Below are 230,686 nucleotides of genomic sequence, written 5' to 3'. Positions count from 1 at the left end.
ACGACGACGAAGTGCAAGTAATGGCAGTAGTAACACAATGAAGTGACCTAATGAGCCGCTTGAAGAACTCTTAGTTTCCGCTTCAGTTTCTGGTGTTACTTGTGAAGCGAATTCACAGCTACCATCATCTTCATTCGCAGTCGCATCATAGTTAGTCGCAGCAGCATCAGTACAACCAAGCTCTACACCATCAGACTCAACCATAAGCAAGAACTCTTTGCTTACTTTGTCTGCTGGGTTAGCTTTGTCTTGCACTGTGACTGTTACCATTGTTTCACCATGGAAATGTGCATCAGGGATTAAGTTAAACGACATTCCGTCAACTTCAGCCGTAACGTTCTCACCGGTTACCACTAATTCATTTGGCGACTGGTCTGCATCAACAACCATCACGTCAACACCATCGATACGGCCATTTTCTGCTACCGTCATATCAGCGATGTCGCTCATTTTCAGGTTGCTTTGTACGCCGATTGAGTGCATTAACATACCACCTTCTTGGCTACCTAGTTGGTAATCAAGGGTGATATCTTGCACAGAACCTTTCGCATCAGGCATAACCGTAGCAGTAAAGTTAAACTCAACTTCACTTTGCTCTGGGCCAACATAATCAAAACAGATCACTAAGTCATCTTGTAAGATCTTGCCAAGGTCGTCATAACCAACCACATTGCTTAATGCACCGTCTTTAAAGCCAGCAGTTGTAGAGTAAACACTATCACCACCTTCAATAAAGATAGTCCCTTCATCAACACCTGCGCCTAGGTTATCGTAAGCAAAAATAGCTTCGAACATACCTTCATGGTCATCGATACCACTACGTAAAATCACTTCATAGTCAAACGTGTCGCCTGTGTATTTATCAGTCACATTATCGAATTCCATGAATACGAGATCACCTAAGTCAGGACGCTCTTCTTTATACTGAGAAGCAATCGTTAGACCTGTTGGATCCGTTGGATGGCGAAGATTTTCGATTTCAAACGAACCACGCCAGAATGGTGCCAATGCTTCAACTAAGAAACCTGGACCGCGGTGTGCACTCATCATCCACCAAATAGGTGTGAACTGCATTGCACCTGTTGGGTGTAAACGTACTTCGTTATTATTTACTTGGTTGTAAATTTCAAACTTCGCACCTTCTTTATAGAATAACCAATCAATTGGCACATCAAAGTACACATTTGAGCCACCTTCATACCAAGCAGCTTCAGGTTGAATGCGGAAATCACCCCATAAATCGATATATCCCCCTGTCGAGAATTCATCAATCATTGGCGTTTTACACATCTCATTAGTGATGTTGTTAGTTACCACATAATCACGTTGTACGTTACGCGTTGCGTCTTGTGTACCTTGAATAGTTAACGTGTTGCCTTCTACAACTAACGAAGCTGCAACTTCTTCATTGTTTGAAGTTAGCGTTTCAGGCCAAACTTGCATGCCATCAGGAATCGTTAATGACAATGAATAGTCACGCGCCTTAGATTCATAGTTAGCTTTAAGTTTTACATTAACGTTAACTAAGTCCATAGCGCGAGCAGTGTCTTGATCAACATTTAGGGTAAGTGCTTCTGCATCACGCTTTAAGTTAACCGATGTAAAACCAAGGGTGCCTTCAGCCCCCTCTGCATTACCTAATGCAAAGCCGCCATAATAAACATCATTCGGTTGCGCATCTGGTAAATCCCAATTTACAGCAATTTCATAGTTACCATTGCCGCTGTGCTGCTGTGGCGCTGATACACTGAATTCACCGGTATTTTGCTCTTTAACAATGGCGTAATGAGTCACTGTTTGATAACCAACATCACGTGAACCTGCTAGAGCTGCAGTCGCAAACCAGTATTTACCAGGCTTAGGGTCAATAATATTACAATAGTTATCTTCAACACTGCTTGAAGAGTAACAAATCATCTCTTCATTTAGCGCTTTGATCAGTGCAGTAGAATCTTCCGCAATCTCTTCATCAGAAACCATGAATGAGCCGCTTTCATTAGCATCATAACCCACTATCAAGTGTGCTTTTTTCATTTGCCAACGAGGTTCAACAAGGTCTGCTAAATCTGTAGTTTGCTCGGTAGATGCAACTTTAACCATTAAGCGTTTTGTACCTTCTGGTACTTCAAACGCTTGGATATCCCACGCTTTTTCAACGCGGTCTTTTGTCACATAAGGTGAAACACCTAAGATATTTGCGGTAATCTCCGTTGGTTTTACTAGACCATAATAAGTCGGCGTAAATTCACTGTAGCTATCGGTATTAACTACGATTGATTCTGATGCACTTGCACGTGCCATATCGATATCAACCATGGTTGGTAGCTCATCAATGACGTTTTTCGCAACTAATGTGAAATGAGCATCAGGTGAGTCGCCATCAGTGTTCTTGAATAACACTTTACCGTTGAACCAAGCATCTTTATTTAAGATATTGTCCCAAGGCGCACCTTCTTCAACAGGATCAAGCTTCGACTCGATGATATTTGGCAACTTCATAGTAACCATCACATCTTGTGTTTCACCTGCTTGAAGTGTGAAATTACTTGGTGTTACGCTAACTTCTACACCAGAGCTTTCTTCTTCACCTTCAACAGCCCAACCATAAGCCGTTGCATCCCAAGTACCATCTTTTGTTGCCTTAACTGTACGCATCCACGTACATTCAAGTTCGCAGTCTTGGTTAACTAACGAAGGTAGGTTAAGCCACTCTACTAAACCACCATTGCGCGGGTTCGCATCATGATAGTTTTCAATAGTCTCATCCATGATAAGACCCGCATTGGCAGCTTGTGCTACGTCAATCGCACCGCCACCAGCCATGAAGTTGTAGTATGGGTCAATTAAAGTAACGCCGTTAGAAATACGTACTTTATTTGCCGTCATCATTAGCGCTGATTGAATTTCTGCTGGCGTCCAATCTGGGTGCATTTGCATCATTAGCGTCATTGCACCCGTAACATGTGGCGTAGCCATTGAGGTACCGCTCATAAAAGTCCAATCAGAAGCACTTGGATAAGCTGTAAATGGTTGGTCATCAGCATTCGCAGCATAAATATCAACACCTGGTGCAGTCACGTCTGGAACAAGGTTATTGATGTAATAACTTGGTCCCATAGAACTAAAGGTAGCAAGTTGATTACCCGCTTCTTCATCAAATGAATAGTTATTTTCTGGCTCGCCAATTGTCGCAATAGCTGCGCCATCAGGGTTAGCATTAACCCAATTACGAATTGTATAGCGTGCGTTTGATGGTAAGTGAATACCTGGGATCACATAGTTATCAGCAACAAGGCTCTCTGCAGAACTAATGTTTTGTAGAATAAAGCCGCCCGCTCCACCAGCTGCCACGTTCTTTGCTTTATCAACACGCGCAATGTCACCACGTAAACAGATTACAATTTGGTCTGCTGTAAACGTGCCAGCAGGGAAAGGTGCGTTACAGCTTGCTGCATCGTAACCATCACTTTCATTAGGATCGTCGTATTTTTCAGCAAGAACAACTTCGCCAGTAATACCGCCAGAGAAACTCTTACCTGTATACTCACCAGCATAAGGCGTGCGAGTACCTTGGAAGTTATTTATGGTTTTAACACCTAAATCCATCACGCGGTCATGAGTTGATGCACCAACAGTGGTTACCCACGGTGATGTATGATCCGCTGAAATATAATAAGGACCCGAGTTACCCGCTGCTGCTGCTACTGAAATACCTGCTTCGCGTGCACTTAAGAAAGCCATTTCCATTGGATCTTCCCATGGGAAGCTTTCGCTACCACCAATTGAGAAGTTGATTGCATCGACACCATCTTCAATCGCATCTTCAAATGCAGATAAAATTGCTGATTCAGGACAGCCTGAGTAAAGATCGCCAGAACGGCCTGCATAACAAACTTGGTACGAAATGATATGCGCACGAGGTGCCACACCACTGGTACTTTCAAACGTAAATGGTAAGTTTTCACCATCACTTACTGTCTCACCTGTTGCAGCTTGAAGCGGTGTGTTTTCGATGTAATTACCCGCCGTAGTGCTTGCTGTGTGAGAGCCATGACCATTATAGTCTTCACCATTTTCAGGGCGGCGATCTGCACGTGCAAATTGATAATCAGCATTCATTGCAGTGATTTCTGGGTATGAGCGAACACCGATTAGCTTGTCATTACATAGCTCAGGTTCTTCCTCACAGTCACCTACAAAGTTACCTGCACCTAGTGGATTTTTCTCACTGTACTCTTCGTCGCTAGCAAATGCTGGATGGTCTGTATTGATACCTGTATCAATAATACCTACGACCATACCTTCACCTTTAACACCTACCGATGAAGCCGGTGTTGCACCCTGCCATAATTGATCAGCACCAATAAACTCAGGACCACGGTCTGTGCGTAATTCAAAAATGCGGTTAGGAGTAATACGCTTTACGCCTGATTGTGTCGCAAGTAGCTCTGCATCAGCTTGTGTCATTTCGACCACTACCGCGTTATTTGCAAGAGTAAATTGCTTTTTAATCGCAATATTGGCACCTATTGCACGCGCCTTACTTAATACTGCTGTTTGACGTTGCTTTAAAAAACCTTGATACGCGCGTACACTTTGCGACGCTGTATCAATACGCTCTTTAACCATTAAAGAGCGAGATTCAGTAATAGCTGTAGCGCTGAAGCCTTGAATATTACCTTGATAACTTGCTACAGGTTCATCATGCATTTGTACAATGTATGTTTGAATGCCTGTCACCCCATCTTGAGGTTGAAAAACATGTTCTGGCTGCTGACTTTGATAGTGCTGGTTTAAGCGTTGAGCACTTCCTTTGAGTAAGCTTGGATGATCTTCGATTTGTTTTTCTTGTTGATAATTCGCGATATCTTCAGCTGTAAATGTTGGCTGATAAAAGCCTTTATCAGACACTTTGTTAAAGCCCGGCTCTGCCGCAGCATAGCCTGTAGCGCCGACATACAAGGCTGTAAGTACGGCTACTGAACTTTTTTTCAAGTGTGCGATTTTCTTATTGCAAGGTTGCATATGATTCCCACTGATTTAATTCTAAACAGCTCATAAATTGCTTGAGCTGACACACTAAATTATTTAGCAGGCAAACATATACAGAGGGGGATTTACATGGTCAAACCCTCCCGTACACACTTGAGATACAAAATTAACATTAAACAAACACCAGAGCGGTAAAAATAAACGCATTGAAGGATATTTATACAAAATGTAGCGTTTTGTACAAAATACGATTACAGAAACAAAGTGAGTAGTGAAAACAGCTAGGGAAAGGCATCCCTAGCTGCTAAAAAATTAGAAGTTATAACGAACCGAAAGTGCAAGGTCTGAGTAATCATTTGCATCACGATAGCTTGCGCTTATCAGCCAAGCTGGTGTAAAGGCATAGTTTGCCCCCACATGAAATACAGCATTATTTTCGCTCTCTTCGTCGTGCAAACGCTCGTAGCCAACGCCAGCGTTGATCTCAAATGAATCAGTTAATAGATGTCTGATTTGCGCGTTAGCAGACAAAATATCTGCGGTTTCTGAATTTGAGTGATACTCTGAAAAGCTATTAAAAACTTGATCTTGGTATGATACAACTTCTTTAACATTAAGGTCAGTTTCTATCTTTAACTGGCCAATCTTTGCTGAAAAATCAACCTTAGTGCGATCGGATAGCGAATAAATATAACCTAAACCAATTTCGTATCGGGTCATGTCAACATCATAATCGAAAGTATAAGCTATAACAGTATCACCTCAATAATTATCATTGCTATCGTAAACACCTGAGCCATTGAATTCATTCGTTGCAGTCACATCATCATTTAAAATTGAATAATGACCTGTAACATACCAATTCTCAGCAAACTGCTTACTGAAATTAAAGCCATAACCTTTAGGAGATAGCTCATCGAAGTCATCAATTTCTGTCTTTTTATATCCGGCTTCAACAAAGTCATAGCTTAGAAGTGAGGTGTTTTCTGCCATGACAGCGGTAGAAGCAAGTGATAATGCGCAAGCAAGAAGAGTGTATTTCATTTGTTAAATCATCCTAATTATAAATCGTGGACAATCTACCAAAGCGAGCAAGGACCCACAATGGAAACAACATTCGTTTTTGTAGTCTAAATGTAAGAAACTGTTAGGGTCATTAATAAATTAAGTGAGTAGTTATGTAGTATTTAAACTTCGTTAGCGACAAGTTTTAACCGCAAAGTGATTAACTGATACTGTTAATTGATATTAGTTAAATAAAGGCAGAGAACTGGTTTTGGTTCGTGGGCGAGGTAGCCGCTTGATAAAAATTAGCAATACGTGCGGCACGCTCGTCTACTTCTACATCACGCTTGGCTGTTTTAGTTTCGCTGGTTTGAGTAGCGCTATCTTCGGCATACTCACTGTTTATTTTGAAGGTCGATTTGCCTGAGTCAGCATCGTCATCAACTGATTGACTGGCAAGCTCAGCTTGCGCTGCCATAAGCTTTTGTGTGGCATCGGCAGCAATTGAGCGATCAGCACTTGAAGGCTCTTGAGGTGCAAGCGCAGCTGCACGCACCGTCTGCATTTTTTCAATTGTAGCTTTTGGGTCACCTTTAATTTCAGCAACATCAATTTGCACCTCGCCGCCCACGGCATAGTTTGTACCATCTGGGCCGCGTTGATACTCATAGCTTGGTGAGCCAGCATATTGCCCTCCTACCGCTGCATGCGCTTGTTCATGAATACGCACTTCGGTATCGCGGGCTTTTAGCTCTTTAATTTGCTCAGTGTCTTGTTGCTCTTGCTCTGCAACCTTTTGCTCTTTTTGCTGCTCTTGTTTAGCTTCTTGCTGTTCTTGCTCTGATTGTTCAGGCTCACCCTGCTCACCACCTTGCTGACGTTCTTCAATCACTTTGTCTTCAGCTAGACGACCTTTAGCATCATACGTACCAGCTTCAGAACCTGGCTGCTTGGTTTTGTCGCCATCATTCAGGGTTTTATTTTCTGCGTTACTCGGCTTGGTAGCAGCAGGAGGCGGGATCACTTCACGTAACTGATTATCACGGCGAGCACTTTCAGTGTGCACATTCGCTGTGTTGATATTAATCGAAGGAAACGGAGTGACGATATTCATAAGTACTAAACTTTAATATCTATTAATGTACCGAGCACTTCATCAGCAGTCTGAATCGTGTTGATATTGGCTTTTGCATTAAACTCTTCAACTTTTAAATTAACAAGCGACTCATCGATTGGGGCAGGTTGTGAAACTGGCGGAGTTACAGCTTCATTTGGAGTTGCCGCTTGTAATTGGCGTTGTTGAGCTAATTGGGCATCATCTTGCTGATCAATTGAGGCACGGCTAATCTCAGCGCTCGCCTTTTCGATACCTTGGCTTGCACGGTTATAACCTTCTACCGCATTATTAAAAACAGAACTGATTGGCATAACACCCTCCAACAGTGAGATCTACCCGTTAAGTATCGCTCATAAAACGAGCAAAATAAAGCTAAATCCCGCTATTTTTCTGGCCTCTCAGCGAGTTTTGCTTAACACATTGATTTCAGTGCTGATATAAATGCCGCTTTATGTGAAATAAAAGGCGCGTGTGAGGCCTTATCTAAAACTTCATATTCAAACTGAGGGTGTAAGGCATACATTTTTTCAATCGCGCGATAAGGTACTAATGAATCTAAGCGACCGAAAATACCACGCACTGGTACGCTAAGGTTAGCGAATAGTTCCCGTAAATCATCCTGCTGTAAAATGTCTAAGCCCGCACTTAAAGCTTGCTCTTGAGGCGCAGGGTATTGGTTTAAAAGTGCTTTAAGTTGCTTAATGTCATCTCGAGCTGATTCACTGCCCATTGCTTGTATCGCTAAAAACCGTTCTATCGTTTTTTCTCTGTGACTAACTAGCTGATCTTTAAATGCGTTCAATACGTCAGGTTTAATACCCGGCCATTCGTCGGTTTGCGCAAAAAAAGGCGTTGAGGCAACCAACACAACCTTTGCGACTTTGTCAGGCCAATGTGCTGCAATATACAAGGCAAAAAGCCCGCCCAACGACCAGCCAACAAGAATAGACTTTTCATTTAGCTGTGTACTTAGTTGCTCAGCTGCAGCGTGCAAAGTGTAAGGTGTGGGAATAGACTGTGCGTTACCAAAGCCAGGTAAATCGAGACAACGGACTTCACCATCATGAAAAAACTCAAGCTCAGGTTTGATCACTTGCCAAACCCCTTGGTTCATTCCCCAGCCATGTAATAGCACCATCTCATTTTGCATAATTTGTATTTCCCAACCACACTTAGCGCTCATAATAGCGTTTAAAGGAATGAATGCAATGTCTCACTTACCTCATGCCTTAAAACTAGGGCTAGACGCACTATTCCCCAACTTTTGCATTAGCTGCCAAAATCACATACAGGCTGATCAAGCTTTGTGTCAGTATTGTTTAGATGACCTTAATTTATTTGACCTTACACGCCATCCAAATTTGTTACACCGACCAGATATATGTGATGCATTTCCTGATAGTAATTTTGATCATTTAATTGCCTGTGCTTGGTATCAAGCGCCTTTTAAGCTTTGGCTCAAGCAATTGAAATTTAATGACCAGCAATATTTTCGTGTGGCACTACAACAAGTAGTAGAGAAACAGCTGCAATTAGCTCGTCAAGTTAATACAAATTGGCCCGATCTTTTTATTGTGCTGCCTCTGCATAATCAGCGCTTTTTGGCACGCGGCTTTAATCAGGTAAGCCAAACTTGGCTGCCTGTTTTGAAAAACCAACAATGTACTGTTAGCTCAGCTCTTTACAAGCAAAAAGCAACCAAAGCGCAATCACAGTTAAGTAAAGCGAAAAGAGTTAAAAATCTACAAAATGCGTTTGTTTGTCAGCAAGATTTAACAGGAAAAACCGTGGCAATTATTGATGATGTGATGACCTCTGGCGCAACCATAAATGCTGCGACAGAAGCCATAAAAAATGCAGGGGCAAAGCAGGTATGGGCTATGCTCACTTGCCTAACAGGGTTAGGCAACCTGCATTATGATTAAGTGTGATTATTTATCACCAGAGGCATGAAAGGCATTACCAAAAAATAAGGCATTGCTTAGTAATCGACTCGTGCCGTACCAGTAACCACGGAACACAGGGTTATCTGTCATGCCTATCACACTGCCTTTGCCATATGAATGCGCAATGAGCCCTGCCGCGCCCGCTACTTGCTCTACATTTATGTCATCAGTAAAGCCAGCTAAAAGCGGTTTATCTGTGTAAGTAAGCACATTAACAAAAGGTGAGCCTGATTTCTCAAGTAGCCAAGTGCTATTCTTAAATACTGGTAATGTATTACGGTTCAGCGAATACGTAAGTGGATGAGATAAATCCACAGAGGTATTAAAAATTGCACCGGCAATACGCTGACGACCAGCTAAGTCATCTTTATCAGCATAAGTAAGTCCTGTTGTATCAAAGGCACTGGCTACATCGCGACGAGATAAGTAGTTTGCTTTTAGTAGCTGCTGATCAGCTAAGAACTTAGCACCACCTTTGTGACCCCAAATAACACCGCCTTTACGAACCCACGACTTAATAGCCACTTTAGTCGCATCATCAAGGCGATTGAAATTTCCGTGCGCTAAAATAATATGGCTGTAGTTCTCAAGGTCGATGTTACCTAAGCGCTCCATTTCGATAATGCTTGGCGCGGTGCCAACAAAACGATCTAAGTAATACCACACTTCACCAAGCTCATACTGGCTAGTTCCTTGACCACCCACGAGTAATACTTTAGGTGCTTTCACAACCGCCATTGCACGAGAACCTAAATCAGCACCTTTAACCGTTAAGCCCGAACTAATTGGCGTAATTTCAATGCCAAACTCATTCTGTGCTTGGTTTAAATAACTAACCCAGTTGCTATCAGTTTGCAGACCAGCAGGAACAAGAATACTACCTGGTTCAAAAGCTATTTCACCTGATGGCGTTTTTGCTGTAAGTGGGCTTAATGCCACGCGTGCTTTCACACCTTGTTCAAGCAAGCTATTAAGCATTTTTGGCGCTAGGTAATCATCCCATTTAAATGCATAGGCATAGCTTTGCGGTAATGCTGCAAAGCTTGACTTAACACTTTGCTGCCAAGGCATTTTTGCCACATTTAAGCCCCAGTTGCTGCTTACCTTTGCAAATTCTAAATTAAAGGCATGAGCAAGTGTCCAGCCAGATACATCATAAAACGTATTATCAACAAAACGCTGTTGCTCACTGAAAATCGCTTTAATTAAACGAAATTGTGGCTGTGCTAATGGTACATAATAGCTCTGCTCAGAAAAGCTTTGACCGTTTACTTTTAACGGCTCTTCTAACATGTACGCATTGATTTGATGTTGTCTAAGTAAATCAAGGAAGTATTGCATGCGACTTTGATCAGCGCCGCCTTTAACTACATACCCATTAAAGTCTTCATCACCAGCAAGATCAACTGCTTTGTTGTAAAATTTTGCTTGATAATCAAGTAAGTCTGTACGGTTATCAATCGCCGCTTGGAACGTCGATAAGCTAGTTAATAACTGATTTTTAATCGTAAACGGGAAGCTTAACGGGCCGTTAATAGTTTCTTGTAAGTGACCACGCGAGCTCGCTTGTTCAAATAAGATGCCTACACCGCCATTTACGTCTGGGTAAGTTGAGCCTTTCCCATAGTAAAAGTCATCAAAGCTTTCTTCAGTGAAGTAAAGTGCATTGTGCTCATCAAGTGTCTTTGCATGATAGTTTGCAACGGCTTTAGTCAGCGTGACATTTTCTTCTGGCGTGATTGGGTGCTTACGAGTTGGGATCCCTGGTTGGAAAAAGTAAGTGCTGTTAGGGCCCATCTCATGGAAGTCAGTTAGGATATTCGGCTTCCATTGGTGAAACTGTGCAATACGAGCACGTGATTCAGGGTGTTGCAGTAACAACCAGTCACGGTTTAAATCAAACAAGTAATGGTTAGTACGGCTACTTGGCCAACTTTCGATATGCTCGCGAGTTTGTGGATCTGATGACAACTTCATGCCACGGTTGCTGTTTGCCCAATTAGCAAAACGTGCTAAGCCATCTGGGTTTAATGATGGGTCTAGTAAAATAACCGTGTTGTTAAGTAAGGCATCGATTTCTGGCCCCTGCGCAGCTGCAAGGTAATACGCAACAAGTAACGATGCATTGCTGCCTGATGATTCATTACCGTGAACACTGTAACCCATCCAAACAACCGCTGGCTGTTTGCTTGAGTCACTTGCTTCACCATTTAGGCGAGCCAAATGCGCCTTGCGGATTTGCTCAACTTGGCCAAGTTTGTCGGACGCTGTAATTGTTAGCATCACCAGTGGACGCTGCTCATGAGTGCGACCGATTACTTTAAAACTCATTCGGTCACTTTTTTCAGCAAGAATTTGCATATATTGCACAAGTTGATCGTGACGCACATGCCACTCACCCACTTCGTAACCTAACACCTGTTCAGGAGTTGGAATACTTGGGTCGAATTTCACATCTTGTTCAAAGTAATAAGAAAGAGGTTTTGCTAATGCGCTAACGCTCACTAGCATGGTTAATATTGTTATTATGAAACGCATAGATAGCACCCGTAATTATTTGATGTTTTAACGCTACCATTCGATAAAATAGATGCAACTTTTTACGCTCAACACTGGCGACAACACGATGAGCGGAGTATGATACACAGTATCCGAGTAATTTAGTCAAGTATAGTCCGTTTTATGATCTCTATTTCTGAATCTGCACAATCTCATTTTGCTAAACTTTTAGCAGACCAAGCTGAACAAACAAACATTCGTGTGTTTGTAGTTAACCCAGGTACTTCGCAGGCTGAGTGTGGTGTTTCTTACTGCCCAGAAGACGCCGTTGAAGCGACTGATATTCGTCTACCATTCAATGGTTTTGATGCCGTTGTTGATGCAGAAAGCGCCCCTTTCTTAGAAGAAGCTGAAATCGATTTTGTAACTGACAAAATGGGTACTCAGTTAACGCTTAAAGCGCCAAATGCAAAAGCACGTAAACTTAGCGACGATGCATCACTGCAAGAACGTGTTCAACACATGCTTGAAACTGAAGTGAATCCACAGCTCGCTAACCACGGCGGCCAAGTTAGCCTAGTGGAAATTACTGCTGACGGTATCGCGGTACTGCAATTTGGCGGTGGCTGTAACGGTTGTTCAATGATTGACGTCACACTAAAAGAAGGCATCGAGAAAGAAATGATCGCCAAGTTTGACGAAATCAACGGTGTAAGAGACATTACTGATCACCAATCTGGTGAGCACTCTTACTACTAACCGGTATATTAAGCATGCTTAAAAAATGGGTATTTCGCTTAGGCAGCGACCCCAAGTTAAGCTTAAAACGCTTTCTTCGCGGCCTAGCACTGTTTGTGCTAGCCGTGATTTTTATTGCCATAGGTTACTATGGACCCGCACTGTTTCAATTAATTGGCCTAGCCATACTAGCAGTGGCTTTATTCTTTGCTGGTTGGGGCTACTTAGGTATTTTTGCCAACCGTTTTGCGCAAGTTTTAGAGCGCTCGTCTCCCAAAAATCACGACCCTGATTTGTGGAAGTAATTTAATCTAATAATTGCTGATTATTGATAATTTTACGGTAGCGAAACCACAACGTTAACCCCCGCATTAGCATAAAGCTGGTCATCGCAAACCATAAACCATGATTTTGCCAGCTACTCACTACCCAAAACAGTCCAAAAAAGCCCACTAGAGCACTAAATAGCATAGTATTACGCATGTCTTTAGCACGGGTTAAACCGACAAATACGCCATCAAATAAAAAGCAGCCCATCGCCGCGATAGGCAATATAATCACCCAAGGAAGATAAACCGTTGCAAGGCTGATAACTTCGGGCACATCGGTAAGTAAGCGAATAATTGCCTCGCCAAATAATAAAAATATAAGGCTATAAAACAGTGCAAATAACCCACCCCAAAACAAGCTCAAATTAACCCATAACTTAATCTGCTTAGCGCTGTGCTCACCTTTCGCTTTACCGACCTTTGCCTCACTCGCATAAGCAATACCATCAAGCGCAAAGCTCACCAACATTAAAAAGTTTAGTAACACGGCATTAGCCGCTAAGGTTGTTTCTCCGATACGTGCGCCATAAAAAGTCATAAAGCTAAAACATAGCTGGAGTGCTAATGAGCGAATAAAAATATCGCGATTTAAGCTTACTAAATCAAGTAACTTAGTAACACTTAACCAGGCTTTCACGGCAAGGTTAACACCTTGCTTTTTAGCGAGCTGTACAACTAACATCAGTGCAAAAGCAAGGGCGATATAATCAGCGATTAAAGATGCCCACGCAGCTCCAGCCACACCCCAATCAAGAAACACCACAAAATAAATATCAAGCACAATATTGGTTATATTGGTGATAAGTAACAAATAGAATGGCCCGCGGCCATAATGAACACCTAGCATCCAACCAAGTAAAACCAAGTTACACAAAGCAGCGGGTGCACTAAAAATACGAATCGAAAAATAGCTATTTGCTTGTTCTAATACAGCTTCATTAGCATTTGATAAATATCCCATTAAGGATTGAATAGGTATACTCAGCGCTATTAATAACAGCGCTACTGCTGTTGCTAGTAACAAGCTGCGCTTTAATAGCTCAGCAAGTAAGGTGTGATCGCTTTTACCATAGGCCTGTGCAACTAATCCTGTGGTGCTCATGCGCAAAAAGCCTGCTAGCCAAAATAATAACGAGATAACTGCTGAGCCAAGCGCTATACCAGCTAAATAGTGAGCGCTTCCTAAGTGGCCGATTACAGCTGTATCAACTAAACCTAACATTGGCACGGTAATATTTGATAAAATCATCGGACCGGCTAATAACAGTAAACTTTTATGGTGTGCCTTATGACGTTTAAGAAAATGTTTCATTTAGTATTTGCAGTCCTGTTAGGTTTATCTTTGCGTGCCCATGGCGCAGTCATTCTACAGTATCACCACGTCAGTGAAAGCCTTCCTGCGGTAACCAGTGTCAGCAGCGAAACATTCACTGAACACATGCAATATTTAAAAGATAATAACTTCAACGTTATTCCACTAGATGAACTCATCACCTCGTTACAAGCAGGCCAACCGCTAACAGATAAAACTGTCGCGATTACCTTCGACGATGGCTACAAAAATAACTATGAAGAAGCAGCGCCTATCTTAGAGAAGTTTGGCTATCCGTATACTATTTTCGTAAATCCCAAACTAATTGATGAAGGCAAAAGCTATGTAATGACATGGCAGCAGTTAAAGGAGCTATCTAATAAAGGCGCCTTAATTAGTAACCACACACAAGTTCATAATTACTTGCATCGCAAACAGCATGGCGAGAGTGAAGAAGCATGGCTTGCACGTACTAAAAAAGATATTTTATCTGCCCAGCAACGCATTAAAGAAGAAATTGGCCACGATTTTAAATACCTTGCTTACCCTTATGGTGAATTTAATAATTCATTGCAACAATTAGTAAAATCGCTAGGCTTTGTTGGTATAGGTCAACATTCGGGTGCTGTAGGTATCCATTCTGACTTTACCCGATTACCACGCTTTCCGGCATCGGGCTTTTATTCAAAGCTTGATACGCTTGCCACTAAACTCGACTCTCAAGCATTCGCAATCAAACAGCTCAGCTATTCAGATAGCGTTACAAACGAAAACCCACCAAGTATAAGCATTCAATTTGATATGCAGGACTTTCATAAAAGTCAGTTTGCTTGTTATGTCTCTGGTATTGGCCAAGCAGACTTAACTTGGCTTAGTAAAGATACGGTGAAGATCACCTCACCTGAAAAACTGAAAAAAGGCCGCTCTCGCTTTAACTGCACAGCCCCTTCTATCGCGAAAAAAGGCAGTTACTACTGGTTCTCTCAACCTTGGGTTATTGTACCTTAGCAGCTTGTTTTAGCATTTGCGCTGCAACCTTATCAAGGCGAACCACTTCATTAGCCGCATTAAGCTCTACTGCGGCTTTAGGCATGCCCCATACCACTGACGACAATTCATCCTGTGCTATGGTGTAAGCCCCAGCTTGATTTAATGCAAGCATGCCTTTTGCGCCATCGCTGCCCATACCGGTCAATAACGCAGCTACCGTCGCTTTAGGGCAAGCCACGACTAAGGAGTTAAATAGCACATCAACCGCTGGACGATGGCGATTAACCAGCTCACTTGAATCAAGCTGACAAAACAAGCCGCCTGCTTTTTTTACTACACTCAAATGCTGATCGCCCGGTGCAATATACGCCCAGCCTGGTTGTAGCTTATCGCCATGCTCAGCTTCTTTAACGTTGATTTTACACGTTCTATCCATGCGCATTGCAAACGAGGTACTAAATACTGGAGGAATATGCTGTGTAATAACAATCGGTGGGCAGCTTTCTGGCATACGCACGAGCACTTCTTTAATTGCTTCTGTGCCGCCTGTTGAAGCGCCAATTGCAAGCACGCTGTTTGCCTTAAATTGCAATGCTGTTAAAGAGCTGTCGTCTTCAACTTTTGTTTCTTTAAAAGCTCGCACTCTAGCGCCAGCTGCAGTACGCACTTTTTGATGTAATAAATGGGCATAACGCTGCAGATTTTCAGTGACATTGATTGTTGGCTTAGCAATAAAGTCAACAGCACCAATTTCGAGGGCTTCAAGTGTGATTGGTGAGCCTTTTTGAGTCAGTGTAGAAATCATCACAACTGGCATAGGACGAAGGCGCATCAAGTTTTTTAAAAAACTTAACCCATCCATTTTCGGCATTTCGATATCAAGCGTTAAGACATCGGGATTAAGGCGCTTAATTAAATCTCGGGCTTGATAAGGGTCTTCTGCCGCGCCAACGACCTGAATGTCTTGCGCTTGCTCGAGCACTTCCTTGAGTAAACCACGGATCAAAGCAGAATCATCAACTATGAGTACTTTGATCATTTGCTCTCCTAAAATAATTCAATATCCGTTTCTGCATCTTGCTGCTCAATATCGTGTAAGTATTTAATTTCACGTTTTTCAAGCTTATCAGAATGCAATTCACGCATTTTCTTAACCTGCGCCTTGCCTGTTTGTGGATCAAACATCACCTTACGTGGCCAAGGCCCGCCAACATCATGGGATACTAAATCTAAACCTTCCTCAAGTACATAGGCATTTGCAAAACGAATGTTGCCAACACCAATATCTGTCATTGAGCGGATTATTTTCCCGCCGCCAAACAGCTTTACTTTGAGGTTGCGTCTAGAAGCACCATTTTTTAGGATTTCATTGATCAAGTATTCCATTGCCCAGTTACCATAACGGCAATTAAGACTGTGTGCGTTACTCGGATCAACGCCTTTTTCCGCCGGCAGCATAAAATGATTCATACCACCAATACCTAAGCCTTCATCGTAAATACATGCAGCAATACACGACCCTAACACAGTTGTGATCAATTCATCAGACTTAGACACATAAAATTCGCCTGGTAATACTTTAGCAACCACTTTATGGCGCTTGCCATCCCAAAACCGTTTAACGTGCTCAAAACCAGACAATACAGGTTTAAAATGACTACTCATAGACCACCTTTTTGATAGATAGTTTGGCCTAAATTCTTAAACTCTTTGTGGTCCTTACCCAGTGTTTCGGAATGCCCCAAGAATAAATGACCTGAATTGGTCAACAAATCGTAATAACGTTTAAATAGAGTATCTTTCGTCGGCTTATCGAAGTAGATAACTACATTGCGACAAAAAATAACATCAAACGGCCCTTTCATAGGCCAGCTCTGTAATAAGTTTAGACGTTTAAAGAAAATATTCTTTTGTAGTTCGGGTTTTACTTTATATAACTGACCGTCATGGCTTTTTAGAAACCAGCGCTTAAGTTGGCTTTTGTCTAAACCATTCACATTGGCAGCGGTATAGGTGCCAGCCTGTGCTTTAGCGAGCACATTTGAGTCTAAGTCAGTAGCTAGGATTTTCACATCCCAATCAGATGGAAATAGACTGCTTAAGGTCATAGCAATGGTATAAGGCTCTTCGCCGGTCGAGCAGCCAGCAGACCACACCCTTACACGCTTTTGTTTAGCATTACTAATCAGCAGTTTGGGGACTATGGTATTTTTTAGATAACTAAAGTGATGTGGCTCACGAAAGAAAGAAGTCAGATTAGTAGTTATAGCATTAATAAACTCACTAAACTCTTGTTCTTTATTCTCTTCAAGAAAGTCTAAATATTCTTTAAAGTTCTTAAGCTTATGTTGGCGAATACGCCTTGCTAAGCGCGAGTAAACCATCTCGCGCTTATGCTCAGCTAAAACAATGCCGCAAGCATCGTACACTTGTGACGAAATAGCTTTAAAGTCACTATCCGTTAGTAAAAACTCTTTCATGTGCTTGACCCTGCAGCTGTAACATTAGATGCAATTAACTAGTTAGAATTTAATTGGGAAGAGTTTTAAAACTCTTCCCACTCATCACTAGGGTCAACAAAGTTATTACCTTTAGGTGCCGAACGCACTGGTGAGCTTGGCTGTTTAGCTGCAGGCGCTGAACTTGCACGGCTTGTAATATCCATCTCGTTATTTGATAACGAGAAGAAGTTTAACAAGCGGCGCATATCATTCGCTTGCTCTGCCATTGATTCACCCGCGGCAGAGGCTTCTTCAACTAATGCTGCATTTTGCTGGGTCATTTCATCCATTTGGGCAATGGCTTTATTGACCTGCTCAATACCAGAGCTTTGCTCTTCAGAAGCTTGGGCAATATCAGAAATCATTGCTGTAACTCTTTGCACCGCCGTAACAATTTCTTGTAATGTTGAACCCGACTCATTAACTAGTAATGTACCATCTTCAACTTTTCCAACACTGTCTCGGATCAATTCTTTGATTTCTTTTGCAGCAGCAGCTGAACGTTGCGCTAAGTTACGAACCTCACCAGCAACAACCGCGAAACCACGGCCTTGCTCACCTGCTCGTGCTGCTTCGACAGCGGCATTAAGCGCAAGTAGATTTGTTTGGAAAGCAATTTCATCAATGACACTGATGATGTCTGCAATCTTCTTACTTGATTCATTAATTGCTGACATACTGGTTACAGCGCGATTTACAACTTCGCCACCTTTTTGCGCTTTAGTACGTGTTTCTTCAGCAAGTTCATTCACTTCTTTTGCATTATCAGCATTTTGGCGAACCGTACTGGTCATCTCTTCCATGCTTGATGCTGTTTCTTCAAGTGATGAAGCCTGCTCTTCAGTACGTTGACTTAAATCAGCATTACCTTGCGAGATTTCTTCTGCACCACTAGCAACCAAGGTTGCTGAGGTATTAATGCGATTAATCACTTCAGTAAGCTTATCAGCCGTGGCATTTGCATCACGTTTTAACTTATCGAATGAACCTTGATAGTCTTGTTCAATACGTTTTGATAAATCACCGTTTGCCATAGCATCCAGCATATTGCCTGTGTCTTTTACTGCATCATCAACAATACTAACTAGGCTATTTAAGCCCTGTGCTAGGCGTAAGAAGAAACCTTGTTTACCCGCTTCTTCTACACGGGCTTCTAAGTCACCACTCCCCGCGGCAGCAACCAGACCCGCAATTTCTTTTTCAATCGCGACTTCAGCAGTTCTGTCTTCCCACTCAACAACCGTACCAATACGTTCGTTCTCTGGGGTAAAAATAGGGTTTGCGACCAAACCAAAAGTACGGCCGCCGACTTGAATTTCAGTGCTGTAAGTATCACTTAACTTAGCAAGCATATTGCGTTGATGTGCTGGATTCTTGTGGAATACATCGATATTTTGACCCACTAGATTATTACTATTGAAATTAGGTAAGTCTTTACGTAAATCACTTTCAGCAATTTTCATCATGTTCAGAACGGCTTCGTTCATGTAAATAATGTTGTTGCCAGAATCAGCAATCATGGTGTTAGTTGCCACACGGTCTAACGCGCGTCGAACACGAAGATTTTCTTCTGCTGCACGCTTTTCCGCTTCCGCTTTATTTACGCTATCAGTAATATCTTGCCACTCAACAATAGTCCCTAAACGCTTACCAGATGCGCTCACCCAAGGAGTCGCAATCAAGCTAAAAATAAGCCCCGCTAAACGTAATGTGGTTTTGTATGGTTCAGATAGGGTTTTTAGCAACTCACGTTGGTGTGATGGTTGTTTATGAAAATCATCAACGCAAGTTCCAATTAGGTTAGCCACAGAGAAGCTCGGTAGCACTGTTTGTAACGTTGATTCGCGAGCTTGCAGCATTTGCTTTACTTGCTCATTAACAAAGATAATTTTTAAATCGTTGTCAGCAATCATCACATTAGCTTGGCAAACGCGCAGCGCATTTGATAAATCGGCATCACGCTTTGACTGACGTTCAAGCTCTTTTTGCGCAGTTATATCGCTGGCAAATTTAATAACTTTGGTGACATTGCCATTGCTATCAATAATTGGGTTATAGGTGCCTTGGATCCACACTTGTTTGCCATTTTTACCGACACGCTTAAATTCATCAACAAAGAATTCACCGCTGCGTAATCGTTGCCAAAACTGTTGATACTCAGGGCTTTGCGACTCTTGTTCAGCAACAAACATAGAGTGGTGTTGCCCTTGGATCTCTTCGAGTCGGTAACCCATGGTGTTTAAGAAATTAGCATTGGCAGTAATGATCTGCCCCGATGGTTGAAACTCAATCATCGCTTGCGACTTTTTAAGTGCCGCAATAACTAAATCATTTTCCGACTCAACATTTTTAGGACTGCTAAACCATCCCATACCCTTCACCTTCTTGTTAATCTACCCAGTTAAATGTCCATTGTTTTTTGTAGGTCAAGTAATGCGACCATTTTCTCACCCACATTGACTAAACCCGCAACAAATTGCGCGTTGTCTGAGTCAGACAAATGTGGCACTGCCTTCGCTTCATGCTCAGCAATGCTATAGACATCCGAGACGGCATCAACGGCGATGCCCATAATTTTACATGTATTTTCAAGCTGTACTTTTAGAACAATTACAACGGTTAGCGGCCCGTATTCGATGGCTGAAATACCAAAACGAAGCCTTAAATCAATAATCGGCACAATGGTGCCACGCAGGTTGATAACCCCTTTGACGAAATCCGGTGAATTAGGGATCACCGTAATTTCTTCCCAACTGCGAATTTCTTGCACCGTTAAAATATCAACACCATACTCTTCTTCAGCCATGAAGAAGGTTAAAAACTGTTTTACATCTTGATCTTGTTCAAGGTTTAGCTTGTTATGCAGGTCGTCGTGCTGTGCAATCATGACGCCTCCAAATTCGCTTTTGATTCAATAATCAATTCTTGGCTCCCAGGCTTTCTAAGCCCAGATAATTTAATCAAACCACTAATATCAACAATCAAAGAAACACGACCATCCCCTAGAATTGTCGCCCCTGAGACACCATCAACTTTTTGATAATTGGCCTCTAAGCTTTTGATCACCACTTGCTGTTGCGACAATAAGTCATCAACCAATAAACCTACTTTTTGGTTGTCACTCTCAACGACAACCAACAAAGTTTTATCGAGCGTTTCTATCGCACCTTTATGATTAAAAATGTTATAAAGCCTTAAGATTGGAATATATTCGTCACGTAAGCGCAGCACATCTAAGTCTTTGCCTACCCGACTCACTTTACTAATATCGATTTGCAATGACTCAATAATCGAAATCAGTGGGATAATATAAGTATGTTCAGCAATCCGGACTAACTGCCCATCTAAAATAGCCAGCGTTAGCGGTAGGCGAATTGTAAATGTCGAACCCACTCCCGGTGCAGAAGCCACTTCAACAGAGCCGCTGAGCGCTTCAATATTGCGCCTTACTACATCCATACCAACGCCACGACCTGATAAGTCGCTGACTTGATCGGCTGTAGAAAATCCTGGTAAGAAAATAAGCTCGTTGATTTCGTTATCAGACAACTCATCAGTTTCTGAAATTAGGCCGTTTTTAATCGCCTTTTCACGAATTTTAGTGGTATTAAGGCCCTGACCATCATCCATAATTTCGATAACGATATTACCGCCTTGATGAAACGCATTGAGCGTAACAGTACCAACAGGGTCTTTACCCGCTGCAACACGTTTATCAACGGTTTCTAAACCATGATCTAGGGAGTTTCTCACTAGATGCACCATGGGGTCAGAAAGTTTCTCCATCACCGTTTTATCTAGTTCGGTTTGTTCACCAAGTAATTTAAGCTCAACTTGTTTATCAAGCTTTTGCGAGATATCGCGTACTAAGCGAGGAAAGCGACTAAACACAAAACTTATTGGTAACATGCGAATACGCATGACATTTTCTTGTAAGTCACGGGTATTATGTGCCAGTTGTGCTAAGCCCTCTTGTAATGAGGCTATAGTTGCTTCAGTGATCTCTTGCTCACCCAATTGACTTAACATCGCTTGGGTAATCACTAATTCACCCACCATGTTGATCAATGAATCAACTTTGTCGATACCAACCCTAATTGAGGTTGATTCTGCATTGGCTGTGGTTGCTTTAACTGGCGCTGGCTTTTTAGGATCTGTAGCTGGTTTAACTGCTGCAGGCTCAACCTCTTGCGCTGGCGCTACATCTTCAGTAACAGTCTCAGCTGCTGTTATCTCTTCATCACCAAACAAGCCACCGCATAGTGTGATGGTGATATCAGCATCATCTTCAACCCATTCGAAAATTTCTTCGATGCAGCTTTGTTCTTTATCTGTGGTTAAGAAAAAGCGCCACGACAGAAAGCAATCTTCAGGGGCAAGGTTCGTAATATCTGGCACATCATCTTGAAAGGCTTGTGTTTCAAGCTCACCCAATTCCGCTAATTCACTGATCATGTACAGTGGTTCATTACCGGTTTTAAATAAATGATGATGTGGTTTGAAATCGATTTGATAGGTATTAAAGCTGCTTTCGCTAACAGCTTCTGGCGCTTGCTCAGTCTCTTTACTTGCAGCACGCATACCAAGAATTTCTTCAAACTTAATACGCAATTCATCAGCTTCAGTTAAGTCTGGCTGCTGCTCAGCTTGTAGAGTTCTGAGTAAAGCCCGTAAACAGTCAACTGATTTTAAAAGTAAATTTACATGCTCAGCAGTAAGATCTCGTGAACCTTCACGAATTTGATCTAACAGCGTTTCGAGAACATGAGTAAAGTCTGCAACAGCACTAAAACCAAAGGTACCGCTGCCTCCTTTTATTGAATGCGCAGCGCGAAAAATTGTATTTATCGTCTCTAAGTCTTCTTCGCCAGGCACTAAGTTTAATAACTCAGCCTCCATAGCGTCGAGTCCTTCAAAGCTTTCTTCGAAGAATACTTCAAAAAATTGGCTTAGATCTATACTCATGCCCCGCTCCTATTATTAGCGAATCACTTTTTTCAATACCGCTAACAATTGCTCAGGATTAAATGGCTTAACAATCCAACCAGTTGCACCAGCAGCTTTACCTTCAGACTTTTTATCAAGACCCGACTCTGTGGTCAGCATCAGTAAAGGTGTGAACTTATAATTAGGTAAGCTACGTAATTCACGAATAAGGGTAATACCATCCATTACCGGCATATTTACATCAGAAATAACAGCATCAAAGCCTTGTTGTTTTGCGATATTTAAAGCTTCGCTGCCGTCTTTCGCTTCTGTCACATCAAAGCCAGCTTTTTTAAGCGTAAAACCAACCATTTGGCGCATAGATGCAGAATCGTCTACTGCTAAAATTCTTTTCATAAAAACCTCTTAATTGGCATTCTCAAGCACAAGATAATGGCTTAAGCCCAAACTATTAATTGCCTGTTGCAACGGCTTACTCTCGCCAACCCAAATAATTTTGTGTTGCACCGAAAGCAAATGCTTCTGTAATGCACATAAAAGCTGAATTGATGCTGTGTCAGCACGGGTCACTTCACTGATATCCAAACAGATATCATCATTTGCTGACAACTCTTGGAGCAAATCTTGATGGAGTGTTTCGACCTGACTAATAGCTAATTCTGTAGGGAGCTTTAACATTACTTATACCTTCCCTGCTTTAAACAATTCATAACAAAAGCTTAGACTGACTAAATAAAAATGCCATAATTTGAATCAAAAAATAGTAAAATTTTTTAGTAGCTTAGACATTTATATCAAAAAAGGAAGCTTTTCTTTTGCGGAAAATGACTCCCTTAACCAAGAAAGTTTACTTTGCGTAATAATCTGCTATTTTTTTGAACTCTTCAGTCAAAGTTGTGGCGTTTATTAATGGCACGCTGCCTTGTTTAAATTCAGGCTTAAAAATCGCACGTACCGAGCCATCGCCATCAACCATCACTACCGACGCGCTATGATCAACGGCATACTCTTGCTCATCACTATCGTTAATTGCGTAAATTAAGCCAAGCTCTCTAACAAATGGAAAAAGTTGCTTGTGCGGACCTGATACTGCAAGAAAATCAGGATTAAAGTAATCAATGTAGGCTTTGCGCTTTTCGGTTGTATCACGTTTTGGATCTACGGCAACAAACCATACCTGCACTTTGTAATCTTGGCTTAGCTGCTTTTGCACTGCAGTTAACTTCGCCAGTGTCATTGGACATATATCAGGGCAACTGGTATAGCCTAAAAAGACCAAATTCCAATGCCCCATAAACTGACTGTTATCAGCGGGCGCACCATGTTGATCGGTTAATAAAAACGGACTAATCGGCTTTGCCTGCTCATAAACCAGTGCTTCGACTTCAGGTGAGCTGTTGCTTTTACCACAACCGGTTACAAACAATACCGCACTGAAACATAAAAAAGCGACGATTCGCGTCATAAAACTAACCATTTATCAATGAATAAGGCGATAAAGAGTAGCATTAAATGCACGATTGAAAAACGAAATAAGTCCATTGCAGTATCATCTTTTGGGGCAATTTTTAGTTTTAACGCTTTATAAATGAATATCGCGTTTAAAACGCTTGCACCTAATAAGTAAATTAGCCCTGACATGCCAATTAAATAAGGCAGCACACATACCAAAGCAAGCAAAATGCTGTAGCCAACAACGCAAGTTTTACAAAATTCGATACCGTGAGTAACAGGCAACATAGGAATTTTTGCCCGCTCGTAATCACTTTTACGTGCAATCGCCAGGGCCCAAAAATGCGGGGGAGTCCAAGTAAATATAATCATCACTAACAGCCAAGGAGCTGCAGCCATATGGCCTGTTTCAGATACCCACCCCAGCAACGGCGGCATAGCACCTGCCAAACCACCAATAACAATATTTTGCGGTGTGGCACGCTTTAAAAATGAGGTGTAAATAAAGGCATAGCCGACAAGCGCAAACAAAGTAAGAATGGCGGTGAGCGTATTCGCCCATACCATAAGCATAACAAAACCTAGTATTCCTATAGTTGCAGCAAAGCTCAAAGCATGTTGTTTACTGAGCCGACCTTTTGCCACAGGACGATGACGTGTACGTGCCATTTTGCTGTCGATTTCACTATCAACAACATGATTGATCACGGCAGCAGCAGCCGACAGCAAGCCAATACCTAGCAAACTTGCAAGCTGCACAAATACCCCTCGCCCAACATCGGGAGCCAATGCCAAACCAACCCAAGCAGTTAGTACAAGCATGGCAACTACTTTAAATTTACTGATAGCTAAGTAATCTTTAAGTAACTCTGAGCTTTGAATAAATAATGATTTTTCTGAGCTTAGTAATAATGCCATCACAGCCTCCTAGGTTCTTATTTTTAAGTGGAAGCATAGTCTTACCATGCTAAGCAGTAACAATGCGGCCATTAGGTTGTGCGCAAGCGCTACACTTAATGGGAAGTGCCAGTGCACAACAGCTAGGCCTAAACAGATTTGGCACAACAATGCGATTAATACAGTGACTGTGCAGTGCTTAATTTTTCGAGAGTAACAGCGTGAATATATGCGCCACATGATCAGCGCTAACACCACACAAGTAACCAGCGCCCAAATACGATGAAGCAGATGAATAGACATACGCGCCTGCTGAGATAACACACCATATTCATAGGTGCTGTGCTCAAGCGGTAGCTGAAACACACTCTTCAAAGAAAACGGTTGTCCGTAGCTACACAGCGGTAAGCCATTACAATGCGGAGCGGCGTAATTTGCTGCAAGCCAGCCACCCAATGCAATTTGCAGTATTAGCACCACCAAGCCCACCAGCGCTAACCGGTAATATGGCTTTGCGCCGCTATCACTGCTAGCAACAGGGTCAGTCTTTAAACGTAGATACAATAAAAACAGCAACGACAAGATACTAAAACCGCCGAGCAAATGCCCCATAACAACCAAAGGCTGTAGGTTCATAGTGACAGTCCACATGCCCAATACGGCTTGGAATACCACCAATAATAATAGTGCTAATGGCAGTTTAACCGGCGTATTTGGATATTGGCGTTTTAACCAGGCAAAAACAAACAAGGCTAAAATAAGTAAACCAAGGGCACCGGCAAAATAGCGATGGATCATTTCTTTCCATGCTTTTGCTGCTTCAAACATCATATCAGGGTAGTTTTGTTCAACATGTAACAGAGCAGTTTCATGTTTTGGCACAGTTAAAAATCCATAGCAACCAGGCCAGTCAGGGCAACCAAGCCCAGCATCACTCAGCCGTGTATAGGCACCAAGCCCAACAACTAAGATAGAGAAGAAAACCGTAATTAAGACTAAATATTTATAATTTTTATACATCTTTATCCCCTTAATGAGGTTTAACTTGAACGCGCATAGTTAAGTAGTTTCTTTAAGTCTTTAAGTAAGCCTTTTTGAATCAGTCTGTTTTGTTCTGGCTCAGCCGTGTAGGGGTAATGCAAAACCACTAAGCCCATGTGATCAACCAAGTATAAGTCTCCCGCTTTGAGCGCAGGACTTACTGCTAATTGACGCCAACTTGCCGATACCTGCTGTTGATTTGTCAGTACCGCCACATCCACTTTTTGCTGATTTTTACCTAAAGCGACATATAGGTTATCTAGACTGGCTAATTGGTTTGCACAAACTTCACTGCACTCTTTTGGATAATTAAGCGCAATTGTCCATTGTTTAGGATCGCCTTGTTGCCAATCAGCTAATTTAACTTCTTCGCTTAAAAGCTCACCATGATTACTCGAACCACTCGGTAACCACTCAAGCTTTAATGCTGCATAAGCAAGTGCCAGCGGCACAAAACAGCATAAAACGAATAAACTAAGCGGGTTTATTTTCATAACCTCTCCTTCTCATCGCAAAATAAGCAATAACTACACACGCTAAGCCGATTAATAACCACTGCACGGCATAGGCGTAATGTTTATCTGGCCCCATCACGACACTCTGGTAATGCGGAGTTGCAATACCATCTGCTTCATTGCGATAACCAATAAAGTCTTGTAAGGGCTTTGCTAATTGAGCACTAAAAATTGCTAAATCGATGCCTTGAATACGCTTAGGCCAGCCTTGTTCTGCACCAATCTCATCGGCAAGTGTGAAGCCTTGTAAGTTGCCTTGTTTCAATTGCACTGTAGCCGTAAACTTTGTTGATTCTGGCCATTCAACGGTTGGCAACTGGCTGCGGTTTGTTGGGGCTTTTAGCCAACCAAAGTTAACAATTAAAGGCGCACTTTCACCTGTAATTGTCATCGCTACTAGTAAGTCATAGCCCACTTGCCCCTGATAAATTTGATTATCAAGTAGCCAGTACTGTTGTTTATTTACCTCGCCAGATACCTTGACTTGCAAGCCCGTTTTATTCAGCTCTCTAGGTAAATTTTGCAGCTCTTGCCAGCTCAAAACGCCTTGCTCTTTCGAAACGGCTAACTGACTTAGTTGCTGCTGTTTTTGCTCTCCTCGCTGGTATTGCCAAACGCTTAGTCGTAAACAAATAAGCACTGCAAGTATCACAACGCAAATTGCGATAATTGAGCTAAGCTTTTGTTTACGCCATAAAATTAACTGCATTTGGAATACCTAATATGATTAAAATCATTATTGTTTTGTTATTACTTTATATTCTGTTCAACCTATTTAGAGCGCTGTTTGTGATGATGTCAGCAAAAGAGCACTCGAAACCCATGTCGCATTACTTAGGTCGTCGAGTGCTGTTTTCAGGTATTGTGCTGGTGCTCATCATTGCCGCAATGAAATTGGGCTTTATTCACACCAACCCGTCGCCGCTTCACAAAGCTACAGCACGTACACAAATACAAATAAACACAACCACACCACATCAACAAAGTGCCAATACCAAGCAGCCGCTTGAAAAGCAAAATGCTTTTCACTCGTGAAGTGGCCTTTAAAAATTCTAAGTAGCACCACAAATAAAATAATGGTGCCTAATGTCACGTGCATACCGTGAAAGCCCGTTAACAAGAAAAAGGTATTCCCATAAACACCCGCATCTAAGGTCAAGCCTAAATCTTGGTATGCATGCATATACTCGTATACTTGTAAGCCAAGGAAAATCACACCTAGTAGCACAGTTAAAGATAAAAATACCTTTAGAGCGCCGCGCTTATTGTTTTCAATAGCAACATGAGCAAAGTGAATTGTGACCGATGAGGTAAGCAGAATAAGCGTGTTGATCAGAGGTAGACCTTGCCAGCCCATAGCCTGTGTGGTCTCGCCCGCTGGCGTAGTTAATAGTGGCCATACGGCTTCAAAGGTTGGCCAGAGTACTTCGTTGGTCATAGCATTATTACCAGCGCCACCGAGCCAAGGCACCGAAATCATACGTGCGTAAAAAAGAGCGCCAAAAAACGCCATAAAGAACATAACCTCAGAGAATATGAACCAGCTCATACCTTGTCTGAATGAGCGGTCCATTTGTGCTGAGTAAAGCCCTTTATGAGACTCTTCAATAACGTTTCTAAACCAGCTAAAAACCATATAAACTAATATGGCGATGCCTAGATACAAGACATACTGGCCACTACTGCCCTCACCACTTACTTGCATCACAGTTAAACCAGCACCAACAGCAATTAAAAACATCGCGATGGCACCAACTATTGGCCAAGGACTCTCGGCTGGAACATAGTATTTTTCATAATTTTGATTCATTTTGTTTGCTCCCAATTAGCAATTAGCTTGGCGGCTTTTAATCGTTTTTAGCCACAACATGCCCGCTAATATCAAACACGGTATACGACAACGTCAGTTCCTCAACATCGTCGGGTAACTCAGTATCAACATAAAACAACAAGGTAAATTCCATTTCTTCACCGGCTTTCATTGGCTGCTGATCAAAGCAAAAACAGGCGATTTTATGTAAGTACTTTGCCGCTTTACCCGGTGATACTGATGGAATTGCTTGCATGACTTTGTCTTCATTACTGGTGTTCTTTGCTGAGAATTTAACTTCACGCATGGCACCAGGTTGTACCGCCACGCTGTATTGCTCAGACTGCACCTTAAATGGCGCGCCGCTTTGGGCGTGAGTGGTAAAGCTGACATCAACTTGGCGCTGTGTATTTATTGATTCACTCGCGCTCGCTTTTTCTAATGATGGCTTACCATTCAACCCTGTAACGTCGCAAAACACGTCGTAAAGCGGCACCATTGCAAAAGCAAATGCGAACATGAGCAAGCATGTAATCAGCAGTTTTTTTAGCAAAGGTGCATGGTTCATTACTTAATCTCCGGCGGTGTTTCAAAGGTGTGATAAGGCGCTGGAGAATCGACTTCCCACTCTAAACCTTCAGCTCCATCCCATACTTTGGCAGGTGCCTTTTCGCCACCTCGAGCACATTTAAATACCACCAATACAAACAACAGTTGCGATAAGCCAAATGCAAAACCACCAATACTGATAATGGCGTTAAAGTCAGCGAATTGCAGAGCATAGTCAGGAATACGACGCGGCATACCAGCAAGGCCAACAAAGTGCATAGGGAAGAACAACACGTTGACACTGATTAGCGATAACCAAAAATGCCATTTCGCCAGCGTTTCGTTGTACATGTTGCCGGTCCATTTCGGTAACCAATAATAGGCTCCCGCCATAATTGAGAACACAGCCCCCGTCACAAGCACATAATGGAAGTGAGCCACCACAAAATAGGTATCGTGATACTGAAAATCTGCTGGTGTAATCGCAAGCATCAAGCCAGAGAAACCACCTAAGGTGAATAACACAATAAAGGCGATGGCAAACATCATCGGAATTTCGAAGCTAATCGAACCGCGCCACATGGTGGCCACCCAGTTAAACACTTTAACGCCCGTTGGTACCGAGATAAGCATGGTGGCGTACATGAAAAACAACTCGCCTGCCACAGGCATCCCTGTGGTAAACATATGATGTGCCCAAACGATAAAACTTAGCAGCGCAATCGATGAAGTTGCATACACCATAGACGCATAGCCAAATAGCTTTTTGCGCGAGAAGGTCGGTACGATAGTCGATATAATGCCAAAGGCCGGCAAAATCATGATGTACACTTCGGGGTGCCCAAAGAACCAGAAAATGTGCTGGAACATCACAGGGTCGCCCCCACCGGCTGCATCAAAAAAGCTGGTTGCGAAGTATTTATCGGTCAACACCATTGTGACTGCCCCTGCTAGGACAGGCATAACAGCAATTAACAAGAATGCAGTGATTAACCATGTCCAAACAAATAGCGGCAGCTTCATCCACGTCATACCTGGCGCTCTTAAGTTGACGATAGTCACGATAACGTTAATCGCCCCCATAATTGAGCTGATACCCATGATATGTACGGCAAACACAAAAAGTGCAGTGTTATCGTTGCTGTAAGTTGTTGATAGTGGTGCGTAAAAAGTCCAACCAAACGCAGGACCACCACCAGGCATAAGTAACGAAGCCAATAGAATTAAAAATGCGAACGGCAATATCCAAAAGCTCCAGTTATTCATACGTGGTAAGGCCATGTCTGGTGCGCCTATCATCATAGGCACCATCCAGTTTGCAAGCCCAGTGAACGCGGGCATAACGGCACCAAACACCATAATCAAACCATGTACTGTGGTCATTTGGTTAAAAAAGTGCGGGTCGACTAGCTGTAATCCAGGCTGAAAGAGTTCAGCACGGATCACCATTGCCATGGCTCCACCAATTAAAAACATGGTGAGTGAAAAAATCAGGTATAAACTCCCGATGTCTTTATGATTGGTGGTGTAAAGCCAGCGCTTAAAACCTTTAGCAGGATGGTGATGGTCGTGATGCGCATGCCCAGTTGCTTGCTCGTTAATAACATTACTCATTAGTTCGCCTCCGCTGCTGCATCAATCGCGGCTTGAATTTGACTCGGTTGGATAACATCGCCGGTATCATTACCCCACGCGTTTCGCTTATAAGTAATAACCGCAGCAAGTTGCTTAATTGAAAGCTGTTTATCAAACGCTTGCATTGCTGTGCCAGGCTTACCGTGTAACACGATATCTATGTGATCTTTTACATCACCTAATACAATCGGGCTGCCTTTAAGTGCTGGAAATACGCCTGGTAGGCCCATACCGGTAGGTTGGTGACATGCAGCACAGCTTGCCATATACACTTGCTCACCTAAGACCATAAGCTCTTCTTTCGGTAATGTTTGATCAAGCAAAGCAGCATCTGCTGCGGCCGCATTGGCTTTTTCTTGCTTGGCATCTGCAAGCCAATTAGCAAATTCATCTTCAGGTAAGGCTTTCACCACAACAGGCATAAAGCCATGATCTTTACCGCATAACTCAGCACATTGACCACGGTATACTCCTGGCTCGTTAATACGTGTCCACGCTTCATTGATAAACCCAGGATTTGCATCCTTTTTAACCGCAAAATCAGGCACCCACCATGAATGAATTACATCGTCTGAGGTCATTAAAAAGCGAACTTTTTTATTGATAGGAAGTACTAGCGGTTTATCTACTTCAAGCAAATAATGCTCAGTTTTCTCTGCTTGGTTGTCTATTTGATCTTTAGGAGTAGATAGAATCGAGTAATAAGCAATGTCTTCACCCATGTACTCGTAATGCCACTTCCATTGTGAGCCAGTCACTTTAATGGTGATATCGGCTTTAGAAGCATCTTCCATGGCAATTAAGGTTTTTGTGGCAGGCACAGCCATGGCGATTAAGATGACAAATGGAATGGCAGTCCAAAGTATTTCAACTTTTGTACTTTCATGAAATTGGGCAGGCTTGGCCCCTTTGGATTTACGGTGGTGTATTAAAGCCCAAAACATCACCGCAAATACGATGATGCCGATTACACAGCAGATAATAAATATCGTCATGTGTAACTCATAAACATTATTACTTATATCGGTCACCCCTTTACGCATATTGTATTGGCTATTTGCCAATGCAAGCTCAGGAAGTGCAAACAATATAAGCCACAAGGCGTAACGCAGTTTACCCATGTGACGGCTCCTTTAGATGCTATTGCAAGACGCAAAGCGAAAAGGCGATACAACAAGGTGCCCATTCGTTTTTCTTATTGTTCAGAGCGACTACGTATCATTTTGACCCACTTATGATACCGACCCCTTGACTAACACCTCGCACATTTTTGTGTCTTTTTATTAATTAGGTGTTAATACAGTGTATTAACCAATTAGTTAAAAAATGACCAATAAGCAAGTTTTAATGATAATAAATGTTTATTTTGGTGCAGAAATAACAACTATAATCAGCGCGTTATTTAATGTTTAGGAGTAAGAACGAAATATAAAAAGAGAGGAAAACTGCGCCATATAAGGCTTTAAATGAAGAGTAAGGATTCACAAATCCTAATTAAGTAGTAAAATTTCAGCGGCGCACCAAATTGAGTCAATTTGATGCACCAAATTGGGAACGCTTACATCCAGTCAGCGTTACGAATAACACCTACCGCTAACCCCTCGATGTTGAACGACTCATGCTCAAGATCAACCTCAATAGGCGAAAACTCTTCGTTCTCAGCGTGTAAAAGTACTTTGCGACCCGCTTTTTCTAGACGCTTAACTGTTACATCTTCATCGACTCGAGCTACAACTACTTGCCCGTTTTCAGCAACTTGTGTTCTGTGTACTGCAAGCAAATCGCCATCCATAATACCAATGTCTTTCATACTCATACCATTTACACGCAGTAAGAAATCAGCAGCAGGTTTAAATAATGAAGGATCAACTTGGCAGTGACTTTCAACATGCTCTTGAGCCAAAATAGGTTCACCAGCTGCAACACGGCCAATTAAAGGTAAGCCTAACTGCTCTGGCTCATCTTCTTCAATTAACTGAATACCGCGACTCGCCCCAGGCTTCATTTTGATCATGCCTTTTTTTGCCAGTGCTTTTAGGTGTTCTTCAGCAGCATTGGCACTTTTAAAACCCAATGTTTGAGCTATTTCAGCACGCGTAGGTGGCATGCCTGTATCTTTAATAAAGACTTTAATTAGTTCTAAAATTTGCGATTGGCGTTTAGTTAATGGGCGCATACAACTGGTTTTCCATACAGTACATTTAACTGTGAGTATATACAGTTATTTGAAAATCGCAAATTTAAATTAACCCCATCATATTGCTACAAAACTAACATTGAACCACACCGAAAGATGCCATAAGGTATTAGCTTTAATTAGCAGGCTAAGGAAACACAATGAGTATTTGGCACCAACCAATCACGTTAGAGCTTTGCAAAGAGCTTGAACAAGGGATTACCGGTCAAGGCACTTTAATGAAAACTATGGGCATTGAGGTAACTGAAATTGGCGATGATTATTTAATGGCAACCATGCCTGCTATTCCTGAGCATCATAACCCTATGGGCATGGTCCATGGCGGAGCAAACGTTGTATTAGCAGAGACAGTGGCAAGCTATGCAGCCAATTTCGTGGTTGATTTCAATAAGTTTTATGCTGTTGGCCAAGAAATTAATGCCAACCACATGAAAGCGTCACGCAAAGGAACGTTAACAGCAACTGCTAGACCGCTGCATTTAGGTAAGCGAACTTCTGTTTGGGATATTAAAATTACCAATGCCGCAGGAGAGCTTTGCTGCGTATCAAGAATGACCGCAGCTGTTGTAGAGCGATAAATTCAGGCTATTTTTCGACAGGATAAATAGTAATTTCAATCCCTGCGCCAATTGCAGAGATACGTAACAAGGTATCGGCATGCAGGGGTTGGTTAAAGCATTTAGGCGAATTACCTGATTCAAAGCCTATATCAAATGTACGCTTTGAGCACGATAACCACTGTTTTAATGCATTGCGCGAGCAAGACTCAATAAGCTCGCAAAGCTGGTTAATTGCTTTATCAGGAGAGCTGATATCTGCGGTTGCTTCAATACGTGCTAGTTGGCGGTATTCATCTTGGTCATAATGTAAAACCATGGCGTTTTTCTTCAAATCAGCAACAAGCGCACTAATATCGTGCTTTGATTCAAGCTCCAGATCTACATTTAAAAATTGAATTTCCGACATACTCTCGTTTTTACCCTCTATTTATATCGACTGAAACTTTAACTCAGTTTTGTATATATACCAAATCTAGAATACAGTTAATGCGACATTATGCCGCATTGGCAATCTAGCTAAACAACCTAAAATAGCGCCCACATAACAATAATAACGGGGTAATAATGAATAAACGCCTGTTTAAGTATGCTCGTAAAGGGCATAAATGGCTTGGCTACTTACTTGCTTTGCAGATCTTTTTTTGGCTTTTAGGTGGGCTTGTGATGAGCTCATTACCACTTGAAAAAGTGCATGGTAAGCATCTGGCTAATCGCAGTTTAAGTAGTCCATTTTTATTGTCGGACTACCCCGCTTCAATTGATAAAATAACAGCGCAATTCGAGCAAATCGAGCAAATCGAGCAAATCGAGCAAATCGAGCAACGAGCAAATCGAGGGTATTAAATATAGCCATTTTTTAAATACCCCGATTATAGAAGTTACATCCTCTAGCGGTACGTTTATTTTTGATGGCAGAACAGGTGCTAAAATGCCTGCACCGAGTAAAGCGCAAATCATTGAAAATGCGCAAGCTCACCTGCTTATTGACGCAAAAATAACGCAAGCGCAGTTATTAACAAAAGGGCCTAGAGAAGTCGGTCACAAAGCCAATGTTTGGCAAATTAGCTTCGATGATTGGTTAACAACAACCTTATATTTAGATAGCCAAACCGGTAAAGTTATAACTGTGCGCAGCACCCTGTGGCGCATTTTCGACTTTTTCTGGATGCTACACATTATGGATTATGATGAGCGTGAGAACTTTAACAATCCACTACTCATCAGCTTCTCAGCCACTAGCGTACTATTTTGTATTACAGGAGTTCTCTTGTTACTACAAAACGTTCGAATTAAACGTAAAAAGCCAGCTACACGTGTTGGTCAATCAAAATAGGATTGCCATCTGGGTCGGTGATAATAAAACTCGCGTCACCGGCCTTTTGTATTTCTAATCCTTGTTGCTGAAATTGTGCAGCTAATTGCTCAAAGGTTGCAAATTCATCCAAAGCTTCAGCATTTTGATCCCACCCAGGATTAAAGGTCAGCATGGTTTTATCAAACATACCTTGAAACAAACCAATTAAATGTTCACCGTTTTTCATTATTAGCCAATGCTGTTCTATCTCCCCAGCAAACTCTTTGAAACCTAGCTTTTCATAAAACTGCTTTGAAGCACGAATATCTTTTACATTTAGACTTACAGAAAAAGCACCTAATAACATGGTTGTAATTCCTTTAATAAAAACGGCCTAACAACTATAGCTGAGTTGAAAAACTTTTCCTTTTTAGAATAGTCGCTCTAGAATAGCTGTTCCTGTAGTTCACTGATGTGATGGATATGCGTTTATTTCTATACTTAGCCCTTTGTTTTATTTTCACTTTTCCTATATCCGCTAAAGAGTTTTCGAGCTTTTACAGTGCCAAAAAGCATTTAATTAAGAATCTACCAAGCAATAGTAAAAGCTTATATTGTGGTTGCGATATCAAGCGCCAAGGTAAAAAACTTGTGCCAGACCCTGATGCGTGTGGTTATATTCCTAGAAACTCTGTCACCCGTTCAGGAAAAGAGAATGCTCGCGCAAAAAGAATAGAGTGGGAGCACATTGTGCCTGCCTGGGAGTTTGGTCATCAATTACAATGCTGGCAGGATGGCGGTCGCAAAAACTGTAAAAAGGTCAGTGCGAAATTCCGTCAAATGGAAGCCGACATTAATAACCTTGCACCTGCTATAGGCGAGATCAATGCTGACCGTTCAAACTTTCGCTACGGCATGGTGTCAACATCAAGTGCAAGTTACGGAGCATGCCCTGTAAAAGTCGATTTTAAGCAACGCGTATTTGAGCCACCCATTTATGCAAGAAAGCAAATAGCCGATACCTATTTTTATATGCAAAAAACCTATGGCTTAAAAATATCTGATAAACAACGTAAATTATTTGAATCGTGGCAAAAGCTTGAAATAGCTGAAATTAGCAATCGAAAGTCTTTATAACTAGCAGCACATTCGTTTACATTTTAGACACTATAATTTATTGCTTTCAGATTAAGTAATTGTTAGTTTTTAAACAATTTATATAAGAAAGGAAGCACCATGTTTAAAAATAACAAACTCGCTTTAGCTGTCTTCTTAGCGGCTTCAGGCATGTCTTTATCTGGCTGCGGCGGTGGTGGCTCATCGAGCAATACCGATACCACAAATCCACCACCAACAACTTCTGAACCCACTTGGACGGCTGGTGTCTTTGAGCCATCAAGCGAATTTAAAGATCAATGCGCTGTACCACGAACTGGCAATGATCCATATAACGATAATCAACCTTACCCAGATACAGCAGGCTCTGAGTTTACTGAGAAGATGTGGCTTCGTTCATGGAGTGACGAAACCTATCTTTGGTACGATGAAATAGAAGACAATGACCCAGATAACTTCAGCTCTGTCGCCGCTTATTTTGATCAATTAAAAACCTTCGAAAAAACAGACTCTGGTGCTTATAAAGATCAATTCCATTTCAGCAGGCCGACAGATGAGTATTTTCAAGAGGCTCAATCTGGGGTCGTTTCTGGCTATGGAATTAACTGGGCATTTATCAGTAATGTTCCGCCACGAGAGTTACGTGTAGCCTATTTAGAGAGTGACTCACCAGCTGCAAATGCAGGCTTACAACGCGGTGATACTATTTTAATGGTCGACGACGTCAGCATTGATACTAATACTCAACAAGGCGTAGATATTCTAAATGAAGCGCTATTTGGGCCGACAGCTGGCGACTCGCACAATTTTGTTGTACGCAGTAATGATGGCACCGAAAAATCGTTTACTCTAGTCGCAGGTAATATAACCCAAACACCTGTACAAAATGTCGATACTATTACCACAGGAGATGGCACTAAAGTTGGCTACATGCAGTTTAACAGCCATATAAGTATTGCTCAGCCTGAGCTGATAAGTGCTGTGAATAAGTTCAAAACCGACAATATCGACGAGCTTGTGATCGACCTTAGATACAATGGCGGTGGTTTATTAGCGCTTTCTTCACAACTTGCCTATATGATTGCAGGTCCAGCCAATACGAGTGACTATTTTTACTATCAAGTCATTGAAAATGACAAGCAGCCCGAGAGCGACCCATACCCGTTTATTGATATTGAAGTCGATTATTCTACTTTCGAGGGAACAGGTAACATTCTCCCTGACTTAAATTTATCGAAAGTCTATGTACTCAGCACTGATAATACGTGTTCAGCATCAGAAGCACTTATCAATGGCTTAAAAGGCATAGATACTGAAGTTGTTTTAATAGGTGGTAAAACCTGCGGTAAACCATATGGTTTTACCCCAACGCATAACTGTGCAACCACTTACTACACCATTCAGCTAACGGGTGTGAATTACAAAGGCTTTGGCGAATACTCTGACGGCTTAGTACCAACTCCTTCACCGCAATTCGATGCAGATGTAAAAGGCTGTAAACTCGATGACGACTTTAACCACCAGTTAGGTGATAGTGATGAAACACTTCTGAGTGCAGCGCTTTATCATATTGAGAATGATAGTTGCCCAGTGGTAACGCAAAGTGTCACAGCTAAGCAAGCGACAACCTCATCTTATGCTGCTGATGAAGCTGGTATTGCGCTAAAAGCCAATACTACACTTTACAAAAATAATATGGATTTAACCCGTCCGCTACCAGCTAAGGAAGGTGATAATGAATAAAGCACTGTTAATAACCTGCACCTTACTGGCAAGCATAGCTGGCTGTAAAAGTACTCAAGCGGAGCAACCGCAAGATGCCACGCTTGTTCGGGTAAACCCGGGAGTGATTACTGATATACAGCAGGCTATTCAATCAGCTAAAGGCGGTGCACTGGTCACCTTAGCCGATGATGTGTTTACTAAAAGCGCAGAGTTGCTGATTGACCACGGCACCAACAAAGGGCCTGATGGCCTGCCAATTATGGGTGCCCATTCAATTCCCTCTGAGAAGTTTGTGTTGCAAAAGGCGGGCGAGCAATGCCTGCTTTACTACCCCAAAAAAGAGCTCCGTATTCCACTTCCTAATGTAGAGTGCGAAGTTAACTAACAAAAAGGCGCAGCTTCAGCTGCGCCTTTTACATCATAGGCTTTGATGAGGGCCAAACACCTCATAATGAATGCGTTCACTTGCAACCCCAATACCTAGTAGTTGCTCTTTTATCATTGCCATAAATGCGATTGGGCCACACAGGTAAAAGTCACCTTTGCTTATTGGTAAGCTGTCAGCGATGTGGTTTACATCCATTAAGCCCGCAAAATCGCCCCTCTTGCCATCTTTAAACCAGGTAACACAATATAATGAAGCGTGCGCTTGCTGTTGCTTAAATAAATACTCTTTAAAGGCAAACTGCGTCTCACTGTCGCAAGCATGCAGGTAATGAATTGGCTGATTAGGTTGATTACTTAATAGTGTTTCGAGCATCGCCATCATAGGGGTTTGACCAACTCCCGCTGAGATCAATACAACAGGCGAGTCAATTTCGCGAAGCACAAAGTCGCCTGCGGGTGGGTAAATTTCTACCTCATCCCCCTCAGTTAAGCTATGTAGGTAGTTAGATACTAAGCCTTCTTTTTTCACGCTAATTCGGTAATTACGACCATTACTTTGCTGCGATAAAGAGTATTGCCTAACTTGCGTTAAATCACTGTTTGCAGGCGTTACTTTAATCCCTAAATATTGGCCCGGTAAATACGCCACTACAGGCTTTGTATCGACAGGCGTTAAGGTGAAACTACAAATTTGCGATGACTCCATACGTTTTTCTGTAATAGTGAAAGTACGGGTACCAAACCATCCTCCCGGCGCCTTTTTGGTTTTTTGATATAGCGACATCTCCTCGTTGATACATACATCCGCTAATAATGAATAGGCTTCACGCCATGCATACTCAACCTCAGGGGTAAATTGTTCTGGCAATAACTCTTTTAAAGTCGCAATTAAGTGTCCACCTACAATAGGATAATGCTCTGGCAAAATATGGTAACTGGTGTGTTTATGATTAATGCGCGCAAGCGCACCTTTTAACACTGCCAAGTTATCAATATTTGCCGCATAGGCAGCTAAGGCATTAAACAGCGCAAATTGCTGAGAGCCCGATTGCTGATGTGTCATGTTAAAAATATTTTTAAGCTCAGGGTTGTAGCTAAACATACGATCATAAAAATACTCAGTCACTTGAGGGCCTGCTTGTGCAAGCAACGGCAAAGTACTTTTAACAATCTGGATCGTTTTTTCAGATAACATAGTTTTTCCTATTGGAGAGATTAACCGCGGCGACCATCAACACGACGATTCACTAAGATGGGCGCACAATGAAATAAAAATAAGCTAAAGCCAGCAACCCACAGCAACGCACTTAACTGCCATGCAAGGTGATGACCTAAATAAACAGGAAGTAACGAACGTACAATGGCAGCTATCACAATGAGTACAAATGCCAAACTAATGTACGCAGGGGCTTGTAATGCGCGCCCAGTGTGACCATGAGAGACACGTACCATCATGGCGATGATCATCACACCTATGGTGCCAACAGTGATCAGATGAAGCGCATCTTTGAATAAGATAATAGGGCTGAAATAGCTCAGCGCGACGAGTATTAAACCAACCGATAAAGCCCAATAAGCCACATGTAATGACCATAGCAAAGGCACTTTTAGAATGCCTTTATGCCACCACAAAACACACCGGGCTGAATGTAAACAAGCAAGCCAAGCAAAAACCCAACCAGTGCTCATTGCGCTAAAAAATAGCTGACTCATAAAAAACCACGCAATGGCGAAAAATGAGCTAAATACGACTAAATTATCGAGCTTGGGGGTTCTAACTTGTTCACTTAGGTTAAGGCCGCGTGCGGTAAAAAATGGCACAACTCGCCCAGCCACAACACCAACTAGCAGTGTCATGATAAGTACAGCGGTATCAACAACCCCCAGTGCCAGCGACATTTTATTGAGTACAACTAAGCTCAAAAAAATCACATTGAGCGCACAGAGCAAAGATGCGATGACAACAAATAAGTAGTTATGGCTGCTTTTTGCCTGTATCAGCATGTCAGCTAGAATAATAATTCCAGCTAGCCACCAAACGAGTTGTAGCGCACTAACAATATAAAGGTTTAGCTGCTCGAACCCTGCAATCTCAATAAAAAAACTAAGCCTTGCAGCAAGCCAAACCATGCTCAGCAAACAAAGCTTAATACCACTTACACTCGCCACACCTGTCCATGTTTGTGCGGCGGTTAGCAAAAAGCCCATGGCAACCACGCCTGCAAAGCCAAACAGCATTTCGTGAGCATGCCAAAGCGTTGCGGGCATTGTTAGATGCCACTGTGCATAACCCGCCAAGATTAAAAACCAGTAACTCATTGCAAACACAGCTAAGGCACCTGCCGCCAAGAAAAAAGGCCGAAATGCTAATGCCCATAACGGCCACTGGCTGAGTTGATAAAATTTGATCTTAGTTGGCATAGGTTCAGTTAAATTAATGACTTTCATTAGTGCTCTCAGCGTTTAATTTCCCTAGCTATTGCACAGTTCGAGCCAAAAACAAAAGTCATTAAATATCAATGTATTAAATTTGGACGCTTGATAAATAAGTCAAAATGACACACCATTAAAAACATCAATAAAACATATTCAGGTCAAATTGACATGACGTTCAAAAAATCCCTTCTTGATGTTGCACTTGCACTTACCAAAGCAAGCAGTGTTGATCATAATTTCAGTTATCTGTTGAGTTGCATTAATGATTGGCTTGAATGTGATGCAGTTGCCTTATTATTGAAACAAGGCGATGTGTTAAAGCCCGTAGCCCTTCATGGGTTGTCGGACGATACGTTAGGAAGACGCTTTAAAATAGCGGAGCATCCGCGCTTATTTGAAATATGCCGTGGCAGTGAACCGCTAAAATTTGCCAAAGATTGTGGCCTACCCGACCCCTACGATGGTTTATTACAAAGCCAGCATGGAGACTTTCCTGTTCATGCCTGCATGGGTGTGCCGCTGCTGAGCAGCAAAGACAATAACGAACTATTGGGTGTTTTGACCTTTGATAGTTTAGATGAACATGCCTTTGACGCTTTAGCAATGAACGAGCTCAATCAACTAAAACAGCTAGCCGCAGGTTATGTTGAGCATGCCTTAACCTTGCAGCATTTTATGCAGCACGCACAGCACAACCATCAAGTTGCGCAGCAGCTTAACCTTGAGGCACTAACACGAGAAGGTGTCGAAATTATTGGTAATAGCCAAGTAATGCAGACCCTTAAAAATGATATCCAGCTCGTAGCTGCCTCAGAATTTAGTGTATTAATACAAGGTGATACAGGCGTAGGTAAAGAACTCGTTGCGCGCAATATCCATTTAAACTCAAAACGCCGTGACATGCCGTTGATCCACTTAAACTGCGCATCGTTACCAGAGAACTTAGCCGAAAGTGAGTTTTTTGGTCACAGTAAAGGCGCATTTACTGGCGCACATACTGCTCGCCAGGGTAAGTTTCAACTCGCCGATGGTGGTACCCTGTTTTTAGATGAAATCGGCGAGCTTCCGCTTGCTATGCAAAGTAAGTTATTACGCGTATTACAAAGTGGTGAAGTACAAACCGTCGGGGAAGATCAAAGCCGTTATGTTGATGTCAGAGTGATTGCAGCAACCAACCGCGATTTAAAACAAGAAGTCGCTGCGGGGCGCTTTCGTGCAGACCTTTATCACCGCTTAAGCGTTTACCCATTGTATGTTGCACCACTAAAAGAGCGCGATAACGATGTTATTTTATTGGCAGGCTTTTTTATTGAGCAAACATCTAAAAAATTGGCAATTAAACAACTTAAGCTTAGTAGCGATACACAGTTACTACTGCGTCAATATGATTGGCCAGGCAATGTGAGAGAGCTTGAACATGTGATCAGTCGCGCAGCACTCAAAGCCAAACAACAGCAATGGCAACAAAGCATTGTCACAATCGAGCCTGAGCATTGTGATATTGCTAAAACCGCCGTTGCCGCACCAAGCCCTGTTGCAGTTAACGAACAAAAAGCCACTCGCTTATCGCTGAAAGAGGCAACTGACGCTTTTAGTTATCAATTGATTATGCAACAGCTTGAACTACATAACCTAAACTGGGCTGCCACAGCACGTAGCTTAAGTGTTGATAGAGCCAACCTTGTGCGTCTAGCCAAACGGCTAGGCATTAGCGTTAAAAAGTCTGTTTAAGCTTTTAAATCTTTAAAATAGGCTTTTAAAAGCTGACTAAATGCTTGGACTTTGGCTGTGCGATGCACCAAGTGATGCGTTACCAGCCAAAGATCCGTTGGCCAGTTTAGCTCTTTAGGAAGCACTGGCAGCAGATCAGGGTATTGGCTTGCCACTTCATGCTGTAAACCACCAATTCCTAAGCCTCTAACAATCGCCCGTGTAGCTTCTGATGTTTCAGACACCCGTAACTTAATTTGCGAAGGTTCAATATGTTGATCAACCCATGCAAAATAAGGCACTTTACCGTTATACCCAGCCACCCCAGAAACAAAACTATGTTGTTGCAACTGCTCAATATTCTTTGGCATGCCATACTTTTCAATATAACTTTTAGAGGCATAAAACCCTGACGAAAGTTCAGCTAAATGCTGGGCAATATAGTCGCCTTCATCAGGCCGAGGACCCGCTCGCACAGCAATGTGCGCCTGACCGTGATCAAGGCGTAAACGGTTTTGATCAAGAATAACTTCGAGTTGCACTTGCGGGTGCAGACTTTGAAACTGCTCACAGACATCACTAAGCACATCAATAAAACCACTAACCGTAGTTAATAATAAACTGCCTCGCAGTTGGCTATCAGCGGCAATAATATCGTTGTGAAGTTTTTCAAGTTCAGCGTTAATCGATTTTGCAGTCGCAAACAACTTAGCGCCGATTTCTGTCACTGTATAGCCACGGGCATGGCGGTGGAATAACCGCGCATCAAGGTTATCTTCTAAATTATTGATTCTTCTAAGCACTGTGCTGTGGTGAACACCTAACGATTCGGCAGCAGCGGTTAACGTGCCGAGCCTTGCCACCTCATAAGCGACTTTTACATCTTGCCAATCATCAAATTGAATCGCCATAACGGCTCCTTGTGTGCATATACGCACATAAGTTTTGCGTTTATTTGGCTTTTCTGCAAGCTGTTTTTTGCTACAGTGAGTATATCAACAGCGAGCATATCAATAGTGAAGCTTAAAAAAGGAAGCCATCATGACAGCACCAAAAATTATTGCCCTAGCAGGCAGCCTACGTAAAGACAGCTTTAATCAAAAACTGATTAATGAAGCTGCACGCTTCGCCCTCGAAAGTGGTGCTGAAGTAGAAGTGATTAAATTAAGTGATTTAGACTTACCATTATTTGATGAAGATATTGAAGCACAAGGTACGCCTGCTGGCGCACAATTATTAAAAGATAAGCTTCGCGCTGCTGATGGCATTTTATTAGCAAGCCCAGAATATAATGGCTCAATTACAGCGCCACTTAAAAACGCAATCGATTGGGCTTCTCGTACAGAGCAAGGCGCAGTGCCTGCATTTCGTAATAAAGTGACTGCACTTTATGCATCTTCACCGGGTGGTTTAGGTGGTTTACGTGGTTTAAATCACGTGCGTGATATTTTATCAGGTATTGGTAGTTTAGTACTTGCAGATCAACTCGCAGTACCTGCTATCCACACTAAATTAGATGAGCAAGGCCGCATCAGCGATGCTGATACAGCCGAGCAAGTTGCCAGCCTTGCCCAGCAACTTGTGAGCGTAGCGAGCAAATTAAATAAGTAATATAAGGGCGTGTTGACCTTTTATGATTAATTTTTCAGCAGTGTGTTTGGTATTTAGGCAAGGCAGAGCCTATGTAGTGTGGTTGTTCCACATAAATAGGCGATAACGCAGTATCAATGCCAAACACGCGCTGCCCTTCGGGTTCTTCCTAGGGACGATTAACTCTTTGTTGCTCGATTTTTACTTAGCCCACTAGGTTACAAATCTCGCGCCGCGATAAAATCGCCCCTAGAGTGAACAAATTTTAATCCACAAAGGTCAACACGCCCTAGCTTAGCTTTGTCGCTGCTAGCTTAGCAGCGATAAAGTCTTCATGAGTTACATACAGCAAGCTTGCGACGCGGCGAATAACCATTTCTTCATGCTTATCTAAATTGCCATCTGCATAGGCTAAACGCCACAACAGCTCGATGATTTCAATACGCTGCTCGGCACTGCACTGGGCATTAACTTGTTTTGAGAACTGAAAATAATCTATTGCATCATCTAAGCTTTGCGATGCACTTGCAACTAACTCTTGAACCTCTTCCTCGTTAAGCGAGAAATACTTCTTTAAGGTCTCATTCAGGGTCTGTTGCTCATCATCTTGTAACTCATTATCTGCACGCATAACCTCAATTAATAACGCAGCAACGGCGGTTTTTAGGTCATGCTCAGCAATGTTAGATTGGGTATCATTCAGCGCTGAAAACAGCTGTTTTATTTTATTGAGCATCACATTTTCCCTTTTTGGGTGTTAGACTACATGTAAGACGTAACGTTACCTTAGTTTGACTATGGATGCTAACTCAGGTTCAACATCTCAATGAAACAAGGTATTAATCACATGGAGTTAAGTGTTTATGAGTGAAGTGAGAAGTACACAAGCACTATTAATCAGCGCCGTTTTAATGTTAGCGGGGTGCAGTAATGCGCAGGCAGCAAAAGGCGAAACCGAAAAGCTCTATGACTTCGACGAAAAAGTCCATTACTACCAAACTAAATTGGCCGACGGCCGCTATCACCTCGAAATTCAGTCTGACGACTATAAGCACTTTCGCAATCAAAGCGTATTCTTACTGCGCCATGCAAGTCGCTTATGTAGAGACAAACCATTTATGCTAAGAGTGACTGATGGGGTGCAGGAGTATGAACGTTTTCCAACTAAACCACGCGCCTATCAGCCACCTTTAACGGTTGTTTTACAGTGTGAAGACGAAGCTAAATAGCACTAGTCTTCATATCCCCACGGCGCGCTTGGCGGCGTGATAGGTTTAGTTAAGTCAAAATCAACACGAAATTCACGCCCTTCACGCACTAAGCGATAGGTAAATTGCTTAGGGTAAATATACATTTGCCACGTGTTACCCATTGATTGCGGAATACCTTGGCTCACAAACAACTCTTTTGAATACTGATCAGCCGGGAACGACTGCGCGTTAGCAAAACCCGCATCAAGAGTATGCCCACCATACATGGTTGATTTATCATCGCTGCCATCTTTATGACGATGGTCATGCTTTAAACTCAAACCACTGCCCGTTTTTGTGATGATCCAAGTACGAGATGCATCATCACCTACATGAAATGGCACTTGTAACTCACGCTCGTTACAACGACGTACATGCATTACTAACTTTTTGCCCGCAAATGAGCTTGGACCAGCAGCGTTATCAACGCTCACTTTACCTTCGTAAGCTTTACCGCAATGGGCAGCAATATTATCAAAAAAGCCATCATGGCTTGGAATTGACACTAATGGTGCAGGTCGTGCAGCCGCTACTGATGACGCTGCCACGAGCATCGATGCTACTAAGTATTTCATGGTGTGTTCCCTAAATAAAATTTCAGCCTAGGCTAATGGTTTAAAGGCCATAAAGAAAACAATTACGATAAGCTGCTAGACAGCGAGTGGTCATCCTGTTTTTGCAACTAATTTGTTGTCATTTTCAGCGCGATCTTTCATTAGCTTGAGAAGTGCTCGGTGAAAATCCTGAAAGATCACTTCCCCCCAGACTCGTGAATAAATGCCAAAGTTAGTGTTATCAAGTACCGTCGTTTTAAGGCTTAACAGCGTTTGATTATTACCACTTGTAACTAACTCATAACCGCCATGTAGCGGCGAAAAATATTCACCACCTAATTTCACATGCTGATCAAGTGCATGATCAGGAATTAACTCAGGGTCAATCTCAAAGTTATATAGCATTTTCTCATTCGGCAGCCACTCGGTTATTACCTCTTTAAATACAACATTTTTCTGCCACTGGCTGGTTCTAATTGCACCTACCCCATCACCACTCATATCAGCTTGAATTGGCCTAGGAATACCAATTAATTGCGAAAATGAACTTGGATATTCGCCCTCATGAATTTGGCTAACATTAGCTAATTGTTGCCACACAACATCAACAGGCGCATTGATAACAATTGTATTTTTAACTTCGTAAGTTTTCGATAAGTGTAAAAAGTTGAGCTCTAAAGGAGAAAGGATCAACGGCAACAAAGCTACCGACATCACCGCTTTGTTGCTTTTCTTTACCCAAAGGCGGTGGCATAGCCCTGCTAACATACCGCCAATACTAGCAAAGACCATAAATGCAGGGAGGGCCATTGCAACGCAGATACTTCCTTCTAAAAGAGTTACTACGCTGACAAATAAGAACACAAAAATCGGCTGCCAAGCGACTACCGCCATTCTTCCATATGTCATCGGCGACAGTTGATTATATTCAAAATGTACCCGTATAAACCCAATAGCCACAGGCACTAAAAACATAAACGAAATAGTAACGAGGCTACCGAAATTAAACGTTTCGCTAACTTCAAGAAAGATGCGCATGCTGATGCCATAAAGCCCCCCCATCAAGATGCCGATAGATTTAGGAGAAAGAGGCCACATAGTTATTTGTTGTTTTCGTTATTTTACCAACCAAATTAGCAACTTTCTTTTTTAGAAACAAATAAAAACGCGGCCTTGGCCGCGTTTAGGTTCACATGGAAAAACCAGGTTATTGCCAAGGGCGTTCTGCTGCAAGTTGCTGCTCAAAGGCATCAATTTGGCTGTTAAGTGTTTCAGTCACACCGATAAAGTCTAAGCCACTTAATAAACGCTCTTTAATGTCATGGCGAATATCAAAGTGAATAGTGTCAAACTTATCGCTACGAAGTTGTTGGTTTTCTAAATCAACTTCGATATGAATATCATCATGCTGTTCACTCAGCACAAATAATTGCTCAAGTGTTTCTGCTGGTAATGCGATAGCAAGCATTTGGTTATTGCCGCAGTTATTAAAGAAAATATCGGCAAAGCTTTCCGCTAAAATAACTTCAAAACCATATTGCTTTAATGCCCATGGCGCATGCTCACGCGATGAACCACAACCAAAATTATCGCGAGTTAAAAGAATTTGCGCACCTTGGTAACAAGGGCGGTTCAAAATAAACTCAGGGTTTGGCTCGCCGTTATCTAAATAACGCCAATCGTAGAAAAGCGCCGCATCAAAGCCATCACGGCTGGTCGAAGTTAAAAACTGCTTTGGAATAATTTGGTCAGTATCAACATTGTTTTTATCTAACGGGGCCATTAAGCCACTAAAAAATACGCTCATTAGGCTTCTCCTCTGATATCAACAAAACGACCATGAATTGCCGCTGCCGCAGCCATTGCTGGGCTCACTAAGTGAGTGCGGCCACCGCGACCTTGGCGACCTTCAAAGTTGCGATTTGAGGTCGACGCACAGCGTTTACCGGCTTCTAATCTGTCGTCATTCATTGCTAAGCACATTGAACAACCTGGTTCACGCCATTCAAAGCCAGCTGCTTTGAAGATATCTGCAAGGCCTTCGTCTTCAGCTTGTTTTTTTACAAGGCCAGAACCAGGAACAATCAGCGCTTCAACACCCGCTGCAACCTGCTTACCTTCAACAATTTGCGCGGCAGCACGTAAATCTTCAATTCGGCTATTTGTACATGAGCCAATAAACACGGTATCAACAGTCGCAGAAGACAATTTATCACCGGCTTTTAAACCCATATACTTTAGTGCGCTGCGGATTGCATCAGCCTTGATTAGATCTGGCTCTTGCTCAGGATCAGGAATGAATTCATCTACGCCAATCACTTGCTCAGGGCTGGTACCCCAAGTAATTTGCGGTTGAATATCAGCGGCCTCTAATTCAACAACATGATCAAACTCTGCGCCTTCATCTGTTTTTAGTGTTTGCCAATAGGCAACGGCACTATCAAAGTCAGCACCTTGTGGTGCAAATGGGCGACCTTTTAAATAATCATAAGTTGTTTGATCTGGTGCGATTAACCCCGCTTTTGCACCCATTTCAATACTCATATTACAAAGCGTCATGCGCGCTTCCATAGACAGCGCTTCGATTCCTTCGCCACAAAATTCAGCAACATAGCCAGTACCACCCGCAGTGCCTAATTTACCAATCACCGCCATGATTAAATCTTTGGCAGTAACAGTTGGGCGAAGGCGACCATTTATTTGAATTTTTAATGACTTGGCTTTTTTCTGCTGCAGTGTTTGAGTGGCTAGAACATGCTCAACTTCTGAAGTACCGATACCGTGCGCTAGTGCTCCAAATGCACCGTGGGTAGAGGTATGGCTGTCACCACACACTATGGTTGTGCCCGGTAAGGTAATGCCCTGCTCAGGCCCCATTACATGCACAATACCTTGATTAATCGAATTTAAATCATAAAGTTGAATACCAAACTCTTTACAGTTTGCATCCAGTGCCATTAATTGATTTTTCGACACTTCACTCGCAGCATCTAATGAACGGCTTTTTGTTGAAACGTTATGGTCCATGGTCGCAAAGGTTTTTTCTGGGCAACGTACTTTGCGGTTTTTCTCACGTAAACCAGCAAAGGCTTGCGGCGATGTAACTTCATGAACTAGGTGACGGTCGATATAAAGTAAATCAGTTTGATCATTTATGCTGGCGACTACATGAGCTTGCCAAATTTTATCGTATAAGGTTTGGGCCACTTGCTATTCCCTCATTTTAGTTACGCTGAGTGACGAGCTCAGCGCAAACAATTTTTAATTAAATACGTGCCACAATTGCCGCAGCAACATCACTGGTGGTATACCCTGCATTTGGGTAGATATCTGGCGTACCAACACCGGCTTCAACCGCTTCTGCCACCGCTTTTTCAATCGTACGAGCCGCTTCATCTTGCCCTAGTGAGTAACGCAACATAAGCGCAGCACTTAAAATTTGCGCGATTGGGTTTGCAACCCCTTTGCCAGCGATATCTGGTGCTGAGCCACCAGCTGGCTCATACAAACCAAAGCCAGACTGATTTAAACTCGCTGATGGTAATAAGCCCATAGAGCCTGTGATCATCGCGCACTCATCAGACAAAATGTCACCAAATAAGTTATCGCAAAGTAATACATCAAACTGACTTGGCTGCTTAACTAACTGCATTGCCGCGTTATCAACATAAATGTAGTCAAGGCTTACCTCTGGGTAGTCTTTGCTCACTTCAGAGACCACTTCACGCCAAAGTACGCTGGTCGCTAATACATTCGCTTTATCAACCGAAGTAACATGATTACTACGCAGCTTAGCGGCTTCAAAGGCAAAGCGTGCGATGCGCTCAATTTCTTTACGTGAATATGTTTGGGTATCGAAAGCAGCTTCTTGCTCACCTTCGCCACTGCGGCCTTTTTCACCGAAATAAATACCACCGGTTAGCTCGCGCACACATAAGATATCAAAGCCTTGTGCACTGATATCTGCACGTAGTGGTGATGCAGCACTTAGTGCTGGTAATAATTGTGCTGGGCGTAAATTACAGAACAAACCAAAATGCTTACGCAGTGGCAACAGTGAAGCTCGCTCAGGTTGCTCATTCGGTGGTAAGTTTTCCCACTTAGGACCACCTACCGAGCCAAATAAAATCGCATCGGCATTTTCGCAGGCACTCAGTGTGCTTTGCGGCAGTGCCTGGCCAAACTCATCAATAGCAGCACCACCAATCGCGTGATGATGACGAGTCAAAGTAAAACCAAATTTTTCGCTTACAGCATCCAAGACGGTTTCTGCTGCTGCCATAACTTCTGGACCAATCCCGTCGCCTGCTAATACTGCGATACTGTAATTCGATTGACTCATCCTGCTTTCCTCTGTTGTTTTAAATCAGACACTTTTTGTGCACGATAAATTAAGTTATAAACGCGGATCATAGCGCGTACCGACGCTTCAACCACATCCGCTGCAATGCCCGCGCCGTGATATGGGCGACCATCGTATTTAGCGATAATATTCACTTGTCCTAGCGAGCTGGCGCCTTGGCCTGTTGCTTCTAGGTTATATTCAATCATCTCAACCGACATACCCGTTAAGCGCTCAATTGCTAAGAATGATGCTTCGACAGGGCCGTTACCCGTTGCTGCCTCTTGCTTAGACTCACCATCAATTGTCATGCCGATTGTTGAACTCGCCACTGATTGTGAGTTAGACGTAGAGTTAACAAACTCAAGCTGGTACTTTTCGTCTTTATCTTTGATTTGATTAAAGTAAATCATCGCTTCTAAGTCATAGTCATACACAGTGCCTTTTTGGTCTGCTAATGCTAAGAAGCTGGTGTATAAGCTATCCATATCGTAATCAGATTTTTGATAGCCTAACTCTTCTAAACGATGCTCAATAACATGACGACCTGAACGCGAAGTCATGTTTAATTGGTTATTTGGTACACCAACACTTTCTGGCGACATAATTTCGTAAGTGTTTTGTGCTTTTAATACGCCGTCTTGGTGGATCCCTGAGCTGTGTGCAAAAGCGTTTTCACCAACAATTGCTTTGTTTGGTTGCACTGGCATATTACAAATCTTCGCTATTTGGCGCGAAGCACGGTAAATCTCTTCACTGCGAATATCGGTATGCACTTTTAAGTGGTCTTCACGCATCTTCATGATCATCGCCACTTCTTCAAGCGAGCAGTTACCTGCACGCTCACCAATACCATTTATTGTACATTCGATTTGGCGAGCACCGGCTTGTACTGCAGCGATTGAGTTAGCAACCGCTAAACCTAAATCGTTATGGCAATGCACGCTTAAACGCGCCTTGTCGATATTTGGCACATTGTTCATTAAGTGGTGGATCATCGCAGCGTATTCGTCTGGCGTTACATAGCCTACGGTGTCAGGTAAGTTGATAGTTGATGCACCCGCATCAATAGCACTTTCAACGATACGGCATAAATCCCAATGCGGTGTACGACCTGCATCTTCACACGAAAACTCAACGTCATCCGTGTAGTTACGCGCAAGTTTAATCGACTTAACAGCCATTGCCGTTGCATCGTCTAAGCTCATACGTAATTTGTGCTCAAGGTGTAATGGACTGGTTGCAATAAATGTATGAATACGGCCCTGCTCTGCTGGGCGAAGTGCTTCACCACATGCTTCAATATCTTTTGCTACAGCACGTGCTAAGCCACAAATAATCGGCCCTTTCACTTCAGTCGCAATGCGCTGTACAGAGCGAAAATCTGCCGGGCTAGATACCGGAAAACCCACTTCCATTACATCCACATTTAAGCGGCTAATGGTATGCGCAAGTTGAATTTTGTCGTCTTCGGTTAGGCTTGCTTTTAATGCTTGCTCACCATCACGTAACGTTGTGTCAAAAATCCAAACCTTATCTTTCATAAACTGTCCTCGTTCCCAATGACCCATTAGCGAGATAAAAAAAACCCCGCGGTTGCGGGGTTTTTTAATGTTCTACAAATGCAAATACACTAAGCCCCGCTCACTGATTTAAGCAGTAAGAGGTTTAGTTTTAATGTAATTGAATGTGTAATTTGCATCTTAATTTACTAAATGTGTGTTCAGTGGCTGTATTTTTAACATTCAAAAAACCCGCTTGCAAGCATAATTTTTCCACAAAACCGATAAGTAAACGCCTTTAAAAGATTTTTTTAACCAACAATGCAAAATAAAACAAATAAAAATACCAACCCAGCGTGTTAAACATGATAAATAAAATAATGATCGAGCAATCTGTAACTAGAAAACGTAAAGAAAATATTTAACTCAGTGGCCGATATAGTTAATTGTGAGAATTCGCAGCTCTATAGATAACACGACGAGTATAAATTATGTGTTGCTCTATCCTGTTGGGTTGTCCTTCGTTGCCATTGCTTTGTAATAGCCTAGCTTGTTGATCTCTCATATCAACTGATGTGGCATTGCTACCAGCCTCTGAGCTATGGATCTTTGAAATAGCAGCGCTTTTTGGGTATAGCGCAATTCGACTGTAGATATGGCGAAACTGACTGTAAGGAACGCGCTTCCAACCATTTTGGTTAATCCAAAACTGGCAGCGTTTATCATCTCGAAATTGTGAGACCTGATAAGCATCTAATACGCCAAGCAGGTTATCTTGAATTTTCTTTTGCACACTTTTCGGTAACGAGTACAACAAACTGCGGCTCAGCTCTCGAAAGCTTGGGCTATTTTTTACCGTTGTTTCTTCACTCTGTTCTAAAAAATGGCCATGAGTATTATTCACCGGATCCTTGGTGAGCATGTGCGTCCTCGCTATTTATTCATTTTGTGGCGTAACTGACTATTTAGAATTCAGTCACTAATTTAAACAAAAAAAGATACACAAAATGGGAACAAAAATCCACCATGCTTTAGGCTGTTTTTTCTACACTACCTTTACTATCACGCACGTATAAAGTGGCACCGCGAGCAATATAACGTAATTGCCAGATTAAACGTTCAACCAGCTCTTCGCGTTGTGTCCCTTCAATATCGAGGGCTTCGGCACCGGCATTAAATACTAAAGTCACCATGGCTTCGGCTTGAATGTATGCATGAGTTGGGTCGCATGGTGTTTCGCTTTCAAGGTAATGCGCAAGCTCTAAAATGAAATGTTTAATTTCACGAGCAACCGCGGCACGAAATGCTTTTGAAGTTCCTGAGCGCTCACGCAATAACAATCTAAATTGGTTGCTCGAGTTATCGATAAACTCCATAAAGGTAACGATTGATGTCGTGATCACACTACCACCACTCTCAATACGGCGACGCGCTTGGCGCATAAGCTGGCGAAGTGTTAAACCAGCTTCATCAACCATGGTCAAACCGAGCTCATTCATGTCTTTAAAGTGGCGATAAAAAGAGGTGGGTGCAATCCCTGCTTCACGGGCAACTTCACGTAAGCTTAAATTAGAAAAACTATGATCGGCACTCAATTGATTGAATGCGGCCTCGATTAGTGCTTGTCGTGTTTTTTGTTTCTGTTGCGCTCTAACACCCGACATGGAAACTCCCAGCGTGAACTTTTAATGATTTTTCGGTTAATGAGCTAGTCTAATACTTGACGCGGAGAGAATGAAACACTATTTTAGCGTACAACTGTACGCCGAGATTTATTCAGATGAAAAAACCACCGATTATTTGGACCAATGTGCTATTTTTTAGCCTTACATTTTTGGCCGCGATCACCCTTGTTCCTTGGTATGGCTTTAGCTACGGATACACCAGTACACAGTGGATAGCCTTTGTTGGCTGTATGTTCTACGCCGGACTTTCTATTACTGCAGGTTATCACCGTTTATGGGCACACAAAGCCTATGATGTGCATCCTGTTATTGAAGTGATTTTTGCCTTAGGTGGTGCTTTTGCATTACAAAATAGCGCCTTGCACTGGAGTAGCGATCACCGTATTCACCATGGTCAAGTTGATGATCCAATCAAAGACCCTTACGCCGCTACTAATGGCTTTTGGTATAGCCACATCGGTTGGATGCTGCGCGATTATCAAGGCGAGCAATACGGTAACTACAGTAACTGTCGTGACTTACAAAAAAACAAAGTCGTTATGTGGCAACACCGTCACTATATGAAGTTAGTCGTCGCGACTAATTTTGGTATTCCTTTACTACTTGGTTTAATGCTTGGCGATGTATGGGGCATGTTATTACTGGTTGGTTTACTACGCTTAGTATTGAGCCAACATTTTACCTTTTTTATCAACTCGCTGGCGCATATTTGGGGTTCACGTCCGTACACAGAAAAAAACACCGCCCGTGATAATGGCTTTTTAGCGCTATTCACATACGGTGAAGGCTATCATAACTTCCATCACATTTTTGCTAGCGACTATCGCAATGGCATTAAGTGGTATCACTATGATCCAACTAAGTGGATAATCCGCTCTCTAGCTGCAATCGGTCTTGCTTCAAAATTAAAGCGCACACCGATTGAGCGAATCGAAAAAGCCAAAGCAGAAACCTTGATGAATAAGACTCAAGGTCGCCTTGCAAAATTGCCTTTAGCGCAAGATAAGCTTACATTATTACAATCTGAGTACGATTTACTGCTGAAAAAACTGCAACACTTCTGTGCCTTGCAAAAACGCGTGTTAGAAATCAAACGTAATAAAATGATGAAACAGTGTGAAAAATCAGCATTAATGACACAATATCACGAGCTTGAAGCCGCTTGGGAAAACCAAAAGCAGGCTTGGCTTGCACTAAATGCGAGGTTGTTAAAAGCCTCTTTTAGTTAACATAGGAGCGGCTGTGGCCAAACAACAAGTAAAGCAAAAAGATACTCCATCTTATCAATATGATGCGATCATCATAGGTACAGGTCCTGGCGGTGAAGGTACCGCCATGAACCTATCTAAAAGTAACAAAAAAGTCGCTGTTATTGAGCGTCAAGAAGCAGTAGGTGGCGGTTGTGTGCACTGGGGTACTATCCCGTCAAAAGCATTACGTCACTCTGTAAGTCGTTATATTGAATATAAAGCAAACCCGCTATTTAATATTAGTGAGCGCCCTAACCGCTTAACTTTCCCAGATATTTTGCGTCACGCAAGTAACGTCATTTCAAAGCAATCTAATTTACGCAGCAGCTTTTATGAACGTAACCGCATTCATATGTATCAAGGTGATGCTGAGTTTATTGATAAACACACTATCAAAGTGACACACCTAGACGGTTCGTTTGAAACGCTTACTGCACAAACAATCGTTATTGCTACTGGCTCGCGCCCTTACCGTCCACCGGGTGTAGACTTTAAACATCCACGTATTTACGACAGCGATACCATTTTAGGCCTTGAAGATGACCCTCATCGTGTGCTGATTTATGGTGCAGGTGTAATTGGTTGTGAGTATGCCTCTATTTTTAAAGGTTTAGGCGCCAAGGTTGACCTAGTGAATACCCGTGACCGCCTACTTGCCTTTATGGATGCAGAAATTTCAGATGCTCTGAGCTATCACTTTTGGAATAGCGGCATTGTTATTCGTCATAATGAAGAGTTTGATCGCGTAGAAACTCGCGATGATTGTGTGGTAATGCACTTAAAATCTGGCAAGCGTGTTAAAGCTGACTGTATTTTATTTGCCAATGGTCGTACGGGTAACACAGACACATTAAACCTTGAAGCTGTAGGCTTAAAAGCAGATGGTCGTGGCCAGCTTAAAGTGAATGAAACATACCAAACAGAAGTCGACAACATTTATGCTGTGGGCGATGTAATAGGTTACCCAAGCCTTGCCAGTGCGGCGTTTGACCAAGGCCGTATTGCAGCCGATGCGATTGCATGTGGTAATTGCGATGAGAAGCTGATCATTGATATTCCAGCAGGTATTTATACAATTCCTGAAATGAGCTCAGTGGGTAAAACAGAGCAAGAGTTAACAGCTGCAAAAGTCCCTTACGAGGTAGGCCGTGCTCAATTTAAACATTTAGCGCGTGCACAAATTGCTGGCACCGAGGTGGGTAGCTTAAAGATTTTATTCCACGTTGATACCAAAGAAGTACTGGGTGTGCACTGCTTCGGTGAGCGTGCCTCTGAAATCGTTCACATCGGTCAAGCTATTATGGAACAAAAGAACGGCGGTAATAACATTGATTACTTTGTAAATACCACGTTCAACTACCCGACCATGGCAGAAGCCTATCGCGTAGCTGCATTAAATGGTTTAAACCGTTTGTTTAAGTAACGAAGTAAATTACAACAAAAAGCCCGCTTAATGCGGGCTTTTTTACGATTAGCTTTTGCTTATTTGTGGTATTTACCACTGAATTCATGAACGGCGTTGATAAATACACCTGCATTTTCTGGGTCTACATCTGGTGTAATACCGTGACCTAGGTTAAATACATGGCCAGAACCTGTACCAAAGTCTTCTAGGATAGTGGCAACTTCTTGGCGAATGCGCTCAGGCGTACCATGTAACATTGCTGGGTCCATGTTGCCTTGCAGCGCTACTTTATCGCCAACACGACGTTTTGCATCACCGATGTTAATAGTCCAGTCTAGACCTACTGCATCACAGCCAGTTGCTGCAATTGCTTCAATCCACTGACCACCATTTTTAGTAAATAACGTCACTGGTACTTTGCGGCCATCATGTTCGCGAATTAAGCCATCAACAATCTTGTGCATGTATTGTAATGAAAACTCATTGTAGTCACGTGGGCTTAATACACCGCCCCATGAGTCAAATACCATTAACGATTGCGCGCCCGCTTTAACTTGCGCGTTTAAATAGTCGATTACTGAGTCAGCTAATTTATCAAGTAATAGGTGCAGTGTTTGTGGCTCTGCGAAGGCCATTTTCTTGATTTTACCGAATGTTTTGCTGCTACCACCTTCAACCATGTAAGTAGCAAGTGTCCAAGGTGAACCAGAGAAACCAATTAGCGGTACTTCACCTTTTAATTCGCGACGAATCGTACTTACCGCATTCATCACATAACCAAGCTCATCAGTTGGATCGATATTTGGGATTTTTTTAACATCTGCTAATGAAGAAATCGGACGTTCAAATTTCGGACCTTCACCTGTTTCGAAGTAAAGACCTAAGCCCATAGCATCAGGAATAGTTAAAATATCACTGAATAGAATTGCAGCATCAAGCGGATAACGACGTAATGGCTGTAACGTTACTTCACAAGCAAGTTCAGCGTTTTTACATAAACTCATAAAGTCGCCTGCTTGGGCACGTGTAGCACGGTATTCAGGTAAATAACGGCCAGCTTGGCGCATCATCCATACCGGTGTGACATCAACAGGTTGCTTTTGTAGTGCACGTAAATAACGATCGTTTTTTAATTCGCTCATGCGTATAGAATCCTAGAACTGAATGAAATTGAGCAGATTGTATCACCATATTGCGCGTCTCACTATGGATAGATAATCAAGGCTAGATATAGATCATGTTTTTTCAGCCAACCTAAGCCTAATGTGCGTTTTTTGAGCGAAAACAAAATAAATTTAAAACTTTCTATTAATAAATTTGCAACATACAAAAAAGCTTGGTATAACTTACCCCGCGTTAACAAAAACAATAATAAAAATCTTATAACAATAAGAACAACAATCTTCCCATAATAATAAGAACGCTTGTTTTAACAAGTCTAAGAAAAAGAATTAAACCACCAATTTTGGTGGTTTTTTCTTTTCTAAATCAGCAAATTACTACTCATCCGCTTAGATAAAAATTGCAAAATTAATACTAGTAGTTTTGAATCAATTCCCATACACTGCAATGAGAGCAAAAAAAGTCCACTCTTAAAATGCGGTTATTTTTTGGCCTACTCAGCGCTAAAAAGTATGTCTTTAGAATGACTTTTACAATCTGTTGCAATTAGACACTAAGAATTTAGTTGATCTTTGTGTCATATTTCCTTTTTATATATACAAAGGAAAACCTACTCAGCGAGGAGATGAAATATGCTGACGCGTTTGGAAAAAGCTCAACAAAAGTGGGGTGGTAGTCACTCTGTAATCGACAAATGGCTCACAGAACGTCAAGAGCTGCTTGTGTTGTTCTGCCGTATTGCAGGCTTTTCACCGTACGAAAAGAAAGATCATGCCCTTCCTGATCAGCTGCAAATTCAAAACTTTTGCCAAATTCTGATGGATTACCTTTCTGCTGGCCATTTCGAAATTTACGACGACATTGCCAAAGCGTGTGAAGAAAAAGGTCCTGAGAGCCAAAAGCTGGCGAATGCCTTATACCCGCGCATTTCTGAAACCACAGATGTAGCACTCGACTTTAACGACAAATACGCAGAAGTTGACAAAGATGACTTGCTTGATGAGTTTGATAAAGACCTATCAATCTTAGGCGAAGCACTTGAACTGCGCTTTGAGCTAGAAGATGAGTTAATCGACAACTTATATTCTAATCACACCAGCTAACAGCATAGTTGCACAGCAGAGAAGCACTCTCTGCTGAAGTGTTTTCGCCTTGCCAAAAAGAATCATCTATTCCATTTTGTAACAAATATTTGAAATATTTTCTTCAATGCGATACTCATACTATAAAAACATGAGGCTCGCTATGAATAAACGGTCATTTTTAAAGTCACTTTCAATTCTTGCCGCCGGCGCAAGTCTGACATCAGCTCCTTTAATGGCGGCACAGAATAGCAGTACCCAAACATTAATTAAGCCAAAAGCGCTGGAAAAAGGCGGCACAATTGGTGTGTGTAGCCCGTCAGCTGCCACTGCCGAACAGGCTGATATCATACTAGCAAAAGGCGTTATAGAGGCACTGGGATACAAGGCTAAGCTTGCACCAAACATTTTAGCAAGACGTGGGCATTTAGCTGGCACTGATGCAATGCGAGCCGGCGACTTAAATAGTTTATTCAGCGACAAAGAGGTTGATGCCATTTTGTGTTTACGTGGCGGTTCAGGCGCTGCCCGTATTCTACCTTTGCTCGACTACGCAATGATCCGTTGGGCTATTCAGATATTACCGCTCTTCACAATGCATTACTGTCTCAAGCTGGGTTAATCAGCTTTCATGGCCCAAATGCATCAAGCGACTGGAACCCGTTTCATGTTGCGCAATTTAAGAGCATGTTCGAAACGCGTAAATTGATGCATTTCCAAAACTTACCAAAAGCCGATGATGAGCTTGTTAACACTCAGTACCTGACCCAAACGATTACACCAGGTAAAGCCTCTGGACGATTAATCGGCGGTAACTTAACGGTACTGACAGCCCTCGCAGGCTCGAATTATTTACCTGACTTTAATGGCGCAATTTTATTTTTAGAAGATATCGACGAAGCACCGTATAGAATTGACAGGATGATGAGCACACTAAAACTTATGGGCGCACTGGATAAAATTGCAGGCTTTGTATTTGGCGATTGTAATGACTGTAAGCCAGGCCGTGGTTATGGCTCTTTAACCCTTGACGATATTTTTGCAGATTATATAAAACCGCTGGGGATCCCTGCTTATCGTGGGGCCATGATTGGCCATATTAAGCGGCAATTTATTCTGCCTGTTGGCACTGTGGTTGAGCTTAATGCAGATAGTGGCACATTAAAAATGAAAGAAGCGGCATTTAGTTAATAAACTTCGCGCATAAAAAAAGGGCTAAAAAGCCCTTTTTTATTGAGTTAAAGATTACTCAGCTGGTACAGCTTTGTCATCGCTTTGAATTTCAAGTAATTCTACTTCGAAAACAAGCGTTGAGTTTGCTGGGATCTTACCAAGATCACGCTCACCGTATGCAAGTTCAGATGGAATAGTGAACTTGTACTTAGAGCCAACTGGCATTAATTGTAAACCTTCAGTCCAACCTGGGATCACACGATTAAGTGGGAAAGTAGTTGGCTCATTACGTGAGTAAGAGCTATCGAACTCAGTACCGTCTAATAAAGTGCCTTTGTAGTGAACTTTAACAACGTCAGTTGCTACTGGCTTTTCGCCTTCACCTTCAGTGATCACTTCGTACTGTAGGCCAGATTCAGTTACTGTAACGCCTTCTTTCTTCGCGTTCTCAGCTAGGTATTTTTCGCCTTCAGCTTTGCTCTTTTCAGATTCTACTTTCGCTTTTTCTTGTTGTTTAGTGCGAATGCTTTGATCAAGTGCAGTTAACACTTCACGAATTTTTTCGTCATCAAGTTTAGCGTTACCCGCTAGTGCGTCTTCAAAACCACGCTTAAGAAGTGCTTCGTCTAGTTCAACACCTAGCGCTTTTTTATCAGCAAGGTCTTGGTTTAAGAAATTACCAACAGATGCACCAATACCGTATGCTTGTTGTTGAGCTTCAGTCTCTAGTTTAACTTCAGCTTGCTGTTCTTTTTTTGCTTCCTGATTACAAGCTGTAAGCGCTAAAACTGACGCTGCAATCAATGACAATTTAATCGTCTTTCTCATTTTATATCTCCGACACACTTTGCAGTTGTCAATTATTGTATTATTACTAGTTAAAGATTAACGACCTACATGGTAGGCTGCTTGTCTAATAACTAACGTCATGCCTATGCATGATCAGCGATTAGACTAACAACCTAGGCCTTCAACGAGACCTAGTCTAACCTCTCAATCACTAAGAGTTAAGGGGAAATACTCGTAATATGTCGATATTTCGTACTTTTTTGTATCTGCTCAGCCTTTGCTTAGTTGTAGCCTGCTCTGAGCAACATGAGCAATCAACTGCACGCTATGAGCATGCGGCTAAAGGTGCCTTCGCCTCCGCGCTGTCGCACGATGGTAAATACAGCTTAATCTCATCAATACACCATGGGGTCGCACTGTGGGATAATCAACAACAGGTGCTAAAATACCAATGGTTCCAACAACAAAATCAAGATAGCCTAGTTCATACTGTTGCTATCTCGTTCGACAATAGCCATGCAGTTACCGCTGAGAAGTCCACCTTTGCAGTGTGGGACATTGCCACGGGCAACAACACGGGTTATTACAAAATACACGCCTCAACAATTCGAGATATCGCGATAAGTAACCAAGGGCGCAGTGTATTATATGGTCGCGCCGACGGTGTAGTCGTTTACCTCGACTTAGAGAGTGGCAGGCGCATAGAGTTCCTTGGCCACCAAGAAAAAGTCAATGTTGTTGATCTATCACCTAACGGTCACTACGCCATTAGCGGCTCAAATGATTATGTTGCTTACTTTTGGGATACTCGCACAGGGCAAGTGATTCACCGCTTTAATCACCCTAGTCGCGTTACTCAAGTCGCCCTTGATCCACAAGGTCGTTACGCATTTACCGCAGACAGTATGAAGCAAGCAAATGTATGGCAACTGACTACAGGTGATCTTGTTAGCAAACTGGCGTATATTGCGCGTCAGAAAATTTTTACCGCCGTCCGTTTTAACGATGAGGGCACTTTAATTGCCACAGGTTCACCCAATCGATTGGTTGATTTATGGCAGCTAGAGTCGGGTAAAAAATTACAAACGTGGCAAGTGATTCCTCGAGAAGGAAGCCGCCCGAAATCAGCCGTGGTGTTAGATGTTGCGTTTACTGATAACAACCAAGCGTTATTAACCGAAAGCTCCAGCGGATTCGCTGAAAGTTTTAATCTAAGAGAATCAAATGAATACAATTGAAGATCGTCTAATGGAACTTGAAGCGAAAGTCGCTTTTCAAGATGAAACAATTGAAATATTAAACGATGAGCTTAAAGCGCACCAACAGCAGCTGGCTAAAATGAAACGCCAGACAGAGTTACTTGCAGAAAAGATTAAAGAAGCACAGCAGCCATCTTTAATGTCACAAATGCAAGAGCCGCCACCGCCGCACTATTAATTAGGTAGTGATAGAGCCGGGAATTAATCGCCCGGCTTAAAAACACCAATCACTTGCTCAAATTGGCGTGTTGAGGCTTGCACTGCCTGCTCTGGTTGCGTCATTTTGTGGCCACACTGTACGCACTCCACTTTTTCCACATCATGTTCTTTATAAAGCATCATGGTATCCATGGCCTTACACTCAGGGCATGATGCGCCAGCAATAAAGCGTTTCTTTTGTCTCATAGATGATCTCCCGTGGCATGTAGGCGGCTATTTTAGCCTAATAATTCTCTGTTTGATACGATTGCGAAGGCTAATGTGATCCGTGTTATGATAGCGACAATTAAATCAGTGCTGTGCAAGTAAACATTCATGATCCAAATTTCAGACATCGAACTTCTACGTGGTGGTAACGCCTTACTTAAAGGGGCTTCTGCAACCTTATTCCCAGAACATAAAGTCGGCCTTGTGGGCGCTAATGGCTGTGGTAAATCAACGCTGTTCGCGCTATTAAAGTCTGAATTGCAACTCGATGCCGGTGAATGCCAAATTCCTAAAGACTGGTCAATTGCTTCTGTGAAGCAAGAAACACCCGCGCTCGAAATCAGCGCTCTAGATTATGTATTACAAGGTCACCCTGAATATTACGCGCTAAGAATTGCACTACGCGAAGCTGAGCAAAATAACGACGGCGATGCGCAAGCAAAAGCACATATTGGCCTAGAACATATTCAAGGCTATAGCATTGAGGCAAAAGCAGGAGAGCTATTACACGGTTTAGGTTTTAGTAATGAGCAAATAGACAACCCAGTGAGCGCCTTTTCTGGTGGTTGGCGTATGCGCTTAAACTTAGCACAAGCACTTATTCGTGATGCCGATTTATTACTGCTGGATGAGCCAACCAACCACTTAGATCTCGATGCTGTTTACTGGTTAGAACGCTTTTTACGCGCCTACACAGGCACTCTAGTGCTTATTTCCCATGACCGAGAGTTCTTAGATGCCGTTGTTGACCAAATTTGGCACATAGACGCACAAAAAATAAATGTTTATAAAGGCAATTACTCGCAATTCGAACGCCAAAAAGCAGAGCGCTTATTACAACAACAAGCGATGTTCGAAAAGCAACAAGAACAAATTGCTCATCTAGAAAAATTCATTACACGCTTCAAAGCAAAAGCCAGTAAGGCTAAGCAAGCACAAAGCCGCGTAAAAGCCCTAGAGCGTATGGAAAAGCTGGCCCCAGCCCATGTTGACTCACCCTTTGATTTTGAATTTGCCGAGCCTACAGCGCTGCCAAACCCGTTAATGACTCTCGACCAAGCCAAAGCAGGCTATGGCGACACCACAATTTTACACAGCATCAAGCTAAACCTTGTGCCGGGTAGCCGTATTGCGCTGCTTGGCCGAAATGGTGCGGGTAAATCAACACTGATTAAATTATTAGCTGGCGATTTACAACCTCAAGCAGGTGAAGTATTTCAGCATCAGGGCTTAAATATTGGTTACTTTGCGCAGCATCAACTTGAGTCACTTGATTTAAAAGCCAGCGCGGTTACCCATTTACAACGTTTAAATCCGCAAGCTCCAGAGCAATCACTGCGTGACTTTTTAGGTGGCTTTGCGTTCTTTGGCGATAAAGCTCTTGAGCCAGTTGCGCCATTTTCTGGCGGTGAAAAAGCCCGTTTAGTGCTAGCTATGCTGGTGTACCAAAAGCCAAACCTACTGTTACTGGATGAGCCGACTAACCACCTCGATTTAGAAATGCGCCATGCTTTAGTTATGGCGCTACAAGGCTTTGAAGGCGCTATGGTTACCGTATCGCACGACCGTCATATGCTTAAAAATACCGCTGATGAGTATTACCTCGTTGATAACGGCGAAGTAACACAATTTGGTTATGACCTTGATGCCTATTACCAATGGCTACTGAATGCCAATAAAGAAGCTGCTAAAAGCCCTGAAGATAATGCCCCTAAAGCCCATTCAAGCGTTAACCGCAAAGAGCAAAAGCGCTTAGAAGCTGAGTTCAGAAAGTCAGTGCAGCCGTTGAAAAAGCAAATCGAAAAGCTTGAAAAGCAACTTGATAAGTACTCTACAGAACTTGGTGAAATCGAAAACGCACTTGCCGACAATGACTTATATAATGATGAAAATAAAGCCAAACTGACAGAGCTGCTCGCTAAGCAAGCAAGCTTAACACCCAAGCTTAATGACGTTGAAGAAGAGCTACTCATAGCACTTGAAGAACTTGAAGAAAAAGAGCAGGCCTTTGCCGATGAAACCGCTTAACAGCGAACAGTTTTGGCAGTTTGCATGCAAGCTTTACAGCAAAGACGGCATGCAAGCAAAGCTACTAGGCTATCAAGACCAGCAAGGCAAAAATGTTAACCTTTGCCTGCTGCTTTATTATCTTGATTCTTTAGAGCTGGCTGTAACAGCCTCTCAACTGAGTGAGCTTGAGTCGTGCATTGCCGAGTTTGACCAACAAGCTTTACAGCCCCTACGAGCCACACGCGCCTACCTGAAAACTATTCAAAACGAGATTTCAGACTACCCTACCATCCGCAAAGAGCTACTTAGCGCAGAACTAAAGCTAGAAAAACAACAGCAACAATTACTGATAAGCACAATAAATAGAATGGAACTTTCGCCAACTTTAAAAGTAGACAATTTGGGGGGATATATCAGGGGTTTGTAAGTTCAGTATTTGAAAATTTAATATACGGCTCAATGTGAGCCGTAAAAAAGTTTATATATTATTCTTTAGAGCACCAACCCAAATATCTATAGATTGGATTAATACATGCATTATCAGAACCTGTACCAATCTCATTTGATAGAGTGTGTGATGCTGATGTGTAATCTATATTATCTGTCTCAGCAGATACTGCAATAGAAGGAGCTGTAAATAGTACACCAGCCAAAACAGCTGCAACTTTAACATTCTTTAATCTTTTCATTTTATTGTATTTCCTTAATAAAGCTTTCTCCATTCTACTAAATACGATATCTTGTGGAGATAAGATACCTAGCAACAAAAAAGTAACAATAAAAATACAACTTTGCAATTAAATGTTTACTCAAAAATAAAAAATGGTATAAAAGTATTAATTCATATAAAGTAAATTATCATCGAAAATAGCTAAACTTATTTATATATTTTAAAGTGAATACTATGATTTTCACTCGGTAAAAAAGAAATAATAATACGAAGAGTTATATTTTTAACGAGTTAGCAAGGGTAAAATTTAAACGTTCTAGGTCAAGCCTACTGCTCAACTGACGGCTGAAAGCTGATAACTCCGCTTACGTTGGGTTTCGCTCCGCGAAAACCAACCTACTCCCTCCCATACCTATCATCAAATCGCTCGATGTCAGTTTCATCAAGTATCGCTCCGGTTTGTACTTCGATAACGATCAGTGGCGTGTTTTGTTGATTAGCAAGGCTGTGCAATTGCTTAGCTGCAATATAACAAGATTGATCAGCTGTTAATTCAAATTCGTCATCGCCTACTCGCACACTTGCCACTCCAGAAACAACAACCCAATGCTCTGCACGGTGCTGATGGCGTTGAGTTGAGAGTTTTGCGCCGCTGTTTACGATGATTTTCTTTACTTTAAAGCCAGTGCTTTCAATTAAAGTTCGATAGTTGCCCCAAGGTCTGAATACGGCTTGATGGTGGGTTAGTTTATCGTTATCGACAACAGCAAGCTGTTTAAGTAAATCAGGGAGCTTATCGAGCGCACTTTTGTCTGCCACTAAGGTGGCATCATGAGTATGTATAATTGCTTTATTACTCACGCCGAGCGCCGCGATAGTGTGGTCAGCTTCACTTATAAGTAGATTATTCTCGCTACCTAAGCTCACCCCTTGCGAAGCTAAATAATTGCCATGCTGGTCTTTTTCTGCGATTTTCGACAATGCTGAAAAGCTGCCAACATCGCTCCAATTTAAATCAACAGGAATAACAGCAACGTTAGCGCTACGCTCCAAAATAGCATAATCAATAGAATCACTTGGGCATGCTGTGAGCGCAGCCGCAACAGGCCTTTGAAAACCTAAATCTGCGGTGAAGCTTGCCGCTTTTGCGACACTGTCAGCAATCTTTGGGGCAAAACGATTAAGCTCGCTTAAGTACACATCTGGTAAAAATAAAAACATGCCGCTATTCCAGCCATACTCACCACTGGCAAGGTATTTTTCGGCTAATTGCAGGGCTGGTTTTTCTTTGAACTCAGCCACCTTAAAACAACCTTCATGGGCTAATGGCTCGCCTTGGCGAATATAACCATAGCCGGTATGTGGCTCAGTGGGAGTAATAGCAAAGGTTACTAATTGTTGTTGCTGACAAAGCGCTATCGCATTATCTAAGCAGGCAATAAGCTTATCAAAATCACTGATATGGTGATCAGCAGGCATGACTAGTAAGGGATCGGTTAGACCATTTTGCAATGCAAATTCAGCGGCCAAGGCAATCGCTGGCGCGGTATTTTTACCTTCAGGTTCAAGCAATAAAGTATAGCTATCTGTGATTTCTGCAACTTGCGCTTTAGCGATAAAGCGATGCTCTTCATTGCACACTAAAATTGGCGCATTAAATCGTGAGTCAGCCACTCGTAAAAGCGTGCTCTGTAACAGTGATTTTTCGCTAAGTAAAGATAAAAACTGCTTAGGCATCGCTTTACGCGACAAAGGCCATAAACGAGAACCTATGCCACCAGCAAGAATAACGGGGGTGATTTTGCGACTCATGATTGCTTATAGTAAATAATCCAACCATGAGTTTAACAAATTTTTGAGTATGCGGCTTCGAGCAATTACAGTAACTGAAATTGATCAGCATCTAAGTGAGCAGGAAACGCTCTTCGAAAGTCATCAAGCGGTGATTTTTCTAAGCGCTGAATAATGATGCCCGATTGGTCATCTTCAAGCTTCGCCAAGGTGTCGCCTTTAAAATCATAAACGGCAGTACCACCACTGTGGGCAACATTATTACCATCAGCACCAATGCGATTCACACCCACGACATAACAAAGGTTTTCCATTGCGCGTGCTTTTAGAAGGGTATCCCATACATGGCGACGAGCTGCTGGCCAATTCGCTACGTTGATCATCACATCGTAGTCGTTGCAATTACGCTGAAATACAGGAAAGCGTAAGTCGTAACACACTTGCGGTAAAATACGAAAATCATTGATAGCGAATATCTCGCGCTGCTCGCCTGCTGCGACGAAACTGCCTTCGTTACCTAAACAGAATAAATGGCGTTTGTCGTAATACTTCACTTCGCCATTTGGACAAACCCAATAAAAGCGATTAGCCTTTTTGTCGCCTTTTGCAACTAAAACAGAGCCTGCAACCACAGCATTTTTTTGCTTAGCAGTGGCTTTTAACCAGCTAAGTACCTCGCCTTGTTCTGGTTCGCTGCAATCTAGATTAATCGCAAAACCCGTGGCAAATGTTTCTGGCAAGACAATTAAATCAACCTGCTCGTTTAAACTGTTAAGCTGCTCTGTAAAGTGCGCAAGGTTAGCGCTTTTATCAAGCCAATGCAGTGATGACTGCACTAAAGCTAAGGTTAAAGTTGGCATAAAATCTCCGCGGCACGTTTTAATGTGTCATCATTTTTAGCAAAACATAAACGAATCACTTTGTCGCTGCTTGCACTGTTATAAAACACACTGAGTGGTACAGCTGCAACACCCGCTTGCTCGACCAACCAATGGCAAAACTCAACATCATCAAGATCAGACACATCACTGTAATCGAGTAATAAAAAGTAGGTGCCTTCACTTGGTAATATTTTAAAACGGCTTTGCGCTAGTGCTTCGCTGAGCAAGTCGCGCTTTTGTTGATAAAAGCAACTAAGTTCATCAACATGTTCTGGCTCTAACTCGAGCATATCAGCTAGTGCATGCTGGGCAGGCGTAAAGCTTGAAAAAGTCACATATTGGTGAATTTTACGAAACTCCACCATGAGCTGAGCAGGTGCAACACAATAGCCCATCTTCCAGCCGGTGCTGTGAAAGGTTTTGCCAAAGCTTGAGATCACAAAACTGCGTGCAAATAACTCAGGGTCGGTCAGCGCACTTAAATGCAAAGCGCCATCAAAGGTAATGTGCTCATACACTTCATCGCTAATTACATATAAATCATGCTTAGTAACAAGCGCTTTAAGGGCATTAATATCTTCTGTTTTAAAGATTTTACCGCTTGGGTTATGTGGCGTGTTGATGATGATGACACGTGTTTTGTCTGTTATAACATCGGCTACAGCTTGCCAATCGATTTTGTAGTCTGGCGCATGCAAAGCAACATGAACTGAGCGACCGCCAGCAAGCTCAATTGCCGGTTGATACGAGTCATACGCGGGGTCAAATACCACAACTTCATCACCCTCTTTAACAAGCGCTTGAATTGCTACGAATAATGCCTCTGTTGCCCCTGAAGTGACAGTAACTTGTTGCTCGTAATTTATGTTGTTATGGTATTTTCTAGCTATCAAAGCCGCTATTTGCTGTTGTAGCTTTGCAACCCCACTTGAAGGCGCATATTGATTTACCCCCTCAAGTACATAATGATTGAGCTGTTTTTTTAGTAATTCTGGCGCATCAAATTCAGGAAAACCCTGAGATAAATTAAGCGCTTGGTGCTTATTTGCTAAAGCGGTCATTTGACTAAAAATACTGGTGCCTAAATTCGGCAATTTACTTTCAAACACAGAGGTTCCTTAAAGATGGTTTTGCGCCCGAAGCGATGCTATCATTGCTTAAAACAGATGTATAGCCGTCTAAATAACTTTTAGAATGTCGAGGAATATATGCATAACAATACCGCTATTTCAGAACTAATTGAAGCTGGTAAATGGGTAAGCCAACGTGGCTGGGTCCCTGCTACTGGTGGTAACTTTTCAGCCCGCACTGCAAGCGGTTATGTCGTCACAGCAAGTGGTTTCGATAAAGGTCAACTCGGCACTCATGCATTTATTGAATTTGATCATGAAGGTAATCGCACTAGAGGCTCTGGCAACCCATCAGCTGAAACTGAGCTACATTTAAATATGTATAAGCTGATCCCATCAGCTAAATTTGTTTTGCACACTCATTCTGTTGCGGCAACCGTGTTATCTCGCGTGATCAAAGGCCACGCTATCAATTTGCATGGCTACGAAATGCAAAAATCTTTAAGCGGTGTCAAATCGCACTTAGATACCTTAACTATTCCTATTTTTGATAATGACCAAGACATTGACCGTTTAAGCTTACTGGTCAGTGATCATCACCTTCACACGCCTATTGAGCATGCTGTATTAATTCGTGGCCATGGTTTATATGTCGTTGGTCGAGATATCAAAGAAGTACTTCGCCATTTAGAAGGATTAGAGTTTCTATTTAGCTGTGAGCTTGAGCGCCTAAAACTAGAAGGTATTCAAGCTGGAGTTCAGCCATGATCAAAGCAATTTTAACCGATATTGAAGGCACAATTACCCGCATTTCTTTTGTTAAAGACGTATTATTTCCTTACGCGGCAGGGCAATTACCTGAGTTTGTAAAGTCACATCAAAGCGACCCAGAAGTAGCAGCCCAAATTGAGGCCGTTAAAGCACATATTGAACAACCCGAAGCCGATATCGACACGGTCATTAAACATTTAATTCATTGGATTGAAACAGATCAAAAAATTACCCCACTCAAGCAGTTGCAAGGGTTAATTTGGCAAACGGGCTACGAAAGTGGTGATTTTACTGGCCACCTTTACCCAGATGCTTATGACTTTTTACAAGCCCAAAAGCATGCTGGTAAAAGTTTATATGTCTACTCATCAGGCTCAGTAAAAGCCCAACACCTGATTTTTGAGTTTTCTGACTACGGTGATGTTAGACCTTTATTTAGTGATTACTTCGACACTAAAGTCGGTGCAAAACAACAGCAAAGCTCTTATGAGAATATTATCGCCGAGCTGCCATTTGACGCTGCCGAAGTATTGTTTTTAAGCGATATGGTGGCAGAGCTTGATGCTGCCAAAGCAGCAGGCCTTAGAACTTTGCACCTTGTTCGCGATGGCCAAGCGGTAAGTGATGCTCACCCATATATCAACGACTTTTCGGAATTTAGCGCGGAGCTGTTAGCATGAGTCAATTAACTATTTATAACGATAACAACGCAAACGACATACTGTTTCATAGTGAAGACTTAAGCGCGATTGCGAGTGAGCTGAATGCGGTTGGCGTTCGCTTTGAGCAGTGGCAAGCAACGGCACAGATTGACCAAGAGACCAGTCATGGCGCTATTTTAACTGCTTATGCTAAAGATATAGAGCGCTTAAAAGCTGAAGGCGGCTATCAAACAGTGGATGTTATTTCGCTTGCTAAGGGTAATCCAAATGCCAGCGAACTACGCAGTAAATTCTTGTTTGAACATACACATAGCGAAGATGAAGTTCGTTTTTTTGTGAAAGGCCAAGGCTTATTCTGCTTACACTTAGGCGACAAAGTGTATCAAGTGCTTTGCCAACAGGGCGACCTAATTTCAGTACCAGAACTCACACCACATTGGTTTGATATGGGCAACGACCCTGAATTTACTGCAATTCGCTTATTCAATAATACCGAAGGTTGGGTCGCTAAAAGCACTGAGTCAACTATTGCTACCAACTTCCCACTGCTGGACTAACATGGAAAAACTATTCTCGTACGGTACCTTACAGTACCCGCAGGTTCAGCTTGATACCTTCGGGCGTTTGCTCGAAGGTCAACCTGCTACGCTAACTGGGTATGTCATTGGTGAAGTCGAGATCACCGACGAAGCCGTACTTAAAAGTAGTGGTCAACGTTTTCACCCGGCTTTAATCAAAACAGGCAAACAAACTGATATTGTTAATGGCACTATTTATTTAATCACCGAACAAGAGCTTGCTCAGGCAGATACTTACGAAGTAGATGATTATCAGCGAATTGCAGAAACATTCCAATGTAACAACCAAGCTTGGCTATATGTTGCAAAAAACAGCCTTTAATTTACAAATATAAAACAAAAAGACCCAAATTAAGAACAAAAGCTGCTATTATCCTCCCCATTAATAAGTACTAATTATTTGCTAAAGGACTAAACATGGGGTCGGCATTTTCACCCTTACGCGATACCGTTATTTATGTGGGTGAGTGGCAACTTAACACTCAGCAGCAAACCATCAGCGATGGCACTCATAAGCGTGAACTAGAACCTTTATTATTTAAATTACTGTGTTTCTTTATTGAGCATAATGATCGCATTATCACTCGCCAAGAGCTGGTTGAGAATATTTGGCAACAAAGCTTTGTTGATGACAATGCCATTAACCGTGCCATCTCTGAACTAAGAAAAACTCTTAAATCAGAAAAACAGCCCGGGCAAACCATTAAAACCCATTATCGCAAAGGTTATAGCCTATTTATTGAAGTTAAGCCTCTTGATCACACTGTGAGTACAGAGCCGCTAAAAACAGAAAATGTAATAACAGTAGATAAAGACGCTGATACTCAAGTTAAACCTACGGCCATTAATGAACAAAAAGCGCATTCTTCACGCTGGCCATGGCCTTTTGCAGCGTTAGTGCTTGGTTTATTGATTACTGCTATTTGGTTATTTTCACAACAGCCTAAAGCAAATGATGAAGTACAAAACGACGCGCCATTTTTAGACCTACAAGCTGAAACCATTTCATGGCATAAAGGCTCTCACTATCGTTTAATGCTAAGCCATGACAAAACTAAGCTTGCTTATATTCTAGAAAATGATGGTCAAAGTCTTTTTGTCGTCGATCTAACCACTAAAAAAGAATACGTGATTGCCTCTGGCAATATCTTTTTACAGGGTTGGTCTGAGGATGGAGAGCGATTATTTTACGGCTCTTGTGAAAACAAAGACTACAGCGATTGCATCACTTGGCAAGCAAGCAACCTGTTATCAAGTGAAGCGTTAATAAAGCCACGTATCAACCAATCTTTACTTAATTCTCAGCCAAGTCAGTACATTGAAGTGGGTGATGTCGCAATTTCAAGGCGTAATAATTACCGTGGCTTAACTCATTTATATGCTTTATATGCACAAGATTTAAAAACCGGTGAAGAAATTCGCATTAGCACACCCAACATCACTGGCACTGGGGACTTTATTTTAACAACTATAAAAAACCCGAGCCGCATCATCTTTGAGCGCCATAATGTTGGCCAAGTAGAGATATACATGGCGAATTTAGATGGCAGCTCGCTAAAGCTTTTAACTACCAACGATTACCGTGCATGGGTAGCCACATATGATGAGCAGACCAACTCACTAATTTGGTATAGCCGCGGCACCTCAACTATTGAGTCATTCTCTTTTGATAGTATGAGTCGACAACCCGCTATAAAAGCGCCAGTAAAACGAGCAAATTATGCTTACCCTTTAAGCAAAGAAAGTGTATTGATCAGTACAGACCTTCACGATAAAGATGCCGCAGTCTTTGACCTTAATTCAAAAACAATGAGCTACATCGCCACAGCGAATAAGCATGAAGACGACTTAGTCGCATTAGCCAATAATGATGTGTACTTCTCTGACTTTGAGTTTTCAGAACGACAACACTGGCTCAGAAAAGCAAACCAATACATCAATATCACTGGCAAAATTGGTGAAGATAGTTCAGTAATTGCAGCAAATAGTGACAGTAGCCGACTTGTTAGCTTTAATAAAGCCGATCAGCAATTAACATTATTAAATGCTGCTGATTTCTCAGAAATTAAGCACTGGACACTTCCTGGTAGTACCAAGCTGGCAGCTATAAGGGGTAACAAGATTGCCGTGCTATATACCGATCTTAGCAATCAGCTAAATCAAATAATGATTCTTCACACCAACAGCGATGAAGTGATTAAAAGCACTATAGATACACCCCTAGCTATTGCCTGGTATGACGATACACAGCTGATTGTGCATTCTAAATACGATAAATACCTGCTTTTAGACAGCGATAACAACACCTATAGTGAGCTGACTACACCAGACAAACTAACTGAGTTAAAGCCTTCTATTGTGTCGATGGCAAGTAACCTACATAGTTTGTATATCGCCACTGATACTGAAGTTTTCAGCATTAATTTAGCCACAATGCAGGGCGTTGAGTCAGTACTTCAAATGAAGCCTTCTCACTATATATCGCGCCTTAATGCTAAAAACGACAAGCTGGCAGTGACCTTCTTAACTGCCAACAATCAAAATAGCATTGAGCTCTACACTAAAAAAAGCGCAGAGTAATTTACGACTTTAACTGTTTTAGAATACCTTGCTCGATATCGGACTGGTTATAAACTCCGCTATCGAGCACCCAGCCTGTGACTAGGCTCGCCGGTGTCACATCAAATGCCGGGTTATAAACCTTCGCGTTAATCGGTGCCCACATCGCTTCACCAAAACTACCACTAACACCGCGCACTTCATTAGGACTGCGTTGCTCAATTTCGATATCTGCACCACACAACGTTTGTGTATCAAGTGTAGTAAGTGGCGCAACGACATAAAATGGAATGTTATGGAAATGCGCTAACACAGCAAGGTTATATGTGCCTACCTTATTGGCAAAATCACCATTTGCAGCAATACGGTCTGCACCTACAAAGATTTTATCTACTTTGCCCGCAGCCATTAAACTCGCCGCCATGTTATCGCAAATCAAGGTATAAGGAATTTGCCAGCGCTCAAGCTCAAAAGCCGTTAAACGACCGCCTTGCAGTAGCGGTCGTGTTTCATCAACCCAAACATGAATATCACCATGGCGTTGCTGCGCTTTATAAATCACACCTAATGCAGTGCCTACACCTGCAGTCGCTAACGCACCGGTATTACAATGGGTTAAAATGTTGTCGCCTTTATCAACCAAGGCAGCACCACGCTCTGCCATACTATCGCAAAGAGCAATATCTTCTTTAAATAACTGCTCAGCAGTAGAGACAATAGCTGCAACATAATCAGTCTCTGTTAGCGCTGCACGTAACTTGGCCATGCAGTGCATAAGGTTTACCGCTGTTGGGCGGGTTGCTTCTAGTTCATCAATGGCAATAGCAAGTGCTGATTGACTCATGCCTTGCTCAGCTAGGTGTGCAACCAATAAGCTCGCACCTAAGCCGATTAAAGGTGCGCCCCGGATTTTCAAAGTCAGAATCAAATCTTTCATCGTTTCAACATCGTTACATACATGCCAATGCTGTTGATGTGGCAATAAATACTGATCAAGCACGGTTAGCGTACCTTGCTGATATTTAATACTGCTGGCGCTGAGATCTTGCATACTGAATCCGAATAACTAATGAATAACTAATTTAAGTGAATAGTTATTTTACATCAGTTTTGATAACTAACAAGCTAGATGTATGGACATCTAAACGCTTACAGGTATAGAATGCTCAAAGTTAATTGTATTACGAGATAGAGCCATGGCTAAATACACTGCCTTTAATGCAGAGCATGCTGTTGATTACATTAAAGAACTTGTTAAAAATGAACTAATATCAGTCTTCCCTGCTGATGCAGCACTGACTGCATACGAGTTTGGAGACGGAAACTTAAACTTAGTTTTTCGGGTTGCTGATCAGCACAACAACAGTGTAATTCTAAAGCAAGCACTCCCTTATGCCCGCTGCGTAGGTGAGTCATGGCCATTATCGTTAGACCGCGCCAGAATCGAAGCCGAAGTATTGATTAATCATGGTAAGTTATGCCCAGAGCATACCGTGGCGATATTGCATCACAATGTAGAGCTGGCTTTAACCGTGTTAGAAGATTTAGGTGAGTTACAAATTTTACGTGGCGCACAAATCAACGCAGAGCAATTTCCATTATTGGCCAGTCATGTTGCGCTCTACTTAAGCCGAACAGGCTTTTATAACTCAGACTTTTACTTATCTGCTGAAGATAAAAAAGCCAAAGTCAGTCAATTTATTAATCCTGAATTATGTAAGATCACAGAAGACTTATTCTTTACTGATCCGTACATTGAGCATGAGCGCAATAATTTCCCAACTGAGCTTAATGAGCACGTCGAAAGTATTCGAAATAATGATGGTTTAAAACTGGCCGCAGCGAAATTAAAAGCTAAGTTCTTATCATGCCCGCAAACTTTATTGCATGGCGATATGCATAGTGGCAGCATTTTTGTTGATAGCAAAACCACTAAAATGATCGACCCAGAGTTTGGCTTTTTTGGCCCTGTTGGCTTTGATATCGGCTCATTTATGGGTAACTTGCTACTAAATTACTGTGCCCAAAACGCCCGTATTACAGAGCAAGCAAAACGCCGTCAGTATCAAACCCATTTATTAACCTGCTTACAAGACTGTTATAGCCAATTTGAGCAACATTGGTTAAACCTAGCAAGCAGCGAAGCAACTGATATTAGCTTTGCAAACCGCGCCTTTACCGAAGATTACTTACAACACGTATTGCGTGATGCGATTGGCTACTGTGGCGCTGAACTTATTCGCCGGACTATTGGTTTAGCCCATGTTGCAGATATAGACGGTATTGAAGATGCGCAAGCTCGTTTAGCTGTACAGCAGCAAACTCTCATACTTGGCGAGCAACTGATGCTCAATGCCACAAGCTGTAACAATAAAGATGAGTTTTTTTCGTTATTAATCAGTTTATTAAACTGATAGTCAAAAAGTAAAAAGGCGCTCAATGCGCCTTTTAATTATTCAACTAGATTATTTATTGTAGTGCTCATACATTTTATCGAGCGGCTCTGATAAACCATTTTCTTGTACCACTCGCACATGTTGGCGAGCTAACTCGCGGGCACTTGATACACCACATGAATGAGCAATCAGCCCTGCACCATAATGAATAAACTTATTATAATTGGCGACTCGTTGTGCCTTATCGGTCACATCGAGGCCTCGCTGTAAGCGTTCATTATGAGTCGTAATACCAGTCGGGCAGGTATCTTTATTACATTGTAGAGCCTGAATACAACCAAGCGAAAACATATGACCACGCGCCGACACAATAAAATCAGCGCCCAGAGCGAGTGCCCAAGCCACTTTTGACGGTACGATTAGCTTACCCGATGCAATCACTTTCACTCGCTCTCTGAGACCATGTTTTTTTAGCAGATCAACAACCAAAGGCAGGCTCTCTCGTAGCGGTAAACCAACTGAATCCATCAAGGGTTGAGGGGCAGCGCCCGTTCCACCGTCGGCACTATCAATAGTGATAAAGTCAGGGGCTGATTCTATACCACGATTATTAATTTCGCTGAACAAGCTTTCGAGCCAAGTGTATTCACCAATCACCGCTTTAAAACCGGTTGGTTTACCTGTGGTACTGCGTACCGTTTCAATCATGTCGAGTAAATCTGCTGGGCATTTAATCTCTGGATGACCATTTGGACTAATCGAGTCATGCCCTTCAGGAATACCCCGAATTTTTGCAATTTCAGCAGTCACTTTGCGCCCTGGTAACATCCCCCCTTTACCGGGTTTAGCACCTTGACTCATTTTAATTTCGAACATTTTAACTTGTTCGTGCTCAGCAATCGCTTTGAGTTTTTCGGTGCTTAATTTACCGTGCTCATCTCGTACACCATATTTTGCCGTGCCAATCTGAAACACAATATCAGCGCCACCTTCAAGGTGGTAAGGGCTGAGCCCTCCTTCACCGGTATTCATCCAACAACCTGCTAACTTTGCACCTCGCGATAGTGCGCGAACAGCCGGCTTAGATAAGGCACCAAAGCTCATACCTGAGATATTAAATAACGAGTTTGTTGTATAAGGAGCTTGGCAATAAGGCCCTAACGTAACTTCGCTCGGGTCGAGTGCATCTTCATCTAAGGTTGGAAACGCACAGTTCATAAACATCACAGTACCTGTTGCTTCAAGGCTCTGGGTTGAACCAAAGGCCGTAGTACGGTCAACATTTTTCGCAGCACGATAAACCCAGCTTCGCTCAGCACGATTAAATGGTAGCTCTTCCCTATCCATGGCAAAAAAGTACTGGCGGAAGAATTCACCTTGGCGTTCAAAGAAATAACGAAAGCGGCCGATCACCGGGTAATTACGGCGAATCGCCTGTTTAGATTGCGTCACATCACTAATGTAAAAGCACACAATCACCAGCAAACCTATGCCGAGAGCAAAAATAAACAAGCTGGCAAAAACATCAATACTAAAAATTATAAAATCACTCATCCAAGGCCCCTTTGTGAAATGACATCTCTCAAAGCATATAAGGTGTTTATATTACGTGCAATAAACAAAAAAGGCGTGATGTAAGTCACGCCTTTTCGTTTCTTTTATGCCGCTATGCTGCTCGTTTGGCTAATTCAGCTTTAATATAAAGTTGAATTTGCTCTTCGAGCACTGACATTGGCACTGAGCCATGACGTAATATTTGGTGGTGGAATTCGCGAATATCGAAATCTTGACCAAGTGCTTGCTCAGCTTCGTGGCGTAAACGTTTAATTGTTAGCTCACCAATTTTGTATGACAACGCTTGTGCAGGCCATGAAATATAACGGTCGGTTTCGGTCTTCACGTTATGTAATGAAAGTGCGGTGTTTTCGCTCATAAACTTCATTGCGCGTTCGCGGCTCCAGCCATACATATGCATACCTGTATCAACCACTAAACGTGCTGCACGCCACATTTCATAGGTTAAACGACCAAAATCACTGTATGGGTCTTGATAAAAGCCCGCCTCGATACCTAAAAACTCCGAATATAAGCCCCAACCTTCACCAAATGCCGACAAATATGCATTGCGGCGATAACTTGGTAATGACTCAAGTTCAGCATTTAGCGAGATTTGTAAATGATGCCCTGGTACAGCTTCGTGTAAAGTTAATGCTTCAAGAACATACAACGGGCGCTTATCTAGCGCATAAGTATTAACCCAGTAATAACCTGCTTGGTCATCACGGCGAGAACCTGAGTAACGGCCGGTTGTATATTTAGGGGCAATACTCTCTGGCACTGGCGCAACACCGTACGGCATTCTTGGCAAGGTGTGGAATAACTTAGGTAACTGCGCATCCATTTTCTTGGCGATGTAAGACGCTTCTTTTAGCAAATCTTTAGGTGTTTTTGCGTAAAATTGCGGATCAGTACGTAAAAAGTGCACAAAATCAGCAAACGAGCCTTCAAAGCCTACTTTCTCAATAATTTTTTCCATTTCTGCACGAATACGCGCAACTTCTTGTAAACCCAGCTCATGGATTTCTTTTGGCGTCATATCTGTGGTGGTGTAGTACTTAGCGCGATTTTCGTAAAACGCTTTGCCATTCGGCGTACTTGAAATACCAATATCTGTACGTGCACCCGGTTGATACTCATTGTTAAAGAAAGTTAAGTAACCTTGATATGCCGGAATAACTTGTTCTTTGATAATGGTTTGCGCTTGCTTTTGTAGCGCTGCAAACTCGCTATCACTTAAACCTGCCGTGTTATTTAAAAATGGTTTGTAAAATTCAGACTGTGTCGCATCATCAACAATATAAGCCGTGATTGAGTCTTGATAGCCTTCTAAAACAGCCTTTGGTTGGGTTAGACCCACTTCAAGACCTTTACGCATCCAGCCGATATTTTGCGAAAAATAGCGGGGAATTTGCTGTAATTTAGCAAGATATAGCTGGTAATCTTGTGGTTTTGTGTAATCTGAGCTTGATATCATAAATGATAGGCTAGAATGGAAGCCATACTCAGATGTCAGCGGCATATAGTGCGCATTAAACACATATTCATCGACACTATTTTGCACTTGGCCACGCAAAATAGTCAGGTTAATGCGGTTTTCTTCCGATAACTTATCACGGTCGATAGCGTCTAGCTCGGCAAGTAACTCAGTATTCTTCTTGTATTTTTGTTCTAAAAATTCAGCCGATAGATTTTCTAATAAATAACCATCAACGCCATTTTCTTTACCATATGGGCTGATGCTTTGGCGGTAATTAACAATATTTTCGGCTACTTGAGTAAATTGCTGATCAGCATCAATATTTGTTACTTGGCAAGCGCTTAAAGTACAAGCTAAAGCAACCGCAATAACAGAACGGTTTAAAGTTCGCGACAGTGTTTGTTTCATAGCATTCTTTTTAGTTTTAATCAGTATCGCTAAAGTAGCGCAGCACTGGCTAAAACCCAAGCAAATGCGACCAAGCTCAGGTTAAATACGCTCAAATTAACAGCGTTGTGTAAATAAGAATGAGCAAGGTTTAAGCAATTTTTAATTACACTTGTTAAAGTTGTTGAGAAAATCAGCTAATAGACACAAACGAAACAAATTTAAGTTCCAAAATTAGCGATTTTGCTTTTAAATAGACTGATTACAGATTACTGTAGACTCAGTATTTATGCTTGGAAGCAAATAAACTTTACGGAAGAGATGATTAATTGGTTGATATGCGTATTTAGTGGTATTGAAAAATGATGTTCCATGATCCCATGGCTATTGCTCAAGAAAAAATGACAAAGGTATGTATCTTTTTAGAACATCATGCATTACCGCCGTCACCACTTAACTACCAAGTTGTTTACACCTACGTCAGCCAGTCTAATCCAAAACTTAACGCCGCTATTGACCGTGCCATCGCACAAAGAAAAACCATCGATTGTGTCTATGTAGAACAGCTTTATTTCGATTTTATAGAGCAAGGCCATAAAATGAAAACCGCCATTGTTCGCAACGTTGACTCAGTAATTAACACTCTTTCACGTAATGCTAGCAATAACGAACAAAATATTGTGCGCTTTGCAGATCAAGTTAGTGACTGTGTGCATTCAATCGATGAAAACAATATTGAGCAAACGCGTCACGCATTAAAAATGCTCAGTAAGCAATCAGAAGTGCTGCTCAACCAGCACCGTCAATTTAAGCAAGAAATAGCAAAAGCCAAATCACTGCAAGAAAAAACCCAAAAACAACTCACTCAATTACGCAAACAACACATTACCGACCAACAAACAGGCTTATATAAGCGCCATTACTTGAATCAACAAACCCAACTTTGGGTTGGCCAAAATAAAGCGGTTTGTGCTATCTCTATTCACATTGAGAACTTAAACCATTTTATTGAAAACTATGGCGATGTCATTGGTGAGGTCATTTTAAATAAAGTCGCCAAGCAAGTGCAAAAATACGTACAAGAAAGCGGTTTACCTGGGCGCACGAGTAAAGATGAATTTACCATCTTACTTGCTGATATAGAGCCTGAAACTGCAAACTTAATTGCCGAAAAAGTACGAAATGGCGTAGAAAAGCTGCGCTTTGTCAGCTCAAAAAATGGCACCAAACTTCCTGCTATCACCCTGGCCCTAGGTATCGCTAAACATGAAGGCGATGGCGGCTTTAACAGCTTAGTCCGTAAAGCCTCTTTAGCGGCCGCTAAAGCCAAGTCACTTGGACAAAGTAGTTTTATTGCCGGCCAATAAAGTTCAAAACTGCGCTAAGTCATGAAAAGCCATGCTAATCTGATGATTTAGTTATAATCAAATTGCACCCCACAGCTACAATCAAGTACACTAGTCTTTATTGCCACGATAGAGATTAATCATGAACGAGAATCAAGAAAAGACCACGCATTTTGGCTATAAAACCGTTGCTGAAAACGACAAAGCATCAATGGTTGCAGATGTATTCCACTCAGTCGCTGCAAAGTATGACGTAATGAATGATCTTATGTCGTTCGGTATTCATCGTTTATGGAAACGCCAAACTATTGCAAGTTCAGGTGTTCGCAAAGGTCACTATGTATTAGATCTTGCCGGCGGTACAGGTGATTTAACCGCTAAATTTAGTCAGTTAGTGGGTGAAACCGGTCAGGTTATCTTAGGCGATATTAACTCTTCAATGCTGAAAGTTGGCCGTGAGAAACTTCGTAACCTTGGTCGTGTTGGCAATATCGAATATGTTCAAATGAATGCAGAAGCATTGCCATTTCCTGATAACAGCTTCGACTTAATTACAATTGCCTTTGGTCTTCGCAACGTGACCGATAAAGATAAAGCTCTGCGTTCAATGTATCGTATTCTTAAGCCTGGTGGCCGTTTACTCGTGCTTGAGTTCTCAAAACCAGAACAAGAGATATTAAGCAAAGCCTACGATTTCTACTCATTTAATATCTTACCTAAGATGGGTGAGCTGGTTGCGAATGATGGCGAGTCTTATCAATATCTTGCTGAATCTATTCGTATGCATCCAGATCAAGAAACATTAAAAGGCATGATGGAAGATGCGGGTTTTGAACAAACCAGTTATCAAAACCTTACTGGCGGTATTGTTGCCCTTCACCGTGGTTTTAAATACTAAAAATTCTGTAAATTAAGTAGGTAACGCGATGTTAGCAAACGCTCTGTTATCACTAGTCGAACGAATCATTAATCAACTGCTGCAGTTAGACACTCAGTTAAAGGGTAAGCTTGCAGCAACTGCTGATAAACAGCTGTTGATTGAGATACGTGATTGGCAACAGTCAATTTTGTGTGTTTACAGCGACGAGCAAATTCACTTATACAGTACGCAAGAGCGTAGTTTTGATTGCATGATCAGCGCCGATATCGACACCTTGTTGGCGCTTAAAGATCCATCAATGCTCACGCAACTCATTCGCCAAGATAAGCTCGACTTACAAGGCGACTTAAATCTTGCACAAGGCTTTAGCAATGCCTTTGCTGAGCTTGATATTGACTGGCCTGAGTATTTTTCGCGTTACATTGGCGATGCCCCAGCCCAACAGTTGTGGCTCTCTATTCAAGCTTTAAAGCGTCGTGGTTCACAAACAAAAAGTAAGTTAGAAAACACCTTAACAACGCTTTGCCAAGATGAGTTAGCAGTGACTATACACCCTCTTGAGCTTGCTGAATTTAAACAGCAAAACCGCCAATTAAAAAGCCAAGTATCTCAATTAGAGATGCGAATTAACGCGCTGTTACAGTCTCGCTAATGCGCTAAGGAACTTGTGTGTCGTCTGCTCGTCTTTATTACATCACTAAAACCCTACTGAGCTATGGCTTAGACGAATTAATTCCACGTAAACGAGTGCCTTGGTTTGCCAAACTCGCCCGTGGCAGCTTATTTTGGTTACGTAACCAACATAAAGATAAACCTGCAGGTATGCGCTTACGACTTGCTCTGCAAGAGCTTGGCCCTGTATGGATCAAGTTTGGCCAAATGCTTTCAACACGCCGTGATTTACTCCCTCATGATGTCGCATTAGAGCTTGCACTACTACAAGATCAGGTTGAACCTTTTGAAGGTGAACTTGCCCAGCAGCTTATCGAAAAAGCGCTGGGTATTAATGATATTAGTGAATTGTTTAGTGATTTTTCGCAAACACCTTTAGCATCAGCCTCGATTGCACAAGTTCACACAGCAACCTTAATTGATGAGCATGGCGCACCACAAGATGTAGTGATTAAGGTCATTCGCCCTAACATTAAAGAGCAAATTGATGCCGACTTAATGCTAATGCAAAAAGTCGCGCGCTTAGTTGCTAAGCTATTAAAAGAAGCCAAACGTTTACGCCCTATTGAGGTAGTAAACGAGTACAAAAAAACCTTGCTCGATGAGCTCGACCTAATGCGCGAAGGGGCGAATGCGATTCAGCTACGCCGTAACTTTGAAGACTCAGATTCGCTCTACATTCCTTTTGTTTACAGTGACTACAGCCGCAGTAACGTATTAGTAATGGAGCGCATTTACGGTATTCCAGTATCTGATACCGAAGCATTGCTGGCACAAAATACCAATATGCAGCTACTAGCTGAGCGTGGTGTCGAAGTGTTTTTCACACAAGTATTTCGTGATAGTTTCTTCCACGCTGATATGCACCCAGGTAATATTTTCGTTTCTCGCGAAAACCCTCATAACCCAAAATATATCGGTATTGATTGCGGTATTGTAGGCACCCTTAATCGTGAAGATAAGCGCTATTTAGCAGAAAACTTTATTGCCTTTTTTAACCGTGATTACCGCCAAGTAGCACAACTACACGTTGATTCTGGCTGGGTCCCCGCCGATACCAGCATTGAAGAGTTTGAGTTTGCCATTCGTACTGTGTGTGAGCCAATTTTCAATAAACCACTGGCCGAAATCTCGTTTGGCCATGTGTTAGTCAACCTGTTTAATACGGCTCGTCGCTTTAATATGCAAGTTCAACCGCAATTAGTGTTACTGCAAAAGACGCTGTTGTATGTTGAAGGCCTTGGCAGACAACTGTATCCGCAGCTTGATTTATGGAAAACCGCTAAACCTTTTCTAGAAGATTGGGTCAAAGAACAAGTTGGTCCGCTTGCAGTAATGAAAAAAATGTATGCGAACTTGCCATTTTGGGCAGAAAAAATGCCTGAATTACCTGATTTAATTTATCAAAACTTAAAGCGTCAACAACAACCTGTACAATTGCCAGCGCCGCAATCTGCTAAACCTTTGTTACTCAGCATCTTTGCTGGCAGCTGCTTGATTGTTTCAGGCTTATGTTATTTGCAGCATGACTTAGTTGCCAGTGCAATTACCGCAGGCTTTGCTGTAGCAGGCTTTATTGCAGCATGGCGTAGCGCATAAACTAAGTGCTATTTATGTTTTGGTGAGTATAATCGAGACAAGTCTATTCGATAAATTTGAAAAAACGGAGTAACCCATGGGTTTTGGTGGTATCAGTATTTGGCAATTAATCATTATTTTGGCAATCATCGTATTGTTATTTGGCACAAAAAAACTTCGTGGCATCGGCGGTGATTTAGGTAGCGCAGTAAAAGGCTTTAAAAAAGCCGTATCTGATGATGACCAAGCTAGCGCTAAAAGCGAGCAAATAGAACAAGCTTCTAACACGCAAAACAAAGAAACCGTAGAGAAAAGCAAAGACGACCATAAGGCTTAATCAACATGGGGATGTGGGAACTTGTTGTCGTACTGATCGTGGGTCTAATTGTATTAGGCCCAGAGCGCTTGCCTGTGGCAATTCGCACGGTTAGCCGCTGGGTAAAAACCTTAAAGTCAGTCGCCAACTCAGTTAAAGCAGAAGTGAACGAAGAACTCCGTATCCATGAGCTTCACGAAAACTTAAAAAAAGCAGAGCAACAAAACTTGCAAGAACTATCTCCAGATCTGCAAGACTCTGTAAACGAACTTCAAAAGGCTGCTCAGTCAGTCACCCACAGTTACAAAAAAGACACGCCTGAAAAAGCAGAAAGTAACAATAATGACGAAAAAAAGTGAATTTAATCTCTGCTTTTGTGGTCAATAACAATGATGATGAATAGTAAACTATGACCGAGCAAGCTCACACAGGCTTTGTTGGCCACTTAATTGAGTTACGAAATCGACTCATGAAAGCTTTGTTAAGCATTTTGCTAATATTTATCGCCTTGGTGTACTTTGCCAACGATATATATAGCTTTGTTGCAGCACCACTTATTGCAAACTTGCCTAGCACTGCCACCATGATCGCAACGGATGTAACGGCACCTTTTTTTGCACCGTTTAAACTCACCTTATTTGTGGCGTTATTTGCTGCTATTCCTATGATACTGCACCAAGTTTGGAGCTTTATAGCACCTGGCTTGTATCAACATGAAAAGCGTATGCTAATGCCAATTTTGGCCTCTAGCATCTTGCTATTTTATAGTGGTATCGCTTTTTGCTACTTTGTGGTGTTACCTATTATTTTAGGGTTTTTCACTAACACTGGCCCTGATATGATGACATTAGCGCCTGATATTAGTAGCTACTTAAGTTTTGCTTTAAAACTATTTTTTGCTTTTGGTATTGCCTTTGAAATACCTGTTGCCATCATGCTGTTATGCTGGAGTGGCGCAACAACAACGAAAAGTTTAAAAGAAAAACGGCCTTATATCGTGGTAGGTGTATTTGTAATTGCTATGTTCCTAACACCTCCTGATGTACTGTCACAAACATTACTAGCATTACCCATGCTGTTATTATTTGAATTAGGTTTAATTTTGGCTGCATTTTATACCGCCAAACCTCAACAGGAATCAGAGGAATAAATGAAAAAACAACTCATTCCATTAGTTGCACTGTTAACGATTACTGGCACTGCACAAGCAAACGAAGTTAACTTACAAGCACTACAAGCGTGTACTTTTGTTGAAAATGATTTTAACCGCTTACTTTGTTACGACAACGTAATGGCGGGTAAATCACTATCAAAACCTGCTATAAAAAAACAAATAGAACAACCTGTAGCAAGCTCTGCAGCAGCTACGGCAGCACCCGTTGCCGCTGCATCCGCAACAAATGAACAAATTGTAAAAACAAAAAATGAAGACTTTGGTTTAGAGCATAAAGAAGTTGCCAAAGTAAACGATGACCAGATTAGCGCTAGTGTAAAAAGCGTGAAAAAAGCCCCTTACGGTGAACTCATCATTGAGCTTGAAAATGGTCAGCAATGGCGCCAAGTTGGCTCTGATAGACTAAAACTAAAAGTAGATGACACTGTGATTATTGAACGTGGAATCTTCAATTCTTTCCTTTTAAAGATTGAGGGCCAAAATCGTATGATTCGTGTAAAGCGCACTAACTAATGACCATTTCGCTAGTTGATGCTGGCGTCAACTTAAGCAATCATCAATTTGATGATATTCATGACGCTGTGTTACAACGCGCCGCTGAGGCTAACGTAACACAGCTACTGCTGATTGGCTGCGATCTGCAAAGTAGCCAAGCCTCTCTTAACCTCGCCAAACAATTTAAGCAATTTTGCACTGCGGGGGTTCACCCTCATGATGCAAAAACCGCCGACGAACACCTTGAAGAACACTTAACAACGCTTAGCCAAAACCAGGAAGTAGTTGCTATTGGTGAATGTGGCCTCGATTACAATCGTGACTTTTCTCCTCGGGACGTTCAGCGCAGCGTTTTTAGACGCCAACTGCAGCTAGCTGAGCAGCTGAATATGCCAGTGTATTTGCATGAGCGAGATGCTAGTGAAGATATGCTCGCAATTTTAAGTGACTTCAAAGTACGAGGCGTATTGCACTGTTTTACGGGGGATGAAAAAGCCCTACAAAGTTACCTAGCAATGGGGCTTTATATCGGTGTTACGGGCTGGGTCTGCGATGAACGCCGTGGTGAGCAACTACAAACCTTAGTGCCATCAATCCCTTTAGATCGCTTGTTAATCGAGACTGATGCGCCTTTTTTAATGCCAAGAAATATTAGACCAAGACCGAAGTCTCGTCGCAATGAACCTCAGAACCTTCCTTATGTGTGTCAGCAAATTGCTGATTTAAAAGGCTGTGAATTTACTGAAGTGGCAAAACAAACTACACTAAACTTTCAGCAATTATTTTCCATAAAGGGTTAAGATGAAGCGCCTATGGTCACTTTGTGGCGTACTCTTCGTTTTTTTATTTACTCCTTATTTATTGGCTAACCCACTTATTGTTAGCTCACAATTTAAGTCTCAACATACGCTAAATGTTGAGTACACCCTTGATCCTATTACTCAACAACAAGCGTTTAGCAATGCTAATGTAAAATGGCTGAAAAACCGAGGTGAAACCTTAAATCTAGGCATGACTTTAAAGCCTCTGTGGCTCAAGCTATCGATAAAAAACACATCGTTAAATGATGTCCCCCTGATATTATCGATAGATAACCCTTTACTCGATGAAGTGAGCGTCTTTCATCTGCAAGGTGGGCATGTGTTATTTAACACCAAAATTGGTGACGCCGTTCCTTTAGCTAGTCGGCAAATTAAAAATGAATCGCTGCTAGCCTCATTAACTATTCCAAAAGCCAGCCATTCCGAAATCTTCCTCAAAGTTAAAAACAATGGTGGTTTAAGAGTGCCCCTAAGCCTTTGGAGCCCCTCTGAATATCTAAAACATAAAAGTAAGTTCAATTTATTATACGGCTTATTAGTCGGTTTTATTTTATCTCTCGCACTCACTAATTTAGTGCTTTATGGCTTCTCTAGACGCCGCTATTTCGCCTACACAGGGTTATTACTTACCTTACTTTGGTTGTCGCTAGCCTACCTTTATGGCTATGGTTATCGTTACTTACAACCGAGCGGTTCATCGTTTCAACAGTTAACTATTCCGACTCTATTTTTTATCTGTGGTGCGTTATTTGTGCCCTTGCAAGGCTATATATTCGGCTTTACCAAATCTCGCTTAAATCGCTTTCAGAATTGGCTAGCGTGGGCGGTTGTACTTATTACTGTAACAATGTGGTTCTTACCAATTCATATTGCAATTACACTTTGCTTATTAAGTTTGCCAGTGGTGCTTATCATCTTTGCAAGTATTGCTCTAAAGCAGTTTAACCGTGAGTATAAACAGCCTTGTAGCGCTTTTCTAATCGCCCTATTCGCTTTCTTCTGCGCCATTATTTACAGCGCACTTGGGGTATTTAACCCGTTTAATTTAAATATCGGAGTGCTGTCACTTACCTTTATTTGCTTTTTGGTTTGTAGCTTAAGTTTAAGCTATGCAGTTATAAAACTATTTTTGATGCAGCGCGATGCTGAAGTTGCAGCACAACAAAATGCCTTAGCTGAGAGCAAAGCTAAAGATACTTTAATGCGCGAGCGCCTTGAACTGCAAGAACAAGCTCGCCAAGACCTTGAAGCGAATATCGAGGAGCGTACCTTTGAGTTACAAGTGACATTACGCGAGCTTGAAGAGAAAAACCGAGAGCTTGAACAACTCAATATGGAAGACGCGCTGACAAAAACCAAGAACCGCCGTTACTTCGATAAAAAGCTACTAATGGATATTCGCCGCTCGCGACGTGAACAAACACCTTTAGCCATCATCATGTTAGATATTGACCATTTCAAAGTAATTAATGACACCTACGGTCATTTAACCGGTGATCAAACCATTCAATCAGCTGCCGATGTCATTAAACAGCACCTGAAACGACCTCTCGATGAAGTGGCGCGCTACGGAGGCGAAGAATTTGTGGTGCTGTTGCCTAATACGCCACTGACAGGTGCATTAGAAATTGCCGAACAAATACGCAAAGCAGCCCAAAATACTGATATAATAGTTGCCGGAACAACGATTAAATTTACTTTGAGTGCAGGTGTTTACAGCGCAATTGCTGAAGACATTAATAACCCAAGTTTATTCACTGACTATGCCGACAAAGCCTTATATCATGCCAAGCAAACAGGTCGAAATCGCGTAGTGAGTTATCCTCTACCAGACTAGGAGTATACAAAGCATGGCCCAATCAGGACTCGACCTTTTCCCTTATACACGTATGCGCCGCATGCGTCGTGATGACTTCTCTCGTCGCCTAATGGCTGAAAACCAACTAACTGTTAATGACCTTATTTTTCCTGTATTTGTGTTAGAAGGTAAAAACCGCCGCGAAGCTATTGAGTCTATGCCTGGCATTGAACGTCTTTCTATCGATTTACTACTTGAAGAAGCAAAAGAGCTTGTTGAATTAGGTGTCCCTGCTGTGGCAATTTTCCCGGTAACACCGAGCGATAAAAAATCTCTACTTGCTGAAGAAGCCTATGACCCAGATGCATTAGCACAACGCACTGTTCGCGCACTTAAAGAAGCTTTTCCTACATTAGGTGTGATCACAGATGTTGCACTTGACCCGTTCACTGTTCATGGTCAAGACGGCATTATCGATGACGACGGTTATGTGATTAACGATGTAACAACTGAAATTTTAGTTAAACAAGCGCTATCGCATGCCGAAGCGGGTGCGGATGTAGTTGCACCATCAGACATGATGGATGGACGTATTGGTGCAATTCGTGAAGCACTCGAAGCCGAAGGTCATATCCACACTCGTATCATGGCTTACTCTGCTAAATACGCCTCTAGCTATTATGGCCCATTCCGTGATGCGGTAGGTTCTGCAGGCAACTTAAAAGGTGCCGACAAAAAGACCTATCAAATGGACCCTGCCAACTCTGATGAAGCAATTCGTGAAGTAGCCCTCGATCTACAAGAAGGTGCAGACATGGTGATGGTAAAACCAGGTATGCCATATTTAGATGTAGTACGCCGCGTAAAAGATGAGTTTGGTGTACCCACATTTGCTTACCAAGTAAGTGGTGAATATGCCATGCATAAAGCAGCCATTGATAACGGCTGGCTTGCAGAAGAAGCAATAATCATGGAATCATTACTAGCATTTAAACGTGCTGGCGCCGATGGCATCCTGACTTATTTTGCAAAACAAGCAGCTATTTGGTTAAAAAATAACTAATCTAAAGTAAATGTTCTAAAAATTGGTAATTATTCCTATTTTATTAACATTTTGTATTTAATTTGTCATAGATTTTTCTTAAAGTACTGTGTCCCATATTGGGACTTTTATAATACATACACGGGAAAAATAATGATAAATACAAAATTAACGCCGCTCGCGCTTGTGATTGCAAGCCTGAGCGCACCTGCTTCTGCCAACCTAATCATCTCTGAATACGTTGAAGGAAGCTCTAACAATAAAGCGGTAGAGCTTTACAACACTTCTGGTGCTGAGCTATCGCTTGACGGTTACACCATCTCTTTATACTCAAATGGTAATGGCGATTTAGCAGATCCTAATAACAGCTTAGCTTTAACCGGTACTCTTGCAGCAAATGCAACCTACGTTATTGTTAATGCAGGCTCTGCAGATGAGTTAAAAGCCAATGCGGACATTGAATCAACAATCACTTATTTCAACGGTGATGACGCATTAGTGCTAACTAAAGACGGTGCAATTGTTGATAGCTTTGGTCAACTGGGCGTAGATCCAGGTTCAGCATGGGATGAAGGCGGCGTTTCAACACAAAATAAAACACTTCGCCGTAAAGCTACAATCACTTCAGGCCGTACTGATGCAACCTCAGCGTTTAACCCAAGCGATGAGTGGGAGCAATTCGACCAAGACGATTTCAGCAATATAGGTCAATATGGTGAGAGCACAGAGCCAACGCCTGAACCAGAGCCAGTCACTCCTCTTGAGTGTGGTGCAGAAAAAACCTTAATCAGCGCAATTCAAGGTGAAGGCGGCGACAACCCTCTTATCGACACTGAAGTAGAAGTTGAAGGTGTTGTTACGGCTGACTTCCAAGGTGATGATCAACTAAAAGGCTTCTTCATTAGCTCACTTGCTGCTGATATTGATGAAAACCCACTTACTTCTGAAGGTGTATTCGTTTATTTCGCAGATACCGACGTTGCTGTTGGTGACCATGTGCGTGTTAAAGGTAGCGTGGCTGAATACTACAGCGCAACACAACTAGGCGATGTTAGCCAAGTTGAGATCTGTGCGACAGGTTTATCTACTGACGCAACCGCTATCACTTTACCTGTTGCTGACGTGGCAGACCTTGAAGCTTACGAAGGTATGTTAGTGACCATAGATCAACCTTTAGTCGTTAATAACAACTACGGTCTTGGTCGCTATGGTGAAGTTGACTTAGGTACTGAGCGTTTATACCAAGGTACTCAAGTTGCACTACCAGGTGATGCAGCAAATGCTGTTGAAACTGAAAACCTGAAAAAACAAATCTTAATCGACGATGGTTCAACAAAGCAAAACCTTGATCCTATTGCCTACCCAGGTACGGGCCTTGATGCCTATAACACGTTACGTTTAGGCGATACTGTTAATACGATTACGGGTGTAATGGGTTACAGCTTCGACCGTTACCGTATTCACCCAACAGTACAACCTGAATTCACTGCAACTAACCCTCGTACAGATGCTCCAGAGCTTAACGAAGATGCAGACCTACGTGTTGCAAGCTTCAACGTATTAAACTATTTCAATGGTGATGGCCAAGGCGCAGGCTTCCCTACTAGCCGTGGTGCTGATAGCGAAGAAGAGCTGATTCGCCAAGAAGCTAAATTAGTTAGCGCAATTACAGCTATTAACGCTGATGTTATTGGCTTAATGGAAATCGAAAATGACGGTTTCGGTGAAAATAGCGCTATTGCTAGCTTAGTATCTGCACTTAATGATGAAGATGCAGAAAATATCTACGCATTTGTTGATTTCGGTGTTGACCAAGTTGGTACTGATGCAATCACAACAGCACTGATTTATCGATCAAATAAAGTATCTGAAGTTGGTAAGGCTGCTCATACTACAGTAGAACCTTTCGATTACAGTAATCGCCCGCCAATTGCACAAAGCTTCCAATCTCTTGAAAGCGAAGAAATCTTCACTGTTGCCGTTGCCCACCTAAAATCTAAAGGCGGCTGTGGTAGCGCTGAAGGTAATAATGCTGACTTAGGCGATGGTCAAGCATGTTGGAATGAAATCCGTGTTGCGGGTGCAAATGCATATGCTGATTGGTTAGCAACTTACCCAACTGAAGTTGAAGATGAAGATATCATCCTAGTCGGTGATATGAACTCTTATGCGATGGAAGATCCTATCCGTGCATTTGCAGATAAAGGTCTGAAGAGTGCGGTTGCTGAACTAGACGGCGACACATTAGGTTACTCTTATAGCTTCTCTGGCCGCATTGGTAGCCTTGACCACGCACTAGTCTCTGAATCTATGCTTGCTAAAGTTGTCGCTGCTACGGATTGGCATATCAATGCCGATGAGCCAATCAGCCTAGACTACAACCTTGAGTATAAGTCATCGACACAACAAGCTAGCCTATACGCTGACAATGCATACCGCGCATCTGATCACGATCCAGTGATTGTTGATATTCAATCTGCAGAGCCTATTCCTGCAGAGCAGGCACCAGTAATCGAAGCGAGTCAATCATTCGAAATCGTAGAAAATAGTGAAATTGGCGCTGTGATTGGCCAACTAGTTTTCTCTGATGGTGATGCTGATTACACCCCAGTAGTAAGCTTTAGCATTGAAGGTGAGCATGCTGATGCGATTGCAATTAGTGCTGCAGGTGAAATCACAGTGGCTAAAGAGCTAGACTTCGAAGAAGAAGACAAGCTTACGCTGATGATCCGTGCAGAAGATAGCGCAGGTAACCTATCAGAAGCACAACTGCTATACATCAACATCACAAACGATGAAGCTGATGATGAAGTAGAAGATGTAGCTGAAGAAGTTGAAGAAGAAACAGAAGAAGAGTCAAAAGACGATGATTCTGGTTCATTTGCTTGGTTAAGCTTACTTGCTTTACCATTTGCACTTCGTCGTCGTATGAAAAAATAAACGACACTGCATATGAATAAGGCCGCATTTCGCGGCCTTTTTTATTTCAGTTCACTTAATTTAGCATTATTGAGGCTTGCTAGTATTAGGCTTTACATTGCAGATTAGGCTTTATGGCACAACCTGCTTTTGACTTATAGAGCTTAGCAATGTCAATCTGTTGCAGCTCATCAATCTGCCAGTTCATAAACTGGTGTGTTTTACCATTCGCTAAGGTAATTTTAAATACTGTGATGAATGCCATTGGGTTAAATTCAACAGTGACAATATCTTCAGCGTTGATGTAACGCTTACCTAATCCTCGCGAATAACAAATCCCCGCCTTGTAACAGTGTAAGAAGCGCAGTTCTAAAAAATTTAATAGAGTAATAAATAGCAGAACAGGCAACAATAGCATCAAAATTGATGCTCCTAGCAAAGTAACGCTTAATGCAACAAGAATAGCCAGTGCTATCTTGCTTCCCTGTAGAGTCCAATTAGGACTTAACTTAATCGTTTTCATGAGTATATTTCTATAGTTGTAATATTTAATAAGCAGACGTTTAATACAAAATGATTAAAAAATCATTCGGGCGCCATTTTACATAGACTAAAAAAGGTACACAAGGTACAAAAAAGCACTTTTTTACTAGAACAAAGTAATTAGCCTACAACTTACTAATAAGCTTATATATTTCTTGAAAACTAAATTTGTATTAAAATCGTACAATTTAAGAGCAGCAGCACTTAAATCGTATTAGCTATTTAGAAAATACTTTAAAAGTGCGATATCTGTACCGGTACATTAATAACTCAAAGCTGAATGGTTAATTAACATACAAAGGAAAGAAATGATTACTTTGTAATCGAAAAAATTACGACAATACATTTACGATTTTTAGGCAATAAAAAACCCGCAACAAGTGCGGGTTTTTTTAAAAGAAGTTAAGAAGCTAATTACTTAGCAGCTTTTTTCTCTTTTTCTGCAGCGATTACTGTTTCAGCAACGTTTGCAGGACATGGTGCGTAGTGTGAGAACTCCATAGAGAACTGACCACGACCAGAAGTGATAGTACGTAAGTGGCCGATGTAACCGAACATTTCAGAAAGTGGTACATCACCCTTGATGCGAACGCCCATTGCGCCAGCTTCTTGGTCTTTGATCATACCACGACGACGGTTAAGGTCACCGATTACGTCACCTACGTTGTCTTCCGGAGTGAATACGTCAACTTTCATGATTGGCTCAAGAAGTTGTGCACCCGCTTTAGGGATAGACTGACGGAAAGCGCCTTTAGCAGCGATTTCGAACGCGATTGCTGATGAGTCAACTGCGTGGAAAGCACCGTCGAAAAGCTCAACTTCAACGTCTAATACTGGGAAGCCAGCTAGAACACCTTCTTGCATCATTGATGCGAAGCCTTTCTCAACTGCAGGCCAGAATTCTTTAGGTACGTTACCACCAACAACTGATGAAGAGAACGTGAAGCCTGAGTTTTGCTCGCCTGGCTTGATGCGGTAATCGATCTTACCGAATTGACCAGAACCACCAGATTGTTTCTTATGCGTGTAGCTATCTTCGATTTCTTTCGTGATAGTTTCACGGTAAGCAACCTGAGGTTGACCAACAACTAGGTCTACGCCGTAAGTACGCTTAAGGATATCTACTTTGATATCTAAGTGAAGCTCACCCATACCTTTAAGGATGGTTTCGCCTGAATCTTCGTCAGTTTCAACTTGGAATGAAGGATCTTCTGCAACCATCTTACCGATCGCGATACCCATCTTCTCGTTACCGCCTTTGTCTTTAGGAGCAACAGCGATTGAGATTACTGGATCAGGGAAGATCATCGCTTCAAGTGTACATTCGTGCTTAGGATCACAAAGAGTGTGACCAGTTTGAACGTTCTTCATACCAACAACAGCGATGATGTCACCCGCTTGTGCTTCAGTAAGTTCGTTACGCTCGTCAGCTTGCATCTCAACCATACGGCCGATACGCTCTGTTTTACCAGTTGCTGAGTTAAGGATTGTGTCACCTTTCTTCATGCGACCAGCGTAGATACGGATGAACGTAAGTGCACCGAAACGGTCGTCCATGATTTTGAACGCTAACGCTTTAAGTGGCTCATCTGCAGAAACAGTTGCTACTTCACCAGTAGGCTCACCAGTTTCAGGATCAGTTAGAGGTTGTGGGTCAACTTCTGTAGGCGAAGGTAGGTAATCTACAACCGCGTCTAGTACTAACTGCATACCTTTGTTTTTGAATGCAGAACCACAGTATGTTGGGAAGAACGCAAGATCACGAGTACCTTTACGGATACAACGTTTGATGTCTTCTAGAGAAGGCTCTTCACCTTCCATGTAAGCCATCATTAGGTCTTCGTCTTGCTCAACAGCAGACTCAACAAGCATCTCATGGTATTCATCAACTTTGTCTACCATGTCAGCTGGAACGTCTTGTACTTCGTAGTTTTCAGGAAGACCAGTGTCATCCCAAACGTATGCTTTTTTCTCAAGTACGTCTACAACACCAGTGAATTGGTCTTCGATACCGATTGGTAAAGTCATAACTAGTGGGTTAGCACCAAGTACTTTCTCAACTTGACCAACAACACGGTAGAAATCAGCACCCATACGGTCTAGTTTGTTTACGAAGATTACACGTGCAACTTCTGATTCGTTCGCATAACGCCAGTTAGTTTCTGACTGCGGCTCAACACCACCAGAACCACAGAATACACCGATACCACCGTCTAGTACTTTAAGTGAACGGTATACTTCTACTGTGAAGTCAACGTGTCCCGGAGTATCGATAACGTTTAAGCGGTGGCCTTTCCACTCACAAGTTACAGCTGCTGATTGGATTGTAATACCGCGCTCAGCTTCTTGTTCCATGAAGTCAGTAGTAGACTCACCGTCGTGTACCTCACCAGTCTTATGAATTTTACCCGTAAGCTTAAGGATACGCTCAGTGGTGGTAGTTTTACCCGCGTCAACGTGGGCGAAAATACCAATATTTCTGTACTTCGATAAATCTGCCATTATTTTACTCTTAATAAAGTCGAAAAATTATTCGGCGGGAGTATAGCATTACTTAAAGCGAACATCACCATCGAAGTCGCTTAAAATGCAATCAATTTTATAAAATTTTTCTATGCTCAGGATAAGCGGCACTTTTTAACGTGCCGAACAGTGAATTTATGCTACTAAAATCGCTAATTTAGCACTGGTTTGGCTATTAAATGATGCGATTAGCTGCTTGTCATTTTATAACAGCGCTCAGGTCGCCCGATACTTCCGTAGCTCTGATCAGCACTGACTTGCTCAGCTTCAAGCAAGTATTCGAGGTAACGACGGGCTGTTGAGCGGCTTACGCCGACTAAATCCCCCATTTGCTGAGCAGTAAAAGCCGTGCCAATATTCGCTCTAAAAGCTTTTAAGATCTTTTGCAAAGTAAGCTGATCCACCCCTTTTGGCAGCCTAACTGGGGCTTTTAACTGTTCTTGCGATCCAAATAAAGTATCGACCATAGATTGGGTTACTTCATCGGCATCTGACAAACATTGCTGCCTTGCTTCAAATCGCGCTAGCGCTTGATCTAAGCGATTTAGCATTAATGGTTTGACTAAGAAGTCACAGGCACCAAGCTGCATGGCTTTTTCCAGTGTTTCTACTTCTTTTGCTGCGGTTAACAGCATTACTTCGCTTTTCATTTCTTCGCGGCGTAATTCATTGAGTAAATCAAGGCCATTACCATCGGGTAAATGAATATCAAGCAAAATTAAATCGGCATTAATAGCCGATAATAGCGCTTTTGCAGTGGCAAGATTGCCTGCAATACCCACAACCTGATATTGCCCCTGACGCAGTGTTTGCCGCGCCCCTTGTTGGCCAGCAACGCCATGAGGAAGTAATAAGTACTGCGCCAATAATTGAGCAACTTCTACTTCGTCTTCAACAATGACAACTGAGTAAGTCATGTTCTTTACCTTTTATTTATAGGCTGATCATTTTTTATTATTTTGGAATGTAGACACTTAATCGTGCCCCCATCAGATCAGACTCACCTATTTCTAAACTACCACGACACGAATCTAAGTTGGTTTTAACTAAATAAAGGCCGATACCATGCTCAGCCCCTGACTTAGAACTGTATTGTGGTGTAAATATCACATCCTTGTCATCGCCTAAACCAAAACCGCTGTCTTCAACATCAAACAATAATGTTTTGCTGGTTTCATCAACCGTAACACGAACCTTAGGGGTACGTGTATCGCTAGCTCGAATAGCAGCTTCAATTGCGTTATCAATCAAATTGCCAAGTATCGAGACAACCCGTTCAAGCATATCTTTACGGGTGATCGATCCTAATAAGCTATCTGGATTAAGCTCAAGTATCACGTTTAATTCACGGGCTTTATGGTATTTACCAACCAATAAACCTGCTAGTACCGGATCTTGGATCCTTTCGAGTAAATGATGGATCTGCGCTTGCGAGCCTTTACTTTCTTGACCAATTAACTCAATCGCCTGATCCGTTTGCCCCATCTGAATTAACGCACCAATTAAGTTTAGCTTGTTCGAGTAATCATGCGTTTGCACTCGTAATAACTCAGCAAAGGCTTGCACTTTGGTTAATTGCTGCGATAAATATTCAAGCTCATCCGCAGGGCGCATACTCAATAAAATACCATCAGCTTGACCTTGCACTTGCAATGCATATCGCGACAACACAATGCGTTTATCGGCGGCAAATAATTCAAAACCAACAATCGGACGCTGTTGGTTATGCATTAAAAACTCACTATGTTCAGGAAGTAAGTCTGCAAGTTTAAGTGGTTGATGAATACAGCTGGTCGGTTTACCGAGGATTTCGCAGGCACGTTGATTTAAGTTACGTACATTACCTTCAGGATCGAGGGCGATAATGCCGCTACGAACAGTATTCAAAATAGCATCTTGCTCAGAGAACAACCGTGCTATTTCATCAGGCTGTAAACCAAAAATAGCATTACGAACCCGTTGACCAATATACACCGCGGCCAAAATACTTAAACCGACTAACAACAAACCCCAAAGCATAATTTCAGCACTGCGAGCACGAATAAGCGGTTCAATTGATTGCACTAAAAAGCCAACCGATACCAAGCCGATGACTTCGCCTCGCTCTGAGAGCACAGGGACTTTGCCACGAATAGACTCGCCCAAACTTCCTTTTGCAATCGACACATAACGCTCACCACGCAGTGCCGCTTTACTGTCACCACCCACCATCGGCTTACCGAGCTTGTCGGGGTCTGGGTGAACAATGCGGCGGGTATTGTTATCGCCAATCACGATAAAGCTGGCTGCGGTAAGTTCACGAATATGCTCTATTTGCGTATTTAACTCATCAAGCCCTTGCTTGGTTTGCAATGCGTTTTGCACGTCATCCCGTGAGGCTATACTGGTTGCGAGCGCAAGCGCTTTATCGCCCATGTGGTTATGTAAGCTTTCTGCGGTGATCTGATACACCAAAGCGCCAAACAATACAGCCTGTAAAACACATAGACCGGTAACCCAAATGATGAGCCGCGTTTCTAAGCGCTTAGGTTTTTTAACCACATGCTGAAATGGGTTTAGCTTATTGGTGTATCTCATATCAGTGCCTTGTTCTACGCATGTTGCTCTGCTTGCGTAGCTGCTTTTTCTTTACGACGTTGGACAATATAGTCTTTCAGTGGGAACAACAACACTAAGATCGAAATCACAAAAATACTCAGTGTTAATGGGCGGTCCCATAAAAAGCTTAGTGAACCATCTGAAATCATCATGGCACGACGGAAGTTTCGCTCAATCATATCACCGAGGATAAAGCCAAGTAATAAAGGTGCCATCGGGAAAGCTAACAAGCGAAGCACCAAGGCCACCAGCGCAAAGCCCACCATCATAAATAAATCAAAGGTGTTAAATGACACTAAGTACACACCAATTAAGCTGAAGAATAAAATCATCACTGTCAGCACAGATTTAGGCATTGCCAACACTTTAGCGAAATATGGGATCAACGGCAGATTCAAAATCAGCAGTACAATATTGCCAAAGTACATACTGACAATGACAGCCCAAAACACGCTTGGGTTTTCTTGCATTAACATAGGGCCCGGCTGAATACCGTAGGCAATTAATGCACCTAGCATAATAGCTGTTGTACCAGAGCCTGGAATACCTAAAGTCAGTAATGGTACAAATGAGCCAGTACAAGCTGCATTATTAGCCGACTCGGGTGCCGCTAAGCCACGCATCGAACCCTTACCAAATTTATCTTTCAGCGCTTTTGGAGCAAGATTACGCTCAGTGGCATAGGCCATAAAGCTGGCAATGGTTGCCCCTGCGCCCGGTAACACACCGACTATAAAACCAAGTAAAGATGAGCGACCAACCACAGGAGCCATGTCTTTTACTTCTTCTTTAGTCAGTTTTGTTGAGCCAATTTTTGGCGTATCAGGATCATCAATTTTTTTATCTGGTTCAGCTTCAGGGCGTGCCACATTAATCAGCGCCTCAGCCAACGCAAACGTTGCCATCGCTACTAATAAAAAGCTAATACCATCTAATAAATCAGCTTGGCCAAAAGTAAAGCGCTCGGTACCTGAAGAGGGATCAATACCTACCGTTGCCAGCATTAAGCCAAATACCGTCATCATCATGGCTTTTAAGAATTGCCCTTTATTAGAGAACGCAGCGATAGCCGTTAAGCCTAAAAACATCAGTACAACATAATCAGGCGATTGGAAACTTAATGACACTTTCGCTAATAATGGCGCAGCCACCATCAATAAAATGGCGCCAATGGTCCCGCCTATAAAGGATGAATAAGCGGCAATCGCAAGGGCTTTACCTGCCTTACCCTGCTTTGCTAGCGGGTAGCCATCAAACGATGACGCTACCGTACCCGCTACACCCGGCGCATTAATCAAAATTGAAGAAGTAGAGCCACCGAATATAGCCCCGTAGTAAACACCGGCCATTAAAATCATGCCCGAATCAGCACCGATGCTGTAAGTGATCGGGATCATCAACGCAATCGCGGTAATTGGGCCAAGACCCGGTAGCATACCGATGAACGTGCCAACAAAGCAGCCAACAATTACATATAACAAGTTGTTCCAGTCGAGTACGGTCGACAAACCTAACATAATTCCATCAAGCATAACTTAACTCCACAGATTGCCAGGTACTAAGTAAATGCCCAGTACTTGTGTCATTAAAAACCAAAAAACCACGGCCACAGGCACAGAAGCAAACAACAACACTGCCTTACGGCGTTCGCCCATGATAAAAAAGCCCGTAATTAAAAATGCACTGGTGGCAATTAAAAAACCGAACGGTTCAAGCATGGCGCTATAAGCAACCATTAAAACCAACAATGCAAAGGTACGTAGTAAGTTGCCCTTACTGAGTAGCTCTGCTTTTTCTGCAGGCGCTTGCTTTAATAAGTTGGCACCAATCGATAGTACACACACCACGATACCAAATACTGCATACACTTTTGGTAAGGTTGCAGAAGTAACGCTTTCGTACTCTTCAAATGGCATAAGTGGAATTTGCCAAGCCACAAGGGCGTAGAGGGTAAAGAGGACCAAGAATAAACTTGGTCCAATTAGTTCACGGTTTAACATCGTCTAACCTTAGCCTCGGATAAAACCAAGTTCTTTCATTACAACGCGTAATTGCGCTTCTTGCTGCTCAAGCGATTTAATAAACGCTTCTTTTTCTTGAAATAGATTTAGCCAACCATTACGGGCACGAACCGCTTCCCATTCAGGGGTTTGTTGCAACTTACGTAGTTTTTCTGTGTACTCGGCAAGTTTGTCTGCTGGTAAATCTGGGGTTGCAAAAAAGCCGCGCCAGTTTACGAACTCCATGTCGTAACCTAGCGACTTTAAGGTTGGAATTGCTGGGTAATCTGGCAATTTATCTGCAGAAGTCACCGCTAAAATACGTGCCTGGCCACCATTAGCGACTTCGAGTGCTTCACTTAAGCCTGTTGAAAGTAAGTTGACCTCACCCGACAGTAAACCAGCTTTCGCTTTACCACCGGCATCGTAAGGAATGTAACGTAATCGACGACCATCAAGACCCGCCGCTTTAACCGCTTGTGCAGCCACTAAGTGATCCATGCTGCCGCGCGCAGAGCCACCTGCTACTTTTACAGAGCCTGGGTCTTTTTTCATTGCATCAATAACGTCTTGCCATGTTTTAAATGGCGAGTCATTACGCACCACAAATGCACCATAATCAGCAATCATGCTGGCAACTGGTGTTAAATCGCGATAACTGTAAGGAATTTTGCCTGATAATGCGCGCAGTACGATAGGCGTTGAGTTAACCATCAACATATCGCCTTTTTTAGTGCCCGACTCAATCAAGTAAGCAATTGCACGGCCACCGCCGCCGCCCGACATATTCTGAAACGATGCATTATCTTCAATGCCCGCTTTTACCATTGCTTCACCAACACCACGTGCTGTGGTATCCCAACCGCCGCCTGGGCCACCCGGTACCAAAAAGTGTAAGTTTGCTAATGCCAGTGGGCTGGCTACTAATAATGAAGCTGCTAAAACAGATCTTTTTAATGATTTAAACATAGTCATAATGCACGACTCCTAAAATAAGTACTGCATACGAGCACTGATGCCCATACCTGAATCTTCATCACCTACCAGCGTAGAAGCACCGGCACCATCAACATCGCTGTAAATCAGGTTGCCCATAAATTTGATATCGCTGCTTAGGTAATATGATGTGCCTAATGTATAAGTGGTTACGTCGGTACCTTGCTGTTTGCTGCTAGCGTTCATTTGTGACACACGTGCAACCAGCTCCCATGCATCTTTAATCCCTTTTGGTTGTACAAATAATGCTGAGCCTGCTTTGTAACGGCGCTGCTCACCGCCTAAGAAGTAACTTGCCGAGACATGAAAGCCATCAAAACGTTCACCATCAAGTTCGTTGCTACTATCTACCGTATCAAGGTAACGGCTGGCATATTCAGCCTCTAGAGTGAATGCATTCGCTTGGTAGGCAAATTCAAGACCGCTTTGCGACATGCTATTTAGCGCTGCGGTTTCACCACCGACTGCGTAATCCACTAAGCGAACATTGGTTTCACGCACTTCACCACGGGCAAAACGAGCGCTTAAATCATTGTCGCCCATATCACGATAAGAGTGCCAAGCACCTAAATGAATCACATCACCCGGCGCTGCACTAGACCAAGTTAAGCGACCTGTTACAGCCAATGTCAGTTTGTCATCTTCGTCATGGCCCGATGCACCAAACGCATCGTTTTTGTAAACACCCACGGCGTAACGTAAGCCTGAATCTTTAAAGTATTGATAAGCCGAGATACCCCAGCGGAAGAAAGGCGAGAAGGTGTTAGCAAGGGTGCTACGCTCAATAGTATTAATGTGTTTAGAACTAGTCAGCGCATTGAGCGACATGTCTTCACGAATTTTACCGGCTTTTACTTTTAAGCCGTTGTCGAATGCATAACGTACCCGCGCTAACACGATTTCAGCCGTGCCTTCAGAAAATTCGAGTAGTAATTTGTGATCCCAGTTGCCATGTTCACTTTCAACATAAGTACGGATACGACGTGGGAAGAAGTCGCTGCCTCCAGCGCCATCATTGTCGGCATTGTAAGCACCGTCGAAATAGTTGTAATCAAGTTGCACGCGACCACCAAATTCTAGGTTGAAGCCGCTAGATGTTTTTAATGAATCCACTTCTTTTTGAAGTGCATCGAGTTGTTGCTGTAGTTGTTCAGTGTCGCTTTGTGCGAATGCTGATGTACTTGCTAACGCCGCTGCAACGGCTAAAGCGAGCTGTGTGTTACTTGCTTTCATGAATTACTCCACACCAGATTATAGTTATTTGTTGTCGTTGATCGGCCGACTGCAAATGGCGATCTGGTTTGGAGCATAGTGTTAACGATAGATTAACGAAATGTTTAGGGGGTAAGTTGCATTGATGATGATAAATGGCTTTTTGTTCATAAAACCCATGAACAAAAAGCACATTACTGGGGGTTAGTATAAAATCTAGGCAAATTAGCTGCTTAAAAGTCGCAAAACTAGCTAAAAGTCATCTCAGGAACGTCACCAGAGACAATAAGTTTGCCCTGTGTCTTAGCAATAATCTCATCAACCGAGACACCTGGCGCACGCTCTAATAAATGAAATGCACCGTCTTTAATTTCTAAAAGTGCCAAATCGGTGATCACTTTATTGATACAACCAACGCCCGTTAACGGCAAACTACATTCGGTCAGCAGTTTTGATTCGCCATGCTTGTTGGCATGGGTCATAGTACAAATAATGTTTTTAGCACCAGCCACCAAGTCCATCGCACCGCCCATTCCTTTAACCAGCTTTTTCGGGATCATCCAACTAGCTATGTTGCCGTTTTGGTCTACTTCAAACGCGCCCAGCACGGTTAAATCAACGTGGCCGCCGCGGATCATGGCAAAGCTTTCTGCGGAGCTAAATATAGCCGCCCCCGTTGCAGCGGTGACCGTTTCTTTACCTGCGTTGATCATATCGGCATCAACTTGGTCTGCACTTGGGTATGGCCCCATACCGAGTAAACCATTTTCAGATTGCAGCATCACTTCGATGCCATCAGGGACGTAATTAGCAACCAAGGTTGGAATACCTATACCTAAGTTAACGTAGTAACCATCCTGTAGTTCCATCGCCACGCGTTTAGCGATTTGTTCTCGTGATAATGCCATCAGCGTGCTCCTTATTGATTCTCTTGCTTAGTGGTAACTTTCTCGATGCGCTTTTCAAATTCACCTTTAATCACTCGGTCAATATAGATACCCGGCGTGTGAATTTGGCTTGGCTCTAGTTCCCCTGGCTCAACAATTTCTTCAACTTCAAGAACCGTAATTTTGCCTGCGGTTGCTGCCATCGGATTAAAGTTCATCGCCGTATGACGATAAATGCAGTTACCGTAGCGATCTGCTTTCCACGCTTTAACTATCGCAAAGTCGCCAGTAATGCTTGGCTCTAATAAATAATCGCGACCATTAATATTGCGGGTTTCTTTACCGTCAGCCACCGGTGTACCGACACCCGTTGCGGTATAAAATGCAGGAATACCCGCACCACCAGCACGCATTTTTTCAGCTAAAGTGCCTTGCGGTGTGAGCTCAACTTCAAGTTCACCATTTAATAGTTGCTGCTCAAATAGCGCGTTTTCACCAACGTAAGAGGCAACCATCTTACTGATTTGCTTGTCTTCAAGTAGCACTCCTAAACCAAAACCATCAACGCCACAGTTATTCGATACCACTGTTAAACCACGAGTGCCTTGACGTTTAATTTGCGCAATTAGTCCTTCAGGAATACCGCATAAACCAAAACCACCGGCTATCACTGTCATGCCATCTTCAAGGCCAGCCATCGCTTCGCTATAACTTGTAACTACTTTATCAAAACCTGCCATTGGCTCCTCCTATTGTGCAGTCCAACCGCCATCAATGGCGATTGCTTGGGCGGTAATATTGCGTGCTGCATCGGCCATTAAAAAGCTAACGGTATGCAGGATCTCATCTAAGCCGATAAATGCTTTTTTCGGCATCGGTGCTAGCATAATTGTGTCGATCACTTGTTGCTCAGAAATGCCATGTTCTTTAGCTTGCGAGGCAATTTGTTGCTCCACAAGCGGCGTTTTTACATACGCTGGGCACACAGTATTAATCGTGATGTTGGCATCACCCGTTTCGAGTGCCATGGTTTTAGCAAAGCCGATTAAGCCATGTTTTGCAGCGATATAAGCCGACTTATATTTAGACGCCACCATCGCATGGATTGAGCCAATATTAATGATGCGACCAAAATCTTGCTCACGCATACGAGGGAGTACCGCCTTGGTCATCATCGCTGGGCCAACGAGCATAACTTGCTGTAAGAACTGCCATTTATCAGCCGGAAAATCTTCAAGCTTTGCAACGTGCTGAATACCCGCATTATTAATAAGTACATCAATTGGCTGATTAAGCTCAGTGAAAAACTGCTCTATTGCATCACTGTCTGCCACATTAAGTGCATACCCTTCGGCGCTACCACCTTGCTCAACAATGCCTGCAGCCGCTTGTTGTGCTGCTTGCTGATTTAAATCAGTCACAATAATAGTGTGACCTTGCATCGCCAGTTGCTGGGCAACATATAGACCAATACCACTGGCTGCACCGGTAATTAAAACTGTTTTGCTCATCGGGTTACTCCTCTAAAAACTCACTGATAAGCTGCGCTTTCGGGGCGATTGAGAAAATGCCATCAAGGTGTCCCCAGCCCCCTTCTATTTCTGAAATCTCAACGTCTTTACCTGTCGCTTTCATGGTGTCAAACACAGTACGCATGTTTTCAGGGCGAAGCAGTAAGTCGTTCGTTGCGGGTAGTAATAATGTTTTGGCAGAGACATTTTTAAGTGCCGTTGTTAAATCACTTTGCATGCCAGCGGTAAATAGTTGTGATGCCCGGACCAAATAAAGTACATGGTTGGCATCTTGCGTTTTCGCTCGTGCCATTGCGCGTTGAGCGAGTACTTGGTTTAACTTAGGCAAGGTGCGAATATCTTTTAATGCACCTTCATCCAATACATTAAAGTCAGGGAAGCTCGCGTTATAAATAATTGGATGCATCGCATCTTGTGTAATATTAAGCATGGTTGCCGCTAAGCCATCTAACGGGCGCTCTTTGCCGTAGTAATTACCTTGCTGCCAGTTTTTATCTAAACGAATTGGTAACGCCCATTTTTCAAGTGCCGCAACTGTCCATGCATCCATAGTTGCAGCGCCAATCACATGAATTAAACGCTCTACTTTATCTGGGTAACGTGTTGCCCACTCAAGTGCTTGAAACGAGCCCATTGATGCGCCCATCACAGCATGTAATTTAGTGATACCTAGGCTGTCGAGTAAGCGCTTTTGCACATTCACAAAGTCAGTAATCGTAACCACAGGAAAATCTAAGCCATAAGGTTTGCCTGTTTTTGGATTAGTTGATGCAGGGCCTGTGGTGATGACATTTTCATCATGCCAGTTGGCATTCACTAAGGTATCTGAGCTAATCACATAATATTTATTCGTATCGATAGCTTTACCTGGGCCGATAATCGCATCCCAATAACCCGGTAGGGCGTCATCCGCTTTATATTTACCTGCAGCATGAGAAGTACCAGAGAAATAATGAGTGATTAAAATCACGTTATCTTTATTGGCGTTTAGTTTTCCGTAACTTTCCCAGCCAATATCCACTTGCTCTAACGTCACACCAGACACAGTGGTAAAATCTTTTGTCGTAAAATGCTGTTTTTCCACCAGCATGGTGTCGGCTTTACTTGCAGCGCCAAACGCAGTGCTACTAAATACAACCAGCCATAGCAAAATTATTAATTTGGTTTTCATTGCTGTTCCTTAAAAGATAATAAAGAGTCCAAGTGCCAATGCGACACCGATAAGCGGAATAACCGCAGTCAGAGCTGCCATTGACCAATACGCTCGTTGATGCGTTTCTTTACAGATAGCGCGTATTGTTGTGACCACATAACCATTATGCGGCAAGGTATCGAGGGCTCCAGAGCTAATTGCCACTACTCGGTGCAGTTGTTCAGGGTTTACACCCATGTCTAAATAACCCGGTGCGACAAGAGGTAATGCAATGGCTTGCCCGCCAGAAGCAGATCCTGTTAAGCCGGCAATTACACTCACAGCCACAGCAGCACCAACCAACTCATTCCCCGGCATATGGGTCATCACATCGACAGCGGCGGTAAATGCCGGTGATACTTTCGCCACAGCGCCAAAGCCAACCACAGCAGCGGTATTACCGATTGCCACTAAAGCGCCGGTTGTACCAACATTAATGGCGTTACCCATATTGTGAAAATGCTTGAAGTTAATAATCACAATACTCAGTACACCACCAAGTAAGGCAACAATAAGCGCTGTTTGCTGCAGTACATCATGTAGCGTAAATGATAAAAGTAGCACCACAATCAGTGGGATCACACCCGTAATTGGATGCGGACGACGACGCTCAATAATGACAGGGTCATCATCACGCGCTTCAAAGGTTTCGCCATTAGCAACGGCCTTTTTGATCATCTTGTTTAACCAAAAGTAACCTGCTGTGGCCATAAAAATAGCCACGACTAAGCTCACTTCCCATGCCGCATAGGGTGACGTACCAAGGTGCTTAACCGGGATCCAGTTTTGAATTTCTGGCGAGCCTGCCGAAGTCATGGTAAAGGTCACCGAACCAAATGCCAGCGTTGCTGGAATAAAGCGGCGCGGTAAGTTTGCATCTTTAAACAGACTTAATGCCATTGGGTAGACAGAAAACGCAACAATAAAGACGCTCACGCCACCGTAGGTTAAAACTGCACAGGCAATCACAACCGCAAGAACGGCGTGCTTCATACCTAGTTTACCCACAATGTAGCTCGCAACACTGTCTGCAGCACCGGTGTCTTCCATGAACTTACCGAATAAAGAACCCAGTAAGAACATAAAGAACCACGCACTTAAAAAGCCTGCAAAGCCATCCATATAGGCGTTAATAAAGTTTGTATCTGCCGATACAGGGAAAATGGCCATGCCACTACTAAGTGCAACTAACAGTGCACAGATTGGCGCAGCGATAAATAAATTTACCCCACGCAGCGTTAAAATGATCAGCAGTATTAAACCGCCTAACAGTCCTATCATGCTCAGCATAGACATTCCTATAATTATTGTTATTACACAGATGAGGTGACATCGGAATAATGCTTTCAGTCTTACCCTAAGCGTTCAAAAAATACATAACACTAAGGTACTATCTGCTTTAAAAATAGCTTAATTGCCTGATAAATAAAGGGCTGTGGCGGGTATAGCACTATGGTACTAATTCAATTTCTGCAACTATCTTCTACATTAACTGACAGGTGACACGGGCAAATCTTATTCAGTCTTCGGCAACATCAATGTGAGTGGCCATAAGACTAATGACAACAATAACAAGGAATACAACATGATAAAGCTTAACCCAAAAGTCGCGCCACTTACTCTGGCTGTATCACTTGCTTTGGCAGGTGTCAGTGCTCAAGCGGCAGAACAAGCCGAACCTGCAGCAAAAAAAGGTGAACTTGAACGTATTCAGGTAACAGCACGTAAAACTGTTGAAAACCTGCAAGAAGTTCCTGTTGCTGTAACCTCAGTGGGTGCTGAAGAGCTGGCTGAAAATGGCATCGTCGTTATGACCGAAGTTCAACAGTTCTCGCCAAATACCACCTTGCAAGCAAGCCGTGGTACTAACTCTACAATTACCGCGTTTATTCGTGGTGTAGGTCAACAAGATCCACTTTGGGGCTATGAGCCAGGTGTCGGTATTTATATTGATGATGTCTACCTTGCTCGCCCTCAAGGTGCCGTGCTTGATCTGCTTGATGTGCAACAAATCGAAGTATTACGTGGTCCACAAGGGACGCTTTATGGTAAAAATACCATAGGTGGTGCCATTAAATACGTCACCAAAGAAATGAGCGGTGATGCTACCTTAAATATTCAAGGCACTGTAGGTAGCTATAACCAGAAAGATTTAAAAATCACTGGCCAATTACCGATTGTTGACGAAAAACTTTACGTGGGTTTTGGTTTTGCAACGCTTAACCGTGACGGCTTTGGTGAGTTTTTAACATCGGCTCTTGATAACCAAGACCGCGAAAACTACAACAAAGACGTAACCGCAGCTCGCGTTACACTCGAATACACTCCGACTGATGACTTATTCTTCCGTTTCGCGTGGGATAAAACAGAAGACAAATCAAACGCAAAAGGTGGTTACCGTTTACTACCAAGTATTCTTACTGATGCACCAGTTCCAGACAGCGTGTATGACTCATACACCAGCTTGCCAACATGGAATAAAGTTGAACTAGAAGGCTATAGCCTAACTGCTCGTTGGGATATGACTGACAGCACTAGTATTAAATATATTGGTTCAAGCCGTGAGAGCTACTCACCGACTAATATCGACTTTGATAACACGTCACTGCAAATTTTCGATGTACCTGCTATTTACGATGATGAGCAAACCACTCATGAGTTACAGCTAAATCATCAAGGCGATAACTATAAACTGGTTTCGGGCCTTTACTACTATGATGGTGAATCTTGCGGTCAATTTGAGGCAATTTTAGGTATTTTAGGTCAAAGCCTAGGCGCACCAGGTCTAACTCGTGAAGTAAGCGGCTGTAGTAACTCAAACAGTAAAGCAGCGTATATCCAAAGCTCAATTGATTTAACCGATAAATGGTCAATGACACTCGGTGCGCGTTACACCAAAGACAAAAAAGAAGCACAGGTTAACAACGGTCTAATCTTTGACATTGTTTACCCAGAATCAGGTTGGGTACCAGGTTATACTCGCCCAGAAGGCCAACTGGTTCCAACAGTACTCGATGATGAAGAAGAATGGTCACGCTTCACACCACGTGCAGGTGTTGAATACCAATACAATCGTGACATCATGTTCTTTGCAAGTTACGCGCAAGGCTTTAAGTCAGGTACTTTCAACCCACGTGCAACGACTGCAGAGCCAGCAGCAAAACCAGAAATCGTTGATTCATTCGAAATCGGTATGAAGAGTGAGTGGAACAACAACTTACGTGCAAACGTCACCTTATTCACCCTTGACCATAAAGATCGTCAATATATTTCGGTATTACCGGGTGATAGCGCAGCAGATCTAAATCAACGCTTAGGTAACATTGGTGAGTCAACATCAGATGGTATTGAACTTGAACTTAACTATGTTGCAACAGAATCACTCAGCTTTGATGCGTCAGTGGGTTACATTGATAGTAGCTTTGATAACGTAATTGATTACGACCCAGAAACCGGTGAAGCATTCGATAAATCAGACCGCTTTACGGTATCAAATACACCTGATTTAACCTTTAACCTGGGTGCAACGTACCGTATGTACACAGAAATGGGTGATTTTGTTGTCAATGGTAACTACTACCACAGAGGCGACTACGCGCTATTCGAAGAAGATAGCCTATTAACGCAAGATGCTTACGGTATCTTTAATATGGGTATCACTTGGTACAGCACAGATGGTCACTGGACTGCAGGTCTTTACGGTAAAAACTTAACGGATGAAGAGTACATGATTGGTGGTTACCAATTCGTGGCACCTGATCCAACAGACCCAACAGATATCAGCAAATACACCCCTGGTTTAGGTGGTGATAATACTCTGATTGGTTACTACGGCGATCCTCGCACTGTAGCCTTCACTGTTGGTTACCGTTTCTAAAATAGAATCTAAATCCTTGTGTGAGAAAGGTTTGTCTGAAACTTCCCTTCAGGCAAACCTTGTTTCAAAGCGCAAAATCACTTATAACATAACGCATTGGAGAATCGAGGGAATGTCTTTAGCTGTGAACACTATAATCGCCGATGATCACCCGTTATTTAGAAGTGCGCTGCGTCAAGCTGCGGCGACATCAGTGCCTGAAGAACATATTAAAGAAACCAGTGACATTGATGGTTTGTTTACACTGTTAAGCGCTCACCCTGAGATTGAACTAATATTTTTAGACCTTACGATCCCTGGTGCAAATGGCCTACAAGCCCTTTCGCAACTGCGTAACCACTACCCTGATATCTTAGTGATCATGGTCTCAGCCAATGAGACACCCGCCATAATCAAACAAGCTATGAGCCTTGGCGCTGCTGGCTATATTCCAAAGTCATCTTCTTTAGATGTTATCAGTGAAGCAATTAGTCATGTACTCAATGGCGACACTTGGTTACCACCTGAAGTGGATTTAACCGATGTGGTGATCAACGACGAACAAAGCGAATTTGCTCGTAACCTTGAAAAACTAACCCCCCAGCAATACCGCGTACTAGCGATGATTGCCGACGGTTTATTGAATAAACAAATCGCCTTTGAAATGTCGATTCAAGAAACCACAATCAAACAACATGTGTCAGCGATTTTACGCAAACTCAATGTTTATAACCGTACTCAAGCGGGCATTTTGTTTAATCAGCTTTCGCAGGTTGGCAAAATCGAAGAAAGCTAATTTAAGCATTCACTCCCAGTTTTAAAACTCGCTTTCCCATTAGTGGGAAAAGCTCACGTTCCAAAAAACGAAAAGTTATTACTTTTCAATACCTTAATTTTTGGCACAAAACTCGCCTTAGCTACTCCATGATTATTTACATTTCTCAGTATCATGGATTTAGACAGCACACTAAAACGCAAACCTCAGCAATCAAAAGCTAAAAAATGGCTGGCTAGTGCAGCTATTGGCGTATCGGCTCTTGGCGCTTTAATGGTGTATCAATGGGCGACACCCACTGTGGTTGCTGCAAGCCAACTGCAAATAGCAACCGTAGAACAAGCCGATTTTGTGGTAAAAATACGTGGCTTTGGCCGTTTAAAGCCAAAGTATCAACGTTATTTAACCAATACCGATACTGCAATGGTCGAAGCTATCCATGTTTACCCCGGCACTATCGTTAAAAAAGACACAGTGATTTTAAGCCTCGTCAACCCACAGCAAGCGCAGCGTTTATCGGTCGCTCGGCTAGAACTTGCTCGCCAAAAAGCCAGTGTTAATGAGCAAAGAATTAACCAGCAAAGTGAACTACTTGAGCGCCAAGCAAATCTCGCCATATTAAAAAGTGAGCTGCAAAGTGCAGAACTTAGAGTCGATGCTGAAAGCAAACTGATCGAGCAAGGAATTGTTTCAAGCCTCGATTACAAACGAAGCATGCTAAACGTTGCACAGCTTACAGAGCGCGTAAGTATCGAGCAGCAACGCCTTGCACAGCTTAAAGAAATGCACTTACAACGTAGCAAAATACAGCAAGAACTATTAAGCCAATTTGAGCTTAATTATCAAGTTGAGCAACACGCTTTTGATCAGCTGCAAATAACGGCAGGTATCGATGGCATGCTGCAAGAATTGAATGTTGAACTTGGCCAAAATCTCGTGCCCGGTACCCGCCTTGCGGTGGTTGGCTCAAATAAAGCACTCAAAGCAGAGCTAAGCGTTAAGCAAGCAGATGCTGAAAAAGTGGCACTCAATATGGCAGCGAAAGTAAACACCTTTAGCCAAGCAGATCACGGTGAAGTTGATGCCAAAGTCACCCGAATTGACCCTATCGTTACCGATGGTCGAGTCATTATCGAACTTGATTTACAGGGCACACTACCAGCCAATGCCCGCCCCGATTTAAGCATTGAAGGCTATGTGGTTAGCAACATTATTCCCGATGCGTTAACCATTAACGTGCCGCAAAAAGCACAAGCAAATAGCGAAGCCACGCTATTTAAACTTAATCCAAATACCCAGTTAGCAACGCCAACCAATATCGAATTTGGTACACTCAGTGACAATCAAATTCAACTTTTGAGCGGTGCCACCGTGGGCGAACAGCTGATCATTTCAGACCTTTCTAAATGGCAGCATTTGGCAACAATAAAAATCGAACAGGACAGTTTATGAAAACCAATACGCTTATCTCATTAAACAAAATCGCCAAAGTTTATCGCGGCCAAAATGTTGAAACCTATGCATTAAAAGACATTAGCCTGAATATTAACCAAGGTGACTATATATGCATTAGCGGCCCATCTGGCTGTGGTAAATCGACACTGCTGTCATTATTAGGCTTACTCGATAGCCCAACTGCTGGCGACTATTTCATTAAAGAAGTCGATACAAAAACCCTCGACATGGATCAGCAAGCTGAACTTAGAAACCTTCACATTGGTTTTATATTTCAGTCGTTTAACCTAATTGATGAATTATCGGTTTTTGACAATGTGGCACTGCCGCTCACTTACCGAGAGCCAGCCATGAGCCCAAGCGAAATTGAGCTTGCTGTAAAGCAAGCCCTTGATGAGGTTGAGATGGGCCACCGTGCTCAGCATAAACCAAACCAATTATCCGGTGGTCAGCAACAGCGTATTGCTATTGCCCGCGCACTGGCTGGCAAGCCAAGCATTTTATTGGTGGATGAGCCAACTGGTAACTTAGATTCAAAAAATGGTGATGCCGTCATGGACTTGCTTGATGAGCTGAATAAAAAAGGCACCACGATTTGTATGGTAACCCATGATTTACGTTATGCCGGACGTGCAAAGACGCAACTTAAATTGCTAGATGGTGAAATTGTTTCCTACTCTGAAGCACGCCAAGCACCTAGCAGCGACAATACTGAGCATGCACTTGAAAGCGCTGAGGTGATGTAATGAAATTAACCAAAACACGCGCCCAATTAAGCTTAGCGTGGGCATCATTAATGAATGCACCGGGCTTTGTAACAGCAGTTATCGCAACACTTGCTTTAACATTGGCCACCTTGTTTGTGGTGCTTAGCCTTGTTAACAGCTACTTTTTAAAGCCCCTTGATGTGTACGATGAAAGCCGCATGGTAGTGGTTGAGCAATCACTTACTTATGATGACTACGATGCTACTGGCTTTCAAAGCTATCAATCGATGGTGCATTGGCTTAAGCATAATCAAAGCTTTGAACAAAGTATGATGATCAATGCGGGTGAGCAAATATTTGCAAACCTTGATGGCGAGCCGAAAGAGCCTGTGCTGTATGTTGGCGGCAACTATTTTGACTTATTAAACACGCCATTTTTAATGGGACAAGGTTTTGACCTTGGAGAAACGCTAGAAACACCTGATGACCGCGTTGTTATATCTGCTAACTTTTGGCGCAAGCATTACAACAGCGACCCGAACATTATTGGTAAAACACTTTCAGTCATGGCGGGTGAAACCGATTATGTTCACCGTATCGTGGGTGTTGTTGATGACTCATTCAGCCCTCCTTACATGTTTAAAGCAAGCGATGTTGAAGTATGGTTTCCATCAAGTGCTGACCGCCGTTTCTTTCACAATGATGATTGGCAAAGCCCATGGACAAACACTTTTAAAAACCTAAAACTGATTGCAGTTTTAAAGCCTGGGGTCACCATAGATCAAGTTAAAGTCGATTTAAAACAGCAAATTGATACGGTTAAATCAGAGTGGCTAAACAATGGTGGTATCACCGATGTAAAACCTGAAGTAACCCCGTATCGTGACGTTGAGCTGGGTAATAACGATGACTTAAGCTTAATGATGTTAGCCGGTGCAGTAGGGCTACTGATTATTGCGGTACTTAATGTAAGCACTTTATTCTTCTCGCGCGCTCTTGCTCAACATAAAACCCTCGCTTTGCAGGCAGTGTTAGGTGCAAAACGCAGCACATTATTTAAAAGTATCTTTTTACAGTCACTGATTTTAATGACCTTATCGGTAAGCATTGCGCTGTTTTTATCGGTATGGGGCATACGTTTATTTAAAGTACTAGCAGAAGGCCGATTACCACTGGTTAATAGCTTGGCCGTGGATAGCACATTGGTCATTGTTGCCATCATACTTTGTATTGCTCTTGCTTATATTTTCTCTGTAATTACAGCGCGTTTGGTAAATTACAAAACCCTAAATACGCAAATGCAAAACAGTGGCAAAGGCGGAGTTTCGCAGGTATCAGGTCGTACAGTGCGTATTTTAATTGGCTCACAAATGTTTGTTGCCGCGTTGCTTGTGAGTTTTTCGGTGATGGTAGTCAGTAAAGCCATGGGCACGATTAACCGCCCACTCGGCAGTGATACCGAAAACCTGTATTTTGCCAACCTGTTCCAGCCAAATAATCAAATGTCATTGGCGGAGCGCTACGAACATATGCTGCAATACAAGCAGGTTTTGCTTGATAGCCAAGGCATTGATGATGTTGCCCTGGGTCACAGCCCTGTTTCGCAAAGACAAAATGCCAACACCCTGACTGATGTAAACGGTAAAAGCTCAATTTTCTTCCCTAGTCAGTGGGTAGGGCCTGATTACTTTGCGTTAGTTAACACCAAAATTCTCGCTGGCCGCACCTTTAGCGAACAAGCTATACGTGGTGAAACCAACGAGATACTGGTATCAGTTAGCGTTGCAGAGAACTTATTACCAAGCCAAGACTATCGAAATATCATTGGCAAGAGCTACCAAGGTTTAGAAGAAAAGATGTATGAAGTAGTGGGTGTAACCGAAGATTTTAATCACCCTAAATACTACGATGAATCGTTTGGTCGTCACATTTGGTGGCCAGCAACACCGTATAGCTACATGTTTACTATCAAAGCTTCTGATGGCGTTAAGCTGACTAACAAACAAATACTTAATACGCTAAAAGAAAAGAACAGCGACTTAACCATGTGGCAGTTTAATGACCTGCAACAAGAGTACGACAATTTACTGTATATGAGCCGACTAACCGTGGTTCTGTGTAGTACCTTAGCGCTATTTACTCTATTATTAGCAGCAATCGGTATTTTTGGGGTACTGAGCTACAATCTGGGTCTGCGCCGCTATGAGTTTGGTATTCGTATGGCATTAGGTGCGAAAAAAGCACGCTTATTCAAGCTGATGAGTGTTGAAGCGATTATCCCTGTGCTCATTGGTTTTGCGGTTGCTCTCGCCGCGGTAATAGTGGGTTTTTACATGTTACAAGGACAGCTAATGTCTTGGCTGATACTTGATGTAAGACTGCAATTACTCGCTTGGAGTATTACCTTATTTATTGCGCTATTCGCTTGCTTTAGACCTTTGGTTTTACTGCTTAAAGCAAAACCTATGGCCGCACTACGTAACGATTAACAGCACAAAATGGTGGCTTAAATTTAAGCCACCTCAACAGGATAATAAGAAAACATCATGGACAAAATCTTAGTCATAGACGATCAAGCTGATGTACGTCTGGCTGCTACTGTTGCATTACAACAATTAGGCTTACACTGCCATGAGGCCGAAGGCCCTGAACATGCCCTTGAGTTATTAAAATCAGAGCACATTAGCCTGATTTTGCTTGATATGAACTACAAGCTCGACACGACCTCAGGTGAAGAAGGGTTACGCTTTTTAAAGCAACTAAATCAATTAGGTTCGACCATACCTGTCATTGTGATGACCGCATGGGCCAGCATTGACGTCGCTGTTAAAGCCATGCAATTAGGGGCAGTCGACTTTGTTGAAAAGCCATGGAATAACTTGCGCTTAACCGCCGTTGTACAACAACAACTCAAGCTCAAGCAAAGTAATCACGACAACGCGTGCTTAAAGGCGCTTACCAGTGACACACAAGCACATTACATAGCTCAATCAGAAATCATGCAGCTGTTGCTTGCCAAAGCTGAGCGCGCAGCTAAAACCGATGCCAGCATTTTAATTACCGGCGAAAATGGCACTGGCAAAAGCTTATTGGCACATTATATCCACCAGCACTCGCTCAGAGCTGATAAACGCTATGTAAGCGTGAATGTTGGCGCCATTGCCCCGACGCTATTCGAAAGTGAATTATTTGGCCATAAGAAAGGCTCTTTTACTGATGCCAAAGAAGACCGCCTAGGGCGTTTTGAAATTGCCGAAGGCGGCACCTTATTTTTAGATGAAATTGCGACTTTAAGCCTTGAGCTACAAAGTAAAATGCTCCGTGTGCTAGAAAGCAAAGAATTTGAAGTGCTAGGCTCAAGCCAAACCAAAACCGCCAATGTTCGCATTATTTCTGCCACCAATAGCGAATTAGCTACGGCTATTGAGCAGGGTGAGTTCCGCCGTGATTTATTATTTAGACTCAATACCATTGAACTGCACATTCCACCGCTTCGTGACAGAAAAGACGACATCGCTCCCTTGGCAGAACACTTATTGTTGGTGCATGGTAAAAAATATCAACGCGCGAATATGGCGCTCAGTGATGACGCCCTAAAGGCGCTAAAAAATTACAGTTGGCCTGGTAATATTCGTGAGCTAAGCCATTGTATTGAACGCGCGGTGATCATGAGTGATAACAACAATATTCAAGCCAATGACCTCATTTTAGATCAACCAAGTTGCGAGCAAACAAATAGCAATGCCGAACAGGCTTTGCCACTATTGCCCCTTGAAGAGCTTGAAAAACAGATGATTCAAAAAGCACTGCTGCAATTTAATGGCAATGTTATCGCCGCAGGAGAATTTTTAGGGTTAAGCAAATCGGCGATTTATCGTCGCATTGATAAACATCAGCTCGATTTAAAAGAAGTAGAACGCTAAATGAGTAACAAGTTGTCGTTAGAGCAGCGTATTCGACGCTATTTTTATATGCTTATAGCGGTGCTATTAACGCTTGGTATTACCCTTTCACTCAGCTTAAAACTAGATTGGTTCTCCAGTATCAGCCTATTATTGCCGTTTATCGGGATAAGCGCTTTTGCTTTAATTAAAAGCTACCGTGCGATCACCGATGTGGTTGAACGCTTTGGCCTGCAACTAGATGCATTGGCAAATGACGAAAGTAATAGTTGGCATTTAGCGTCTTATCAAAGTGGACGAGTCGCAGCGCTTAAGCAAGATTTTGCCAAGCTCAGCAATAAAATAGCCAAGAACAAACGCCATTATATGCAAACAGAAGAGTTTGTTTTTGAGTTTGCCAGCATGCTGGACTTACCCATCGTTATACTTGACCCCCATGGCTTTATTTACTTTAGTAATAAGGCGTTTATAAATAGTATTAGCCATCGCCAAATTGAAGGTAAATCGGCCAGCGACTTAGGCATTGCTCTGCATGATGGCGAATGGCAACAAAATAGTGACTCGCTGTTTAAACAACGCTTTCAAATCTCATCGCAGACTTTTTGGCGGACCGGCAGAAACTTTGAATTACTAACCTTCTTTTCAATTGAGCAACAGCTTCGCGATAACGAACAACTTGTTTGGCAACGGTTAATTCGAGTGTTAAATCATGAAGTGCGTAACTCACTCACGCCGATTTATTCGATGAGTCAATCATTGCAAACCCTTAAGCGTCAAGGGCAAATTAGCAGTCACGATGATCTCGCCCAAGATATGCTGCAAGTAATAGAAAAACGCGCTCAGCACTTGCTTGATTTTGTAGCCAGTTACAGTGCGTTTGCCAAGCTACCACCCGCACAAAAGCAGGCAATCAGTAGCGAGCAATTAAATACTCGTTTAAGTGCTATTTTTCCTGAACTAGTAATAAATAGCAGCGAAGAGTTACATATTAATGCCGACTTTGGTCAGCTAGAACAAGCGTTGATCAACCTGATAAAAAATGCCTTTGAAGCAGGCAGCAATTCTGCCCCAACCCTCACTTGGTCAAGGCAAGGTGATAGCTTAAATATTGCAATTAGCGACCAAGGTTGTGGCATTCAAAACCCCGATAACTTGTTCGTGCCATTTTACTCAACCAAAGCAAATGGCACAGGTATAGGACTTGTGATCACCCGAGAACTTGTGCGCAACCAAGGTTTTGAGTTATCAATAAACTCAAAACCCCAGCAAGGCACGCAAGCTACAATTACTGTGCTCAGCTAACTTATTTTACAAATGTGGCTTTCACACGCTTAGATAACAGCATGTAAGGTCCCCAGATCACAGCTTGAATAAGGCCTCTGATAATCATAGTTCTAACTTCATCGTCGAACACATCGACATCGGGCACAATTAAACTAACCGCATAGGCATCGAGAGCAATAAACGCTAGTCCACCAAATAATATCGCTAAGTACCAACTTACAAATGCTTTCTTATGCTTAAAAAACAACACGATTAAATAAAGCGAAGCTAAAAATAATGCCGCATTAAAAGCCATTTCAATGATTAGTAAAGGCTCCCAAAGCGGATGATACATATCACCAAATTGCGACGTTAAACGTTGCCACATCTCGGTCGTGAAAATGGGTTTAAAGGTATTAATTGATTCGATAAATACTCTAAAAGGGCTGATCACCACACCTATCGCCACAAGAATGAGCCAACCTTTTATACCAACTAAGTCATTATTTACGGAGTTTTTAGCTTCTGGTGTTTCGATTTGGTTTTGTTGTTTTGCTTCTTCCATGAGTTGTCCTTTTTATTTTTATTTCTTCTACTATACGCTTATTTTTTAATAAAATTCACAAAAACAACAGATTGTTGCGCTTCAGAAAAACCACTCTATGTTTATTTTTTAAACTACGGAAGGTTATAAAAATGAAAAACGCCATAAAACCCATCGTATTAGCAACATCACTTATTCTAGTTTCAGCCTGTAATTCAACGACTCCTATTAATAAAACAGCAACGACAGCCATAAACCAAGAAAAATTTAGCCAATTTCATCAGTACGATGAAAAATCAAATATCACCCTTGAGTACACTGACTACGGGCAAATATTAAATGCCTCGGTGATTGATTTAGGTATGTCTGACCGCTACCGCATCACCTCACACACCACGACGATTGGTACACATTTATCATCCAACCCTAAACCTTCAACAGCAACAGAAGCAAACCGCTTTTATTATGATTCATATAAAGACAATCCTAAAATGAGGCAAGCCTTGCAGGTCATACAAAAAAATATGGCCGACCTGCCAAATAAGATTAACTTGAGTAACTTGCCAAAGTCTGAACTGCTTGCTTACTGGTTCAATCTTTATAACGTGACGGTACTCAATGAGTTAGTCCAGCAGTACCCAGTAAAAAACTTATCTAAGCTAATAAACGAAGAGCCAAGTTTTTTTGATAAGCCACGCTTTAACTTTAACGGTAACCAGTATTCATTAAACGACATTGAGTACAACATTGTTGCACCGCTATTTAACAATGACCCGCTATTAATATATGGCTACTACCGTGGCTACATTGGCAGCCCAAATTTGCTTGACCACCCATATACAGCAAAAAATGTGTTTGCAGCCCTAACCACCAATGCAGTGCAATTTGTAAATTCAAATCGAGGCAGTGTTATTGATACTCATAGCACACGTGTTTCTTCTTTATACCTTGAAAAGAAAAACTATTTCCCTAACTTTGAAGAAGACTTAGCTGACCATCTTCAATCATTAGTTATTCAAGAACCAGATAAAGACCAAGTTGTGCAAAACCTCTCTTTTAGTATCGATAATTACGATATTTTAGGTACCGATGTTGCTTATGGTGGAGGTAATGCAGTTGTTGTCGATCCTAGTATTGTGGCACTGGGCTGGGATAAAACATTTACGACCTATGGTAACCACTTAACTAAAGCTGGCACTGTAAGCACATTACGCCGCGAGATTTTGAAAAAAATTACGCAAAAATACTATGAAGTAAATAGCCGCGTTGAAATCACTGATTTACCTAATAAAGAAAGCACTGAAAATTAGCGCTTATTGAGCATTGGACCTAAAAAGAAGCATTTATATTGAATTTTATTTGGCTCATGCCGTGAAATTCAGTAATTTGTCATATAAAACTAAACGTAATTAGAAAATAACAATGAAATGGATGCACTTACAACTTAAGGTACTCGCTGTTTTTTTATTCTTTGTGAGCTGCTTTGCAGCCGCTGAAGACTATCAGGTTGCGCCTGCAGCTAACTGGGTAAAACACCATGAGTTACTTACCCCAGAGATTCCTCGAGACCAAATACGAGACGGGACTTTCTACCTGATGCTCGACACTCAGCTTCAGGTATCTGAGCAAGCCCCACAGCAACGCTTTAATCGTACTGTAATGCAGGCGGTCAATCAGTCTGGGGTTGATTATATAAGCCAGCTGAATATTGATTTTGACCCAAATTATCAATCTCTTACGCTCAATAGTTTAGGCATTATTCGTGACGGCCAATATATAGATAAACTAAATAGTGCCGAGCTACAGGTGTTACAGCGCGAGACTGACTTAGCAAGTCGTATATACAATGGCACCTTAAGCCTAAATGTCATTATTGATGATATGCGGGTCATGGATATTTTAGATTACAGCTATACGGTTTCGGGCAGTAATCCGGTTTATCAACACTTCAGCACCATGCGTACACTGAACTGGTCTGTGCCGATAGTGCAGCAATTTATGCGGGTAAAGTGGCAAAAGCCTACGCCCTTATATATCAATTTTATGAATGGCGAGTCGCCAGTTACTAAAACCAAGCTCGATACGGGTTTTGACTACCAAATTAGCCAACACAATGAGCCGACCATTCGCTCCGCAAGCGAAGTACCGCATTGGTATTCGCCTTACAAGGAAGTGTATTTCTCTGAAGTAAATAATTGGCAAGAGGTAGTCAATTGGTCGTTACCTTTATACCAATCGGCCATCGAAGTGAGCCCAGCTATTGAAACAATTGCCCGTCAAATTAAGTTTCAACATACCGACTTAGAGTCTCAAATTGTGGCTGCCCTGCGCTTTAGCCAAGACGAAGTACGTTATTTAGGCCTAGAAATGGGCACTAACTCGCACCAGCCTACTCCTGCATCAGAAACCTTGGCACTGCGCTATGGCGACTGTAAAGACAAAACCGTCTTGCTCATTTCTTTACTTAAAGCGCTCGGCGTAGAGGCTCATCCAGCTTTAGTTAACACCGAAGACAGAAAACGTACTGCCAGCTTACCGGTCTCTCCTAGCTTGTTTGACCATGTGATTGTCACCTTAGAGCACCAAGGTAAACGCTATTGGCTTGATCCGACCATTTCGTACCAGCGCGGCGATTTAGCACATTTAGCTCAACCGAACTACGATGTAGCGTTAATCATAAAGCAAGGTGAGACAGGCTTTACAGATATGTTCACAGAGCCTGCCCTAAAACGCATACAGGTTTTTGATAGTTATCAGATCCCAGAAGGTATTGATGAGCCAGTTAGTTTCTCAACTCAATATAAATACGGCGACTTTGAAGCAATTAACCGCCGCAGCTCAATCGCTGAAAACAGCTTAAAAAGCATAGAAGATGATTACCGCGAATATTATCAAGATACCTACAAGGGCTTAAAAACATTCAAACCTATGCTGGTTGAATCTCCAGAAGACACCGGTCAGCTAATTACCAATGAGCACTATACTATTGATAACTTTTGGCGACCTAAGGGTAATGATTTTCAAAACGACTTTTACGCTAGTGAAATTCAAAACTCAGTTTATAAGCCGGAACAGCGAGAACGTAACAATGCACCAATGTGGTTTCGTTACCCAAATAATATCGAAACAACCATAAAGGTTACGTTTACGGATACTAATTGGCAGTTTAATGATGAGCAGGTCACAGTCGACAACCCATTTTTTCATCTCGAAAAACGCGTGACATTTAAAGACTCGGTGTTGACCTTATACTTTGATTACAGTGCTAAGCAGGATCATATTCCAGCCGATCAAATAGACCTTTACCTAAGCGAGCGTAAAAAACTCAATAACGCGACCCATTACGGCATCATTAAATACGGCACAAATAGCGCCACAACCACACCAGCAGATGACGAAACCAACTGGTATAGCGTTTTTATTTTAAGTTACTTGGCGGCAATCATCTTTTTCATCGCGGCTTGGCGTATAGAAGCAAGTAACCGCCCAGTTTTTGCTGAGCAACAGTTCTACCCTGTCAGTAACAGTAAGTTTGTTATTTACAGCTTATTAAGCTTAGGAATATTCATTCACTACTGGAGCTATCGCAACTGGAAAGCGATAAAAGAGCAACAACAAAGCCATATTATGCCGATTGCTCGAGGGATATTTGCACCGCTGTTTTTTATTCCGTTGTTACTTGAGCTTTGCAAGCACAGCGAGCAAACCTTTGGCAAAAATAAGATCATGCCCGTTGCGGTTGGGTTCGTGTTATGGCTGGCGATTATCATTTCTGAAGTCGTAAGCTATAACTGGGAATATGGTACTTGGCTGTTTTTAGTTACACCTATTCTATGGTTGCCTCTGGTTAATTACATTCAAAACCTCAAGCAACCACAGCAGGCTCTTGAGTACCACTCTCAGTGGCGAGCGAGGCAGGTTATCATTTCGATACTCATGTTGCCTTGGTTATTTTATGGCTTAATTTATGAGCTATATTTGTTGCCAAGTTCAACCATAGTAACCGGTGACAAGCTTTGGTCTTATCAAGTTAACTTTTTAAAAAGAAAAGAAATTATCCCTGCCAACGAGAGTGTACATTATTTTTATAGTGACGCATTTATCGATTTTAAAACTGATGGAAACGGCATCACAGAAAACACTATTTTTAGTTACTGGGAAAATGAGCAAGGTGTGCTCGAAAAAGATCAGCGCCGCTTTAGTGACATTAAAGAGATCAACGTTGATTATGCTAAAAGCGCCCTACTAACCACCACGGTAACGGTCATTGACCACAATGGTGATGAAATGCTGTTATTTTTGAGCCATGAAGATGACTTAGATAAAAAGTTTGTCGCTGAGGTAGAGCGCTTAATTAAAGCCAATACCCCAACAACTGAGCAAAACGCAGATTAAGTCAGTCGCTTAATCATGCGCTTTAAGGCGGGCGCTTTCAGAGGCTTATAAAGTAATGGGTAGCCCGCATCTAGCACTAACTCGCGTATGCCTTCATCATGATTCGCGGTATTCACTATGGCAGGTAAGCGTGTTAATGCCGCTTGTTCAATCACTTCAAGGCCTGTTACCCCATCATCAAGCTGGTAATCAATGATCAACAATTGCGGCAGGGCTTGGCTTGCCTTTAACTGCTCAAGCTCCGCTAAGTTAGTGGCTGTTGAAATTTCACAGCCCCAATTTTCGAGTAGCTGCTTTAATGCCTCTAACACGTTGCGGTCGTTATCAAGCAACCAAATACGCAATTGCCCCAGCTCTGTTTCTTGTGATGCCTCAGCACCTTTCGTTTGCGCTGGCGCAGCACTCACTCTACAAGGCAGAGTTAGGGTAAATTGCGTGCCTTTACCAAGCTCAGACCCCATCACTAGGGGTATTTTAAGTAAGTCACATATACGTTTAGTGATTGCCAACCCTAAGCCTAATCCCTCGGCGCTTGGCTTTGCACCAAGCTGTTTAAACTCTTGGAAAATAGTTTGTTGATCGCTCGATGCAATACCAATCCCTGTGTCTTCAACAATAAAGGATACATGGTCATCGTCGTACTGCATTTTTAAGCGCACTTCACCTTGCTCGGTATAACGAATCGCATTACTCAAAAGGTTACGTAGTACTCGTCGCAGCAGCGCTTTGTCGGTATGCAAGCGAACATCGCAGGTTTCAATAATAAACTTTAAGCCTTTTTCGCGGGCAAGGGCTTCGTAGTCATTTCGCAGTGGCTCAACCAACGAGCTGGCAGCAAACTCGCTCATTTGTACTTTAAACGAGCCCGAATCGAGCTTGGTTAACTCTAAAATACTCGATAACAACTCTTCGGCGCTGCCCAATGAATTCTTAATATTCATCGCCAGCTCTTTAAGTTCGGTATCTTGGGCTTTTTCATTCATTAAAGAACAAAACAAGCTCGCAGCATTGAAAGGTTGCAGTAAATCATGGCTGGCAGCAGCAAAAAAGCGTGTTTTACTGACCGTTGCTTGCTCCGCCACTTGCTTTGCCATCGACAACTCTTGGTTTGCTTGAGTCAATGCCAAGGTGCGGGCTGCGACTTTTTCTTCAAGGCTAACATTTGCTTCGGTTAACGCTTTTTGTTGTTTTACGAACTCGGTAATGTCGGTATAGGTTGTTACAAAGCCGCCACCTGGCAGTGGGTTACCTTGCATTTCAAACACGCGGCCATCATTGTGCGAGCGCTGATATTTATAAGCGCTGCCTTGGCGTAAATAGGCTAAGCGTTTTTCGACTTCGCTGGTCATGCTCTCGCCGCTAAATAAGCCACGCTCGGCATTAAAACGAATAATGTCGGCAACAGGGCGGCCTATGTAAAGCGCATCATCTGGGTAGGCGAACATGTTTTTGTAGCCTTGGTTCCAAGCTACCAAGCGCAGCTCACTATCAACTACACTGATCCCTTGTTGAATGTTTTCGATTGTTGATTGCAGTAAGTCACGATTAAATTTAAGTACTTGGCTTGCTTCATCAACAAACTCGGCAACCTGCTCTAGAGGCTGGCGCTGCTCATTTTTCGCTACATCTAAAATAAGCCGCGCCGATGCGCCGCCGATCACGGCAGACATCTCGCGCTCAACTAATAGTTCTAACTCAACATTGGCAGGGCGCTTCCACTTACTTTTATCATCCGGAAAGTAATGATTTACCAACGACTGCGCCGCTTCTTTTTCGGCAAATCGCTGCATTAGCGCACCTAGGTCATGGTAACTCAAAGGCTGTAGATGATTACTCACTCGAGAATCACTAAGCTGCGACACAAACTTATTGCTCTGCAAGCGTTCAGCTAAGGTTGCTCGACTAAATAACGGTACTAAGAAATACACTAAACAGTTCGCACCTAGCGATAGCAATAAAGCTTGGCTAATGCTTTCCATGCCTAATGAGAATAAGTCGGTTGGCGCTAACCAGCTTATTCCCCACGGTCCATTCACAAGCCATAAGCTATCGCTTCCTAAACCTCCGGCGATATTCGGTAGTAAAAGTGTGTATCCCCAAATAATAAAACCGCTTAAAATCCCCAATTGAGCACCGCGACACGATGCTTGTCGCCACCATAAGCCTATGATCATGGCAGGCGAAAATTGCGCGACTAAGGTAAACGACATCAAACCCACATTGGCAAGGGTTGTACTTTCGCCTAGCACTCGGTGAGTGAAGTAACTAAGCAATAAAATCAATACGATAACGATTTTACGCGCATGTAATAGGTTATTTTTATCAAGCCCGCGACTACTCGATGTAAGTTGCGAGCGGCGTAAAATAAATTGGTTAATAAAGTCATTAGTGATCATCACTGAAAGCACAATTGATGACACAATCACCATACTGGTTGCCGCTGAAAAGCCGCCTAAAAAGGCTAATAACGCCACAAAAGCATCATCAGCCGCCATCGGTAAAGCTAATACAAAGGTGTCGTAGCCGACCTCTTGACCTTGAAAGTAAATTAATCCGGCGTATGCAATCGGTAGAATAAACAGGTTAATAAGTAAGAGGTAAATCGGAAACAGCCAACGTGCCGAGGCCAGCTCTTTATCGTTATTTTTTTCGATAAAGCTCATGTGGAATTGTCTTGGCAAACATAAGGTCGCCAAAATACCAAGCAAAGTATGAGCAACATACACATAGGTTGGACTTTGTGTGGCCGCCACTTGCTGATCAATATTTAGGTCATGCGCTTTTTCAAACAGCGCCACTGGGCTGTCGAATAGAGCAAAGCATACATACAAACCCACCGCTAAAAACGCCAACAACTTAACCACAGATTCAAAGGCAATACTGGCTATCAAACCTGGATTATGTTCGCTGGGCTTTAACCGCCTCGCGCCGAATAAAATAGCAAACAGTGCCAATACAATCGTGATATAAAAAGTGCTATCGGCCCATACTTCATGACTTTGTGTGGCAGCACGGTCGGTAAGTAAGTTGATACTTTGTGCAGTTGCACTTAGCTGTAAAGAGATATAGGGCACAATGGCAATCACTGAAATCAATGAAATGAGCCCAGACAAACTCGACGACTGACCATACCGAGTCGCAATAAAATCTGCCATTGAGGTTATTTTTTGCTGCCGACAAATATGCGCTATGCGGCAATAAACTTGCCAGCCAAAAATGAATAACAAAATAGTACCGGCATAGGTCGGAGCCAACCACCAGCCATTGTATGCAGCTTGTGCTGTGGTACCAAAAAACGCCCAAGAGGTGCAATACACCCCAAGTGATAAACCATAGGTTAAGCCTTTAAAAGGCAATACTTTTCTTTTATCAGCCCAGCCTGCAACCGCAAATAAAATTGCCAGATATACAATTGCAAGAAGGCTTATTGACCAAATTGAGAACATCGCATGTGATTATTTTAATTGTTATAGCCCCAGCATAGTTTTTATTGCACGTAATTTACAGCCTAACTTTAGTGCTAATGCATTGTATTACGGAAGTTTAAAAAACAAACATAAAGAAATGAGAATTATTTTCAATTGAGTGTTGACAGATACGCAAATCTAATTGATAATCACTATCAACAAGACAATAAAGTACTTGTTCGGAATAAACTGATTTGTTTCTCGACCCTGAAACACGTGTGGCCCACGATAAAGCTAAGATCGCCTGTTGCTAATCGCAACGCCCCTTGATATTGGCAACAGGTGATCGCCCTACTATTTTACTTGCTACATTGCTCATATCGGTGACGGTAGATATGAAACTCAAAAAGCCCTTACAGGGCTTTTTTTATGTCTAAAATTCGTACCAAACCTGCAAGCCAAACTAAATGAGAATTATTTTCAAAAACATGTTGACAGCATCGAAAACCTAATTGATAATTAATCTCAACAAGCCAAGCGAAGTATGATGACTTGTTCAGATTAAATTTGTTTCTCTACCCTGAAACACGTGTCGCCACGTTAAAGCTCTAGCTTATATGTTACTAATGGCAACGCCCCTTGATATTGGCGACATATAAGCGACCCTACTTATTTTACTTGCTACATTGCTCATATCGGTGACGGTAGATATGAAACTAAAAAAGCCCTTGCAGGGCTTTTTTTATGTCTAAAAGTTAATGCGTTAACTTTATCGACGGTTCTTACGTGCACGTGCACGGCGTTGTTTTTTCTCTTCTTCTTTAGCGGCTTTTTTCGCCTCTGCAGCAGCGCGAAGCTCAGCAACCATTTGCTCTTCTTCTTCACGCATAGCCGGTGTTTCCATGGTAATACGACCAATAATGCCATCGCGTAATTCGTTGATAAGAATTTCAGACATTTTGTAAGTATCGATTTGATTACCACCGCGGATACAACCACGCTTTTTACCTGCCATTTCAACAAACTCCCAGTCAGACTCTGGTAGCTCATCAATTTTATAGCGGCTTTTTAAAAGTTCTGGGTATGCTTGCAATAAATATTCAGCGGTGTAACTTGCCACTTCTTCGTAGTCGATAGCGGTATCACGAATAGCGCCAGTTGCCCCTAAACGATAACCAGAGTTTTCGTTCTCTACTTTAGGCCATAACATACCCGGGGTGTCGTAAAGCATAATGCCATCGTCAAGCTTAATACGTTGCTGCGCTTTGGTTACCGCAGGTTCATTACCTGTTTTTGCCACGATACGGCCAGCTAAGGTATTAATAAGCGTTGATTTACCAACGTTTGGAATACCCATGATCATGGCTTTAATTTGTTTATCAGCGCCTACTTTATGCGGCACTAATTTTTTACAAAGCTCATTAATACGATGTACTTCACCCGCTTTATCATTACCAAAATCAATCGCTTTTACGCCACTTTGCTGCTCAAAGTAGTCTTTCCAAGCTTGCGTTAACTTAGGATCAGCCAAGTCCGCCTTGTTCATGATTTTGATCACCGGCTTATCGCCACGCAACGCAGTAACCATTGGGTTTTCACTACTATAAGGAATACGGGCATCAAGTACCTCAATGATCACATCCATCTGTGGCATGATTTCTTTAATTTCGTTTCGGGCTTTGTTCATGTGACCCGGGAACCACTGGATGGCCATTTTTAACTCCTACAAGATAATTTCACGGTATTTTAACTGGCTCGGCAACGAATTGCGCTATAATGACGCAAATTTTTTCAAGTAAGCAGTTATGGCTCTTAAATCAACCATTATTAAAGCGCAATTATCGTTAAGCGATATGGATCGCCACATTTATCAAGATTTCAATTTAACACTGGCACAACACCCATCAGAAACCGAACAACGTTTGATGATCCGCTTGTTGGCTTTTGCGCTAAATGCCCGTGAAGGCTTAGAGTTTACTAAAGGCTTATGCGCCGATGATGAGCCTGAGCTTTGGCACATTAACTATAGCGAAGAAATTGAATTATGGATTGAGCTAGGTTTACCTGATGAAAAACGCCTGAAAAAAGCCTGCAATAAGTCGAAGCAAGTTGTTTTATATACCTACGGCGAAAATAACCAAGCGATTTGGTGGCAAAAACATCAACCTAAGTTGTATGATTTTAAAAACTTAAGTATTTTTAGTCTCGATTATGCCGCGACTCAGGCATTAGCCGACTTAGCTGATCGCAATATTAAGCTCACTATTACCATTCAAGATGGTGAAGTATGGGTTAGCTCAGATACAGCAAATATCGAAATTAAACCGCAACAGTTAATGTAAGGAATGCGATGGCAATTAGGCAAGTTGTAGTATTACACGGACTTTATATGTCAGGCTTTGTGATGCGTCCACTGTGCGCGCGCCTTGAAAAGTCAGGTCTAAAAATACTCAATTTGACCTATAACACGCTCTCTCCCGATAGAGCGGCAATATTCGATAAGATTGATCGCTTTATCGGTGGTAAACCTACCGCCTTAGTTTGCCACTCTATGGGTGGCTTAGTGGCTCGCGCTTACTTAGAGGCCAATTCCCTTCAAAGTCGCCACGTTGAAAAGGTGATCACCTTAGGCACCCCGCATAAAGGTAGTCATATTGCTAAGCAAATGCAGCAAAAAGGCTTTGATATGCTGTTAAAAAACAGCGTGGAGTTTTTATTATCTGAGAATGGCGATTGGCCGTTTAATGCCAAGCTTTATAGTATTGCTGGTGACTTACCAATAGGGCTAATGCCACTGATTGCTAAAGGCAGTGTCTCTGATGGTACAGTTTTGATAGATGAAACCAAGCTCAATGGCATGGCAGAACATAAGGTGTTTCATTTGAGTCACACCAGTATGATCTACTCACGCCAAGTGATGGATTACATTATTAAGCTTATAAATCAAAGTGAGTGATACTTTAATCTTCAGCACTTGCAGCCACTTTATATGAGATTAAAACAATGATCCCTAAGATCAATGGTACAGGTGCAGCAATGTAGCCAAAGGTATCAAAGTTTGCGAAGCTAGCACCTGCTAGATGACCTACCAAACCGATAACAAATGCAAGTAATGCAATCACTACAACAACTATTTCAGCTTTGCTTTCTTTAACTGTTTTACCGTCCATTTTTCTTCTCCTGGTTAAATGCGGTAAAGTCATTATGCGCTTATGGTTCGTTGTTTTTTTGACCTAAATCAAGTTCTAAATCGGCCTACTTATCAGCGAGTACAAACCTTGTTTTAGATCATACTTTCTGCCTAATTTTTGAATATTTGCAAAATAAGGTAGATTTTTTGCTCAGTTGCCCCAAGTCTATATAAAAGTAATTCAAAGTTATGTTGATAGTGCACAAATGGACAAAACCAACCTTTGATAGTTAAAACCTATCACTATGTTCGAATTAAACCATTTTACAGATTAGCCAAGATGGCTAATACTTAACACCAAGCACTAGCAAGTAAACACTTAACGGTTTTTTTAAGGAGCAATCTATGTCACAGGTAAATGCAATTGGTTTAAACAGCGCAAAAAGTGAAGATATCGTAAATTCACTAAACTCTTTACTAAGCTGCTACCAAATCCAATACATGAACGCACGCGGCTTTCATTGGAATATTAAAGGTCGTAACTTTTTTGAATTACACCTTAAGTTTGAAGAAATTTATAACTTACTACTTGAGAAAGTAGACGAGATTGCAGAGCGTATTTTAACGTTAGGCGGTACACCGGTACATGCATTCTCTGAGTACATCGAAGATAGCAAGATCAGTGAAGCTAAAAATATTACTGAAGGTACTGCTGCAGTAGAAAACCTTTTAGCAGGTTACAGCACGCTTATTCAAATGCAGCGTGAAATCCTTGCACAAGCAGGTGATGCAGATGACGAAGGTACAGCATCGCTAATGGGCGACTACATTAAAGAACAAGAGAAACTTGTTTGGATGTTAAAAGCCTACCTTGGTTAATATTTAGAATTGACACGAAAAAGCCCTCAAATGAGGGCTTTTTTATATTTAGAAAGCATTACTTTAACCACTTTCTTAAATTATCGTACTCGGGTCTTGCTTGAAAAAAGCTTTCAGCATCTGGGTGAAAGTTAATATCCATTTCTACACCAGACCAAACTGTCTCTAATAAATTGCGAGCAATGATATTCGCTTTAATATAATCAACGCGTTTGTAACCCCGCGCTTTTACAGCCTGAAAGTAAGCCTTTGCAATCTCAATACTATCTGCAGTTGCTAATTCAAATTGTTCCAAATTAACCACAGCATACTGAATTGAATTTTCAGGGTACTTCATGATTTCTTGACCGACTTCAATACTAAATGAAGCAACGGCTTCTTTATTAAAGCTGCCACTAACTTCCACATAAATCACTGGCGGCTCAACAAAATAACGCCAATCACCATGGGCTTTAAACATGCTCACCCCTTTGAAATACAACTTAAGTTTACGCTTATAAAATTTATTTACTTATTTATCTAAGCCTTAATTCGGTAATAAAGCAATAAAAAACGCCATTTCTAATGCCTTTTCCTCAAGGCTTTTAAAGCGACCCGATGCGCCGCCATGGCCTGCATCCATGTCGGTTTTAAACACCAAAATGTTGTCATCGGTTTTAAGTTCACGCAGCTTAGCAACCCACTTCATTGGTTCCCAGTATTGCACTTGAGAGTCATGGAACCCGGTGGTAACAAGAATATTAGGGTAAGCCTGCGGCTTAATATTATCGTACGGCGAGTAAGCCTGAATCACATCATAAAACGCTGGATCATTTGGGTTACCCCACTCGTCGTATTCATTGGTCGTCAGTGGAATACTTTCATCAAGCATGGTGGTAAGCACATCTAAAAATGGCACATGACAACCTATACCTAAATAAAGCTCAGGTGCTTGGTTAACCACAGCGCCCATTAATAAACCACCAGCACTGCCACCAGACGCAAATACTTTTTCTGGGTGTGCATAGCCTTGCTTGGTAAGCGCTTGCGTAACATCAATAAAATCGCTAAAGCTATTTTGCTTAAATTGCTTTTTACCTTGCTCATACCAGTGACGACCTAGCATTTCACCACCACGAATATGTGCAATCGCATAAACAAAGCCTCGGTCAAGCAAGCTTAGTGAGCTGCTTGAAAAGCTTGGATCGATGGTAATGCCGTACGCGCCATAGCCGTATTGCAGTACTGGGTTAGTGCCATCTTTATTAAATTTATCAATGCGATAAACCAAAGAAACCGGCACTTGTTCGCCATCCCTTGCAGTAACCATTAAACGTTCTGAGCGATAATGCTCTGGGTTAAAATCACCCAACACTTGCTGTTGTTTTAATAAGGTTTTGTTACCTGTTTTTAAATCAACATCATACAAAGAACCTGGCGTCGTTAAGCTTGAATAGTAAATACGCGCAGAGCTCACATTCGGCTCAGGGTTCATGGCAATAGCAGCATAATAGCAAGGGTCATCAAACTCTAAAGTAAGACGTTCTGCTTGCTGATCCACCACCACAAAACGTGTTTGGCCAAGCTCTCGCTCAGTGAGGATAAGATACTCATCGAAAATTTCGACCCCTTCTAGCAACACGTTCTCGCGATGCGGTGTATGCTCCTGCCAACGATTTTTATCGGCAATGGTGCTTTGCGTCGCGGTCATTAAACGAAAGTTTTTCGCTTGCCAGTTGGTAACAATGTAAAAGGTATCACCTAGCTTATCGACATCGAACTCATGGCCTTCTTCGCGTGGCATTAAGGCGCTAAATTCACCCTCTGGGTTATTGGCATCAAGCACCCAAGTATCGTTTGTTTCTGTGGTCGCAAGGTCAATAATAATAAGGCTTTCATCGCGGCTTTTGCCAAGCCCCATAAAGAAGCTTTTATCTTGCTCTTCATAAACAAGTACGTCATCAGCTTGCGGGGTGCCTAAAACATGGCGGTAAACCTGAAAACCCAATAAGGTTTGCAGGTCTTTTTTCACATAAAACACCGTTTTGTTATCATTAGCCCACACCACTTGACCTTCGGTGTTTTCCAGCACATCACTAAACATCTCACCGCTGGCAATATTTTTAAAACGCACGGTATAAATACGGCGACCTTCGGTGTCTTCAGAGTAAGCAAGCAGCTGCTCATCAGGGCTAATTGCAACTTCACCTAACTCATAAAATTCGTAATCGCCAGCTAATTGATTTACATCTAACAACAGGTGCTTGTCGCGCGCTTCTATTGAGCTGCTACGATAATGGCGTGCATATTCATCGTCACCACGTACTTCTGAGTGATACCAATATTGGCCATCTTTCACGGGTACCGTGTTGTCGTCTTTTACAATACGGTCTTTTAACTCATTAAATAGCTGTTCGCGCAGTGGTTTTATGTCGGTAAGTTGTTTATCGCAATAATCGTTTTCGGCATTTAAATGCGCTAATACATCTTCATTTTCGCGCTCATCATCACGCATCCAATAATAATTATCGGTGCGCATCAGTTGATGTGTAGTTAATTGTTGAGGGTGTTTTTTTGCAACAGGAGGATGCGCTAATAAAGACAAAGAATACGAATTTGACGACACAAGAAAAACCAAAATAAAAAACGAATTGCTGGCAGTTTATCACAGAATTATACCAATCAGCTTAATTAAGTAGTCTATTTTGAGGCAATAAAACCTCGTTGATAACAAGGCAAAAATGTCGTTATTTAGTTGTTCTAAATGAGAAATAGGTTTAATCCCTCAAAATGATTAAGTATTATTGCGGGTTGGTATTAAAAAAGCCCACTCAAATTGAGTGGGCTAAGCAATGCTAAAATAGCATTTAGGGGGAAACTGTTAATGTGATACTTGCTGCCAAGCCATAGCCCAGCTTTTTCCTACACCTGGCTCAAACAGCGGGTTGTGTGAATCTTTAACACGACAAAACTCGCTAAATGGCCACGGTTTGCACATATAAATATGGCCCGTTTTTGGCTGCAGTACTTTAACACCTGCACTGTAATCGCTGCATGCTTGTGGGTAGACATAGTCATAATCTTGCAGACTATCTTGCACTCGCTCTTTACATTTTGCGATGCAATTAAACGCCACTTTTACATGCGTAATGCCCGAACCTTCAAGGGCATAAATTTGGTTTGAACGGTACGCAACCACTAAACCTTGTTCAGTCATTTTGCCCGCTTTTACCAGCGGAACATGCACGTTTATATGCTCGGCAACAGAACGTGGCCAATTATGAGGCTCACCCTGATCGGAACTGCTGATCGGGTATTCGAATGATAAATCGACTAGCTCTCCTTGCATGTCATAAAAGGTTACAATCACCCTATCTCCAACAAACAGTTGGGTATGATGATTTAAGCAACCAATCGGCAACCACTTCCCGGAGGCCATTGACGTATGCATAAACAAAATATCACCCTAAGAACAACTAATAGGCATTATCTAACAACCGAACAAAATAAATACTTTTAGTTTGAGGCAAGTGAACCAAAGCACTAGATTATGTGCTTATCAGCGGTCCCGCTATCATAGTTTAAAACCTTAGACCGGAAACTTTGCGTCCTAACCTTTCAGTTAGTTTGCCAAAAACAAGACTGAGTATAATCGTGACCGAACCACAAATCAAACAAAAGAATGTAACCAAACGTCTTATATAGCAAATAGTTACTAGCAAATGCGTTAGGTACAAAAAAGCCAACCTCTAGGTTGGCTTTTCGCAAGTGGGTTGTTAATCCCTTGCTAGCTTTCTTCTGGTCGCTACTCGGTGCCCGGCACGGAATACATTCAAGAAGCCATTTCCCACATCACTCATTACAATATACAAACAAGGTACTAGTACTAAAGTGATTAGAGTTGCAAACATAACCGCAAAACCAAGTGCAACCGCCATTGGGATTACAAACTTAGCTTGCAAGCTGGTTTCGAACATAATCGGTAATACACCGGCAAAGGTTGTAATTGATGTCAGGGTGATTGCTCTAAAGCGCGCACAACCTGCTTCAATAACCGCTTGGCGAGTTGAAATACCTTCTCGGCGTGCTTGGTTTACAAAGTCGGTCATAACTAACGAGTCATTAATTACAACACCGGCTGCGGCAATCAAGCCAAAGCCCGACATCAAGCTAATATCTAGACCAAACCAGAAGTGACCCCAAATAGCTCCGGTTAAGCTAAATGGAATAACCGACATAACAATAAGAGGCTGCGAATAGCTCTTAAGCGGCACTGCAAGCAAGATATATACTAAAATCATACCACCGATAAAGAACATGATTTGCTCGTTAGCTTGCGCTTGTTGTTCTTCAATAGAACCACCTAGCTCAGTTTTAACTGATGGGTATTCCTCTTTTAACTGCGGTAATAAGTTCTCATCAACTTGCTTAACCACTTCACCCGGTTCAATCGCTTCTTCATCGATACTGCCGTAGATATACACAGTACGATAGCCACCTTCACGGCGAATATAGCTAATACCTGGCTTTTCGTTCAGTTCAACAACATCACCCAGCATCACCTCTTGGCCTGCAGGCGTTGTGATAACAGCGTGCTTTAATGATGCAAACGCTTCACGTGTTAGTTTCGGGTAACGAACCATAACACGTACTTCTTCACCGCGACGAATAACACGCTGAGCTTCACCACCGTAAAAGCTTGCGCCCACTTGGTTAGCAATGTTGGCAAGGTCTAAACCTAGATCATATGCCACAGGTTTTAGACTTAACTGCACTTCTTTGCTCGCCGGATCGATGGTCGAACTAATATCAAATAAGCCTTTTTGCTGTTGTAATAGTTGGATGAAACGACGACCTGCCTCGTTTAAAGTATCGATATCTGGGCCGTAAAGTAAGTAACCAAACTCACCATCCATTCCACCGCCATTTACATCATCGTAAATTTGCAGCGATTTCACACCTGGGATACTTGGCATTTGTTCACGCCAACGACGAGATAATTCGAATGCGTTATACGGGCGAAGCTCCTCATCTACCAGCGGAGCAAGTAATTGTGCTTCAGTACGACCTTGGTTGAACACTAAGATATCGCGAATTAGCTTTTGGCCAAACTCTCGTTCTGTCTCTTGATCTACCTTGTTAACCATGGCTTCGATTTCACGAATAGCATTAATCGTTTGCATATCCGAAGCATTTTCATTCATTTCTAAACGAATTTGCGGGAAGTCATGAGGTACTTTTGGTGTTGGTACCACACGCACTTGATTTGATGAAATTAAGCCAAACGTCAAAATCAATAAACCGATAAACGCAAATAGCACAAACCAACGCCACTCCACACACAACTCAATAAAACGCTTATATGGGCCATTTACAAAGTTAAAGAAACGTTTGTTAAAACGCGCTCGCCAGCTATTAGGATTAATTGGCGGAAACTTAGTGTGGGCAATATGTGCCGGTAAAATAAGTTTCGATTCAATCAAACTAAATATCAGACACAGAATTACCACCACGGCGATACCAAAGAAGAATGCGCTTTCTGGGCCACTTGATAAGGTGAATGGTGCAAATACAGCAATCGTTGTTAAAACACCAAATGTTGCTGGGGTAGCAACGCGCTTTGCGCCATTTACGACATTTACAACACCACCGCCTTTTTTCTCAATTTCGGTGTAGGCACTTTCCCCTATGACGATGGCATCATCGACCACGATCCCCAGCACCATAATAAAGGCAAATAACGACACGATATTAATACTGATACCAAATAATGGCATCATCATCATTGCACCTAAGAAACACACAGGTAAACCAATCATTACCCAAAGTGCCAACTTAAAGCGCAAGAAGATAGACAACATAATGGCAACCAAGATAGCCCCTTGGAATAAATTGCTTTTCATCATGTCTAAACGGGCATTTAGGTAGTAAGTCATGTCCATTAATGGCTCAAGACGCAAGCCCGCCGGTAGCTCTTTATTCTTTTGCTCAATAAACGCTTTAACTGAATCAGCAACCGGGATCATGTTTTGTTCTTTGGTTGCTTTTACTGATAAATAAACGGCATTTTCACCATTAAATTTAAAGTAGCGCTCACCTTCTGTGAATTGGTCTTTAATCACAGCGATGTCGTTTAGCAGCACTTTCGCGCCATTAGCACCAATTTTTACTGGGATCTGGCGGAACTCATCACCGCTGTAGTATTGATTTTCAACACGTACCGAGATAATACCTGCGTCAGTACGTAGTTGACCTGCCGAGATATTCGCAGAGTAACGACGTACTGCACTAGCCACCTCACTTAAAGTAAGGTTATATTGACGCAGTGAATCAGGGTCAATTTCAATTGCAATTTCATCAAGTGGTACATCGTTTTGCACCAGTGACACATTGGATAATTGCAGTAACTCATCTTCAATTTTATTTGCTACTGGCTTTAACTCAGTAAGTGGAATATCACCTACCAGCGTCATACCGATTACATCTTGGCGAAATTCAACCTGACTAATCGTCACAGGCTCCATGCCCGCAGGGAAAGTCGCAATACTGTCTACCCGTAGCTTCACTTTATCGAGTACATCAGTAAGTTCTGCATCAGTGTTGATCTCTAAACTTGCACGGCCACTATTTCGAAACGAGCGATATACACCACGTTTAATTTCGGTGACATCTTTTAGTGACTCTTCAATCTTGATCAGAATACTTTCTTCAATTTCCTGTGGTGAGGCCCCCGGATAATTGGCTTGTACTTCAATATAGTTAATTTCAACATTTGGGAACATCTGGCGCTGAATAGTGAAATAACTAATGATCCCCATGATGATGATAAACACCATCATTAAGTTAGCAGCGACCGAGTTATTGGCAAAATAAGCTATAAGGCCAGACTGTTTTTCTGTGTTTGTATCAGTCATAGTGCTACCTTAAAGCTTTTCAACCGCTGCAGTTTCTGCATCGCTTGTCATTTCTTTCATTCCAGCAACCTTCACTTCCATACCCTCTTGCGGGTACTCAGGCAGCGTCAGAACCAACTGGTCATTCACTTCAAGGCCATCACTAATGTAGAAGTACTCACCCTCTTCACGCACTACGGTTACTTTACGTGGTTCAAGTTTATTCTCGTCGTTCACAATCCACACCGTTTGGTTATTCACTAAAGACTGTGGTAAACGGTAGATGTTTTGTAATGTTGCACCGGCAAAGCTCACTTGTACGTAAGCACCAAATTTAATAGGTTGTACGTCGTGCTTTAAGCCGTATGGGTCATCAACACGAACAACTAAGTTGCTCATGCGAGTCGCGTTATCAACAACGCCTAGGTCACGGTCAATTTCGGCTTCACGAGTAAAGCTGTTTAAGCCTTTATTGATGATAGTCGCTTTAACGCCTTTTAAGCGTTTTGGCAAAAATACACTATCGAAACCAGCGATTGGTACAATGATTTCTGCACTTTCAATATTATTAATTTCAGCAACTTGGCTGCCTACATTAATGTATTGACCGACACCTATTTCACGGCTGATCACCAATGCATCGTAAGGTGCTTTTACCTCACAGCGAGCAAGGTCACGCTCGGCACGTTTTAATGCAGCTTGCGCTGATTTAACAGCGGCTTGCGCGCTTAAAACTTGAGGCTTACGTAGGAATAAGTCAGTGCGCTCACGTTCTGGGTAACGTCTTGCTTCATCCTCTGCCACTTTAGCTTGTGCTTGCTCTTCGATCAGTGCCGCTTGAGCACTAGCAAGTGACGCCTCAGCTTGTAGTACAGCTGCTTCGTAGTTATCTTTTTCGATGGTAAATAACACTTCACCACGAGCTACGATGCCACCCGCAACAAAGTTTGGGTGCCAGCTTGTAACTTCACCAGCCACTTGCGAGGCAAGTAAGGTACTTTCAAGCGGTTTCACTTCGCCGTAACTATTAATAATCACTTGATGATCATCACTTGCTACTGGCTCAACCTGTACTAAAGGACGCACATCAACTACATCCTTGTCTTTAGGCTCTTGAGCAATCGCGTTGATTGCCTTAAAACCAGCAACACCAACGATTAATGCAACAAACGGTAATATCCATTTTAATAAACTTGTGCGCATAACTTACACCTATAATATTTTCACTGGCCCTATCATACCAAAGCTGACAGAAACATTAATGTGACATTTGTAAGGAACTGTTACAAAAACAGATAAATTGGCAACACAAAAATCAAAACTTATCTAAGAACAATTTGTTACAAACAAAAGTCACATAATATCAAAAACTTACAAAACCACCTTCACACTTGTTAACAAACAGCCTTTTATCAAGGGGTTAATTCATTAAACTTGATTGAGAAATAATTAAAGGAACGAGTTAACAATGAAAATAACAAACATTGCGCTGGCACTAAGCTTAGCGTTTGCCATGAATGGCCACGCCGCCGAAACAAAGAAAGAAGAAAAGAAGCCAAAAACACTGGCTGAAATGATCAAAGATAAAAGCGAGTTTGCCGGTGTTTTCAGCATTTACCAAGATGCGAAAACCGGCGATAACTTAATGGTGATCGACCAATCTCAACTTGATACACCATTTGTGTACTTTGCTCACACCGTTGATGGTGTTACTGACGCAGGCCACTTCAGAGGGGCATATCGCGAGACAAAGCTAATTGAGTTTCGTAAATATTTTGGCCGCATTGATATTATTAGCAAAACACCGCGCTATAAATTTGATGAAAACTCAGCCTTAGCACGCTCTGCCGATGCCAACATCAGCGAAGCTGTGCTTGCGAGTATTAAAATCGAAAAAGAAGAAGACGGTAAAATTGCTTTTAATGTTGATAAGCTCTTTTTAAGTGAAGCACTGCATAAAGTATCACCGTGGGCGAACCCAAAAGATAAAAATGCCAGCAAGCGCTTTAAACTTGGTAAGTTAAACGACAAAAAATCGCGAATCGTTAAACAACGCCCTTACCCAAATAACCTAGATGTTGTAGTGGATTATGTATTTTCTAATGCCAACCCAACAGTACGAGGTTCAAAAGCCGTAAGCGATCCTCGTAACGTTTCAATTAAAGTCCAGCATTCATTCGTTGCGTTACCAAAAAATGATTATCAAGCTCGCCAAGATGACGCACGTATTGGTTATTTTACTAACGAATTCGACAATATGACATCAGCGGATTGGGCACCTTATGAAGATGTCATCAAGCGCTGGGACTTACAAAAGAAAGACCCATCAGCGGCACTTTCAGAGCCAGTTAAACCGATTACTTGGTGGATTGAAAACACTACGCCAGTTGAGTGGCGAGACACTATTCGCGATGCAGTACTAGCATGGAATAGCTCATTTGAAAAAGCAGGCTTTAAAAATGCCATCAAAGTAAAAGTACAACCTGATGACGCCGATTGGGATGCGGGCGATATTAACTACAATGTATTGCGTTGGACTGCATCACCGCGCCCTCCATTTGGCGGTTATGGCCCTGCCCTTGCGAACCCATTAACCGGTGAAATCTTAGGCTCTGACATCATGTTAGAGTATGTTTTCATGAAAAACCGTTGGATGTACGACACCTTATACACTCAAGGTGCAGCCACGCTTGAAACTAGCCAAAGCAACACAGATTTACATTGCTCACTGGGCCACAGCATTCAAGAAAACATGCTACTTGCTAAAGGCTTAGGCACAGGTGCGAGCATTGAAGACAAAGAGATTTTACGCCAAGGCTTAACTCAGCTAGTTTTACACGAAGTGGGCCATACCCTAGGTCTTAACCACAATATGAAATCATCTATCTTGTGGGATGAAAAAGAAGTTCACGATAAGAGTAAAACGCAGGGTATCGTAACGGGTTCAGTTATGGACTATGCACCAGCAAACATTGCCCCTATTGGTATGCAGCAAGGTGATATCTTCCAAACAAAACCAGGCCCTTACGATGATTGGGCAATTGAATACGGCTACAGCCAAGCATTAGCAGATAAAGCCGCTGAGCAGCAACGCCTTGAAAAAATTCTCGCTCGCTCATCTGAGCATGCTTTAGCGTTTGGTAATGATGCTGATGATATGCGTGCCCCAGGCCGCCATATTGACCCTCGTGTAATGATTGGCGATATGTCATCTAACCCTGCCGCATATGCTGATGATCGTATGGAGCTTATCAATAAGCTGTTTACTGAACTTAAAGACAAAGCCACGGTTAATGGTGAGTCATACCAACAGCTGGTTACCTCAGCGAACATTTTATTTAGAAGCTACAGAACACAAGCAGGCGTGGTATCTCGTCAAATTGGTGGTGTTTATGTAGAACGTAATGTGGTGGGTGATGACAAAAATGGCGCACCATTTACGCCAGTGCCACTTGAGCGCCAGCAACATGCAATGCAAGTATTAGCCGACAAAGTATTCTCGCCAAATGTACTTTCGAGCATGCAGCCACTGTATAACTACCTGCTACAGCAACGTCGTGGCTTTAATCATTATGGTAAGAACGAAGATCCTAAACCACATGGCATGATTTTAGGCATGCAAAAGCTGGTACTTGCTCAGTTGTTACACCCGGCTGTTATGCTGCGTATTTCAGACAGCGCAATGTATGGCAACGAGTATTCACTTAACCAATTTATGAATGACTTAACAGCAAGCATTTTTGTAGACAGCAAAAAAGCAAATACCCTAAGTCACAATCTACAAGTTGAATATGTGAATCAGCTAATCGCGATTGCTGGTTTAGGCAAAGCGAGCAAGCACGATAACCTAGCCAAAGCTGCTGCGCTTTATCAATTAAATCAAATTGCTGATATGAGCGTACCATGGGGGGCAGACACCGCAGCTAAAGCCCATAAGCAATATATCGATCGCTTAATTAGTAAGGCCCTCGAAGCATAATTAAAACAACACAAAAAAGGCTGCCACTTGGCAGCCTTTTTGTTTTTAAGCCATTGCTGGGCGCGATTTATAATACTGAATACACCCTAGTTGAGCGGCATTAGTCAGCAATATCATCACAAAGGTTAATATGTGAGACACACTCGGTGTCGCCATAGCAAGCTCGGCAGCGAGGCCGCAGCTTCCAGCAACAAACTGTAGGCTAAAGTAGCGCGCACTTAAATTACTAATATCACCACTTTTAATGGTTTTATAAGTCTGCGGCATAACACGAATAGAGCTCATGACTAAACCTACATAGGTTAGCCAGTTAAGCACCATTGCTGTTTCATAATGAGGGTTAAGCAACAAACCAAAAGGCACGACCGACATGGCTAATAACCCAGCTAGCTGCATGCGTTGCTTTCGCGCAGCGTTGTAACGAACAAAGTAGTAAAGAATCACACCACTTAGCATGCCGGTAACAACAAACGGCAAAACCATGTAAAAACGCTGAAAAAACAGGTTAAAGGTGATGAAATATAAACTTTGCGCGACACCAAAGCTCATCATTAACAGCGAAACGCCCGACACACTGCGATTTTTACGGATCTTATTTAAAAGCGGATAAAAGCTAAACGCTAAAATAAAGCATGAAATAATCGGCAAAAAGTGCGCCAAAACAGACCTCTCTCGTTACAATTTAGTTAATAAGTTAGCAGTTTATAAACTGCCCATGAAATTACAGTAAATACCTGTTTTTAAAGCAATTTAAAAGAGCGCGGCATTGTAATGAGAGCGCTTTAGAATGCAATAAAGAATAAAAAATAAACAACAGTCTATTGGCAAGATATCCGTACAAGCTGTTTACAGCTGATGACACTAACGACTGACTTGAATAATTAATGTGATCTGGGTACATTGATTAAATAGTGCTCAGGAGGGTTAAGCCATGAAGTCAATTTTATATGCGCTTGTTTTAAGTACTTTTTTATTTGGATGCAAGAGTACAAAACAACAACCAACGCCACCACCGAGTGTGGCCAGCTTACTCAATGCAGCACATTTTAAACACGTTGAACTTAGCGACCCTGAGCTTTTTACGCTCCCTGCGGATGAGCAAAAACGTTTTCTTAATTATTTTACCAAACGTCAAGGTGGTGATTTAAGGGATGACCAAATCCTATATCACTATTTAGAAAATAAGCTCACCAATTTTAATTACTTTAGCGCCACACTCAATGCCCAGCAGACTCTTCAAGGTCATCAAGGTAACTGTATTAGCTTAGCAATTTTAACCCATGCTTATGCTCAACTAGCAGGACTTCAAACAGGCTTTCAGGCAGTGTCGAGTGAGCCTGTTTATAGTAAACAAAATAACATCGTGTATGTATCGGGCCATTTTCGCACCAAAGTCTACGCCCCTTTAAATGAGGACGATAATTACTTGGTGCCACCAGGCACAGTCATCGATTACTTCCCGGCTCGTGGTAGTTTTTACTCTGGCCGCGCTGAATTAAAAGATTTAATTAGCCGTTATTACAGTAACTTGGCTGCAAAAGCACTGGCCTTGAAACAATTCGACTTAAGCTATAGTTATATATTAAAAGCCAATGAATACACCCCAAATGCAGCAGCACTTTATAATCTAGCTGCCGTTTTACATCGCCAAGCGGGTGATTTAGCTGGAGCAAAACATATTTATCAAACAGCAATGCAGCATGGCTTTAGCGATACAAATTTACTACATAATTACGCAGTGCTGGCCGAGCAACTTAATGATCAAGTTTTGGCTGAGCAGCTCAATTCACAGTTAGCGATGCTAGAGCAGGATCCATTCGAGTTACTGGCAACGGCAATTAACGCCCGTAACAATGGCAAGCTTTTTAAGGCAAAACAACAACTCGAAGACGCTATTGCATTAGCCCCTTATTTATCTGAACCCTATATAGAATTAGCGATTCTTAGTTATCAGCAAGGTAATGAACAAAGTAGTAAGGAATGGTTAGAAAAAGCCATTGAGATAGAAAATAAAGACGAAAAACTGGCGCTATATCACGCCAAGCTTTTCGCCTTAAAAGACCAACACTAGGCTATAACGAGTAATAGAAGCTTAGCCAAGCCCGTAAATCATTTTCAAAGTCGTCGCCTTCTACCCGGGCGACGCCAAAATCAAGGTTTACATCGTTTAAACCAGCGGGGCCCATACCAAAGCTAAAGTCTCCTCGCCATTTTAGCCCGTAACTTTGTGCATAGACTCGGTTATCAACTTGATGCTGTTGGTAATAAAGCCAAGGTAATAAATCTTTGTAACTAATGCCCCCGCCATAACCTTTATAGCGGTTACCTGATTGACTAATAAACGGCAACTCAGGGGCAACAACAAAGCCGCTTTGCGTGTCATTATTAATTAAGTTTGACTCATAACCGCCAAGTGCAAGAATACTGTCATCGCGATATTGCTGTGCAAAATTAACATAAACAGGAATATCAAAAGCGTAACCGCTCAACACCGTGGCAAAGTTATAGCCCTGCCAATTATTCGAGTTAGCATCACCGGATAACCACTGAGCACTCACAGACTGAGCAAAACCGTATCGCTGTCTATCATGTTGCCATTTTTGTTCAAGTCCAAGGGTTAACCATTGATCATCCCCGTTACTAAAATCACTGTAGTTATAGCTCAAACTCGGTGTAATACTAAGCTGCTGAAACTGCAACGGGTAGCTCATGGCTAAATGCGCCCCAGTGTTACTTATATTCACCGGTATTTGTGAATGGTACTGTTTTGCCGATTCAAGGTCGTAATCAAATAACAGCGCTTTAAATTTTAAATCAAACGCTGAGTACTTAGCGGCCGCAAACACCCCTTCTAATGCTTTGTCATGTAAATCAACACTGTAGCCTGCTTGTAAATCGAGCTGCTTTAAAAAGTCGTTACTTTTTACTCCAAGGGTAAGCAGCGAAGATGATGCCGAGTAATACTGAGATGCCAATGAAAAGGTGGGTTTTTGCTGCCAAATATCATAATCGGCTGGCTCAGTTGGGCTTTGCGGGTAGATTTTAGCCTCAGGTAATACTTCGCTCGTTACTTGCCCTCGTGGTGGCTCCGCACTTTTAGCAAATTCAACAACCTCTAATCCTTGTGGTTGCTCAGCAAAATGCTTGATATTCGGCCCTTCAGCAGTGATCGATAAATACAAAAGTTCACCGTTATTCATTGCCATTGGGTGTGCAACAGCTTCTTGGCCTTGCGTTAATTGGCGTAGTGAATTGCTTTGTATATCATAATGATATAAATCGAGAGCTTTATTTTTACCAGCGACAAAATAAAGCCCTTTGCCATCGGCTTGCCAATTAGGTTGTGACACATACTGATAGCCCTCTGGCATTGGCACAGTAAGTGATTTTTGGGAACTTAAATCTTGTATATACAACTGCCAATTAGCATTCAATGTCGCTTTTAAATAGGCAAGTTGTGTTTTATTAGGGCTTAGTAATGGATAGTCATAAACCGTTTCTAGGCTTTTCTCAAATAAAGGCGTAGCGACACCAGTATTGAGGTCAAGGCGCACTAGCTCCGAGAAACCATGCTTCGTTTGCTCAGCATAAACCGTTTGCCCGTTATCACTGATACTAAAGCGGCGCAGCCCTGCATGATGGGTCAAAGCGCTCACTTTACCTGTGTCGATATCATAACGGTATAAATCAGAAATACCTTGAATTGAGCCTTTAGCAACAGTTGTTGTGGCGGTAAAAAACAATGTATTTTCGTCTAACCACTGCGGGTTTTTTATACCCTGCCTATTAATTTGGTTAAGCACATGTTTTTGCTTACGTTTAAAAACACTGGGGGCTTTATCAGCAATATCAGCAGGGTCATCATCGAGTAACGCTTGTTGCTGCTTTGCAAAATCATCAGCAGCCTGTTGATTGTCATCAGTGCTATAAATGACTAAACGGGTTTCGTCATCTTTGTTGCGCTCAACAATGGCAAGCTTACTGTTATCTAAACTTAAAACAGGGTTCGAGGCGTATAGATCAAGCTCCAACCATAGCTTACTTGTAAGTGCTTGCTCACTTACTTCTTTAGCCATTGCTTTATAAGTATATTCTGCAATAAAACGGCGGTAGAGGCGCTCAGGTGAGTCGCCAAAAACGCCGCTAAAGGCCTCATTAAAATCACGTGCTTTAACCGCTTGCATGCGAGTCCAAACTGCATCAAGAGTTTGCGCTGAATAGCTCTCTTCAAGCCAAGCAAGAAAGCGAGAACCCATTAAATATGCCATTGAGCCAGCTAAATAGCCCCCTTCGGTACTACTTAATTGGCTATATCGTGGCAATGCACCTTGCTGTGCAAATTCAACCAGTATTGCCTCTGAAAGGTTGTCGTATAAACGACCCCGCCCTGTCATTTTCGACTCCAGTAGCGTTGCATACCCTTCGGCAGCCCAGCGCGGCATTTCGCCTTCAACTAAGTCATAAATATCCCAACTATTACGAATAGCTTGGCGCACGTCACTTCGAGTAGGCTGAGCAAGGTGCACCAAATGAATATATTCGTGCAAAATCAATAACTGCTGCCAGCCATCGGTGTTAGAAATCACCGTATCGGATTGTGGAGGCGTAGTAAACAAAGCCATTAAAGGCTTGTTAGTCACCGGCAAAGCAAAGCCATTGGAGGCGTTAAATGGGTCAAAAACCAGAACATCGACCACTTCATCAAGAGCACGGTTTTGCTGTTTTAGTACCTTATCGCGAACAATTTCAAGCTCTGTTGCCGCTGAACGGGCCCATTGCTGATTCTCAGTACTAAAGTGCACATTAAAGTGCTCGGTATGAATAGTTTGCCAAGTCTCTTGGCTTGAAGCGTGGCTAGCAGCAAGTAATGCCACAGTTAACAGAGCTTTTTTCATCACAATCCTTGATTAGCAAGTTGCTTAATTTAAGGGCTAGTATGCGATGCTTTTTTAAAAGGCTGAAGTTAAAAAGTGTAAGAAATTACTCGATTTTTAGCGGCCGTACTAAACCGAGTAATTGATAAATAATAAAAATAGTCACGGCAAACATCAGGCTACTTCTTAATGCACCGAGCCCCGCAATGACTAAAGCTGCGGTTACGAGTAAAGCAATTGCTGTAACGGCAACACTCACACATAAGCCCTTACACTCCTGCTGCGAACGTGCATAACAAAGTAAGGCAACAACACCTGAAATAGCTAAAATAGGTAGTAAATAAATCATTGCGCACCCGTGATTATTGACGTTGCGCTAGTATACCTCGATATTAAAACGAGTCAATGATATTGAGAATTGTTTTCATTTAAAACCAATTCCGCTCAACGCCTTCTATTTCATATAGGGAGAAATCAGCAAACTGCTCAGCCAGCTCTGCTTTTAAGTAAGGCATTGATACTGAACCAGAAGCCAGTTGTATATACAAGCTTTTAAGCTGTGATCGGCGCATTAAATAAGTGCTTATTGTGGTGACGCTTTGCGCTTTATAGATTTCAAAAACACGATACTGCACACCCAGCATGCCGGTTTTAAATACGGCAAAAAAACGGCCGTCATGTTGATACATAGCCAAACCCGTTTTTTGATAATTCAAAAACACACCGGTCATCAAAACTAAGCCCACGACAATGCTCCACAGCATCGTAGCAGCATCAAATAAGGCGTTGAAAATTAAAGCAGAAAATACAGTTGGCAGGATCACATATAAAAACGTATTTTTATAAAGTAAAGCTCGCTCAGGCTTAATAAAGTTAAGCTCTGTTAAATCAACAAACCATGGAAATAACCAGCCACACACGGCTTGCACTTGCTCTTTGGTGATTACTGGCATCACTAGCGTTTGTTTATTTTTATGTGCCGCAACTCCAGCTGCCATCCCACCACTACTCACTTGTGGGCAAATTAAGGTATAGCGATTAAGGAACCTAGCAATAATATTTTGTTTGATTTGCACACTTTGAATTTTCGACACGCTGATCGAGAGTTGCTGTCGCTCAAATAAACCTGCCACACGCTTAAACTTATCGTCCTGAAAATACAGCTGAAAGTTAAAAAAGCGCACTAAGGCCATGACAACAGAAAGTAAAATGGCACATAAAACAATGGCAACAACCATAATTAACACAGCGATTGCAGCTGCGCTGCCAACAAAAGCAGCTTGCTCATTCAGTATGGCCTCTAGGCGGTTTATGATAGTTTTTTCGAGGTACTCAAAAATCACATTCATAAATGGGGCAAGCGCAGCCAATGCTAAAATTGCCATGTTCGACATCAAACCAAACTTAGCAATTTCAGCATTGCTGATCGTTAAGGTTTTCGGTTTATCTGTTGCTTCGCTCTGCTCAACAGGTAGCTGCTCTTGCTGTTGTAACTGAGCCTTAAATTCCATAACTTGTTCACGAACTTGCTCGGCATAGCTAAGCTTAACTCCCGGGATAACAGCTTCTTGAGCACTACTACCGGCGGCATCGAAAATACAATTAACTAAATTAACTGGCTGAAAATAAAAAGGCTCGGCAATGTTTACGTTCTGTACTCGAGCAAATTTTAGGGTTAGCCGCTCTTTTTTAAATACCCCTTTATTGAGCAGTATTTCATGACCATCTGTTATGCGGTATTTAAAATTACGATAATAAGCAAAGGCATACAGCACTAAAACTAAAGAGGCTACGGCAACAGCTATTTGCCCCCAAAACAGCTTTTGCTCAACTTGCGTAACAAATAACACCAAAATTGGCAGTAAATTAAGTAGCCCATCTTTTATGAAGCGCAGTGCAAAGTGAACAATAAAATACAGTAGCGCCCATGGCGACACGCGTTGCCATTGTTGATCACTCATCGGCAAGCTCATTTTCTTGAGTTGCTGCATTATCACCATAACTTTGCACGAACTGGCGAACATCATTGCATTGTTCGTCAGTTAACCCACTGATATGTAAATCAGCACTCATGCCACCCGCACTGTAAAGCCTGAGTGTTGCGAGTCCTAACTTTCGCTCAATTGGGCCGCGATGAATTTCGGTGTGTTGCACGCGAGAAATAGGCAATAAAGTGATTTGTTGCCAAATTAAACCTCGCTTAAAGGCAATATCATGCTCTCTTACTGCCACCCCTTTAGCGCGAACGCTGTAAAGGTTGTAAACCATCGACAGTATTACCAACAATGGCAAAACCAAAAGCCAAGGTGTAGCAATAGCTTCGCTAACGGCAGGATTAAAGTGCCGTACCGCAATGATCACGGCCATCAGAGGCACATAAAACAACAACCAATTTAGTTGTACATGCCATATCGCATTATCAGCAAGTGGTTGGAATTGAATCGTTTGATGCTTTGGAAGGGTTTCTATTTGTTGATTACTAAACACGGTAATTCCTTGTAAAGGCCAGCTGTGCTGGCCTTACGTGCTAACACTGAGTTGTTATATGTTATAAATTATACCCAGCGTAGTTTTGTTGCAAGTGTGTGGCTTGCTCCTGGTGCAAGTTCAACACTATCATCAAGGACATTAGCCGCTTCTAAGCACAGCATTACGTGGTATTCTTCATCAGCAAAATTAGAAAGGCGTTTTGATTTATCAATCCATGGATTCCAAAGAACACACGATGTTGAATTTTCGCGACCTACTTCAATAATGCCATCAGGTGTAATGATACGCTGAGTGTCTTTTGCTTCGGTGTAAACCATGTCTGTTTCACGTGCGAACGACACTAATTCATTTTGCTCAAATGGACCTTCAGCAAATTCAATGTATTTCGCGCCTTGCAGACCATCTACTTTTGTTTCTTCAATTGCTGGTGTTGGGAAGTACGTGTGTAGTGCTTGAGTAAACTGTACTGTTTGGTTATCTAAGTTCGTGGTTGTTAAACGCATCTCTAAGCTAGAGGTTAAAATAAACTCAGCCAATAACTTAGTTTTATAAGGCCAATACTTTTCATCAACTTGCGCCATCGGCAATGACAAGCTGATATAAATAGAATCGTCTTGTTCTTTCACTTCTTCTGCGCGCCATAAACTTGTGCGAGCAACACCATGAGCTGGCCAGCCTTCATGTTGGCTTACTCCGAACCATGGCCAACAAATCGGAATACCGCCTCGCACACCTTTGCCTTCTTGGTAATCTTCTAATTCTGAGACCCATAATAATGGCTTTTTATCGGTTGGCGTGAACTCAGTGATCTGCGCACCTTGCAGAAAAATAGTTGCGCTACAAAACTCACTAGCAACTTTAATAAATTCAAGCCCGGTTTCACTTTGCTCAATCGTAACTGATGGCGATAACTTCATAATTCGTCCCATTTAATGAAAGAAAAATCCACCTTACCCAATGCAGTGGCTTTTAGTAAATAATATTTAGTTATTTGTATAAATTGTTTTACTACAAAGTGATGGTGTCACCTCGTAGTTACATTTTAAGTGTTAACAACAATTACTCCATCTAAATTTTAACTTTTGCTTTTTAATTTCTGCTCTAATTATTTTAAAAGCACAAAAACAACCTTTATGGCCATAAATTATAAGCAATATAGTCATTATTTATTTGAACTCAATTTATTAGATGTGTAAAATTTTTTGATTGCGGTTGCTCCACGCCGCCTTATTTAAGAGACAGAAACATGCAAAAGTATGACGAGCTACTAGTGTCGCTGCGTAAAGTGATCAGAGCCATCGACCTTCATTCAAAACAGCTCAATAAAACCTCTGGCTTAACAGGCCCACAATTACTGATTATGAACGAGGTTGCACAAACCGATGGCATAACCGCTAGTCGCATTGCACAAAATGTAAATCTAAGCCCAGCGACGGTTACTAATATCTTAGACCGTATAGAAAACCGTAACCTGATCACCCGTGTTCGTAGCCAATTAGATAAACGCCGAGTTAGTTTGCATCTCACAGAAGCGGGTAAACAGCTACTAGATCAAGCACCTCAGCCTCTGCAAGAACACTTCATTGAAAAGTTCTCAGCACTCGATGAGTGGGAGCAAAGCTTACTACTTTCATCAATGCAACGTATTGCCGCAATGATGGATGCAGATCAGCTTGATGCTTCACCTCTGCTTGAAGTTGGCGCAATCACCAAGACATTAGAACCACAGTAAAAATTAAAACTGATTGATTAATATTAATTTTCTGTGTCTAGTCTTGGGTTCAGCATGATTATCAACTATGCTTGGTAGTACCCATTCCAACACTAGCGAAAATTCATGCTTAAACTATCAAAGTTAGCCCTCGCAATAGCCTTGGGCACAACTTCAAGTCTTAGTCAGGCATCTGAAATTGATGACCTTCAAAAGCAGCTGCAATTGCTGAAACAGCAAATGCAACAACTGCAAAGCAAACTTGATGCTGCCGAAGAAAAATCGCAGCAACAAGCCGAAAAACAAGCGCAAATTGATGCACAAGTAGCAAAGCAACAAAAGCAACTTGAGCAGCAAACAGCAGCTGTTGAAGCGCCTAAAAAAGAATCTGGCATTAAGGTCGGGGGTGCAGTACGTACCAACTTCAGCCATACATCTTATAATGATGGTAATAAAAACCGCGGTGGTGACTTCGATTTTGACATCTTCAGGCTAAATTTTGCAGGCGATGTCGGTGATGTGCAGCTTAACGCTGAGATCCGTTTTTTCGATTACATGACTGCAGTTAAGTATGCCTATGCAGCCTATGACTTTGCCGAAGACTGGCAGGTACAGGCAGGTATTACCAAAGTGCCTTTTGGTAACTGGCCTTATAACTCACACAACTACTTCTTTGGCACTACTTACTATATTGGTCTTGAAGATGACCATGATTTAGGTGTGTTATTCAAGCGCAAAATTGCTGATAACTGGCAAATTGACCTTGGCTTTTTCAAAAATGATGAGCTAGGTGGCGTTGATGGTTACGTAAGCGACAGAAGCGACCGCTATTCATACGATGTTGTCGGTTTCCGCTCTGCTGATGAAGGTATCTATGCCGAACCAACCAATGCGATTGGTGAGTACAACACCTTCTCTGGTCGTTATGGTTATCACTTTGAGCATGACGGCGGCACCACCGAGCTAGGTGTTTCTGCGTTATCGGGTGGCTTGCATGACGGTGAAGATAAAGCCGGCGATTACTACGCCTGGGCTGTGCACTTAAACAGTACTATCGGTCCATGGAATTTCCAGCTACAGCATGGTGAGTATAACTACGATATCGACAACGTCGACCGTATGGCCGTGGGTGCTTATGCGTTTTACGATAGTATTGCCGCAGAAGCGACCATGACTAATGCTAATATCGCTTACAGCCTGCCTGTAGAGTGGGGTCCGGTAACAAACCTGCAGTTTTATAATGACTACGGCATCATTTATGACAAGTCAGATAACAGCGAAGATACATGGATGAATGTAACCGGTGTATCTGTTGCCGCAGGTGGCTTATTCACTTACTTTGATTTTGTACAAGCGAAAAACCAACCATTTGTTGGTGGTTCAATTGCTGGCGACAGCGACGAGACTGAAACCCGCTTCAATATCAATATAGGTTATTACTTTTAAGATACGCTTAATTAAGTGAAAGCAAGGAGCTGGCCTCCTTGCTTTTTTATTTACTCGAAACCACACAACAACCTCACGCTATCCTTAACGTTCATTCATTACTAGCAAACTTCTTACTTCACTCCCAAGTTGTCCACTATGCTTAAGGCTAAGGTCCGACCTGTACCTTTAGTTAAAACATTCTATGGATATACAAATGAAAATCATTATCATATAGTATCATTCTAAGCCCGATTTATTGTTAAAAGCTGTATAGCTGCTTTGTCTGATTATCACTTAGAAATTATGGGTATAACCCTATGACAACATCAACTACTCCGTGCATTTACTCTAAAGACGTTGCTGAGGAACATATTCATGCCAATACTCGAGCTACTTTCTCGAGCTGAAAAGCTAAAACAAGCGATAAGCATCATAACCGATGATATTGATCATCATTTATTAGCGCTAGCGCCTAGTGCTGATTTAGATAACTATAAAAAGTTTTTAACCTTACAGTATGCTTACCAGTTAGAATTAAAAGGCCTCTACGAGCATGCTGGTTTACATCAATATATAGATAACTTACATGATCGTACGCGATTATCTTTAATCAAGCAGGACTTAGACGATTTAAAGCACCCATTACCAAATCATCATCAGCAACCCTGCCGCTTTCAAAATGCTGACTTTGCCTATGTACTTGGTTGGCTGTATGTAATTGAAGGATCGCAATTTTCTGCAGCTACATTAGGCAAACAGGTAGAAGCTGAGCTAAAGTTAAATAATCAACGTGGTGCACGCTACCTTGCTAAAGCCAGTGAATACTCTAAAGACTGTCAACTAAGTCATCTTATTGATAACCTTGAGCTCTGTGAACAGCAACAAGCCACCTTGATAAAAGGTGCCGAGCAAGCACTGCAACGATTTAAGTTTTATCAGGCCCAGTTTTATTGATGAATGTGAGAGCGGCGTTTACCGCCTATAAAAATGGCTGCTATCAATTACTCGGGTTATTGATGGTGGGTTTAGGTATCATAGGTATTGCATTACCTGTGATGCCTACGACTATCTTTTTTATACTCGCATTGGCGTGCTTTACCCGCTCATCACCCAAGCTTTCTGCCTGGCTGCTAAACCACCCCAGATACGGCCAACCGTTAAGGTTTTGGCAAGAGCATAAGGTTGTCCCTACCCGTGCTAAGTTATTAGCAGGTTTTGGTATGGCTATCGGATATGCTTTTTTACTACTAAGTGCCGCGCCAATTTGGGTGATGTATTTAGTAGCAGTGATTGAATTGAGCGTATTAACCTATTTAATTAACCGCCCATCTGAGCCAAATAAACCAACCCTAATTCAAGTTAATATAACCACACAGATGCGCTTGATGTTGCTTGCTTGTTTTCTCAGTTCGCAACTAGCTGTTATGGCTTACCTCGCTATTCATTTCTAGCACAAAGAAATGTAAAGAACGTAAACCTGCTTGTTATCAGTAATACAAATCATTATCATATTTGTATCTTTAACGAATAAACCGCATTATGTTCTCATTTAACAAACGCAGCTTTTATAGCGTTAGCCGCGCCTTACACATATACCTTTCAACGGCCTTATTCTTTTTGCTTATTTTGTTTTGTGTCAGTGGCATCATTCTTAACCACGTTAGTTGGCTCGAAAATGATAAACATAATGGTCAGAACCAACTACTTGTTTCTGCAGAGCTATTCGAAAAAGCACAAGCAAACCTCGATACATTACCAAGCCTTTACCCTGAAATAGAGCAATACATGCAACAGCAGTTTTCACTCAACAATGTAAAAAGTATTGAGTGGGAAAAAGAAGATGCCTTGGTAATGCTCGACTACCCGCTTCCGGCTGGCTTTGCCTACGCCGAAATCGATTTTCAAACCGGTGAACTTAATATTGATTATCAAACTGGTGGCTTTATGAGTCTGATTGGTGACTTACACAAAGGCCGCCATACAGGCGAAGCATGGAGCTGGGTGATTGATATCTCAGCTGTTTTGATGATTCTGTTTGCTATAACCGGATTATTTATTCTCTTTCAAAACCGTAAAAAACGTGCCGCAGGCCTTTGGTTAACGCTGCTTGGTGTTGCCACGCCTTTGGTTATTTATCTAGTTTGGGTGCCTCAACTTAAAGGAGTATCTTAATGAAAAAAGCCCACTTACTCGTTGCTCTACTAATTGGCTGTTTGTTCAGCCCACTGAGCTTTGCAAAAGATCCCAACCTAACCGTTGAATTTACCTTACCTGAGCTAGATGTTTCTCCATATCATCGCCCTTACGTGGCGTTATGGCTAGAAACACCTGAACGTAAACACGTTACCACTATTGCACTTTGGGTCGAAAAAGCTGAATGGTTTAAAGACTTACGTCAGTGGTGGCGAAAAGCAGGTCGTAGCAACGACAGCTTTGATGGTGTAACAGGTGCAACAAAACGCCCAGGCACTTACACCATTGAGTGGCAAGGTAAAGATTTAAAAGGTAATCCAGTTAAACCTGGTAGCTACCTACTAAATGTTGAAGTTGTACGTGAAGAAGGTGGCCGGGATTACACCCGCGTTGAAATCGACTTAACGAAAGACGGCAAAGTCACTATTAAAGGCGAAAAAGAGTTCGCGACTAGCTTTGTTACCATTACCAGTAATTAAGGACAAACAATGAAATTAAAATTATTAAAGACGGCGCTGATCGGCGCCGTGACCTTCACAGCAATTGCATCTGGCTATGCACAAGCACACGCCCGTTGGTTAATGCCATCTCACACTTCTTTATCTGGTGAGAAAACTCACTATGTGATGATCGATGCCAGTATTTCAAATGAGTTGTTTAGCCCAGATAAAGCATACCGCCCAAAACAAAAGGGCGCTGAGTATGACGACAACCTATTAATTGCCCTTGCTCCAAATGGCAAGCCGGTTGAAGAAACGATTCGCGCATACTATTTAAAACGCAAAAACTCAGCGGCAGTGAGCTTAACGCAAGACGGTACTTACCATATTGCTATGCAGCAAAAACCAATGCTAATGACTTTCTATAAAGATAAAGATGGCAATCGTGGTCGTGTGTTCGCAGGTAAAAAAGAAGCAGACCTACCAGCAGGCGCAACCGACGTGCGCACTGTAAAATCAATCGCAACTGTTGATACTTTTGTTAGCCGTAATGGTACTTCTAAGCCAACATTGCTTGGTCAAGGCTTAGAAATTTCTGGCCCTACTCACCCGAACGATCTATTTGCTGGTGAAGAAGCTAAGTTCCAATTACTAATGGATGGCAAACCAGCTGCTGACGTTGAGCTTGCTATTGTTCGTGGTAGTGCTCGCTACCGTAATGAGCGTGACGAAGTTAAAGTAACAACCGATAAAAAAGGTTTCTTTACTGTGACATTCGCTCACGCTGATATGTATTTGATTGAAGCATCTGTAAATCAAAAGCCAACAGAGGCTGATATCGATAACGTACGCTATTCATTGTTCACAACGCTTGAAGTAGCGCCTGAATAATATGCTGATTAGGCCTTAGCAAAGGCCTAATTCGACTTACGAGGAAGGCTGTAGTCAACCGTGTGATCGCAGCTACCGTCTTTCTCGCAATCATTTACCCCATCACCATCGACATCCCAGCTTGGATGCATGCCTTTTAATGTACTTTTTAATACCGAGATATCGGCAGTAAATTCACTTTGCTCATCACTGCGCGCAGCATTGCGCATGAGAAACACCCGAATCACATAATCGCCATTATCAGGAATTGTAAGCTCGGCATGATCACCTTTTGCCGGGCCAACAAACAAAGCAGTTGGGTTGCCTTTTGGTAAAATATTAAAGTAGTTGCTTGAATTTGATGGAGCAAAATCAACCTTTAAAGTAGTGCCTTTATTAAGGTTAATTTGATATTCCAGCATCTCATAACCTTTAATTGTGTCTTTAACTTGCCAGCTTTGCTGCACCGCAATATCTGAAGCTAGCAACTCATAATGACGACTATTTGGTAAATTTTGTTCGGCAAACACCAAGCTACTTGTAGCCACCGAAAAACAAAACCCTATTAATAACAACAACTTCATATTCAACCTCCTTTTAAATTCTTTTTTAAAGAATAATAAACGCTAATTTTACAATTTTTAATTCTTTTAAAGTGAACTTATAGTTACTCCATCGCAGACACACTGCTTAACTAAACAGGATACCTACTATGAAACTTTTTACTTTAATCTCAGCTCAACCACACTTACAAAATATTAGCACTTTATTGGCACGTATTGGTTTATCGGCCATCTTTTTACTAACCGGCTTTAGCAAAATAGAATTTTTTGATGCAACAGCACAGTACATGGCATCAGTAGGTTTACCAGAGTTCTTACTGCCGTTTGTGATTGCCTTTGAAGTTGTTGGCGGATTATTTATTTTACTCGGCTTTTTAACACAACTAACCGCTGTCGCTTTTGCTGGTTTCAGCCTAGTTAGTGCTTTGTTATTCCACTTTCAACTTGATGATCAAATGCAATTTTTAATGTTCTACAAAAACATTGCGATGGCAGGCGGCTTTTTAGCATTAGCCAGTGTTGGTGCAGGCAAAATAAGCCTAGATCAACTAGTGTTAAAACGTAGTCAGGCATAATATTTATCCCAGCCAATAACCTAGGTTGTTGGCTGAATTTGTTTTTAAGAGGGCGCGAATATGGCAACGTTATTAACAGCAACCAGCCATGATATTGGTGGGCTCGATGTGAAACGCATCTTGCCTCATTTTGACAAAAAAATGGTTGGCCCATTTATCTTTTTTGACCACATGGGGCCAAATCACTTTCCTCGCGGGGAAGGCATAAATGTGAGGCCTCACCCTCATATTGGCTTATCAACGCTCACTTATTTATTTACTGGCAGTATTTACCATCGCGATTCGCTAGGTAATAGCCTGCAAATAGAACCCGGCGATGTTAACTGGATGACCGCAGGTCGCGGTATAGTTCACTCAGAAAGAGAAAGCCTTGAAGTGCGGGCGAGCGAGCACGACATTAATGGTCTGCAATGCTGGGTTGCTTTACCTGAAAGTATGACCGAAATAGCACCGCATTTTGAACATATCAAAAAACAACAATTGCCTGAGAAAATCGAAAAAGGCGTGCTGATGCGACTCATTGTCGGTGATGCTTATGGCTTAAGCTCCCCTGTCAAAACCTACTCTCCGATGTTTTATGTAGATACGGTAGCAGAGCAAGGCAGCCATATTACTAAACCGTATCCTCACCATGAAACCGCTGTGTATGTTATTTATGGTGAAATTAGTGTGGGTGATACTCGCTATACCCAAGGCGACTTTGTACTACTTGATGACAGCGAACACGAAATAACGACACTGGTGCACAGCCGCTTTATTTTACTCGGTGGCAGTAAATTCAATAAAGTCCCGTATTTACACTGGAATTTTGTCGCTTACAGCAAAGAGCGCATCGAGCAAGCAAAACAAGATTGGCAAGCACAGCGTTTTGCTAAAATTCCCGGTGATGAGCTTGAGTATATTGAGTTGCCCTCACCTAAAAAGTAAACTTTTTCAGCATTTACAGGTACTATTAGGTAGTTAAGTAAGCAAAGGAACATCATGCTAAGAATTACGCTAGAACAGTGGCGCATGTTTCGTGCTGTTGTTGAATTTGGAGGCTTTAACCAAGCCTCACAAGGTATTCATAAAAGCCAATCGAGTATTCATAATGCAGTTGGCAAAATTGAATCTGCACTCGATGTAAAATTATTCAGCATTCAAGGCCGTAAAACAGTGCTCACTGAAGCCGGCGAAATGATGCTGCGCCGTGCTAATTACTTACTTGATGAAGCTGCTAAAGTTGAGGCCATTGGGCAAACCTTGGGTGAAGGTATCGAAAGTAAGTTACGCATTGCTGTTGATGCTATTTTCCCACAACAACTGCTTTATAAAGTACTTAACGACACGTCATCGCAATACCCTCAACTGCGTATTGAGCTGCATGAATCTGTGCTAATGGGGGGCAATGAGCTGCTCGAAAACGATCAGGTTGATATTGCTATTACCGGCTTTCCAATTGCAGCAAACTTTCACGAAGAGTTATGTGATATCGAGTTTATTGCCGTCGCCCACCCAGAGCACCCCTTGCATGATATAGAGCGTGAAATTACCCTCGAAGATTTAAAATCACACCGCCAAATAGTAGTTCGCGATTCAGCGAATAAGCACAAACAAGATGGTGGCTGGTTAGGTGCCGATCAGCGCTGGACCGTCACTCATATGCGCACTTCGATTGATATGATCAGTAATGGACTGGGCTTTGCGTGGTTACCAAAAGTCGCGATAGAAAAACAACTTGCGACAGGGCAAATGAAAGCACTTAATTTAACCCATAACAGCAGTCGCAGCGCTAAGTTACATTTGCTCTTTAAAGACGGTGACAAGCTGGGTCCTGCAGCACGCTCGTTTATTGGCGAGTTGCGTTATCAAGTAATGGAAAATCTATAGCTTCAAGAGTGTTTCAGCAATACCTTTAACGCCCGGCTCGAGAATAAACACGCCACCACTGTGAGGGTAATCAGCGAGTACTGAGTCTTCGAGCCCAACTGCCGCTGTTGTCACCGCCAGGTGCGCGAGCTCTTCACCAACAAATGCAACACTCGTAACACGTGGTGCGGGTAAGCGAATAAACTGTACTTGCTCACCGTTTGGAGCAAAACGATACACGCCATAACCATTCCATGCAGCAACCCACAGATGATCTTCGCTATCAACTGTCATGCCATCAGGAAAACCCATATTGTCAGTAAAGCGAATAAACTCGTGTTTATCTGCAAGCTCGCCATGCTCATTCAGAGTGAAGCGGTAGATTGTTTGTTTATCTGAGTCTGTAGAATATAGAAACTGGCCATTTTTACTTACCGCAGGCCCATTGCTAATGGTGTAGTCATGATCAACTGCTGTCGGAGCCTGGCCATGACCAAAACGGTATAACTTGCCACTATTGGTTTGCTCTTGAGAGTCCATTGAGCCAAAAAAGCCAAAGCCTTGGCGAGACGTTTTACCATCGTTTAAGCGGTTTTGTGAGGGTTCGTGATCGATTGAGTAAAGAAGTTCGCGGCTAAAGTCTTCACTATTGAGCTTATAAATGCCTTTGGCAAAGCCTGCGATTAATTCAGCTTGCTCGGTTTCCATCACCCAGCAAATCGGTTCTGGCATAGTAAACTGGCTAACTCGCATCGATTGACACTGCAAACGAAACAAACGCTGCCCTAAAATATCGACCCAAAATAAACAGTTATGTGCCTTAGCAAAATAGGCACCTTCGCCCAACTGGCATTGGCTAGAAATGATTACTTTAATGGTGTCATCGAGCATAGGCTTCATTACACAAACTGCTGAACTATTCTCATTCTATCTGTGTATGAAAATAAGTGCTAGACCAGATAAGCCAGCAACCAGCAAGATGATGCCGCGAATGGCCTTTTCATTGAGGTTGTTGTTGATCACAAACGACAAGCCCCAACCAATTAAAATAGCGGGTAAACAGAAAAAGAACAGCTTTACATCGGCCATATCGGCAGAACCTGTCAGCATTAATACAATAATGCCAAACAGGTTTATAAATACAAAAAAGGCACTCAGGTTTGCTTTAATTTTGTCTTTATCTTCAGCTTGATAGAGTAACCCCATTGGCGCGCCACCGGCTGACGTTGTGGTACCTAAAAAACCAGACGACATTGACGCGAGTAAGCTAGTAATGGTGGAGATTTTCGGTTTCATACCTATGATGGATAATGCCACCACTACCAAAATACTCACACCTAGCAAGAGTTGATACTGCTTCGCATTGACATACCACATCACCATAGCGGCAAGAATAACCCCTACGGCCCCACCAATAATGGAAATGCCTGTTTGTTTCATGTCTATCGCGCCGCGGTGTTTAATCATTAACACCGACGTTAAAAACAGCGCATTCAGAATCATTGGCCCAGGCACCAGCTCTGGCATAAGCCAGTAAAGCACAGGCACACATAGCATGCCTAGACCAAAGCCAATAACACTTTGCAGGCAAGCGCCAATAATCAGAATTAAATAAACAAGTACAAAGTCGGTCAAACTTTCTTACCACCTTCCTAAGTATGAGCTTTGTTGATTCTACAACCCATATTTTATTATTATAGTATCATTTGAATTATGTAAAAATTTTTATTGCAAGCTAGTTATCTTACGATTGTTTCGCAAAATTATGTCCAACCTGCATCCACTATCAATGATTGTGCTGTCATCATTCGGCTGTCATCAGCGGCCAAAAACAATGCCGCGTTTACCACATGGTCTGGTTGAATTGTTTCGTTAATACACTGACTTAAACGAACATCTTCAATCATTTCTGGGGTTAGCCAATGAGTGATTTGGCGCTCTGTCATCACCCAACCCGGAACCAGTGAATTCACACGAATATTGTCTTTACCATATGAAGCAGCTAATGAACGGGTTAAACCTTCAATCCCTGCTTTTGCGGTTGTATAGGCTGGCATACCTGTTTGCTTAATACGCCAGCTTACCGACCCCATATTGATAATGCTACCACCACCTAAACGCTGCATCTGTTCAACCACAGCTTGCGATGAAAAGAAACACGGGCGCAAATTAACTGCAAACTTGTCTTCCCAATATTTCACATCCATATTCTCAGCGGCATGACGGGTGTCATCAGCTGCGTTATTAATTAACACACCTATGTCACCCTGTTGCTGACGAGTTTGCTCAATGGCCGCTTTTAAGGCTTCAACATCACGAATATCGCAATGGATAAACTGCGGGTCAAACTCATATTTACCCGCTAATTTAGCGCATAACGCATCGCTTTGCTCAGTTGCAATATCAACAAAGGTGACTTTCGCGCCCTGCTCGCAGAACCGCGTTACCATTACTTCACCAATTCCCGATGCACCACCAGTAATAAACACACTCTTACCAGCAAGGCTTGGGTAAACTGTTTTTAGCTCGTTCGAATTTGGCATGATAACCTTTTGTTTTAAAGTAATTACAACGTCAAAAAGTGATACTTATTGAGCCGCTTCTTTATCAGCGATTTCTTTTTCAATAAACGCCATTGCTTCATCAATCATGTACGTCATCATGTTTTTAGCACGCTCAGGGTCACCGCTCGCAATCGCGTTATACACTTTAAAGTGCTCTTCAGCGATGGCCTTTTTATTGCCCTTAGCAGGTGTAGTATGTTGAATACTCACATGTAATGCGGTGCGAATAAAATCACGTAATTGATAGAAAAAACGGTTACCACTGGCATGTAAAATTGCTGTGTGGAAGGCAAGATCTGGCTCATGCATTACGCCTTCTGGCTCTTCTGCAGCCGCTTGCATTTTATCGAGTGCCATTTTAATTTCTGCAATGGCTGCTTGGTCGCCTTTTCTTGCTGCAAGTGCTGCTGCTTGTGGCTCAATCGCCAAGCGCACTTGTAGAAATTCTTTAAGTACGTAAAGTGATGGGCTGCTTTCCAACAACCATTTTAATACGCTTGTGTCGTATAAGTTCCAGTTCTCCGCCGACTCAACACGAATACCTTGTCGTGGACGAGAAGAAATCAGTCCTTTTGCAGCAAGCATTTTCACTGCTTCACGAACAGCTGTGCGGCTAATACCATACACTTCACAAAGTTGTGCTTCGGTTGGTAGCCCCGTTTCAGTGTTATAATCACCAACAATAATTGCTTTACCAAGCTCATTGGTAACTTGTTGTGATAGGTTTAAATTTTCTAAACGCGCCATGTGTGTTCCTCAAAAGATCTGAGTAATATGATACATCTATAAAGCTATTCCGTCATCCTGGAAATAATTGATTAAAATCAATAACAAGCAAAAAACGACCTAATACAAGTGTCTGTATTTCGAACAATACAGTCACCATTTCACCTACAGACTGTCACCTTATTTTAACAAATCTCTTTCACTTAGCTTATTTATAATATAATATTTTTATTCAACAACTAAAAAAGCAAAATTCTCTTTCAAAATTAGGTGGAACACACGATGGTCGAACTAAGTACCTTAGACTGGGCAGTGCTAGCAGGATTCTTCGTCCTGTTACTAGGCGTTGTCGTGATGTCTATGCGACAAAAAGAAGAAGACACCGCTGATTACTTTTTAGCGGGTCGTAATGCAAGTTGGTTAGTGATTGGTGCCTCTATTTTCGCATCGAACATTGGCTCGGAACATTTAGTGGGCCTTTCAGGTTCAGGTGCACAATCGGGTATGGCACTGGCTCACTGGGAGATGCAATCGTGGATCATTCTACTGCTCGGTTGGATTTTCGTACCTTTCTATTGGAGTAGTAAAGTCTACACCATGCCTGAATTCTTAGAGCGCCGCTTTAACTCTAAATCACGTACCTTCTTATCTGTTATCTCATTGATTAGTTATGTATTAACCAAGGTTGCGGTAACGGTTTATGCTGGCGGCATCGCATTTAAAACAATCTTAGGTATTGAGAGCATTTGGGGCATCGATTTCTTCTGGATTTCAGCTATTGGCCTTGTCGTGATCACCGGTATTTATACGGTACTTGGCGGTATGAAAGCCATTATGTGGACCTCGGTGTTGCAGACCCCTGTACTCATTATTGGCTCCTTAGTCATATTAGTTGTTGGACTAGATAAAGTAGGTGGCTGGGCTGAAGTTGAGCGTATCAACGATGCTAATATGCACCTTATTCGTAGCGCTTCAGATGCTGAATTCCCTTGGCCTGGCATTGTATTTGGTTCATTCATTATTGGTTTTTGGTATTGGTGTACCGACCAATACATCGTACAACGTGTTTTATCTGCAAAAGGTATTAAAGAAGCCCGTCGCGGTACCATGTTCGCCGGTTACTTAAAATTACTTCCTGTATTTATCTTCTTAGTACCAGGCATGATTGCATACGCATTGAATGTTAAAGGTATTATTAGCTATGAAAGTGCTGACCAAGCTTTCCCAACTTTAGTTGCTGAGCTATTACCAGCCGGTGTAAAGGGGATTGTAATCGGTGGTTTAGTAGCGGCTCTTATGAGCTCTTTAGCATCATTATTTAACTCATCAGCAACCTTGTTTACCATTGATTTTTATAAAAAATTCAAACCAGAATCATCTGAGAAGCACCTTCTGAAAGTAGGCCGTATTGCCACTATCGTGATTGTTGTATTAGGCCTTCTGTGGATACCCGTCATGAGCTTAATTGCCGATGTGCTTTATGAATATCTGCAAAGTGTGCAGTCTCTTATTGCACCAGGTATTGCTGCGGTATTTTTACTAGGTTTATGTAGTAAACGCATCACTCCAACAGCGGGTTTTGTCGGCTTAGTATCAGGTTTTGTGCTTGGTATGATCCGCTTAGTGTTACTGCCATTTAAAGATGATTTAACAGGTTCATCATTTGCGTGGATCACCACAATGAACTGGTTATATTACTGTATTCTGCTATTTGTTGTGGTCGTTGCGATTATGATTGTGGTGAGTATTTTCACCAAACAAGCAGACGAAGAACAATTGAAAGGTCTTACTTTCTCAAGCCTAGATAAAGCAACTATGAAAGAAGTAGCGGCCGGCTTAGATAAGTGGGATTACATTCATACCGCGGGTATTATTGGTATTACTGCCTTTATTTACTACCGCTTCTGGTAATCGTTCGTTCCCAAAGTTGTAGGGCGCCAATTGGCGCCCTTTTTTAATCAGCGAGTTCTGGTGAAAACACTGGAAAACCGTTCTTATCCCACGTAATAATGCGTGCTCGCGCATGGCGATTTGGGTCTGTAAGCGGTGTGCCTTTCAGCTCTTTATAGTCACGACTGTGATAAATCATTAAATCGGTTACACCATCTTCAGCTTTTACAAAACTGTTGTGCCCAGGGCCAAAGCGACCTAGCTCAGCATTGGTGGTGAACACCGGCTCAGCCTTTTTATGCCAACTAGCAGGATCAAGCAAATCAGCATTCACATCTGCCCATAGCAAGCCCATCGCATATCGATGATCGGTGGCACTGGCTGAATAAGTGACAAATATTTTATCGCCGTGGGTGATGACTGCAGCACCTTCATTCACCTTGTAGCCTTGCACTTCCCAATCAAGGGTTGGCTCAGTAATCGCGATAATGGGTTCTTTAATTGATGTTGGTGAGTCCATTTCAGCTAACCATAAAGCTGAGTTATAAGTTGCAGGCTGGTTCTGCTGCGCCCAAATCATGTAACGCTTACCCTTGTGCGTAAAACTTGTGGCATCAAGCGAAAAACTATCAAGGTGACTAGTTACTTGCCCCATTTCTTGCCACTCACCTTGCATCGGATTAGCACTGTCGTTTTTAAGTGCATACATGCGAATACTGAACGGCTTTTCGATATCACCTGCGGCGAAGTAGATATACCAACTGCCATCTATCTGATGTAGCTCAGGGGCCCAAATATTGACACTCATTGGGCCTTTATCGCGCTTTTGCCAAATAACCTTCGGCTCAGCTAATTTTAAATCGTTTAAACGACAAGCTTGGCGCAGCTCAATTTCATCAAATTTCGGCGAACTACCTATAAACGTGTAACAGCCACTTTTATCATCACGAACTAACCAAGGATCAGCCCGTTTGAGTACAATGGGGTTATCAATTGGCGCTAAAGTCTTGCTACTATTAGCATCAGCAAGGGCTGACAATGACGAGGCGCTTAACGCACTAAGAAGCGTTAGCCGAGATAAATTTTTGAGCATAATGTGTCCTGTATTTCGTCTCGATTTTATTGTTAATATTGTATTACATATTATATAGTAGCTGAATGAACACAAGAGTTAAAACAACAAAAGGTATTCAAGCATGAGACCCGTAAGTAAGGTGACACACGCAATGAAGTGGCTTTCAACAGGGCTACTTTTTTCTGCCGCAGCCGTATCTGCAAAGCAAGTTGAAGTACATGATCCGGTAATGACCAAAGAAGGCGATACGTACTATGTATTTAGCACAGGCCCTGGTATTACCTATTATGAATCTAAAGATTTAACCAACTGGAAACTCACTGGCCGCGTTTTTAAAGATGAGCCAAGTTGGGCAAAGCGTATTTCACCAAGTTTTGATGGCCACTTATGGGCACCTGATGTGTATGAGAAAAATGGTAAGTTTTACCTTTATTACTCAGTCTCTGCATTCGGCAAAAACACTTCGGCAATTGGTGTAACGGTTAATGAAACACTTGACCCATCATCACCTGATTACAAGTGGATTGACTACGGCATAGTGGTTGAATCAGTGCCTGAACGTGACGATTGGAACGCTATCGACCCTGCAATAATCGAAGATGACAATGGCACACCGTGGATGAGCTTTGGTTCGTTCTGGGGTGGTCTTAAACTAGTAAAACTTGATGATGACATGGTGCGCTTAGCAAAACCTGAAAAGTGGCATCACATTGCGAGTCGCCCAAACACGGAACATGGCCCGATTGAAGCACCTTATATCTTTAAAAAGAATGGCTATTACTACCTATTTGTTTCGTTTGATAAATGCTGCCGTGGCGTAGAGAGCACTTACAACGTACGCGTAGGTCGCAGCAAAAACATCGAAGGCCCATACTTAGATCAACAAGGTCGCTCTATGGTTGATGGCGGTGGCAGTTTAGTTATTGAAGGTAATAAAGACTGGGCAGCTCTTGGTCATAACGCTGCGTACACCTTTGATGGCAAAGACTATTTAGTATTACACGCCTACGAAACAGCCGATAACGGCGTGCAAAAACTACGTATTTTACCTATGAGTTGGAAAAACGGTTGGCCGGTTGTTAACCCTGCCGACCTAAATAAGCTTAAAACCAAACTTAAAAAGTAATTATTCAACACACAAAAAAACCTGCAAAAAATTGCAGGTTTTTTATTTGCTTTAATGACCTAGTTTGAGGTTGAAAGTAGGTGTTATTAACTAAAATCAACCAAGGTAATATCAACGAGCATGGGGCTTTGGCAGCCTTGCTGATGCTTTTCTTCAATAAATGCGCTGTACACATCACGTGCAAGATGCGCAGGTATTAGCACCTCAAAGCGGCTGCCTTTATTCATTAATTGCAATGCTTCTTGCAAGCCCACTATCGCCTCTGCAATTTCGTACTCTACAGCAGCACCTTGCTTTCGAGTATCAAACAACACCCGACCATTTGTAAGGGTAACGCGTTGATGCACAGTCACAGTGGCATCCCAACTAGGTTTATCCCCCTGACCTTGCTCAATCACTCTATAACCGAGCCCTGTCGGTGTTCGGTAAAAACTGTGTTGCTCAGCGCTGTTATCTAAAAGCGACGGTAAAACATGCTCTTTAGCCGTCGCAAATACATTGTTGCTTAACATAGCCAACTCTTTATTGTGCGTTGATTAAACGAATACCATAGATACCACCGGCAACAGAATCTTTGTCGGCAGTAAAACGTAAGGTCAACGTTTTCGACTTTTTCATTGCTTCTGTTAATGGGTAATCAATGGTGTAGAACTCATCCGTTGGTTTACCTACAGGCAAACTAACTGCAGCTAATTGCTCACCATTTAAATTAATAGAGAAATGACGATCTACATCGCCAATAAAATAGCGAACACGCAAAGCAACCGCTTTTTGTTCTGGGTTATTAAGCTGATATTCAAACCAACCTGTCGCATCGCGCCAGTGATGACCATTATTAACACCTGCACGGGTTCCTTCACCTTTAAAATCGTGTTCGACTTCAGGTTGTTGCTCACCCGGCGTAATTTGATCAACGGTTAATAAACGAAGTTTCTCTTTCGCTTGCTCAGCCGCTTTTGCATCGGCAACAAATTGCGTGAACTCTGCTTCGCTTTGCTGAGGCCAATACACTTGATAGCGACTATCGTGTAAGCGGAAGAACGGAATTAGCTCTGTGCTCTTAGTGTTATCGATACCTTGCTTGGCAATCGCCACATTTTTATCGGCGATAAATGCGAGCTCTTGGCCCGGTTTACGAGTGAGATCGGCAATAAATTTTTCTGGCTCACTCAGCATGATTGGAAGAGCCTCTGGCGGACAAGTTGGCCCAGCGGCGATGTGGCCCATGCGGCTATTGTCAGCAACAAAGTTAAGCTGCTCATTTGCAAATGCTTGTACTTTGGTAGCCATTACAACAGGCCCATACATCACAGAGTAATAATGCTGACCATCAGGTAGCTGCTCAGTATAAAGCTTAGGACTAAGTTCAAAGGCAAGCTTATCACCGCTTTGCCAAGCATGGCTGATACTGTAGTAACCATCTTTTTCGGTTGCGCTTACAGCTTGTCCATTTAAAGTAAAGCTCAGCTCACCTTGCTGCCAAGACGGTTTACGAATATGAATCACCGACTCAGTGCTTTGCCCCTCAGACAAACGATTCACGGTCAGTGAGACCTTGTTATCATCTGGGAACTGGCTTTCTTGCGTGATTTGCAAACCCTGCTGTTGCCAGTTTAACGTGCTAGGTATAAACAAGTTTACCCAAAGCTCTTTACCGGTATTGCTATAAATCAGCTCACCATATTTGCTGTGATTCTCAATACCTGAGCCTACACAACACCACATTGAATCTTGCACTGACGAATACATACGGTAATGCCCAGGGCGCATTGAGGTAAAGTAAACAAGACCGCCATGCTCTGGGTGTTGTGACGATAAAATATGGTTATATGTGGCGCGCTCATAATAGTCTAAATAACGCGTATCACCGGTTTTTAAAAATAATAACTTACTAAGTTTCATCATGTTGTAAGTGTTGCAGGTTTCTGGGCCTTCAACATCTTCAACCATTGGCGTGAAGTCACTTTTATCATGAAAATGCTCACGTACCGAGTTACCGCCAATTGATACTGAGCGCTCTTGGCTGACTGTTTTCCAGAAAAAGTCAGCACCTTTCTGCCATGCTTTATCATCGCTGGCATTTGCTACTTTCAACATGCCAATAATTTTTGGAATTTGCGTATTTGCATGCAGGCCAGTTAACTTATCTTCTTTGTGTAATAAGGGTTCAATAATGATGTTATGAGAGAACTGACGGGCTAGTTTTAAGTAACGCTCATCGTCACTAATAAAGTACATATCAGCAAACACATCATTTAAGCCACCATGCTCTGAATACAGCATTTGTTGAACTTGTTCATCAGTTAGCTTAGCAGTGGTCGCTAAGAACCATTCACCTAACTTAAATAGCATTTGTTTGGCTTTATCACTGCCAGCAACGTCGTATGCATCACGCAAGCCATGGAAGATTTTATCGATGTTATAAAGCGGCACCCAGCGGTCATTTAAGCTGAATAAATCGGCTTTGATTTCACCTTTTTCAATCTGCTGCCACATTTCATCGCCATTTGGGATACCGCCTAAGTAACCACCAGTGGCTTGCTGGGCGCGATCCAGCTCGCTTAGCATATAATCTAAACGCTGCTTTAATTCTTCGTCACCTGTGGCTGCCCACGCAAGGCTTAAGGCTGAAAGATAATGACCGCCAATATGGCCATCAAGGCCAGTACTTTCCCAGTTGCCATAGTTAGGCGCTTTTGGCTCAAGACCTGCTTCACGCAGATAAGGAGCAAGCAGCTGATCAGGATGAAGAGCTAATAAATAACGCACATTCGTTTGCTGCGCATGTAAAAATGGGCTGGCGCTTAAACTTACTTGATTTAGGGCAAATAAATGTTGTTCGCTGGTATGTTCAGCATGCTCCACTGAAGCGGCTTGTTTACTGTCTGTTGGCATTTCACTGCAACCGCTAACAGTTAATATTGCAGCGCAAACGCTTGCTAAATAGCTAACCTTGAATGTGTTCATACTGTTGTCTCCCAGCGAATTATTATTTTAAAGAGCAAAGCGCACACACTTATTTAGTGTGTGCGTTTAAAGAGTGGTTATTTTGGTAGGCGCTTATGAATAACCATATCCGTATAGTACTCATCGGTAATTTTGTATTTTTTCAAAATCAGACCTAGTAAGGCGTGGAAAACACCCGGAATGATAGTTAGCATCAGTGCTAAGCCCATAAGGGTAAATTCAGTTTGCTCAACGTTAGGCTTGTACTCAAAAAATGCCAGTAATAAACCACCCGCTAAGCCCGCTAAACCGCCCCCGGCTTTTTGGCAGAATGAAATACCACCAAATGATAGACCCGATGCACGAACGCCGTCTTTAATTTCACCGTAATCAACGGCTTCAGCAATTGCAGACCAGAACACTGGCGCATGTAAATCAACCACAAATGACAAGATGATATAAAGCACAAACGCCGTCATCACATCGCCAGGCTGCACTACAAAGTACATTAGTAATGAAATAAATAGCACTGCAATTTGTGATTGACGGAATAGCTTCATTTTACAGTAGCGCTGGGTGATCCACGTACTTGCCACCATTGAGACAATAGATGCTGCAATACCTGCACTGGTAAAGGCACCTGCTAAATCTGGTACACCTAAGTAATAGGTTGCGTAATACATAGCAACACTGCCACGAATCGCATAGCCAAGCGTACCAAGCACACATGCTGCACACAGTAGTAACCATTGATCGTTTTTAATAAGTACTTTTAATTGCGTAAGTACGCCTTCGGTTTGTGGCTCATGGGTAATACGTTCGCGAGTAGTAAAGAAGCAAAACAAAAATAGTGCTACGGCACATGCCGATACCAATGCCATTGCCAGTTTATAACCATACGACAAGCTGCCATCTCCCCAATATGAGGCAAGTAGCGGCACTGAAAATACGATCACTACATTGGCAATCTTAGCGAAGAACATACGGTAGCCATTGGCTGACAAACGCTCTTTAGGATCGGCAGTTAATACACCAATGTAAGAGATATAAGGAATAGCAACACCGGTAAACATCAAGGTCGCAAACAAGTAAGTGGCATAAGCCCACGCTAACTTCATGTTGTAGTCGAAATCAGGCGTGGTAAATAACAGTACGACCGACAAACCATATGGAACAGATAAAAATAAGAACCAGTGACGGAACTGACCCCAACGGGTTTTCACTTTGTCGGTGATCACCCCCATTAATGGATCGGTAAAGGCATCAACAAAACGCGCCACTAAGAACAACACACCCATATCAACCGGATCAAGCCCGTAGATATCGGTGTAAAAGAAAGACATAAAATAGAATAACGCTGCAACCATGACATTTACTGCCATGTCGCCGGCGCCAAAGCCGACCTTTTCTACAACGGATAACTTTTGAGATTCCATACAACAACACCCTAATTGGTCAATAATGAGCCGCCGCTCACTATTTCAAGCAATGCTAAAAAGCTTTCAACATTGCGTATCAAATAAATTTATAGCCCTAGATATTACACAGCTTGGCCATTGCGTTCGTTATTTTTGTAAATTTAATGCTAATCTAATTAATAGTATTATCATACTTATTAAATCGCAACTCTTTTCGACCGATGGTTTGGTTTATAAAAACCAATAAAAAACCCCAGCAGAGCCGGGGTTTTTAGGTCTATAAAAGAAATTTAGAAAGAATAACGTGCACCTAGTGCGAATGTACGTGAGTAGATACCGTTACCAAAGTTAAATAGGTTGTCGTTACCTTCACCGTAGTAGCTCTGATATACGTCATCTAGGATGTTCGTTGCATCAAAAGTAACCACTAAATCATCATTCACATTGTAGCTAAATTGGAAGTCTAAGCTTTGCTCTGGACGATTCCAGAATTGAATCGGGTTAGCAAAGATTGCCGCTTCGTTACCTGTGTAGAACTCAGAACGCCATACATATGATAAACGCATGTCGAATGAATCACGCTCGTAGATACCTACGATGCTGTACGATTCATCAGAAACACCTGCCATTTGTGAATCAACATAACCAGAAATTTCACCTAACTCATTGAATTCAGGTGTATCTTGCTCTGAGTCAAGCATGGTGTAGCTTGCTTGCACACCAAAGCCGTTTAAGTACTCTGGTAAGTTTTCTGGGAAGTAAACTAAACCAACTTCTAAACCAGACAGTTCACCGTTTGAAGCATTCACTGGTGCACTTAATACATATGGGCGTGTTACGCCATCATCGCCTTCGCGCACAACTTGCTTACGACCCGCAACAACTAAGCCTTCTATTTCACGCTTAAAGTAAGCCGCGTAAAGTGAGCTTGTATCTGCGAAGTACCATTCAAGTGATACGTCGTAGTTCTTTGATTCTGTTGGTTTAAGATCTGGGTTACCACCATTACCTGTACCGTAGGTAGCACCTTCTGTTAAAGGATCGTACCAGTATTGCAGCGCGTTTAAGTCAGCAAAGTTAGGCATACGTAATGTTTCTGTGTACGCTACACGGCCCACTACATCATCAGTGATGTTCCAGTTAAGTACTAAGCTTGGTAGTAATGCGCTGCTATCAGCACTTGCTGAGCTTTCTTCAAATACATTTGAGTTCATGCCGCCAGACTCAGCAACAAAGTCCATATCTTGCTCGTAGCTTACATAACGTAAACCAAACTCACCGCTAATATCTTCCGTTAAGAAGAAGTTAGTTGTGGCATATAGCGCGTATGAGTTTTCTTCGATATCAAATGTTTTGTATACATCTTCAGCCTCAAGGCCATATACGCTACGAACAGCATCGCCGTTATCAAGCATGTAGCCACCGTCAGCAGTTACAAAGCTGTCGAATACGTCAGCACGGCCATCGAAATAATCATCAACTTGGAACACAATACCAGAACCATCACCTGCTGCACCCGCTGCTGCTAGCTGCTCAATTAAGCTAGCCACAGATGTGTTTGCAATACCAGTATCTTGACCACGTGTGTACTCTTGCGCAGTTCGTTTTTCGTAGCGACCACCGAATTTCACTTTATCAAAATAAGTACCACCAATTAGGTATTCAGCATCAAATGTGAATGTTAGTGCATCGCCGGCATTACCACCGCCATTGTCATAAATAGTACCTGCATTCCAGTTTTCGATAGCAGCCATATCTGCTTCGTTTACCGCTGTGTTTGGATCATCCCAAAACGCGATGCCTGGTACGCCGTCTTTATCATTAAAATCAACGTCAAGACCCGTCGCTACACGATCAAAACGCATTGCGAAGAAATCTGTTTCGTACTCACTGTCTTGGTAAACAACTTCTGTATTAATGGTTAGGTAATCGCTTGCTAGCCACTCTGCACCTAGCGCATATAAGTAGCTATCTGTTTTACCATATGAAAAGTCACCACTTTGGAAACCGCCAGCGCCAATCGCTTGCTTTTCTTTAACTACGTTAGTGCCATCAAACACAGTTGGTGTTTCAATGAAGCCGTTACCGTTTTCAAACGTATTTGAGAACCACATCGCGTTTTGCGATTCGTTTTCGTAACCTGTGTAGAAACCTTCAGCTGTGATTTCTAGGGTTTCATCTGGTGCCCACTGTAAAGATACAGACGCTGCCGGGCGCTTACGAAGACCGGTGAATGAAGTACCAAAAATAGCATCACGTGCTAATAGGTATTCAGTTGGCTCACCATTTACGTCTAAAGTAGAACCAGCCGCAGTAGGTAGACCTAACTCAGTACCTTGAGTCCAGAATTCATTTGGAACACGTGAATACGGTGAGTAGTTGTACTGTGGTTTATCAGTAAAGAATGGGAATGCAGCACCCGCTGTGATGGTGTCATCGCGGTAATGTGTTTCAGCATAAGAAATATTGAAAAGTGCACCAAATTCACCAGCGCCGTCGATTTCCCAACGGTTAGAGAGTAATGCACTAATATTTGGATCAACTTCATCTGGTTGATCTGAGTAAATCGCACGTGCCGCTAAAACAACTTTTTCACCTTCGAAGTTGAAAGGACGGTGAGTTTTAATATCAATCGCACCTGCGATACCGCGTTCGATTTGGTCCGCCGAACGGGTTTTATAAACTGTTACGCCTGAAAGTAAACTTGCAGGAATGTCTTGCAGCGCCACATCACGACCCGCACCTGTAAAGATAGCGCGACCATTAACTGTGGTATTAACATCAGTAAGACCACGGATTGAAACCGCGCTTACTTCACCAGCACCACGGCCTGTTGTTTGTACACCTGTCACACGTTGTAGTGCTTCAACCACGTTGTTATCAGGGAATTTACCAATATCTTCAGCAACAATTGCATCCACGATTTGAACGCTTGCACGTTTTTCATCTAACGCTTTGTTTAAACTGCCGCGAATACCTGATACTTGAATAACTTCCATCTCATCGACGTTATTCTCAGGAGTGTTTGGTGCTTCCTCCTGTGCAAAAGCAAATTGACAGGTAAATGCCATAACTACAGCACTGGCTATGTGTGTTCTTTTAAACATAAGCGGTGTTCTCCAAATTATAGTTATATCGGTCCGCTGAACTTTCCCCATTCAGTTACCGAAGAGTGACCACTGCATTGTGCATCGTGTGTTGTCAAAACGGTGCGCGAGTGTGTCTATATTTTTATGTTAATACATTGCTGCCTGAACTTTAATCATATTGTATGATTATTTAACAGTCAACTCAAAAAGCCAAATTAAAATAACTGCCATTATGTTTACAAAAAACTTTGCAATTATAACATGTTACAAACTCAAAGCATGCTGCGTTTTTGTTTTGGGAATTCATTAAGACCCATTATTATCAGCCACTTAGCGATTATTCGTTTGCTTGTTTTAATTTGTCTTTCACTCATCCAGAGCAACAAAAAAGGCTAACAAGTTATTTACCCAGCGTATTTTGATGCTACTATGATTAAAATACAATAATACAATATAGAGTTATTTTTTGCTGCACTTTTACTGGTTTGTTTCGATGTAAACAATCAGTTACTCAGTATAATCAGGCATACACAGTGTATTATCTGGTCACTTAGAGCGAGTTCTGGGTAGAAAAAGCTGCAGTTCAAACAACAATTATTAGTTACTAAGGACACTCATGAAGAAATTGAAAGCGTTGGCGCTACCATTACTTTTTTCGAGCAGCTTAGCTGTTGCACAAAACCCATTATTCACCGATGTATTTACTGCAGACCCTGCTGCACTTGTTCACAATGACACCGTATACCTTTATACAGGCCATGATGAAGCACCTAATAATGATGTGTTTTTTGAAATGCATGACTGGTTAGCCTTTTCATCAACAGATATGGTGAACTGGAAAAAGCACGGCCCAATCATGAAAGCAACAGACTTTAAATGGGCTAAAGGCGAAGCATGGGCTTCACACATGATTGAGCGTGATGGCACTTTCTACTTCTTTACAACCGTTCGTCACAACGACACAAAACCAGGTTTTGCAATTGGTGTTGCAACTTCTAAATCACCAACAGGTCCATTTAAAGATGCAATTGGTCACGCACTGGTTACCGATGATATGACCAAACATACGCCAAATGATTGGGACGACATCGACCCTGCTATTTATACAGAAGAAAACGGCGATACTTACATGTTCTTTGGTAACTTAATGCCAAAATACGTAAAGCTAAGCGACGATTTACTGTCTCTTGATGGTGAAATTAAAACGCTAGACTTACCAAACTTTACCGAAGCGTTATGGGTTCATAAGAAAAACGACAACTACTATGTATCGTACGCATGTGAGTTCCCTGAGAAGATCTGTTATGCCATGAGCAAAAGCATTCATGGCCCGTGGGAATATAAAGGTATCTTGAATGAGATCGCAGGTAACAGCGAAACCAACCACCAATCAATCATCGAATACAAAGGTAAAGACTACTTTATTTACCATACTGGTGCCGTACCACCAATTGATGGCAAACCAAGTGGCGGGCGTTTTCGCCGTTCAGTGGCGATTGAGCCGCTTTATTACAACGAAGATGGCACACTTAAACGTATTATCATGACCACTGAAGGTCTAAGTAAACAAGACAAGTAATCTCAAAAAGGGCTCTTTAAGAGCCCTTTTTAGTGCTCAAATGTAATACAAATAAACAAATTTACCGGGAAATCCTCACTTTCAGATAAGCAAAAAACTTCTCTAATAGAGCAAAAACAGCGAAAAAAACGCCAAAACTGGCAACTTGAAAAAATTAAAATCACGCTGTACATATTGTAAACACTGACACTTCGTGTTTACATATCAATTACCTTTGCAAAAGTATTTGCACATTTTAAATCGTACTATAAAATTACAATACTACGTTCTTATTAGTTTGATATAGGCACGCGGCAATTTTATTGACAACAATCGAATAAAAAAATGAATCCCAGTTTCAAGAGGACACATAAAATGAAATTAAATAAATTAGCCATGGTCATAGCCTGCTCTTTGGCTGTTACAGGTTGTGGCAAAGAAGATGGTACTAAGCTTGACACAGCACCAGCGGTTGCCGACCCGCAAAGTGCGAAACCGACAGTAAGCAGCAGTGTTGAATACACTGAATCAGGTAGCGTAATGGTTACCAATGTAAGCGTGCACGATCCTTCTGTCGTTAAAGTTGACGACACTTATTATATTTTTGGTTCACACCTTGCTGCCGCTAAATCAACAGATCTCTTGAACTGGGAAATGATTTCTTCGCCTTCTGTTTTAAGAATAGACGGACAAGATGTATTACAAGTTAATGAAAGTCCGTTATTTGATTACAATTACTTAGAAGAAATTGCCGAAGGCGTTGAGTGGACCGATGGTTACCCAAGCAACTGGGCTGCCGATGTAATTCAATCACCAAATGGTAAGTTTTGGTTTTACTATAATAGCTGCGGACAAGACAATACCAACACAGCCGACATAACCAATGATCAAGTTTGTTGGGACCGCGGTTATTTAGGATTAGCTGAAGCTGACAATATCGAAGGTCCGTATACAAACAAAGGTATTTTCCTGCGCAGCGGTTATCGTACAGAAGCGGAGTTTGCTGCATATCCACTTGATAATGGCCAAACGACATATGATGGTGGCATAGATCCAAATGTCATCGATCCGGCTGCATTCTATGACACAGACGGCAAACTTTGGATGGTTTACGGTTCTCATCATGGTGGTATTTTTATTCTGGCTATGGACGAAGAAACAGGTATGCCAGAAGCCGGTCAAGGTTATGGAAAACACCTTCTTGGTGGCGCCGGGCGCTTCATTGAAGGCGCTTTCGTAATGTACAGCCCAGAAAGTGAATATTACTACTTATTTTATTCTACGGGTGGCCTTGACTTAAACGGCGGTTACAACATCCGCGTTGCTCGTTCTAAAACACCAGATGGCCCTTACCTAGATAACGCAGGTAACGACATTGCGACAGTAGGCGGCTTAGAAGTTGGTGAAAAACTAATGGGTGGCTTTGAGTACACGCAAGAACTTGGCGAAACAGCACCTGCATGGGGTTATCAATCACCAGGTCATAACTCTGCTTACTACGATGAAGCAACTGGTCGTCACTTGTTAATCACGCATACGCGTTTTCCACAAACGTCTACTGAGTTTCCTGAAAATACTGAAGCACACCAAGTTCGTGTACATGAAATGTTTATTAACTCATTAGGTTGGCCTATGGCTTCACCACAGCGCTATGTACCGCTTGAAGGCAATAACATGGTGGTTGCTGATGAACTTTACGGTTATTACAAATTTATCAGTCATGGCACTGATGTAAATACAGATGCGATTCGTTCAATGCATATTGCACTAAACGAAGATCACTCAGTAACCGGTGATGATCCAGGTATCTGGTACATGATTGATGACTCAAATATTAAACTTGAGTTAGATTCTGGTACTTACTTTGGCGTGGCTAAATGGCAATGGGATGATGCAACTAAAGCAATGGCTGTAACTGTATCAGCTACATCAAGCGAAGGCGCTACCATTTGGGCAAGTAAACGTGATGAAATTACGGATACTGCAAACGTGCTGGGCACTGTTCAAGAAGCGCTAGATATTAAAACTGAATTATCAATTGCTGACGAAGGCTACTCATTACCAACCAAAGGTAAAGATGGTGCTGTAATTAACTGGGAAAGTAGTGATGAATACTACATCACCAGTGAAGGATCAGTATTTATTCCAACGCCAGATCGCGGTGATAAAGCAGTTACTTTAACTGCTAATATCTCTTTAAACGGCGAGAGCATCACTAAGACATTTAATGTAAATCTAGAAGCACGCCCAGAATTTAAAAATGCGATTGCACACTATGCATTTGAAGAATCACTCAGTGATGGCTTAGGTAACCTAGATGATGCGGGTGTAACAGATAACAACCTATTAAATGTAGGTGCCGGTACAGCTGCATACGCAGAGGGTCAAACAGGCAAAGCATTTAACTTTGATGGTGCAACGGGTGTTCGCTTACCTGATGAGTTAGTAACGGGTGATGAGTACACTATTTCGTATTGGTTTAAGCCAACAGTGCTAACAGATTTCTCTCCAACACTTTTTGCTGCAGCATCAGATGCGCGTTGGATGAGCTTGATCCCAGGTAGTACACACTTTACAACAACACCGATGCTTTGGAGCCGTTATTTAGCTGATGATGGTGCTGAAATGTGGAACCAAATCATTTCTGACTCTCCAGCAGTGATGGATTGGAATCATATTGCCATCACTTATGCTAATGGTACTGCAACACTTTATCGTGATGGAGTGCGTGCAGGTTCGATGCCTCGCCCCGATTTCTTTAGTGAACAAACAGGTAACTTTGCCCTTGGTGTGAACTACGGCTGGGACTTACCTTTCCAAGGTCAAATTGATGAGTTCATCGTCTATGACTACGCACTAAACGGCCTAGACATTAATGGTGCGGCTATCAATAACCTGACAGATCCGACTGAATTTGAGAGCTTCATTACTGATGCGCTTGATTTAGGTGATGTATCGGCAGTACGTGAAAGCTTTGAGTTACCGCGTGTAGGCCCATTTGTATCTGGTATTAGCTGGACGTCAAACAACGAAGAGTACTTAAAACCGGTTAATGGCACAGCTGTTGTGACACAACCTAGCGCCTCTGCTGGCGACCAAGTAGTGACATTAACTGCAACTATTAACTACAAAGACTTTACTGATACTAAGTCATTCGATGTAACCTTAAAATCACTTGCACCTGCTGAATACAGCTTCGAAGGTGACTTAAGTGCATTAAACGGCACATATGCAGCGGGTAAACCAACGGGTGGTTTTATCAACAACACTGGTGGTAACGTAACTTTTGTTGACGGTATCATGGGTCAAGCAGTATTCCTTGAAGGTTCAGGTGTTCGTTTACCGGATAACCTAATCACAACTAATGACTACTCTGTGTCTATGTGGTTAAAACCTGAAACCTTCACTGATTACACTACAGCGTTCTTCGCAGGTGCTAGTGCAGGCTCTTGGTTAAGTTATGTGCCATCTATGGCAGGTACAGGCCTAACTCGTTTATGGGCAAATAACGGTGCCTTCTTCGATAATGCAGAACTAGATAGCCGTATTCCAGCAAAAGAATGGACACATGTTGCATTCACTGTTGATGGTACGAACGGTGATGTGTTGAAGATGTATGTTAACGGTGAATTACAGCTAGAAACCGATGGCTTCCCGCGTGTATTCACGGTTCCTGGTGAAACAAATGAGTTTGCACTCGGTGTTAACTACTGGGATACACCTTATAACGGTGCTATCGATGAACTGAAAATTTTCAACGGTGCGATTAGCGCTGAAGAAGTAAAAGCACTCTTTGATGCAGCTGCTGCACAAGAGTAACAAAGTGAGGTGAGCTGCCTCACCTCAACTATTTGTTGTCTGGAAAGGCCGGGTGAAAACCCGGCTTTTTTCTAAAGCTTTAGTACCCCTTGCCGATACATACATGTCATTCACTTTCATCGCTCTCATTATGGCTATTAACTCATTAGCAAGTGCGTTAACTATCTCAAACGCATATACAGCAGTCAGTAATACCAACTCAAAAGTAGGCTACAAACTCAGCAGCCAAGAGATGAACAAACTCTCTGGTCGTGAAGTAGAGCCCGCTCAAAAAGAAGAAGTATCTAGCGACCTCCCCGCACATATTCGCAAAATGGTTGAGCAACTCGAAAAGCTCAAAGAACAACTCGAACTTGCCAAAGAGCAATTAGCCAAACTGCAAGCGCTCAAAAACCAAGAAGATGAAGCTGTAAAAGTGCAAGTTGAAACGCAGACCAAGATGGTTATGGAAATTCAAACGCAAATAATGACTCTTAGCCAATCAATTAGCGACGCGCTTAAAGAAGCAGGTATCAGCGACCCTGGAGTACTGATGAGCGTGCTGGTGTGATGGAAGCTGTAAGTTTTGAGCTATAAGCTTTAAGTCTCAAGCTTTACTCTTGTCTCTTTCATCTTGCTAACTCCCTTTCATGCTCACTTTACTCTTGCAACTTTACCCTCGCTAACTTCTCTAAAAAAACCCAAAAAAGGGTCCAAAATCCAGTAACTATGCGGGCTCTGAATTATCGAGCACGCAAATACGAAACTTCCTTAGCAGTAAAAATAAGTGCTATTTAGGGTCATTGTCGTTACATTTAGCAGCTGTTAAAACGAATTAATTTGCTCAATAAATCAACAACATAAACTTAACAATTTAATCTACATCGCCACTTTGAGGACTCAGTTGCAAAGATCGTTAAAATAAAAAACAACACTTAAGCCCCACTAAAAAGCCTTCCCTAGTACTTTTTCAGTATAGAAATCAACCAACTCATTCGTATTATGAATTCACCCTATGAACGAAGTGAGGGCGTCTTATGCGTCAAATTTTATTACTTTCTGTAAATGGATTTACGCTACAAAAACTGTTTTTACTGGCATCGTTATTGGTGTGCTTTTTCACCTCAGCTGAAGAAACAAGCCCTATTTCAACAGCGAGAGCATGGTTAACCTTGGTTGATTCTGGAGAATACCACGAGAGCTGGCAGCAAGCTGATCAGGTCTTTCAAAGCACCACGCCCAAAGCTCGCTGGCAAACGGCCTTAAATCAAATACGCGTTCCTTTAGGCCGAGTTATGTCTCGCACCTATTTTGGCACAGCAAAATATGACTCATTACCCGGTCTGCCAAATGGTGAGTATTTAGTGGTCAAGTTTCAAACCGAGTTTATGAATAAAGAGGCAGTAGTTGAAACGCTCAGCCTAAGCAAAGCCGCCGATGGCTGGCATCCATTAGGTTATCTGATCGATTAGTTTAGAGCAGCGCAAAGCGCCCTTGAGTTTTGTGCTGTAAGATTTATCGACAGTTAAAATGCTTATCTGCGGGAAAATAAACCGCACAATTGATGAATAGTATTTATTGTTCGTCGTCGTAACATAAAAACGCTTCAAGACGAATTCAATAAACAACAAGTAAATGGAATTGCTATGAGAAAAATGCTCTTATTGATCACTTTTTTACGCTGCTTTTGTGCAAACGCTGAAGAACTCGAGGTTATAAATCGCGCTAAAAGCTGGCTCGTATTAATTGATAATGGTCAGTATCAGCAAAGCTGGCAGCAAACAGATTCATTATTTAAACAAACAATGCCTCAAAGCAACTGGAGCAAAGCGTTAAAGCAAGTTCGAGTACCACTTGGTAAGGTGATTTTACGTAAGAATTTAAGCCTGATGAATTATGACTCTTTACCCGGAACACCTGATGGTGAATACGTAATCATTCAGTTTCAAAGCCAATTTATGAATAAAGAGCAGGCCATTGAAACAATTAGTCTCAGCAAAAGTAGTGGCCAGTGGCAACCTATCGGTTATTTTATTAATTAGGGGTTATATTTAGGTTTTAGGCTCTAGGTTTTAGGTTCTAGGTTCTAGGATTGCATTGTAGAACGGCTTTAGCCGTGAAGATTATGTGATGGACAAAATTCGGCACTAAAGTACCTCCTACGTGGGGTTTTATATGCAATGCAGAGGCATGAGAAGGTTTTGATGGATTATGTTGGGTTTCGCTTCGCTCAAAACAACCGCACCGCTCAGCTTGGAACTTTACTCTCGTTAACTTTACCCTCGTTAACTTTACCCTCGTTAACTTTTTACCCTCGCTAACTTTACCCTCGCTAACTTTACCCTCGCTAACTTGCAGCTGACAGCTATAAAAAAAGCCACTCATAAATGAAGTGGCTTTGGTTGAGTCGATTTTTTACTTATAACTTAATTTGGTTCACGCAGATGGAACACTTGGCACTTGTTACCTAAATCAGGTTGTTGTGCGAAGTTAGTGTTTTCAGCTAAACCACAGTTACTTAAACCAAGCGCTTGTTTTGTGTAGCGGTTGATAAGCATCACACCACCACCTTCTACTGGAGCAATGCGCCACTGTGCTGTTTTCGCTGCACAAGAAGCCATCTCTACGTTGGCACCTGGTACTAAGGCGTTATCAGCTACCGCAGCACAGAACTCGCTGTCAGCGCTTTGTTTAAGGCTTACATAGCCTGTATCAGTTGGTGTGAAGAACCATTGCTGTGCATCTTTATGCGTGTAAGCTTGTTGCTCAACATTAGTACCCGCTTTAACCGTATCTGCTACGCTAAGTGCTTTACCACTTTGTTGGCTTAATACTACAACACTACCCATAGGGCGTAATTGCCAGTCGCCACACGCAGTTGCGTCGCTTTGTTGTAAAACCGCTTGGTTTTGTGCAGCAGAACAACCAGCAACCGCTAATGGTTTGCCTGTGTAACGGTTAGTAATAGATACATTACCATCTGTGCTTGGTGCTACTTTCCATTGCTGGCAGAAGTTATTACGCCATGCTGCAGATTGTACTTTAGCGTTATCTGCGTCATTACAGCTTTCAAGCTCTAAGAACTTGCTGTCTTCACGGTTAGCTAAACGAACAAAACCATCTGTTGTTGCATCAATAACCCATTGACCATTGGTGCTTGCACACTGACGTTGCACAGCACGTGCATCTTGTGGATCAGCTGCGATGTCTAAACATAAGCCACTTGTTGCATTCACTAATTGATAGCGCTGACCTTGTACTCGCGTTACCAGTGGACCGTATTCACCTGATGGCGGAGCTACCTCAACGCCTGGTGTTAATGGTTTACCAAAGCTTGGCGTGCCATCGTCGTTCCAAGTAAATTTTTGCGCACGTAATGAACGAGTCGCACTACAACCGTGCTCTACCGAATCATTACCGTGATAAACTAACCAATCTTCGGTGCCATCTGGCGATGTGAAAAAGCCGTTGTGACCAGGCCCAAACACTTCTTCTGTACGCTCAAATACTGGCTTGTCGTATTTTTTCCAGCTGCTCGCTTTAAGTGGGTCGTCACCAACAAGCTCAAGCATACCTAGTTTGTAATCTGGAGTGTTACAGAAGCTTGCTGAGTACGTCATAAACGTACGACCATTGTGCTGTAAAATTTCAGCGCCTTCAGTTACTTTACGACCACTGATTTCCCAATCTAGCTCAGGACGGGTAATCACCGTATGCGGTGAGTTCTCTTTCAGTGTCCATGGATCTTCCATTTCAGCAATAATGTTTAATTGCTGATCGCCTTGCCATTGTGAGTAGATCACATATAGCTTGTCTTTGTATGTTAGGTAGTTACCGTCGATGTTCCATACGTTAGGCATTAATGCGCCCTTGTATTCGTATGGACCCATAGGATCGTCACCAGCACTTTCTAATACGTTTAAGTGTTGGTTATCTAAAGTGCCATCAGTACCAGCTGTATACATCATGTACCAACGGTAGCCGTTTGGCCCTTTTAAGCGGTGGAACTCAAACGCCCAGAAGTTACAACAACGCTCAGGGTTTGAATCAGACCAAACATTGACAGGTGTTGCATCAGCAAGGCCAGCTAGTGTTGGTGATTTACGCATCACTAACTCAGATGTCCATGTTGTTGTGGTTAGGTAATAGTTACCATCCCAGTATTCAAGCCATGGATCGGCGCCATTAGGAAAAAGTGGGTTGGTAAAAATACCATTATCTTGGATTGGCGCTTTTTCTGTGGCTGCCACGTCAGTTTTCTTAGCTGTGTTGTCTTCAGCTGTAGTCTGACAACCAGTCAGTGCACCAAACGACAAGGCAAATACGCTGGCTAAGCCAGCCTTTTGCATTGCGCTTTTAAGCTTTGTTGTTTTCACGATTGTGTTCCTTTATTTTGTACCAAATTCGTACACGATGCGTGTTGAATACACGTCACCCGGTAATAATGTTGTGCTTGGGAACGTTGGCTGATTTGGTGCATCAGGGAAATGCTGTGGCTCTAAACAAAAACCACTTCTGAAATTATGCACTAAGCCAGACGCTTGCTGAGTACTACCGTCTAAGAAGTTACCTGAGTAAAACTGTACAGCAGGCTCTTCTGTGTAAACTGTTAACGTACGGCCAGAATTTGCTTCGTAAACCGTCGCTGCTTCAATAAGTTCATTGCTTGGCGTGTCTTTAAGCACAAAGTTATGGTCATAACCTTTACCAAGTTTCAGTTGTTCGTTGCTAGCTTTGATATCTTGACCGATTGCTTTAGCTGTACGGAAGTCAAACGGTGTGCCAGCCACATCCATCAACTCACCAGTTGGGATCAAGCCGCCATCCACAGGTGTAATTGCTTTTGAGTTAATTTGCATTTGGTGATCAAGAATGTCGCCTTTACCCGCTAGGTTGAAGTAGCTGTGTTGCGTCATATTGATGATGGTAGGCTTGCTTGTTGTAGCAATAAACTGCATATCTAACGTATTGTTGTTCGTTAGCGTGTAAGTTACTTCAGTCGTCACTTCACCCGGGTAGCCTTGGTCGCCATCAGGGCTCACTAAGCTTAAGGTAACACCAGCACTGTTTTGCGTCGTGAACGGTGTCATGTTCCACACTTTTTTATCGAAACCTTGCACACCACCATGTAAGTGGTTGTCACCATCGTTAGTTGCTAATTGGTATTCAGTGCCATTTAACGTGAATTTACCGTTTGCGATACGGTTACCAAAACGACCGATGATTGCACCGTAGTAAGTTGTCGCTTTTGTGTATGCTTCTAGGTTATCTAAACCCAGTACAATATTACCCATTTCGCCTTTTGCATCAGGTGTTTCAATACGCGTAATAATGCCGCCATAGTTGATTACATCAACGCTAATACCATTGCTGTTAGTCAGCGTTACTTGATTAACCGGCGTTTGATCAGCCAGTACGCCATAGGCCGTCATTGATGCTGAAGGGGAAGTAGTCATATTGTCTCCTTGATGAGCACAAGCTGGTGTAAGGGCAATCCCACATGTCACCAACAATGCATAAAGCCCGCGCGACTTTTTCGTGTTCGAACTGGCTGTTTGATGAGTTGTTTTTAAACCTTGGAAAACACATTGCAATGACATATGAATAACCTTTTTGTAATTGTATTTATAGTTTTATAATACAAATAAGGGTATCATTGCAACTTTAATCGCTAAAGTTGAATTTTTCCGTCTTTCACCATGATGCAATCCATTCCAGCACTTTTGGCAGCTTGATAACCAATTTGCGTGTCTTCAAACACCACACATTGGCTTGGCTCAACACCTAATTGCTCTGCTACTTTTAAGAATGTTTCTGGATTTGGCTTGCCTTTACTTACATCACTGGCAGTCACTAACGCACCAATTTTATTTATTAAATTGGTATCAGTTAGATGATCAATTGCATGCTCTCGGTCAGCGCCTGTGCCAACGCCCATAGGCAATACACCATGGTACTTTTCAAGTACTGCGACTGTTTCGTCAATTACTAGCGGTTGGTGCTGTAAATTAACCCAAAACTGGTGTTTATCTTTTGCCACAACTAGAGGGTCGTGTTCTAAACCAAATTTTTCGTTAAGCATTTCAATTGTTTTAACGGTCGGAATGCCACCTAAGCTGTACATGTAGTCGTAATCGAATGGGTAGCCATAGGCTTCGCAAGCTTTTTGCCATGCCTGTAAGTGACTGCCCATTGAGTCAATTAAGGTGCCATCCATATCAAAAATAATGCCTTGGTAGGCGCTTAAATCGATCATATCTACTCCTAAAATGTTTCGCTTCACAATAGCATAAGCCAGCGAAGAGCGAGGCTCATCACTGGCTTAATCGACAACAAAATTTGGGGTGAACGTGCTCACACACAGCACGTTCTAGTACATAAAGTACTAATTCTTACAGGCCACGTTTTAGCATGTAGTAAGCTGCGTTATGACGAAGCTCTGTTTTGAAACCACGGATCGTCGTATCGTTATCGATGATCATAGTTTCAACGCCAGCCATTTCAGCAAAATCGATAATCATATCGGTTGTTACTGCTTGGCTGTATGCAGTGTGGTGTGCACCACCGGCGTGGATCCATGCAGCTGATGCTACAGATAGATTTGGTTTTGGTTCCCAAAGCGCTGAAGCAACAGGTAAGTGAGGTAAATCAGCTGGCGGAGCCACTGTATCTACTTCGTTGATTAGAATACGGAAACGGTTACCCATATCAATTGGTGATACGTTGATTGCAGCACCCGGCTTTGCAGTAAACAATAAACGACCTACATCACATTTCACACCGATAGTGTGCTGGTGAACTTCAAGACGTGGTTTTTGTGCTGCAATTGAAGGACACACTTCTAACATGTGCGCGCCAAGTACTTGGTCAGTCTCACCCATGTTGTAAGTGTAATCTTCCATGAATGAACAACCGCCGTCACGGCCTTCACCCATTACTTTCATGATGCGAACCATAGCAGCTGTTTTCCAGTCACCCTCACCACCGTAACCATAGCCTTTCGACATTAGGCGCTGTGTAGCAAGACCTGGAAGACCAGAAAGACCTGATAAGTCTTCAAAACAGTTAGTGAATGCTTTAAAGCCGCCTTTCTCTAAGAAACGCTCCATACCAAGCTCTAAACGTGCTTCGTTGCGTAGCATTTTCACTGCGTAATCGTCTTGTAGAGTTTCGTCAGCAATTACGTAGTCTTGCTTATAAAGCTCTAACTGTGCATCAACTTCTTCTTCAGTGATAGTATCAACCACTTTAACAAGCTCAGCGACACCAAACGCGTGTACTTCATAACCAAAAGTAATTTGCGCTGAAACTTTGTTACCTTCAGTAACTGCAACTTGACGCATGTTGTCGCCAAAACGCGCAACTTTAAGTGTTTGGCTTTCTGCCCAACCTTTTGCCGCACGACACCAGTCATCTAACTGCTGTTGTACGTCAGCACGTTGCCAGTGACCTGCAACAACTTTACGCTCTTTACGCATTACAGTACCGATGAAACCGAACTCACGGTCACCGTGTGCACTTTGGTGCGTATTCATGTAGTTCATGTTGATGTCAGACCAAGGAAGGGCTGCATTGAACTGAGTGTGAAGGTGTAACCAAGGCTTACGTAATTCGCTTAGGCCAGCAATCCACATTTTCGCAGGTGAGAAAGTGTGCATCCATAAAACTAAACCAACACAGTTAGGATCCGTATTTGCCGCTTGGCAAACAGCGTGAATTTCTTCAGGTGACTTAACGGTAGGCTTACATACCAAGTTTACTGGTAGATTAGCTTCGCTGTTTAAGCCCGCTACAATTGCTTCGCTGTCTTTGGCAACCGTTTCTAACACCTTAGGACCATAAAGATGTTGTGAGCCGGTAACAAACCAGACTTCTTTCGTCATCGTCGTCATGTTAATAATCCTCTAAATTCTTGCTATTTGCTCTGACCGTAATACGCGTTTTTACCGTGCTTACGTAGATAATGTTTATCCATCACTGCTTTTTTAAGTTCAGCTGCGTGTGGATCTAAAGTGCGTGTTAAATACGCCATGCGTGCAATCTCTTCGAGTAGCGCGGCATGGTATACAGACTGAGCGGCATCTTTACCCCACGTGAAAGGCGCATGACCCGCAACAATCACCATAGGTGCAGCTTTCGGATCGCGGTCTTGATACGCATCAGTAATTTGAATACCGGTTTCTAATTCATAATCGCCATTCACTTGCTCATCGGTTAACTCACGAGTACAGGTGATGTCACCGTGTACATAGTCAGCGTGAGTTGTGCCAAGGCAAGGAATGCTTTGTTTTGCTTGCGCCCATGCAGTTGCATAGGTCGAATGCGTGTGTGTTACACCGCCAATTGCATCGAAGTGGCGATATAAATGAACATGCGTTTTAGTGTCAGAAGACGGACGCATAGACCCTTCAACAATGTTGTTTTCAAGGTCGACGATCACCATGTCGTCGGCTTTCATTTGGTCGTACGATACACCACTTGGTTTAATTGCAATCACGCCTTTGTCGCGGTCGATTTGCGATACGTTACCAAAGGTATAAATTACTAAGCCACGACGTTGCAGCTCCATGTTCGCTTCATAGACTTCACGTTTTAGTTCAGTAAAACTCATGCTTTGTCTCCGTTTACATAGCTTGCAAGTGCTTGGTAGTTGGCATAAAGCTCGTCATAAACAGCAACGCGCTCTGGGTTTGGTAAGTACTGATGACATACAGACGACGCCATTACTTTTTGAGCATCTGCTACTGTTGTGTGCTCACCCGCAGCAACCGCAGCCATAATTGCCGCACCCAATGCACAGCTTTGCTCACTTTCTAAAACGTCGATTGGGCAATTCCAAACATCGGCACAGGTTTGCATTACGTAGTCTGATTTTTTAGAAATACCGCCGATAACAACCACTGACTCGATTGGTACGCCTTCGCTACGGAAACGCTCAGTGATAGCACGTGCGCCAAACGCAGTTGCTTCAACAAGTGCTTTGAAGAACTTAGGTGCATCAGTGCCCATTTTTAAGCCTGTTAATGCCATGGCAACGCTTTGGTCAGCATCTGGCGTTCGACGACCATTTACCCAATCAAGCGCAGTTACATCGTTGCTTGTTACAGGCAGTGCTGCCGCTGCTTTTGATAGATCAACTAAGATTGAATCTTCTAGCTTGTTAACTAACGCTTGTTCAGCGTCAGATAGATTTGTAAGTTGGCGAGTTGGCCAAAGTACTAGGTTTTTGAACCATGCGTATAAATCACCAAACGCAGATTGACCGGCTTCTAAGCCAATTAACCCAGGGATTACTGAGCCATCAACTTGACCACAAATACCTTTAACGCAAGTATCACCTAGTTGTTCTTTAGACGTTACTGTGATGTCACACGTTGAAGTACCCATTACTTTAGTTAGAACGCCAGGACGAACATTGGCTGCTACTGCGCCCATGTGACAGTCAAATGCACCGTAACCAATCACGATACCTTGTGGTAAACCTAGCTTCTCGGCCCACTCAGCAGTTAAGTTGCCAGCAACTTGGTCGCTTGGCTCTGTCGTTGCATTTAACGTATCAACAACACCATCTAATAGTGGATCGATATTGCTAAAGAAACTGTTTGGTGGGAAACCGCCCCACTGCTCGTTCCACATTTGTTTGTGGCCCGTTGCACAACGACCTAGCTTTAATGCTTCAGGGTGTGTTGTGCCGCACATTAGCGCGGTCATCCAATCGCAGTGCTCAACCCATGAATATGTGGCTGCTTTAACACTGCTATCAACGCGGAAAATATGTAATGCTTTGGCCCAGTACCATTCAGAAGAGTAGATACCGCCCATGTGTGAAAGGTAGTTCACATCGTTGTTAGTTGCAGCTTCAGTGATTTCATTTGCTTCTTTAATAGACGTATGGTCTTTCCACAAAATGAACATTGCATTTGGGTTTTCTGCAAATTCTTCAGTTAATGCCAGTGGTGTACCTTGGCTATTAATTGCTACAGGTGTTGAGCCTGTCGTATCAAAGCTCATACCCACTACTTTGTCTGCAGTACCTGCTGGAACTTGTGACCAAAGACCATTAACTACTTCTACAAGGCTATCAATATAGTCTTGTGGATGCTGACGAAACTGATCTTTACTTGGGTCACAGTATAAACCTTGTGCCCAGCGCGGGTAGTTTACTAAATGGCTGGCAAGTTCTTCACCAGTCGCAACATCAACGAGTAATGCTCTTACCGAGTCCGACCCGTAGTCTAATCCCAACGTATAACGAGACATAATTACCTTTCACTAATTGCTTACTAACATTGTTAGTCATTATCTTTATTTGTATGATAATATCAACAATACCAGATTGTAAAGGTATTATAAAAATATTATTAACAGGATTATTTGCTGCTGGCGGGCGATTTATTGCGCAGTTCCTCTGGTAGATTAGATTGTTTTTTCAGCACAAATAATAGGTTAAAGCCACTACATTAACTTTTGTATGATAAGAATGGGATAACTATGTCTAGTCAATTAGAACAACTTAAAGCAGTAACAACCGTTGTTGCTGACACGGGTGATTTTGAAGCAATCAACGAATATAAACCGCAAGATGCTACAACAAACCCATCACTAATCTTAAACGCGATTCAAATTGAGAAATATCGCCCACTTGCTGCCGAAGCCGTATCATGGGCAAAAGCACAAAGCAGTGACACAGCAGAAGTTGTAACAAAAGCAGCTGATAAGCTAGCAGTATTAATTGGCTCTAAATTAATGGAGCAAGTGCCAGGTTTAGTTTCAACAGAAGTGGATGCGCGTTTATCATTTGATACTCAAGCAACTGTTGATAAAGCACTTGAGCTTGTTGCTTTATATAAAGAGCAAGGTATCGACACATCGCGCGTGTTAATCAAAATTGCTTCAACATGGGAAGGTATTCAAGCAGCTAAAGTACTTGAAGCACAAGGTATCCGTTGTAACCTAACGCTGGTATTTGCATTTGCTCAAGCACGCGCTTGTGCCGAAGTAGGTGCTTACCTAATTTCACCATTCGTTGGTCGTATTCTTGACTGGTACAAAGCACAAGATGCAAGCGCTGATTTCGAAGGTGCTAACGATCCGGGCGTTAAGTCAGTAACGCATATCTACAATTACTTCAAAAAGCACGGCTACGAAACGATTGTAATGGGCGCAAGCTTCCGTAACATCGGTGAAATCCAAGAATTAGCAGGTTGTGACCGTTTAACTATCAGCCCTAAGTTACTTGCTGAACTAGCTGCAACTGACGCACCATTAACTCAAAAACTATTACCAGCAACAGAAAAAGCAGAAGCGCCAGCTGCAATGACTGAGCAAGCTTTCCGCTGGGAAATGAATGAAGATGCCATGGCTACTGAAAAGCTAAGCCAAGGTATTCGTCAGTTCGCAATTGACCAAGAGAAACTAGAGTCAATCTTAAGCGAATTAGTTTAAACCGATTGTTTAAGCAGCAAAAAGCCCGCAAACCAAATTTTGCGGGCTTTTTTATTGCCTGCCTTTTAGTAAAAGCAGGCTTATCGTGTTGCGATTACGATAATTTTTTACCAGTCACTTTATTCAGCAAGTAATGCGTTTGCTTTTGCAACTAGATTTGCCACTGTGAAACCAAAATGCTCAAGCAATACCGCGCCTGGCGCTGACTCACCAAATGTGTCCATGCCTAGTACATCACCATCTTGGCCAACATACTTGAACCAGAAGTCACGGTGTGCAGCTTCAACAGCAATCTTAGGTGTACCCGCTGGTAGCACGCTTTGACGGTATGCTTTATCTTGGCTATCAAACTGATTCGTTGATGGCATAGATACCACGCGAACTTGCTTGCCTTGTGCTTTTAGCTCAGCAGCAGCATTCACAGCTAACTCTACCTCAGAACCCGTTGCAATAAGGATAAGCTCTGCAGTTTGTTCGCTATCAACAAGTACATAACCCCCTTTTGCAATGTCAGCAACTTGCTGTGCATCACGTGCCATTGCTTTGGTACCCTGACGGCTGAAGATAAGTGAACTTGGGCCTGTCTCTTTTAATAACGATTGACGCCAAGCTACTGCTGTTTCAGTTTCATCACACGGACGCCATGCAGTCATATTTGGTGTCATACGAAGGTTAGCGATTTGCTCGATTGGTTGGTGAGTAGGACCATCTTCACCTTGACCGATTGAGTCATGGGTATACACAAAAATGCTTTGCGCTTTCATTAATGCTGCCATACGTACTGCATTACGTGCGTATTCCATAAACATTAAGAAAGTTGCGCCAAATGGAATGAAGCCACCATGTAATGCAATACCATTCATGATTGCGCTCATACCAAACTCACGTACGCCATAGAATACGTAGTTACCATCAGCTGCATCTTGTAAACCTTTTGCTTCTGGCCATAACGTTAAGTTAGAACCGGCAAGGTCAGCAGAGCCACCCATTAATTCTGGAAGTTGGTTAGCAAAGAAGGTGATCGCGTTTTGTGATGCTTTACGTGTCGCAATGTTTTGCATGTCGGCTTGGCATTTAGCAATGTACTCATCAGCTAATTCAGCGAAGTTAGCTGGTAATGCTTTTTCAAGAACACGACGTGTATATTCTTTTGCAAGTTCAGGATGTGCCTTGCTATAAGCTGCAAACTTTTGCTGCCATGCACCTTCAAGCTCTTGGCCTTTCGCTTGATTATTCCACTCGTTATAAACTTCTTGTGGAACTTCAAATGCTGGATGTGGCCAGTTTAGCTGCTCACGTACAGCTGCGATTTCGTCGTGACCCAGTGGTGCACCGTGACAGTCGTGGCTACCTGATTTATTTGGCGAGCCAAAACCAATCACTGTTTTACAACAGATTAGTGTTGGTTGCGTAGTGTTCCTTTGTGCCGCTTCGATTGCACCCGCAATTGCATTCATATCGTGACCATCAACATCACGGATAACTTGCCAACCGTAAGATTCAAAACGTGCAGGCGTATCGTCGGTGAACCAACCTTCTACTTCACCATCGATAGAGATGCCATTGTCATCCCAAAATGCGATTAGCTTGCCTAGGCCTAATGTACCTGCCAGCGAACATGCTTCGTGCGAGATACCTTCCATTAAACAGCCATCACCCATAAAGCAGTAAGTGAAGTGATCAACAATATCAAACTTTGGCTTATTGAATTGCGCTGCTAAGGTTTTTTCAGCGATTGCCATACCAACTGCGTTAGCAATACCAGAACCTAATGGGCCCGTAGTTGTTTCAACACCCGGAGTATAACCATATTCTGGGTGACCCGGTGTTTTAGAGTGAAGCTGACGGAATTGCTTAATATCTTCGATGCTTACGTCATAACCGCTTAGGTGTAACAATGCATATTGAAGCATTGAACCATGGCCATTTGATAACACAAAGCGGTCACGGTTAGACCAGTCTGGGTTTAATGGGTTATGGCGGTGAAAGTTTTGCCACAATACCGCTGCAATATCAGCCATACCCATAGGCGCACCTGGGTGGCCAGAGTTAGCTTGTTGAACGGCATCGACAGCAAGTATGCGAATAGCATTTGCAGATTGAGAACTAGGCAGAGTCATCTTATTAGCTTCCTGTTAATATTATAATATAAATAATATCGCAAAAACTCACCCAAATAGCAACTTAATAAACCGCCATGCCAGTAATGACGTGTATTTAGGGCCATTTTGTACCGCTAAGCGCAGGTTTTAACACCATTTTATTGTTAATAACTTTTTCTAACTAAAGAAATGACGACACCGCTCAAAATAACCAAATCAAATTAGTGAAATATGCTTATTTATCAAGCAATTTCCTTAACTAATTCAGGTTACAAAAACCAGACCTTGCTACAATTTGGTACATTATTTCATTGTTCAAGCCATTAATAACAACTTAATGTTAACAAGTTTTTTCATTAAGGTTGTTTATTTGTGACTGTTCTAGGTAGTTGCTCACTTGGGCTACGAGTTTTATTTCTAATTAGTGCATTTTGCCTTTCACCAATGGCAAGCAGCACTGACTCTGCTTATTTAGCAGATGAAGGAGTAAGCCTTGGTTTCAGCTTAGGTTATGGTCAACTCGACAACCCAGTTTATAAAAAAGACGACATTCCTCTTTATGCCCTACCGCGTATTGAAGTATTTGCCGGTGACTTTTCATTTGCAAATACTCAGTTTGCTTGGACACCCGTGTGGGGCGATCACTATCAAGTGTCGTTATTCACCCAACTCAATGAAGATGGGCTGTATTTTGCCAAACACTCAGCAGCACTAACTGCAATTAGAACAACCAGTGGCCGCCCTTCAATGACACCGCCACCACCCGGTTCAAGCATTGAAGCACCAGTGGTGATAAAGCGCCGCGGTGATATTACTAAAATATCAAAACGTAAACTGTCGGCCATGAGCGGTATTGAAGCGATTGTTGACTGGAAAAGCTGGCGTTTTAGCGCGTATTGGTCAATGGAGCTCACCAACTATCACAAAGGGTTACAAGGCGCATTATCTGCACAGCGCTTGTTTTTATTTGATCAGCACCTAGTTTTGCTCGGCGCAGAAATACAACATTTAAGTGCTGGTTTAGTGGATTACTACTATGGCAGCGCACAACAAGAGATACGAGCCGGATTTAGCCCTTTTTTAGGTCACTCTAGTCAAAAGTACAATCTAAAAGCCAGTTACCAATATCAGTTTAATCAACAATGGCAATTTATAAGCGATATAAAATACCAGCGCTTATCATCGGGTATTGCCGATAGCCCCCTCGTTGATGACAGCAACTTACTGTCTTTTTATGCTGGCTTTGCATGGAATTACTGATGATGTTGCGTACTAAGCTTTTTTCACTCTTATTCATTTTTAGCCTCGCGTTTGTTAGCAGCACATTCGCACAGGCAGGTTATATCGAGGCAACACCAGAAAACTGTGTAACGGTAGAGCAAGATTGCGTGATGGATGTATCGATTAATTGGTATACCGAAGTCAGCGAAACGGTGTGCATTCGTGTGACTGATCAACAAATTAGGCTGTTCTGCCAAAAGCCAAATCAAGGGCAAAACTTTGCAATCACAGTGCAAAACAATCGCAACATTGTTTTAGAGCTACTGAGCGAGCAACTAGAACCATTAGAAAGCACTGAAATTAGTTTATTCCACCAGCATGTTAAAAAACGCCGACGTGATATCGCATGGAGTATTTTTTGATGAGCCAACATACTATTTTGTACATTGAAGATGATTTAAAACTTGCCCAGCTAGTCTCTAATTATTTAACTGAACATGGCTATACCATTGAGCACTTTGAAAGTGGTTGCCATGCCTGTTATCAAGCAAGCTGCAAAAAGTACGACCTAATTTTGCTTGATATCGGATTAGGATCAGAAGATGGCTTTGAGGTATTTAAAGAACTAAAACAATACCAAGATACACCAATTATTTTTATGACGGCAAGGCAGAGCCAAGTCGATCATATCACTGGCCTTGAGCTAGGCGCCGATGATTACCTAACCAAACCTGTTTCCCCGTCCATTTTATTAGCGCGAATAAATAACACGATTCGTCGCAGCCAAGCTGTTAAACCAACAAGTACCACTCACAACGCGCATAATATTCGCTTTGGCTCGTTGAGTATTAATACAATTCAGCGCGAGGCTTATTTGCATAGCCAGCCACTTGAATTGACCAGTGCAGAGTTCGAAATACTGATCCAATTAGCTCAATCAGCGGGTCAGTTGGTCAGTCGAGACCAATTATTTGATGGTACCATTGGCCGTAAATACGATGGTCAAAGCCGCACTATCGATGGCCGCATTAGCCGCTTACGCAAAAAGCTCGGTGACGAAGCGGTGCCAGCACAAAAAATCGTCACAGTTTGGGGTAAAGGATATATTTTTTCTCCACAAGCGTGGGGTTAATGCAGTTTGTTACGCCTGTTTTGTTATTTGTATTTAACCCTCGCAGTTTGCCTGGGGAGCGCCGCTTGGTTACTAGAAACCTATTTTCCAAGCCCACCAAGTTACAGTACAGAGCAGCAATTAGCAGAGAGTATATTGAGTCTTGCCCCCAATAACCCTGATATTAAACAAACACCTCTGGCGAACTTTTACCTTGGTAAACAATTAAAGGCATCACTTTTAGCAGGTCAGGTAATTAGTGTTAACGATGCCAATAACAAGCTTTACTTTCATAAGCTTGCTGATGATAGACAGACCTTATTAAGCATTGGTCCATACAGCCAACCAGCTGATCAGGGTTATCGGTCTTTAGTGAGCCTTCTGTTTTACTCTAGCCTTGCCTTAGCGGTGGTGATTTTTACAGGCCCACTGCTGTTTGACTTAAATAAACTGCGCAAGGCCAGTAGTAAAATGTCTAATGCTGACTTTACTGCACAAGTGCACTTCACACGTTTTAGCTTGCTAAAAAGCATTGGCGATACCTTTGATAACATGGCATTAGCGCTTCATAACCGTAATCAAAGCCAACGCGAATTGATCAATGCCGTTTCTCATGACTTTTTAACGCCTATATCGCGGGCTAAATTCGCCCTCGAAGCAGTCGTTGATAACAACGCTTATCGGCACAGTGTGTTGCAAGACATTATTGAACTTGAGCTATTAGTCGAAGAGTTTTTAACTTATGCCGAGCTTGAACAATGCGAACCCACCTTGTTAGTAAAAGACTACTGCCCAGACGAGCTATTACAGCCCTGCATTACTAAGTTTCAAAGCTATAGCCCTTTGGCTATTCGCCTTGACTGCGAATTAACAGCCATTTGTGTTGATAAACAAAGCTTTCAACGCTTATTGCAAAACTTACTCGGGAACGCGGTTCGCTTTGCTAAAACGCAAATTCATATCAGGCTTTCACAATGCGAAAGCGGCACTTTGCTAGTGATTGAAGATGATGGCCCAGGGATCCCAGAACACATGCGCGCCAGCCTCATGCAACCATTTTCTAAAACCGCTTCGGTACACCAAACAGGCTATCAAGGTGTTGGGCTTGGCTTATCAATCGTTAAGCAACTATGCCTATGGAATAACGCAAAATTTAGCTTAGATAACGCGCAAATCTTAAGCGGAGCAAGAGCAAGTATTCTGTTTCGATAAGCAGTTTTTCGGTAAAAATGTACCAAGCTGTAACAGTGTGTGCCAATTGTTTACATTTCATTGATGTTATAGTCACAACTCAACACTATCCCTACTGATTACAACCGTTCGCCGCTGCGCGAGCTCATAATTATAATCCTTCGAGGGAAGTTAGATCACATGTTCAATATGAAAAAAGTATCAGTGATGGTCGCATCTGCACTTTACTTAGGTGTAGGTACGTCTGCTGCTGCGCTAAATGACCAAGCATGGCCAGAACAGCCTGCAGGCTATGCGCCAAAGCAAACCGTTAGCAATGAATTTGTGTGGGAAGACAAGGTTAATAACACAGTTAAAAAACAAAACCGCGTTTTCACACCAGAGAAAGATATTAGTGGTATTCAAACTTATATCGTGCAACTGGACGATGCACCTATTTCGACTTACCAAGGAGGTGTTAAAGGGCTTGCGAGCACTAAAGATGTGGTAATGCAGACGCAACAAGCAACAGCGCGCTCAACGCTTAATATGGCGCAGCCTGCGATTGCAACTTACGCTAATCACCTAGCAAGTAAGCGTCAATCAGTTGTTAATGCCGCAATGAGCCAGCAAGGCTTACAGCTAAATGTTGAGCGTACATTCAATGTGACTTTAAACGGTTTCACCACCCAAATGACACAAGATGAAGCGAAGCGCCTTGCTAAAGTGGCTGGTGTTAAGAAGATCACTCGCTCAAAAATCTACAGCCTAAATACTTTTAATACCATTGAGCAAACTGGTGCTTCTGCACTTTGGAGCGCAAGTGCTAGTAACCCTAGCAGCAACAAAGGTGAAGGCACGGTTGTAGGTATCATTGATACGGGTATCAACACTGATCACCCATCATTCGCAGCTGTAGGTGGCGATGGTTACACTCACACCAACCCACTAGGCGACAAGTACCTGGGTGACTGTGCAACCGCTGAATTTGCTGATCTATGTAACGACAAGCTAATTGGTGTGTACTCATACCCTGAGATCACCGCAGCCTATGTTGATACTGTATTTGAAGAGACTCGCCCAGAAAATGGTGAAGACTATCATAGCCATGGTTCACACGTTGCAGGTACAGCAGCAGGTAATATCCTTTACGATATTCCTTACAAACTGACTGAGTATGAAAACCAATCATCTGGTTTAGAAACCAATGTAACTTTCCCGCAAGTATCAGGTATGGCGCCACACGCTAATATCATTTCATACCAAGTATGTTGGCCTGGTGGTTCAGGTGACCCTTATGCAGGCTGTCCAACAAGCGCTATCTTAGCAGCCGTTGAACAAGCAGCGATTGATAATGTTGACGTACTGAATGCTTCATTAGGTGGCCTTGAAGAAGACCCATGGAGCGACCCAATTGAGCAAGCGTTCATGAATGCGGCCGAAACCGGTGTATTTGTGGCGGTAGCGGCAGGTAACAGCGGCCCTGAATATTCAACAGCTGACCACTCTTCACCTTGGGTAACCACAGTTGCAGCTCATACGCCTTCAACTAAAGTCAATTTTGGTAACAAACAACTTAAAAACCTAACTGGTGGCGATACTGCAGCGCCAGGACCATTTGCTGGTGCAGGTGTTAACTTTAACGAGCTAACAGGTTTAATCGTTGCCGCAACTGACTTTGAAAATCCAAATGAAAGCTCAAGCTATGCACTTGCCAACTGTGACAAGCCATTCCCTGAAGGGACATTTGATTTAGTGGATGACCCAGCAACCGCTATCGACGAAAGTGCACAAGATGTGATTGTCGTATGTAAACGTAGTTCTTACCCGCTGTACTCTAAATCGCTAAACGTAGAGGCAGGCGGTGCAGAAGGTTTAATTATTTATAACCATGTATCATTTTACGATCGCTACACGATTCCTTCAGTGACTTACCCTATCCCTACCATTCACATTAAAAACGTCGATGGTACGAGCTTACTTGACTGGCTAAGCACAGGCGACAGCCACATGGGTACCATTGAAGCAACCGAAGGCACCGTAGATACTGTAGATAAAGACCGCATTGCTTACTTCTCTGGCCGTGGTCCATCATACTTTGGCTTTGACACCTTACTTGTAGACCTTGCTGCTCCGGGTGTTGATATCTATGCGCCATCATCAGACGATCAACCATTTACTAGCAACCCAGCGACTTCAGACTGGCAATCTATGTCTGGTACATCAATGGCAAGCCCACACGTTGCGGGTGCAGCAGCATTGTTAAAACAATCTCATCCTGATTGGACACCAATGCAAATTCAATCAGCATTAATGTTAACTGCAAACAACCAACTTGGTATGGCTCGCTATTTAGATAATTATGCTGATGATGGCTTTGATGCGGCACTTGCTGAAATGGGTTCAGGTAAAATGCAAGTTGAACGTGCTGATAAAGCGGGCCTATTGCTTGATGAAAGCATTGCGAACATGAGTGCAGCCAACCCAAGCCTTGGTGGCCGTGAAAAAGCACTAAACACAGCTTACATGGTAGATAATGACTGCGGCTTTAAGTGTACGTTTATCAGGACCTTCACGGCAACTGAAGATGCAAGCTGGACGCTACACACTGAAAGCTGGATTGGAAATAGTACGATTAGTGTTGAGCCAGCGCAATTTGATATTAAAGCGGGCGAAACTCAAAGCATTGTTGTCACTGTAGAAGCACATCAAAATGCAACACCACAAGAAACGGTTGACTACACAGGTAACCAAGGTCAATTAATTCTAACGTCTAGCAATCCTGAATCGCCAGTACTTGAAATGCCTGTATGGACCTACGTTGGCGATACAGGTTTACCTGAATTTATTAAGGTTGATGCACACCGCCGCTCTGCGACGATGAAAGTCGGTCCATTTAATACTTCTGAAATTAGTAATCTAACAACACAATCGTACGGCTTAGTAAAAGGCCAAGTTGAAACAGTACACCTATTCAACGACACCACACCAGGCGACCCATTCGATAGCGTAGAGGTTGAAGGTGAAGACGAAGCTGTGAACAACAACCACATTCAGTGGACGACAGTGCCTGAAGACGCAAAAATGTTCAGCGCAAGCATTATGAATGAGCAGTCTCGCGTATTGGTCTTTATGGGTAAAGATAATAATGGTGATGGCATCGCGTCTTTTGAAGAAACGCTATGTATGTCAACTAGCTACACCCTAACTAACTTCTGTAACATTGTTGATCCTGAAGCGGGTGAATATTTTACCTTATACATGAGTCTACAGACTCTATCGTATGGCGAAGTTGATGAAGGTATTGAAGTCTCATTTGCGACAGCGGTGACCACTGAAGACAATGGCTCACTCACTGTAACAGGACCAAACAGCGTACCGGGTTATGACGAACTGGAGCTTGACCTTGCTTATAACCTACCTGATATGGAAATTGGCGATATTTACTTCGGCGGCTTTGATATTGGTAGCAACCCTGAAGATGCAGGCAATCTTGGTTTTGTGCCAGTGATCATCGAGCAAGTTGATAAAGACGTGACCTTTACGGCCAACAAAAACAAAGCTTATGTAGGTGACTTAGTTGACTTCGAAATCAGCGTTATTGCTAATAACGAAAATGAAGCGCGTCAATTTGCACTAAACACTGAGTTCCCTGCGGGCGTAGACATTGTTCCTGACAGCATTGTCGCATCTAACTCAACGCCAGTAACACCAATGCTAGATAGTAACGCTCTAGCACTAGTTGGTGTTCAAGAGACGACTAAAAATGTTGAGCGTAATTATAACATTACCACCAACATCACAGACGAAATGTGTTCATTAACATCGGCGCATTCACCAGATCCTCACTACCTAGAACTACGTGAGCTTGGCTGGCGTACACTAGAAGGTGTTGAAGGTCGTTACTACAACGAGTTTGAGTACACATTTAAAGAAATCATGAACACCAACCTTGATGTGTCATTCCCATTCTTTAACAAGTACCACTTTGACTCAATTAAACTTAACCCAGCTGGCTTAGTCACATTTGGTTCGCAAGGTCGTACAACGCCATTCCACGTTGAACTGCCAGAAGGTTACACTCAGCCGCCACCGCCGCCTTACCTAATCGCACCATTCTGGGTTGGTGACAACATGATCCCAGAGCGTGTTGATGGTGGTTACGGTAACTATGACGCCAACGCAGGTATCACACCAACTTACACGGTATCGCGTGAGTGGTTAGTACTTGAGTGGGATAATATCCAGCGTTCTAGAACTGAAGGCCAATCAGTTGATGTTGAAATGTTCATGCGTATGGGCATTGACTATGAGCCAGGTGAATACGAGCTACTATTTGCTTACGACAACCTAAGCTTGGTTGATGCACAAGGTTCTATCGGCTTGAAAGCTGCTGACGGCCGTGGCTTTATCAGTGGTGATATTCCTATCGATTTAAACATCGGTAACAAGTACGGCTTCGACAATATGGACGAAGTACTACACGACAAACTGGTTGTGTGTCTTGACTACACAGGCCCTGAAATATCTAAGTTTGACGTGAAATTCCAAGCGTACATTGGTGAGCAAGCGGCGAATCAAACGCATCAACTATCACTTACAAATGGTTTAGTTGGCGCAGATGATGAAACCATCACCCTTGATCTTGAAGTTATCGGTAACCTAGAAATGGCAGCCTTAACTGATATGTCGGTGGCAGAGAACGAAACGATTAGTTTTGACGTGCTTTATGCTGACGAAAACCAAGTGAGCAACCAAATCGACGTGTTAGGTGAAAACTTCACTTATGAAGTATCTGGTCACACATCAGGTAGCACCGTGACTATCACGCCAGCGGCGCACTTCCATGGTGATATTGATGTAACAGTAAAAGTTAGCGACAGCGTTAACCCAACTGATGCAGCAACTAGCTCATTTGTATTATCGGTGATGTCTGATGGTGAAGAGCTTGGCTGTACTGACAGCTCAGCAACTAACTATGATGAAAGCGCCAATACTGACGATGGTAGCTGTACTTTCCCTGAGACAGTGATTCCAGAGACTGAGGTTGAAAAAGACAAGAAATCATCAAGCGGTTCATTCGGCTGGTTATTACTAGCTGTTGCACCACTGATGGCACTTCGTCGTAAAAAATCTCGAATTAACTAAGGATTAGTTAATTAGGATAGTTAAGAGTAATGCCGATATGCTTAGCATATCGGCATTTTTCATTATAAATACTTTAACCAAGGCTTGTTAGCCTTACGCTTGTATTCACTAAACCTCTTGGTTGGCCAATAAAGCCCTATTGCCAGCAGCAAAGTAATAAACCAAATACCTGAGATATCACTGACTCCTAAATATTGCCCTTGATTTGCCCCCCAGATCAGCATGCCTATTTGATACATAAAGAGCAGTACATAGAGGTGTAAAATATAAAAGAACATAGGCACAGAACCATACACTCGTAGCGCATTAGTAAAGCGGTTGAGTGGTCTTTCAAATAACCACAAGCCTACAAACATGCCTGCTAACGTGATCAGCAAAAAGCTCAGTGATGGTGGGTACTTAGTCACGTTAAACACCGACATCACGGTTTCAGTTGTAGTGCTAAACATTTGCCACGGCAAAGTTTCACCATAAATATTAAAACCACGCAGCAGCGCAAATAATCCCACACATAACAGGGCTAACAGCAGTAATGCTCGCTTACGTGAATCCGCCGATTGAGTGTGTGCATATAAAGGACCTGCACAGTAACCCAATAAGATAACGCCAATCCAAGGCAGCACTGGGTAGCTAATTTTGACGTCGATTAAACCGCCTTGTGATAGATAGCCTCGGTCATGCAAAATCGTCCACAGCGAGTAACCAAACTCATCGGGCGTAAAGCTGATTGGAGTCAGTAAGTTGTGACCAAATACAATAACTAAACCAAGAACCAGCAATAGGTTGCGTGGCAGCTTAATCAATGCTGCTAACACCAGCATACAAAGGCCAATCGCCCACATCACTTGTAGCCAAATAGTGTTGTAGTAACCCATCCACGAAAAACAAATCAGGGTCACTTCGAGGGCGATTAAAAATAGCCCTCGCTTGATTAAAAAGCTTCGTGCTGAGCGCGCCACGCCACTTGCTGGATGACTATAAAGCCACGCCGACAAACCGGTTAAAAAGATAAAGGTTGGTGCACAAAAATGCGCAGCAAAGCGGCTCCAAAAAAGCCCCGGCGAAGTTGTATCAACCACCATGGGATCGGCCACCTGCATGTGCAAGAAAAATCGCTCTCGCACATGATCAAGTAGCATCAGCAGAATAACGACACCACGCATGATGTCGATACTGTGAATACGGCTTTTAACTTGCTCAGAAGTCATAACTTACGCCAAGTTTAAATTGCGTTGGCGCACCCGGGTAGGCCCACAATGCATTGTAAGAACTGGCAATATAATGTTCATCAAACACGTTATCAACATTCAGTGATACTGTCGTACGTTCAGTCGCTCGCCATTTAGCAAATAAACCAACAGTTTGGTAACTCGGTAAACGGAAAGTGAGATCAGCTGGGTCGCCCAAACGGTCAGACACATATTGATAATGACCACCAATCTTTATTTCTTGTGCGAATAGACTTAGGTCATGGTTTAAGCCAATCGAAAGGTTATTCTTTGGTACGTTCACAAGTGGGCTACCTTTAGGAATTGGCACTAACCAGTCAACATTTAGACTGTCTGTGGCAGTCTCGGCATCAACATAGGCATAAGATAGGTTGTACTCGGTATTGTCACCCAATGAACCTGTTAAATCTAACTCAAAACCTGTGCTATTTGCTTTACCTACAGGTGTTGAATAACCCACATTTACTGGATCTGCCACCAGCATGTTGCTCTTGCTTGCATCAAAATAAGCAAGTGTACCGCTGATATTGGCGTAGCTAAATTTAACACCTACCTCAAACGAGTCACTTTCTTCAAAACCGAATGGATTACCCTCGGCATCGGTGCCACTCAGTGGTAAAAAGCCTTCTGAATAGCTTGAGTAAAGGTTAATGTCGTCATTAAGTGCGTAAACCACACCAAAACGTGGACTAATGCGGTTTTCTTTGCTGTTTGATGCCACACCAGACTTAGTCTCAAAAATATCTTGTTCAATTTCATCAAAACGCAGACCTAACATCACTTTTAAGTTATCGGTTAGATCTAGTTGGTCTTGCAGGTAAATACCGTACGCATTTTGTTGTTCGTTATTTTCGTACTGCATGCCCACTTCAGGGCCTTCAGTAGTGCTGTACTCTGGCTCATAAATATCAATGGTATAAGTACCATTACCACCACGGTAGCGATAAAGCCCAGTGCGCAGCTCATAGTCGTAACCATCAACACCAATCAATACATGATTGGTAATACCGGCAACATCAAAGTGGCCGCTTAATTCAAAGCGCAGCGATAAATCATCAGACTCATAGTCACGGTATCTGTGCTGGCGAGTTAAGGTTCTGCCATCATCAAATAATGACTGACGCGATGGTGAAAGCTCAGCATCTGACGAATAACCCGTTAACGTTGCAGTACGGTAACTAGCACCTAATAACAAGCTCCAATCTTGGTTTAGATCGTTGCTGTAATTTAATTGATGGCCGCGCGAGTGCACCTTGGTTGGTGCATCATTTGGGTTACCTAAAAAGCGTGACTCAGGCACGGTATCAAAATCACCATTTAACACCACAATACCGCGGTCATACATTTGCTGTTGATCAACATACTCAAACTCATAAGTCAGCGATGAGTTATCGTTGATTTGATAATAAAGCGAAGGCGTAATCACGAATTTGTCGTGGTGTACATAGTCTCTGAAGCTGTCACTATCTTGCCATGCGCCATTGATACGAAACGCTAAATCATCGCTTAAACCGTTAGTGTAATCACCTTGAATACGCTTGTGATCATCGCTACCGAACTCAGCTTGAAGTTGCCCTTGCTGATAAAACTGTGGCTTTTTAGTAATAATGTTTACTGTACCACCCGGCTCCGAACGGCCATAGAGTGCCGAGCCAGGTCCTTTTAATACTTCGATGTATTCAATGTTTGATACATCACGTGGGCCTGCAAAGCCGCGACCACCACTAAAACCGTTAACTAAGTACCCAGACGGCATATTTTCGTTACCTGACAAACCACGAATTGAATAGCTATCCCACAGTGCTCCACCATTATTCTTACGAGTAATACTGGCAGAAAAATCCAGTGCATCACGAAACTTTGTAATACCGTTATCAGTCATCATGTCTTTACTTAATGTAGTGATCGATTGCGGTAAATCTTTTGTTGGAATATCACCACGAAACGCCTGTTTATGTTCAATGGTGATCGTTTCGATATCGCTGTTATCAGCTGCATGTGTATTCGCTGCAAACGCCGCAGCTAAGGCTAAACTAAGAGTTGAGTACTTCATAAGGTCTGATTGTAAAAGTTAAGAGAAATGATTTGTTATAAAATAACATAAATAAAAAATAGGTTATAGTATAACAATACATTTATCCCTTAATTTTTAGCCAAGCCTCTAGTTTACAAAGATAATTTTTAACGCTAAATTTGAGGTGGATTAAAAAACAAACAAGTTAAGGAAAACTATGTATAAATCACTTTTAGCATTAACGCTCGTATGCGCATCAATCAGCTCATTCGCAAACCCTGATTTATCACGTAAATTTCCATTTGTTGATATTCAAGCGCAGGTACTCGATACCACTACAGATAAGCCTAGCTGGCAACGGCTGCCACCAATGCACCATGTACAATACCCGACAGGGCTGCTAAATCGACAAGGCAGTGGCTGCGCAATTGTCAACTTTCAGGTAACGCCAGAAGGCGATGTGAAAAACTTAAATATTGAAAATTCAGCGCCAAAGCGCTTTAGTAAAGACGTTAGAAAGGCAGCAAGGCAAATAGTGAGAGACTGGCAATGGCCAGAGCGCACGGATGAACAAGTCATTGAGTTAACCATGCGTTTTGACTACTGCTTAACACACGACTTCGATAAAAAGAGTGAAGCCGTTGCCATGTGCGTTGAGCATTCAGAACAAGCCTGCGAGTAAACAATAAATTTGCCGTGTAGATACTTGAGCCAATGCCAGCTATTGCCTACAATGGCGCACAATTTATTCAATGCAGATCGCAACTATGACTGATACACAAAAACCAGAATTACCAAACCAACTTTCTATCAATCCACGTAGTAAATTTTATGTGGAAGAAGTTTTCGAGCATGAAATTGGTGTAAAACTTAACGGCAAAGAGCGTTTTGACGTTGAAGAATATAATATCAGCGAAGGCTGGATCAAAGTCGCTTCTCCAAAAGCCCTTGATCGCCGCGGCCAACCTTTACTATTAAAAGTAAAAGGCACTGTAGAAGTATTCTACAAGTAATTCAGTTTTGCTGAATTAGCTTGTTGGCCAATTCAATGGTTGGCCAACAAGTTTATATCTTTACGAGCTTAGGCACTCAGCCCCTCGTTTTTTCCCACACAAGCGAAAGTTAAACCAATGCCCGGTGACGACAAAGAGCGAACCCAATAAAGTAAGTACTTTTTCGCCAGCCTCACCAATAACATTTTCGCCAAGCAGCACCGCTGCAGACAACAACACCAGCCCTGCACCACCTAGCATCAATAATCGATAACGTTTATGTTTTTTACACCCTAAAAATAGTGCTAATAAGCTGCTTGGCAGTACCGCAACTAACATCCAAAAATGAAATTGCTCGTTACCTAAACCCAGTGCTGCAGCACTAGGTAATAAAACCAATAACACAGGCACAGCTAAACAGTGAATAGCACACATAGCTGATAACCCGATGGCAAACTTGTCCATTATTTCTTGTAATTTCACTGAATAATCCCTACAAAATTGAACACATGAATTATAAAAAGTGCATCAAGCAAGTTTTGCTTGGCACTCATTGCATACTCCCAGCATTTCAAATTGCTTTGTTTGTGAGGTAAAACCTGCATCATCAAAATGAGGGAAAAGCTTTGCAACATCACTGTGTGAAACCGCTAAAGTCTCAACTTTTTGGCAATGACGGCAAATCAAAAACAAAGAAGTCTCACGCTTAAAAACCTCACTGTCGGTACCGTAAGCGATATATTTGTTAGCACTATTAAGCCTGCGAACAAGGTTTACCGACTCCAAAAAGCTCAAGATTCGATAAACAGACATAACAGATACACTTGAACTTGTGCGCAGCTTGTAGCAACTGGCTAATTCGTAGGCCGATAACGGCACGTCTGTGGTTAGTAATATTTGCAGTATTTGCTTGCGCTGAATGGTGAACTTTCTACCATGCTCAAGGCAAACCTGCTTCGCTTTATTAAGTGTGCTGGTTAATCGCTGTTTATTCATAGCGGCCACTCAATATAAGGTTTTGTTGCTGTCAGCTCTGCTATCCCGTGCGCTTGCTCTGTGATCCACTGTGCTTCGATAACAGATATTGCTTCAGCCCATGCAAATAAAGTAACTGTGACTTTAGAGACGGGCTTATCACAGTTAAACGAGTATTCAACTTCTAAGTCTTGATGTGCATGATGAGTGTGATGCTCAAATGGGTTTTCAAAATTTGCTTGAGTAAGCTTACATTCGCCGTTAAATGTCACTAACTGCTGTGAATTTGCTAATTGGGCTAACGTTTGTTTAATGGTTTGCTTTTGCTCAGCTGTCTCGGGCTGATGCTCAAAGCCAAAAATATCTCCAGCCGGTAAAATGAACTTAACCCGCCACTTGTCTTGATCATGAACCACAAAAAGCACTCCCTCACCATGTGAATGATGATGGTGTTGATGCCCTTGAGCTGAAAAAATACATCCAACCATAAAGCATATCACTGCTAATTTTGCTGCTTTCATAACCCCAATCACTCCATTTACCTCACTTTAAACATGCTGTTACAAAAAAGAATAAAACTCATTCGTCGATTCACACTTGATACATTATAACAATTAAAGCACAATTGATACATTATAACATATCTACAATGGTGAATAATGAATAACATCTCAAGAGTGGCTGTCGTCATAGCAGCGTTATTACCAGCCAGTGTTTTGGCACAATCAATCAAAGGCGTTGTTTTAAATAACCAAGGTAAAGCGGTGGCTAATGCCACAGTTGACCTTGAAGGGTCTGATCAAAAAGTAACAACTAACGACAAAGGTGAGTTTGAAATCAGCGGCTTAAATAACGGCTTAAAAGAGCTACATATTTCAGCGCCAGGTTATGCTCACTTACATCGAGATATCACACTTACCAATGACCAAGACCACAGCGCAACCTTTAATCTAAAGCGCTCACCGATTGAAGTGATTGATGTTGAAGCAACGCCGATTCATATGTCGGCAATGGAATCTGCCTCACCTGTTAGTGTGTTATCTAGCGAACAATTAAGACGCCAACAAGCATCAACGCTTGGCGATAGCCTCGAAAAGCTGCCGGGCGTTAACACAAACTTTCATGCCAAGGTTGCCAGTACGCCTGTGATCCGTGGTTTGAGCGGCCCACGTGTTTTAATTACGCAAAATGGCTTAGATGTAAGTGATGTGTCACGTGTTGGCCCTGATCACTCAGTGGCATCGGAAGCATCAACAGCGCAGCAAATTGAAGTATTACGTGGCCCAGCAACTCTATTTTATGGCAGCGGTGCAATTGGTGGTGTCGTCAACGTAGTTGATAGCCGAGTACCAACAGACAGCACAACACGTGGTGAATGGAACCTAGAACATAACTCTGTAGATGAGCAAAAAGTTGCTTCGTTTAATGCCACCACAGGGACAGAGTCATTTGCCTTTTATGCTGATGCATTCTGGCGTGAATCAGGCGATTACGAAGTACCTGTTGCCGCCGATATTGACGACACAGAGCACAGCTCAAAGTACGTAGTAGAAAACAGTAATGAAGACTCAGATGGCTTTACTGTTGGTACTAGCTACTTATTTGAGCAAGGTTACCTTGGTGTTGCGGTTGAGCAATTTAACCGCCAATACGGTATTCCTGGCCATACTCATGGTGAAGAAGAAGAGCATGATCACGAAGAGGAGCACAGTGAAGAAGAAGCTGTTTTTGCTGATCTTGAACAAACCAAAGTTCAGCTACTTGGTGAATACAATATCGACAGTGAGTGGCTAAGCAAAATTAACTTACGTGCAGGCCACACAGACTACGAACACGCTGAAATCGAGCACGGTGCTGTAGGCACAACTTTCAAAAACGAAACCAATGAGCTGCGCGTTGACATTCTGCATAGCCAATTTGATGAGTGGAATGGTGGCGTTAGCTTTCATTACAAAAAAAGTGATGTAGAAGCACAAGGCTCAGAAGCATTCACCCCTCCTTCTATTACTGAAAGTATTGCTTTTGCAATTATGGAAGAAAAGCACTTTGGCGATTTTTTAGTGCAATTAGGCGGCCGTGTTGAGCGAGTTACTATTGATGCTAATAATGTGCTGTTACCTGAGATCGACGCCCATGCACATGATGAAGACGGTGATGAGCACGACCATGATCATGACCACGAAGAATCAAACTACACACGCGTATTTGATGTTGCCCAAGAGTTTACACCGGTAAGCTTATCAACAGGTGTAGTATGGGATTTTACACCAGGTTATAACCTAGGTTTATCGGTATCGCGTTCTGAGCGTGCTCCGTCTGCTTCTGAGCTGTTATCTTTCGGCCCACACATTGGTACTGCAACGTATGAAGTTGGTGCGCTATTCGACACTCATGATGGTCATTTTGAGCTATCAGATGACGCTATCGATTTAGAAACGGCAAATAATATCGACCTGACATTCCGTAAAACCGAAGGTGATATTGGCTTTATCTTCAATGCCTTTTACAACCAAGTAGATAACTATTATTACCAGATCAACACAGGCCTATACGCTGAAAGCGGTCATGATCACGACCATGGCGACGAACATGATCACGAAGAAGAGCACGATCATTCATCTGAACTACCGGTTTATTTATTTAAAACAGACGATGTGATTTTACATGGTTTTGAAGCGCAAGTTGCTTGGCAGCTAAGCGACGAATTTAAACTCGACTTATTCTCTGATTATGTACGCGCGCGTCTGAAAGACGGCGGAGATTTACCGCGTACTCCACCACTGCGTTTTGGTACTGAGTTTAGCTATCAAACCGAAAACCTAACGGCAAATATTCACGTTACGCGCTACCAAGAACAAGACCGCATAGCACAAGAAGAAACCACAACAGACGGCTATACCCTTGTTGATGCCAGTATTTCTTATGAGTTATCGGTATTGAACCAAGACCTATCGCTTTATTTAAAAGGCACAAATTTAACGGACACAGAAGCCCGCGTTCATAGCTCATTCTTAAAAGACATTGCACCACGTCCTGGGCGCAGTTTTGCGTTTGGTGTTCGCGGCTACTTCTAAAACAAAATTACAAATAAAGGAAACCTACATGACACACTTATTTAGATTAAAACTATTGGCACTGGCAATTAGTAGCACCCTGATCACCGCATGTGGTGACGCAGAAACAAATATTGTTGAGAAAGACCCTATCGAGGTTCCTGACGACAGTGGTGATGACCATGATCATGATGACGGTTATACCATTGACTCAATGGGCCGTTTAGCGGTTTTAGCAGCTGATAGCAACGAAGCGAATATCTTTGATTTAGATGACGACTCACTACTAGAAACGTTTTCGCTTATCCATGATTCAAGCTCACTAAATGTTTCACCAAGCTACCGTTATGCAGTTATTGCTAACCGCAGCCAAGATTACTTAGGTTTTATCGATGGCGGTTTATGGCGTGAAGATCATGGCGAGCATTTACATGATTATAAACAAGGCCCTGCATTTAGTGACTACGAGCTAACAACGGGCAGCCGCCCTACTCACATCGTTAAACATGATGGTCAAATGGCCGTGTTTTACGATGGTAATGCCGATGCAGGTACGGTTGCCTCTGTAGAAGTGTTAACCGATAACGACATTGCTAACGAAACAGAGACGCTTGCTGGTATTCAGTACGACATCAATATGCATGGTGTTGCAGAGCCACGTGGCGAGCACCTAGTTGCAACATTGCGCCGTGCGGATAGCGAAAGCACTTCAAACGCTAAAATCCTGCCGGATCAAGTGGGTGTTTTCCACCTTCATGAAGGTGAATATGAGCTTGAACAAACATTTGAAGTTACTTGCCCAGATTTACACGGTGCAGCGCAAAACCATGATTATGTAGCATTTGGTTGTGGTGACGGTGTACTGGTAGCCCACCAGCATGATGATGAATACCATGCAGAAAAAATCGCCAATATAGATGCTCTAGGTGATACACGTATTGGCACATTATATGGCCATGAAGGTAGTGAAAGCTTTATTGCAATTGCATCGGGTGTATTTGTAAGTATCAATCCAAGCGAAGCTGAAATGGAAGTACTAGAGTGGCAACTTGATGAAGGCGTAAGTGCTGTATCTTACTCATTTTCAGCAAGCGGAGAGCACTTTTTAGTACTTGATAGCTTAGGCTTTTTAAACGTGCTTGAAGCCCATGAGCACGACGGCCACATGCACTGGGAGCTTGCCGGTAAAGTAGATATCACTGAAGAAGACGTAACAACGATGCCAGAGGGCATGAACTTCAGCATGACTGTGTCACAAAATAGTGAGTTTGCTTATGTTGCCGACCCTATCGCTCAGCATGTACTAAAAGTACATATCGAAGATCTTGAAATTGAAGGTGATCTTGAACTGACTTTTGCACCAAGCGCCATCACTTGGTTAGGTATTGCAGAAGACAGTGACGATCACGACCACTAAGAAGTTATGTTTTATGGTATGACATAGCTCGCAAAGGTTGGCATTTACTGCCAACCTTTTTTTATTCATATTTTGTAACAGACCTTTCATCGCAACTGCATCGCTATTTAAGCCTTAATGGTTATGATGTAACAGTTCCCAATATAGGATGTAATCCCATGAAAAAACTAACAACGTTGGCACTGGCCATGGCTGCGACACTGGCACCTTGGGCATCAGCTTACGAAACTAAAGACACGCGCTTACTGCGTTTTCCTGATATTCATAACCAAAATGTTACCTTTGTTTACGGTGGTGATATTTACATTGCTAATACGCAAACAGGCGAGAGCAAACGCTTAACTGACCATATTGGCTTTGAAACTTTCCCTAAGTTTTCACCTGATGGTAAACGCATTGCCTTTGCAGCCGAGTACAATGGCAGCCGCCAAATTTATGTAATTAACAGCGGTGGTTCTGGCTTAAAACAACTGACTTACTACAACGATGTTGGCCCAATGCCACCACGCGGCGGTTTTGATTATCGTGTTCTCGATTGGACACCAGATGGCAAAAATGTGGTGTTTCGTGCTAACCGCACACCGTGGGGTAAACGTATGGGTCGTCCATACATGGTTCCTGCTGACGGAGGCCTTGAGCAGCCTCTGGCTATTCCAGAAACTGGCGGCGGTATGCTTTCGCCAGATGGTAGTAAATATGTTTACACGCCAATTGACCGTGAATTTCGTACTTGGAAGCGTACCCGTGGCGGTCGTGCACAAGATGTCTGGGTTTACGATCTAAAAAACAATACCTCAGAGCAGCTAACCACTAACCGCGCTACCGATCAGCAACCAACCTGGGTTGGCGACAACATTTACTTTGTATCTGACCGTGATTACACCCTTAACCTGTATCAATACCAAAAAGGCGCTGAGCCGAAAAAGCTAACCAACCATAAAGACTTTGACGTACTGTGGCCATCAGCTGGCCCAAATGCTGTTGTTTATGAAAACGGTGGTTTCCTTTATCGCTTTGATCCAAAAACTCAAAAAAGCAGCAAGCTGAGCATTAACATTGCTGGTGTGCGTCAATACGCAATGCCGTACACAAAAAATGTGAGTGACTTTATCGACTCAATGTCGATTTCTCATGATGGTAAGCGTGCACTCTTTACTGCCCGCGGTGAGCTATTTAGCGTACCGGTTAAACAAGGCCCAACACGTAACTTATCTTACACAGCAAAAGGCCGCGAAATTGACGCAAGTTGGTCGCCAAATGGCCGTTATATTGCTTATATGAGCGATGAAAGTGGCGAATACGAAATTTACTTAAAAGACCGCAGTAAAAGTAATGCCACCAAGCAACTAACCAGCAACGGAACTATTTGGCGTTTTACACCGATTTGGTCACCAGATAGCTCAAAACTGTTATTTGCAGATAAAAACCACACACTCTGGTGGATAGATGCAAAATCGGGTAAACAACACAAAATTGATACCAGCATCTACGATGAAGAAGGCATTCGCCAATATACTTGGTCGCCAAATAGCGAAGACATTGTGTATGTGAAAAACAATGAAAACCGCTATGCCTCGCTGTGGCACTACAATGTTGATAAAAAGAAAGTGACTCGCTTAACGGATGAAATGACCAATGAGCAAAACCCAACTTTCTCTCCTGATGGTCAATACCTGTATTTTAGTTCTGAGCGCGACTTTAACTTAGCCTTCAGCAGCTACGAGTTTGACTACATGTTTAATCGTGCAACGCGTATTTATGCCGCAGCCGTAAATGACAGCATCAAACCACTTATCGCACTACAAAGTGACGAAACAGCGATCGTCAGCGATAAACAAAAAGACGACGACAAGAAAGCGAAAAATACCCTGCAAAGCAGCGACTTTATGCAGCGCGTTACCGCTTTAAATGCGCCAGCTGGAGATTATCGTGGTTTAACGGCAGTAAAAGGTGGCGTGCTAACACTGGCTAATGGTGGCCTACAATTGATAGGCACTGCTCATGACAGCGAGCTTGAAACCGTGGCTAAAGGGGTTCGTAGTTATACTATTTCGAGCAACGGTGAACACCTGTTAGTACATGCGGGTAACGATTACAGCTTAATTGAGCCTAAAGCAAAACAAGACCTAGCAGCGAATAAGCTTGATCTTAGTAACATGACCTTAAAAATTGAGCCGCAAATTGAATGGCAGCAAATGTATGTTGAAGGCTGGCGTACATTACGTGATTGGTTCTACGATGAAAACCATCACGGCCAAGATTGGGACGCAATTTTAGCCAAGTATCAACCTATGGCTGATGCTATCTCACACCGTAGTGACCTTGATTACATTCTCAGCGAAATCGCAGGTGAAATAAACTCAGGCCACATTTATGTGCAGTCGGGTGATATGCCAAAAGCAGAGCGTAAAAAGCACGGCTTATTGGGTGCAAAACTTGCCAGCGATCCATCTGGATATGTAAAAATTGAGCAAATCTTCCAAGGTGAAAACTGGCATGAAGACTTCCGCTCACCACTTGGCACAACAGGGGTAAAAGCACATAACGGCGACTACATCATTGCCGTAAATGGCCGCTCAGTAAAAGACGTAGCTAACTTCTACGAATTACTAGAGAACACTCAAGGTGAGCAAGTTGAGCTAGTCCTTAACAGTAAACCGCGCAGCAAAGGTGCATGGCAAGTTACCGTTAAGCCTGTAGCGAGCGAGCAAGGTTTGCGTTATTTAGACTGGGTTAACTCTCGTGCAGCCTACGTTGATAAGCTATCAAATGGTCGTATTGGTTATGTTCACTTACCAAATACAGCGTTTGAGGGTAACCGCGCCATGTTCAAAAACTACATGCCGCAAACCACCAAAGATGCCATGATTATTGATGACCGATACAATGGCGGTGGCTTTATTCCTGAGCACATGATCACTTGGCTTGCTCGTAAACCACTTAACTATTGGAAGCGCCGTGGTGTTGAGCCAACGAAAACACCACAATTTGCTCATGATGGTCCAAAAGCCATGCTGATCAATGGTTACTCAAGTTCAGGCGGTGATGCTATTCCTTACTACTTCCGCCAAGCAGGGTTAGGTAAGCTTATTGGTACCCGTACTTGGGGTGGATTAATTGGTATTTCAGGTAACCCAAGCCTTGTCGATGGCGGCCAAGTTATCGCGGCAACATTCCGCGTTTTAGATAACAATGGCAACTGGATCATCGAAAACGAAGGTGTCACTCCAGATATCAAGATTGTTGACCGCCCAGAGTTAATCTACCAAGGTAAAGATCCATCGATTGAACGTGCCGTAGAAGAGCTATTAAAAGAGCTAAAAGACAACCCGAAAAAGCCACTCACCGTGCCACCAGCACCGACTGACTTTTAATTCTTAACTGGTTGTTAAAAAGCAAAAAACCCCGCAGCAATGCGGGGTTTATTTTAAGGCTATTAATGTTTCTTCCAGCCACTCCAAACATCGTCTTGTTGGTTAGCTTTATTTTTTTTCTTTTTCTTACCTGTTCCCGCAGGTTTCGCTACGGGCTTATCGTTTTTAAGTGCCTGTGCGGCATCGAGGTTTGCTTGATTTACGGTAAAACCTGCCACTTCTTCGCGCTCTAAACGAAATTTATTTTTCTTTTCAATGATTTTAAAATGATGAAAGTCTTCGTAATCAATCAGTGATAACGCTAACCCAATTTCACCGGCGCGACCACTTCGGCCAATACGGTGTATGTAATCGGCAGGGCTACGGGGTAAATTGAAATTAATCACTACAGGCAATTTAGCAATATCTAAACCACGAGCAGCAATATCAGTGGCAATTAACACCTCAATTTCGCCATTTTTAAACTTTTCGATTACGTGAGTACGCTCACTTTGGCCTTTATCACCATGAAATACTTGTGCATTGATGCCACGCTTTTCAAGCTTATTTGCTAAATGCTCACAATCTTTTTTTGCATTCACAAAAATCAGCGTTTGGCGCCATTTATGGTTTTTTATCAAGTGCGCTAAAACCGTGGTCTTCTCACCTTTATTAACTGTAAATACACGCTGTACTAGAGTGCTCTTCTGTTTGCTTTGAACTTGTATTTCTACAGGGTCATTTAACAGCTTTTGGGTTAATAATTTAACCTGCTCTGGAAACGTTGCTGAAAACAGCATTGTTTGTTTTTTAGCGGGCATAAGTGCTAATAGCTCAGCAAGTTCTTCGGTAAAACCAAGACTCAACATGCGATCTGCTTCATCAAGCACTAGGGTGTTTACGCTATCAAGCTTAATAGCATTGCTTGAAATCAAATCAAGTAAGCGACCAGGAGTTGCAACGATAATATCTGCACCACCTCGCAATGCTTGCATTTGCGTATTAACTGACACACCACCAAATACAGCAACGGTTTTAATCGCACCATTAAAATTTGCAGAGTACGATTTAACGCTATCAGCCACTTGCACCGCGAGTTCTCGGGTTGGCACTAAAATAAGCCCTGATACAAAGTTACCTTTGCCTTGTGCTTTTTTATCTCCTTTATCTAAAAAGCAATTTTGCAACATAGGCAAAGCAAATGTCGCTGTTTTACCTGAACCGGTATTTGCTCCTGCAATTAAGTCACTACCCGCTAAAATGCTTGGAATTGCTTTTGCCTGAATAGGTGTTGGCTGGGTATATTCAAGATCCGCCAATCGAGCAAGTAGCTCTGGAATAAGGCCAAGTTCGTTGAAATTGCGAGAGTTTGTGGCTGAGGTCATAAAAAGTGTGGGCTCATTACTAAAATAGCCTGCGATTTTAGCGCATTTATTGCCCGGTAAGTAGGAATTAGTGAGTTAAATACCTTTTAGATAACAGTCACTGGTTTATGATAATTGCTCAATATTAAAGGGGCGCTTAAAAAGCCAACAGCTAAGTTGGCCATATTATTAAACCTTACTCAACTGTGCTTCTAACCTCGTTTTTGTTTCTTTTAAGTAATCTAGATAGGGATACGAGTCATCAGCTACGGCTATTGCAGCCTCGATTTGAACTAATGCTTGGCGAGTATTACCTAGCATTTCATAGCCATATGACAAAGCTGACAGTGCATACGCTGATTTAGGGTAGTTTTTGATATTGTACTTAAACACCTCAATAGCCCGCTCAAATTGCTGGTTATCCGTTAAGCTGTAACCCAGCATCCTAACAGCGCGGTCTGGTGGCGCTATTTGCTCGCCCCATTGCTGAGATAAACGTTGATAATAAGCATCAATTGATGAAACATCATCGCCCAATGCACTCAAAGGCATATGTTTAGATAAAAATAAGCCATGGTACGCATTAAATGCCCCAGCAGCTGAGGTTAGGTTATGCGAAACGCCTGCAAAGGCATCGCTCTTAAAGCGCAGATTTTGCGCTTTACTATTTTGCATCGTTTGCTGCATACCATCGTATCTTTCGCGCATAATGCCGGCTTCTTCACCGATATTCATATATACATAGCTGTTAATACTTTTAGCTTTGGTAACAAAGGTATTTAGACTCTTAGCCGGGGCGCCATAGTTCCACCATACTGCAGGGCTATAAGCAATGTGCGCTTGAAATAACTCTGGGTCAGCCTGCATTGCGTAAAGAGCAAATACACCCGCAGCAGAGGCTCCTGCAATAACTCTATAATCATGAGTACGATACTGTTTATTAACCAAAGGCATTAGTTCTTGCTCTACAAAAGCTAAAAACTTTGCTGCACCACCGCCTTCGCCAACAGGCCCTTGTGGTTCTTTGTTCACTGTCGGATAAAAATCTCTAAGTCGATTAGTACTTTCAATTGCAACTACAATCACCTCTGGCGCTTGATCATTTTCTTGTAAGCGTTCAAGCACAGCATTAATCAATGGTAAATTACCGGCCCCATCTAAACGGTAAATAACGGGATACTTTTTGTTGGGATGTGTTTGATAGCTTTTTGGCAATTGCACAACGACAGTGCGTTGCTCACTAAGATTACTTGATTCGATAGTATGCGTATGTTGGCTGTAATGTGTAACCGCCTCATCTGCAGCTGGTTGGGCCATTACAAGACTAGTACAGAGTAAAAAACCACTAATACAGAATAACTTAAATAGTCGCACGACTTATCCTTAAGAAATATTGGTAATTTTTTAAGCTAACAGAATTGCAGGTACAAAAAAAGGCGCATATTGCGCCCTTAATAAAATATAAAACTCTAAACTTACTCAACCGTAACCGATTTTGCTAGGTTTCGAGGTTGGTCTACGTCGGTGCCTTTAATCACCGCAACGTAGTATGAAAGTAGCTGCAATGGAATTGTATATACAACTGGAGCAATCACGTCATCTACATGGTTTACGTTGATTACACGCATTGTTTCGTCAGATTCAAACGCTGAGTCTTTGTCTGCGAATACATAGATAATACCGCCACGGGCACGTACTTCTTCTACGTTTGATTTAAGCTTTTCAAGTAGTTCGTTGTTTGGTGCTACAACAATGATAGGCATGTCAGCATCAATCAACGCAAGAGGGCCATGCTTAAGCTCACCCGCTGCGTATGCTTCTGCGTGAATGTACGAAATTTCTTTCAGCTTAAGCGCACCTTCCATCGCGATTGGGTATTGTGAACCACGACCTAAGAACAGTGAGTGGTGCTTATCAGCAAACTCTTCAGCTAAATCTTCAATCCCTTCTGCAAGCAATAATGCTTCTTCTAACTTGTTAGGAAGTGTTTTGATTGCATTCACAATCGCACTTTGATCTAAGCCTTTTTCTTGGGCAATAGATGCTGTTAGCATTAGTAAGCCAACAAGTTGTGTGGTGAAGGCTTTAGTTGATGCAACACCAATTTCAGCACCGGCTTTAGTCATAAAGGCTAAATCAGATTCACGTACTAACGATGAACCCGGCACGTTACAAATGGTCATTGACGCCATGTAACCTTGCTGTTTTGCAAGACGAAGTGCAGCAAGCGTATCGGCTGTTTCACCAGACTGTGAAATGGTCACAAGTAAGCTGTTTTCATGTACAAATGATTCGCGGTAACGGAACTCAGAGGCAATCTCAACGTTACAGCTTACGCCTGCAAACTGCTCAAGCCAGTAACGAGCAACCATGCCTGAGTGATATGATGTACCGCAGGCAATAATTTGTACGTGTTTTACATCTTTAAAGATTTGCTGAGCACTATCGCCGAAGGCATCAATCGCTACAGTATCATTAACTAGGCGGCCATCAAGCGTGTTACGTACAGCAAGTGGCTGCTCGTAAATTTCTTTCAGCATGTAGTGACGATATTCGCCTTTACCTGATGCATCTTGCGTAATGTTTGATTCAATCACTTCGCGCTCTACTGCGTCGCCGTTTGCATCAAAGATTTCAACACTGTCGCGAGTAATACGAGCAACATCGCCTTCTTCAAGGTAAATAAAGCTACGTGTAACAGGTAATAGAGCAAGTTGGTCAGAGGCAATAAAGTTTTCGCCAAGACCTAAACCAATCACCAGTGGGCTACCAGAGCGCGCTACGATGATTTCGTTGTCGTTCGCTTTATCAAAAACAACGGTACCAAATGCACCTTCAAACTGCTTCACAGCAGCCTGTACTGCAGCTAAAAGCGTATCGTGTTGTTGGCGAAGTTGGTGAATAAGGTGCACCATAACTTCAGTGTCAGTTTCTGATAAAAACTCATAACCGTCGCCTTTAAGCGCATCACGTAGACTGGCATGGTTTTCGATAATACCGTTATGAACTAGGGCAATTTCGCTGTTCGAAACATGTGGGTGAGCATTCGCTTCAGTGACACCACCATGAGTTGCCCAGCGTGTATGTGCGATACCTGTAGTACCATTTACTGCTGCATCATTCAGTGCCGCTTCAAGATTAGCAACCTTACCTACTGCTTTTACAGTGTTAAGCTCAGTACCTTTAAGTAAAGCCACACCAGCCGAATCATAGCCACGGTATTCAAGGCGTTTAAGGCCTTCTACAAGAATTTTATTTACTGGGCGTTCTGCAACAGCCCCAACGATTCCACACATAATTTCTCCTTTTGCACATGCCAAAGCGTTCTACTTTGGGCGGTATGTGTTGTCATAAATGATGCGTAATAAGGTGTTGTCGGTCTTATTACGGGTTATTCAATTTCTGCACAGATCAGCTGTACACCACATGCTGTTATCGCCTCGCGCTTGTCTGCGCTTAGGTTGTTGTCTGTGATAACAGTGGTTACGCGCTGCCAAGGCAGTTCTAAATTCGGTATTCTTCGGCCAATTTTTTCTGACTCAACCAGCACCACTACCTCACGGGCAGCTTCAGCCATCACTTGGCTAAGCCCCACTAATTCATTGAAGGTTGTAGTACCTCTATCAATATCAATGCCATCGGCACCAATAAAGAGCTGGTCAAAGTCGTAAGAGCGTAGAACATTCTCAGCAACTTGGCCCTGAAACGATTCTGAATGTGGATCCCAAGTTCCGCCGGTCATCAAAAGTGTTGGCTCATTTTCTAATGAAAGCAGCCGGTTAGCGACATTAATAGCATTTGTCATCACCACTAAACCGCGCTTACTAGCAAGCTCTGGGATCATCGCTGCTGTAGTGCGGCCGCTATCAATGATGATGCGGTTATGATCTTTAATAAGCTTTGCAGCCGCTTGGGCGATTGCCATTTTGCGAAGCGAGTCGCTTTTCTCGTTGCTATTTGCAACGATTTCTTGCGGCAGTGCAATGGCACCACCATAACGGCGTAGCAACAAGCCACTTTTTTCAAGGGCTGTCAGATCTTTACGTATCGTCACTTCAGAAGTTTGAAACTGCTCTGCTAACGCTTCAACAGCAACTTCACCAAGTTCATTCACTTGGCTTAAGATAGTATGGCGACGTTGTTGAGTGTTTCGTTTTGTCATAAAGTGAATTACATAAGTTTCGTTTCGAAAGTTGTGAGATTTTAAACGAAACAATATAAATGGCAAGTGAATACTCGTTAGCCTACACAGGTTTAATTTTGATCTTCATCACCAACACGCTAAGCTATTAGCAAATATAACCATGAAAATGCCCGATGAAAGAGTTTAATAGCCTCGATAAGCCCTTACTCGAACAACGAAAAAATACCCATGAAATTTGCCGTTTATTTGCCAAAAGCCCAAGTAAAGGCAATTTAAAACGTCTAAGAGGCATGTTTGCCCACTGTGGCGAGCAGGTTGTTATAGAAGCGGGTTTTCATTGTGATTACGGTAGTGGTATTAAAATAGGTGATCGAACCTTCATAAATATTAACTGTACTGTGCTCGATGCGCCGTTATCTGATGTGCAAATTACGATAGGTGATGACTGCTTAATAGGCCCTAATGTACAAATACTCGCGGTATCGCATGCAGTAAACCCAACCGAGCGTTTAGCAAAAGCTAACTTTGCAGCACCGATTAGCATTGGCAACAATGTATGGATTGGTGCAGGCGCGATTATACTTGCGGGTATTATAGTTGCTGATAATTCAGTGATTGGCGCAGGGGCAATAGTTACCAAAGATGTCGCGGCAAATACTTTAGTAGCGGGTAACCCTGCGGTGAAGGTCAAAGACCTTTAAGCCTATATTTACGCGCTAAAGCACGCTCTACATAGGTTTTATAGCAATAAAAAGGCAAAGGCTAGCTTACAATACCTAATTCAACCCTTAATTGCTCAATATCTTCATGTTGCTCAAAATACTGCACAACAGCTTGTATCTGTTGCTGCTTTATACCGTCAAAACTATCGGTTAAGTAACCTTTAATCTCACTAAAGTTCCACGCTAATTTTACTTCCGCTGGGATTGCGGTTAAAGCAGTAAACACCTCTTCAATCGTTTTATCGTCAAGTAAAAAGCGAATAAACTGCATCACGGCTAAGTGCTCTGGGTTATCTGAGTATTTTTCTGCCTCTGCAACACGAATAAGGACTTGTGCTGGCGTTTCATAAAGTAAAGCTAGTTCAGCTATATTTGCTCTTGTGTTAGCTATAGTTTTTTGAACCCCTTCATTCGATGAGTCTTTGAACTGCTCAATCAAGGTTGCGGAGCTACTGATTGCATCCTCAAGCTTGCCTTGCTGACCATAAGTAGCGCCTTGGTTACACATCGCTTTAGCCACTTGGATTTGAATCTCTTCATTCGATGAGTCTTTGAATTGATCAATCAAGGTTGCGTAGCTGTTGAGCTCGTCATCAGGTTTACCTTGCTGATTATAAGCAACGCCTTGGTTACACATCGCTTTAGCCACTNTGAGTCTTTGAACTGCTCAATCAAGGTTGCGTAACTGTTGAGCTCGTCATCAGGCTTACCTAGCCTCCCATAAGTAACACCTTGGTTACACATCGCGGCAGCCACTTGGATTTGAATCTCTTCATTCGATGAGTCTTTGAACTGCTCAATCAAGGTTGCGTAGCTGTTGAGCTCGTCATCAGGCTTACCTAGCCTCCCATAAGTAACACCTTGGTTAACCATTGTAATGGCATACAGCTTAGGCTCTTGTTCGCTGTCAACTAACCTTAAAACATTGTCCCAAGCATTAAGCGCTTCGTCATATTCATTACTTGAAAACGCCTTTAAACCCGCTTTAAACCATTCTTGAGCTGTTTGATATACTCTCGGTTTGTTATGTTTGGTAGTTGTATTGTCTTCTTTATTTCTTTTCGAGGTCACAACATCTTTGTTTTCTGCTAAGAGGGCGTCCCAAGCTAGTTGCTGTTCTTGCTTGATTTTTTCCAGTGCATCCCTTGCCTCTGCTTCTAATTTCTCAGCTCGCTCTTTTAGCTGAAGACTCACATTTTTAAGTTCAGTTTTGGCATCTGCAATTAATTTACCTTTATTATCTAGTAACCACTTTTCCATATGGCTTTCTGAGGCTGTATTAGCAGCCTGCTTTGCTTCGTATACCGCTCTATTTTTTGCACTAAAACCGAGTGCGATTGCAGCAACCGTGATAATCAAACCAAATAGGGTAAATGCCATTCCCCACATATTCGTATTACTTGCTATGTCAGAAATCCGCCCATTGAACCCATTCAATTGATTAGTTTGCAGCTTTTCTTGCGTTTCGAGTTTTGTTTGTAAACTGGCTAACTGAGTTTTTAACTTTTGCTGAGTGTTTTCAAGGAGCTTAACATCATTACCAAGTGACTTTTGTACTTCTAGCCCCTCATCCAACCGAGCAAGCTGACTTTGCATTCTAAATATTTGCTGGTAGACCAAGTCATTACTATTTTTTGCTTTATCTATTACTGCCGCTTCATTGATAGGCCTTGTAGAAGGTATATTTTCAGCAAAAGCTGCGCTAGACAGACTCCAAAAAAATAAAAATAGTAAGAAAAAACGCATTAATCATCCTTAGAATTAGTTTGCTTTGCCAAAACGACGACTTAACTACACATAAACCAGCCTAATGTAACCAAGTTTTGTAACACATACCAGCGAAAGCCTATCACTTCTGAAATAGTGCGCCCTTGTAAATTTGGCTACTTTTCTTGTCATGTGGCAAACTTACCTGAAAACAAAAATAGAACTTACCACACCCGCAATTTCTCTTTACGCACTAAAGCACGTCCTACGTAGATTGTCATTTATGGTGGCAAAGAATACACACTAACGCGCTAAAGCACGTCCTACCGTAGGTCGTCATTTATGGCGACAAAAAATACATACTAACGCGCTAAAGCACTCCTTGCCGAAGATCGCCATGTATGGCAATAACACTCCAAACAGGTATTTAGCGAGTAAAAAAAGCCCAGCTGTATTGCTGGGCTTATAGTTGGGAGTTAGTTAACTGTTATTCATATCGTAAGATAAGTGATGGTCTGGTGCTTGCGGCCTTAAAGGCTAAGCTTGCAACGGTAACCCAAGTAATGGCGGCCACCGCGACGGCGGCAACTAAATACACCCATACAGCCTGTTCAATGCGGTCATTAAAGTTTGCTAACCAATCACCAACTAACAAGTAAGTCACTGGATACGCAATAGCAATACTCACGCCCACCAGCACTAAGAACTCTTTAGCAATGATATTTACGATACTGATGCGTGATGCACCTAGCACTTTTCGAACGGCCACTTCTTTTTGACGACGCACTGTTGCAAACGAAGCCAAACCAAAGGTACCTAAACAAGTTAAGAACACAGCAAGACCAGTAAAGATTAAAACCACATTCGAAATTCGCTCATCACCTTTTAACAGAGTTTTATAGTTGTCTGCGAGTAAGTTAATTTTTGGCTCATAGATATTGGCTGAGCTTGCTAATACTTCAGCGATCTGAGCTTTAATGTAAGGCAAGTTTTGCTGATCAATCGTTAAAATTAATTCTGATACAGGTGATAAAAAGTTAAAACCACACAAGAACATGATATTAGAGTTGGCATCTTTAGCATTACCTACTTTTACATCTTCAACCACACCCACAACACGCATATCTACGCCGCGACCTGAGTCTTTAATGACCTTACCAATAATGTCACTCATGTTAGTGTAACCCGCTTGCCTTGCGACAGATTCAGTCACGATGGTGCCCGTACTTGTTACTCCATTTTCACGGCTTGCCCAATCACCAGCAAATTCACGACTAAAGTCACGACCAGCAACCAGTTTTAATCCTAGTGTTTTTACAACATCGTAGCTTGCGCCAACAACAGGCGTTAAGCTGCCAGACGCTTCACCATTTGGCCACGTTGGCATAAGTGTATTATTGATTGAAACGGTTAAACGGGTATCAATAACTGTTGTTTGCTGTACGCCTTGAATTGCACTAATACGGTTAACTAAGGCATTTTTTTCTTTTGTGAATACTTCGCCTACAGATAGCTCCGAAATAACCAATCTTTGTGTTGTTTCATAGCCTAAAGGTAAGCTTTGTAAGTAAGTTAATTGCTTTAACAAGGTAATAGAGGCAATGATTAAACCTATTGCTAGCGAAGCCTGTAAGGTTAGTAAGCTCTTACGAACCCATATTGCAGTATTACCACGTTGTAAGTCTCCACTTAAAACGCGTTTTGCACTGAATGACGAAATAAAGAATGCAGGATAAAGCCCAGCTAATATACCCACAGCAATTGCGACCACAATAATTGCAATGCCAAATTCAGAGGCATAATTCACGCCCAATTCGCGGTCTACTAGTTGGTTAAAGTTTGGTAAAAATAGCTCCACTAAAGCACATGCAATCACCATTGAAAGCATTGATACCAACACAGATTCAGATAAAAACTGCGTCACTAACTGGCCTTTACTTGCGCCAAGCGCTTTACGCACACCCACTTCTTTTGCACGTTTAGTCGATTGAGCGACGGTCATATTGATAAAGTTAAAACCTGCAATAAGAATCAGTAACACACTTAAACCAACACAGATCATCACCACTTGTTTAGCACCACCCGCTTTCATCTCAAACGGTGATTTAGCCGTTAGGTGCAAATCAAGTAATGGATGCAGCTCTAAACTAACTTGCTCCAACATAGAACCGCTAAAAAAGCGTTCTGTTAAGGTTTTAGCTAATGCATCTGTATCGGTGCCCTCTGCTACACGCATATAAACATAACTACTGTTGATATCTATTTCGCTTGGATCATGCTTAACATAAACAAGGCTTTTAAAGGCAAAGTGAGTGTTGTCTGCTAAGTCTGCAAACACGGCACGCACTGTGTATTGTCCTTTTTCATGCGTAAGTGTTTCACCAATCACATCGGTGCGACCAAAAATGCGCAGTGCTTCTGATTCACTTAAAGCTAGGCTGTCTGGTGTACTCATTGCTGTTGTTAAGTCACCCGCAATCGTCTTCATAGCAATAAAGTTTTCAATATTTGCTGTAGCACCATATAAGGCATTTAACTTATAGCCTTGGTTGCGGTAACTCACATCAACCATGGCTTCACGAGTCAACTCGACCATAGTTAATCCGAACACTTCTTCAACTTGGCTGTAATCTTCGGCCTGCTTTGACTGCACATAATTAAAAATAGGCACCACAGCTAAACCAAGTTTTGAGAAGTCTTGTCCAACGCGATAAACACGCTCAGCATGTGGCTGTTGGCTATCGTACGAAAGCTCATTTTTTGCAAACAAAGCAACTAGAATTGCCGCAGCTAAGCCCACACTTAAACCCAGAACATTTAAAATAAAGTGCTGTTTTTGGTTTTTAAACGCACGCAGCGCGGTGATCAGATAACTTAAAATCATGTTATGCCACCTCTGCTGTTTGTTGAACACGGTTAGCTTTATCTACCATCACTTGGCCATCAAGTAAGCGCACTAAACGGTCAGCATAATTGCCTTCTTTTTCTGAGTGAGTAACCACAATTACCGTGGTACCTTCACGATTTAGCTCACGTAGCATCGCCATGACTTCATCACCATTTTTTGAATCAAGGTTACCCGTAGGCTCATCCGCTAAGATTAGTTTTGGATTAATCACCAGAGCTCTGGCTACTGCTACACGTTGCTGCTGACCACCCGATAGCTGCTGTGGTAAGTGATCTGCTCTATGGTCGATTGCAACACGTTTTAAAATTTCTTCTACTCGCTGTTTACGTTCACTTTTTGAGATATTTTGATACTGTAATGGCAGCTCAACGTTTTCAAATACTGTTAATTCATCAATTAAGTTAAAGCTTTGGAAAACAAAACCAATCGACGCTTTTCTAAGTGCCGCTAATTGCTTTTCACCAAACCCTGCGATGTCTTCACCTAAAAATTCAAAACTGCCTGCCGATGGCGAATCCAACATACCTAAAATAGAGAGTAATGTTGATTTACCACAGCCAGATGGCCCCATAATGGCAAGAAACTCGCCTTCGTTTACATGTAAGTTAATGTTATTAAGCGCTGTTGTTTCAACATCTTGAGTACGGAACACGCGTGATAAGTTAGTTAATTTAATCATTGTTTTTATCCTTAAAATTGTAGTTGTTGTGCTTTATCAAAGTTGCTGTAGCTAGAGGTGATCACGCGATCTCCGGCGCTTAGGCCACTTAACACTTCATAATAGTTTTGATTCTTTTTGCCAAGACGAATGTCTTTTCGTACTGCACGATTGCCATCTTTTTCCATGACATAAACCCAGTTACCCCCTGAGCTGGTAAAAAATGCGCCGCGTTCAAGTAATAAAGCAGTGCCTTTGCTATCACCTAGCATCAGCTGTACATCTAGGCTTTGCCCACGCTTTATGTTGCTCGTGCCATTAGGTAAATCGACTTCAACCTGAAACTGTGATTGCTGAACACGGCTATCAATTTTGCTAACTGTTGCCGCAATTTCGCCTTGCTCGTGTTCAATAAGCACTTGCATACCTGTTTGAACTTGGCTCAGGTAAAACTCGTCTAGTCTCACAACTAGCTTGTATTCATTAGGAATATCAATCTGCCCTAGGCGAGCACCACGGCCTTTTGATTCACCAATTTCAACATCAAGTTCACTTAAATAACCATCGGCAGGTGCTGTTACGAGTAAGTTTTCAAGGTTCTTACGCGCAAACTGTAGGTTTTTCTCTAGCATGTCGGCACTGTCTTTTAACTGAGCTACCTGAACTTCACGAATGCTGTTTTCTTGCTTTTGACGCTCAAGGGTTAGTTCTTTACGCGCTTTGTAATACGCTAAGTCTTCTTGAATTTCAGATAATTGTTCTTGTGCTAACACACCCGTTTTAACTAGCGGCTGAGTTTGTTTTAAGCGACGCGATAAATGTGTGATTTTAAGATCGATTTCAAGCAAATCTCGGCGTAAGTTTAAACGGCTGGTTTCCATATTCATTTGCGTGTTGCGTAAAAAGTTAAGTTGCTCAGTCACTTGTGCTTCACGGCTCATTACATCAAGCTGCAAATTGGTATTGCTTAAACGCACAAGTGGTTGACCTTTTTTAACAAACTCACCTTGCTCAACAAGTCGCTCTTCGACTTGGCCTCCGGCAATGGTGTCGAGGTAAATTGTAGTGCGAGGCATAACCTGACCACGAAGACTTAAAGCATCAACAAATTCACCTTGTTGTACTGTGCTAATCGTTAAGCTTGTAGCAGTTATTTGCTGGCTACGACCTGTTTGCTCAGTTTGTGTGAAACCATAAGCTGCAGCCGCAACAGCTAAGCATGCCGCTGCAATGACTGATTTCTTAAAAAATGCTTTGTTATTTGAGCGTGTAATTTTCTTATCCATGTTGACGCCTTTAAGTTATCTAGGTGCTAATTACCTATAGATAAAACAACTCTTGTGCCAACTTTTATTTTTATTAAATTACAACAGCTTACATAAAAGCCAATAAAGATGCATATAATCAAGTGTCCGCTTATAGAACACTTCACAGCCCATATATCGTCCATAAATGGACACTCTTACTATTTTCAATTAGTCTTAGTGTTCCCATAAAGGAATAATAATAAATAGCTATGAAACAAGCAGGATCAATTCTTATCGTCGATGATAACCCCGACGTACTTATCGCTGCACGATTACTTTTAAAGCAGCATTATCAGGTTGTAAAAACCACAGATAACCCCTTTGATATCGAAGGTATCATTAACGCACAGCATGAGGCAGATCAGGCTATAGATGTTGTGTTACTCGATATGAACTTCACGCAAGACTCAATTAGTGGCAAAGAAGGATTCTACTGGCTAAAAAAGATCATGAGCCAAGACGCTAACATTGCGGTACTGCTTATGACGGCCTACAGCGATATTCAACTAGCTGTCGAAGCAATTAAAGCTGGTGCCTCTGACTTTATTGCCAAGCCTTGGCAAAATGAGCAATTACTCGGTGCTGTAGCGGCGGCATTTTCACACGCTAAAGACAAACAGCAAGTTGGTAAGCTCACAAAACAAAAGCAGGCCTTGCAGCAGTCAATCGGCAATCAACCATTTGAGTTTTTAGGCCAAAGTGATGCCATGCAGCAGGTTTTTTCGGTTATCGACAAAGCAGCCAACACAGATGCCAACATATTGATTAGTGGCGAAAGTGGCACAGGTAAAGAACTCACTGCCCATGCAATCCACAATGCAAGCCAGCGCCAAAGCCAACCCTTCATAAGCCTAGACATGGGCTCACTAGCCGAAAGCCTGTTTGAAAGCGAACTATTTGGCCATAAAAAAGGGGCGTTTACTGGCGCGAAAGAAGATCGCATTGGCCGATTTGAGCTGGCCCATGGTGGTAGTTTATTTTTAGATGAGCTAGGTAATTTACCGCTTAACCAACAAGTTAAGCTGCTCGCAGCACTACAAAACAGACAAATAACACCGGTTGGTGGCTCTAAAGTCATCGATATTGATATTCGCTTGATCTGTGCAACCAATGAAAACCTCGAACAAGCAGTTTCTGAAGGCAAGTTTAGGCAAGACTTACTGTACCGTGTTAATACCGTAGAGATCCGTTTGCCAGCTCTGCGCGAGCGCAGTGAAGACATTCCATTACTGTGTAACTACTACTTGCAGCACTTTGCACATAAATACAAACGTGAGCTCTCGATTGCGGCATCTGATATGACACGTTTAAGCCAGTATCATTGGCCAGGCAATGTCCGTGAACTTGCCCATGCAATTGAGCGAGCAGTCATTCTCTCTGAAGGCTCAGAGCTCGATATAAGCTCAGTGATAAGCTCACCAAGTGCTGCTGTTAGTACAAGTGAGCTCTCTTCAAGCGCCACTGACTACGACACTTTTGATCTCGAAATCATCGAGCAGAGAACCGTTCGTGCAGCTTTAAAGCATTTTCAAGGGAATGTGAGTCATGCAGCTAAAGCCCTCGGCCTAACACGCGGAGCCATGTATCGTCGTTTAGAAAAATACGGACTGTAATCGATGCGAAATTTTATTAGCTTAGCCTGCCTATTAGCTGCGCTAATTGGTTTATCAATTGCTTTGTTTTGGCAAGTAGAGCAAAGCGGGTTTTCTGCAATTTCGGCACTTTTAGTTATTTTAAATTTGGTATGTGCCGCGCAAATTTTTAATTTATTTAAACGCCAAACAAGGCGTGCAGATATGGTGTTTCGCGCTTTAGCAAATGGAGACAGCACATTAGGCTTTGGCGACCAACACCCAATGCAACAGCAATTTGAGCAGGTTAAACAGCAAATTCAGGCTGCGCGTTTTAATGCAGAGCAACAAGCCCAGTTCTTACAAGCGCTATTAATTCATATCGATTTAGCGGTATTAGTGTGTGATGAACAAGGCACTATTATTGAAAGCAATCCGGCGGTCAGCCGTTTACTTGGACAAGCTGTAAAGCACATCGATGATTTAGGTGTAATAGCCAACCTAGTCCAAGACGCAAAGCAAAATAGCCGTAATACCGTGCCATGGCAAAATGGTGAGCAGCACGATACGCTATCTGTGCAGATCAGTATTGCCGAAATACAAGGTAAAGTTCGTAAAGTGATCAGTTTGCAATCGATTCATGATCAGCTGCAATTAAAAGAGCAACAAGCTTATAAGCGCCTTACCAAAGTACTAACCCATGAAATTGCTAATTCGATTACGCCACTTTCTTCTTTAGCACAAACTTGTACGGCACTGCTGCCAACTGAGCTTAGTTTTGATGATCAGGAAGATAAACAAGACTTGCAACTCGCCCTAACAACACTCGCATCACGAACCGAGCATTTAGGGGAATTTATAGCGCAATTTAAAAAGGTTAGTAGCTTACCCGCCCCACACTTACAGCCACATATTCTGGCAGATCTTGCCAAGCAAGTTGTCGCTCTGCACTCTCAACAAGCTAAGCAGCTTAATATTACGTTGAATTTGTCGGTGCAAAGCCAACAGTTAGTAATGATAGATAGAGGCCAAGTTGAACAAGTAATAATAAACCTGCTTACCAATGCCATTGATGTCCTTAAGCAGCTAAACAATCCAGAGTCAGCAAAGTACATTGAGGTAAGCATTGCACAAAATGCTAATCAGCAACTGTATTTAGAGGTCAGTGACAATGGTACAGGTATCAGCGATCATGTGATTGAGATGATTTTTGTGCCATTTTTTACTACCAAGCAACAAGGTTCAGGAATAGGCTTAAGTTTATCGCGCCAGATCATGCTCAATCATGGCGGCGATCTGGTTTATATCAAACGCCAGCAAGGAGCCTGCTTTCGCTGCGTGTTCGGTTAGCTTACATAGTTAGCACACTTACTTACAATTTGCTAAGGCGCTGTTTGGTATCATGTACCCATTAACGTTTAATGGACTAACCAATATGCGATACCTCGCCTTAGCACTCTTTTCATCACTTGCCTTCATTCCTGCTACAAGCTTTGCTGGTATTTATGACAGCCCTAATATGAACCTGTTTGTTAAATCAGAGCATAATAGTACTGATTCAATCACCTCAGCCGGCATCGAAGTCATGGCTATAAATAACTACAGCAATTTCGGCGCAGCATTTACAACGGCACTAGGCTCAGCAGAAGTATTTACTAAAAAAGGTGATCGGGAGACATTTCTCACCTTAGATAGCGGCATCAAATTTGGTTATTTCAGTGACTTTTTTTTCTATGGCGAAGTGGGCTTAGATTTAATTGAGCTTGCTGTATACGACGACCGAGATGACCACGACTACAGCGACCGCTATGATGACGATCACAATAATATTGATGGCTATGTTGGTGTGGGCATGGGCGTTGACTCAAAGCCATTCAGAATAGAGATCTATGCCAGGGCCCGAGAAATAGACAGCCGCTATTGGGAAGCACAAAACCATGGTTATGCTGGGTTACAAGTTAGTATTTCGTTTTAATTTCAATTGGGTGAGTAAGTTAGCGAGCTGTTAATCTAATGGTCATTTTTAGCTCACCCTATGTTAAGCTTAGGCGCTTTAGTTTACCCGCACCTAAGTTAACGGAGTATTTTAATACGTGTTTTTAAATCGATTTTTAGGCCTTGTTGTTGTTTCTTTTATTGTAACAGGCTGTCAGACTGCCCCTGAGTCACTTCCCGAAAAGAAGCCCATCATCAAAGCCAATCCAGGCACTGTGGTTGCAGAAGCTAAAACAAAACAAGTAGACGCGGTGACACCGCTCAAACCAAGTGAACTTGATGACGTATGGCAGCGTATTCGCATTCAACTGCAGTTTAGCGATTCAAGTCACCCAGATGTGCAAAAGCGCATTGCTTGGTACCTTACTCATCCAAATTACATGGAAGAAATAAGCCGCCGCGCAGCGCCGTATTTGTATCATATCGTTACAGAAGTAGAAAACCGTGACTTACCAATAGAACTCGCTCTAATGCCGCTTATAGAGAGCGATTTTGATGCCAGTGCCTATTCGCACAAACATGCATCGGGTTTATGGCAACTCACTCCCTCAATCGCCAAATACTTCAAAGTAAAAATTACCCCTTGGTATGATGGTCGCCAAGATGTGATCGACAGCACCCGCGCAGCTTTGGATTTTATGGAATACCTTTATAAACGCTTTGATGGCGATTGGTATCACGCTATTGCTGCCTACAATATTGGTGAAGGGCGTGTATTACAGGCAATTGCTCGTAATAAAAAACAAGGTAAGTCGACGGACTTCTTTAGCTTAAAGCTACCATCGCAAACCAAACAATACGTGCCTAAGTTACTAGCCGCAGCACAATTATTAAAGCACCAAAAAATGATATTCCCTGCGATTAAGAATGAGCAGGCTATTGCGACCTTATCAGTAACTGGTGCAGTGATCTTGGCAGACAAAGCGAAATGGCAAGAGCTAGAAGAGCTGAACCATGGCGTTATCCGATACCCAGCGGTGATTGATGCGCCACACATTGTAGTCCCAAAAGATCAGCAAGCAAGTTATCAAACTCTATTAGCTAATCAAAAGAGCAATGATTATAGCCAATGGCAACATTACACAGTTAAACGCGGTGATAGCTTAAGTGTGATTGCAAAGAACTATAAAGTAACAGTTAGCCAACTGAAAACCTTCAATAACCTAAAAACAAACACCATTCGTATTGGTCAAAAACTGATATTACCGCAATTGGCTGATCAACAAATCGAGTATAAGGTGAAATCTGGCGACAGCCTTTGGAAGATTGCAAAGCAATACAAAGTCAGTATCACTAAACTCAAACAATGGAATAACCTTTCAAGAGATAGCTTAAGAGTGGGTGAAAAGCTCACCGTATTTATCTCAAATAGTTAATACCAAATCAGGGAGTTTTACTCCCTGTCTCTTTTATCTATCCAATTAAAGTTGTATCTTTATTAGTCTATAAAAACAACAATTAAAAATTATGGATAATCAGCAACAGGACGCAAGCTGTTCAACCGTTAAAACAGAGCAAAACTCTAACGTTGAAGAGCAAACAAAGACCACCCAGCAAAACACTCAACCAGCCAGCAACCAGCGCAAGGCATGGTTTACCAACGAGCGGCTAAACCTATTTCTCGCACTCTGTGCCATTATAATTTCAGCAGCCTCCTTTTATGCCACATACTTGCAAGCCAACGCCGCAGAACGACAAGTAAAAGCCGCAACCTGGCCATGGCTCGAAGTGATGACGGGGAATTTCAATGAAGAAAAAAATTCTGAAGAAATTACTTTTTACATTAAAAACTCAGGATCAGGCCCAGCCATTATTAAATACGTTAAATTCTTCCACGATGAAAAGTCGTATACAGAGATATTTAAAGTAATAAAAGACTGCTGCTTTGATATCTATGCTTACCAAGAGCAATTAAATAAGTTGCAAAATGAATCACCAGAGATCAATTTTTTTGAAAAATTTGGTTGGTTGTATACCGGCGTTAGTAATAACCGATTATTAGCCTCAGGCGCTGAACTTAATCTCTTTGGTTTTAAGAAAACAGGCTTCAATGCAACTCAGTGGGACAAGGTAAATGACCAACGCTTTAATATCAAAACCGAGATCTGCTACTGCTCGTTGCTAGAACAATGCTACCTAAGCGATGGCCGCGGCGATGTGAGAGAAATACAACAGTGTGAGTGACAACGAGCTATCAGCTTTCAGCCGTCAGCGATCAGCGGATATGTGGAGGTTCTAGGCTCTAGGCTCTAGGCTCTAGGCTCTAGGC

General features: G+C 42.4%; 195 protein-coding genes, 2 pseudogenes and 1 riboswitch (1 of these 198 cut by a window edge). Of the genes and pseudogenes, 89 read left to right on the top strand and 108 right to left on the bottom strand.

Annotation, left to right across the window (positions count from 1 at the left end; translation table 11 throughout):
* The 6 genes from AN213_RS10730 to bioH form a co-directional block, all read right to left on the bottom strand.
* Window positions 1-4,995: the 5' portion of a S8 family serine peptidase gene (locus AN213_RS10730; RefSeq protein ID WP_235576227.1), read on the bottom strand. Its footprint begins 6 nt before the window's first position; only the first 4,995 of its 5,001 coding nucleotides appear in the window; its start codon is at window positions 4,993-4,995; its stop codon lies beyond the left edge, outside the window.
* Window positions 4,996-5,304: 309 nt separating this feature from the next.
* Window positions 5,305-5,712 (bottom strand): hypothetical protein, encoded by a 408-nt coding sequence (locus tag AN213_RS10725; RefSeq protein WP_055198610.1) that lies wholly within the window; start codon window positions 5,710-5,712, stop codon window positions 5,305-5,307.
* A gap of 42 nt (window positions 5,713-5,754) precedes the next feature.
* Window positions 5,755-6,036, bottom strand: coding sequence for a hypothetical protein (locus AN213_RS10720; RefSeq protein ID WP_055198609.1), 282 nt, complete (start codon window positions 6,034-6,036; stop codon window positions 5,755-5,757).
* A gap of 208 nt (window positions 6,037-6,244) precedes the next feature.
* Window positions 6,245-7,111 carry a putative metalloprotease CJM1_0395 family protein gene (locus AN213_RS10715; protein WP_054562859.1) on the bottom strand — a complete coding sequence of 289 codons (867 nt, stop codon included), beginning with the start codon at window positions 7,109-7,111 and terminating at the stop codon, window positions 6,245-6,247.
* 5 nt (window positions 7,112-7,116) lie between these two features.
* Window positions 7,117-7,425 carry a hypothetical protein gene (locus AN213_RS10710; protein ID WP_054554434.1) on the bottom strand — a complete coding sequence of 103 codons (309 nt, stop codon included), beginning with the start codon at window positions 7,423-7,425 and terminating at the stop codon, window positions 7,117-7,119.
* Between the two features lie 101 nt (window positions 7,426-7,526).
* The gene (bioH, locus tag AN213_RS10705) at window positions 7,527-8,264 is read right to left on the bottom strand and encodes a pimeloyl-ACP methyl ester esterase BioH (RefSeq protein ID WP_055198633.1); all 738 of its coding nucleotides are present in this window, start codon (window positions 8,262-8,264) and stop codon (window positions 7,527-7,529) included.
* A 58-nt stretch (window positions 8,265-8,322) separates the two neighbouring features.
* Between bioH and AN213_RS10700 the strand changes: the two genes are divergently transcribed.
* Window positions 8,323-9,039 (top strand): ComF family protein, encoded by a 717-nt coding sequence (locus AN213_RS10700; protein WP_055198608.1) that lies wholly within the window; start codon window positions 8,323-8,325, stop codon window positions 9,037-9,039.
* A gap of 6 nt (window positions 9,040-9,045) precedes the next feature.
* Here AN213_RS10700 and AN213_RS10695 read toward each other — a convergent pair whose 3' ends face one another.
* Window positions 9,046-11,598: a M14 metallopeptidase family protein gene (locus tag AN213_RS10695; protein WP_055198607.1), complete on the bottom strand. Its 2,553-nt coding sequence runs from the start codon at window positions 11,596-11,598 to the stop codon at window positions 9,046-9,048.
* A gap of 144 nt (window positions 11,599-11,742) precedes the next feature.
* Here AN213_RS10695 and nfuA point away from each other — a divergent pair, with 144 nt between their 5' ends.
* Window positions 11,743-12,318, top strand: a complete 576-nt coding sequence (gene nfuA / locus AN213_RS10690) for a Fe-S biogenesis protein NfuA (RefSeq protein WP_054554437.1) — start codon at window positions 11,743-11,745, stop codon at window positions 12,316-12,318.
* Window positions 12,319-12,332: 14 nt separating this feature from the next.
* Window positions 12,333-12,602 carry a hypothetical protein gene (locus AN213_RS10685; protein ID WP_054562862.1) on the top strand — a complete coding sequence of 90 codons (270 nt, stop codon included), beginning with the start codon at window positions 12,333-12,335 and terminating at the stop codon, window positions 12,600-12,602.
* 1 nt (window position 12,603) lies between these two features.
* Here AN213_RS10685 and dinF read toward each other — a convergent pair whose 3' ends face one another.
* The gene (gene dinF / locus AN213_RS10680; protein ID WP_095209741.1) at window positions 12,604-13,938 is read right to left on the bottom strand and encodes an MATE family efflux transporter DinF; all 1,335 of its coding nucleotides are present in this window, start codon (window positions 13,936-13,938) and stop codon (window positions 12,604-12,606) included.
* Between dinF and AN213_RS10675 the strand changes: the two genes are divergently transcribed.
* On the top strand, window positions 13,915-14,946 hold the full coding sequence (locus tag AN213_RS10675) for a polysaccharide deacetylase family protein (protein ID WP_055020527.1): 1,032 nt from the start codon (window positions 13,915-13,917) through the stop codon (window positions 14,944-14,946). The genes dinF and AN213_RS10675 overlap by 24 nt on opposite strands.
* Here the strand turns inward: AN213_RS10675 and AN213_RS10670 are convergent.
* The 13 genes from AN213_RS10670 to AN213_RS10610 form a co-directional block, all read right to left on the bottom strand.
* A complete protein-coding gene (locus AN213_RS10670; protein ID WP_054562864.1) occupies window positions 14,933-15,967 on the bottom strand; it encodes a chemotaxis response regulator protein-glutamate methylesterase in 1,035 nt (344 codons plus the stop codon). The two genes, AN213_RS10675 and AN213_RS10670, sit on opposite strands and share 14 nt — an antisense overlap.
* Window positions 15,968-15,975: 8 nt before the next feature.
* A complete protein-coding gene (cheD, locus tag AN213_RS10665; RefSeq protein ID WP_054562865.1) occupies window positions 15,976-16,593 on the bottom strand; it encodes a chemoreceptor glutamine deamidase CheD in 618 nt (205 codons plus the stop codon).
* Window positions 16,590-17,408 (bottom strand): protein-glutamate O-methyltransferase CheR, encoded by an 819-nt coding sequence (locus AN213_RS10660; protein ID WP_054562866.1) that lies wholly within the window; start codon window positions 17,406-17,408, stop codon window positions 16,590-16,592. The genes cheD and AN213_RS10660 overlap by 4 nt, the downstream gene beginning before the upstream one ends.
* 65 nt (window positions 17,409-17,473) lie before the next feature.
* The gene (locus AN213_RS10655) at window positions 17,474-19,801 is read right to left on the bottom strand and encodes a methyl-accepting chemotaxis protein (RefSeq protein ID WP_055198606.1); all 2,328 of its coding nucleotides are present in this window, start codon (window positions 19,799-19,801) and stop codon (window positions 17,474-17,476) included.
* Between the two features lie 29 nt (window positions 19,802-19,830).
* Window positions 19,831-20,316, bottom strand: a complete 486-nt coding sequence (locus AN213_RS10650; RefSeq protein WP_054562868.1) for a chemotaxis protein CheW — start codon at window positions 20,314-20,316, stop codon at window positions 19,831-19,833.
* Window positions 20,313-22,394 carry a chemotaxis protein CheA gene (locus AN213_RS10645; RefSeq protein ID WP_055020530.1) on the bottom strand — a complete coding sequence of 694 codons (2,082 nt, stop codon included), beginning with the start codon at window positions 22,392-22,394 and terminating at the stop codon, window positions 20,313-20,315. Before AN213_RS10645 ends, AN213_RS10650 begins: the two co-directional genes overlap by 4 nt.
* A 15-nt stretch (window positions 22,395-22,409) precedes the next feature.
* Window positions 22,410-22,772 (bottom strand): response regulator, encoded by a 363-nt coding sequence (locus tag AN213_RS10640; protein WP_054562870.1) that lies wholly within the window; start codon window positions 22,770-22,772, stop codon window positions 22,410-22,412.
* Window positions 22,773-22,781: 9 nt separating this feature from the next.
* Window positions 22,782-23,054, bottom strand: coding sequence for an STAS domain-containing protein (locus AN213_RS10635; RefSeq protein WP_054562871.1), 273 nt, complete (start codon window positions 23,052-23,054; stop codon window positions 22,782-22,784).
* 169 nt (window positions 23,055-23,223) lie between these two features.
* Window positions 23,224-23,841 carry an SCO family protein gene (locus AN213_RS10630; protein WP_055198605.1) on the bottom strand — a complete coding sequence of 206 codons (618 nt, stop codon included), beginning with the start codon at window positions 23,839-23,841 and terminating at the stop codon, window positions 23,224-23,226.
* Window positions 23,838-24,746: a heme o synthase gene (gene cyoE / locus AN213_RS10625; RefSeq protein WP_054562873.1), complete on the bottom strand. Its 909-nt coding sequence runs from the start codon at window positions 24,744-24,746 to the stop codon at window positions 23,838-23,840. Before cyoE ends, AN213_RS10630 begins: the two co-directional genes overlap by 4 nt.
* A gap of 9 nt (window positions 24,747-24,755) precedes the next feature.
* Window positions 24,756-25,745 (bottom strand): heme A synthase, encoded by a 990-nt coding sequence (locus AN213_RS10620; protein ID WP_055020533.1) that lies wholly within the window; start codon window positions 25,743-25,745, stop codon window positions 24,756-24,758.
* Between the two features lie 20 nt (window positions 25,746-25,765).
* Window positions 25,766-26,260, bottom strand: a complete 495-nt coding sequence (locus AN213_RS10615; RefSeq protein ID WP_055198604.1) for a hypothetical protein — start codon at window positions 26,258-26,260, stop codon at window positions 25,766-25,768.
* Window positions 26,241-26,990, bottom strand: a complete 750-nt coding sequence (locus AN213_RS10610) for an SURF1 family protein (RefSeq protein ID WP_055020535.1) — start codon at window positions 26,988-26,990, stop codon at window positions 26,241-26,243. Before AN213_RS10610 ends, AN213_RS10615 begins: the two co-directional genes overlap by 20 nt.
* A gap of 14 nt (window positions 26,991-27,004) precedes the next feature.
* Between AN213_RS10610 and AN213_RS20515 the strand changes: the two genes are divergently transcribed.
* Window positions 27,005-27,316, top strand: coding sequence for a DUF2909 domain-containing protein (locus tag AN213_RS20515; RefSeq protein WP_082422922.1), 312 nt, complete (start codon window positions 27,005-27,007; stop codon window positions 27,314-27,316).
* Here the strand turns inward: AN213_RS20515 and AN213_RS10605 are convergent.
* From AN213_RS10605 to lexA, 5 genes are all read right to left on the bottom strand, one after another.
* Window positions 27,216-28,091, bottom strand: a complete 876-nt coding sequence (locus AN213_RS10605) for a cytochrome c oxidase subunit 3 (RefSeq protein ID WP_055020536.1) — start codon at window positions 28,089-28,091, stop codon at window positions 27,216-27,218. The genes AN213_RS20515 and AN213_RS10605 overlap by 101 nt on opposite strands.
* A gap of 37 nt (window positions 28,092-28,128) precedes the next feature.
* Entirely contained in the window at window positions 28,129-28,659 is a 531-nt protein-coding gene (locus AN213_RS10600) for a cytochrome c oxidase assembly protein (protein ID WP_054554454.1), read from the bottom strand.
* Entirely contained in the window at window positions 28,659-30,254 is a 1,596-nt protein-coding gene (gene ctaD, locus AN213_RS10595) for a cytochrome c oxidase subunit I (protein ID WP_054554455.1), read from the bottom strand. Before ctaD ends, AN213_RS10600 begins: the two co-directional genes overlap by 1 nt.
* On the bottom strand, window positions 30,254-31,396 hold the full coding sequence (coxB, locus tag AN213_RS10590) for a cytochrome c oxidase subunit II (RefSeq protein WP_054562878.1): 1,143 nt from the start codon (window positions 31,394-31,396) through the stop codon (window positions 30,254-30,256). The genes ctaD and coxB overlap by 1 nt, the downstream gene beginning before the upstream one ends.
* A 437-nt stretch (window positions 31,397-31,833) precedes the next feature.
* The gene (lexA, locus tag AN213_RS10585; protein ID WP_054554457.1) at window positions 31,834-32,451 is read right to left on the bottom strand and encodes a transcriptional repressor LexA; all 618 of its coding nucleotides are present in this window, start codon (window positions 32,449-32,451) and stop codon (window positions 31,834-31,836) included.
* Between the two features lie 161 nt (window positions 32,452-32,612).
* On the opposite strand from lexA, the gene AN213_RS10580 reads away from it, so the two are divergent.
* Window positions 32,613-33,050: a PaaI family thioesterase gene (locus AN213_RS10580; RefSeq protein ID WP_054562879.1), complete on the top strand. Its 438-nt coding sequence runs from the start codon at window positions 32,613-32,615 to the stop codon at window positions 33,048-33,050.
* A gap of 7 nt (window positions 33,051-33,057) precedes the next feature.
* On the opposite strand, the gene AN213_RS10575 is transcribed toward AN213_RS10580, so the two are convergent.
* Entirely contained in the window at window positions 33,058-33,438 is a 381-nt protein-coding gene (locus AN213_RS10575) for a hypothetical protein (RefSeq protein ID WP_054554459.1), read from the bottom strand.
* Between the two features lie 158 nt (window positions 33,439-33,596).
* Between AN213_RS10575 and AN213_RS20565 the strand changes: the two genes are divergently transcribed.
* Entirely contained in the window at window positions 33,597-33,875 is a 279-nt protein-coding gene (locus AN213_RS20565) for a hypothetical protein (RefSeq protein WP_408002933.1), read from the top strand.
* Between the two features lie 85 nt (window positions 33,876-33,960).
* Window positions 33,961-34,365, top strand: a complete 405-nt coding sequence (locus AN213_RS20560; protein ID WP_408002932.1) for a hypothetical protein — start codon at window positions 33,961-33,963, stop codon at window positions 34,363-34,365.
* On the opposite strand, the gene AN213_RS10565 is transcribed toward AN213_RS20560, so the two are convergent.
* Complete coding sequence (locus AN213_RS10565) at window positions 34,340-34,693, bottom strand: VOC family protein (RefSeq protein ID WP_054562881.1); 354 nt, start codon at window positions 34,691-34,693, stop codon at window positions 34,340-34,342. The genes AN213_RS20560 and AN213_RS10565 overlap by 26 nt on opposite strands.
* Before the next feature lie 116 nt (window positions 34,694-34,809).
* Between AN213_RS10565 and AN213_RS10560 the strand changes: the two genes are divergently transcribed.
* The 3 genes from AN213_RS10560 to AN213_RS10550 all read left to right on the top strand — a co-directional run bounded on the left by AN213_RS10560 (window position 34,810) and on the right by AN213_RS10550 (window position 37,552).
* Entirely contained in the window at window positions 34,810-35,463 is a 654-nt protein-coding gene (locus tag AN213_RS10560) for an endonuclease (RefSeq protein WP_095209743.1), read from the top strand.
* A 99-nt stretch (window positions 35,464-35,562) separates the two neighbouring features.
* Window positions 35,563-37,185: a S41 family peptidase gene (locus AN213_RS10555; RefSeq protein ID WP_055198602.1), complete on the top strand. Its 1,623-nt coding sequence runs from the start codon at window positions 35,563-35,565 to the stop codon at window positions 37,183-37,185.
* The gene (locus tag AN213_RS10550) at window positions 37,178-37,552 is read left to right on the top strand and encodes a hypothetical protein (protein ID WP_055198601.1); all 375 of its coding nucleotides are present in this window, start codon (window positions 37,178-37,180) and stop codon (window positions 37,550-37,552) included. The genes AN213_RS10555 and AN213_RS10550 overlap by 8 nt, the downstream gene beginning before the upstream one ends.
* A 33-nt stretch (window positions 37,553-37,585) precedes the next feature.
* On the opposite strand, the gene hmpA is transcribed toward AN213_RS10550, so the two are convergent.
* Both hmpA and AN213_RS10540 read right to left on the bottom strand, forming a co-directional pair.
* The gene (gene hmpA, locus AN213_RS10545) at window positions 37,586-38,749 is read right to left on the bottom strand and encodes an NO-inducible flavohemoprotein (RefSeq protein ID WP_055198600.1); all 1,164 of its coding nucleotides are present in this window, start codon (window positions 38,747-38,749) and stop codon (window positions 37,586-37,588) included.
* Window positions 38,750-38,769: 20 nt separating this feature from the next.
* A complete protein-coding gene (locus AN213_RS10540) occupies window positions 38,770-40,002 on the bottom strand; it encodes an NnrS family protein (RefSeq protein ID WP_055198599.1) in 1,233 nt (410 codons plus the stop codon).
* A 156-nt stretch (window positions 40,003-40,158) separates the two neighbouring features.
* On the opposite strand from AN213_RS10540, the gene norR reads away from it, so the two are divergent.
* The gene (gene norR / locus AN213_RS10535; protein ID WP_054562887.1) at window positions 40,159-41,721 is read left to right on the top strand and encodes a nitric oxide reductase transcriptional regulator NorR; all 1,563 of its coding nucleotides are present in this window, start codon (window positions 40,159-40,161) and stop codon (window positions 41,719-41,721) included.
* Here norR and AN213_RS10530 read toward each other — a convergent pair.
* A complete protein-coding gene (locus tag AN213_RS10530; protein WP_054562888.1) occupies window positions 41,718-42,611 on the bottom strand; it encodes a LysR family transcriptional regulator in 894 nt (297 codons plus the stop codon). The genes norR and AN213_RS10530 overlap by 4 nt on opposite strands.
* A gap of 130 nt (window positions 42,612-42,741) precedes the next feature.
* Here AN213_RS10530 and AN213_RS10525 point away from each other — a divergent pair, with 130 nt between their 5' ends.
* Window positions 42,742-43,311, top strand: coding sequence for an NADPH-dependent FMN reductase (locus AN213_RS10525; protein ID WP_054562889.1), 570 nt, complete (start codon window positions 42,742-42,744; stop codon window positions 43,309-43,311).
* Window positions 43,312-43,579: 268 nt separating this feature from the next.
* Here the strand turns inward: AN213_RS10525 and AN213_RS10520 are convergent, their stop codons facing one another.
* Complete coding sequence (locus AN213_RS10520) at window positions 43,580-44,026, bottom strand: TerB family tellurite resistance protein (RefSeq protein ID WP_055198598.1); 447 nt, start codon at window positions 44,024-44,026, stop codon at window positions 43,580-43,582.
* A gap of 127 nt (window positions 44,027-44,153) precedes the next feature.
* Between AN213_RS10520 and AN213_RS10515 the strand changes: the two genes are divergently transcribed.
* Window positions 44,154-44,519: a hypothetical protein gene (locus AN213_RS10515; protein ID WP_055198597.1), complete on the top strand. Its 366-nt coding sequence runs from the start codon at window positions 44,154-44,156 to the stop codon at window positions 44,517-44,519.
* A gap of 2 nt (window positions 44,520-44,521) precedes the next feature.
* Here AN213_RS10515 and AN213_RS10510 read toward each other — a convergent pair whose 3' ends face one another.
* The 8 genes from AN213_RS10510 to fabR all read right to left on the bottom strand — a co-directional run bounded on the left by AN213_RS10510 (window position 44,522) and on the right by fabR (window position 52,602).
* Window positions 44,522-45,115 carry a hypothetical protein gene (locus tag AN213_RS10510; protein ID WP_054562892.1) on the bottom strand — a complete coding sequence of 198 codons (594 nt, stop codon included), beginning with the start codon at window positions 45,113-45,115 and terminating at the stop codon, window positions 44,522-44,524.
* Window positions 45,116-45,205: 90 nt separating this feature from the next.
* Window positions 45,206-46,132, bottom strand: coding sequence for a hypothetical protein (locus AN213_RS10505; protein ID WP_330218864.1), 927 nt, complete (start codon window positions 46,130-46,132; stop codon window positions 45,206-45,208).
* A gap of 169 nt (window positions 46,133-46,301) precedes the next feature.
* Window positions 46,302-46,901 carry a 3-isopropylmalate dehydratase small subunit gene (leuD, locus tag AN213_RS10500; protein ID WP_054562894.1) on the bottom strand — a complete coding sequence of 200 codons (600 nt, stop codon included), beginning with the start codon at window positions 46,899-46,901 and terminating at the stop codon, window positions 46,302-46,304.
* A complete protein-coding gene (gene leuC, locus AN213_RS10495; RefSeq protein ID WP_054554474.1) occupies window positions 46,901-48,301 on the bottom strand; it encodes a 3-isopropylmalate dehydratase large subunit in 1,401 nt (466 codons plus the stop codon). Before leuC ends, leuD begins: the two co-directional genes overlap by 1 nt.
* Before the next feature lie 58 nt (window positions 48,302-48,359).
* Entirely contained in the window at window positions 48,360-49,436 is a 1,077-nt protein-coding gene (gene leuB / locus AN213_RS10490; RefSeq protein WP_054554475.1) for a 3-isopropylmalate dehydrogenase, read from the bottom strand.
* Complete coding sequence (gene leuA / locus AN213_RS10485; RefSeq protein ID WP_055198595.1) at window positions 49,433-50,980, bottom strand: 2-isopropylmalate synthase; 1,548 nt, start codon at window positions 50,978-50,980, stop codon at window positions 49,433-49,435. Before leuA ends, leuB begins: the two co-directional genes overlap by 4 nt.
* Before the next feature lie 400 nt (window positions 50,981-51,380).
* Window positions 51,381-51,860 carry a hypothetical protein gene (locus tag AN213_RS10480; protein WP_150114712.1) on the bottom strand — a complete coding sequence of 160 codons (480 nt, stop codon included), beginning with the start codon at window positions 51,858-51,860 and terminating at the stop codon, window positions 51,381-51,383.
* Window positions 51,861-51,969: 109 nt separating this feature from the next.
* Window positions 51,970-52,602, bottom strand: a complete 633-nt coding sequence (gene fabR / locus AN213_RS10475) for an HTH-type transcriptional repressor FabR (protein ID WP_055198593.1) — start codon at window positions 52,600-52,602, stop codon at window positions 51,970-51,972.
* 116 nt (window positions 52,603-52,718) lie between these two features.
* Here fabR and AN213_RS10470 point away from each other — a divergent pair, with 116 nt between their 5' ends.
* Window positions 52,719-53,852: a fatty acid desaturase gene (locus AN213_RS10470; protein WP_054562899.1), complete on the top strand. Its 1,134-nt coding sequence runs from the start codon at window positions 52,719-52,721 to the stop codon at window positions 53,850-53,852.
* Window positions 53,853-53,865: 13 nt separating this feature from the next.
* Window positions 53,866-55,296: a Si-specific NAD(P)(+) transhydrogenase gene (sthA, locus tag AN213_RS10465; protein ID WP_054562900.1), complete on the top strand. Its 1,431-nt coding sequence runs from the start codon at window positions 53,866-53,868 to the stop codon at window positions 55,294-55,296.
* 59 nt (window positions 55,297-55,355) lie between these two features.
* Here the strand turns inward: sthA and hemE are convergent, their stop codons facing one another.
* Window positions 55,356-56,420: a uroporphyrinogen decarboxylase gene (gene hemE, locus AN213_RS10460; protein ID WP_054562901.1), complete on the bottom strand. Its 1,065-nt coding sequence runs from the start codon at window positions 56,418-56,420 to the stop codon at window positions 55,356-55,358.
* A gap of 612 nt (window positions 56,421-57,032) precedes the next feature.
* Here hemE and AN213_RS10455 point away from each other — a divergent pair.
* From AN213_RS10455 to AN213_RS20400, 3 genes and pseudogenes are all read left to right on the top strand, one after another.
* Window positions 57,033-57,503 carry an Rsd/AlgQ family anti-sigma factor gene (locus tag AN213_RS10455; protein WP_054562902.1) on the top strand — a complete coding sequence of 157 codons (471 nt, stop codon included), beginning with the start codon at window positions 57,033-57,035 and terminating at the stop codon, window positions 57,501-57,503.
* Window positions 57,504-57,609: 106 nt separating this feature from the next.
* Window positions 57,610-58,058: pseudogene (locus tag AN213_RS20405) on the top strand (LD-carboxypeptidase); the annotation flags it as partial.
* Between the two features lie 111 nt (window positions 58,059-58,169).
* A complete protein-coding gene (locus AN213_RS20400) occupies window positions 58,170-58,673 on the top strand; it encodes an LD-carboxypeptidase (RefSeq protein WP_408002934.1) in 504 nt (167 codons plus the stop codon).
* Window positions 58,674-58,727: 54 nt separating this feature from the next.
* On the opposite strand, the gene fkpA is transcribed toward AN213_RS20400, so the two are convergent.
* Window positions 58,728-59,483 carry an FKBP-type peptidyl-prolyl cis-trans isomerase gene (fkpA, locus tag AN213_RS10445; RefSeq protein WP_054562904.1) on the bottom strand — a complete coding sequence of 252 codons (756 nt, stop codon included), beginning with the start codon at window positions 59,481-59,483 and terminating at the stop codon, window positions 58,728-58,730.
* Between the two features lie 200 nt (window positions 59,484-59,683).
* Here fkpA and AN213_RS10440 point away from each other — a divergent pair, with 200 nt between their 5' ends.
* Together AN213_RS10440 and AN213_RS10435 are read left to right on the top strand one after the other, a co-directional pair.
* Window positions 59,684-60,682: a WD40 repeat domain-containing protein gene (locus tag AN213_RS10440; protein ID WP_055198592.1), complete on the top strand. Its 999-nt coding sequence runs from the start codon at window positions 59,684-59,686 to the stop codon at window positions 60,680-60,682.
* Complete coding sequence (locus AN213_RS10435) at window positions 60,669-60,881, top strand: SlyX family protein (RefSeq protein WP_054554490.1); 213 nt, start codon at window positions 60,669-60,671, stop codon at window positions 60,879-60,881. Before AN213_RS10440 ends, AN213_RS10435 begins: the two co-directional genes overlap by 14 nt.
* A 23-nt stretch (window positions 60,882-60,904) precedes the next feature.
* On the opposite strand, the gene AN213_RS10430 is transcribed toward AN213_RS10435, so the two are convergent.
* On the bottom strand, window positions 60,905-61,108 hold the full coding sequence (locus AN213_RS10430; protein ID WP_054562906.1) for a YheV family putative zinc ribbon protein: 204 nt from the start codon (window positions 61,106-61,108) through the stop codon (window positions 60,905-60,907).
* Window positions 61,109-61,237: 129 nt separating this feature from the next.
* On the opposite strand from AN213_RS10430, the gene AN213_RS10425 reads away from it, so the two are divergent.
* Both AN213_RS10425 and AN213_RS10420 read left to right on the top strand, forming a co-directional pair.
* Window positions 61,238-63,157, top strand: a complete 1,920-nt coding sequence (locus AN213_RS10425; RefSeq protein ID WP_054562907.1) for an ATP-binding cassette domain-containing protein — start codon at window positions 61,238-61,240, stop codon at window positions 63,155-63,157.
* On the top strand, window positions 63,144-63,566 hold the full coding sequence (locus AN213_RS10420) for a TIGR02444 family protein (protein ID WP_055198591.1): 423 nt from the start codon (window positions 63,144-63,146) through the stop codon (window positions 63,564-63,566). The genes AN213_RS10425 and AN213_RS10420 overlap by 14 nt, the downstream gene beginning before the upstream one ends.
* Before the next feature lie 58 nt (window positions 63,567-63,624).
* Here AN213_RS10420 and AN213_RS10415 read toward each other — a convergent pair whose 3' ends face one another.
* The 4 genes from AN213_RS10415 to AN213_RS10400 all read right to left on the bottom strand — a co-directional run bounded on the left by AN213_RS10415 (window position 63,625) and on the right by AN213_RS10400 (window position 67,590).
* On the bottom strand, window positions 63,625-63,828 hold the full coding sequence (locus tag AN213_RS10415; protein WP_055198590.1) for a hypothetical protein: 204 nt from the start codon (window positions 63,826-63,828) through the stop codon (window positions 63,625-63,627).
* Between the two features lie 377 nt (window positions 63,829-64,205).
* Window positions 64,206-65,621: a mannose-1-phosphate guanylyltransferase/mannose-6-phosphate isomerase gene (locus AN213_RS10410; protein WP_173637077.1), complete on the bottom strand. Its 1,416-nt coding sequence runs from the start codon at window positions 65,619-65,621 to the stop codon at window positions 64,206-64,208.
* Window positions 65,622-65,686: 65 nt separating this feature from the next.
* Window positions 65,687-66,460 carry an amidohydrolase gene (locus AN213_RS10405; RefSeq protein WP_055198588.1) on the bottom strand — a complete coding sequence of 258 codons (774 nt, stop codon included), beginning with the start codon at window positions 66,458-66,460 and terminating at the stop codon, window positions 65,687-65,689.
* The gene (locus AN213_RS10400) at window positions 66,448-67,590 is read right to left on the bottom strand and encodes a methionine aminotransferase (RefSeq protein WP_055198587.1); all 1,143 of its coding nucleotides are present in this window, start codon (window positions 67,588-67,590) and stop codon (window positions 66,448-66,450) included. Before AN213_RS10400 ends, AN213_RS10405 begins: the two co-directional genes overlap by 13 nt.
* A gap of 99 nt (window positions 67,591-67,689) precedes the next feature.
* On the opposite strand from AN213_RS10400, the gene AN213_RS10395 reads away from it, so the two are divergent.
* The 5 genes from AN213_RS10395 to AN213_RS10375 all read left to right on the top strand — a co-directional run bounded on the left by AN213_RS10395 (window position 67,690) and on the right by AN213_RS10375 (window position 72,142).
* Window positions 67,690-68,319, top strand: a complete 630-nt coding sequence (locus tag AN213_RS10395; protein ID WP_054562912.1) for a methylthioribulose 1-phosphate dehydratase — start codon at window positions 67,690-67,692, stop codon at window positions 68,317-68,319.
* Window positions 68,316-69,002 carry an acireductone synthase gene (mtnC, locus tag AN213_RS10390; protein WP_055198586.1) on the top strand — a complete coding sequence of 229 codons (687 nt, stop codon included), beginning with the start codon at window positions 68,316-68,318 and terminating at the stop codon, window positions 69,000-69,002. Before AN213_RS10395 ends, mtnC begins: the two co-directional genes overlap by 4 nt.
* Window positions 68,999-69,541 carry an acireductone dioxygenase gene (locus AN213_RS10385; protein ID WP_055020558.1) on the top strand — a complete coding sequence of 181 codons (543 nt, stop codon included), beginning with the start codon at window positions 68,999-69,001 and terminating at the stop codon, window positions 69,539-69,541. Before mtnC ends, AN213_RS10385 begins: the two co-directional genes overlap by 4 nt.
* Window position 69,542: 1 nt before the next feature.
* Window positions 69,543-69,884, top strand: coding sequence for a gamma-glutamylcyclotransferase family protein (locus AN213_RS10380; protein ID WP_055020559.1), 342 nt, complete (start codon window positions 69,543-69,545; stop codon window positions 69,882-69,884).
* Between the two features lie 95 nt (window positions 69,885-69,979).
* Window positions 69,980-72,142 carry a winged helix-turn-helix domain-containing protein gene (locus AN213_RS10375; protein ID WP_055198585.1) on the top strand — a complete coding sequence of 721 codons (2,163 nt, stop codon included), beginning with the start codon at window positions 69,980-69,982 and terminating at the stop codon, window positions 72,140-72,142.
* Window position 72,143: 1 nt separating this feature from the next.
* On the opposite strand, the gene mtnA is transcribed toward AN213_RS10375, so the two are convergent.
* Window positions 72,144-73,172, bottom strand: a complete 1,029-nt coding sequence (gene mtnA / locus AN213_RS10370; RefSeq protein WP_055198584.1) for an S-methyl-5-thioribose-1-phosphate isomerase — start codon at window positions 73,170-73,172, stop codon at window positions 72,144-72,146.
* 145 nt (window positions 73,173-73,317) lie between these two features.
* Here mtnA and mtnK point away from each other — a divergent pair, with 145 nt between their 5' ends.
* Window positions 73,318-74,535, top strand: a complete 1,218-nt coding sequence (gene mtnK / locus AN213_RS10365) for an S-methyl-5-thioribose kinase (RefSeq protein ID WP_055198583.1) — start codon at window positions 73,318-73,320, stop codon at window positions 74,533-74,535.
* Window positions 74,536-74,586: 51 nt separating this feature from the next.
* On the opposite strand, the gene AN213_RS10360 is transcribed toward mtnK, so the two are convergent.
* Both AN213_RS10360 and AN213_RS10355 read right to left on the bottom strand, forming a co-directional pair.
* Window positions 74,587-76,071: an FMN-binding glutamate synthase family protein gene (locus tag AN213_RS10360; RefSeq protein WP_055198582.1), complete on the bottom strand. Its 1,485-nt coding sequence runs from the start codon at window positions 76,069-76,071 to the stop codon at window positions 74,587-74,589.
* A gap of 112 nt (window positions 76,072-76,183) precedes the next feature.
* Complete coding sequence (locus AN213_RS10355) at window positions 76,184-77,962, bottom strand: DUF885 family protein (RefSeq protein WP_054562920.1); 1,779 nt, start codon at window positions 77,960-77,962, stop codon at window positions 76,184-76,186.
* Between the two features lie 359 nt (window positions 77,963-78,321).
* Between AN213_RS10355 and AN213_RS10350 the strand changes: the two genes are divergently transcribed.
* From AN213_RS10350 to AN213_RS10295, 12 genes are all read left to right on the top strand, one after another.
* Window positions 78,322-79,308, top strand: coding sequence for a GGDEF domain-containing protein (locus AN213_RS10350; RefSeq protein ID WP_055198581.1), 987 nt, complete (start codon window positions 78,322-78,324; stop codon window positions 79,306-79,308).
* 121 nt (window positions 79,309-79,429) lie between these two features.
* Complete coding sequence (ubiE, locus tag AN213_RS10345; protein WP_055020565.1) at window positions 79,430-80,185, top strand: bifunctional demethylmenaquinone methyltransferase/2-methoxy-6-polyprenyl-1,4-benzoquinol methylase UbiE; 756 nt, start codon at window positions 79,430-79,432, stop codon at window positions 80,183-80,185.
* Window positions 80,186-80,213: 28 nt separating this feature from the next.
* Complete coding sequence (locus AN213_RS10340) at window positions 80,214-80,819, top strand: SCP2 domain-containing protein (RefSeq protein WP_055198580.1); 606 nt, start codon at window positions 80,214-80,216, stop codon at window positions 80,817-80,819.
* A 17-nt stretch (window positions 80,820-80,836) separates the two neighbouring features.
* Complete coding sequence (gene ubiB, locus AN213_RS10335) at window positions 80,837-82,438, top strand: ubiquinone biosynthesis regulatory protein kinase UbiB (RefSeq protein ID WP_055198579.1); 1,602 nt, start codon at window positions 80,837-80,839, stop codon at window positions 82,436-82,438.
* A 76-nt stretch (window positions 82,439-82,514) separates the two neighbouring features.
* Entirely contained in the window at window positions 82,515-82,754 is a 240-nt protein-coding gene (gene tatA, locus AN213_RS10330) for a Sec-independent protein translocase subunit TatA (RefSeq protein ID WP_054562924.1), read from the top strand.
* Between the two features lie 5 nt (window positions 82,755-82,759).
* Complete coding sequence (gene tatB, locus AN213_RS10325) at window positions 82,760-83,092, top strand: Sec-independent protein translocase protein TatB (protein WP_054562925.1); 333 nt, start codon at window positions 82,760-82,762, stop codon at window positions 83,090-83,092.
* 50 nt (window positions 83,093-83,142) lie between these two features.
* Complete coding sequence (gene tatC, locus AN213_RS10320) at window positions 83,143-83,883, top strand: twin-arginine translocase subunit TatC (protein ID WP_055198578.1); 741 nt, start codon at window positions 83,143-83,145, stop codon at window positions 83,881-83,883.
* Window positions 83,884-84,420 carry a hypothetical protein gene (locus AN213_RS10315; protein ID WP_055198577.1) on the top strand — a complete coding sequence of 179 codons (537 nt, stop codon included), beginning with the start codon at window positions 83,884-83,886 and terminating at the stop codon, window positions 84,418-84,420.
* Entirely contained in the window at window positions 84,420-85,202 is a 783-nt protein-coding gene (locus AN213_RS10310; RefSeq protein WP_055198576.1) for a TatD family hydrolase, read from the top strand. Before AN213_RS10315 ends, AN213_RS10310 begins: the two co-directional genes overlap by 1 nt.
* Before the next feature lies 1 nt (window position 85,203).
* A complete protein-coding gene (locus tag AN213_RS10305; RefSeq protein ID WP_095209739.1) occupies window positions 85,204-87,060 on the top strand; it encodes a diguanylate cyclase in 1,857 nt (618 codons plus the stop codon).
* A gap of 13 nt (window positions 87,061-87,073) precedes the next feature.
* Window positions 87,074-88,084, top strand: coding sequence for a porphobilinogen synthase (gene hemB / locus AN213_RS10300; protein ID WP_055198575.1), 1,011 nt, complete (start codon window positions 87,074-87,076; stop codon window positions 88,082-88,084).
* A 132-nt stretch (window positions 88,085-88,216) separates the two neighbouring features.
* Complete coding sequence (locus AN213_RS10295; protein ID WP_055198574.1) at window positions 88,217-91,003, top strand: ExeM/NucH family extracellular endonuclease; 2,787 nt, start codon at window positions 88,217-88,219, stop codon at window positions 91,001-91,003.
* A gap of 85 nt (window positions 91,004-91,088) precedes the next feature.
* Here the strand turns inward: AN213_RS10295 and AN213_RS10290 are convergent, their stop codons facing one another.
* The 13 genes from AN213_RS10290 to AN213_RS10230 all read right to left on the bottom strand — a co-directional run bounded on the left by AN213_RS10290 (window position 91,089) and on the right by AN213_RS10230 (window position 105,755).
* Complete coding sequence (locus AN213_RS10290) at window positions 91,089-91,505, bottom strand: hypothetical protein (RefSeq protein WP_150114711.1); 417 nt, start codon at window positions 91,503-91,505, stop codon at window positions 91,089-91,091.
* Between the two features lie 434 nt (window positions 91,506-91,939).
* Complete coding sequence (gene fusA / locus AN213_RS10285; RefSeq protein WP_054562931.1) at window positions 91,940-94,027, bottom strand: elongation factor G; 2,088 nt, start codon at window positions 94,025-94,027, stop codon at window positions 91,940-91,942.
* 209 nt (window positions 94,028-94,236) lie between these two features.
* Complete coding sequence (locus AN213_RS10280) at window positions 94,237-94,965, bottom strand: response regulator (protein WP_055198573.1); 729 nt, start codon at window positions 94,963-94,965, stop codon at window positions 94,237-94,239.
* 37 nt (window positions 94,966-95,002) lie between these two features.
* Window positions 95,003-96,625 carry a sensor histidine kinase gene (locus AN213_RS10275; RefSeq protein WP_054562933.1) on the bottom strand — a complete coding sequence of 541 codons (1,623 nt, stop codon included), beginning with the start codon at window positions 96,623-96,625 and terminating at the stop codon, window positions 95,003-95,005.
* 14 nt (window positions 96,626-96,639) lie between these two features.
* Window positions 96,640-98,178: a tripartite tricarboxylate transporter permease gene (locus AN213_RS10270; RefSeq protein ID WP_054552331.1), complete on the bottom strand. Its 1,539-nt coding sequence runs from the start codon at window positions 98,176-98,178 to the stop codon at window positions 96,640-96,642.
* Between the two features lie 3 nt (window positions 98,179-98,181).
* Window positions 98,182-98,646, bottom strand: a complete 465-nt coding sequence (locus tag AN213_RS10265) for a tripartite tricarboxylate transporter TctB family protein (protein WP_054562934.1) — start codon at window positions 98,644-98,646, stop codon at window positions 98,182-98,184.
* A 9-nt stretch (window positions 98,647-98,655) separates the two neighbouring features.
* Window positions 98,656-99,621 (bottom strand): tripartite tricarboxylate transporter substrate binding protein, encoded by a 966-nt coding sequence (locus AN213_RS10260; protein WP_370316435.1) that lies wholly within the window; start codon window positions 99,619-99,621, stop codon window positions 98,656-98,658.
* A gap of 12 nt (window positions 99,622-99,633) precedes the next feature.
* Entirely contained in the window at window positions 99,634-100,875 is a 1,242-nt protein-coding gene (locus AN213_RS10255) for an OprO/OprP family phosphate-selective porin (RefSeq protein WP_054552329.1), read from the bottom strand.
* A gap of 227 nt (window positions 100,876-101,102) precedes the next feature.
* Entirely contained in the window at window positions 101,103-101,762 is a 660-nt protein-coding gene (locus AN213_RS10250; RefSeq protein WP_054562936.1) for a 3-oxoacid CoA-transferase subunit B, read from the bottom strand.
* Between the two features lie 11 nt (window positions 101,763-101,773).
* Window positions 101,774-102,481 carry a CoA transferase subunit A gene (locus AN213_RS10245; RefSeq protein WP_054552327.1) on the bottom strand — a complete coding sequence of 236 codons (708 nt, stop codon included), beginning with the start codon at window positions 102,479-102,481 and terminating at the stop codon, window positions 101,774-101,776.
* A 9-nt stretch (window positions 102,482-102,490) separates the two neighbouring features.
* Window positions 102,491-103,252, bottom strand: a complete 762-nt coding sequence (locus AN213_RS10240) for a 3-hydroxybutyrate dehydrogenase (RefSeq protein ID WP_054552326.1) — start codon at window positions 103,250-103,252, stop codon at window positions 102,491-102,493.
* Window positions 103,253-103,256: 4 nt separating this feature from the next.
* Entirely contained in the window at window positions 103,257-104,444 is a 1,188-nt protein-coding gene (locus AN213_RS10235; RefSeq protein ID WP_055198572.1) for a homoserine O-acetyltransferase, read from the bottom strand.
* A 9-nt stretch (window positions 104,445-104,453) separates the two neighbouring features.
* The gene (locus AN213_RS10230; RefSeq protein ID WP_055198571.1) at window positions 104,454-105,755 is read right to left on the bottom strand and encodes a GntP family permease; all 1,302 of its coding nucleotides are present in this window, start codon (window positions 105,753-105,755) and stop codon (window positions 104,454-104,456) included.
* 295 nt (window positions 105,756-106,050) lie between these two features.
* On the opposite strand from AN213_RS10230, the gene AN213_RS10225 reads away from it, so the two are divergent.
* From AN213_RS10225 to AN213_RS10195, 7 genes are all read left to right on the top strand, one after another.
* On the top strand, window positions 106,051-108,342 hold the full coding sequence (locus AN213_RS10225; RefSeq protein ID WP_055020576.1) for a TonB-dependent receptor: 2,292 nt from the start codon (window positions 106,051-106,053) through the stop codon (window positions 108,340-108,342).
* Between the two features lie 112 nt (window positions 108,343-108,454).
* Window positions 108,455-109,117: a response regulator transcription factor gene (locus AN213_RS10220; protein WP_054562939.1), complete on the top strand. Its 663-nt coding sequence runs from the start codon at window positions 108,455-108,457 to the stop codon at window positions 109,115-109,117.
* Between the two features lie 153 nt (window positions 109,118-109,270).
* The gene (locus tag AN213_RS10215) at window positions 109,271-110,548 is read left to right on the top strand and encodes an efflux RND transporter periplasmic adaptor subunit (RefSeq protein ID WP_055198570.1); all 1,278 of its coding nucleotides are present in this window, start codon (window positions 109,271-109,273) and stop codon (window positions 110,546-110,548) included.
* On the top strand, window positions 110,545-111,297 hold the full coding sequence (locus AN213_RS10210) for an ABC transporter ATP-binding protein (protein WP_055198568.1): 753 nt from the start codon (window positions 110,545-110,547) through the stop codon (window positions 111,295-111,297). The genes AN213_RS10215 and AN213_RS10210 overlap by 4 nt, the downstream gene beginning before the upstream one ends.
* Window positions 111,297-113,747 carry an ABC transporter permease gene (locus AN213_RS10205; protein WP_055020577.1) on the top strand — a complete coding sequence of 817 codons (2,451 nt, stop codon included), beginning with the start codon at window positions 111,297-111,299 and terminating at the stop codon, window positions 113,745-113,747. Before AN213_RS10210 ends, AN213_RS10205 begins: the two co-directional genes overlap by 1 nt.
* 57 nt (window positions 113,748-113,804) lie before the next feature.
* On the top strand, window positions 113,805-115,181 hold the full coding sequence (locus AN213_RS10200) for a sigma-54 dependent transcriptional regulator (RefSeq protein ID WP_055198566.1): 1,377 nt from the start codon (window positions 113,805-113,807) through the stop codon (window positions 115,179-115,181).
* Entirely contained in the window at window positions 115,182-116,462 is a 1,281-nt protein-coding gene (locus AN213_RS10195; RefSeq protein WP_055198564.1) for a PAS domain-containing sensor histidine kinase, read from the top strand.
* 1 nt (window position 116,463) lies between these two features.
* Here AN213_RS10195 and AN213_RS10190 read toward each other — a convergent pair whose 3' ends face one another.
* Complete coding sequence (locus AN213_RS10190) at window positions 116,464-116,988, bottom strand: DUF2569 domain-containing protein (RefSeq protein WP_055198562.1); 525 nt, start codon at window positions 116,986-116,988, stop codon at window positions 116,464-116,466.
* Window positions 116,989-117,119: 131 nt separating this feature from the next.
* Here AN213_RS10190 and AN213_RS10185 point away from each other — a divergent pair, with 131 nt between their 5' ends.
* Both AN213_RS10185 and AN213_RS10180 read left to right on the top strand, forming a co-directional pair.
* A complete protein-coding gene (locus AN213_RS10185) occupies window positions 117,120-118,277 on the top strand; it encodes a DUF547 domain-containing protein (RefSeq protein WP_055198560.1) in 1,158 nt (385 codons plus the stop codon).
* Window positions 118,278-118,389: 112 nt separating this feature from the next.
* Window positions 118,390-121,362, top strand: coding sequence for a DUF3857 domain-containing transglutaminase family protein (locus AN213_RS10180; protein WP_055020581.1), 2,973 nt, complete (start codon window positions 118,390-118,392; stop codon window positions 121,360-121,362).
* On the opposite strand, the gene AN213_RS10175 is transcribed toward AN213_RS10180, so the two are convergent.
* Complete coding sequence (locus AN213_RS10175; RefSeq protein ID WP_055198558.1) at window positions 121,359-124,808, bottom strand: PAS-domain containing protein; 3,450 nt, start codon at window positions 124,806-124,808, stop codon at window positions 121,359-121,361. The two genes, AN213_RS10180 and AN213_RS10175, sit on opposite strands and share 4 nt — an antisense overlap.
* Before the next feature lie 730 nt (window positions 124,809-125,538).
* Window positions 125,539-126,483 (bottom strand): ribosome biogenesis GTPase YlqF, encoded by a 945-nt coding sequence (gene ylqF, locus AN213_RS10170; protein WP_054562949.1) that lies wholly within the window; start codon window positions 126,481-126,483, stop codon window positions 125,539-125,541.
* A gap of 91 nt (window positions 126,484-126,574) precedes the next feature.
* Between ylqF and AN213_RS10165 the strand changes: the two genes are divergently transcribed.
* Window positions 126,575-127,111: a YaeQ family protein gene (locus AN213_RS10165; protein ID WP_054562950.1), complete on the top strand. Its 537-nt coding sequence runs from the start codon at window positions 126,575-126,577 to the stop codon at window positions 127,109-127,111.
* 8 nt (window positions 127,112-127,119) lie between these two features.
* Entirely contained in the window at window positions 127,120-127,725 is a 606-nt protein-coding gene (locus AN213_RS10160; RefSeq protein WP_055020583.1) for a lipase/acyltransferase domain-containing protein, read from the top strand.
* 4 nt (window positions 127,726-127,729) lie between these two features.
* On the opposite strand, the gene AN213_RS10155 is transcribed toward AN213_RS10160, so the two are convergent.
* The gene (locus AN213_RS10155) at window positions 127,730-127,939 is read right to left on the bottom strand and encodes a hypothetical protein (RefSeq protein WP_054562952.1); all 210 of its coding nucleotides are present in this window, start codon (window positions 127,937-127,939) and stop codon (window positions 127,730-127,732) included.
* A 365-nt stretch (window positions 127,940-128,304) separates the two neighbouring features.
* Here AN213_RS10155 and AN213_RS10150 point away from each other — a divergent pair, with 365 nt between their 5' ends.
* Window positions 128,305-128,778, top strand: coding sequence for a Dps family protein (locus AN213_RS10150; RefSeq protein ID WP_054562953.1), 474 nt, complete (start codon window positions 128,305-128,307; stop codon window positions 128,776-128,778).
* 58 nt (window positions 128,779-128,836) lie between these two features.
* On the opposite strand, the gene AN213_RS10145 is transcribed toward AN213_RS10150, so the two are convergent.
* From AN213_RS10145 to AN213_RS10125, 5 genes are all read right to left on the bottom strand, one after another.
* The gene (locus AN213_RS10145) at window positions 128,837-129,238 is read right to left on the bottom strand and encodes a hypothetical protein (protein ID WP_095209738.1); all 402 of its coding nucleotides are present in this window, start codon (window positions 129,236-129,238) and stop codon (window positions 128,837-128,839) included.
* A 66-nt stretch (window positions 129,239-129,304) separates the two neighbouring features.
* A complete protein-coding gene (locus AN213_RS10140; protein ID WP_055020584.1) occupies window positions 129,305-131,383 on the bottom strand; it encodes a S9 family peptidase in 2,079 nt (692 codons plus the stop codon).
* A 255-nt stretch (window positions 131,384-131,638) separates the two neighbouring features.
* Complete coding sequence (locus AN213_RS10135) at window positions 131,639-132,208, bottom strand: hypothetical protein (RefSeq protein ID WP_055020585.1); 570 nt, start codon at window positions 132,206-132,208, stop codon at window positions 131,639-131,641.
* Window positions 132,209-132,315: 107 nt separating this feature from the next.
* A riboswitch (cyclic di-GMP riboswitch) is annotated at window positions 132,316-132,399 on the bottom strand.
* Window positions 132,400-132,533: 134 nt separating this feature from the next.
* Entirely contained in the window at window positions 132,534-135,671 is a 3,138-nt protein-coding gene (locus tag AN213_RS10130) for an efflux RND transporter permease subunit (RefSeq protein WP_054562956.1), read from the bottom strand.
* A gap of 9 nt (window positions 135,672-135,680) precedes the next feature.
* Window positions 135,681-136,853 (bottom strand): efflux RND transporter periplasmic adaptor subunit, encoded by a 1,173-nt coding sequence (locus AN213_RS10125; protein WP_054562957.1) that lies wholly within the window; start codon window positions 136,851-136,853, stop codon window positions 135,681-135,683.
* A gap of 265 nt (window positions 136,854-137,118) precedes the next feature.
* Here AN213_RS10125 and AN213_RS10120 point away from each other — a divergent pair, with 265 nt between their 5' ends.
* Window positions 137,119-139,629, top strand: a complete 2,511-nt coding sequence (locus AN213_RS10120; RefSeq protein WP_055198555.1) for a zinc-dependent metalloprotease — start codon at window positions 137,119-137,121, stop codon at window positions 139,627-139,629.
* Between the two features lie 45 nt (window positions 139,630-139,674).
* Here the strand turns inward: AN213_RS10120 and AN213_RS10115 are convergent, their stop codons facing one another.
* A complete protein-coding gene (locus AN213_RS10115; RefSeq protein WP_054562959.1) occupies window positions 139,675-140,289 on the bottom strand; it encodes a PQ-loop domain-containing transporter in 615 nt (204 codons plus the stop codon).
* 271 nt (window positions 140,290-140,560) lie between these two features.
* On the opposite strand from AN213_RS10115, the gene AN213_RS10110 reads away from it, so the two are divergent.
* Window positions 140,561-141,700: a lipopolysaccharide assembly protein LapB gene (locus AN213_RS10110; RefSeq protein ID WP_055020587.1), complete on the top strand. Its 1,140-nt coding sequence runs from the start codon at window positions 140,561-140,563 to the stop codon at window positions 141,698-141,700.
* 1 nt (window position 141,701) lies between these two features.
* Here the strand turns inward: AN213_RS10110 and AN213_RS10105 are convergent, their stop codons facing one another.
* The 5 genes from AN213_RS10105 to AN213_RS10085 form a co-directional block, all read right to left on the bottom strand.
* A complete protein-coding gene (locus AN213_RS10105; protein ID WP_055020588.1) occupies window positions 141,702-144,524 on the bottom strand; it encodes a hypothetical protein in 2,823 nt (940 codons plus the stop codon).
* An 85-nt stretch (window positions 144,525-144,609) separates the two neighbouring features.
* Window positions 144,610-144,852 (bottom strand): hypothetical protein, encoded by a 243-nt coding sequence (locus AN213_RS10100; RefSeq protein WP_054562962.1) that lies wholly within the window; start codon window positions 144,850-144,852, stop codon window positions 144,610-144,612.
* A 79-nt stretch (window positions 144,853-144,931) separates the two neighbouring features.
* Window positions 144,932-146,464 (bottom strand): PH domain-containing protein, encoded by a 1,533-nt coding sequence (locus AN213_RS10095; RefSeq protein WP_095209737.1) that lies wholly within the window; start codon window positions 146,462-146,464, stop codon window positions 144,932-144,934.
* The gene (locus AN213_RS10090; RefSeq protein WP_054562964.1) at window positions 146,457-146,990 is read right to left on the bottom strand and encodes a PH domain-containing protein; all 534 of its coding nucleotides are present in this window, start codon (window positions 146,988-146,990) and stop codon (window positions 146,457-146,459) included. The genes AN213_RS10095 and AN213_RS10090 overlap by 8 nt, the downstream gene beginning before the upstream one ends.
* Window positions 146,991-147,058: 68 nt before the next feature.
* On the bottom strand, window positions 147,059-147,910 hold the full coding sequence (locus AN213_RS10085; protein WP_054562965.1) for a D-hexose-6-phosphate mutarotase: 852 nt from the start codon (window positions 147,908-147,910) through the stop codon (window positions 147,059-147,061).
* A gap of 329 nt (window positions 147,911-148,239) precedes the next feature.
* Between AN213_RS10085 and AN213_RS10080 the strand changes: the two genes are divergently transcribed.
* From AN213_RS10080 to AN213_RS10050, 7 genes and pseudogenes are all read left to right on the top strand, one after another.
* Window positions 148,240-148,725 carry a MarR family winged helix-turn-helix transcriptional regulator gene (locus AN213_RS10080; protein ID WP_054562966.1) on the top strand — a complete coding sequence of 162 codons (486 nt, stop codon included), beginning with the start codon at window positions 148,240-148,242 and terminating at the stop codon, window positions 148,723-148,725.
* Between the two features lie 105 nt (window positions 148,726-148,830).
* Entirely contained in the window at window positions 148,831-150,150 is a 1,320-nt protein-coding gene (locus AN213_RS10075; protein WP_054562967.1) for a porin, read from the top strand.
* Between the two features lie 357 nt (window positions 150,151-150,507).
* Complete coding sequence (locus AN213_RS10070) at window positions 150,508-151,086, top strand: biliverdin-producing heme oxygenase (RefSeq protein ID WP_054562968.1); 579 nt, start codon at window positions 150,508-150,510, stop codon at window positions 151,084-151,086.
* Window positions 151,086-151,475: pseudogene (locus tag AN213_RS10065) on the top strand (YbaN family protein); the annotation flags it as partial. The gene AN213_RS10070 and the pseudogene AN213_RS10065, both read left to right, overlap by 1 nt.
* A 196-nt stretch (window positions 151,476-151,671) precedes the next feature.
* Window positions 151,672-152,304, top strand: coding sequence for a PepSY-associated TM helix domain-containing protein (locus AN213_RS10060; protein ID WP_055198552.1), 633 nt, complete (start codon window positions 151,672-151,674; stop codon window positions 152,302-152,304).
* Window positions 152,304-152,804, top strand: coding sequence for a DUF2271 domain-containing protein (locus tag AN213_RS10055; protein ID WP_055198551.1), 501 nt, complete (start codon window positions 152,304-152,306; stop codon window positions 152,802-152,804). The genes AN213_RS10060 and AN213_RS10055 overlap by 1 nt, the downstream gene beginning before the upstream one ends.
* Window positions 152,805-152,813: 9 nt before the next feature.
* Window positions 152,814-153,656, top strand: coding sequence for a DUF4198 domain-containing protein (locus AN213_RS10050; protein ID WP_054562971.1), 843 nt, complete (start codon window positions 152,814-152,816; stop codon window positions 153,654-153,656).
* 26 nt (window positions 153,657-153,682) lie between these two features.
* Here the strand turns inward: AN213_RS10050 and AN213_RS10045 are convergent, their stop codons facing one another.
* Window positions 153,683-154,219 carry a hypothetical protein gene (locus tag AN213_RS10045; protein WP_055198549.1) on the bottom strand — a complete coding sequence of 179 codons (537 nt, stop codon included), beginning with the start codon at window positions 154,217-154,219 and terminating at the stop codon, window positions 153,683-153,685.
* Window positions 154,220-154,347: 128 nt separating this feature from the next.
* Between AN213_RS10045 and AN213_RS10040 the strand changes: the two genes are divergently transcribed.
* Genes AN213_RS10040 through AN213_RS10030 form a run of 3 tightly spaced genes read left to right on the top strand, consistent with a single transcriptional unit; the run spans window position 154,348 to window position 156,642 of the window.
* Window positions 154,348-154,773 (top strand): DoxX family protein, encoded by a 426-nt coding sequence (locus tag AN213_RS10040; RefSeq protein WP_055198547.1) that lies wholly within the window; start codon window positions 154,348-154,350, stop codon window positions 154,771-154,773.
* A 60-nt stretch (window positions 154,774-154,833) separates the two neighbouring features.
* Entirely contained in the window at window positions 154,834-155,700 is an 867-nt protein-coding gene (locus tag AN213_RS10035) for a pirin family protein (protein WP_055198545.1), read from the top strand.
* 54 nt (window positions 155,701-155,754) lie between these two features.
* Window positions 155,755-156,642, top strand: coding sequence for a LysR family transcriptional regulator (locus AN213_RS10030; protein ID WP_055198544.1), 888 nt, complete (start codon window positions 155,755-155,757; stop codon window positions 156,640-156,642).
* Here the strand turns inward: AN213_RS10030 and AN213_RS10025 are convergent.
* From AN213_RS10025 to AN213_RS10010, 4 genes are all read right to left on the bottom strand, one after another.
* Entirely contained in the window at window positions 156,637-157,521 is an 885-nt protein-coding gene (locus AN213_RS10025) for an SMP-30/gluconolactonase/LRE family protein (RefSeq protein ID WP_236702911.1), read from the bottom strand. The genes AN213_RS10030 and AN213_RS10025 overlap by 6 nt on opposite strands.
* A 27-nt stretch (window positions 157,522-157,548) precedes the next feature.
* On the bottom strand, window positions 157,549-158,256 hold the full coding sequence (locus tag AN213_RS10020) for a sulfite exporter TauE/SafE family protein (protein ID WP_055198542.1): 708 nt from the start codon (window positions 158,254-158,256) through the stop codon (window positions 157,549-157,551).
* A 128-nt stretch (window positions 158,257-158,384) separates the two neighbouring features.
* Entirely contained in the window at window positions 158,385-159,164 is a 780-nt protein-coding gene (locus tag AN213_RS10015; RefSeq protein WP_054562977.1) for an SDR family NAD(P)-dependent oxidoreductase, read from the bottom strand.
* A gap of 45 nt (window positions 159,165-159,209) precedes the next feature.
* On the bottom strand, window positions 159,210-159,932 hold the full coding sequence (locus AN213_RS10010) for a FadR/GntR family transcriptional regulator (RefSeq protein ID WP_054552285.1): 723 nt from the start codon (window positions 159,930-159,932) through the stop codon (window positions 159,210-159,212).
* Between the two features lie 261 nt (window positions 159,933-160,193).
* On the opposite strand from AN213_RS10010, the gene AN213_RS10005 reads away from it, so the two are divergent.
* A complete protein-coding gene (locus AN213_RS10005; RefSeq protein ID WP_055020596.1) occupies window positions 160,194-161,822 on the top strand; it encodes a sodium:solute symporter in 1,629 nt (542 codons plus the stop codon).
* 43 nt (window positions 161,823-161,865) lie between these two features.
* Here AN213_RS10005 and AN213_RS10000 read toward each other — a convergent pair whose 3' ends face one another.
* Window positions 161,866-162,894 carry a family 43 glycosylhydrolase gene (locus tag AN213_RS10000; RefSeq protein ID WP_055198540.1) on the bottom strand — a complete coding sequence of 343 codons (1,029 nt, stop codon included), beginning with the start codon at window positions 162,892-162,894 and terminating at the stop codon, window positions 161,866-161,868.
* A gap of 133 nt (window positions 162,895-163,027) precedes the next feature.
* Here AN213_RS10000 and AN213_RS09995 point away from each other — a divergent pair, with 133 nt between their 5' ends.
* The gene (locus AN213_RS09995; protein ID WP_236702910.1) at window positions 163,028-164,002 is read left to right on the top strand and encodes an arabinan endo-1,5-alpha-L-arabinosidase; all 975 of its coding nucleotides are present in this window, start codon (window positions 163,028-163,030) and stop codon (window positions 164,000-164,002) included.
* 86 nt (window positions 164,003-164,088) lie between these two features.
* On the opposite strand, the gene AN213_RS09990 is transcribed toward AN213_RS09995, so the two are convergent.
* From AN213_RS09990 to AN213_RS09970, 4 genes are all read right to left on the bottom strand, one after another.
* Window positions 164,089-164,514 carry an FKBP-type peptidyl-prolyl cis-trans isomerase gene (locus AN213_RS09990; RefSeq protein WP_055198536.1) on the bottom strand — a complete coding sequence of 142 codons (426 nt, stop codon included), beginning with the start codon at window positions 164,512-164,514 and terminating at the stop codon, window positions 164,089-164,091.
* Between the two features lie 10 nt (window positions 164,515-164,524).
* Window positions 164,525-166,969, bottom strand: coding sequence for a glycoside hydrolase family 127 protein (locus AN213_RS09985; protein ID WP_055198534.1), 2,445 nt, complete (start codon window positions 166,967-166,969; stop codon window positions 164,525-164,527).
* 77 nt (window positions 166,970-167,046) lie between these two features.
* Window positions 167,047-168,384, bottom strand: a complete 1,338-nt coding sequence (locus tag AN213_RS09980) for an MFS transporter (protein WP_054562984.1) — start codon at window positions 168,382-168,384, stop codon at window positions 167,047-167,049.
* Window positions 168,385-168,656: 272 nt separating this feature from the next.
* Window positions 168,657-171,473: a TonB-dependent receptor gene (locus tag AN213_RS09970; RefSeq protein WP_055198532.1), complete on the bottom strand. Its 2,817-nt coding sequence runs from the start codon at window positions 171,471-171,473 to the stop codon at window positions 168,657-168,659.
* A gap of 598 nt (window positions 171,474-172,071) precedes the next feature.
* Here AN213_RS09970 and AN213_RS09965 point away from each other — a divergent pair.
* The 5 genes from AN213_RS09965 (at window position 172,072) to AN213_RS09945 (ending at window position 178,853) form a co-directional block, all read left to right on the top strand.
* On the top strand, window positions 172,072-173,034 hold the full coding sequence (locus AN213_RS09965) for a glycoside hydrolase family 43 protein (protein ID WP_054562986.1): 963 nt from the start codon (window positions 172,072-172,074) through the stop codon (window positions 173,032-173,034).
* A gap of 354 nt (window positions 173,035-173,388) precedes the next feature.
* Window positions 173,389-176,832 (top strand): LamG-like jellyroll fold domain-containing protein, encoded by a 3,444-nt coding sequence (locus AN213_RS09960; protein WP_055020602.1) that lies wholly within the window; start codon window positions 173,389-173,391, stop codon window positions 176,830-176,832.
* A 52-nt stretch (window positions 176,833-176,884) separates the two neighbouring features.
* Window positions 176,885-177,382 carry a hypothetical protein gene (locus AN213_RS09955; RefSeq protein ID WP_236702908.1) on the top strand — a complete coding sequence of 166 codons (498 nt, stop codon included), beginning with the start codon at window positions 176,885-176,887 and terminating at the stop codon, window positions 177,380-177,382.
* A gap of 466 nt (window positions 177,383-177,848) precedes the next feature.
* On the top strand, window positions 177,849-178,283 hold the full coding sequence (locus AN213_RS09950) for a DUF4019 domain-containing protein (protein WP_054562990.1): 435 nt from the start codon (window positions 177,849-177,851) through the stop codon (window positions 178,281-178,283).
* A 174-nt stretch (window positions 178,284-178,457) separates the two neighbouring features.
* The gene (locus AN213_RS09945; protein ID WP_055198529.1) at window positions 178,458-178,853 is read left to right on the top strand and encodes a DUF4019 domain-containing protein; all 396 of its coding nucleotides are present in this window, start codon (window positions 178,458-178,460) and stop codon (window positions 178,851-178,853) included.
* Between the two features lie 384 nt (window positions 178,854-179,237).
* Here AN213_RS09945 and AN213_RS09935 read toward each other — a convergent pair whose 3' ends face one another.
* From AN213_RS09935 to AN213_RS09910, 6 genes are all read right to left on the bottom strand, one after another.
* Window positions 179,238-181,187, bottom strand: a complete 1,950-nt coding sequence (locus AN213_RS09935; protein WP_235576231.1) for an RICIN domain-containing protein — start codon at window positions 181,185-181,187, stop codon at window positions 179,238-179,240.
* A gap of 12 nt (window positions 181,188-181,199) precedes the next feature.
* Window positions 181,200-182,411, bottom strand: coding sequence for an aldose epimerase family protein (locus tag AN213_RS09930; RefSeq protein WP_055198524.1), 1,212 nt, complete (start codon window positions 182,409-182,411; stop codon window positions 181,200-181,202).
* Window positions 182,412-182,482: 71 nt separating this feature from the next.
* Window positions 182,483-183,067, bottom strand: coding sequence for an HAD family phosphatase (locus AN213_RS09925; RefSeq protein ID WP_055020604.1), 585 nt, complete (start codon window positions 183,065-183,067; stop codon window positions 182,483-182,485).
* 136 nt (window positions 183,068-183,203) lie between these two features.
* The gene (gene araA / locus AN213_RS09920) at window positions 183,204-184,703 is read right to left on the bottom strand and encodes an L-arabinose isomerase (RefSeq protein WP_055198523.1); all 1,500 of its coding nucleotides are present in this window, start codon (window positions 184,701-184,703) and stop codon (window positions 183,204-183,206) included.
* 23 nt (window positions 184,704-184,726) lie between these two features.
* A complete protein-coding gene (locus tag AN213_RS09915) occupies window positions 184,727-185,422 on the bottom strand; it encodes an L-ribulose-5-phosphate 4-epimerase (RefSeq protein WP_054552270.1) in 696 nt (231 codons plus the stop codon).
* Window positions 185,419-187,071 carry a ribulokinase gene (locus tag AN213_RS09910; protein ID WP_055198521.1) on the bottom strand — a complete coding sequence of 551 codons (1,653 nt, stop codon included), beginning with the start codon at window positions 187,069-187,071 and terminating at the stop codon, window positions 185,419-185,421. The genes AN213_RS09915 and AN213_RS09910 overlap by 4 nt, the downstream gene beginning before the upstream one ends.
* A 231-nt stretch (window positions 187,072-187,302) precedes the next feature.
* Here AN213_RS09910 and tal point away from each other — a divergent pair, with 231 nt between their 5' ends.
* The gene (tal, locus tag AN213_RS09905; RefSeq protein ID WP_055198519.1) at window positions 187,303-188,256 is read left to right on the top strand and encodes a transaldolase; all 954 of its coding nucleotides are present in this window, start codon (window positions 187,303-187,305) and stop codon (window positions 188,254-188,256) included.
* Between the two features lie 119 nt (window positions 188,257-188,375).
* On the opposite strand, the gene tkt is transcribed toward tal, so the two are convergent.
* Entirely contained in the window at window positions 188,376-190,376 is a 2,001-nt protein-coding gene (gene tkt / locus AN213_RS09900; protein WP_055198517.1) for a transketolase, read from the bottom strand.
* A gap of 354 nt (window positions 190,377-190,730) precedes the next feature.
* Here tkt and AN213_RS09895 point away from each other — a divergent pair, with 354 nt between their 5' ends.
* From AN213_RS09895 to AN213_RS20510, 5 genes are all read left to right on the top strand, one after another.
* The gene (locus AN213_RS09895; protein WP_055198516.1) at window positions 190,731-191,618 is read left to right on the top strand and encodes a MipA/OmpV family protein; all 888 of its coding nucleotides are present in this window, start codon (window positions 190,731-190,733) and stop codon (window positions 191,616-191,618) included.
* On the top strand, window positions 191,618-192,001 hold the full coding sequence (locus AN213_RS09890; protein ID WP_055020608.1) for a DUF3019 domain-containing protein: 384 nt from the start codon (window positions 191,618-191,620) through the stop codon (window positions 191,999-192,001). Before AN213_RS09895 ends, AN213_RS09890 begins: the two co-directional genes overlap by 1 nt.
* Window positions 192,001-192,711 (top strand): response regulator transcription factor, encoded by a 711-nt coding sequence (locus tag AN213_RS09885; RefSeq protein WP_055020609.1) that lies wholly within the window; start codon window positions 192,001-192,003, stop codon window positions 192,709-192,711. Before AN213_RS09890 ends, AN213_RS09885 begins: the two co-directional genes overlap by 1 nt.
* 6 nt (window positions 192,712-192,717) lie before the next feature.
* A complete protein-coding gene (locus tag AN213_RS09880; protein ID WP_150114708.1) occupies window positions 192,718-193,902 on the top strand; it encodes an ATP-binding protein in 1,185 nt (394 codons plus the stop codon).
* A gap of 159 nt (window positions 193,903-194,061) precedes the next feature.
* Window positions 194,062-199,008 carry a S8 family serine peptidase gene (locus tag AN213_RS20510; RefSeq protein ID WP_055198512.1) on the top strand — a complete coding sequence of 1,649 codons (4,947 nt, stop codon included), beginning with the start codon at window positions 194,062-194,064 and terminating at the stop codon, window positions 199,006-199,008.
* A gap of 62 nt (window positions 199,009-199,070) precedes the next feature.
* On the opposite strand, the gene AN213_RS09870 is transcribed toward AN213_RS20510, so the two are convergent.
* Together AN213_RS09870 and AN213_RS09865 are read right to left on the bottom strand one after the other, a co-directional pair.
* A complete protein-coding gene (locus tag AN213_RS09870; protein WP_055198510.1) occupies window positions 199,071-200,216 on the bottom strand; it encodes a DUF1624 domain-containing protein in 1,146 nt (381 codons plus the stop codon).
* Window positions 200,206-202,290 (bottom strand): TonB-dependent siderophore receptor, encoded by a 2,085-nt coding sequence (locus AN213_RS09865; protein ID WP_055198508.1) that lies wholly within the window; start codon window positions 202,288-202,290, stop codon window positions 200,206-200,208. Before AN213_RS09865 ends, AN213_RS09870 begins: the two co-directional genes overlap by 11 nt.
* A 178-nt stretch (window positions 202,291-202,468) precedes the next feature.
* Between AN213_RS09865 and AN213_RS09860 the strand changes: the two genes are divergently transcribed.
* Window positions 202,469-202,933, top strand: a complete 465-nt coding sequence (locus tag AN213_RS09860; protein WP_054563006.1) for an energy transducer TonB — start codon at window positions 202,469-202,471, stop codon at window positions 202,931-202,933.
* Window positions 202,934-203,018: 85 nt separating this feature from the next.
* Window positions 203,019-203,264, top strand: coding sequence for a DUF3297 family protein (locus AN213_RS09855; protein ID WP_171037140.1), 246 nt, complete (start codon window positions 203,019-203,021; stop codon window positions 203,262-203,264).
* Between the two features lie 60 nt (window positions 203,265-203,324).
* On the opposite strand, the gene AN213_RS09850 is transcribed toward AN213_RS09855, so the two are convergent.
* Genes AN213_RS09850 through AN213_RS09840 form a run of 3 tightly spaced genes read right to left on the bottom strand, consistent with a single transcriptional unit; the run spans window position 203,325 to window position 204,739 of the window.
* Window positions 203,325-203,726, bottom strand: a complete 402-nt coding sequence (locus tag AN213_RS09850) for a MerC domain-containing protein (RefSeq protein ID WP_054563008.1) — start codon at window positions 203,724-203,726, stop codon at window positions 203,325-203,327.
* A gap of 45 nt (window positions 203,727-203,771) precedes the next feature.
* Window positions 203,772-204,239, bottom strand: a complete 468-nt coding sequence (locus AN213_RS09845) for a Fur family transcriptional regulator (RefSeq protein WP_055198507.1) — start codon at window positions 204,237-204,239, stop codon at window positions 203,772-203,774.
* Window positions 204,236-204,739, bottom strand: a complete 504-nt coding sequence (locus AN213_RS09840) for a DUF2796 domain-containing protein (protein ID WP_055020614.1) — start codon at window positions 204,737-204,739, stop codon at window positions 204,236-204,238. Before AN213_RS09840 ends, AN213_RS09845 begins: the two co-directional genes overlap by 4 nt.
* A 138-nt stretch (window positions 204,740-204,877) precedes the next feature.
* Here AN213_RS09840 and AN213_RS09835 point away from each other — a divergent pair, with 138 nt between their 5' ends.
* From AN213_RS09835 to AN213_RS09825, 3 genes are all read left to right on the top strand, one after another.
* Entirely contained in the window at window positions 204,878-207,292 is a 2,415-nt protein-coding gene (locus AN213_RS09835; RefSeq protein ID WP_055198505.1) for a TonB-dependent receptor domain-containing protein, read from the top strand.
* Between the two features lie 28 nt (window positions 207,293-207,320).
* Window positions 207,321-208,688 carry a hypothetical protein gene (locus AN213_RS09830; RefSeq protein ID WP_054563012.1) on the top strand — a complete coding sequence of 456 codons (1,368 nt, stop codon included), beginning with the start codon at window positions 207,321-207,323 and terminating at the stop codon, window positions 208,686-208,688.
* Between the two features lie 158 nt (window positions 208,689-208,846).
* Window positions 208,847-212,062, top strand: coding sequence for a S41 family peptidase (locus tag AN213_RS09825; protein ID WP_095209735.1), 3,216 nt, complete (start codon window positions 208,847-208,849; stop codon window positions 212,060-212,062).
* Window positions 212,063-212,124: 62 nt separating this feature from the next.
* Here AN213_RS09825 and AN213_RS09820 read toward each other — a convergent pair whose 3' ends face one another.
* From AN213_RS09820 to AN213_RS09805, 4 genes are all read right to left on the bottom strand, one after another.
* Window positions 212,125-213,426, bottom strand: a complete 1,302-nt coding sequence (locus AN213_RS09820; RefSeq protein ID WP_055198502.1) for a DEAD/DEAH box helicase — start codon at window positions 213,424-213,426, stop codon at window positions 212,125-212,127.
* Window positions 213,427-213,594: 168 nt separating this feature from the next.
* Entirely contained in the window at window positions 213,595-214,779 is a 1,185-nt protein-coding gene (locus AN213_RS09815) for an alpha/beta hydrolase-fold protein (protein ID WP_055198500.1), read from the bottom strand.
* A 101-nt stretch (window positions 214,780-214,880) separates the two neighbouring features.
* Window positions 214,881-216,701 carry a glutamine--fructose-6-phosphate transaminase (isomerizing) gene (gene glmS / locus AN213_RS09810; protein ID WP_055198498.1) on the bottom strand — a complete coding sequence of 607 codons (1,821 nt, stop codon included), beginning with the start codon at window positions 216,699-216,701 and terminating at the stop codon, window positions 214,881-214,883.
* Between the two features lie 95 nt (window positions 216,702-216,796).
* Window positions 216,797-217,567: a DeoR/GlpR family DNA-binding transcription regulator gene (locus AN213_RS09805; protein WP_054552250.1), complete on the bottom strand. Its 771-nt coding sequence runs from the start codon at window positions 217,565-217,567 to the stop codon at window positions 216,797-216,799.
* A 155-nt stretch (window positions 217,568-217,722) separates the two neighbouring features.
* On the opposite strand from AN213_RS09805, the gene AN213_RS09800 reads away from it, so the two are divergent.
* The gene (locus AN213_RS09800) at window positions 217,723-218,250 is read left to right on the top strand and encodes a sugar O-acetyltransferase (protein WP_055198496.1); all 528 of its coding nucleotides are present in this window, start codon (window positions 217,723-217,725) and stop codon (window positions 218,248-218,250) included.
* 61 nt (window positions 218,251-218,311) lie between these two features.
* Here AN213_RS09800 and AN213_RS20380 read toward each other — a convergent pair whose 3' ends face one another.
* The 4 genes from AN213_RS20380 to AN213_RS09775 form a co-directional block, all read right to left on the bottom strand.
* Window positions 218,312-218,920, bottom strand: a complete 609-nt coding sequence (locus AN213_RS20380; RefSeq protein ID WP_236702907.1) for a tol-pal system YbgF family protein — start codon at window positions 218,918-218,920, stop codon at window positions 218,312-218,314.
* A 1,545-nt stretch (window positions 218,921-220,465) separates the two neighbouring features.
* On the bottom strand, window positions 220,466-222,862 hold the full coding sequence (locus AN213_RS09785) for an ABC transporter permease (protein WP_055198490.1): 2,397 nt from the start codon (window positions 222,860-222,862) through the stop codon (window positions 220,466-220,468).
* 1 nt (window position 222,863) lies between these two features.
* The gene (locus tag AN213_RS09780; RefSeq protein ID WP_054552246.1) at window positions 222,864-223,565 is read right to left on the bottom strand and encodes an ABC transporter ATP-binding protein; all 702 of its coding nucleotides are present in this window, start codon (window positions 223,563-223,565) and stop codon (window positions 222,864-222,866) included.
* 11 nt (window positions 223,566-223,576) lie between these two features.
* Complete coding sequence (locus AN213_RS09775; RefSeq protein ID WP_055198488.1) at window positions 223,577-224,830, bottom strand: efflux RND transporter periplasmic adaptor subunit; 1,254 nt, start codon at window positions 224,828-224,830, stop codon at window positions 223,577-223,579.
* Between the two features lie 230 nt (window positions 224,831-225,060).
* Here AN213_RS09775 and AN213_RS09770 point away from each other — a divergent pair, with 230 nt between their 5' ends.
* The 5 genes from AN213_RS09770 (at window position 225,061) to AN213_RS09750 (ending at window position 230,601) form a co-directional block, all read left to right on the top strand.
* Window positions 225,061-226,464, top strand: a complete 1,404-nt coding sequence (locus tag AN213_RS09770; RefSeq protein WP_055198486.1) for a sigma-54 dependent transcriptional regulator — start codon at window positions 225,061-225,063, stop codon at window positions 226,462-226,464.
* A gap of 3 nt (window positions 226,465-226,467) precedes the next feature.
* Entirely contained in the window at window positions 226,468-227,772 is a 1,305-nt protein-coding gene (locus tag AN213_RS09765; RefSeq protein ID WP_055198484.1) for a PAS domain-containing sensor histidine kinase, read from the top strand.
* Window positions 227,773-227,857: 85 nt separating this feature from the next.
* A complete protein-coding gene (locus tag AN213_RS09760) occupies window positions 227,858-228,397 on the top strand; it encodes a hypothetical protein (protein WP_150114707.1) in 540 nt (179 codons plus the stop codon).
* 118 nt (window positions 228,398-228,515) lie between these two features.
* Window positions 228,516-229,793, top strand: coding sequence for a LysM peptidoglycan-binding domain-containing protein (locus tag AN213_RS09755; protein ID WP_055198482.1), 1,278 nt, complete (start codon window positions 228,516-228,518; stop codon window positions 229,791-229,793).
* A 91-nt stretch (window positions 229,794-229,884) separates the two neighbouring features.
* The gene (locus AN213_RS09750) at window positions 229,885-230,601 is read left to right on the top strand and encodes a hypothetical protein (protein ID WP_054563029.1); all 717 of its coding nucleotides are present in this window, start codon (window positions 229,885-229,887) and stop codon (window positions 230,599-230,601) included.
* Window positions 230,602-230,686 lie beyond the last annotated feature (85 nt).

The sequence above is a fragment of the Pseudoalteromonas sp. P1-8 genome, assembly GCF_001399985.1.
Classification (GTDB): domain Bacteria; phylum Pseudomonadota; class Gammaproteobacteria; order Enterobacterales; family Alteromonadaceae; genus Pseudoalteromonas.
This window is presented reverse-complemented; position numbering and strand designations above follow the sequence as displayed.

Excerpts from the sequence above, each read along its gene's own strand:
- AN213_RS10010 (WP_054552285.1), bottom strand. The coding sequence starts at position 159,932 with ATGGCGCGTTTAGAAAATTTAAACCTATCACAACAAGTTACCAATGAG.
- AN213_RS10670 (WP_054562864.1), bottom strand. The coding sequence starts at position 15,967 with ATGATCAAAGTACTCATAGTTGATGATTCTGCTTTGATCCGTGGTTTA.
- tatB (WP_054562925.1), top strand. The coding sequence starts at position 82,760 with ATGGGGATGTGGGAACTTGTTGTCGTACTGATCGTGGGTCTAATTGTA.
- AN213_RS09770 (WP_055198486.1), top strand. The coding sequence starts at position 225,061 with ATGAAACAAGCAGGATCAATTCTTATCGTCGATGATAACCCCGACGTA.
- AN213_RS10030 (WP_055198544.1), top strand. The coding sequence starts at position 155,755 with ATGCTAAGAATTACGCTAGAACAGTGGCGCATGTTTCGTGCTGTTGTT.
- AN213_RS09820 (WP_055198502.1), bottom strand. The coding sequence starts at position 213,426 with ATGACCTCAGCCACAAACTCTCGCAATTTCAACGAACTTGGCCTTATT.
- AN213_RS10270 (WP_054552331.1), bottom strand. The coding sequence starts at position 98,178 with ATGCTTGATGGAATTATGTTAGGTTTGTCGACCGTACTCGACTGGAAC.
- AN213_RS10265 (WP_054562934.1), bottom strand. The coding sequence starts at position 98,646 with ATGTTAAACCGTGAACTAATTGGACCAAGTTTATTCTTGGTCCTCTTT.
- AN213_RS10675 (WP_055020527.1), top strand. The coding sequence starts at position 13,915 with ATGACGTTTAAGAAAATGTTTCATTTAGTATTTGCAGTCCTGTTAGGT.
- tal (WP_055198519.1), top strand. The coding sequence starts at position 187,303 with ATGTCTAGTCAATTAGAACAACTTAAAGCAGTAACAACCGTTGTTGCT.
- AN213_RS10415 (WP_055198590.1), bottom strand. The coding sequence starts at position 63,828 with ATGAAAAGATTAAAGAATGTTAAAGTTGCAGCTGTTTTGGCTGGTGTA.
- AN213_RS10150 (WP_054562953.1), top strand. The coding sequence starts at position 128,305 with ATGTCACAGGTAAATGCAATTGGTTTAAACAGCGCAAAAAGTGAAGAT.
- AN213_RS10095 (WP_095209737.1), bottom strand. The coding sequence starts at position 146,464 with ATGAGTGATCAACAATGGCAACGCGTGTCGCCATGGGCGCTACTGTAT.
- AN213_RS10630 (WP_055198605.1), bottom strand. The coding sequence starts at position 23,841 with ATGACGCGAATCGTCGCTTTTTTATGTTTCAGTGCGGTATTGTTTGTA.
- AN213_RS10210 (WP_055198568.1), top strand. The coding sequence starts at position 110,545 with ATGAAAACCAATACGCTTATCTCATTAAACAAAATCGCCAAAGTTTAT.
- AN213_RS10055 (WP_055198551.1), top strand. The coding sequence starts at position 152,304 with ATGAAAAAAGCCCACTTACTCGTTGCTCTACTAATTGGCTGTTTGTTC.
- AN213_RS10685 (WP_054562862.1), top strand. The coding sequence starts at position 12,333 with ATGCTTAAAAAATGGGTATTTCGCTTAGGCAGCGACCCCAAGTTAAGC.
- AN213_RS09965 (WP_054562986.1), top strand. The coding sequence starts at position 172,072 with ATGAAGAAATTGAAAGCGTTGGCGCTACCATTACTTTTTTCGAGCAGC.
- AN213_RS10035 (WP_055198545.1), top strand. The coding sequence starts at position 154,834 with ATGGCAACGTTATTAACAGCAACCAGCCATGATATTGGTGGGCTCGAT.
- AN213_RS10430 (WP_054562906.1), bottom strand. The coding sequence starts at position 61,108 with ATGAGACAAAAGAAACGCTTTATTGCTGGCGCATCATGCCCTGAGTGT.
- AN213_RS10235 (WP_055198572.1), bottom strand. The coding sequence starts at position 104,444 with ATGAAAACCAAATTAATAATTTTGCTATGGCTGGTTGTATTTAGTAGC.
- AN213_RS09835 (WP_055198505.1), top strand. The coding sequence starts at position 204,878 with ATGAATAACATCTCAAGAGTGGCTGTCGTCATAGCAGCGTTATTACCA.
- AN213_RS10195 (WP_055198564.1), top strand. The coding sequence starts at position 115,182 with ATGAGTAACAAGTTGTCGTTAGAGCAGCGTATTCGACGCTATTTTTAT.
- AN213_RS10225 (WP_055020576.1), top strand. The coding sequence starts at position 106,051 with ATGATAAAGCTTAACCCAAAAGTCGCGCCACTTACTCTGGCTGTATCA.
- AN213_RS10615 (WP_055198604.1), bottom strand. The coding sequence starts at position 26,260 with ATGAAAATAAACCCGCTTAGTTTATTCGTTTTATGCTGTTTTGTGCCG.
- AN213_RS10245 (WP_054552327.1), bottom strand. The coding sequence starts at position 102,481 with ATGGCAGGTTTTGATAAAGTAGTTACAAGTTATAGCGAAGCGATGGCT.
- ubiE (WP_055020565.1), top strand. The coding sequence starts at position 79,430 with ATGAACGAGAATCAAGAAAAGACCACGCATTTTGGCTATAAAACCGTT.
- AN213_RS10375 (WP_055198585.1), top strand. The coding sequence starts at position 69,980 with ATGGGGTCGGCATTTTCACCCTTACGCGATACCGTTATTTATGTGGGT.
- AN213_RS09800 (WP_055198496.1), top strand. The coding sequence starts at position 217,723 with ATGAAAGAGTTTAATAGCCTCGATAAGCCCTTACTCGAACAACGAAAA.
- AN213_RS10290 (WP_150114711.1), bottom strand. The coding sequence starts at position 91,505 with ATGAAAACGATTAAGTTAAGTCCTAATTGGACTCTACAGGGAAGCAAG.
- AN213_RS10715 (WP_054562859.1), bottom strand. The coding sequence starts at position 7,111 with ATGAATATCGTCACTCCGTTTCCTTCGATTAATATCAACACAGCGAAT.
- AN213_RS10480 (WP_150114712.1), bottom strand. The coding sequence starts at position 51,860 with ATGCTCACCAAGGATCCGGTGAATAATACTCATGGCCATTTTTTAGAA.
- AN213_RS10525 (WP_054562889.1), top strand. The coding sequence starts at position 42,742 with ATGACAGCACCAAAAATTATTGCCCTAGCAGGCAGCCTACGTAAAGAC.
- AN213_RS09845 (WP_055198507.1), bottom strand. The coding sequence starts at position 204,239 with ATGAATAAACAGCGATTAACCAGCACACTTAATAAAGCGAAGCAGGTT.
- AN213_RS10420 (WP_055198591.1), top strand. The coding sequence starts at position 63,144 with ATGAAACCGCTTAACAGCGAACAGTTTTGGCAGTTTGCATGCAAGCTT.
- AN213_RS10175 (WP_055198558.1), bottom strand. The coding sequence starts at position 124,808 with ATGTTCTCAATTTGGTCAATAAGCCTTCTTGCAATTGTATATCTGGCA.
- AN213_RS10205 (WP_055020577.1), top strand. The coding sequence starts at position 111,297 with ATGAAATTAACCAAAACACGCGCCCAATTAAGCTTAGCGTGGGCATCA.
- fkpA (WP_054562904.1), bottom strand. The coding sequence starts at position 59,483 with ATGAGAAAGACGATTAAATTGTCATTGATTGCAGCGTCAGTTTTAGCG.
- leuB (WP_054554475.1), bottom strand. The coding sequence starts at position 49,436 with ATGAGTCAATCGAATTACAGTATCGCAGTATTAGCAGGCGACGGGATT.
- AN213_RS10220 (WP_054562939.1), top strand. The coding sequence starts at position 108,455 with ATGTCTTTAGCTGTGAACACTATAATCGCCGATGATCACCCGTTATTT.
- AN213_RS09970 (WP_055198532.1), bottom strand. The coding sequence starts at position 171,473 with ATGTTTAAAAGAACACACATAGCCAGTGCTGTAGTTATGGCATTTACC.
- AN213_RS10580 (WP_054562879.1), top strand. The coding sequence starts at position 32,613 with ATGAGTATTTGGCACCAACCAATCACGTTAGAGCTTTGCAAAGAGCTT.
- AN213_RS10435 (WP_054554490.1), top strand. The coding sequence starts at position 60,669 with ATGAATACAATTGAAGATCGTCTAATGGAACTTGAAGCGAAAGTCGCT.
- AN213_RS10710 (WP_054554434.1), bottom strand. The coding sequence starts at position 7,425 with ATGCCAATCAGTTCTGTTTTTAATAATGCGGTAGAAGGTTATAACCGT.
- AN213_RS10185 (WP_055198560.1), top strand. The coding sequence starts at position 117,120 with ATGAAAAACGCCATAAAACCCATCGTATTAGCAACATCACTTATTCTA.
- AN213_RS10520 (WP_055198598.1), bottom strand. The coding sequence starts at position 44,026 with ATGCTCAATAAAATAAAACAGCTGTTTTCAGCGCTGAATGATACCCAA.
- AN213_RS10145 (WP_095209738.1), bottom strand. The coding sequence starts at position 129,238 with ATGTTTAAAGCCCATGGTGATTGGCGTTATTTTGTTGAGCCGCCAGTG.
- AN213_RS10275 (WP_054562933.1), bottom strand. The coding sequence starts at position 96,625 with ATGAGATACACCAATAAGCTAAACCCATTTCAGCATGTGGTTAAAAAA.
- AN213_RS09995 (WP_236702910.1), top strand. The coding sequence starts at position 163,028 with ATGAAGTGGCTTTCAACAGGGCTACTTTTTTCTGCCGCAGCCGTATCT.
- AN213_RS10560 (WP_095209743.1), top strand. The coding sequence starts at position 34,810 with ATGCGTTTATTTCTATACTTAGCCCTTTGTTTTATTTTCACTTTTCCT.
- araA (WP_055198523.1), bottom strand. The coding sequence starts at position 184,703 with ATGACGACGATGACGAAAGAAGTCTGGTTTGTTACCGGCTCACAACAT.
- AN213_RS09750 (WP_054563029.1), top strand. The coding sequence starts at position 229,885 with ATGGATAATCAGCAACAGGACGCAAGCTGTTCAACCGTTAAAACAGAG.
- AN213_RS10635 (WP_054562871.1), bottom strand. The coding sequence starts at position 23,054 with ATGTTAAAGCTCCCTACAGAATTAGCTATTAGTCAGGTCGAAACACTC.
- AN213_RS09980 (WP_054562984.1), bottom strand. The coding sequence starts at position 168,384 with ATGGAATCTCAAAAGTTATCCGTTGTAGAAAAGGTCGGCTTTGGCGCC.
- AN213_RS09840 (WP_055020614.1), bottom strand. The coding sequence starts at position 204,739 with ATGAAAGCAGCAAAATTAGCAGTGATATGCTTTATGGTTGGATGTATT.
- AN213_RS09775 (WP_055198488.1), bottom strand. The coding sequence starts at position 224,830 with ATGGATAAGAAAATTACACGCTCAAATAACAAAGCATTTTTTAAGAAA.
- AN213_RS10640 (WP_054562870.1), bottom strand. The coding sequence starts at position 22,772 with ATGAAAAGAATTTTAGCAGTAGACGATTCTGCATCTATGCGCCAAATG.
- AN213_RS09830 (WP_054563012.1), top strand. The coding sequence starts at position 207,321 with ATGACACACTTATTTAGATTAAAACTATTGGCACTGGCAATTAGTAGC.
- AN213_RS10470 (WP_054562899.1), top strand. The coding sequence starts at position 52,719 with ATGAAAAAACCACCGATTATTTGGACCAATGTGCTATTTTTTAGCCTT.
- mtnC (WP_055198586.1), top strand. The coding sequence starts at position 68,316 with ATGATCAAAGCAATTTTAACCGATATTGAAGGCACAATTACCCGCATT.
- AN213_RS10080 (WP_054562966.1), top strand. The coding sequence starts at position 148,240 with ATGCAAAAGTATGACGAGCTACTAGTGTCGCTGCGTAAAGTGATCAGA.
- AN213_RS09890 (WP_055020608.1), top strand. The coding sequence starts at position 191,618 with ATGATGTTGCGTACTAAGCTTTTTTCACTCTTATTCATTTTTAGCCTC.
- AN213_RS10565 (WP_054562881.1), bottom strand. The coding sequence starts at position 34,693 with ATGTTATTAGGTGCTTTTTCTGTAAGTCTAAATGTAAAAGATATTCGT.
- cyoE (WP_054562873.1), bottom strand. The coding sequence starts at position 24,746 with ATGGCATTATTACTAAGCTCAGAAAAATCATTATTTATTCAAAGCTCA.
- AN213_RS10280 (WP_055198573.1), bottom strand. The coding sequence starts at position 94,965 with ATGACTTACTCAGTTGTCATTGTTGAAGACGAAGTAGAAGTTGCTCAA.
- AN213_RS20400 (WP_408002934.1), top strand. The coding sequence starts at position 58,170 with ATGTTCGAAACGCGTAAATTGATGCATTTCCAAAACTTACCAAAAGCC.
- hemE (WP_054562901.1), bottom strand. The coding sequence starts at position 56,420 with ATGAGCGAATTAAAAAACGATCGTTATTTACGTGCACTACAAAAGCAA.
- AN213_RS10250 (WP_054562936.1), bottom strand. The coding sequence starts at position 101,762 with ATGGCATTATCACGAGAACAAATCGCTAAACGCGTGGCGATGGAACTA.
- AN213_RS10135 (WP_055020585.1), bottom strand. The coding sequence starts at position 132,208 with ATGCATACGTCAATGGCCTCCGGGAAGTGGTTGCCGATTGGTTGCTTA.
- tatC (WP_055198578.1), top strand. The coding sequence starts at position 83,143 with ATGACCGAGCAAGCTCACACAGGCTTTGTTGGCCACTTAATTGAGTTA.
- ctaD (WP_054554455.1), bottom strand. The coding sequence starts at position 30,254 with ATGAGTAATGTTATTAACGAGCAAGCAACTGGGCATGCGCATCACGAC.
- AN213_RS10350 (WP_055198581.1), top strand. The coding sequence starts at position 78,322 with ATGGCTATTGCTCAAGAAAAAATGACAAAGGTATGTATCTTTTTAGAA.
- glmS (WP_055198498.1), bottom strand. The coding sequence starts at position 216,701 with ATGTGTGGAATCGTTGGGGCTGTTGCAGAACGCCCAGTAAATAAAATT.
- AN213_RS10650 (WP_054562868.1), bottom strand. The coding sequence starts at position 20,316 with ATGATTGCACAGCACGACGACCTGCATAACAAGCTAAACCTTGAACAA.
- AN213_RS10550 (WP_055198601.1), top strand. The coding sequence starts at position 37,178 with ATGAATAAAGCACTGTTAATAACCTGCACCTTACTGGCAAGCATAGCT.
- mtnA (WP_055198584.1), bottom strand. The coding sequence starts at position 73,172 with ATGCAAGATCTCAGCGCCAGCAGTATTAAATATCAGCAAGGTACGCTA.
- AN213_RS09785 (WP_055198490.1), bottom strand. The coding sequence starts at position 222,862 with ATGATTTTAAGTTATCTGATCACCGCGCTGCGTGCGTTTAAAAACCAA.
- AN213_RS10045 (WP_055198549.1), bottom strand. The coding sequence starts at position 154,219 with ATGAAGTTGTTGTTATTAATAGGGTTTTGTTTTTCGGTGGCTACAAGT.
- AN213_RS10100 (WP_054562962.1), bottom strand. The coding sequence starts at position 144,852 with ATGATTTATTTACTACCTATTTTAGCTATTTCAGGTGTTGTTGCCTTA.
- AN213_RS10620 (WP_055020533.1), bottom strand. The coding sequence starts at position 25,745 with ATGTATAAAAATTATAAATATTTAGTCTTAATTACGGTTTTCTTCTCT.
- AN213_RS10230 (WP_055198571.1), bottom strand. The coding sequence starts at position 105,755 with ATGCTGAGCATGATAGGACTGTTAGGCGGTTTAATACTGCTGATCATT.
- AN213_RS10060 (WP_055198552.1), top strand. The coding sequence starts at position 151,672 with ATGTTCTCATTTAACAAACGCAGCTTTTATAGCGTTAGCCGCGCCTTA.
- AN213_RS10575 (WP_054554459.1), bottom strand. The coding sequence starts at position 33,438 with ATGTCGGAAATTCAATTTTTAAATGTAGATCTGGAGCTTGAATCAAAG.
- nfuA (WP_054554437.1), top strand. The coding sequence starts at position 11,743 with ATGATCTCTATTTCTGAATCTGCACAATCTCATTTTGCTAAACTTTTA.
- AN213_RS20560 (WP_408002932.1), top strand. The coding sequence starts at position 33,961 with ATGCCTGCACCGAGTAAAGCGCAAATCATTGAAAATGCGCAAGCTCAC.
- AN213_RS10425 (WP_054562907.1), top strand. The coding sequence starts at position 61,238 with ATGATCCAAATTTCAGACATCGAACTTCTACGTGGTGGTAACGCCTTA.
- AN213_RS10695 (WP_055198607.1), bottom strand. The coding sequence starts at position 11,598 with ATGCGTTTCATAATAACAATATTAACCATGCTAGTGAGCGTTAGCGCA.
- AN213_RS10610 (WP_055020535.1), bottom strand. The coding sequence starts at position 26,990 with ATGCAGTTAATTTTATGGCGTAAACAAAAGCTTAGCTCAATTATCGCA.
- leuD (WP_054562894.1), bottom strand. The coding sequence starts at position 46,901 with ATGAGCGTATTTTTTAGTGGCTTAATGGCCCCGTTAGATAAAAACAAT.
- AN213_RS10085 (WP_054562965.1), bottom strand. The coding sequence starts at position 147,910 with ATGAAGTTATCGCCATCAGTTACGATTGAGCAAAGTGAAACCGGGCTT.
- AN213_RS10505 (WP_330218864.1), bottom strand. The coding sequence starts at position 46,132 with ATGCGCATCTTTCTTGAAGTTAGCGAAACGTTTAATTTCGGTAGCCTC.
- AN213_RS10720 (WP_055198609.1), bottom strand. The coding sequence starts at position 6,036 with ATGAAATACACTCTTCTTGCTTGCGCATTATCACTTGCTTCTACCGCT.
- AN213_RS10105 (WP_055020588.1), bottom strand. The coding sequence starts at position 144,524 with ATGAAAAAAGCTCTGTTAACTGTGGCATTACTTGCTGCTAGCCACGCT.
- AN213_RS10605 (WP_055020536.1), bottom strand. The coding sequence starts at position 28,091 with ATGAATCAAAATTATGAAAAATACTATGTTCCAGCCGAGAGTCCTTGG.
- AN213_RS09865 (WP_055198508.1), bottom strand. The coding sequence starts at position 202,290 with ATGAAGTACTCAACTCTTAGTTTAGCCTTAGCTGCGGCGTTTGCAGCG.
- AN213_RS10405 (WP_055198588.1), bottom strand. The coding sequence starts at position 66,460 with ATGCCAACTTTAACCTTAGCTTTAGTGCAGTCATCACTGCATTGGCTT.
- AN213_RS10700 (WP_055198608.1), top strand. The coding sequence starts at position 8,323 with ATGTCTCACTTACCTCATGCCTTAAAACTAGGGCTAGACGCACTATTC.
- AN213_RS10410 (WP_173637077.1), bottom strand. The coding sequence starts at position 65,621 with ATGAGTCGCAAAATCACCCCCGTTATTCTTGCTGGTGGCATAGGTTCT.
- AN213_RS10515 (WP_055198597.1), top strand. The coding sequence starts at position 44,154 with ATGAGTGAAGTGAGAAGTACACAAGCACTATTAATCAGCGCCGTTTTA.
- AN213_RS10110 (WP_055020587.1), top strand. The coding sequence starts at position 140,561 with ATGAAGTCAATTTTATATGCGCTTGTTTTAAGTACTTTTTTATTTGGA.
- AN213_RS09960 (WP_055020602.1), top strand. The coding sequence starts at position 173,389 with ATGAAATTAAATAAATTAGCCATGGTCATAGCCTGCTCTTTGGCTGTT.
- dinF (WP_095209741.1), bottom strand. The coding sequence starts at position 13,938 with ATGAAACATTTTCTTAAACGTCATAAGGCACACCATAAAAGTTTACTG.
- AN213_RS10380 (WP_055020559.1), top strand. The coding sequence starts at position 69,543 with ATGGAAAAACTATTCTCGTACGGTACCTTACAGTACCCGCAGGTTCAG.
- AN213_RS10190 (WP_055198562.1), bottom strand. The coding sequence starts at position 116,988 with ATGGAAGAAGCAAAACAACAAAACCAAATCGAAACACCAGAAGCTAAA.
- AN213_RS10130 (WP_054562956.1), bottom strand. The coding sequence starts at position 135,671 with ATGACTGATACAAACACAGAAAAACAGTCTGGCCTTATAGCTTATTTT.
- AN213_RS10200 (WP_055198566.1), top strand. The coding sequence starts at position 113,805 with ATGGACAAAATCTTAGTCATAGACGATCAAGCTGATGTACGTCTGGCT.
- AN213_RS10510 (WP_054562892.1), bottom strand. The coding sequence starts at position 45,115 with ATGAAATACTTAGTAGCATCGATGCTCGTGGCAGCGTCATCAGTAGCG.
- AN213_RS09985 (WP_055198534.1), bottom strand. The coding sequence starts at position 166,969 with ATGAACACATTCAAGGTTAGCTATTTAGCAAGCGTTTGCGCTGCAATA.
- AN213_RS10070 (WP_054562968.1), top strand. The coding sequence starts at position 150,508 with ATGCCAATACTCGAGCTACTTTCTCGAGCTGAAAAGCTAAAACAAGCG.
- AN213_RS09825 (WP_095209735.1), top strand. The coding sequence starts at position 208,847 with ATGAAAAAACTAACAACGTTGGCACTGGCCATGGCTGCGACACTGGCA.
- AN213_RS10295 (WP_055198574.1), top strand. The coding sequence starts at position 88,217 with ATGATAAATACAAAATTAACGCCGCTCGCGCTTGTGATTGCAAGCCTG.
- AN213_RS09950 (WP_054562990.1), top strand. The coding sequence starts at position 177,849 with ATGCGTCAAATTTTATTACTTTCTGTAAATGGATTTACGCTACAAAAA.
- AN213_RS10165 (WP_054562950.1), top strand. The coding sequence starts at position 126,575 with ATGGCTCTTAAATCAACCATTATTAAAGCGCAATTATCGTTAAGCGAT.
- hemB (WP_055198575.1), top strand. The coding sequence starts at position 87,074 with ATGGCCCAATCAGGACTCGACCTTTTCCCTTATACACGTATGCGCCGC.
- AN213_RS09930 (WP_055198524.1), bottom strand. The coding sequence starts at position 182,411 with ATGTCATTGCAATGTGTTTTCCAAGGTTTAAAAACAACTCATCAAACA.
- AN213_RS10260 (WP_370316435.1), bottom strand. The coding sequence starts at position 99,621 with ATGACTATGTTTAAATCATTAAAAAGATCTGTTTTAGCAGCTTCATTA.
- AN213_RS09915 (WP_054552270.1), bottom strand. The coding sequence starts at position 185,422 with ATGAGTTTTACTGAACTAAAACGTGAAGTCTATGAAGCGAACATGGAG.
- AN213_RS10155 (WP_054562952.1), bottom strand. The coding sequence starts at position 127,939 with ATGGACGGTAAAACAGTTAAAGAAAGCAAAGCTGAAATAGTTGTTGTA.
- AN213_RS10305 (WP_095209739.1), top strand. The coding sequence starts at position 85,204 with ATGAAGCGCCTATGGTCACTTTGTGGCGTACTCTTCGTTTTTTTATTT.
- AN213_RS10340 (WP_055198580.1), top strand. The coding sequence starts at position 80,214 with ATGTTAGCAAACGCTCTGTTATCACTAGTCGAACGAATCATTAATCAA.
- AN213_RS10360 (WP_055198582.1), bottom strand. The coding sequence starts at position 76,071 with ATGAGTGATTTTATAATTTTTAGTATTGATGTTTTTGCCAGCTTGTTT.
- AN213_RS09885 (WP_055020609.1), top strand. The coding sequence starts at position 192,001 with ATGAGCCAACATACTATTTTGTACATTGAAGATGATTTAAAACTTGCC.
- AN213_RS10395 (WP_054562912.1), top strand. The coding sequence starts at position 67,690 with ATGCATAACAATACCGCTATTTCAGAACTAATTGAAGCTGGTAAATGG.
- AN213_RS10240 (WP_054552326.1), bottom strand. The coding sequence starts at position 103,252 with ATGAGCAAAACAGTTTTAATTACCGGTGCAGCCAGTGGTATTGGTCTA.
- fusA (WP_054562931.1), bottom strand. The coding sequence starts at position 94,027 with ATGGCAGATTTATCGAAGTACAGAAATATTGGTATTTTCGCCCACGTT.
- AN213_RS10125 (WP_054562957.1), bottom strand. The coding sequence starts at position 136,853 with ATGCGCACAAGTTTATTAAAATGGATATTACCGTTTGTTGCATTAATC.
- norR (WP_054562887.1), top strand. The coding sequence starts at position 40,159 with ATGACGTTCAAAAAATCCCTTCTTGATGTTGCACTTGCACTTACCAAA.
- AN213_RS10555 (WP_055198602.1), top strand. The coding sequence starts at position 35,563 with ATGTTTAAAAATAACAAACTCGCTTTAGCTGTCTTCTTAGCGGCTTCA.
- AN213_RS20510 (WP_055198512.1), top strand. The coding sequence starts at position 194,062 with ATGTTCAATATGAAAAAAGTATCAGTGATGGTCGCATCTGCACTTTAC.
- AN213_RS10540 (WP_055198599.1), bottom strand. The coding sequence starts at position 40,002 with ATGAAAGTCATTAATTTAACTGAACCTATGCCAACTAAGATCAAATTT.
- AN213_RS10725 (WP_055198610.1), bottom strand. The coding sequence starts at position 5,712 with ATGACCCGATACGAAATTGGTTTAGGTTATATTTATTCGCTATCCGAT.
- AN213_RS10660 (WP_054562866.1), bottom strand. The coding sequence starts at position 17,408 with ATGAAAGAGTTTTTACTAACGGATAGTGACTTTAAAGCTATTTCGTCA.
- tatA (WP_054562924.1), top strand. The coding sequence starts at position 82,515 with ATGGGTTTTGGTGGTATCAGTATTTGGCAATTAATCATTATTTTGGCA.
- AN213_RS09855 (WP_171037140.1), top strand. The coding sequence starts at position 203,019 with ATGACTGATACACAAAAACCAGAATTACCAAACCAACTTTCTATCAAT.
- AN213_RS09945 (WP_055198529.1), top strand. The coding sequence starts at position 178,458 with ATGAGAAAAATGCTCTTATTGATCACTTTTTTACGCTGCTTTTGTGCA.
- AN213_RS09860 (WP_054563006.1), top strand. The coding sequence starts at position 202,469 with ATGTATAAATCACTTTTAGCATTAACGCTCGTATGCGCATCAATCAGC.
- AN213_RS09925 (WP_055020604.1), bottom strand. The coding sequence starts at position 183,067 with ATGATCGATTTAAGCGCCTACCAAGGCATTATTTTTGATATGGATGGC.
- AN213_RS10440 (WP_055198592.1), top strand. The coding sequence starts at position 59,684 with ATGTCGATATTTCGTACTTTTTTGTATCTGCTCAGCCTTTGCTTAGTT.
- fabR (WP_055198593.1), bottom strand. The coding sequence starts at position 52,602 with ATGTCGGGTGTTAGAGCGCAACAGAAACAAAAAACACGACAAGCACTA.
- AN213_RS10050 (WP_054562971.1), top strand. The coding sequence starts at position 152,814 with ATGAAATTAAAATTATTAAAGACGGCGCTGATCGGCGCCGTGACCTTC.
- lexA (WP_054554457.1), bottom strand. The coding sequence starts at position 32,451 with ATGCGCCCATTAACTAAACGCCAATCGCAAATTTTAGAACTAATTAAA.
- AN213_RS09765 (WP_055198484.1), top strand. The coding sequence starts at position 226,468 with ATGCGAAATTTTATTAGCTTAGCCTGCCTATTAGCTGCGCTAATTGGT.
- cheD (WP_054562865.1), bottom strand. The coding sequence starts at position 16,593 with ATGAGTAGTCATTTTAAACCTGTATTGTCTGGTTTTGAGCACGTTAAA.
- AN213_RS10645 (WP_055020530.1), bottom strand. The coding sequence starts at position 22,394 with ATGAGTATAGATCTAAGCCAATTTTTTGAAGTATTCTTCGAAGAAAGC.
- AN213_RS09990 (WP_055198536.1), bottom strand. The coding sequence starts at position 164,514 with ATGTTAAGCAACAATGTATTTGCGACGGCTAAAGAGCATGTTTTACCG.
- AN213_RS20515 (WP_082422922.1), top strand. The coding sequence starts at position 27,005 with ATGATTAAAATCATTATTGTTTTGTTATTACTTTATATTCTGTTCAAC.
- coxB (WP_054562878.1), bottom strand. The coding sequence starts at position 31,396 with ATGGGTAAACTGCGTTACGCCTTGTGGCTTATATTGTTTGCACTTCCT.
- AN213_RS10025 (WP_236702911.1), bottom strand. The coding sequence starts at position 157,521 with ATGAAGCCTATGCTCGATGACACCATTAAAGTAATCATTTCTAGCCAA.
- AN213_RS09805 (WP_054552250.1), bottom strand. The coding sequence starts at position 217,567 with ATGACAAAACGAAACACTCAACAACGTCGCCATACTATCTTAAGCCAA.
- AN213_RS10075 (WP_054562967.1), top strand. The coding sequence starts at position 148,831 with ATGCTTAAACTATCAAAGTTAGCCCTCGCAATAGCCTTGGGCACAACT.
- AN213_RS10655 (WP_055198606.1), bottom strand. The coding sequence starts at position 19,801 with ATGGGATGGTTTAGCAGTCCTAAAAATGTTGAGTCGGAAAATGATTTA.
- leuA (WP_055198595.1), bottom strand. The coding sequence starts at position 50,980 with ATGAAAGATAAGGTTTGGATTTTTGACACAACGTTACGTGATGGTGAG.
- AN213_RS10315 (WP_055198577.1), top strand. The coding sequence starts at position 83,884 with ATGAAAAAACAACTCATTCCATTAGTTGCACTGTTAACGATTACTGGC.
- hmpA (WP_055198600.1), bottom strand. The coding sequence starts at position 38,749 with ATGTTATCTGAAAAAACGATCCAGATTGTTAAAAGTACTTTGCCGTTG.
- AN213_RS10120 (WP_055198555.1), top strand. The coding sequence starts at position 137,119 with ATGAAAATAACAAACATTGCGCTGGCACTAAGCTTAGCGTTTGCCATG.
- AN213_RS10255 (WP_054552329.1), bottom strand. The coding sequence starts at position 100,875 with ATGAAAGCAAGTAACACACAGCTCGCTTTAGCCGTTGCAGCGGCGTTA.
- AN213_RS09870 (WP_055198510.1), bottom strand. The coding sequence starts at position 200,216 with ATGACTTCTGAGCAAGTTAAAAGCCGTATTCACAGTATCGACATCATG.
- bioH (WP_055198633.1), bottom strand. The coding sequence starts at position 8,264 with ATGCAAAATGAGATGGTGCTATTACATGGCTGGGGAATGAACCAAGGG.
- ylqF (WP_054562949.1), bottom strand. The coding sequence starts at position 126,483 with ATGGCCATCCAGTGGTTCCCGGGTCACATGAACAAAGCCCGAAACGAA.
- tkt (WP_055198517.1), bottom strand. The coding sequence starts at position 190,376 with ATGACTCTGCCTAGTTCTCAATCTGCAAATGCTATTCGCATACTTGCT.
- AN213_RS10455 (WP_054562902.1), top strand. The coding sequence starts at position 57,033 with ATGCTGACGCGTTTGGAAAAAGCTCAACAAAAGTGGGGTGGTAGTCAC.
- AN213_RS10000 (WP_055198540.1), bottom strand. The coding sequence starts at position 162,894 with ATGCTCAAAAATTTATCTCGGCTAACGCTTCTTAGTGCGTTAAGCGCC.
- AN213_RS10015 (WP_054562977.1), bottom strand. The coding sequence starts at position 159,164 with ATGCCAAATTCGAACGAGCTAAAAACAGTTTACCCAAGCCTTGCTGGT.
- AN213_RS10005 (WP_055020596.1), top strand. The coding sequence starts at position 160,194 with ATGGTCGAACTAAGTACCTTAGACTGGGCAGTGCTAGCAGGATTCTTC.
- AN213_RS09910 (WP_055198521.1), bottom strand. The coding sequence starts at position 187,071 with ATGTCTCGTTATACGTTGGGATTAGACTACGGGTCGGACTCGGTAAGA.
- AN213_RS10160 (WP_055020583.1), top strand. The coding sequence starts at position 127,120 with ATGGCAATTAGGCAAGTTGTAGTATTACACGGACTTTATATGTCAGGC.
- AN213_RS20565 (WP_408002933.1), top strand. The coding sequence starts at position 33,597 with ATGAATAAACGCCTGTTTAAGTATGCTCGTAAAGGGCATAAATGGCTT.
- AN213_RS10600 (WP_054554454.1), bottom strand. The coding sequence starts at position 28,659 with ATGAACCATGCACCTTTGCTAAAAAAACTGCTGATTACATGCTTGCTC.
- AN213_RS10385 (WP_055020558.1), top strand. The coding sequence starts at position 68,999 with ATGAGTCAATTAACTATTTATAACGATAACAACGCAAACGACATACTG.
- mtnK (WP_055198583.1), top strand. The coding sequence starts at position 73,318 with ATGGCTAAATACACTGCCTTTAATGCAGAGCATGCTGTTGATTACATT.
- AN213_RS10310 (WP_055198576.1), top strand. The coding sequence starts at position 84,420 with ATGACCATTTCGCTAGTTGATGCTGGCGTCAACTTAAGCAATCATCAA.
- AN213_RS09780 (WP_054552246.1), bottom strand. The coding sequence starts at position 223,565 with ATGATTAAATTAACTAACTTATCACGCGTGTTCCGTACTCAAGATGTT.
- AN213_RS10215 (WP_055198570.1), top strand. The coding sequence starts at position 109,271 with ATGGATTTAGACAGCACACTAAAACGCAAACCTCAGCAATCAAAAGCT.
- AN213_RS10530 (WP_054562888.1), bottom strand. The coding sequence starts at position 42,611 with ATGGCGATTCAATTTGATGATTGGCAAGATGTAAAAGTCGCTTATGAG.
- AN213_RS10180 (WP_055020581.1), top strand. The coding sequence starts at position 118,390 with ATGAAATGGATGCACTTACAACTTAAGGTACTCGCTGTTTTTTTATTC.
- AN213_RS09760 (WP_150114707.1), top strand. The coding sequence starts at position 227,858 with ATGCGATACCTCGCCTTAGCACTCTTTTCATCACTTGCCTTCATTCCT.
- AN213_RS10355 (WP_054562920.1), bottom strand. The coding sequence starts at position 77,962 with ATGAAACAAACACTGTCGCGAACTTTAAACCGTTCTGTTATTGCGGTT.
- AN213_RS10040 (WP_055198547.1), top strand. The coding sequence starts at position 154,348 with ATGAAACTTTTTACTTTAATCTCAGCTCAACCACACTTACAAAATATT.